Origin of the sequence: Sphingomonas insulae, assembly GCF_010450875.1 — a bacterium.
Taxonomy (GTDB): domain Bacteria; phylum Pseudomonadota; class Alphaproteobacteria; order Sphingomonadales; family Sphingomonadaceae; genus Sphingomonas; species Sphingomonas insulae.
This window is the reverse complement of the sequence record NZ_CP048422.1, coordinates 645673-868261: the sequence shown is the minus strand read 5'-3', so window position 1 is coordinate 868261 and position 222589 is coordinate 645673. Positions and strand designations below refer to the sequence as shown.

Genomic DNA, 222589 nt, shown 5'->3' with positions numbered 1-222589 from the left:
TACGTCCAGCAGATGCTCGCCGCGCCGGAGGTCAATCACTATCACATGCCGGTGGCCGTCGTGGTGGCCGACACATTCGAACAGGCGCGCGCCGCCGCGGCGCTGATCCGCGTCGACTACACCCGCACCGATGGCCGTTACGACCTGGCTGCCCAGGCGGCGAGCGCGCCGGTGCCGCCCGACGGCGAATATGGCGGACCGAACGAGAAGCGGATCGGCGATTTCGCCAGCGCGTTCGCCGCCGCACCGGTCAAGGTCGACCAGACCTATGTCGTGCCCGATCAGGCGCATTGCATGATGGAGCCGCATGCCACCATCGCGCGGTGGGACGGCGACCGCGTGACCTGCTGGACGTCGATCCAGCAGATGAACTGGGGCACGCGCGATCTGGGCCTGATCCTGGGCATCCCCAGGGAAAACGTGCGGTTGCATTCGCCCTATATCGGCGGAGGTTTCGGCGGCAAGGGGACGGTGCAGGCCGACCTCGCGCTGGCCGCCATCGCTGCCCGCGTGGTGAAACGTCCGGTGAAGATCGCGCTCCAGCGCCCGTTGATGTTCAACGCGACGATCCACCGCCCGAAGACCATCCAGCATATCCAGCTGGGCGCGGGCCATGACGGGCGGATCACCGCGATCCTGCACGACAGCGTCAGCGGCAACCTGCCCGGCGGGCGGACCGAACCGTGCGTCACCCCGACGCGGGGCTGTATGCGGGCGCCAACCGCCTGACGCGAATGCGGCTGGCGACGCTGGACCTTGCCGAGGGCAATGCCATGCGCGCGCCGGGCGAGGCACCGGGGCTGATGGCGCTGGAGATCGCGATGGACGAACTCGCGGAAAAGCTGGGGATGGACCCGGTGGAGCTGCGCATCCGCAACGACACGCAGGTCGATCCGGAGGATCCGGCCAGGCCCTTTTCCACCCGGGCGTTCGTCGCATGCCTGCAAGAGGGGGCGTTGCGTTTCGGCTGGGACAGGCGCAACGCGCGGCCCGGTGCGACGCGAGAGGGCGAGTGGCTGATCGGCCATGGCGTGGCGGGCGCGATCCGCGGCGGCAAGATCGCCAAGGCCGGCGCCCGCGCACGGCTGGGCCGGGATGGCCGGATGACGATCGAAACCGACATGACCGACATCGGCACCGGCAGCTATACCGTGGTGCAGCAGACCGCGGCCGAGATGATGGGCGTGGAACCGGACCGGATCCTGGCGAAGCTGGGCGACAGCAGTTTCCCCGAAACCCCCGGATCGGGTGGCCAGCAAGGCGCGCCGTCGGTGTCGGCCGGCGTCTATGCCGCCTGCGTCGCGCTGCGCGAGGCGGTCGCCCAGCGGCTGGGGTTCAACACCGCCGAGGTCGATTTCGTCGATGGCCACGTGCGCAGCGGCAACCGGTCGGTGCCGATCGCGGATGCGGCGAAGGGCGGCGAGATCGTCGTGGAGGACACGATGACGTTCGATAAGCTGGCGGACCAGTTCAACCAGCAGACCTTCGCGGCGCATTTCGCGGAAGTGGCGGTGAACGCCTACACCGGCGAGACGCGGGTACGCCGCGTGGTATCGGTGTGCGCGGCGGGCCGTATCATCAATCCCAAGACCGCGCGCAGCCAGGTGATCGGCGGCGTCGTGATGGGCATCGGCGCCGCGCTGACCGAGGAGATGGCGCTCGACACGCGGTTCGGCTTCTTCGTGAACCACGACCTTGCCCAGTATGAGGTCCCGGTCCACCTCGACGTACCGCATCTCGAGGCGCATTTCATCGACGAGGTCGATCCGACCATCTCGCCGGTCAAGGCGAAGGGGGTCGGCGAACTGGGCCTGACCGGCGTGGCGCCGGCGATCGCCAACGCCGTCTACAATGCGACGGGCGTGCGGGTGCGGGACTATCCGTTGACGCTCGACAAGTATCTCGACCGGCTACCCGACATCGCCTGACCCGCGCGTATATGGCTGCTGATGCTCGCCGCGCCCGCGCCGACGGCGCAGAAGAGGTGATGCGGCGAACCACCCGCGGCGATGAGCATCGCAAGGTGCCATCCGCGGGCATGTCGCATATCGTGCGGGCGAACGATCGCTGCGAGGATGCCATGATCCGTATTGCACTGCCCGTATCGCTCGCCGGCGCCGGGTCCGCCGCCGGGGGCGAGGGATGCGAGGCGTGCCGGCCGGCCGTCACCCGGGCCGGCACATGCGCGGCACTATCCGGTCCGGCCGGGCATGTCATGCGCCGGGTATCGGTCGTACCGCCGGTGCGATCGGTTGCGCCGGGGAATGACGGCCGGATCGTCGTCGGGGGCATATCGGTGGACGACCCGGCCTGTCGCGCCGGCCGCGGCGCGCGCTGAGCGCATGCCGGTGCCTTCCAACCGATCCGACCTTGGCGACTTCGCCTGTTTCCTAGCGATCGCGCGCCATCTGAACTTCCGCCGCGCCGGGCTGGAGCTTGGCGTCACCACATCCGCGATCAGCCATGCGCTGAAGGGGCTGGAGGCGCGGCTGGGCGTGCGGCTGGTCAATCGCACCAACCGTTCGGTGACACTAAGCGCGGCGGGCGAACAATTGCGCGCGGCGATCGATGGCCCGTTCGCGGCGATCGGCCAGGCGGTGGACGACCTCAACCGCTTTCGCGAGCGGCCGGGCGGCCGCATCCGCCTCAACGTCGTCGCCGATGCGGCGGCGCTGTTGCTGGCGCCGGTGATGGGCGCGTTCGCGACGCGCTATCCGGAGATCGAGGTCGATATCGTCGCCAGCAACCGCATGGTCGACATCACCGGCGAGGGGTTCGATGCCGGTATCCGCCACGGCGGCACCGTGCCCGAGGATATGATCGCGCAACGCCTGTCGGCCGATCTGCGCTGGATCGTGGCGGGCGCCCCGCAGTATCTCGAACGGCACGGCACGCCGGAACACCCGGACGACCTGCGGCACCACCGCTGCCTGGGCGTGCGGCTGGGCGACGACAGCGTCTATCGCTGGGAATTCACGGGGCCGGACGGCGATCGCGATATCGCCGTGCCGGGCCACATCACCGCCGATGACAGCCGGACGATGATGGCGATGGCGATCGCGGGGGCCGGACTGACCTACGGCACGCAGGCCGCCATGGCGCGAGAGGTGGCTGCCGGCCTGTTGCGCCCGGTGCTGAGCGACTGGGCCGTCACCGGCCCCGGCTATCACATCTATTATTCGAGCCGGCGACAGGTGCCGACGGGGATCCGGCTGCTTGTCGATCTGATCCGCGAACTGCGGCCGATGGGGCTGTGAGCGGGTGACGATCGTCATGTCCTGCCCAAGGGGCGGGACCGGGCGGTCGCCCGTTACGGACCCGACGATCGTGCGCCCGCCGCTGCGATCGACCGGCGCAGGCGGCCTGCGAGATCGTCCAGCGTCACCGCGTCCAGACACGTTTCCACCGGTTCCGACGATCGCAGCACGTCTGCGATCGCCAGTTGCGTCTGGGTGATCCGATCGATGTCCTGCAGGCTCTGCATGTGACACCGCAGCGTGTCCGGGTTCCCGGCGAGATCGTAGGCGAGATCGGCGAGCAGCGAGGTGAGGCCGACCAGCTCCTCCGCCAGCGCATGCGCCAGCGCCGGTTGCACGCCGCCGTCCGCTGCCGTGGCGGCCACCATGGCGATCGGACGCTCGATCACTTGCTGCACAGCTTCAGGATGCTACGCGGCAGCTGGTCGGCAGGCACCAGCTGCGCCGCGATGCGCCGAGACAGGACGTAGCCGTCGACGCGCTTTTCGGCCGGGACGATGCAGTAACTGCCCCCCGCCTGCAACGCGCGGATACCGGCATCGCCATCCTCGCCGTCCGCACCCAGCAGCAGGCCGATCGCCTCCGCCCCCGCCGCCTTGGCCACCGAGGCGAACAGGATCGAGATCGACGGCCGCTCGCCCGCGACCGGATCGCGCGGCAGCATCCGCAACGTGCCGTTCGGCCATCCGTCGACCACGACATGATGGTCGCCGGGGGGCGCCAGATAGATCGTCCCCTGCTCCACCGCCATGCCGTCCTCGGCCAGGACGATGCGGGGCGCGATCGTCTCGGCGAGCTTGTCGATCATCGTTCCCGCCAGCCCTGCGCCCAGATGCTGGACGACGACCGTCGGCGGACAGTTCGCCGGAAGGCTGCCGAACAGGTCGAACAGCGCCTGCGTCGCCGCGGCCTCGCCGCCGATCGCCAGCACGCGTCCGTTCCAGTCCAGCGGCGGTGCCGGCACCACCTTCGTCGTCGCGGCGCCCTTCACCGCGGCACCTTTGGCGGCCTTGATTCGCTTGCCGAGCTTGGCGAGGATCTTGTCGAATTCGGCCGCCACCGCGACCTTGGGCTTGGGGAAGCAATCGATGGCGCCCAGCCGCAACGCCTCCACCGACGCCTCGGCGCCCGCTTCGGTGCGGGTCGAGAACATGATGACCGGCATCGGGCGTTTCTCCATGATCTCGGCGAGATATTCGATGCCGCTGATCCCCGGCATCTCGACGTCGAGCGTCATGACGTCGGGGGACAGCTGTTCGCACATCGTGCGCGCTTCGTCGGCGCCATCGGCGGACCCGACGACGGCAACGCCGGGAATACGTTCCAGCGCGCCGGACAGCAGCGCGCGCATGGTGAGGGAATCGTCGACGACGAGAACTTTGACGGGTGCGGCCATGGCCTATTGTCCTTGCAGGATACGTGGGGGGCTCAAGCGGCGTCGGCGAGCGGAAGGGCGGTATCCACGAGCCGGTCGAGCGCGAGCACCAGGATCAGCCGCTCGTCGATCGTCGCGAGTCCCTCCAGGAAATTCGCCGCCGGCGTCTCGCCGATATCGGGCAGCGCCTGCATGCCGTCCGCCGGGATGGTGACGATGTCGTTGACCGCATCGACGATCAGGCCCTGCAGTTGTTCGCCGATCCGCACGACGATGATGACGTGGCGCGACGAGGGGTCGGTCATGCCCCACCCCAGCCGATGGCTGAGGTCGAGCACCGGCAGCACGACGCCGCGCAGGTTGACGACGCCGCGCACGTGGGGCGGGACGTTGGGCAGCGGCGTCGCGGGCGACCAGGCGCGGATTTCGCGGATCGCCATGATGTCGACGCCGAGGACCTGTTCGCCGATCTGGAAGGTGATGAGCTGACGGGACATGGGCAATTCCTCAGTGCAGCACGCGACGGATCGCCGCGGCCAGCTTGTCGGGGTGGAAGGGCTTGACGATCCAGCCGGTCGCGCCGGCCGAGCGGGCGCGCTGCTTCTTCTCGTCGGAGCTTTCGGTGGTCAGCACCAGGATCGGCAGGTTGCGGTGCCGGTCCTGTTCGCGAAGCTTCTCGATCAGGCCGAACCCGTCGAGCCGCGGCATGTTGATGTCGGTGATCAGCAGGTCGGGTGCGAGGCCGCCGAGCCGGTCGAGCGCCTGGAGGCCGTCCTCGGCCTCCAGCACCTTGTAGCCAAGGTCGGTCAGCGCCGCCCTCAGCAGCATGCGCATGCTGGGCGAATCGTCCACGGTCATGATCGTGCCGGACACGGAATTTCCTTCGTTGGGGATGCGTTGGGCGGATTGGGTCATCAGAAGAACTCGACGTCGCCGATCGACGCGGCGGCGGCGGGTGGCGGTGCGACGATCCGGGGGCGTTCGGCGGGGCGGTCGGTGGCGATGCGGCACCGCGCCAGGCCCAGCGTCGGACGGAATTCCACCCGCCGGGCGCCATGGCCGCCGACATCCTCGCCGACCAGCGCGATGCGCTCGTCCCGCAGGAAGCGACGCGCGAACAGGGCATTGGTCGCGCCGATGTCGCGAAAGCCGTCGCGCAGGCTCGCGCCGCCATAGATCCGGGCCTTCAGGTTGGTGCGCGTCGCACCCATCGCCATCATCGCGTTGATCAGCACCTCCATCGCATACACGCCGTAGCGCTGGAGCGAGCGGACGTCGGTGTCACCGCTGCCGGGCTCGGCCAGCAGGAAGTGGTTGAGGCCGCCGACCCGGGTCACCGGATCGAACAGGCAGGCGGAGATGCAGCTGCCGAGCACGGTCGTCATGACGACGCCGGGATTGTCCGACACCTTGGTCTCGCCCTGCATGATGGTGATGCGCTTCAGCCCGTCGACCGGCGCCGGCAGCGCGCTCACGCCCGGCACCCGGCGAGCAGGCGCGCGGCGATCCGCGACAAGGGCAGTTGCACCGTCACCGCGCCGATCTGCCGTGCGGCGGCCGGCATGCCGTAGACGACGCAGCTGTCCTCGTCCTGACCGATGGTCATCGCTCCATTGTCCTTCATGCTCTTCAGTCCTTCGGCGCCATCCGCGCCCATGCCGGTGAGGATCGCGCCGACCGCCGATGCGCCGGCCCAGCGGGCGACCGACAGGAACAGCCGGTCGACCGAGGGTCGATGGCCGCTCATCTTGTCGTCCGCGACCAGCCGGCAGCGCCGCAGCGCGTTGCCGGTGATTTCGGTGTGATGCGATCCGCCCGGCGCGACATAGACGTGGCCGGCCTGTAGCGGTGCACCCGTTCGCGCGACGCTGACCTGCGGCGCGGACAGGCGATCCAGCCGGGCGGCAAAGGTCGGCACATAGCTTTCGGGCATATGCTGGACGATCACCGTCGGCGGGCAATTGGCCGGAAAGCCGGACAGCAGTTCGATCAGCGCCTCGACCCCGCCGGTCGACGATCCGATCGCGATCATCGCATCCGCGCGCGGGACGAAGTCGCCGGTGGCGGGCTTGGGCGCGATGGCGCGCGGCCGCACACGGCTTCTGGCGGCGGCCTTCACCAGCCGTGCGAGGCCCTCGCCGAACGCGCCGTCATGCAGCTGTCGCGGCTTTTCGTAGCAATCGAACGCACCGAGTTCGAGCGCCCTGATCGAGGCATCCGCGCCGCGGCCGGTCAGCGTCGACAGCATCACCACCGGCATCGGCCGCAGGCGCATGATCTTGTCGAGGAAGTCGAGCCCGTTGCGGTCCGGCATCTCGATATCGAGCGTCAGCACGTCGGGGTCGAGCGCCTTGATCATCTCGCGCGCGGCGTTCGGGCCATCCGCGGTGCCGACGATCGCGATATCGGGGTCGCGCGACAAGGCATGCGACACCATCGCGCGCATCGTGGCGGAATCATCGACCACCAGCACGCGGACGGGGCTGCCCCCGGTCATGCCGCCACCTTCTGGAAGGTGGTGCGACCGACGCAGGTGAAGCCCGGCGCGACCGAGGCCGACAGCCGTTCGGAATGGCCGATGTACAGGAACCCACCGGGGGCGAGGCGTTCGGCAAGCCGGGTCTGCAACCGCTCCTTGGTCGGTTCGTCGAAGTAGATCATGACGTTGCGGCAGAAGATCGCGTCGAATCGACCGCGCATCGGCCAGTCTTCCAGCAGGTTGAGCTTGCGGAAGGCGACACGCTCGCGGACCAGCGGATGCACCTGTGCGGCATCGCCGTCGCGCGTCATCCAGGTTTCGCGCAGCGTGGTCGGCACGCCCGACGCGGTGTCGAGGGCGTAGCGACCGGCCTTTGCGGCCGTCAGGATCTCGGTCGACAGGTCGGTGGCGAGGATGCGCAGGTCGGTGCGCGACAGGCGCTGGCCGTTGCCCCGCTCCTTGCCGAACATCGCCATCAGCAGCGAATAGGGTTCCTCGCCGCTCGAACAGGCCGCCGACCAGATCCGCACCTTGCCGCGAGTGCCGAGCCGTTGGTCGAGCGCCGGCCAGGCATGCTCCAGGAAATGGTCGAAATGATGCGATTCGCGAAAGAAGCTGGTGTGGTTGGTGGTCAGCGCATCGATCGCGCGCGTCCGTTCGACCGGGTCGCGGTCGATGAGCGCGATATAGTCGGCGAAGCGGGTGAGGCCGCTCGCCCGCACGCGGGGGGCGAGCCGGCCATAGACCAGCTGCATCTTGCCCGGCGGCATCAGGATGCCCGCCGTTTCGTAGACGAAGGCGGCGATCGCGGCGTGATCGGCGGGATCGAAGCGGAATTCGGTGGCGCGCGGCGCGACGGCGGCGGTCATGCCGCCATCCCCAGCGGCGCCGTACCGAGCCGCGGGTCGCGCCGCCAGCGCGAGATCAGCGCATCGACGTCGAGGATCAGCGCGACACGGCCATCGCCGAGGATGGTGGCGCCGGCAAGGCCGGGAATGGCCGCGTAATTCGCCTCAAGGCTCTTCACCACGACCTGGCGCTGGTCCTGGATCGAATCGACCATCAGCACGGCCTGGCCGGTGTCGGATTCGACCACGATCAGCACCGCGCGGGACGGATCGGTCTGCGCGCCCTCGATGCCGAGCTGTTCGGCGACGCGGTGCACCGGCACGTACGAACCCCGCACGTCGAGCAGCGATGCACTGGGACCCAGCACCTTCACGCCGTCGTCGGACGGGCGCAGGCTTTCGACGATATGGCCGAGCGGAATGACGAAGGTCTGGTCGCCGACGGTGACGATCATGCCGTCGAGCACCGCCAGCGTCAGCGGCAGCGACAGCGCGAAGCTGGAGCCTGAGCCGAAATTGGAACTGATGCCGATCCGGCCGCCCAGCGCCTGTACGTTCTTGCGCACGACGTCCATGCCGACGCCCCGTCCCGAGATGCTGGAGACGGTCGCCGCGGTCGAGAATCCCGGTGCAAAGATGAGGTTGTCGACCTCCTCGTCGCTCAGGATCGCATCGGCGGCGACGATGCCCCGCTCGATCGCCTTGGCGCGGACGCGCTTGCGATCGATGCCGCGGCCGTCGTCGGCGACGGTGATGACGATACGGCCGGAATGGTGCACCGCCGACAGCGTGACGACCCCCTCTTCGGGCTTGCCCGCGGCCAGTCGGTCGGCCGGCGTTTCCAGCCCGTGGTCGACGGCGTTGCGGATCAGGTGGGTCAGCGGTTCGCCGATCCGCTCGACGACGGTCTTGTCGACCTCCGTCATCTCGCCGACGATATCCAGCCGGACGCGCTTGCCGGTTTCCAGCTCCAGTTCGCGGATGATGCGCGGCACGCGGCTGAACACCGTCTTCATCGGCTGCGCACGGATCGCCATCGTCGATTCCTGCAATTCGCGCGTCAGATGGTCGAGGTCGGTCAGTTCGCTGATGCCGGCCATGCCGTGTTCGGACAGGCGCTGCGCCAGCATCGCCTGGGTGATGACCAGTTCGCCGACCAGGTTGACCAGCCGGTCGAGCTTGTCGAGGTCGACGCGGATCGTCTGCGCCGGCGCCGACACCGCGGCGCGCGGCGCGGCGATGTCGACCGGCTGGCCCGTGGCCATGGGCGCGGCGGGACGGTCGTCCTCGACCGGCGGATCGATCGGATCGGCGGCGGCGGGCAGCGCGGGCTCGTCGAGCAGGTCGATCGCTGCGACGCCCGCGTCGATCGGCGGGGTTGCGGCTGACGGGATCCGCTCCACGACCAGTTCGCAGGCGCCGACGAATTCGAAGATCGAGCGGATGTCGTCATCCGATGCCGCCGCCGGCACGATCGCCGTCCAGCCGAGATAGGCGCGTTCCGGGTCGAGGGCGTCGAGCAGCGGCAGGCGCGACACGTCCGCAGCGAGCACGTCGCCATCGAGCATGCCGAGTTCGCGCAGCAGCAGCAGCGGGTCGCCGCCATTGTCCAGCGCGTCGGTGCCCGGCACGAAGGTGACCTGCCAGTCGCCCTCCGCCGACGGCCTCGCCGGCGCGGGCGCGTCGCACAGCGCGAACAGGTCGTCGAAGCCATCGGCGCTCGCGGCCGGGCCTGTCGCCGGGAGCGAGGCCGTGGCCGTGGCCGTGGAGGCAACCGGCAGCGGAGCCGGCACCACCGACGCCGCGACCAGGCGCGCCAGCATCGCACCGTCCGCCGGGGGATCACCCTGGTCGCGGGCGGCCGCGACATGGTCGGCGAGCATGTCGAACGCACCGACGATGGTGCCGAGCAGGTCGGACGACAACGTCAGCGTGTTGTTGCGGACGAGGTCGAGCAGCGTTTCATATTCGTGCGTGAATGCCTGCAACCGTTCGTGCCCGAACGCCCCCGCGCCGCCCTTGATCGAATGGACCGCACGAAAGATCGTGTTGATCGTCTCGGGGTCGTCGTCGCCCTGGCGGACGGTGGCGAAGCTCGCCTCCATCATGGCGAGGCCTTCTTCGCATTCCTGAAAGAAGATCTGCTGGATCTCGTCGAGGTTCATCGTCAGGCCTTTGCGGCAGCGGTTGCGGCGACGGGGGACAGTGCGTCGGCCAGCCCGGCGAGGTTCATCATGCGGACCATCGCCTCGCTGGGATTGATGATTCCGAACCCCAGGCCGTGGGCGATCGCGCTCAGCCGTGCGGACGCCAGGACCTGCAGACAGGCCAGCCCGATCCGCGATACCTCGACGCCGTCGCACTGAAGGTCTTCGCGCCGCTCGATGCGGCCGAGCAACGTGTCGCGCAGGGAACCGGCAGCCCCGGTATCGAGGGCATTGGGCAGCGGATGGGCTGGCATGCGTGTCTTCCTTCGATCAGCGGCTGGATCAGAATTCCGACCAGTCGTCCGTGTCGACCGCGACCGCCGCCGATCCGCTGCGGCGCAGCTGAGTGGCGATGTGCCGGCCGGCATCGGCCGCACGCTGTTGCAGCTGGTGCACCACGGGCCGGGCGGCCGGTGCGGCGGCGGCATGACCTTCGCCCGCATCGATCCGGAACCGCGCGATCTGGCGGGCCAGTTCGTCGGCCTCGGTCGCCAGGCTGCGCGCGGCGGCGGTCGATTCCTCGACCATCGCGGCATTCTGCTGGGTGACGCCGTCCATCTCGCTGACCGCCGTGTTGACCTGTTGCAGGCCGGTCGCCTGCTGTTCGGCCGCGACCGCGATCTGGCCGACGAGCGTGTTGATCTCCGCGATGCGGACGATGATGCGGTCCAGCGCCTTGCCGGTTTCGCTCACCAGTTCCACGCCGTTGTCGACCTGCTGGGTCGATGCGGTGATGCGGGTCTTGACGTCCTTGGCGGCGTCGGCGGACCGCTGCGCCAGGGCGCGGACCTCGGATGCGACGACGGCAAAGCCGCGGCCCGCTTCGCCGGCACGTGCCGCCTCGACACCGGCGTTGAGCGCCAGCAGGTTGGTCTGGAACGCGATGCCGTCGATGACCGAGATGATCTCGGAAATCTCGTTCGAAGCGCGCTCGATGTCGGCCATCGCCTGCACGGCGCGGCGAACGACGTCGCCGGACCGCTCGGCTTCCACCCGCGCTTCCTCGACCACGCCGTTGGCGCGGACGGCGCCAGCCGCCGTCTGGCGTACGGTCGAGGTGATCTCGTCCATCGCCGCCGCGGTCTCCTCCAGGCTCGCGGCCTGCTGTTCCGTGCGCTGCGACAGGTCGTCGGACGCCTGGCGGATGTCGGTCGCGCCGCTGTTGATGCCGTTGGTCGCGTCCGTCACCGCGGTCATCGTCGATGCGACGGCGTCCAGCGCGCGATTATAGTCGATGCGCAGTCGCTCGTAATCGGCGGGAAACGCCTGTTCGATGCGATAGCTGAGGTCGCGCGCCGCGAGCCGGGTAAGCCCTTCGCCCAGCGCCCCGACGACCAATCGTTGCGCCTCCGCCGCGGCCTGGACCTGATCGGCGTTCTGCTTGAACACCTCCATCGCCCGCGCCATCCGGCCGACGCAATCGCGATATTCGGTAAAGGCGATGGCGCTCGTCAGGTCTCCTGCCGCCAGTCCTTCCATCCGAACCACGGTGGCGACGTACGGATTGCTGATCATCCTCCCGCTCAACAACACCATCGCGATGGTGCATGCGAACAGCGCGATGGCAGATGCGATGTAGATGTCGGCCGTGGCCGGCGTGGCCTTCGCGGCCAGATAGGTGGTGACGATACCTGCGGCAGCCACCGTGCCGTGGGCGGCCAGGAGCACCTTGAACTTCGTGCGTATTGGCGCCTTCTTCTCAAACCACGAGAACATCCGCTGATCCTTCGCTGCCATGGCGGACCATCCCGACCATGGCTGAGGACCGCGCGGCGATCCCCCTGACGACCCGAGTAAGACCAAAACGGACAATTTTTAGTTAATCATGTCCACAATGAGCATAAGCTTTCGAATGTTGCGGATGCCCCCGCCCGCTGCCATCGCAACGGTCGGCGATGGCAATCGTCCGTGATCGGATTACATCGTCGCGCATGGCCACAGAGACGATCGTTCAGCACCGCCCACGCTGCAGCTGGGCGCAGGGCAATCCTTTGCTGGCGGCCTATCACGATGCGGAATGGGGCGTCGCCGAGCATGACGCCCGTGCTTTGTGGGAAAAGCTGATGCTCGACGGGTTCCAGGCGGGGCTGGCCTGGATCACCATCCTGCGCAAGCGCGACGCGTTCCGCGCCGCCTTCGCCGGGTTCGATCCGGCCCGCGTCGCCCGGTTCGGACCCGGCGACGTCGACCGGCTGATGGCCGACGCCGGCATCGTGCGGTCGCGCGCCAAGATCGAGGCGACGATCGGCAACGCCCGCGCTTTCCTGGCGATGCGCGCGGCGGGCGAGGATTTCGCCGCCTTCTGCTGGAGCTTCGTCGACGGTCGCCCGATCGTGAATGGGGACGACGCGCCGCGCACTCGTTCCCCCGCATCGGAGGCGCTGTCGGCCGCGTTGAAAGCGCGCGGCTTCACATTCGTCGGGCCAGTCATCGTCTATGCCTGGATGCAGGCGTGCGGGCTGGTCGACGATCATGAACCGCAATGCTTCGCTCATCGCAGCGCCGGCACGCACCGTGCATCACCGGATCGTGCGGCGTGATTCGGTCATCCCGCCACGACCGATCCGCATCAGGTCGGATCGACATTCAACAGCGCGACGGCATTTGGACCAGCTTGCTTTCCGGCGGAGGCCGGGGAGGTCAAAGGCTGAACGTCGATACACCCTAGCGCCTCCGCGCCCTCACGCGGTCACGCCCTGCTCCACCATGCCGCGCCGCCGCGCCCAACCGTGGACGGCGCGTGCCGCACGATCGTCGACTGCCGCCCAGCGGCAGTTGCTCGCGCAGAACGGCGCATCCGCATCGCGACGGACCAGCTTGGTGCCGGCGGGCCGTTCGCCCATGTCCGCCAGGAAATCGGCGAAATCGTCGCGCCAGCGGGGGCAGATGGCGGTCGCCGCGGCCGGACGCATCGCCTGCCACGCCCGGTAGGTGGGCTCGTGCCGCCTGTCGGCGCGGTGGCCGTGCCGGGTCAAACGCGCCGCGCAGACCTCGCGATGCAGGCATCCGCAGCTCGCGGTGCCACCGGACCGCACGTTGCCGCCCTTCGCCACGACCTCGCGCCCGCAATCGCAGCGGAACAGCCAATGGGCGTGGCCGCTGGCGCTGCGGTGATCGAACGCCACGCCGACCAGTCGCCCGAACCGCAGGCCGGTCATGTCCACCCTGACCTTCTTCGTCATCCGCAAGCCCACCCATGTCTATATCTCGTCGGATATAATCATCGGCACAGGGATAAGGTTCAAGCCCGATGCGTTGAGCCGCCTGAACCACCGGTTTGGAGTATCCGTCGGTATGATCGAGGCGCTGGGCGACGCCGTCGGACCGTCCCACGTGTGGCCGCCGCCGCAGGTCGATCGCGACGATACCGCCGGCCAACGAGGCCCGCACCGACGCCCCTCGACTGGCATACGGCCGGACGGACGCGCGACGAACCGCAACTGCCCGTCCACCGGCCGCGCCCACGCGCGCCGCCGACCACCGCAACCCGCATCCTCACCATATCGTTCGGAGCCATCCTCATGAAGACCAAGGGCAATACCATCCTGATGACCGGCGGCGGCAGCGGCATCGGCGAAGCGCTCGCACACCGCTTTCACGATCGCGGCGATACCGTCATCATCGTCGGCCGCCGCCAGGACGCGCTCGACCGCGCCGCCGCCGGCCGGGCGAATATCCACACCGCGACGCTCGACGTCGAGGATGCCGCGGCGGTCGCGGCCTTCGCCGGGCGGATCGTCGCCGACTTCCCGGCCCTCAACGTCCTGTTCAACAACGCCGGTATCATGACGTTCGAGGATTTGACCGGCCACCGCGACCTCGCCGATGCCGAAACGACGGTGGCGATCAACATCCTGGGGCCCATCCGGCTGACGAACGCGCTGATCGACCATCTGGTGCGGCAACCCGATGCCGCGATCGTCACCGTCACCTCGGGCCTCGCGCATGTGCCGATGATCGCGGCGCCGACCTATTCGGCCAGCAAGGCGGCGATCCATTCCTATACCGTGTCGCTGCGCACGCAGCTGGCCGACAAGGTGGAGGTGATCGAGCTGGTGCCGCCGGGCGTGCAGACCGACCTGACGCCGGGCCAGGCGGACCGGCCGGGCTATATGCCGCTGGAGGCGTTCGCCGACGCCGTCGCCGCCCAATTCGCGCAGACGCCCACCCCGTCCGAAATCTTGGTCGACGAGGTGCAGTTCCTTCGCCAGGCGGAACGCGAGGGCCGTTTCGATGCGACGCTGAAGACACTGACCGAACGCGCCGCCCGACAGCGCGCCGGCGACGCCGCGTGACGCCGGGCGGTCCGGACGCGCACGAGGCGTCCGGACCGCCCTTCATCGGCTACATCCCCGCCGCGGTCGGACGCACGATCACCTCGTTGATGTCGACGCCCTCGGGCTGCTCCAGTGCATAGCGGATCGCCCGTGCGATCGCATCGGGCGTCAACGACTTCTCCCGCCAGCCGGTCAGGGCGGTGGCGATACCGGGATCGGTGATGTCGTTGCCCAGTTCGGTCGCCACCACGCCCGGCGAGATGATGGTCGTGCGGATGTCGTCATGCTCCTGCCGCAGACCTTCGGTGATCGCCCAGACCGCATATTTGGTCGCGCAATAGACCGCAGCGCTCGGCATGACGAAGTGCGCCGCGATCGATGCGACGTTGACGACATGGCCGCCGCCCTGCCCGACGAAGCGGGGCAGCACCGCGGCGATGCCGTTCAGCACACCATGGATGTTGACGTCGATCATCCGCGTCCATTCGTCCTGCTTCAGCGCGGCGAGCAACGACAGCGGCATCACGCCGGCGTTGTTGACGAGGACGTCGATCCGCCCGAACCGCGCCTCGGCCGCATCGGCGAAGGCGGCGAAGTTCGCCGCGTCGGTGACGTCCAGCGCCTGCCACGCGACTTGCTCGCCGTATTCCGCGGCCAGCGCCTCCAGCCGGTCGGTGCGGCGCGCACCGATGAACAGCCGCGCGCCCGCGGCGGCAAGTTCGCGCACCGTCGCCTCGCCGATGCCGCTGGAGGCGCCGGTGATGAGCACGGTCTTGTCGATTGCGTCGGTCATGATGTGTCCTTTCCTGTCGCCGTTCGTGGCCGAACCCAAATGGCGCCGGATCGTCGCGCAGCGTGAGAACGATCCACCGAACCTGTTGCCCGATCCTCCGAACGATCGCTCGATGCGCTTGCACGACGGCCCCGCGCCGGGGCAATGGGAATGCCATGGACCGGATCGACGATCTCGCGGCGCTGATCGCGCGACACATCCCGCACACGGGCATGACCGGCACGGCGCTGGCCCGCGTGTCGCTGTTCCGCGCCGACGAACCGACGACGCCACTACCCGCCGTCTATGATGCGTCGCTTTGCCTGATCGCCCAGGGTGCCAAGCGGGTGTCGCTCGGCGATCGCAGCCTGGTCTACGATGCGGCGCATTACCTGCTCGTGTCAGTCGACCTGCCGCTGGTCGGCCATGTCATCCAGGCGGACCCCGACGCGCCCTACCTCTGCTGCAAGATCGACATCGATCAGGCCGCGCTGGCCGACCTCATCCTGTCCGGCGCCGCCGCAGGGCCGCGTGCCGACCTGCCGGCGCTCGCCGTGTATCACAGCGATGCCGACCTGATCGACGCCGCGATCCGGCTGATCCGCCTGCTCGACCGGCCCGCCGACATGGCGGTGCTGGCGCCGTTGATCGAACGGGAAATCCTGTATCGCCTGTTGCGCGGGCCGCACGGCGCCGCGCTGCGCGCGATGGCGGTCGCCGACAGCCACCTCAACCAGGTCGGCCGCGCCATCGCGACGATCCGCACCGGCTTCGATCGCCCGCTGCGGATCGATGCCATCGCCGCCGCCGCCGGCATGAGCCCGTCCTCGCTGCACCAGCATTTCAAGGCGGTGACGCGAATGACGCCGCTCGCCTACCAGAAGCAGCTGCGCCTGCAGGAAGCGCGGCGGCTGATGCTGTCCGGCAACACCAGTGCCGGCAGCGCCGGCTTCGCGGTCGGCTATGAAAGCGCCACGCAATTCAACCGCGAATATGCCCGCCTGTTCGGCGCGCCGCCACGCCGCGACATCGAACGGCTGCAGGCCAGCGGCGATCTGCTCACCCCGGTGTGACGGGCGCGCCGCCGGCGGCCACACCGACGCCACGCTTGCTAATTGGAGCCCGAACGCCCATCTGTGGTGTTCGCACAGTCGCACATCGACGGTCCACCGCGCGTTTCCTGGCGTCGACCGTCCTTCCCTGCCGTTCCATTCCGCTGACGAGGTCCCCGATGTCCAGCGACGCCACATTCTTCCGCAAGCAGGCCGATCAGGAGCGCAGCAACGCGTCCGAAGCGAGCCTCGACAATGTCCGCGACCGTTGCGAACGCGCCGCGCGTTCGTGGGAAGCGATGGCCGCGCGCGCCGAACGGACGGAGGCGATGCGCGACCAGCGCGCCGCCGCGACCCGAGCCGCCAGCACATTGGCGACGGCCACCGACGGGGCGTGATCCACACCCGCGTCACGCCGCTGCGGGGGCAGCGGCGGCGCATGAGACATTGACCCGCGGCGCGACCTTCCTCGCCGCGCTCGCCGAACGTCCGGTGATCACCGATGGCTGGCCCGAAGGACGCCAGGCGCGTGTCCGCGCGCGCTTCCTTGCCAATTGCCTGCGCGAACTGGATCGATTCCTGCACGGCCTGCTCGACGAACTGGGCGCCTCGGCGGGCCATGTCGTGCGCGAGGACCAGCGCAACACCGCCAACAAGCTACGCGCTTATGGTGTGCCCGCCGCGGGCGTATTCGCGACCGGCGGCGCGCTGGTGTCGGCGGACGAGGCCCGGCTGCGCGCGCTCGGCCGGTCGAGCGCCTGTCTGATCCACTGCAACGGCTGGGTCCGCCGCCCCGACGTCGCCGGCGGCGACACGATGACGGTAGGCTGGCGCGAGACGTCCGGCCCCGCCCTTGCCCGCTATGCGCTCGGCACGCGGCTGGCACCGGGCGCGGCGGAGATCATCGATGTCTGCGGCTTCTACGACCGGCTCGGCGATCGGCTGTTGCTCACCTCGCCGCTGGCGGCCTGACGGCGGCCGCCCGCCGCAGCGCGATCAGCCCCGCGATCCCAGCAGCGCGGTCATCGCCGTCGCCGCCGCCTGCCACGCGACATCATGGTCGCGGCACCAGGCGTCGTCATAATAGGTGCACGCATAGCGGTCGCCGCCGTCGCACAGCAGCGTGACGATGCTGCCGGTCTCGCCCGCCGCAGCCATGTCCACGACGATCCGCGCACAGGCGTGGAGGTTGGTTCCGGTCGATCCGCCGACGTGCCTGCCCAGCACCGCCGACAGGGCGCGCATCGCGCCCAGGCTGTCGGCATCCTCCACCGCGATCATCCGGTCGATGACCGAGGGGACGAAGCTCGGCTCGACGCGTGGCCGCCCGATCCCCTCGACCCGGCTCGCGCAGCCATCGGGCAGGGCGGTGACGCTGCGGTCGGCAAAATGGCGGTGGAACACCGAATGCACCGGATCGGCGACGCACAGCCGCGTCGCATGCCGCTGATAGCGGATGAAGCGCCCGATCGTCGCCGACGTGCCGCCGGTACCCGCCCCGCACACGATCCACCGCGGGATCGGATGCTCCTCATGCGCCATCTGCGCGAAGATGCTCTCGGCGATGTTGTTGTTGCCGCGCCAGTCCGTCGCCCGCTCGGCATAGGTGAACTGGTCCATGTAATGCCCGCCCGTCTCGGTGGCGAGGCGGTGCGCCGCCGCATGGACGGCGCGCGGATCGTCGACCGCGTGGATCTCGCCGCCATAGAACCGGATCGCATCCAGCTTGGGCGCCGCGGTGCGTGCCGGCACCACCGCGATGAAGCGCAGCCCCAGCATGCGTGAGAAATAGGCCTCGCTGACCGCGGTCGATCCCGACGATGCCTCGATCACCACCGTGTCCGGCCCGATCCACGCATTACACAGCGCGTACAGGAACAAGGATCGCGCCAGCCGATGCTTCAGGCTGCCGGTCGGGTGCGAACTCTCGTCCTTCAGGTACAGCGTGATGCCCGGAAAGCGCGGCAGTTCCAGCCGGATCAGATGCGTGTCCGCCGACCGGTTGTAATCCGCCTCGATCCGCCGCACCGCCTCGGCATGCCACTGGCGATCGGTGCTAGCGGCGGCACGGTCGCGAACGATCATCTGGTCCATGCCGGCCCTATACACCGGCGCCCGGCCGACGCCACACGTCGGGCGCGGTCCCGCCGGCCCGCCACCACTTTACCGGCGCCCACCATTTCTGTGTCGCACCGCGCGCGCCACACCCTACATTCCCGTCCATGACAGGGATTTTCCGCAACATGACTCGCCCGTCCTTCGGCGTGCAGGTGTTCGTCGGCATGGCGATCGGCCTCGCGCTCGGCTTCGTCGCGCGCACCTATGGCGTCACCGGCCTCGCCGACGGATTGAAGATCGTCGGCGACATGTTCGTCCAGCTGCTGAAGGCGCTCGTCGTCCCGCTGGTCTTCACTGCCATCGTCGCCTCGATCGCCGCGCTGCGCGATCTCAACAACGCCGCGCGGCTGGTCGCCGGCACCTTCGTGTGGTTCGGCATCAGCGCGCTCGTCGCGGTGTCGATCGGGCTGGCGCTCGGCACGATCCTGCAACCCGGTGCACATGCCGGGGTCAGCGCCGCCGCGGCGATACGCCCCGACACGGCGGGATCGTGGCTCGACTTCCTGCGCGGGCTGGTGCCGGTCAACATCCTCGGGCTCGAAGCGTCGACCAGCCTCGCCGATGGCGCGGCGAAGACCAGCCTGTCGTTCAACGTGCTCCAGCTCATCGTCGCCGCGGTCGCGATCGGCGTCGCCGCGGTGCGCACCGGCGATGCCGGCGCACCCTTCCTCGCCTTCAACGCCTCAGCGCTCGCGATCTTCCGCCGCATCCTGCGCTGGGTCGTGCGGCTGACCCCGATCGGCACCGGCGCCCTGCTCGGCAGCGCGATCGTCCGCTACGGCTGGCAATCGCTGTCGGCACTCGGCACCTTCGCCATCGCCGTCTATATCGGCCTCGGTCTCGTCCTGTTCGTCGTCTATCCGCTGCTGTTGCTCGCCAACGGCATGAGCCCGCGGCGCTTCTTCGCCGCAGCATGGCCGGCGATCCAGCTCGGCTTCGTCTCGCGCTCGTCGATCGCGACGCTGCCGGTCACCGAACAGGTCGTCGAACAGGGGCTGGGCGTGCCGCGCAGCTACGCCGCCTTCGCCGTGCCGTTCGCGGCGACGACCAAGATGGACGGCTGCGCCGCCATCTATCCCGCGGTCGCCGCACTGTTCGTCGCGCAATATTACAATATCCCGCTGCACGGCACCGACTATCTGCTGATCGTGCTCGTATCGGTGCTGGGTTCGGCGGCGACCGCCGGCCTGACCGGCGCACTGGTGATGCTGACGCTCACCCTGTCCACCCTCGGTCTGCCGCTGGAGGGTGCGGGGCTGCTGCTGGCGATCGACCCGATCCTCGACATGGGGCGCACCGCGGTCAACGTCGCCGGACAGGCGCTGATTCCCACGATCGTCGCCAAGCGGCAGGGGCTGCTGTCCGCGACGACCAATTCCAACACCGGGGCCGCGCTCGCCTGAACGCGCCGTTGGCCGCAGTGACGGTCAAGCTATTGAGAACGCATAGAAATCCGGCGGCGCTGTCCTACAGCCCGCCGGCCATGCTAGCGCGGATCGACATTCAGCCTTCTACCTCCCGGCGGAGGCCGGGAAGCAAGCTGGTCCAAATGCCGCTTCGCTGTTGAATGTCGATCCGACCTAGCGCTGCCCCCTTGTCGGACCCGCTCTTTCTCTTCCCCGCGTGGCGGGGGCCTGCCCCCCTCCACGAGTGCGACTTTCGTAACTTTCAGCCCGCGGCGAGCGGTGCGAAGCGGCAGACCTGGCGGCCGATCAGGCGCAGCTGATCCACCACCGCCGGGTCGCTCGCCCCGCCCTCGTCGTCGAACTTGGTGATCTGCGTATTGATCGCGGCGGCGAACGGCGTCGGCCAGCCGCGCAGCGCGTGGACGATCGATCGCAGCGCCGCGATCGTCGATCCCGTTGCCTGCCAGCCATAGGCGGTGGCGATCAGCCCGACCGGCAGGTCGGCCAGGTACGGCCGCTCGTCCCTCGCCGTCTCTTCCAGCAGGTCGAGCGCATTCTTCACCACGCCCGATATACTGCCGTGATAGCCGGGACTGGCGATGATGACCGCCGATGCCGCGCGCACCGCCGCGACGAAGGCCTGCTCGTCCGGCGTCCGGGTCGTCGCCTTGGGATCGTACAGCGGCAGCCGCGCCATGTCGGCGCCGCCGAACATGCGCGTGCGGAACCCCTCGCGCTCCGCTGCGTCCAGCGCGATCCGCAGTGCGCGTTCGGTCGACGACACCCCGCCGATCGTGCCGCCGATACCCACGACGAGAGGAGCGGCGACGGGGGGAGCGGCGGGCGGGGCGGGGTTCGGTTCAGCGGCCATACACCGGCGATAGCGTCAGGACGGCCGCTGGGCCAGCGGCTTGGGCCATGCGCTGGCGTTCCGCCGTCGGCCACTGTAAACCGGCGGCATTATCGCCACGCTCTTGCGCCAGCTGTTCTAGGATTGTAACACACCCCATGGCTGACCGCTGGGACGAGCCGATGCGTCACGAACCCGTCGATACCACACGCCGCACGCCGATCGGCCAGCGCTATGCGCTGGACGACGAACCGGTCGCGCGCGCCCACCGGGACCGCGGGATCGACCGCGACGACCGGTACGCCGGTCGCTTCGACGCCTTCCTCGGTGACGACGATGCCGACGCGACGACCGGCGGCGAACCGCCCCGCCGCCGCCGCAACATCGGCCGCTGGGTCCTGCGCGGCATCGGCGCCGGCATCGTGCTGCTGGTGATCGCGATCGGCTGGCTGGCGGTCACCGCGCCGCTCAGCAAATCGCTGCAGCCGCCCACCCCGCCCTCGATCACGCTGACCGCGGACGACGGCACCCCCGTCGCCCGCCGCGGCGCGATCATCGGTGCCCCCGTCGACGCGGCAAAGCTGCCCCCGCATGTGACGGAGGCGTTCATGGCGATCGAGGATCGCCGCTTCCGCTCGCACTGGGGCATCGACCCGCGCGGCATCCTGCGCGCCTTCGTCCACAACGTCGGTTCGGGCGGCGTGCGCGAGGGCGGCAGCACGATCACGCAACAGCTCGCCAAAAACGCCTTCCTCGATTCCGACCGTACCGCCGCCCGCAAGATCCGCGAGGTCATGATCGCCTTCTGGCTCGAGGCTTGGCTGTCGAAGGACGAAATTCTGTCGCGCTACCTGTCGAACGTCTATTTCGGCGACAACGTCTATGGCCTGCGCGCCGCCTCGAAACACTATTTCGGCCGTGAGCCCGAAAAGATGAACGTCGGCCAGGCGGCGATGCTGGCGGGCCTCGTCAAGGCGCCCTCGCGCCTCGCGCCGACCAGCAACCTCGACGGTGCGCGCAAGCGCGAGATGCTGGTGGTCGCCGCGATGGTCGACGCCGGCTTCCTCACCAGGGCGGAAGGGGCCGCGGTCCAGCCGCAACGCGTGCTGGCGAACCGGCCGACCGCATTGCCCAGCGGTACCTATTTCGCCGACTGGGTCCTCCCCTCCGCCCGCGACCAGGCCGGCGAGGTGAAGACCGAGGCGACCGTCCGCACCACGCTCGACCGCCGCCTGCAACGCACCGCCGAACGCGTCATCCGCCAGGCCGGCCTGCGCCAGGCGCAGGCGGCGATCGTCGCGATGCGCCGCGACGGCCGCGTCGTCGCGATGGTCGGCGGCAAGGATTACGGCAAGAGCCCGTTCAACCGCGCCACCCAGGCCCGCCGCCAGCCGGGCTCGACCTTCAAGCTGTTCGTCTACCTCGCCGCGATGCGCGCCGGCATGACCCCCGACACGATGGCCGACGACAGCCCGGTCGAGATCGCCGGGTGGAAGCCCAAAAACGACGACGGCCGCTATCTGGGCCAGATCCCGCTGCGCCGCGCCTTCGCCCGTTCGTCCAACGTCGTCGCCGCACGACTGACGCAGGAGGTCGGCGTGCGCAACGTCATCAAGGCGGCGCGCGATCTCGGCATCTCCACGCCGATCCCGAACGAAGCGACGATCGGCCTCGGCACCGCAGAGGTCTCGCTGCTCGAACTGACCGCCGCTTATGCCGGCGTCGCCAACGGCACCTATCCGGTCCAGCCGCGGGGGCTGGAAGAGACGCAGGGCAACAAGAGCTGGTACGAATCGCTGACCGGCGGCAGCCGCAAGATGCCGGACGACATCCGTGACAAGATGCTCGACCTGCTGTCCTCGTCGCTGCGCGGCACCGGGCGCGAGGCGGTGCTAACCACCGACGCTTATGGCAAGACCGGCACGTCGCAAGCGAACCGCGACGCCTGGTTCATCGGTTTCGCCGGCGATCTGGTCGTCGGCGTATGGGTCGGCAACGACGACAGCTCGCCCAACCCGGGGCTGCACGGCGGCGGCATCCCCGCACAGATCTGGCGCAACTTCATGGTCTCCGCGCTCAACATCGCCCCCGTCGCCGCACCGGTGGTGGTCGAGGAGAATGCCATGGATCCCGAGGCGTTCGACAATGGCGATGCGAGCGAAGACCCGGTCGGCGACGCGATCCCGCAGGTCGAGGGAGCGCTCGACGGCTTCGGTCTCCAGATGAAGATGGGCCGCGACGGCAGCATCAGCATCACCCCCGGCGGGCGCGACCGGCCGCCACCCCCGCCGGAACCCGCCCCCCGCGACCGACGCGGTGGCGACGAAGACGGGGGCGAGTTCTAGCGCAGATCGACATTCGGCCTTCTACGTCCCCGGCGGGCCGGGGAAGCAAGCTGCTCCAAATGCCATCTCGCTGTGAATGTCGATCCGACCTGGCGCGGGTCGATCCCGATCGACACGCTGGCCGTGCTGCCGCATCGCGCTACACTAATCCGCACGACACGATCGCCAAGGAGAGGCGGCTGATGCGGTTCGATGCGACGCGGGCTCTGGTGGTCTATGCGGGCGTGCTCACGCTGGCGGTGGGCTGGGCATTGGTGACCGGTGCGGCGGTACCGGCGGCCCTCGACACGCTCGATGTTCGCCGGATCAACGTGCGGGAGGCGGACGGCACCATCCGCATGGTCATCGCCGCCCGCGACCGCTTCCCCGGCCTCATCGTCCGCCGGCGCGAACACCCGCATCCGGGCCGGACGGATGCCGCCGGCATGCTGTTCTACAACGACGAGGGGACCGAGAATGGCGGCCTGATCTTCGGAGGGCGGACGGTGGCCGGCAAGCCCGCCGCCTTCGGTCATCTCAGCTTCGACCAATATGAGCAGGATCAGGTCGTCGCGCTCGCCCAGAACGAGGGCGGCGGCGATCGCGATGCCGGGCTGCGCATCGCCGACCGTCCCGACGCCGCGCTGGACATCGCGGCGATCCGGCGGCTCGATGGCCTGCCGCCCGCCGGGCGCGATGCCGCGATCCAGCGCATGAAGGACAGCGGCGCATTCGGCCACGAACGCGCCTTCCTCGGCAAGGATCGCAGCGGCGATGCCCTGCTCGACCTGCACGATGGCGCGGGCCGCACCCGCCTGCGCCTGCGCGTCGCCAGGGCGGGCGCCGCACGGATCGAATTCCTCGACGCCGCCGGCCGGGTCACGCGGACCCTCGCCGACTGACCGCGCCTATTGTGCCATCCAACCCTTCAGCTTCGCTTCCAGCACCGGCATCGGCAGCGCGCCGCTGTCGAGTACGGCGGCGTGGAACGCGCGCGGGTCGAATGCCGCACTCTGCTTCGCCTGCGCCTCCGCCTTCAGGCGCAGGATCGTCAGCTGCCCGATCTTGTAGGCGAGCGCCTGTCCCGGAATCGCGATATACCGCTCCACCTCGGCGGTGGCATCGGTCTTGGGCATCGCCGAGTTGGCGAGCATGTACGCGATCGCCCGGTCGCGGCTCCAGCCCTTGGCGTGGATGCCGGTGTCGACCACCAGCCGCATCGCCCGCAGCATCTCGTCGTTCAGGCCACCCATGCGCTGGTACGGATCGGTCTCCATCCCCAGCGACTTCCACAGCGTCTCCGCGTACAGCGCCCATCCCTCGACGTAAGCGGTGTTGCCGCCGAACCGCATGAACGCCGGCAATGCGGTATTCTCCTGCGCCAGCGCGATCTGGAAATGGTGTCCCGGCACCGCCTCGTGCAGGTACAGCGTCTCCATGCCCCAGGTGTAGCGGCTCGGCAGGTCGTAGGTGTTGTAGTAGAAGATGCCCGGCCGCTTGCCGTCGGGCGTACCGTCCTGATAGCTGCCGGCCGCATCGCTCTTGGCGCGATAGTCGGGCACCGGCCGGATTTCGAGCGGAGTCTTGGGGATCAGCGCGAATTGCTCGCGGACGCGGGCATCGATCCGCTTGCCGATCGCCTCGTAATCGCTGCGCACCTCCGCGGCGGAGTTCGGCTGGAAACGCTTTTCGGTGCGCAGATAGTCGAAGAACTGCGCCAGCGTCCCCTTGAAGCCCGCGGCGGTCTTCTGCGTCTCCATGGCTGCGGTGATCCGCGCCACCTCGGACAGGCCGAGCTGGTGGACCCACTCCGCCTGCAACGGCAGCGTCGTGCTCTGCTCGATGCGATAGGCATACAGCGCCGCACCACCTGGCATAGCCGACAGACCGACCGTCTCGCGCGCCTTGGGCAGATAGTCGGCCTTCAGGAAATCACGCATCTTGCGATGCGCCGGCGTGATGACGTCGCGGACCTGTGCGGCATAGGCGGCGGTCAGGCGCCGGCGATCGGCAGCGGGGATGTCCGCCGGGAACATCGTGACCGGTGCATAGAACACCGATCCCTCGACACCCTGCGCGATCAGGTTGTCGAACTGCGCGATCATGTTCTCGACCACCAGCCGGGGGTGGACGATGCCCTTCGCCATGCCCTCGCGGAAACGGGCGATGGCGCGATCGTACAGCGCGGCATAGCCGGCGTTGCGCTTCAGGTTGTTGTCATAGTCGGCGACCGTCTTGAACGGCGCGCCGCCCTTGCCGCTCGCGAAGTCGGGATAGAAGGTCTGGAAGCCGCCGAAGTGGTTGATCGGCAACAGCCGCGTGACCGACTGGATCGCCGGGGCATAGCCGCGCAGGTTGACCTCCGCGGTGTTGCGGAACACGTCATAGGCGATCTGGTCGACCTTGGTCAGCTTCGCACGGTCGATCGCCTTCAGCGCCGCAAGGTCGGCCTGCAGATTGCGCTGTTCGCGCGCCGTCGCCGCATCGGTCAGATAGTCGCCGAAGCGGTCGGCGTAGCGCATGTCGCCGCGCATGATCGCACTGATCGGGTCGAGCGCCAGGTCCCGTTCGTCGCTGTCGTAGAACAGCCGTTTCAGCCGCGCATCCTCCGCCCCGTCGCCGGGCAGCGGTACCGGCGGCGGCAGCGCCTGGCCGAGCGCGGGTGTCGAAACGGCGGCGAGCAGCAGGCTCGCGATCAGATGGCGCATGGACAATTCCCCTTTGCCGGCAAGCTTAGCAAGACGCGGCGCAAAGGCGATAGGCTGGTTGACGCTGCCGACATCGGACAGCAGAGCGGACCCATGCGTTTCTTTTCCGACAATGCCGCGCCGGTCCACCCCAGGGTCATGGCCGCGCTGGCCGAGGCCAACAGGCTCGACACCGCCTATGACGGCGATGCCCGGTCCAGGGCGCTCGATGGGCGCCTGTCCGACCTGTTCGGGACGGATGTCATGGCGATCTGGGTACCGACCGGTACGGCCGCCAATTGCCTGGCGCTCGCCGCGCTCTGCCCCCCGCATGGCGGCGTCGTCTGTCATCGCGACGCGCACATCCAGAACGACGAGGGCGGTGCACCCGAATTCTATACCCACGGCGCCAAGCTGTTCCTCGCCGACGGCGAGGGTGCGAAGCTGACGCCGGATACGATCCGCGCGGTCGTCGACGCCATCGCCGACGACGTGCACCGGGTGCAGCCCCATGCGATCTCGATCACCAACGCCACCGAATACGGCCGGGTCTACACGCCGGACGAGGTCGCAGCGATCGGCGCGCTGGCGCAGGAGCGCGCGCTCGGCCTGCATATGGACGGCGCGCGCTTCGCCAATGCGATGGCGACGCTCGGCTGCACCCCGGCGGAGGTGACGTGGCAGGCCGGCGTCGACGCGCTGAGCTTCGGCTTCGTCAAGAACGGCGCGATGAGTGCCGAGGCGCTGGTGTTCTTCAAGCCCGAGCTTGCCGGCGCGACCCTGTACCGGCGCAAGCGGGCGGGCCTGCTGTTCTCCAAGGGCCGCTATCTCGCGGCGCAGGTGCTGGCGATGCTCGACGACGATCTGTGGCTTGCCAACGCCCGTGCAGCCAATGCGCGCGCTACGGCGCTGGCGGCAGCGGCGGGCGCACGGCTGGTCCACCCGGTGGAGGCGAACGAGGTGTTCCTGCGCGCCACGCCCGACGAAGCCGCGGCGCTGCGGGCGAAGGGCTTCGACTTCTACGATTGGGCGGCGGGCGAAATCCGGCTGGTGACGGCCTGGGACAGTCCGGCAGAGCATGTCGCACTGCTGGCGCAGGCGATCGGGCAATTGTGACCGGCGCGCCGCCGCCACAGTCGACGCGGGCGGCGATCCTTGTCCCCTTCGCGCTCGTCACGCTGATCTGGGGGTCGACGTGGCTGGTGATCCGCGACCAGCTGGGCATCGTGCCGCCGAGCTGGTCGGTGACCTATCGCTTCATCGTCGCCGGCCTCGCTATGGTCGTGGTGGCGAAGGTGAAGGGCGAACGGTTCGCGCTGGACACGCGCGGCTGGGCATTCGCGGCCGCGATCGGCCTGCTGCAATTCTGCCTGAACTTCAATTTCGTCTACCGCGCCGAACATCACATCACATCGGGCCTCGTCGCGGTGGTGTTCGCGATCCTGCTGGTGCCGAACGCGCTGTTCGCGCGGGTGTTGCTGGGGCAGCGGATGGGCGGACAGCTGATCGTCGGATCGGCAGTGGCGATGGCGGGTATCGCGCTGCTGTTCCTGCATGAAGCGCGGACCGGTCCGGCCGGCACCGCCGCGACGATCGCCGGCATCGGCTTCACCGGCATGGCGATCCTCGCTGCATCGTTGGCCAACGTGTTCCAGGCGACGCCCACGGCGCGGCGCTATCCCATGATGGCGACACTGGCGATCGCGATGCTGCTGGGCGCGGGCATGGACGGTGCGATCGCCTGGTGGCTGACCGGACCGCCGGTGATCGAGATGCGACCCTCGTATTGGGCCGGCATCCTGTATCTCGGGCTGGCGGGATCGGCGGTGGCCTTCCCGCTCTATTACCGGGTGCTGCGGGTGATCGGCCCGGCCAAGGCCGCCTATTCCAGCGTGATCGTGCCGGTGATCGCAATGCTGCTGTCGACTTTGTTCGAGGGCTATCGCTGGTCGCCACTCGCAGCGGCGGGCGCGGCGCTGGCGGGGGTCGGGCTGGTCATCGCGTTGAGGGCGCGCAGGCCCAATCGATAGGTCGGATAGGCGGGACGCCAGCCGAGCACCCGCTTCGCCTTGCCGTTCGCGACGCGCCGGTTCTCCGCATAGAAACCCCGCGCCATCGGCGACAGCGTCTCGATCCCGACCAGCGGCGGCGGCGGCAACCCGAGCAACCGTGCGGCGAAGGTGACGACGTCGTCCTGCGAACAGGGCAGGTCGTCCGCCAGATTATACGCTCCCGCAGGCGCGACAACCGAGGCGAGCACGCCTGCGACGATGTCGTCGACGTGCACGCGGCTGAACACCTGGTCGGGCAGGCCGACCCGGTGCGCCCTGCCCTGCCGCACCCGGTCGAGCGGCGATCGGCCGGGGCCGTAGATCCCGGGCAGTCGGAACACATGCGCGGCCCGATCGAGCCATGCCGCATCGGCGGCGGCGCGGGCCGAACGGCGGCCCGTTCCGGTGGGTGCCCGTTCATCGACCCAGGCGCCGCCGGCATCGCCATAGACGCCGGTCGACGACAGATAGCCGAGCCATCGCCCGGACAGTGCATCGCCATAGCAGCAGAGCACGGGATCGGCATCGCCGTCCGGCGGCACCGACGACAGGATATGCGTGGCGGCGGCGATCGCGGGACGGACCGCGCCCTCATCGTCGAAGCGCAACGTACCGTCCCGCCCGTCGCGGGTCGTACCCATCGTCGCTCCCGGCCATGCCGCGGCGATGCGGCCGGCGGTATAGCCGAGCCCGAAGATCAGCAGCATGCCGCCCTCCGCTTTTGCAGCTGACACATGGCTCGCACCCCGTTCGTCATTCCGGTACCCGCGCCCTATTGCGCCATCGGGCCGTGGTACGTCGTCCCGAAATAATCGCCCTTGTTCCACACCGGGCGCGCCGCCCCGTCCGCAATCTCTCGCGCGATCGCGTAATTGGTCGCGACGAACCGCACGCCCTGATCCCACAGGATCGGCTGGGTCAGATCGTCACCGGGCCGATGGTAGCGATTGGCGAGGAAATCCTCGAACGGCGCGCGGCCGGCACCCTTGATGCCCGGCCACAGGAACACCGCGGGGATGCCCTTGCGGACGAAGTTGAAATGGTCCGATCGGGTGAAGAACCCCTGTTCCGGCATCGGATCGGGCGACAGGCCGACGCCGACCGCGTTGACCGCCTTGGTGACGATCGGTCCCAGCGTCGATCGTTGCGCACCAAAGGCGATCATGTCCTCGAACCGGTACAGCAGCACCGGCATGTCGAGATTGACGTCGGCGACGATGGTGTCGATCGGCACGGTCGGATGATCAACGAACCAGCTCGATCCAACCAGCCCCTTTTCCTCGCCCGTCACCGCCAGGAACATGACGGTCCGCTTCGGCGGCCTGCCGCTGGCGGTGAAGCGCTTCGCTTCCTCGATCAGGCTGGCGATGCCGATCGCATTGTCGAGCGCACCGTTGTTGATCCGGTCGCGATCCGGCGCATCGCCGGGCCGCTCCGGCGACACGCCGATATGGTCGAGGTGCGCGGACAGGATGACGACTTGCTTGCCGACCACCGGGTCGCTGCCCGGCACGATCCCGACGACGTTGCTGCTCAGCGCGGGCGCAAAGCTGGTCCGCGTCGTCGCGGTCAGCGTGCCGGCCAGCGGCATCGCGGTATATCGCGCATTGTCCGCCTTGGATTGCGCGACGATCCTCGCCCACGGCGTCGCACTGCCGGCGAACAGCTTGGCAGCGCCCGCCTGGCTGATCGTGGCGAGGACCGGCGTGGTCGCGGCAGGGCTGGTACCGACACCGTCGGGCGTCGCCCATGTCGTGCGGGGGTTGGCATAGCCGGCGGCCAGCGCAGAGAATGGGCGGTCGCGCGGACCGGCCCGCGGCGCCTCGAGCACCACGATGCCGACCGCGCCGCGCGCCGCCGCGAGTTGCGCCTTGGTCGCGAGCGATCCGAAATAGGATCGCTCTTCGCCGGGAAAGCTCGTCGGCGAGCCGCCGAGGATCGCGACGATCTTGCCGCGGACATCGACGCCGGCATAATCGTCGACGCCGAACTGGGGTGCGACGATGCCGCGGCCGGCGAACACCACCGGTGCGGATACGGTCGTTTCGGCGCGTGCCGGGTTGGCGGTCGGGCTGTAATCCTCTCCGAAGACGAGCGGCGTGATCGCGCCCTTGCCGGCGGACCAGGTCAGCGCGCCCTTGTCCGCCGCCTTGTAGACGACCAGCGGTACGCGCTGCAGATAACCGCCGTCGTCGCCGGCGGGGCGCAGGCCGGCGGCATAGAATTGCGCCGCGACATATTGCGCGGCGATGTCGAATTCCGGGCTGCCCGCCTCGCGTCCCTTCATCGCGTCGGAGGCGAGGAACATGACGTGCGCCTTCATCGCCGCCTGGTCGGCGGGCAGGGCCCTCGTCAGCAGGGCGTTGGCCGCCACCGCATTCCGCGAAGGTGCTGCCGGCGGCGGCGGGGTCTGCGCGCATACGGGCGTGGCAAGCGCCAGCGCGACAAGCGCGCTCGGGAAACGGATCATGCGATGGAAGCTCTCACTCTGGATGGCGCCAGCGTAACAGGGGCACCGGGCGGCGCCAAGCCGGCGACGTCCTCCTGGTGACCGTTCGCGGGGAACGACCGATCAAGAGGAATGACTGGCGGCATGGCCGCGTGCTCCTATAAAGGTACCATGCTCGACGTCTCGCAAGCCATAGCCGCTCCCGCCCATGACACCGTGGGTCCGATCAGCCGCCACGATTACCGCCCGCCGGCATGGCTCGTGCCGGACACGCGGCTGGTCTTCGCGCTCGACGCGGCGGCGACCCGCGTCACCGCGACGCTGTCGGTTACGCGCAACGGCGAGCATGGCGAACCGTTGCGGCTGCACGGCGCCGGGCAGGAACCGCTGGCGGTGCGTGTCGATGGCGTGGCGGTGAACGACTGGCGGATCGAGGGCGAACAGCTCGTCGTTCCGCTGACCGGCGCCACGCACAGCGTCGAGACCGAGGTCGTGATCGCGCCCGAACGCAACACGCAGCTCATGGGCCTGTACGCCAGCGGCGGGAACCTGTGCACGCAATGCGAGGCCGAGGGGTTTCGGCGAATCACCTATTTCCCCGATCGGCCCGACGTGCTGAGCCGCTATCGCGTGCGGCTGGAGGCGGACAAGGTCCGCTATCCGGTGCTGCTCGCCAATGGCGACCCGGTCGACGCCGGTGACATGCCCGGCGAGTCCGGCGGGCGTCACTGGGCCGAATGGGACGACCCCTTTCCCAAGCCATCCTATCTGTTCGCGCTGGTCGCTGGCGACCTGGCGGTGAACCGCGGCACCTTCACCACCGCATCGGGGCGGACGGTCGCGCTCGGCATCTGGGTGCGCGCCACCGATATCGAGAAGACCCACCACGCGCTGCATGCCCTGAAGCTGTCGATGGCGTGGGACGAGCGCGTCTATGGCCGCGAATACGACCTCGACGTGTTCAACGTCGTCGCGGTCGACGATTTCAACTTCGGCGCGATGGAGAACAAGGGGCTGAACATCTTCAACAGCCGCTACATCCTCGCCGACCCCGATACCGCCACCGACTATGATTATGACGGGATCGCCGCCGTGGTCGCGCACGAATATTTCCACAATTGGTCGGGCAACCGCATCACCTGCCGCGACTGGTTCCAGCTCAGTCTCAAGGAAGGTTTCACCGTCTATCGCGACCAGGGCTTTTCGGCGGATCAGGGATCGGCGGCGGTCAAGCGGATCGAGGACGTCCGCGGCCTGCGCGCGGCGCAGTTCCCCGAGGATGCCGGCCCGCTCGCCCACCCCGTGCGCCCGGAAAGCTATCTGGAGATCAGCAACTTCTACACCGCGACCATCTACAATAAGGGCGCCGAGCTGATCCGGATGATCGCGACGATCCTGGGGCCGCAGGGTTTCCGCGCGGGCACCGACCTGTATTTCGACCGCTTCGACGGCACCGCGGCGACGTGCGAGGATTTCGTTGCCTGCATGGAGGATGCGAGCGGCCGGGACCTGGCCCAATTCCGGCTGTGGTACAGCCAGGCCGGCACGCCGCGCGTTGCCGCCAGCCTGGCGCACGAGGCAGGCGAGGGGCGCGCGACGCTGCGACTGGCGCAGCATGTGCCGGGCACGCCGGGACAACCCGACAAGCAGCCGATGGTGCTGCCGCTCAAGATCAAGCTGTTCGGCGGCGAAACCGGGCGCGCGCTGGGCGAGGAACAGCTGGTCCTGCTCGATCAGGCGGCCAGCACGATCGTGTTCGACGGCATTACCGAGCGCCCGGTGCTGTCGATCAATCGCGGCTTCTCGGCGCCCGTGATCATCGAAAGCGATCGCAGCGCCGCCGAACTGGGCTTCCTTAGCGCGCACGACGACGATCCCTTCGCGCGCTACGAAGCGATGCAGCAGCTGATGCTGGATACGCTGGTCGCAGCGGTGATCGAGGGCGACGGCGATCACGCGGCGGTCGTCACCGCGGTGGCGAACACGCTCGCCGATCGCGCGCTCGACCCGGCCTTCGTCGCAGAGGCGGTGCTGCTGCCGTCGGAAAGCTTCGTCGGCGACCAACTGGCGCTGGTCGACCCCGATGCCATCCACCGCGCCCGCGAAGCGTTGCGCCGCGACCTGGGCATGCGACTGGCCGACCAGTGGCGCGACGCCTATGAGCAGGCGCCGACCGGCCCCTATGTCTACAGCCCCGCCGCCAAGGGGCATCGCCGCCTGCGCAGCGTCGCGCTCAGCTACATCGCGGCGAGCGGCGCGGCCGATGCGGCGACGATCGCCTTCCGCCAGTTCGAGGCGGCGGACAACATGACGGATCGCCAGGGGGCGCTCAACACCCTCGCCAACGGCTATGCCGACGAACGCGAGGCGGCGCTCGACATCTTCTACAATCGCTATGCCGGCAACGGCCTGGTCATCGACAAATGGTTCCAGACGCAGGCGCTGTCGTCCCGCGACGATACCGGACGGCTGGTCGCGGAACTCGCCCGCCATCCCGATTTCACGCTCGCCAATCCCAACCGGGCGCGATCGCTGATCGGGGCCTATGGCGCCAATCAGCGCGCCTTCAACGCGGCCGACGGCTCCGGCTACCGCTTCCTCGCCGACCAGCTGATCGCACTCGACAAGCTCAATCCGCAGACCGCCGCAAAGCTGTTGCCGCCGCTCGGACGCTGGCGGCGCTTCGATGAGAAACGATCCGCCCTGATGCGCGCCGAATTGCAGCGGATCGTCGCGACGCCGGGCCTGTCGCGCGACCTCTTCGAACAGGCCTCGAAAAGCCTGGCGTGAGGCTGACGGAGCCGGCCTTTACCCGGTCACCTCCTTGAACAGCTGGCGGGCGGTGTCCGCCAGCACACGGCCGGCGCCGCGGTCGCCCTTCGCCATCGACGTCATGAACGCCTTGGCCTCCGTCAGCGTCAGGTGCGGCGGCAGCGGTGCGACGCCGGGGTCGGTCTTTACCTCCAGGATCACGGGTCGGTCGGCCGCCAGGGCCGCGTCCCACGCCGCCCCCAGATCCTGCGGCCGGTCGACGAATATCCCCTTCAGCCCGATCATCTCGGCAAACCGGGCATAGGGTACGTCGGGCAGGTCCTGCGTCGTCGGAAACCGCGGATTGCCCTCCATCACCCGCTGTTCCCACGTCACCTCGTTCAGGTCCTCGTTGTTGAACACGCAGACGACGAAGCGCGGGTCGGCCCAGCGCTGCCAGTATTTCTGCACCGTGATCATCTCGGCAAGGTTGTTCATCTGCATCGCCCCGTCGCCGACCAGGGCCACGACGGGGCGGTCCGGATAGGCGAACTTGGCGGCAATGGCATAGGGTACCGCCGCGCCCATCGACGCAAGGCCGCCCGACAGCGACGATCGTTGCCCCTTCTTCACCCTGAAATCGCGCGCATACCAGTTGCAGCACGATCCGCTGTCCGACGTGACGATCGCGTCCGCCGGCAGCCGCGGCGACATTTCCCACACCACCCGCTGCGGATTGACGGGTTTCGCCTCCGCCATCGCACGCGCCTCCAGCGTCTGCCACCAATCCGCGACGCCCGCTTCGATCTCGTCCCGCCAGCTACGGTCGGCCTTGGGCTGGATCAGCGGAATCAGCGCCTCCAGCGTCTCCTTCGCGCCGCCGTGCAAATTGACCTCGGTCGGATAGCGCAGGCCGAGCATGCCGGCATCGACGTCAATCTGCACCGCGCGGACCTTGCCGTCCGCGGGCAGGAATTCCGCCCAGGGAAAGCCGGTGCCGATCATCAGCAGCGTGTCGGCGCCCTGCATCAGGTCCCACGACGGCTTGGTACCCAGCAGCCCGATGGCGCCGGTGACGAAGGGCAGGTCGTCGGGCAGCACGTCCTTGCCGAGCAGCGCCTTGGCGATGCCCGCGCCGAGCAGGTCGGCGATCCGCACCACCTCGTCCGCGCCGTCCCGCGCGCCGGCACCGATCAGGATCGCGACCTTGCTGCCCGCGTTCAGCACCTCGGCGGCGCGGGCGAGCTCGCGCGGCTGCGGCACGACGCGCGGGCGGCTGTAACCGACACCCGAGCGCGTGAAGCCGTGCTGGACCTTGGGGTCCTCATAGGGCTGGTCCTGCACGTCCTTGGGCAGCACGATCATGCCGACGCCGTTGCCGGCGACCGCGATGCGGATCGACCGGTCGGTGACGTGGCGGACCTGCGCGGGTGCGGTCGCTTCCTGCACGTAGTCGGCGACATCGGCGAAGATCCGGTCGAGGTTCAGTTCCTGCTGGTAGCTGCCGCCCCGCACCGTCGTTTCCGCCTGGCCGGCAATGGCGAGGACGGGCACGTGATCCAGCTTGGCATCGTACAGCCCGGTCAGCAGGTGGGTGGCGCCGGGGCCACCCGTCGCCAGGCAGACGCCGATCTCGCCGGTGAACTTGGCGTGCGCGGTCGCCATGAACGCGGCCATCTCTTCATGGCGGACCTGGATGAATTCGATCCCGTCCCCGGCCTTTTCGGCCCGTTGCAGCGCACCGAGCACGCCATTGATGCCATCGCCGGAATAGCCGTAGATCCGGGTCACGCCCCATGCCTTCAGCCGCTCCACGAAGAAGTCGCTGGTCATCGCCGCCATGTCGTTTCGTCCTGTTGCCGTGCAGGCGGCGTCAACGGGTGCGGCGCGGCAATGTTGCGTCGCGCAACTCGGCTTGCCGATGCTACGGTTCATCGCAGCGTGCCGACGTGTCGGTTCCCGCGCGCCGTTCCGTGGATAAGGATCGGCGCGTTGCGTAGCGGGACCTCAACCACAGTATGACAGCGTTCGGCCGTTCGGCCCGATTGATCCTGATTGTCGGCACCTCTGCGACGCTGTTCGGCTGCGGATCGACATCGCGTCCCAATGCGGGCGGACAGGCGCCGGCGGTGGCCGCCCCGGTCGAGGTCTCGATCCCCGTGCCGGCCGCGGCACCGCCCGCGCATCGCGTCGCTCCCGCTCAGCTGACGACGGCGATCGACACGCTGGCCCGCACGTTCGACGGCAAGTTCGGCATCGCGATCCGCGCGGTGGACGAGGGATGGACGATCGCGTCGCCCGGCGCACGCACGCGCATGCCGCAGCAGTCGGTCAGCAAATTGTGGGTCGCGATGACGCTGATGGACCTGCGCGACCAGGGCAAGGCCAGGCTGGACGATCCGGTACTGGTGCGGCCCGAGGACCTGACGCTGTTCCACCAGCCGATCGCGATGCTGGTGAAGGGCGCGGGCTATCAGACGACGGTGGGCGAATTGCTCACCCGCGCGCTGACCCATAGCGACAACACCGCCAACGACCGGCTGCTGACCTATGTCGGCGGACCGATGGCGGTGCGCGCGATGATCGAGCGCAAGCAGCTGGGCGACATCCGCTTCGGCCCGGGCGAACGCCTGCTCCAGTCGAAGACCGCCGGGCTGACGTGGAACCAGTCGCTCAGCGCCGGCAACGGCTTCGAACTCGCCCGGTCGCGCCTGTCACCGGAGGTGCGCGCCGCCGCGCTCGACGCCTATGTCAACGATCCGCCCGATGGCGCGGCCCCGCTTGCCATCGCCGATGCCATCGCCCGGCTGGCGCGCGGCGAGCTGTTCACCGAAACCTCGACCCGCATCCTGCTCGATACGATGGGCGCATCGGTCACCGGCCGCGCCCGCCTGCGCGCCGCGCTGCCCGCCGGGTGGAAGATCGCGCACAAGACGGGGACCGGCCAGGATCTCGGCACGCGCAACGCCGGGTTCAACGACGTCGGCCTGCTGACCGCGCCGGACGGTCGCCGCTATGCGATCGCGGTGATGATCGGCGACAGCCGCCGCCCGATCCGCGAACGCCAGCAGCTGATCCAGTCGGTCGCCGCCGCGGTGGCGGATTATGCGGGGACCAGCCGCTAGGCGCCGCCGTCGTCCGGCCGGCACACAGCGGCCCGATCGGCATCCCCGGCCAACAGCCATTGTGACCGCAAAACCACACCCGGACGCACCGCGGTTCCGCACCGAAGGATTGGTTGGTCCAGCCCGGCCAATCCGCTAAACGCATCGGCGATGCCCCATCTCTATCTCGTCGACGGCTCGGGCTATATCTTCCGCGCCTATCACCGACTGCCGCCGCTCACCAACAAGCATGGCGAGCCGGTAGGCGCCGTCTATGGCTATACGGCGATGCTGTGGAAGCTGGCGGACGAGGTGCACAAGGCGGAGGGGCCCACCCACATGGCGGTGATCCTCGACAAATCGTCGACCACCTTCCGCAACGAGATGTACGCCGAATACAAGGCGCACCGGCCGCCGCCGCCCGAGGATCTCGTCCCGCAATTCCCGATGATCCGCGATGCGACGCGCGCCTTCTCGCTGCCCTGCATCGAGGAACAGGGCTGGGAAGCGGACGACCTGATCGCGAGCTATGCCAAGGCGGCGCTGGCGCAGGGGTGGCAGGTGACGATCGTCAGTTCCGACAAGGACCTGATGCAGCTGATCGAACCGGGCCTCGACATGTACGACACGATGAACAACCGCCGGCTGGGCGCCGAGGCGGTGGTCGAGAAGTTCGGTGTCGGGCCGGACCAGCTGGGCGACGTGCTGGCGCTGATGGGCGATGCGGTCGACAACGTGCCGGGCGTGCCGGGCGTAGGCCCGAAGACCGCCGCCAAGCTGATCCTCGAGCATGGCAGCGTCGAAGGCGTGCTCGCCGCGGCGCCCGACATGAAGAAGGGCAAGCTGCGCGACAATCTGATCGAGCATGCCGATGCGGCGCGGATGAGCCGCAAGCTGGTCGAGCTCGCCTGCGACGTGCCGCTGGAGCATCCGCTGGAAGAGCTGGCGTTGCAGGGCATCCCCGATGCGCCGCTGCGCGCGTTCCTGGAGCATCACGGTTTCAAGACGCTGCTCGGGCGGCTCGGGCAGGTGGCGGATGCGCCGGTCGAGGATGCCGCGGCGGAGGTACCGTTCGAGGCCGATCCGCCCTGCGAACACGATGCCTATGAAACGGTCGTCGACGTGGCGGCGCTGGACCGCTGGGTGGCCGGTGCACAGGCGCAGGGCTGGATCGCGATCGATACCGAGACGACGGGCACCGATGCGACGCGCTGCGACCTGGTCGGCGTCAGCCTGGCACTCGGCGCCAACAAGGCGTGCTACATCCCGCTGGGACATGGCGGTACCGACCTGCTCGCGGAAAATCCGGTGCAGATCGAGCGCGCTGCGGCGCTCGCCCGGCTGAAGGCGCTGTGCGAGGACCCGGCGGTGCTCAAGATAGGGCACAATCTGAAGTTCGACATGATCGTGCTCGGCCTGCATGGCATCACGATCGCGCCGCACGACGACACGATCGTCATGAGCTTCGACCTGGACGCCGGGCTGCACGGCCATGGCATGGACGAGCTGGCCGCGACGCACCTGTCGCACAGCTGCATCGCGTTCAAGGACGTCGTCGGCACCGGCAAGTCGCAGCGCGGCTTCCATGAAATCGACCTGAAGGCGGCGACCCGCTATGCCGCCGAGGATGCCGACGTCACCTATCGCCTGTGGAAGCGTTTCAAGGCGCGGCTGCCCGCCGAAGGCTCGACCCGGGTGTACGAGATGGTCGACCGGCCGCTGGTGCCGGTGATCGCGCGGATGGAGATGCGCGGGATCAAGGTCGATCGCGAACGCCTGTCGAGCCTGTCCGCCGGGTTCAGCGAGCAGATCGCGGGGCTGGAGACGGTGATCCACGGTCTTGCCGGTGCACCCTTCACGATCGGCAGCCCCAAGCAGCTGGGCGACGTGTTGTTCGAGAAGATGGGCATCAAGGGCGGTCGCAAGGGCAAGTCCGGCGTCTATTCGACGGACGTCAACGAACTGGAGCGGATCGCCGCCGACAGGGATTCGCCCGGTGCCGAGATCGCGGCGCGGGTGCTCGACTGGCGTCAGCTGACCAAGCTCAAGAACACCTACACCGACGCCCTGCAGCAGGAGATCAACCCGCGCACCGGGCGCGTCCACACCAGCTATTCGCTGACCGGCGCGCAGACTGGGCGGCTGTCGTCGACCGAGCCCAATCTGCAGAACATCCCGATCCGCACAGAGGTGGGACGGCAGATCCGCGACGCCTTCGTCGCGGAGCCGGGCAACGTCATCCTCGCCGCCGACTATTCGCAGATCGAGCTACGGCTGGCGGCGCACATGGCCGATGTGCCGGCATTGCGCGAGGCCTTCGCCAATGGCGACGACATCCACAGCCTGACCGCGATGGAGCTGTTCGGCGAGGTCAACCGCGACACCCGCGGGCGGGCGAAGACGATCAACTTCGCGATCCTCTACGGCATCAGCCGCTGGGGCCTCGCCGGCCGGCTGGACGTGACGGCCGACGAGGCGCAGGCGATGATCGATCGCTATTTCGAACGCTTCCCGGGCATCAACACCTATATCGCCGAAACCACCGAGAGCGTCCGCACCCGCGGCTTCACCACCACCCTGTTCGGTCGCAAGACGCATTTCCCGCGGATCCGGTCGAAGGTGCAGCATGAACGCCAGGGCGCCGAGCGCGCGGCGATCAACGCGCCGATCCAGGGGACGTGCGCCGACATCATCAAGCGCGCGATGGTGCGGATGGAGCCGGCGCTGCTCGCCGCGGGGCTGCCCAACGTGCAGATGCTGTTGCAGGTGCACGACGAACTGGTGTTCGAGCTGCCCGAGGGCGACGTCGACGCGGCAAGGCCGGTAATCGAGCGGGTGATGGCAGAGGCCGCTGCGCCGGCGGTGACGCTGTCGGTGCCGCTGGGGATCGAGATCGGGACGGGCGCGAGCTGGGGAGCGGCGCATTGATCGTCGGCGTTTCGCCCCTGCCCTCACCCTGTGCCGCCTTCGGCGTCTTCTCTCTCTCCCAATGGGAGAGGGAGGGAGCGGCGCAGCCGCGGAAGGGTGAGGGCAGCGTGCCCATCCGCCCGTGACCGAGACCAGGGACATCGACGCGCTCGCCAAGGGCGGGCGGACCAATATCGCCGGCTTCGTGCTGCGCCTCGCCGCGCGCATCCCGTTCCTGTTCATCGCCGGGCGGCTCTACGGCCCGGACCTCGTCGGGCGGTTCGCGCTGGCGGTGGTGGTGGTCGAACTCGCCGCGCTGGTCGCGACGCTGGGGCTGAAGCGCGGGCTTGCGCAGGCGCTGTCATCCTCGGATCAGCCGCATGCGAGCGTCGTCTGGGACGCGCTCGCCCTCGCCTTCATCCTGTCGATCGCGGCGAGCGGAGTGCTGATCGCCTTTCCCGAGGTCATGTACGCCAATACGCAGGTGACCGGGCTCGACCGGTTCCTGCCCTGCATCATCGTCGCGGTGGCGTGGTCGGACGTCAGCCTTGCCGCGCTCGCCTATCGCCACGACGTGAAGGCGGCGGTGACGGCGCGGGCGGTGGTGGAGCCGTGGACGATCTCGATCGCCGCATGGATCTTCTCGTTCGTCACGATCAAGGACGGCTTGGTGCTGTCCTACGTCGCATCGATGATCGCGGCGCTGATCGCCAGCATGGTGCCGTTCCTGCGCAGCTATGGCGTGCCACACGGCTGGTCACCGCGGATCGGGCCGTTGTTCGCACTGGCGCGGGCCAACGCGCCGCTTGCCGGAGCCGACGCGCTGGAATGGGGCAGCCGCAATGTCGACCGTTTTATCCTCGGCGTAATGTTCGAGCCCAAGGTCGTCGGGATCTACTACATGGCGCAACAAGTCGCCAGCCTCCCGCAGAAGCTGAAGACCAGTTTCGACCCGATCCTGGGACCGGTCATCACCAAGAGCCTGGCGGTCAACGACCGCGCCGCGATCGCCAACCAAGTGCGCCAGGTCGCATTCTGGATCATGGCGGCGCAGGCTGGGCTGGCGCTGATGGGGTCGATTCCGGCAGAAGCGGTGATGGGCGTCGTCGGGCCGCAATTCGTGGCGGGCAGCGCCGCGCTGGGGTTCCTGCTGACGGCCGAGGTACTCGCGTCCACCGGCGCGGTATGCGAATCGGCGCTGGTCTATACCGCGCGCCATCGCAACCTGATGATCTCCATCGTCATGCTGGCGGTGCAGATCGCGCTGAGCTTCGCCCTGATCGGTGCGATGCGCGCGGCGGGCTGGCCGACGACGTGGCAGGCGGCGGGCCCCGCGGTGGCGCTGATGGCGAGCGTGGGGCTGACGTCGGTCATCAAGGCGATGCTGCTCGGCCGGATCCTAGCCGCGCCGGTGTCGCCGTGGCGATGGCCGCTGCTGTGGGCGGTCAGCGCCGCGATTATGGTGGGCGGCCTGTTCACCGCGCTGCCGCACCGGCTGGAATGGATCGAGCTGCTGGTCGGCGAGCCGGCGATCGCCGCGACCTATCTGTTCGTGCTGTGGAAATGGGCGTTCGGCCCGGCCGACCGCGCGCTGTTCGGCAAGATGCCGAATGCCGAGGAAGCGACGTTGCCCAACGTCGGGTCGCCGGTCCGCTGATCGTCCGGCCGCGCGGTGCCGAAAGTCACGAAAGTCTCACTTGTGCGACCCCGCGCCATCAGGTGATCGGGATGAGAAAGAGCGCAACCGAATCGGCCGTGCCCGGGGTCTTTCACGGACGATCCAAATAGGACAGCGGAAAGATCCGGCGTGCCGCGATCTGCGCATCCCGGCAGGGGCACATCGCCCGCCCCGTCAGGCGCTGGCGATGAACCGGATGTGCCCGCCAAAGCGCGCGGCGATTAGTGGCGGAAGTGGCGCATGCCGGTGAAGACCATCGCCAGACCGGCCGCGTCGGCGGCGGCGATCACCTCTTCGTCGCGGATCGAGCCGCCCGGCTGAATGACCGCGGTCGCGCCCGCCTCGACCGCCGCCAGCAGACCGTCAGCGAAGGGAAAGAAGGCATCCGACGCGACCGCCGAACCGATCGTGCGCGGCGCCGTCCAGCCCGCCTTGTCGGCGGCGTCCCTCGCCTTCCATGCGGCGATGCGCGCGGATTCGAGGCGGTTCATCTGGCCGGCGCCGACGCCGGCGGTTGCACCGTCCTTCGCATAGACGATGGCGTTCGACTTGACGTGCTTGGCGATCGTCCAGGCGAAACGGCAGTCGGCGAGCTCCTGCGGCGTCGGCTGGCGCCTGGTGACGACTTTCAGCATGTCATCGGTCAGCCGGCCGTTATCGCGCGACTGCACGAGCGTGCCGCCGACGATCTGTTTCGTGATGGTGCCTTTGCGTTGCGGATCGGGCAGCGTGCCGGTCAACAGCAGGCGCAGGTTCTTCTTCGTGGCGAACAGCGCGAGCGCTTCCTCGTCGGCGTCGGGCGCGACGACCACCTCGGTAAAGATACCGGTGATCGCCTTTGCCGTCGCCGCGTCGAGGGGGCGGTTGACCGCGATGATGCCGCCGAACGCCGACACGGTATCGCAGGCGAACGCGGCCTCATAGGCCGCGGCCAGCGTGGCGGCGGTCGCGACGCCGCACGGGTTCGCGTGCTTGACGATCACGACGGTCGGATCGGCATCGCGGAATTCCGCGACCAGTTCCAGTGCCGCATCGGCATCGTTGTAGTTGTTGTAGGACAGTGCCTTGCCCTGCACCTGCCGGGCCTGCGGCAGGCCGGCGGCAGGGTCGCCCGCATGATGCCGGACCTGGGCGGTCTGGTGCGGATTTTCGCCGTAGCGCAGATCGAGCGCGCGCACGTCGTCGACGGTCGGCGTTCCGATATCGGTCGCAAACCAGTCGGCGATCAGCGAATCGTAACGGCCGGTGAGGCGATAGGCCTTCGCCGCCAGTCGCCGCCGATCCGCGAACGTCGTCGTGCCGCCCGCCACCGTCGCATAATCCGCCGGATCGGTGACGATCGCGACATAGGCGTGGTTCTTCGCCGCCGAACGCACCATGCTGGGGCCACCGATATCGATATTCTCGACCACCTCGTCGCGCCCCGCACCCCTGGCGACGGTGGCTTCGAAAGGATAGAGGTTCACGACCACCAGATCGATCGCGCCGATGGCATGGTCCGCCATTGCGGCGGCGTGCGCGGGATCGTCGCGCACCGCGAGCAGGCCGCCGTGGACCATCGGGTGCAGCGTCTTGACCCGGCCGTCCATCATCTCGGGAAAGCCGGTGAGATCGGACACGTCGCGCACGTCGAGACCGGCGTCGCGCAGCGCCCTGGCGGTGCCGCCGGTCGACACGAGTTCGACGCCCTTGGCGGCGAGCGCGCGGGCGAGGTCGACCACGCCGGTCTTGTCGGACACGGACAGCAGGGCGCGGCGGATGGTGATCGTCGACATGGGGATTCCTTACGGCTTTCGCGCGCGTCCCCTAGCCGGGGATGGCGTGGGCGAACAGGTCTTGCGCGCGCCCTGCCCCACTTCCGTCGTCATTCCGCGCCCGTCGCCGGTCCCGCGCCGATCGGGGCGAGGGACCGGCGACGGATCAGATCGCCCGCTTCAACGCCCAGCTGACGTTGGCGCCGCCCGCCGGGGCTTCACCGCCGACGACGAGTTGCTGCGTCGCGACCGGTCGCCCCTCGCCGTCGATCCATAGCGAATCCTCGATCGTCAGTGCGCCGCCGCGGCAGCGGAACTGCCAGAGCGCGCCGCCGGGCAGGCGGAGCAGGGCCGCCAGCCCGTCCGCGGTCGGCGATGCCTGCACGCCCTCGCCCAGGTGGAAGCGCACCGCGAACGGCACGACGCCCGCCTTGCGACGGCGGCCCTGGGGCAGCAGCGCATCCTCGCCGCGCAATTCCTTGCCGTCGCCGGTCAACATCAGCTGGCGGCGATGGACGAAACCCCAACGGCGGACATAGCCGTCGTGGCTTGCCTCGATCCGGCTGGCGACATCCGATTCCTGTCGCGACAGCTCGACCTCGGCAACGCCGCGGCCCAGCGTGCCGTCGGCATGGATCGCGGTGCTGTTCGAATCGCCGACGGTCAGCGTCGAATGCGCCGCGGTGGTACGCAGCCCTTCGGCGAAGGCGGCGGGCAGCTGTGCGACGGCGGCGCGCGCACCACCGCAGTTGACGATCAGCCGCGCTTCCCCGTCCGAGAATTCGAACGCGAGCGTCGAGGCGCATCCACCCTCGACCAGCTTGGCGATCGGCGGCGGCGCGGCATCGACGATCAGCACCGCGGCGCCGGCGGCGAGCCGCTGGTAGCCCCAGTCGCGCGCCTGGCGGAGCGGGCGGGTGCGGATGCCGCTCGCCTCGATCACCGCGGCGATGGCATCGGCCGTGGTGGGACCGCCGCCCTGCCAGCTCGACAGCATGCGATCGCCATGCATCGTGCCGAGCAGCGCCGGCACGGCGCGGGCAAGCGCATTCTGCGCCGGCGCGGGCAGTTCCTCGCGACGCGCGGCATAGGTTTCGCGCAGCATCGCCAGCAGCATGATCGTGTCGAGCAGCATCGCCGGGCTGCGCGACACCGATCCGCCGTCCTCGCTGAGCCCGGACGCGAGGGCGCGGGCGAGGCCCGCCTCGCCGAAGCTCTTGCGCGGGTCGCCGCCCGGGATCAGCAGGCCGGCGGCGACGACGCCGCACCAGGCGGCGATCCGCTGCGCCCCTGGTGCCGCCTTGTCGGCACCGCGGTCGAGGTGGCGGGCGCCGCGGGCCAGCGTGTTGAGCACGCTGGAGCGATAGACGAGGTCGGTCGACGACAGGATCAGCGGCGCATGCGCGGTCCAGTAGAGCAACCGCCGCCCCACAGATCGGGCCGCCACGCGAAGGGATCGACCCGTTCGGCATAATCGTCGAGCCAGCGCGCCATCAGCTGTTCGGCGATCGGCGCGCCCTGCACGCGGGTCGCCACGGTCGACAGGTCGCGCAGCCATGCGAAGCTGTGCACGTAAGCGGCGAACGGCCGCCCCCATTCGCCGCGCTTGAACGCCAGCGTGTCGACCGGGTGGGTTTCGCCCTGAAAGGCCAGCTCGCCCTTCAACAGCGCCCGGCCACGCGCGACGTCGCCGATGACGGGATCGTCGGGTACCGCGATCAGCTTGAGCGGATAGCGGCCCTTGAGGCGCATGGTATGGATCGGGGTGCGCCACGTCAGCTTATGAAAGCTCTCGGACAGGCGTTCGGCGAGGCTGAGCCCCTTGTCGCCCCCGACCCGCATCAGGCGCTTGCCCTCCTCGATGCCGTCGTGCTGCGTATCGGGCGACATGTCGTTCATTCGGCCGGCCGCGTTCCGCGCAGCGCGGCGATGTTGGCGGCATAGGCGTCCGGACCGCCCCTGAACGCAGCGGTGCCGGCGACGAGCGCGTCGGCGCCGGCAGCGATGCAGCGCGCGGCGTGTTCGGCATCGACGCCGCCGTCGACCTCCAGATCGATGCTGCGGCCCGATGCATCGATCATCTTGCGGATCGCGGCGATCTTCTTGAGCTGGCTGTCGATGAACCTCTGGCCGCCGAAGCCGGGATTGACGCTCATCACCAGCACCAGGTCGACCATGTCGATGAGATAGTCGAGCATCTTGGCCGGGGTGCCGGGATTGAGCACGACCCCTGCCCGCTTGCCCAGCCCCTTGATGTGCTGGACGGTACGATGGATGTGCGGTCCCGCCTCCGGATGCACCGTGATGCAGTCCGCCCCCGCCTCCGCAAAGGCATCCAGGTAGACGTCGACGGGCGAGATCATCAGATGGACGTCGAACGGCTTGGCCGTGTGCGGGCGCAGCGCCTTCACCACCGCCGGGCCGATCGTGATGTTGGGCACGAAATGGCCGTCCATCACGTCGATGTGGATCCAGTCCGCCCCCGCGGCGTCGATGGCGCGCACTTCCTCGCCCAATCTGGCGAAATCGGCGGACAGGATGGACGGGGCGATACGGACCGGCTGCATGACCGGTCTCTGTAACCGCCTATGTCCCTATTACAATGCGCTTGACGTCAGCCGTCGCGGCGCAACCGGACGATGAAGAAGCCGTCGCAGCCGCCCCGGTCGACGAGCATTCCCGGCAGGGTGCGGACATAGCCGTCGGCGTGGACCGGCACGCCGGGCGGCAGCAGCGCCGCATCGGGGGCGTCGATCGCATAATCCGGCCGATCGCGCAGGAAGCGGGCGAGTTGCACCTCGCCCTCCTGCGTCTCGAGGCTGCAGGTCGCAAAGACGAGCGTGCCGCCCGGTTTCACCCAGTCGGCGGCGCGGGCGAACAGGCGCGCCTGCAACAGAGCCATTTCTTCGATTATCGGCGGATGGACGCGGTGCAGCACGTCGGGATGACGGCGGAAGATGCCGGTGGCGCTGCACGGCGCATCGATCAGCAGCGCATCGGCGGGTTGGTCGGGCGCCCATGTCAGCACGTCGGCGGCGATCACCTCTGCCTTCAGCCGGGTGCGGAACAGATTCTCGCGCAGCCGCTTGATGCGGGCGTTGGAGACGTCGACGGCGGCGACGTGGAAGCCAGCGGCGGCGAGTTGCAGCGTCTTGCCGCCGGGCGCGGCGCACAGGTCGATCGCCGCGCCGCCGCCAGCCGGCGCCCGGTCGGCGAGCAGCCGGGCGGGAATCGACGCGGCGATATCCTGCACCCACCAGCGCCCCTCGGCGAAGCCGGGCAGGTCGGTGACCGACCCGGCATCGGCGACGCGGACGTGGCCGGGCATCAGGCTGATGCCACCCAGTTCGGCGGCCCAGTGATCGGTCTCGGCCGGATCCGCCAGCGTCAGGTCGAGCGGCGGCGGCGCGGCGATCGCCGCCTGCGCGCCCTCCGCCATCTCGGCGCCCCACGCCGCGTCCCACCGCGCCTCGACCAGCGGCGGCAGCGCCGGGATTTCGGGCAACAGCACGCCCGATCGGGTGATCGCGCCGAACACGCCATGGACCAGCTTGCGCGGGCCGCCGTCGACCAGCGGCAGCACGGTGGCGATGGCGGCATGGTGCGGCGTGCCGAGCACCAGCGCCTGCACCAGCGCGATGCGCAGCGCCATCCGCGCCTTGGCATCGTCGGGCAGCGGACGTTCGGTGACCGAATCGATCAGCGCGTCGAGATCGGGCAGGCGGCGCAGCACCTCGGCCGCGATGGCATGGGCAAGGCCGCGATCGGGCCCGTAGACGTGGCGGGTGGCGGCGACGAGCGCCTGTTCCAGTGGCTCGCCGCGGCGCAGGACGGCATCGAGCAGGCGCAGCGCGGCGCGGCGCGAGGGGGTGCCGAGGGCGTCGGCGGAATCGGCGGGGGCGTCGCGATTGAATCGGGGCAAACTTGTCTAACCTGCTGCGGAGATCGATATGAAATCCTTCCTTAGACCGGAGAACCGCGATGGGCCAACGTCCCGCACATGTGAAGCCGCCCGCCTATCTGTCGCAGAACCCGCCGGTGCCGGCGCCCGATGAGAAGACGACCACGCAGGACGATCCACTGGGCCTCGATCCGACGCGCTATGGCGATTGGGAATTGAAGGGCATTGCGGTCGACTTCTGACCTCGCTGCAACCGCGCGTCCGTGCGGTTGCGGACCGGCTGCGACCGTTCCGGAACCAAAATGACCGGATGCGCGTCGAGCGGGGCATGACATCCCGGCCTCGCGTCAGCAGGCGCATCCTCCTGCTGTCCCTCGTGGTGGTCGTGCCGTTGCTGCTGCTGGCCGGGCTGGCGGCCTTTCCGTTCGGACTGCTGAAGGGGATCGTCGCCGATCGTCTGAGCAAGCGCTTCGGCCGCCCGGTGGCGATCACCAGCATGGCGCGGGTGGACGGGTTCGGCTTTACCCCGACCATCGCCGTCAGGGGCGTGACGATCCCGCAGGCGCGATGGGCGGGCAGCGGCGATTTCCTACGGTTGCGCGAGGCGCAGGTCAGCTTTCCGGTCTGGCCGCTGCTGACCGGCACGTTCAAGCCGCGCGACATACGGCTGGACGGTCTGCAACTGGCACTGGTGCGCGATGCCGACGGGCGGACCAACTGGTCGCGCCCGGGCGAGCCCGAGAGTGGAGGGTCGTCCAACGACCTCAAAGGACTGAGCGTCCGTGACAGCATGATCCGGTATCGCGATGCCAAGCGGCGGCGAGAGGCGACCATAGCCTTTGCATCGGACGCGAAGGGGCTGCGGGCGAGCGGCACGGGTGTCGTGCGCGGCACGCCGGTGCGGATCGCGCTGACCGGTGCATCGGTGGCGCAGCCGACGCCCGGACCATGGCCGTTCACCGCGGCGATCGACGGCACGGCATTGCACATGCGCGCGCGCGGCACGATGGACAGGCCGCTCGATACCGACGCGATGGAACTGAAGGTCGTGGCGCGCGCCGCCGACCTGCGCCTGATCGACGCGGTGATCGAGGCGGGGCTGTTCGGCACCCAGACGGTCGCGATCGTCGCCAACGTGCGCCATGCAGCGCCGCGATGGATCGTCACCGGGTTGAAAGGAACGATCGGTCGATCGGATATTGCCGGCCACGTGACCGTGGACAAGCGCGACGGTCGGACGCAACTGGACGGAGCCGTCGCGTCCGACCGGTTCGACTTCGACGATCTGTCGTCCGACGAGGGGCTGGCGAAGGGCGCCGCGCTGGAACGGGCGATCGGGCCGCGGGTGGTACCCAACACGCGGATCGACCTGTCGAACATCGACACGACCGACGGGCGGATCGCGGTACGCGTCGCACGCGTATTCAGCCGAGGCGGGGGTACGTCGGTGACCGGGGTACAGGGCGTGCTCGTCCTCGATCACCAGCGACTGCGGGTCGAACCGCTCACCATCCGGCTGGCAGGCGGCACGGCGCGCGGTGCGGTGACGGTGGACCAGCGCGGTGGCGCCGCGCAGCCGACGCTGACGCTCGACCTGCACCTGACGGGAACGCGGGTCGACGCGCTGGCGGGAACGGGCGGTGCCTTTACCGGGCGCATCGCCGCCCGGGCGCGGCTGACCGGTCGCGGCGAGACGATCCGCGCGGCGGTCAGCCGGTCGACGGGGCGGATCGGATTCGTCGTGCGCGACGGCGCATTGCCGGCGCGCTATGCCGCGGCGCTGGGTTTCGATGCGGGCCGGGCGCTGCTGGCCGACAGTCACGACACGGCGGGATTGCGCTGCGTCATTCTGGCGCTGGCAGTCAGAAACGGACGCGGCAGCGCATCGCCGCTGGTCGTCGACACCAGCGCCAGCCAGTTGCACGGAACCGGCACGGTGAGCTTTCCGGCAGAACGCATCGATTTCCGCCTGACCGGCGCGCCCAAGGGCAAGAGCCTGCTGCGCTTGCCCGGATCGGCGTATATGACCGGCACGCTGAGCGACCCGGTGCTGACCGTGCCGCCGGAGGTGAAGTCCGCGGGCAACATCTTCAAGGCGATCGGCCGGGCGATCACCGGGCGGCAGGGGCCGACGGCCAGCGATGCCGATTGTGGCGGACTGGCGGCGCGGGCATTGCGCTGACGCCATGCGGCAACGCACCCATGTTTCCGCTCGCCGCGCCCGGGTGTCGTCGCTAGGATCGCGTTCATGAACGATACCGCGACTGCCGGTGGCGCCACCGGTGCCAGCCTGATCCCGAGCACCACCGACGCCTTTACGATCGCGCATCTGGTGGTCGTCGCCATATTTGCAGTCGCGGTGATCGCCGCCATCATCTGGGGCGCGCGACTGAAGCGCCGCCGCAAGACGGCCGAGCGCGACATCGCCGATCACAACAGCATCGTCGAACAGGCATCGCCATCGGCACCCGACGACGAGGTTGTCACTGCGCCGGTCGCGGCAGCGCCTGAGCCGACGCCGACGCCAACTCCGGTACCAACGCCAGCGATCACCCCGACGCCAATCGCCGCGGCATCGCATGCACCGTCAGGAAGCGACGACGCGGCGCAGGCCGGGCCGGGCCGCGACGGCTGGGCCAACGAACCGATCGCCGCTTCGGCACCGCTGGAGGCAGCGCCGGCGGTGGAAGCGGCACCGCAGCCGACGCGCGCAACGGGTGGCTTGCCCGCCGACGCATCGGTCTCCACGCTGAAGGGGCTTGGGCCCAAGCTGGCGACCCGACTCGGCGAGCTTGGCATCACCACCGTCGGACAGGTTGCGGCGCTGAGCGACGAGGAGGCGGCGCGGCTGGATGCGCAATTGGGGCCGTTCTCAGGCCGGATGATGCGCGATCGCTGGATCGAGCAGGCGCGCTTTCTGGCCGCCGGCGATACCGCCGGTTTCGAAGCGGTGTTCGGTCGGCTTTAGAACGGCGTCGGGGTCATCGCCCCGCCAGGGCTGCGCTGCCCGCGACAAGCCCGTCGGCGAAACCCCTGCGTCCGCCCGTGTTGCCTTGCGGTTCGAAGCCGATGCCGTCGAAACAGATGATCAACGCCGACATCACCTAGCCGGCGGCTCGCATTTCTGCGGCCGCGCGTACCTGAAACGCGATGATCGCATGATCGTCACCGACATGATCTGCCGCGCCAGCAGCGCCCGGGCGATGGTTCATCGCCGTGACGACGTCGGGCAGGCGCGACGCCGGACTGACCTGGCTTTCAAGATAAGCATCGGTGCCGCCAATCGAGGCGAGCACGCCATCGGTGACGACGCGCGCCGGGTCCAGCGCCGGGAAACGTCTCAGCTGCACGGGATAGGCCCGTTCGACCATGCATCGCTGGAGGGCGGCGGCATCCGGCCATCGATTTGCGGGGACGGCGACATAGAAATCCACGCTCATGCCCTGCCCCCCGTCATTCGCGGCGCACGCGCCGTCACACCTCGCTGACGAGCAGCTTGTCGATGCGGCGTCCGTCGAGGTCGACGACCTCGAACCGCCAGCCCTGTTCCTCGAAGCTTTCGCCCTCGCCCGGCAAATGTCGGAACGCGGCCAGTGCCAGACCGGCGACGGTGGCATAATCACGATCCTCGGGCAGGTCGATGCCGAGCCGTTCGGCCAGGGCATCGGCCGCCATCGTGCCCGCGACCAGCAACGACCCATCGTCCCGCACCACGACGGAAGGCGCGTCGTCAGGATCGGTATCGCTGGCAAATTCGCCGGCGATCGCCGCCAACAGGTCGGCAGGCGTCACGATCCCTTCGAAATGACCATATTCGTCGTGGATCAGCGCCATCGGCACCTCGGCCTGGCGCAACGCGATCAAGGCGTCCATCGCATCTATCCGGTCGATCACCACCGGCGCCTTGCGCATCAGCGTCTTGAGATCCAGCGCCTGGCCGCGGAACAGCGCCGCCGCGATGTCGCGCGCCTGGACCACGCCGATGACCGCGTCGATCGACCCCTCCGCGACCGGCAAGCGCGTGTGCGGCGTGGCGAGCAGCGTATCGCGAATACCCTCCGGCCCCAGATTGCAGTCGAGCCAGTCGACCTCGGTCCGCGGCGTCATCACCTCGCGCACCGGCCGGTCGGCGAGGCGGACGACGCCGGAGATGATCGTGCGCTCATGCTCCTCGATCACACCCGACTTGCTCGCTTCTGCGACGATCAGGTGCAGCTCCTCCGCGGTGACCTGGTCCTCCGATTCGCGGTTGAGGCCGAGGATGCGGAACACGAGCGCGCTGGACGAATCGAGCACCCACACCAGCGGTGCGCAGATCACCGCGATGTAGCGCATCGGCAGCGCGACCAGCGATGCCACCGTCTCTGGCTTGCGCAACGCAAATTGCTTCGGGACGAGTTCGCCGATGATGAGCGATGCATAGGTGGTCAGGCCGATGACCAGTGCGAAGCCCGCCGTCTCCGCGGTCTGTGCGGTCAGGCCGAGCAGTTGCAGGCGGGCGGCGGTCGGGCTGCCCAGGCTGGAGCCGGAATAGGCACCCGCGAGGATACCGATCAGCGTGATGCCGATCTGGACCGAGGACAGGAACTTGCCGGGATCGGCCGCCAGCTTCAGCGCCGCCGCCGGTCCCTTGCGGCCGGATCGCGCCATTGCCTCCAGCCGCGCCTTGCGCGACGAGACGATGGCCAGCTCGCTCATCGCGAACACGCCGTTCAACGCGACAAGCGCGAGGATGATGAGGACGTCGATCCAGGGAAAGGGCGGAAGCGGTGCCATCGGCGAGCACGTCTTTGCCGCACAAGTGACGCGACGACAACTGCCTGTATTGAGCCGGAGCGCGATCGCGGGTCACGATCGGTTCAGATCGCAGGCGGAACAAGCCGCTTTGGACCTGAGTTAACCCACGACGACGATTATGAAAGGGATGTCATGAAATCCAGATTCCTCGCCGCCGCCCTCGCGGCACTGGTCACCACCAGCGCCTGCACGACGGATCCCGAGACGGGCGAACGCCGCATTTCGAAGACCGCGATCGGCGGCATCGGCGGGGCGCTCGGCGGCTATCTGCTCGGCGATCTGGTCGGCGGGCGGCGCGACCGTACCGAGAAGATCCTGGGCGCCGGCATCGGCGGCCTCGCCGGTGCGGGGATCGGCGCGTACATGGACAAGCAGGAGCGCGACCTGCGTGCCCGTACCGCCGGTACCGACGTGCAGGTGACGCGCGAGGGCGACAATCTGGTGCTCAACATCCCGTCGGGAATCACCTTCGCCTACGACAGCGCCGACGTGCAACCGCAGTTCAAGCGGACGCTGGATCAGGTCGCGGATACGCTGGCGCAATATAACCAGACCTATATCGACGTGTACGGCCATACCGATTCGACCGGGTCGGATGCGTACAACCAGACGCTGTCCGAACGTCGGGCGACGTCCGTCGCGGACTATCTCGCCAGCCGCGGCGTGCAGCCGGCGCGCATCGGCACGCGCGGCTTCGGCGAATCGCAGCCGATCGCCTCGAACGACACCGACGCGGGTCGTGCAGCGAATCGCCGCGTCGAGGTGAAGATCGTCCCGATCTCGCAGAACGACCTGCGTTGAACCTTCGAACCCTCCCGCGCCCAAGACATCGTGGTTCGCGCGGGAGGGTTCAGGCCCTGCGTTCGCGGAAGAAATCGCGGAGCAGCGCAGCGGCCTCCGCCTCGCCGATGCCGCCATAGACCTCGGGTCGATGATGTATCGTGGGATGCCCGAACAGCCGGGGGCCGTGATCGACCGCCCCCCCCTTGGGATCGCTCGCGCCGAAATACAGCCTAGGGATGCGGGCATGAGCGATGGCGCCCGCGCACATCGCGCATGGCTCCAGCGTCACCCACAAGGAACAATCGTCCAGCCGGTCGCGGCCAAGCGCAGCTGCCGCCTCGCGAATCACGCACATCTCGGCATGCGCGGTCGGATCGCAGAGCGCGCGGGGCGCGTTCGCCGCCGCCGCGACGATCGTTCCGGCATGCACGATGACGGCGCCGACCGGCACTTCGCCGCTTCGCGCCGCCGCTGCCGCGATATCGAGCGCGCGGCGCATCGGGATGGGCAGGGGAAACATCGCGCCCGCTCCTGCCCATCGCGTGAGAGCGGGTAAAGCCTATTGCGCGTTGCCGGGCTTTTCGACGTTCACGGTAGGGACGGACACCGTCTTCTGCTCGGTGCCGACGCTCACCCGCGCGACGTCGGCCTTGAACTGTGGCGCCTGCACCACCGCGGAACGGGTCTGATCGACATTGATGAGGCCGAAGTACATTAGCGCGACCACGACGAGCGCGATGACCCCGATAAGTGCGAGCAACGTGCGCATCCCAACATCCCCTTGTCTGTAACCTTTACGATGGCGTAACAACGCCGCGGCCCCGAGTCCGTTGCATGGCGCCGCGGCGGCCTTCCATGCGCGGTACGGTTGACGCAACGACGCGGAGCCGCTAGTGGCGCCGACTTTCCGGGCAACCGAATTCAGGATCAAAAACCATGTCGCGCATCTGCGAGCTGACCGGCAAGGGCCGGCAGGTTGGAAACAACGTTTCCCACGCCAACAACAAGACCAAGCGTACGTTCCTGCCGAACCTGCAGAACGTCACGTTGATGTCCGAATCGCTCGAGAAGAGCGTCCGCCTGCGCGTGTCGACGCACGGCCTGCGTTCGGTCGAGCATAACGGCGGACTCGACAACTGGCTGGTGAAGACGAGCGAAGACAAGCTGTCGCTGCGTTGCCGCCGTCTGAAGCGCGAGATCGCCAAGAAGCTGTCGACGACCGCCGAAGCCGCCTGATCCGTCCGACGCGGTCGCCATCGGCGCCGCGTTCGACTGGCACGATGGTTCAAAAGCCCGCCGCTCTCGCAAGCGGCGGGCTTTTGGTGTGTCGGCTATCGATCGAGGCAGAATTTCAGCAATAGGGTGCGTTGCAGCACCGACTGGTTGTCATCCGACACCATCCATATGATCGTCGCCCCGCCTTCCTGCGTGGTCGCCAGCCCTTCGAAATTGTCGTGGATGAGCGGGGCATCGAGTGTCGCCAGCAGCGAACCGCGCGCGGCATGTCCGGATTGGATCGCCGCGGCCGGCACCAGCGACAGCCGGTTGCTGAACCGATAGGGTAGTCGGAAGGCGCGATCGAGCACCAGCAGATCGCCGTTGGGCAGCGCCGCAGCATCGGCAGGATCGTAGCGCCCCGCCGGCAGATAGGCGAAACGGGCCGGTGCGGTGTCGATCGGGTCGCCTGGAAAGATCAGCGCATCGCGGCTTTGCAAGCGATCCGATTCCAATCCGCGCCAGCGTTGCCGTGGGACGTGCCGTTCCTCCCCGATCACCACGAAGCGGCCATCGGGGAGCACGGCCATCGATTCGGGGCCGCCGTTGACGGGCCAGGACGCCATCGCTGCCGGCACCCGCTGCGCCTCCGCCCTGGCAAAGCCGGGGGCGTAGCGCCAGACCGCATTATAGCGTTCGAAGCCCACCCAGATTCGCCCGGTCGCCGCATCAACGACCATCGATTCGGTATCGCGATCACGCTTTTCCCAACCGATGCCGGGCCCGGCGGGCAGGTTGAGAAAGCGGAGACGGCGCGGTCTCCAGTCGTCGCCCATCGTGAAGGCGACGACGTTGCCGCCATCGCTCAGCATTGTGAAACGATTGCCGTCGGCCTGCTTGACGACGCCCAAGGCGGAATAGCCGCCGAACGCCGGATCGATACTGCGCAACTGCACGCCGCCGAGATAGGTCAGCGCACCCAGTCGGACGCGGCGCGAATCGGCGGGGTCAAGGGCGACGCGGGTCGCAATCAGCTGCGGTTTGTCGCCGAGCAGGGCCAGGCGCTGTTCGCCGGTCCAGCCGGGGACGATCAGCAGCACCGCCAGGATCACGAACAGGATACGCATCCCGCCCCCATAAGGAGCCGGTCGGACAGCGATAGCCTGAACAATGGATAACGACGGCATTCAGGCTCGGCTCAATGCGAATCGGGCAAATGATGTGCATCGACGACGGGAAGGTCCTCCACCGGGCCGCCGCCGAGTGGACAGATTTTACGGGAGAAGACCCATGCTGAAGACCCTGAGCCTTGCCGGTGCAGCCCTTGCGATGACCGCCACCGCGCTGGTCCCCGTCACCCCTGCCGTTGCGCAGCGCGGTTACTACGGCGACCGCGGGTATGACCGCGGCTATCGCGACGATCGCGGTTACCGCGGCGAGCGCATCTATCGTGGCGATCGCGGCTATTACCGGGACCGTGGCGGCCGTCGCTGCAACAACGGCAGCACCGGCACGATCGTCGGCGCGATCGCCGGTGGTCTGCTCGGCCGGACGATCGATACCCGCGGCGACCGTTCGCTCGGCACGCTGGGCGGCGCCGTCGCCGGTGGCCTGGCCGGTCGCGCGCTCGAACGGTCGGACCGTCCCGGATACTGCCGCTAAGCGGCAGTGCGTGTCCCTCGTGTAGCGTTTGAGGGCGGAGGGGGCCGGCTCGAAAGGGTCGGCCCCCTTTTGTCATAAGATCAATAACTTGTAAGAGCGCCGCGCCGGTTCTGGCGCGAGGCGCCGGTCAGTACATATGCTGCCCGCCGTTGATGCTGAGCGTCGAGCCGGTGACGAAGCCGCCCTCTTCCGAACACAGGAAGGCGACGCCGCGGGCGATCTCGCTGGCCTGGCCGAGGCGGCCGACCGGGATTTTGGCGACGATCTTTTCGAGCACGTCGGCGGGGACCGCGGCGACCATGTCCGTGTCGATATAGCCCGGCGCGATCGCGTTGACGGTGACGCCGGCCCGCGCGCCTTCCTGCGCCAGAGCTTTGGTGAAGCCGTGGATACCCGATTTCGCCGCGGCATAATTCACCTGGCCATATTGCCCGGCCTGCCCGTTGATCGAGCCGATGTTGACGATGCGTCCCCATTTGCGGGTCCGCATGCCGGGGAACACCGCCTTGGCCATGTTGAAGCAACCGCCAAGGTTGGTGTCGATCACTTCCTTCCACTGCTGGTGGGTCAGCTTGAGGATGGTGCCGTCGCGGGTGATGCCGGCATTGTTGACGACGATGTCCACCTCGCCGAGGTCGGCGGCGACCTTCGCACAGCCGTCCTGGCAGGCGTCGAAATCGGACACGTCCCATTTGTAGGCGGCGATGCCGGTGCGGTCGGTGAATTCGCGGGCCCGTTCGTCGTTGCCGGCATAATTGGCGGCCACGGTGATGCCGGCATCCTTGAGGGCAAGACTGATCGCCTCGCCGATCCCGCGCGTGCCGCCCGTGACGATCGCAACTCTGGCCATCAATTCTCTCCCGTTCTGATTGCAGCGAAGCTAGGGCAGGCGCCCCGGAACTGGCAATGGCCGTAGCGTAATTTTACATGTCCTGATCGATCCAGCCGAGCAGTTCGCGCCGGATCAGCGTCCGCAGCATCGCCATGCCGGGTGCGCCATCGTTGAGGCAGGGCAGATAGGCGAAATCGGTCCCGCCCGCCGCGACGAAGCTCTCGCGCCCACGGATCGCCAGTTCCTCCAGCGTTTCCAGGCAGTCGGCGGAAAAGCCGGGGGCGATCACCGCGACCTTGCGCACGCCCCGGCCCGGCAATGCCGCCAGCGTTTCGTCGGTAGCGGGCCCGAGCCATTTGGCCGGGCCGAAGCGCGACTGGAATGCGATCGTCACCTCGCGCCCGCCAAGGACCGGCGCCAGGGCCTCGCCGAGCAGGCGCGCGGTCTTCTGGCAATGGCAATGATAGGGATCGCCCAGCTCCAACGTCCGCTTCGGCATGCCGTGAAAGCTTGCGACGATCGCGTCGGGGGTGAAATCCAGCGCCGCCAGCTGCGATTCGACCTGATCCTTCAGCGCGCCGATATAGGCAGGATCGTCGTGATAGGGCGGCAGGGTCCGGATCGCGGGTTGCCAGCGCAGGCCGGCGAGCGCCGCGAACGCCCTGTCGTTGGCGGTCGCGGTCGTCGCCGCGCAATATTGCGGATAGAGCGGGGCGATCAGGATGCGTTCGCAGCCGGCATCCTTCATCGCGATCAGGCGATCGGCGATCGGCGGGTTGCCGTAGCGCATGGCGTAATCGACCAGCACGTGCTGCCCGAACGCCCCCTGCAACGCCTGCGACTGGCGGCGGGTGATCGCGGCGAGCGGCGATCCGTCCTCGCCCCACACCAGGCCATAGGCATGCGCCGACTTTTTCGGGCGGGTGTTGAGGATGATGCCGCGCAGGATCGGCTGCCACGCGATGGCGGGGATTTCCACCACGCGCCGGTCGGAGAGGAATTCGCCGAGGTAGCGCTTCACCGATTTCGCATCGGGCGCGTCGGGGGTGCCGAGGTTGGTCAGCAGCACGCCGATCTTGCGCGGTGGAATCGGCGGGTGGCCGGCGGGCGGGTGTGGCGACGTCATGCTCCGGCTCCTAGCGGCAGGTGGCGCAGGCGCATACCGGTTGCGGAATGCAGCGCGTTGGCGATGGCGGGCGCGACCGCGGGGACACCGAGTTCGCCGACGCCGCCCGGCGCTTCGTCCGAGGCGACGAATTCGACGATCAGATCGGGCGTGTCCGCAAGGCGCGGCAGGTTCAGCCCGGCAAACCCGCGTACGTCGGTGCGGCCGGCGGTGAGGCCGGTCGACGCGCCCAGCGCCTGGGCGAGGCCGAAGAGCAGCCCGCCCTCGATCTGTTGCAGGGCGAGGCCGGGGTTGATCGTGCGGCCGCAATCGACCGCGGCGACCAGCCGTTCGACGCGCGGGCGGCCCCCTCCCTCATCGCCGCCTCTGCCAGCACCGCGATGTGGCTGCCGCGAAAGCTGTGGCAGGCGATGCCCTGCCCCGCACCCGGCGCGCCGCCGCCCCAGCCGCCGAGCGCGGCGACGGTGGTCAGGCAGCGGGCCAGCCGCGCGTCGCCGCCGAGCATGCCGATGCGATAGGACAAGGGCTCGGTACCCGCGACGCGGGCGAGTTCGTCGAGGAAACATTCGGTGAAGAAGGCGGTGTAGCCGTGCGCGCCGCCGCGCAGGTGCCCGGTCGGCACGCCGATGTCCGCGGCGTGATGGTGGATGGCGAGCGCCGGGATGCGATACGGCGGCAACGCACCCGCGACCGGATAGGGATCGGCATCGCCCAGAGCAAGCGTGGCGGCGCCGGGGAACAGGCGGCGCGCCAGTTCATGCCCGGTCGCGGGCGCGGCGATGCGCGCGTCCCAGGCGGCGATGGCGCCGTTGGCGGACAGGCGCGCGCGCATCCGCGCCCTGGCGGGCGGACGGAAGCGATCGTGCGCGACATCCTCGCCCCGCGACCAGACGAGGTTGACCGGGCGTTTGAGCTGCATCGCCAGCACCGCCGCCTGTTCCGCGACCAGCGGATCGAGGGTCGCGCCGAAGCCGCCGCCGCCCAGCGTCGGGTGGACGATCACCGCCCCCTCCGCGAGATCGACCGCGCGGGCGGCGGCGGCGCGCGCGGCGGCGGGAGCGGCGGTCGGCAGCCACAGTTCGAGCCGGCCGTCGCGCCAGGCGGCGGCCGCGCCGGTGGTTTCGAGCGACGCATGCACGCCGAGGCCGACGCCGTAATCGGCGGTGACGACGCCGCCGCCGTCAAGCAGCGTGCCGATATCGCCGATCGCGACGACCCGTTCGCCGGTGCCGGCGAGGGCGTCGTCGAGGCTGCGGGCGATGGCGGCACCGTCGACCAGCGGCCCCGGCGTGGCGAAGCGCGGCGCCAGCGCATCGAGCGCGCGGTTCGCCGCCCACCAGGTGGTCGCGACCGCCGCGACCCAGCGCGGGTTCTCGACCACCGCCAGCACGCCGCGGATACGGTCGGCGGCGGCGCGATCGACATGGACCAGCCGGCTGTCGCCGATCGGCCCCTGGCGAATCGCGGCGTGGACCATGTCGGGCAGGCGGATGTCGCCCGCGAAGCTCGCCGAGCCATCGACCTTGGCCGGCGTGTCGATGCGCGGCAGCGACCGGCCGGTGAGCTTGCCGGCGCCCTGCACGCCGATCGGCAGCGGATCGGGGACCGATTCACCGGCGGCTTCGGCGGCGAGTTCGGCAAAGCGCAGGCGCTGGCCGGCATGGACGACGAAGCCGGCGTCGACCGCGCAATCGGTCCAGGCGACGCCCCATCGCCGCGCCGCCCCCTTGCACAGCAGCGCGCGGGCGGCGGCGCCGGCGGTACGGCACCCTTCCTCGAACATCCGCACCGACGTGGAGCCGCCGGTGACCGTCACGCCGGCGCGCTCGGCGAAGCTCTGGCGCAGGCTGTCGGGCAGGCGGGTGAAGGTGCCCGCGAACAGATCGTCGAGCGCGAGCGGGTTGGCGTAGAGCGGGTTGAGCGGCGCCGCCTCTACCCCGACGGTGCGCCAGTCCGCGCCGAGTTCGTCCGCGACGATCTGCGCCAGCGCGGTGTACACGCCCTGCCCGTGTTCGAGTTGCGGCACCGCGACGGTGACATGGCCGTCGCTGCCGATCTTCAGCCATGCGCCAAAGGCGGTTTCGCCGGGCGCGGCAGTGAGATTGGGCTGGTAGCGGCGCGGCCACACCGCCCAGGCGACGATCAGGCCGACCCCGGCGCCGCCGCCGATCAGCACGTTCCTGCGGGTGGGGCGATCCATCACGGCCGGCTGTATCGGCTAGCGCTGCGGGTGGGAAGACGGCGCGAGTCGCGGGGGGTGGAGCGCCGCGGAAGTTGCCGAAGTTGCCACTACGTCGCGGTCGGAAGCGGGGGGTGCGGGGGCGTTTGCGGGGCGGTTCGATGCTGGCTGGGCGACGCGATTGGCCATGGTGCCCGGGAGCGTGTCAGGCTGGCGGCGTGTAGGACAGCGGAGTTTTTTTTACGGGGTGTGGAGGGTGTGGAGGAGCGACCGCTCCTCCCCTGTCATGAGGTCGGGACCATGCGTGCACCGGTGGCGACGGTGATCCCCGCCGTTCGACCGTGCCGAGGCCATGGGTCCCGGCGTTCGCCGGGATGACGAATCAAAGGGGTGACGGATGCGAGGGGATGGGGATGCGAGGGGATGGGGATGCGAGGGCATGGCGCCGCGTTCGCCGCCATCCTCTTGCATCCTGCCTACCCGTGCGTGGCAGAAACCGTATTCTCCGCGCCTCCGCGCCTCCGCGTGACACCATTTTCTCTTTTCGGTGTCGCGTCTTGGCGTGGATCACCGTCCTCATGCTGCTGTCCGAACATCAGGCCTGCGCGCGGTACGTCTTTCGCAGCGTGACTTTGTCGATCTTTTCCGTGCCGAGGCGCGGCAGGGCGACGGCGGATACCCAGATTTGGGTCGGCACCTTGAACGCGGCGATGTGGTCGGCGAGGAACGCCTGCAACGCCGCCTCGTCCAGCGTTTCGCCGTCGCGGGCATGGACGACGGCGCCCGGCACCTCGCCGAAGCGTTCGTCGGCGAGGCCGAACACCGCCGCCTCCGCCACCGCGGGATGGGAGTAGAGTGCCGCCTCGACCTCCTGGCACGAGATGTTCTCGCCGCCGCGGATGATGATGTCCTTCTTGCGATCGACGATGAACAGATAGCCGTCCGCATCGAGGTAACCGATGTCGCCGGTGCGGAAATAGCCGTCCGCGGTCATGCAGGCGGCGGTATCCTCCGGCCGGTTCCAGTAGCGCAGGAAATTGCAGATCGAGCGGATGCATACCTCGCCGCGGACACCCTGTGCGACGGGCGCGCCGGCATCGTCGAGGATCGCAAGGTCGACCAGCGGGGCGGACGGGCGCCCGGCGCTGTTGGGCTTGGCGAGATAGTTGGTGCGCCAGTTGCCGGTGCCGACCGCATTGGTTTCGGTGAGGCCATAGCCGATGAGGGGTGCGGCGCCGCCCATTTCCGCATCGATCCGCCGCACGTGCTCGACCGGGCGCGGCGCGCCGCCGGCGGCGAAGTCGGTGACAGTCGACAGGTCGTAGTCGCCGCGGTCGGGATGGGTCAGGATCTCGAAGCTCATCAGCGGCACGCCGACGAAATAGCTGACCCGTTCCGCCGCGATCAGGCGCATCGCCTCGCGCGCGTCCCATTTCGGCATCAGCACCAGCTTGCGCCCCATCGCGAAGCTTTGCAGCATCACCGGGATTTCGGCGGTGACGTGGAACAGCGGCAGCGTCAGCAGGGTCGAGGGCTGTTCGGTCGGCGGGTTGCCGTCCTGGCTGGCGATGCCGAGCATCATCAGCGCCTGCGCCAGATAGTTGAAGATGCCCTGGACCACGCCGCGATGATCGGCGAGCGCGCCCTTCGACCGGCCGGTCGAGCCGGAGGTGAACAGGATCGTCGCATGGTCGGCGGCGCCGACCGACGGCAGGGCGACGGCGGGGTCGGCCGCCGCCAGCAGCGCCGCGAGCGCGGTGTCGAGCGGCTGCGCATCGTCGATCGCAACGACGGTCGCCGCGGTACCGGCAAGGCGCTTCGCACGCGGCGGATCGGCGAGCACCAGCGTGCAATCGACCTCGCGAATCGCCGCGTCCAGTTCCTCTGCCTGCCACCAGCCGTTGAGCAGGGTGGCGACGCCGCCCGCCATGACGATCCCCATGTAGAGGACGATCCACGACGGCGAATTGCGCATCGCGATGCCGACGCGCTCGCCCCGGCCCAGGCCATGCGTGGCGACCAGCGCCTGCGCAACGCGGGTCGCGGCGGCGTAGGTCTGGGCGAAGGTGAGCCGCTCGTCGCCGGACACGAGGAACGTCTTGTCCGCATGCTCCTGACAATAATGGGCAAAATAATAGGGTAGCGACGGCGGTGCGGCGGCGATGATCGGATAGCTGTGCCCGTCCCGGTCCGCCGACCCCAATGCCAGCATGCCGCCGGCACCGGTCAGCGCGGCCATGGTCGCGTCCATGCGCTCGTCGAGGGGCGTCCGCATATCTCTCTCCAACAGGGTCCCCAAGGTGTTCGGCCTGGGGCTTGGTCTTGTGCCTTTGCGCCACTATGCAGACGGGAAACCCCGGGGGAAAGCCTTGATCCTGTCCTTGCTCGCCGCTGCTGCCCCCCCTGCCGTATCGGCGGGCGGCGGCCATATCCGTTTCGCCGACCTCGGGCTGCATCCCGACATCTTCTCGATCGGCTTCTTCACGCTGCGCTGGTACAGCCTGGCCTATATCGCCGGCATCCTGGTCGGCTGGTGGTATCTGCTGAAGCTGCTCGCGCAGCCGGGGGCGCCGATGGCGCGGCGGCATGCCGACGACCTGGTATTCTATGCGACGCTGGGCATCATCCTGGGCGGGCGGATCGGCTACGTGCTGTTCTACGCGCCCGACATGTTCCTGCATCCGCTGCGCATCTTCCGCCTGTGGGACGGGGGATGAGCTTTCACGGCGGGGTGATCGGCACCTCGATCGGGCTGATCCTGTTCGCGCGAAAGCACAAGCTCGACTGGCTGCGGGTGCACGACTACATCGCCTGCGTGGTGCCGTTCGGGCTGTTCTTCGGCCGGCTCGCCAATTTCGTGAACGGCGAATTGTGGGGCAAGCCCGCCGACGTGCCCTGGGCGATCGTGTTCGAGCGGACCGTGCCGTTCGACGTGCCAGAGCCGGCGCGCCACCCCAGCCAGCTGTACGAGGCGGGGCTGGAGGGCGTGGCGCTGTTCGCGCTGCTGTGGTTCGCGTTCTGGCGGACCAAGGCGCGCTACCAGCCGGGCAGGCTCGTCGGGCTGTTCGTGCTGGGATATGGCGTCGCGCGGTTCATCGTCGAATTCTTCCGCGAGCCCGATGCGCAGTTCCGCGGCACGTTCATCGAGGCGACGCACATCCACATGGGCCAGTGGCTGTGCCTGCCGATGATCGCGGGCGGCCTGTACCTGGTGCTGACCGCGCCGGGGCGGCGGACGCGGGTGGAGCCGATCGCGGGCGGGGCGAGCGTCGCCTGACGGTTGCCGGACACGCGCCTGCCTTATCCGGTCGGTCCCGCAGCGGCGCGGATGACGCACGGGGGCGGGCCGGGACGGGCGCGGCTCGTTACCCCTTGCGCCGTCCCCGCGCGGGCGGCATTTCGACGCGGTGACCGACGAAGCTCCCCTTGCCGACCGCCTGGCGCGTGCGATCACGCTCGCCGGGCCGATGCCGGTGTCGCAGTTCATGGCGGCGGCCAATGCACATTATTATGCGACGCGCGACCCGCTGGGTGCGGGCGGCGACTTCACCACCGCGCCGGAAATCAGCCAGATGTTCGGCGAGCTCATCGGCCTGTGGTGCGCCGACCTGTGGGACCGGGCCGGCTGGCCGGACGTCGCCTGGGTGGAGCTGGGGCCGGGCCGGGGCACGCTGGCGCAGGATGCGTTGCGCGCGATGGCGCGGGCGGGGATGACCCCGCCGGTGCATTTCGTCGAGACGAGCCCGCTGCTCCGCGCCGCGCAGGCCGGGCGGGTGCCGGGGGCGACGTGGCACGATACGGTCGAGACGCTGCCCGACGGCGTCGCAACGATCGTCGTCGCCAACGAATTCTTCGACGCGCTGCCGATCCGCCAGCTGATCCGCCGCGGCACCGGCGAGAGCGGCGGCTGGCACGAGCGGCTGATCGCGTGCCAGGACACGCTGTTCCTGCCGATCGCGGGCAAGCCGGTGCCGGCCGACGTCCTGCCCGAACCGTTGCGCGATGCCCCCGCCGGATCGGTGCTGGAGATTTCGCCCGCCGGCGTCGCCGCGATGGCATCGCTCGCGCGCCGGATCGCGGCGCAGGGCGGCGCGATGCTGGTGGTCGATTACGGCCATGAAGGGCCGGCGCTCGGCGACACGCTGCAGGCGGTGCGCGGCCATGCTTTCGCCAATCCGTTCGAGGCGCCGGGCGACACCGACCTGTCCGCGCATGTCGATTTCACCACGCTCGCCGCCGCCGCGCAGGGTGCAGGCACGGTCGCCTGGGGCCCGGTGACGCAGCGCGACCTGCTGGGGCAGCTGGGCATCGACGGGCGAGCAAGCGCGCTGGCCCGCCATGCACCGGATCGGGCCGAATCGATCCTGGCCGACCGGGCGCGGCTGATGGACGGCATGGGGACGCTGTTCAAGGCGCTGGCGGTGACGCATCGCGACTGGCCCGTGCCGGCGGCGTTCGGCGCATGAGCGCAGAACTGCGCACGCCCACGGTGGCCGATGCGGAGGCGATCGCCGCGCTGATGGCGGCATGCTTCACCGCGACGTTCGGGCACCTCTACGATCCGGCCGATCTTGCCAGCTTCCTCGACGGGCTGACGCTGGAGCGGTGGCGGACGGAACTCGCCGACCCCGCCTTCGCGTTCCTGCTGGCCGAGGTGGATGGCGTGGGCGTAGGCTTCGCCAAGATGGGGCCGCATTCGCTGCCCGTCGAACCCGCCGGCCCGATGATCGAGCTGCGGCAATTGTATCTGCTCGGCAGCCAGCAGGGCAGCGGCCTTGCCGCGCGGATGATGGACCGGGTGATCGCCACCGCGCGCGACCGGGGCGCGGGCGAGCTGTTCCTGTCCGTCTATGTCGACAACGTCCGCGCACGCCGCTTCTACGAACGCTACGGGTTCGAGGAGATCGGCATCTACACCTTCATGGTCGGCAACCATGCCGACGAGGATCACCTGATGCGGCTGGCGCTGTGACGGTCCCGGCCGGCGTGGAGCCGATCCGGGCGCGCAGCATGGCGGGCGTGGCGCACGGTTTCCTGGGCCGGCGCGGCGGCGTGTCCGAAGGGTTGTTCGCCAGCCTGGACCTCGGCCGCAGATCGCAGGAAGTCGATGCCTGGATCGGCGAGAACCGCCGACGCGCCATCGCCGCGGTATCGCCCGGCGCGGCGCTCTGCACCCTCTACCAGATCCATTCCGCGGATGTGGTCCACGTCGAGCGGCCGTATTCGCACGACGAGCGGCCGCGGGCCGATGCGATGGTGACCGACCGGCCGGGCGTGCTGCTCGGCATCCTGACCGCCGATTGCGCGCCGGTGCTGTTCGCCGACGTGGCCGCCGGCGTCGTCGGCGCCGCGCACGCTGGCTGGAAGGGGGCGATCGGCGGCGTCACCGATGCGACGGTGGCGGCGATGGAGCGGATCGGCGCACGGCGCGACCGCATCGTCGCCGCGATCGGGCCGTGCATCGCGCGGGCCTCGTACGAGGTCGACGACGGGTTCCTGCGGACCTTTGCCGGGGCCGATCCGGCGAACGAGCGGTTCTTTGCGGCGGGGCGCGACGGGCATCACCAATTCGATCTGGAAGCCTATGTCGCGTACCGGCTGGCCACGGCGGGGCTGGCACGGATCGAGGCGCTGGGGCTGGACACCTATGCCGACGAGGACCGGTTCTTCAGCTATCGCCGGGCGACGCATCGCGGCGAGGCGGATTACGGGCGGCAGATCAGCCTGATCGGGGTGGAGTAGGCGTTCGTCGGGGTGCGGCGGATGGATCCCGCGCGACGGCTTGGAGAGGGGGTTCACGCGGAGGCGCGGAGGCGGCTCGTTTGGGCGAGGCCTGTGTTCACTCGCACCCAGCGTCGTCATCCCGGCCTATGTCGAGATGTGGGTGTGACAGGCCGGATGTCCGGCGCCGCCGCCACCGTAGCGCGTCCGTGGGTCCCGACGTTCGTCGGGATGACGTGAGAAGGAAGGGCTGATCTCTCTGCCCTCGGCGTACCGACATTCAGCCTTCTACCTCCCCGGCGGATGCCGGGGCCCAGTTGGGGCAGGCTGGTGATGAAGCGCATTCCGGCGTTACAGCGGCCTTCCCAACTGGGCCCCGGCCTCCGCCGGGGAAGCAAGCTGGTCCAAATGCCGCCTTCGCTGTTGAATGTCGATCCGACCGAGTTCCCTCCCTCTCCCTTTGCGTCCTCCGCGCCTTTGCACGCGCCCTTTCTTCGCGGTGTTGCGGCTTCGTATGAACGCCGGGCTAATCTCGACCACCAAGATGGTTTCATCGGTTACGATCAACGTCTATGACACTGTCCCAAGGAGAGTTGCATGCCAGACGAAGCAGAGATGACCGGTGTCGAGGGTAGCCCGCCGGCGAAGACGGTCGAGCGGATCGGCGATCGCAAGCTGAAGCCATCGACGATGATGATGGGCCACGGGTTCGACCCGGCGCTGTCCGAGGGCGCGCTGAAGCCGCCGATCTTCCTCACCTCCACCTTCGTCTTCCCCAACGCCGCCGCCGGCAAGCGCCATTTCGAGGGGGTCACGGGCAAGCGGCCGGGTGGTGCCGACGGTCTGGTCTATTCGCGCTTCAACGGCCCGAACCAGGAAATCCTCGAGGACCGGCTGGCGATCTGGGAAGAGGCGGAGGACGCGCTCGCATTCTCGTCGGGCATGTCGGCGATCGCGACTTTGTTCCTGGCGATGACCAAGCCGGGCGACACCATCGTCCATTCGGGGCCGCTGTATGCCGCGACCGAGACGCTGATCGGCCGCATCCTCGGCAAGTTCGGGGTGAAGTGGCTGGACTTCCCCGCCGGCGCCACGCGTGAGGAGATCGACGCCGTCCTGACCGAGGCGAAGACCGGCAACGTCGCGCTGATCTATCTGGAAAGCCCCGCCAATCCGACCAACGCGCTGGTCGATATCCAGGCCGTCGCCGCCAGCCGCGACGCGATCTTCGCCGACGTCGACGAAAAGCCGCCGATCGCGATCGACAACACGTTCCTTGGGCCGCTGTGGCAGCAGCCGCTGCGCCACGGTGCCGACATCGTCGTCTATTCTCTGACCAAATATGCCGGCGGGCACAGCGACCTGGTCGCGGGCGGCGTGCTGGGGACGAAGGCGCACATCAACACGATCCGTTCGATGCGCAACACGATCGGCACGATCTGCGATCCCAACACCGCATGGATGCTGCTGCGGTCGCTGGAGACGCTGGAACTGCGGATGAGCCGCGCGGGCGAGAATGCGGTGAAGGTCTGCGCCTTCCTGCGCGATCACCCCAAGGTGGAGCGCGTCGGTTATCTCGGCTTCCTGCCCGATACGCCGGGGATGGAACGGCAGGCGGACATCTATGCGCGCCATTGCACCGGCGCCGGATCGACGTTCTCGCTGATCGTGAAGGGCGGCGAGGCGGAAGCGTTCCGCTTCCTCGACGCGCTGCACATCGCCAAGCTGGCGGTGTCGCTGGGCGGGACCGAGACGCTCGCCAGCCACCCGGCGGCGATGACGCACCTGTCGGTGCCCGAGGAGCGCAAGGCGGCGCTGGGGATCACCGACAACCTGGTGCGCATCTCGATCGGCGTCGAGGATGCCGACGACCTGATCGCGGATTTCGACCAGGCGCTGAACGCGATCTGACCGGGGCGGTGCTTGCGGCGGACACCGGGGGCGTTCCCGGGGCGGAGGGTCGCAACAAGCGCAGTGGCACGGGCGGATCGGTGTTCCCCGGCGGAGGCCGGGGCCCAGTCGGGCGAGGTCGGTGAGCAAGCGTGACGCTCCGTTACGCCGACCTTTCCAACTGGGCCCCGGCCTTCGCCGGGGAGGCGGTAGGGTTTCACTCTTCGTGTTCAGGATGCCCCCTTCGCAAGGGAGCGGATGGGTTTTGATGTGCCGTCGCCGTCCGCATGGGGTGTTCCGGCGGACACCGGAACAAGCGCAGAGGCGCGGGCGATCGGTGTTCCCCGGCGGAGGCCGGGGCCCAGTTGGGCAAGGTCGGTGAGCGAGCGTGTCCCTCCGTTACGCCGACCTTTCCAACTGGGCCCCGGCCTTCGCCGGGGAGGCGACAGATCGCACTCTTCGCATGCAGGACGGGTCCGTGGGGACACTGGTGGGTTTCGTCTCGTCGTCGCTGCGCACTTTCGCATGCAGGATGCGGTCTGCGGGGACACTGGTGGGTTTCTTCGGGTCGGGTGATGCGTGTATCGGATGGCGATGCCTGTTTTCACCACCATCCCGCATAAGGCGTTCGTGGCTGCGGTCCGGACATTGGCCGGGGACCTTTCCGCCGGCGACTGGACGCCCGATTTCATCATCGGCATCGGCCGCGGCGGGTTGGCGCCCGCGGTCTATCTGAGCCATGCGACCGGCCTGCCGATGCTGTCGGTCGACTATTCCAGCCAGGTCGAGGATTTCGCCGACGCCCCGTTGCTGCGACTGGCGGAGCGGACGCGCCGGGGCGAGCGATTGCTGTTCGTCGACGATATCAACGATTCGGGCCGGACGATCGCGCATATCCGCAAGCCGTTCGTCGCGGCGGGCGCGACCGCGGCGGTGCTGCGCTTCGCGACGCTGATCGACAATGTGCGGTCGACCGAGCGGGTCGATTATCGTGCACGGACGATCGACCGGCTCGAGACGAAGGACTGGTTCGTGTTCCCGTGGGAAGCGGTCGCGCCGGCTGCGGCGATCGCGGAGGATGCGGCCGAGGTGCCGGACCGGATCGCCTGATCGGGGCGTCGGCGTGCGATCAAGCGTGATTGTGCGTGCGTGAGCGGGGACGCGCTTGCGCCGGCGTTGCCGTGTGCACCGCGAGGTTGGCGGCTCTGGGTCCCCGCCTGCGCGGGGATGACGGCGTGGGGGGCGAGGCGCGGTTTGTCGTAGGCCGGCTCGTCACCACCCGCGCGGCGGCACCATCCCAGTACCGAGCAGGCCCCGGGGATCAGCCGTCGCTGGCGCGTTCGATGTCGGCGCCGACGGCGGACAGCTTTTCCTCCAGCCGCTCGTACCCGCGATCGAGGTGATAGACGCGGGCAACGGCGGTTTCGCCCTCTGCCGCCAACCCGGCGAGGATCAGGCTCATCGAGGCGCGCAGGTCGGTCGCCATCACCGGCGCACCGGCCAGGCGGTCGACGCCCTTCACCAGCGCGGTGCGGCCATGGACCTGGATGTCGGCACCCATCCGCGCCAGTTCCGGCACGTGCATGTAGCGGTTTTCGAAGATCGTCTCGGTCAGCACGCTGGTGCCGCCCGCCTTGCACAGCATCGCCATGAACTGCGCCTGCATGTCGGTGGCGAAGCCGGGATAGGGCGAGGTGGAGATATCGACCGGACCGAGCGGCCCGGTCGCCTCGACCTTCACGCCGTCCTTCGTCGTGTCGACGGTGACGCCCGCCGAGCGCAGCGCGTCGATCGTCGCCTGCATGTCGGCGGCGTTGGCGCCGACCAGCTCCAGCGACCCCCCGGTGATCGCCGCGGCGCAGGCGTAGCTGCCCGCCTCGATCCGGTCGGGCATCACCGCATAGGTCGCGCCGTGCAGGCGATCGACGCCCTCGATCTCCAGCGTGTCGGTGCCGATGCCCTGGATGCGCGCGCCCATCGCGACCAGGCAATTGCACAGGTCGACGATCTCCGGCTCGCGCGCGGCATTCTCGATCACGCTGCTGCCCCTGGCCAGCACCGCCGCCATCACGACATTCTCGGTCGCACCGACCGACACCACCGGAAAGCGGTAGCGCCCCCCGGACAGGCGGCCGCCGGGCGCGGTCGCCTTGACATAGCCTGCCGCCATTTCCAGTTCCGCGCCGATCGCCTCGAGCGCCTTCAGGTGGAGGTCGATCGGGCGATTGCCGATCGCGCAGCCACCGGGCAGCGACACCGTCGCCTCGCCGGCGCGGGCCAGCACCGGGCCGAGCACCAGGATCGACGCGCGCATCTTGCGGACGATGTCGTACGGCGCCTCGGTCGAGGTCAGCTTGCCGGCGCGGATCGTCATGACCCGGCCGAAGTCCTCCGGCCGCGTCCCCTCGATCGCGGTCGACGCGCCCAGCTGGTTGAGCAGGTGGCCGAAGCCGTCGACATCGGCCAGCCGCGGCAGGTTGCGCAGCGTCAGCGGTTCGTCGGTCAGCAGGGCGCAGGGCATCAGCGTCAGCGCGGCATTCTTCGCGCCGGAGATCGGCAGGCGGCCGGACAGGCGATTGCCGCCGCGGATGAGGATACGGTCCATGCACCAGCGTCTAACGCCCTGCGGCGGCGGTGCAAGGTGACAATCGATGCGCCCCCCTTGATCGATTTTAATGCAGTGGTTTGCGTGGTTTGGTTACGCGTGGCTGGCAAGTTTCGGGGGGATGCGACCGCGTGGCCACTTATCTCGCCGAACGTCTCGGCGAACTGATCGACCTGTCCGTCAACGAGCGGGTAGCCCTGGAGCGGCTGGAACAGCGCGAGCGGACGCTGCGCCGCGGTGGCGTGCTGGTGCGCGAACACGATCGCCTGACCGAATTGTACGTGCTGAAACGCGGCACGATGATGAGCTACGTCATCCTGCCCGACGGCAGTCGGCAAATCCTGCGGTTCCTGTTCCGCGGCGACCTGATCGCGATGGCCGGGCTGGTGTATCGCAGCTCGCCCGAGACGGTCATCGCGCTGACCGCCTGCGCGGTGGCTCCGCTCGACCGGTCGGCGGTGGCCGATCTGGCCGTCGCGCACCCGCGCCTGTCCGCGCTGCTGGTCGCGGTGGGGCAGATCGAACGGGTGGCGCTGACCGATCGGCTCGCCGGACTGGGCCGGACCTCCGCCAAGTCGCGCGTCGCGGCGCTGCTGATCGAGATCCGCGACCGGCTGCGCACGCTCGATCCGACGATCGATGGCGCATTCACGCTGGGGCTAACGCAGGAACAGATCGGCGATGCCACCGGGCTGACCGCGGTGCACGTCAACCGCATGCTGCGCAAATTGGAGGAAGACGGCCTGATCGCGCGCGATGGCGGGCAGTTCACGATGATCGACGAGCCGGGGCTGGCGCGGACCGCGCACCATAACGAGCGCCGGTCGGGACTGGACCTCGGCTGGCTACCGGACGCGCGCTAGGGCGTTATCCCGCTACGCCTTTTCCAGCGTGCATTGCAGCGGGTGCTGGTTCTGCCGGGCGAAATCCATGACCTGCCCCACCTTCGTCTCGGCGACCTCGTACGAAAAGACGCCGCATACGCCGACGCCCTTCTGATGGACGTGCAGCATCACCCGCGTCGCCTCTTCCATGTTCATGCGGAAGAAGCGTTGCAGGCACAGGACCACGAATTCCATCGGCGTGTAATCGTCGTTGAGCATCAGCACCCGATACGGCGTCGGCTGCTTGGTGCGCGTACGCGTCTTGGTGGCGAGACCGGTGCCGGCACCGTCGTCGGTCCCGTCGTCGCGGCGTTCGGCCATGGTGATCGGTTCAGCTGTCATGTGGATTGCCGAAATATGGCATCGACGGCGGTCGGGGCAAGGGCCTGCGTCGCGCAAAAATGCCGGATACGAAAAGGGCGACCGCATCGCTGCGGCCGCCCCTTCCCGCGATCGAGGCGTCGGGTTACGCGACGACCTTCATCTTTTCGGCGGCGAGCGCGGCGCGGTTCGACAGCGGCTGCACCACTTCGCCGGCGAGCTTCAGCATCGCTTCGGTGTTGCGCGAGGTCTGCTGCACCATCGCATCGAACGCCGCACGGGCATAGTCCGACTGCAGCTTCATGAACTCGGTCGGCGACTTCACCGACGACAGCGTCTTGGCGGCGGCGGTCGCCTCCTCGAACGTCTTCTTGGCGTAGGTGGCGGCTTCCTGGCTCATCGCCTCGAAACCGCGCGCGGCGATCTTCGACGATTCGACCAGCGCCTCGATGTTGCCCTTGCCGAATTCGTTGGCCTCTTCGAACATCTTCTGGCCCTTTTCGACCGCACCCTTGGCCTGGCTCGTCGCGTCATTGAACGCGGTCTGGGTCTGGGCGGTGACGTTTTCGATCGTTTCCATGATGACTTCCTTCACTGCGGGTGGGGCGATCGGTGCGGGGGCCGCGATCGGCGCCGCCTCGACCGGTTCGGGGACGGATTGACGCGGGGTCGCGGCCAGGGCGGCCGGGATCGCCGGTACGTCCGGTTCGGCGAGCACGGGTACGGCCGCAGGCGCGGGGACGGGAGCCGGGGCTGCTGCCACCGCCACCGGTTCCATCGCCTTCGCCGCAGGCACGGGCTTCGCCACGGGTGCCGGCTGTTTGCCGGTCGGCTTGATCCTGGGGCCGGAGACGGGAGTCGCAGCGGCGCCGGCGGGACGGCCGGGGCGCGACTTGCCGGATTTTACCGGCGGCTTGGGGACGGTACCGTCCATGATCCTACTCCAGCTATTATGCTGCGATGCACAATAGTGGAGTATCGGTAACCGTTCAAGTGGTTTTTGTGCAGTGCAGCAATTTTGCCGTCACTTCGCCCGCACATAGTCTCCCGGCGCGTCGCCCAGCGACGGCAGGCGCCCCTCACCCGGCAGCCGCGCGCCCTGTGCCGCGACCTCGTTCGATCCGCGTCCGTGCAGCCAGGCGATCCAGTCGGGCCACCAGCTGCCCTTGGTCTCGGTGGCGCCCGCGATGAAATCCTCGAGCGATCGCGCGCCCGCTTCGTTGGTCCAATATTGGTACTTGCCCGCCGCCGGCGGGTTGACGACGCCGGCGATATGGCCCGAGCCCGCGAGCACGAAGCGCAAGGGGCCCTGGAACAGATGCGTGATCTTCCACACGCTGTCCGCCGGGGCGATGTGATCCTCGCGCCCCGCCTGCACATAGGCCGGGGTATGGACGCGGGTGAGGTCGAGCGCCTCGCCCGCCACCGACATCGCGCCCGGCTGAACCAGCAGATTGTCGCGGTACAGGTCGGTCAGGTACGACAGATGCCATTTCGATGGCAGGTTGGTGGTATCGCCGTTCCAGTGCAGCAGATCGAACGGCGTATAATCGGCGCCGAGGAGATAGTTGTTGGTGACGTAGTTCCAGATCAGGTCGCGCCCGCGCAGCAGATTGAAGGTCGCGGCCATATAACGGCCGTCGAGGAACCCCTGCGGCGACAGCGCCCCGATCAGCGCCAGCTGTTCGTCGGTGACGAAATTCCGCAATTCGCCGGCCTCGGCGAAATCGACCTGCGCGGTGAAGAAGGTGGCGCTGGCGACCTTCGCCGCCTCGTCCCGCGCGGCGAGCAGCGCCAGCGTCGCGGCCAGCGTCGTGCCGGCGACGCAATAGCCGATGGTGTGGACCGACGGCACGTCGAGCAGGTCGCGGATCGTGTCGATCGCATCGACCTGCGCCGCGACGTAATCGTCCCAGACCACGTCCTTCATCGACGCGTCCGCCGACTTCCACGACACCATGAACACGGTGATGCCCTGTTCCACCGCCCAGCGGATGAAGCTCTTTTCCGGGGTCAGGTCGAGGATGTAGAAGCGGTTGATCCACGGCGGAAAGATCACCAGCGGCGTCGCCAGCACCCGTTCGGTGGTGGGCGTATATTGGATCAGTTCGTACAGCGGCGTGCGCTTCACGACCTTGCCCGGCGTCATGGCGAGGTTGCGCCCGACCTCGAACGCGCCCTCTGCCGTGTGAGTCAGCTGGCCCTTGCCGATGTCGGCAAGCATGTTCCTGAGGCCGTCGAGCAGGTTCTGGCCCCTGGTCTCGATCGTCTTCTCGACCACGTCGGGGTTGGTCATCGGGAAGTTCGACGGGCTCATCGCATCGACCAGCCCCCGGGCGGCGAAGCGCAACTGGTCCTTCTGCTGTTCGGGCACGCCCTCCAGCGCATCGACGCCGCGCAGCATATGGTCGGCGATCAGATTGTAGCTGCGGCGAATCCAGTCGAACCACGGATCGTCACGCCACGCCGCCGCCTTGAACCGCTTGTCACGGGCGTCGCCCTCCGATTCGGGGGGCGCCGGCGCGGCGGCGGCCGGATCGACGAAGCGCTGCCAGAGGGCTAGATTGTCCTTCCAGAAATCCTGCGTCTGCCGGAGCAGCGCGGACCCGGCGAAGGGGTTCGAGCCGGCCGCATCCGCTGCCGGGCCGGCCTGCATCAGGCCGATGCCCTGTTCCATCATCATCTGCTGCGCCCGGCCCATCACCCAGGTCCAGTGCTGCAGTTCGGCGAGGTCGGGCGCGCCGGTGGTGTCGCGGGCGGTCTGGTCGTCGTTCGGATCGGCCATGGCATCCTCTTCCTGCCGGCATCGTAGCGAGCGCCGCCGCGCAAGGGAACCCGGATACCCGCCACCGCCGATCCGCGACGGATCGGCGCAGGTCAGCAATCATAGGTAGCGGGGTCAGCGGTTATGGTAACGGAGCTTGCGCCATTCCCGCTCGATGAACCGGCGATCGTCGGGGCTCAACCTGCCGTCGTTCGCTTGCAGACGGTCGGCGACCTTCGCCTGGAAAGCGACGACCCGCTTCTGGCGTTGCTGCCACATCGTCGGGGTATCGCCGGCATGCCATCCATCGAACGGCACCCGAAGGTTCGGCACGGGGGGTCCCGAATGATCGAAGACACCGGGATCGGCAGGAGGCTGATAGGCCTGCGCGCCGACGGACGTGGAAAAAGCCGACAGCATCAGTGCAAGGATCATCTTCATCGATCGCCCTTTCGACGGTCATCGATACCGCATCAGTATCAGAATGCCGTGTGGCACGGTAGGATCCGTATCGCGGGTCGACACGTGGTGCGGCGTCGATCCGTGCGCCGCGCCGTGTCCGTCGATCGCCGGAACGGCCCTTTCCGCCGGGCGGCCAAGGAACGATCGGCATCACCCTGCGCTTCCGTTCCGACTTCGGGAGAATGACGATGGAAGACAATCGCATCTGGGCGTTCGAGGAAAGCCTGTGGACCGGCAATGCCGACCATTACCGCGAGCTGATTGACGATGCATGCGTCATGGTGCTGCCCGAGGAACCGTTCGTGCTGTCGAGCACGCAGGCGATCGAGGCGGTGGCGGACACGCCGCGCTGGTCGACGGTGACGTTCAGCGAACAGCAGGTGATGCGGCCGCAGGAAGGGCTCATCACGATCGCCTACAGGGCCGAAGCGGAGCGGGAGGGCCGCAGCGGTTATGTCGCCTATTGCACCACGACGATGCGCCGGCTGGAGCATGACGTGTGGCGCGTGGTGCAGCATCAACAGACGCCGCCGCTGGCGATCGGCACGTCGTGATCGTGCGCCGCCGCCGGCCGCAGGCGGATTGAAGTGGTGAAAGAGCCGCGGCGGGCGTAGGGTGACCGGGTCAACTACAAGGTGACCCATGTCCGACGATTTCTACCGCATCAAGCGCCTGCCGCCCTATGTCATCGCCGAGGTCAACGGCATGCGGGCAGCGGCGCGCGCGGCGGGCGAGGACATCATCGACCTGGGGATGGGCAACCCCGACCTGCCGCCGCCCGACCACGTGCTCGAAAAGCTGATCGAGGTGACGCGCAAGCCGGATGCCCACGGCTATTCGCAGTCCAAGGGGATTCCCGGGCTGCGGCGGGCGCAGGCCAATTACTATGGCCGCCGCTTCGGCGTCGACCTCGATCCCGAGACCGAGGTGGTGGTGACGATGGGATCGAAGGAGGGGCTCGCCAGCCTGGCCACCGCGATCACCGCACCGGGCGACGTCGTGCTCGCGCCCAACCCCAGCTATCCCATCCATACCTTCGGCTTCATCATCGCCGGCGCGACGATCCGCGCGGTGCCGACGACCCCGGACGAGGCCTATTTCGAGAGCCTGGAGCGGGCGATGGCGTTCACCGTGCCGCGGCCGTCGGTGCTGGTGGTGAACTATCCGTCCAACCCGACGGCGGAGGCGGTCGACCTCGCCTTCTACGAGCGGCTGGTCGCCTGGGCGCGCGAGAACAAGGTCTGGATCATTTCCGACCTCGCCTATTCGGAACTGTATTACGACGGCAATCCGACGCCATCGATCCTGCAGGTGAAGGGCGCCAAGGACGTCGCGGTCGAATTCACCTCGCTCAGCAAGACGTACAGCATGGCCGGCTGGCGGATCGGCTTCGCGGTCGGCAACAAGCAGCTGATCGCGGCGATGACGCGGGTGAAATCCTACCTCGATTACGGCGCGTTCACGCCGATCCAGGCGGCGGCGTGCGCGGCGCTGAACGGTCCGCAGGATATCGTCGAACGCAACCGCCAGCTGTATCACAAGCGCCGCGACGTGCTGGTCGAAAGCTTCGCGCGCGCCGGCTGGGACATCCCTTCGCCCCGCGCCTCGATGTTCGCCTGGGCGCCGCTGCCCCCGGCGGTGGCGCACCTAGGCAGCCTTGAGTTCAGCAAACAAATGCTGACTCACGCGCACGTCGCGGTCGCCCCAGGGGTGGGTTACGGCGAGAATGGAGAAGGCTTCGTGCGCATCGCATTGGTCGAGAACGAGCAGAGGTTGCGCCAGGCGGCGCGCAACGTGAAGCGCTACCTCCAGTCGATGGGCGTCAACACGCCCGGGCAATCGATCGACAAGAAGGCGGGCTGATGTTCGTCTTCCGCGGGCTGGAAAGCCATCCGCGGTCGTTCGTGAAGGCGGTGTCGTGGCGCACCGTGGGATCGATCGATACGTTCGTCCTCGGCATGCTGTTCACCAGCGGCAATGCGAAGATCGCCGGATCGATCGCCGGGACCGAGGTCGTCACCAAGATCCTGCTGTTCTATTTCCACGAACGCGCATGGTCGCTGGTCCGCTGGGGGCATCGCCCGGATCAGGGGCCGCCCGACCAGTCCGGCGAGGGCGTGGCGGCGGCATGAGCGAGGGCTATGCATTCTCGACCCGGTTCCGCGTGCGCTATGCCGAGATCGACGGGCAGAAGGTCGTCTTCAATTCGCGCTACCTGGAATATGCCGATGTCGCGGCGACCGAATTCTGGGACTGGACGGGCATCGCCGATGCGCTGGGCGACGTGTGGCGGCATACCGAATTCCACGTCCGCAAGGCGGAGGTCGACTATCTGCGCCCGTTCGTTTGGGGCGATACGGTCGAGGCGCGGGTGCGGATCGCGCGGATCGGGGGATCGAGCCTGACGATGGCGATGGAGCTGGCGCATGGCGGCACCGGCGCGGTGCATGCGACGATCATGATGGTGTCGGTCAACGTCCACCTGCCGACCGGGCGGCCGGTGCCGATCCCGGATGCGATCCGGGGATTCCTGGAGCGCCTGTAGGTCGGGGCGGGTCCGCGGTTGCGGCATTGCCTGGGCGCGGAGTTATAGTTCGAGCCGGGTCCGGTAGAAGGAAGGGTTCACGCGGAGGCGCGGAGGCGCGGAGGGGTTGCGCCGGGGTTGGCGGATCGCTTGATCGTCGCTGGTCGAATTAATGGGGGGCCTTCGGCCGGAAGCTTGACGTGGGCGGTGCAAGCCTGTTGTCGAAGCGCTTATTCTGCCGCCTGGTCGATGTCCTCGGGCAGCGCCCAGATCAGGTCGCCCTTGCCGAGTACCCGGCCGTCGTGCGCCTGTACCGCGACCGCGGCGATCGGGCGCCGGTCCCGCGTATCGACCAGGATCGGGAAGGCCGGGGCGCACAATTCCCATCGTTCGCCCCATTGGCGCAGCGCGATCATCGTCGGCAGCAGCGCATGGCCCTTTTCGGTCAGCGTGTAGCGGATCTTGCGGCGATCGTCGGGCATCGGCACGCGTTGCAGGATGCCGTGATCGACCAGACGCGCCAGGCGATTGGCCAGAATGTTGCGGGCAATGCCCAGTTCGGCCTGGAATTCCTCGAAATGGTGCAGGCCGTTGAAGGCCGCGCGCAGGATCAGGAACGCCCAGCGTTCGCCCATCGCCTCCAGCGCGGCGGGCAGGCTGCATTCGCGTAGCGTTTCCCGCAATGTGGGCGCGTCGGCCGGTTTCGCCATCGTCTTCCTCGTCGATCATCCGGCATACCGCAATTTCGCGGGAGCCGGGAATGGTTTATCCGTTTCCAGTTGCAACCTGCAACTTACCACTATAGGCGGCGTCGCAATCAGCATTCGAATCAGCAAAGGTCTGGGAGGACCGGTCATGAAGCTTTTCGTCACGCTCGCCTTCGCCGCCGCCACGCTGTCCGGCACCGCCGCGTCCGCCGCCGCCGGCGATGTCTATGTCGCCGTGCCGGCCGCACCGACGACCAAGACGGGTTTCATCACCCGCTCGACCGCCTGGCGCCTGCAGAACGACGCCTTCGTCGCGGGCCAGGCACCCGAGCGCCCCGCCGTCCTGTGCGAACTCGTCGTCCGCCAGATCGGCAGCCTGTCGAGCTTCTCGGTCGGCGGCAAGGCCTATGACGCCGAGCAGCTCGCCAAGTGCAATGCCAAGGCGAAGAAGGCTTAAAGCCAGGGGTTCGACGGCGGCGGACACGCCGATTACGGGGCGGTGCCGGCCCGCCGCCCCACGGAATCCCCGGATGGGGCGGGCCGGCAGGGACGCAGCCCGGCCCCGTAAAATACCGCCGGATGCAACAATATGTTGCAAAGCAGCGCCGCCCTACCCCATGTGCATGTCGTGCTACGGCAATATGAACTGGTCGACCGCGTGCTCGACTACGACCCGGACGCCGACGAGGCGCTGCTCAACCGCGCCTATGTCTTTTCGATGCAAGCGCATGGCAGCCAGAAGCGGGCGAGCGGCGATCCCTATTTCAGCCACCCGATCGAGGTGGCGGGCATCCTCACCGACCTGAGGCTGGACGACGAGACGATCGCGACCGCGATCCTGCACGACACCGTCGAGGATACCGTCGCGACATCGGAAGAGATCGAGCGCGTGTTCGGCGGCAACGTCGCGCGGCTGGTCGATGGCGTCACCAAGCTCAGCAAGATCGAGGCGCAGAGCGAGAACGAGCGCGCCGCGGAAAACCTGCGCAAGTTCCTGCTGGCGATGTCCGACGACATCCGCGTGCTGCTGGTGAAGCTCGCCGACCGGCTGCACAACATGCGCACGCTCTATCACATCCCCAAGCCCGAGAAGCGGCGGCGGATCGCGAAGGAGACGATGGACATCTACGCCCCGCTCGCCGAGCGGATCGGCATGTACGAGTTCATGAAGGAGATGCAGACGCTCGCCTTCGAACAGCTCGAACCCGAGGCGTATGAATCGATCAGCAAGCGGCTGGAACTGCTGAAGACCGGCGGCGGCGACCGGATCGCCAAGATCGCGTCCGGCCTGAAGCTGCTGCTCGGGCGCGCCGGCGTCGATGCCGAGGTCAGCGGCCGCGAAAAGCACCCCTATTCGATCTGGCGCAAGATGAGCGAGCGCCACATCAGCTTCGAACAGCTGTCGGACATCATGGCGTTCCGCGCGATCGTGCCGACGGTCGAGGATTGCTATGCGACGCTCGGCATCATCCACCGCCGCTGGCCGATGGTGCCGGGGCGGTTTAAGGATTACATCTCGACCCCCAAGCGCAACGGCTATCGATCGCTGCACACATCGGTGATCCATGCCGACAATGCGCGCATCGAAATCCAGATCCGCACGCCCGACATGCATGCCGAGGCCGAATTCGGGCTGGCGGCGCATTGGGCGTACAAGGAAAAGAAGGTTCGCGCCGACAGCCAGCACAGCTGGATCGCCGACCTGGTCGAGATCCTCGACACCGCCGGCAGCCCCGAGGAGTTGCTGGAACACACGCGCATGGCGATGTACCAGGATCGCATCTTCGCCTTCACGCCGAAGGGCGAGCTGATCCAGCTGCCCAAGGGCGCGACGCCGATCGATTTCGCCTATGCCGTGCACACCGACCTGGGCGACCAGGCGGTGGGCGCCAAGATCAACGGCCGCGTCGTGCCGCTGTCGACGGTGATCGACAATGGCGACCAGGTGCAGGTGCTGCGATCGAAGGGGCAGGTGCCGCAGCCCGGCTGGCTGAACTTCGCGATCACGGGCAAGGCGCTGGCCGGCATCCGCCGCCACCTGCGCCACAAGGAGCGCGACGAGCTGATCGCGCTGGGCCGCAAGCTGTACGACGATATCGTCCAGCGTTTGCCCGCGACGATCGCCGGCGACGCGATGGATCATGCGCTGCAACGGCTGAAGCTGGCCGACGAGGCGGCGCTGATGGCCTCGATCGCGCGGCGCGGCATTTCGGATGCGGCGGTGATGGAGGCGCTGATGCCGGGATCGGCGGGAGCGGACGTCGGCCTGCTGGCGCCGCAATCGCGCGCGATCTCGATCAAGGGGCTGACCGCGGGCGTGGCGTTCGACCTTGCCGAATGCTGTCACCCGGTGCCGGGCGACCGCATCGTCGGCCTGCGCCGGCCGGATGCGGGGATCGAGGTGCATGCGATCGATTGCCCGGTGCTTGCCGAACTGGCCGAACGCGGCGCCAACGAAACCGACTGGGTCGATGTCGACTGGGGCGACAAGAGCGACGGCGCGGTGGCGCGGATCGCGGTGCAGGTGAAAAACGAACCGGGGGCGCTCGGCATCGTGTCGACGATCATCGGCGCCCACCGCGCCAACATCATCGCGCTGCGGCTGGATACGCGCGATTCGATGTTCCACACCAACGTCATCGACGTCGAGGTGCACGACATCCACCAGCTGATGCGCCTGATCGCCGCCCTGCGCGCCGCGGATGCGGTGAATGCGGTGGACCGGGTCTAGCCGTCGGGTTTGCCCGTCCCTCCATCCGCCGTCGTTCCCGGCCCACTCGCGCCGTTCCCGGCCTATCCTTCCATTTCCGCGAAGGCGGGAATCCATCATCACGCCGGTTGGGGCAGGCAGCGCTGACGTTAGCCAGTATGGATCCCCGCCTTCGCGGGGATGACGAAAGGTTGGTTCACGCGAAGGCGCGAAGCCGCGAAGAAGGAAGACTATGTTCGCGCGGAGGCGCGGAGGACGCGGAGGAGTTGAGCTTGCGATGCGTGTCGTACGCTTCCCCTACCGTCATCCCGGCGAACGCCGGGACCCGTGCATGTGGGGCGAGCGTGAGGACGCGGATCGGCAGCGACTGGGGTCCATGGGTCCCGGCGTTCGCCGGGATGACGGATGGCCGTGGGGTGGCGTCGCGTTCCCCCACATACGCTCTGGGTTCTCCGCGCTTCCGCGCGAACGAAAAGCTAAGTCAGCAGCCCCAGCGCCTGCAGATCGCCGCGCAATGTCGGTTCGTCGACGAAGTGGAGCGCGATCAGCCCCACGCTGCGCGCACCCGCGACGTTGGCCGCATTGTCGTCGATGAAGACGGTGCGCCCCGCCTCAAGCCCGAAGCGGTCGAGGGCGAGGCGGTAGATGGCGGGATCGGGCTTCACCAGCTTTTCGGCACCCGAGACGACGATATCGCGGAAGCGATCGAACATCGCGGCTTCGCGGGCGCGGAAGGGCGGCCAGAATTCGTGGCTGAAGTTGGTGATCGCGTAGAGCGGCATGGCCGCCGCCTCCAGCTCGTCGACCAGCGCGGCCATGCCGGCGATCGGCGCACCGATGCTGTCCAGGAACCGTGGTCCCCAGGCGGCGATCAGCCCGGCATGCTGCGGGTAGACGGCGGCAAGCTCCGCCGAGGTGTCGGCGAAGTCGCGTCCGGCGTCGTGCTGGAAATGCCATTCGTGCGTGACGACGTCGCGCAGGAACGCATCGAGCGCCCGATCGTCATCGATCAGGCGCCGGTAGAGGATCCGGGGATCCCAGTCGTACAAGACCCGGCCGACGTCGAAGATCACGGCCGTCGGAACGGCCGGCGACGATGCGACGGCGGCGGATGTCGCCAAGTGGCTTAGCCCTGGCGCGCCTTGAACCGGCGGTTGGTCTTGTTGATGACATAGGTACGGCCGCGGCGACGGATCACGCGGTTGTCGCGATGACGGTCCTTGAGCGACTTCAGGCTATTGCGGATCTTCATGATCGATTCGCTTCTTTTTAGAAATTGACGGTGTCGGTGAAAGCGCGAGCGCCTAAGACCCGAGGTCGCAATAGTCAAGCAACACAGGGCGCGTTAGAGCGTTTCAGCAGCGCAACGTATCGCAAAGGTAGTCCCCCACATGACCATCCGTCCCCTTCTGGCCATCGGCATCGGTGCCGCAGCGCTTGCCGGTTGCGCGACCACCGCGCCGCTGCCGCCGACGGAGGTCATCCGCTATCACCTGGGCGAGCCGATCGCCCGCGGTACGGTGTCGGTCGAGCCGCTGTCGGGCGGTGCGCCGGCCAGCCTGGAGTTCAAGACCTATGCCGCCGCCGTGCAGGGCGAGTTGCTGAAGGTCGGCTATAGCGTTCCGGCGCAGGGCGGGACGCCCGACTATGTCGCGACGGTCGGCTTCACCCGGACCAGCCAGGAAGGGCCGCCGCGCCAGTCGCCGATCAGCATAGGCATCGGTGGCGGCGGCTTCAGCGGCGGGCGCCGCGGCGGCGGCGTGGGCCTTGGCGGCGGCGTCGGCTTTCCGATCGGCGGCGGACGGCCCACGCAGCTGCTGGTCGCGGAACTGTCGGTGACGATCAAGCGGCGGAGCGACCAGTCGCCGGTCTGGGAGGGCCGCGCGCAGGGCGTCAGCGACATCAAGGGTGCCGACCAGCAGGCGGGCAAGCTTGCCCATGCGCTGTTCACCGGCTTTCCCGGTCAGTCCGGCCGCACCATCACGGTCAAGTAACCCGGCACGGTCAAGTAACCCGGCACCGTCACGTCATCCGGCCGATCATCCGGCAAGCAATCAGGCATAGTCATGACCATCAGCATCAACGCCGCCTTCGACGGCGGCAACATTCGCGTCGTCGGGATCGAGGGCGACCGGGTCGACCTGGAGATCGTCGCCGATCGCCAGTCCGATTTCTTCCAATGGTTCTATTTCCGGGTGGCGGGCGCGCATGGCCGGCGGCTGACCTTCCGCATCCTCAATGCGGGCCAGTCCGCCTATCCGTTCGGCTGGCCGGACTATAAGACGCGCGCCAGCAGCGATCGGCAGGCGTGGCGGATGATCGACACCCGATACGCCGATGGCATCCTGTCGTTCGACCATATAGTCGAGGGCGAGCTGGCTTGGTTCGCCTATTTCGCGCCGTATACGATGGAGATGCACGACGATCTGGTCGCGCGCATCGCCGCCAGGCCGGGCGTGACCCATCGCGAGCTCGGCGTATCGCTGGACGGGCAGGCGATCGATTACCTCCGCATCGGCACGGGCGAGAAGCCGGTGTGGCTGTACGCCCGCCAGCACCCCGGCGAATCGATGGCGGAATGGTGGATGGAAGGTGCGCTGGAATGGCTGACCAGCGATGCCGCCGCACCGTTGCTGGCCAAGGCCACCGTTCACGTGGTGCCGAACATGAACCCGGACGGCACGCGGCGCGGCCATCTGCGAACCAATGCGGCGGGGGTGAATCTGAACCGCGAATGGCACGCACCCTCTGCCGAGCGCAGCCCGGAAGTGCTGTGCGTGCGCGATGCGATGGACGAAACCGGCGTGGCGTTCGCGATCGACGTGCATGGCGACGAGGCGATCCCGGCCAATTTCATCGCGGGATATGAGGGGATCCCCAACTGGACCGACGATCACGGCGCGAAATTCTATGCGTTCGGCGATCGGCTGGCGGCGCACACGCCCGATTTCCAGGTCGGCAAGGGTTATGAGAAGTCGAGCGCCGGCAACGCCAATCTGTCGATGTCGACCAACCAGCTGGCACAGCGGTTCGGCGCCGTATCAGTGACGCTGGAGATGCCGTTCAAGGACCACGACCCGAATCCGGATGCGGAATTCGGCTGGTCGGGCGAGCGCAGCAAGCGTCTGGGCGTGTCGTGTCTGGAAGTGCTGACCGGGATGATCGACGAGATCTGATGCAGATCCGTCGCGACGATCCGGCCGCTCCCCATGTTGCGGATCTGCTCGCGCATCACCTGGGCGAACTGCGCGGCCATATGGCAGAGTTCGCCTTCGCGCTGGATGCGACCGGGTTGTCGGCGGCGGACGTCACGTTCTGGACCGCGTGGCGCGACGAGGCGCTGGTCGGCTTCGTCGCGTTGAAGCGACTCGATACGGGCCATGGCGAGCTGAAGTCGATGCGCGCCGCGCCGGCCGCGCGCGGTACCGGCGTCGGGCGCGCGCTGCTCCACCACGTCATCGCCGAAGCACGGCGCCGCGGATACGACCGGTTGAGCTTGGAAACCGGAACCGCCGATCTGCACGCGCCCGCCGTCGCGCTGTATCGCAGCGCCGGCTTCATCGACACGGGACCGTTCGCGGACTATCGACCCAGTCCGCACAACCAGTTCCTCACCCTGCCTTTCCGGGAGCCCCGATGCCTCGTCTCGTCCTGATCCGCCACGGCCAGTCCAGCTGGAACCTCGAGAACCGCTTCACCGGCTGGTGGGATGTCGACGTCACCGAGAAGGGCGCCGCCGAGGCGCGCGCCGCCGGCGAACTGATGGCCGCCAAGGGCCTGGATTTCGACATGACGTTCACGTCGTTGCAGACCCGCGCGATCAAGACGCTGAACCTGGCGCTGGAGGCGATGGGCCGGTTGTGGCTGCCGACCGAGAAAGACTGGCGGCTGAACGAGCGGCATTATGGTGGCCTCACCGGCCTCGACAAGGCGGAGACGGCGGCGAAGCACGGCGACGAACAGGTGCATATCTGGCGCCGCAGCTTCGACATTCCGCCGCCCGTGCTGGAAGCGGGCAGCGCCTATGACCTGTCGCAGGACCGCCGTTATGCCGGCATCGCGATTCCGCAGACCGAAAGCCTGAAGGACACGATCGATCGCGTCCTGCCCTATTACGAGGAACGGATCGCGCCGATGCTGCGCGACGGCCAGCGCGTGCTGATCTCCGCGCACGGCAATTCGCTACGCGCGCTGGTGAAGCATCTGTCGAACATTCCCGACGACGCCATCACCGGGCTGGAGATTCCGACCGGTCAGCCGATCGTCTACGAATTGGACGATTCGCTGGCCGCGACGGACCGCTATTATCTGAGCGAGCGATAAGCTTCGTAGTGCTGCGTCCGGGGGCATGAATATTGCCCTCGATCCCCTCCCCCGCTAGGTGCGCGCGATGGAACATCCGCTGGTCGGCATCATCATGGGCTCGACGTCCGACTGGGACACGATGCAGGGCGCGGCGGACGTGCTCGCCGAACTCGGCGTGGCGCATGAAACCCGGGTCGTCTCGGCGCACCGCACCCCCGACCGGTTGTACGATTATGCGAAGAATGCGGCCGGGCGCGGGCTGAAGGTGGTCATCGCCGGCGCGGGCGGCGCGGCGCACCTGCCCGGCATGGCGGCGGCGATGACGCACCTGCCGGTGCTGGGCGTGCCGGTGCAGAGCAAGGCGTTGAAGGGGCAGGATTCGCTGCTGTCGATCGTGCAGATGCCGGCAGGCATCCCGGTGGGGACGCTGGCGATCGGCAAGGCCGGGGCGATCAACGCAGGGCTGCTCGCGGCGGCGATCCTGGCGACGGCGGACGAGGCGCTGTCGCAGCGGCTGCAGGCGTGGCGGCAGCGCCAGACCGACGCGGTCGCCACCGAACCCGCCTGATGCTGGCGCCGGGCAGCACGATCGGCATCCTGGGCGGCGGGCAGCTGGGCCGCATGCTCGGCGTGGCGGCGGCGCAGCTAGGGTATCGCACGCATGTCCTCGCGCCCGATCGCGAAAGCGTCGCGGCGCAGACCGCGTCGAGCCTGACGCGGGCGGATTACCACAATCGCATCGTCCTCGCCGATTTTGCCGCATCGTGCGACGTCGTGACTTACGAATTTGAGAATATCGCGCTGGCGCCGGTCGAATGGCTGGCCGAGCGGGTGCCGGTCCACCCGCATCCGCGCGCCCTGGCGGCGGCGCAGGAGCGGATCGCGGAAAAGCGCTTCGTCGAGCGGGTCGGTGGACGACCGGCCCGATGGGCGGCGGTGGACAGCCGCGAATCGCTGGCGGCGGCGCTGGTCCATGTCGGCACGCCGGCGGTGCTGAAGACCGCGCGCTTCGGCTACGACGGCAAGGGGCAGGTGCGGCTGCACACGCCCGCCGATGCGGATGCGGCGTGGGAGGCGATCGGCGGCCCCGCCGTGCTGGAGGCGTTCGTCACCTTCGACTATGAATTCTCAATCCTGATCGCGCGCGGCCAGGACGGCGCGACGGTGCGCTACGATCCGCCGCACAATGTCCATGTCGATGCGATCCTGCGCACATCCAGCGTGCCCGCCCCGGCCGACATCCTGGACCAGGCGGAAGAGGCGACGGCGCTCGCCTGCCGGATCGCCGCCGAGCTGGACTATGTCGGTGTGCTGGCCTGCGAGTTCTTCGCCACCGCCGATGGCCCGGTGTTCAACGAAATGGCGCCGCGCGTCCACAATTCGGGGCATTGGACGATCGAAGGCGCGGACACGTCGCAGTTCGAAAACCACATCCGCGCGATCTGCGGCCTGCCGCTGGGCAGTACCGCGCTGACCGGACGATCGGTGACGCTGGAGAACCTGATCGGTGCGGACGACTGGATGCCGGTGCTGGGCGAGCCCGGCGCGCACCTGCACCTGTACGGCAAGGGGACCGCACGGCCGGGGCGCAAGATGGGGCATGTCACGCGTATCGTCCGGTGACGGCGCGCGCCGGTGCGGGCGTCGATGCGTGAGCGCGAAGTTGGACGACAGTTCTAACGGAACCTCATCGCGCTGACGGCGGACCGGCAACCGGATCACGCCATGCCTGTCGATCGTCGCCAAGACCGCCGTCCCGCATACCGCACGGCATATCATACGAAACGGCCCGCCCCCTGATCGGGAGCGGGCCGTCGTCGTGACAGTTCCGGATACGGGGAATTCGGGTCCCCGCGATACGGACGATCAGCCGGTGCGCTTGCCCGAGAGCGGGAAGCTGCCGAACGCGCCCGCACCGACCGTGCCGGTCAGCGTGTCGCCCTCTGCCGTGGCCTCGCAATCGAGCGTCATCGGCATCGGCACGGTCATCTGCTGCTTCCAGGTGATCGTGTTGCCCGACACTTCGCCGGTCACGTCGCTGGACCCCATCGCGCCCGATGCGGTGCCGGTGAAGGCCGACCCGTCGCTGTTCACGGTCAGCGTCAGATTCTGATCGCCGAGCGGCGATTTCACGGTGCAATCCCAGCTGCCATCCACGTCGGCCATCGATACTCTCCTTATTTCGCTGCGGTTGCGGCGCCACCGGCGACCGCGCTTGCCGGCACGACCTCGACCGGCAGGCCGAGCGTGTCAAGCTGCGGCTTCACCTTGGCCGCGTCGCCGACCACGACCCAGGTCATCCTGGCAGGATCGATCGTCCGCGCCACGGCGGTTCGCAGCTCCGGCAACGTCATCGCGCGGTACCGCGTCGTGATCGTCGCATAATAATCGTCGGGTCGCTTGAACAGGTCGTTGGCCTGCATCGCGCCGAGCACCGCCTGCGAGGTTTCGAACTGGCCGGGCAGCTGGAGCATCGCACCGTTGATCGCCAGGCCGAATTCGGTCTCGGTCATCGGCCTGGTGGTGACGAACTGGGCGATATCGTCCCGCGCCGATGCGAGCGATGGCCCGGTCTTGTCGGCCTGCACACCCGCCGACATCAGATAGGGCGCCGCGAATTCGGATGCCTGGAACCGGCCGCCGGCGCCATAGGACCAGTGCTTTTCTTCGCGCAGGTCCATGTTGATGCGGCTGAGGAAGCTGCCGCCCAGCGCGTCGTTCACGGTGTTGAGCACCAGCAGGTCGTCGGTGCCCTTCAGCCCGGTGCGCTGCCCGCCGATGACGATCGACTGCGGGCTGTCGGGACGATCGACCAGCACGATCGCCGGCTTGAGCGCCGCGGGTGCGCCGCCGAACGTCTTGGTGCCGGCCGCGCCCATCCCCTTCCAGTCGCCGAACCGCGCATCGAGCGCCGCCTTCACCTCGGCAAGCGGGCGATCGGAGACGACGAAGATCTTGGCCTTTTCGGGGCGGAACCACGCCTGCTGAAATGCGCGCAGGTCGGCCGGGGTCAGGCCGGCGACCGCCACCGGATCGCCGCTGCCCTGCGCCTTTTCATAAGGCGAGCCCGCGGCAAGGATGCGCGTCGCCATCCGCTGCGCCAGCGCGTTGGGGTTGGTCAGCTCCTGCTGGATCTGCGCGACCTGCTGCGCCTTGAAGCGGGCGACCTCGGCATCGGCATAGGCCGGGCGACGCGCGACCTCGGCGAACAGATCGAGCGCCCCGCCCAGATTGGCGGAGGGGACGCCCATCGACAGCGTGCTGCGGTCGTTGCTGTTGTTGGCACTGAGCTGCATGCCGAGCCGTTCGCGCGCCTCGGCCAGCGCGTTGACGTCGTAATGCTCGGTGCCTTCGTCGAGCATCATCAGCGCCGTCTGCTGCGTACCGAGCCTGCCCGCGACATCGGCGGCATAGCCGGCATCGAAGCTGAGCACCGCCTGCGTCACCGGTACCGCGCTGCGCCGCGCATAGACCAGCTCGATACCGTTCGCGAGGCGGCTGCGTTCGACCTTGGGGAAAGTGAGCGCGGTGACCGGGCCGACCGCCGGGATCGCGCCGCGCGTTCCCTTCACCGCCTGTTCCGGAGCGGCGGTGACATCCTTCTTGGGTGGGACCTGCGCTTCCTGATAACCCTCGCGCGCGCCGGCGACGACGTTCACCGCGAGGACCGGGCGGGCCAGCCACGTGTCCGCCGCGGCCTTGACACTGGCCGGCGTCTGTGCGGCAAGGTCGGCGAGCTGTTTCTTGTAGAAGCCGGGATCGTTCGAATAGAGCGCCCCTTCCGCCAGGGCGACCGCCTTGCCGCCGAAGCCGCCGACCGCTTCCAGACCGCGCACGCGGCCGGCGACGCGGGTAGTCACGAAGCGCGACACCTCGTCCGCGGTCGGGCCGGTGCGAAGGAATTCCGCGGTCACCTCATCCAGCCGCTTCGCCGCCAGCGCGGCATCGACGCCCGGACGCACCAGCCCGGTAATGCTGAACGTACCGACCTGCGCAAACGCGCTGTTGTCGGCGGAAACCTGCGTGAACAGCTTTTCCTTGCGCACCAGTTCGTTGGTGAAGCGCGACGAGGCCATGCCGCCAAGGACGCCGGCGGCGACCTCCAGCGGGGCGGCATCCTTGTCGTTCAGGCCGGGGACCGCCCAATTGCGGCTGACCATGGTCGCGGCGACGCGATCCTTCAGCGTTACCGTCTGCGCGGCGGGCAGCGTCACCACCGGCGCGGCCGGCAATTCGCTCTTCGGCCCGGCCTTGATCGGGCCGAAATACTTCTCGACCAGCGGGCGCGCGGAGGCGACGTCGACGTCGCCGGCAAGGACCAGCACGGCGTTGTTGGGGCCGTAATGGCTGCGGAACCAGGTCTTGACCGTGTCGAGGCTGGCGGCGTCCAGATCGGCCATCGATCCGATCGTGTCATGGCCATAGGGGTGGGTGGCGGGGAACAGCCCTTCGGTCACCGCATAGCCGACGAGGCCGTAGGGCTGGTTGTCGCCCTGCCGCTTCTCGTTCTGGACGACGCCGCGCTGTTCGTCGAGCACGCCCTGCGTGATCGCACCGAGCAGATAGCCCATGCGGTCCGATTCGAGGAACAGGGCGCGGCTCAGCGCGGCGGTCGGCACCGTCTCGAAATAATTGGTACGGTCGAAATAGGTGGTGCCGTTGAAATCGGTCGCGCCGACCTGCTTCAGCGGCGCGAAAAAGTCGCCGGGCGCGTTTTCCGACCCGTTGAACATCAGATGTTCGAACAGGTGCGCAAAGCCGGTCGAGCCCTTGGGTTCGTGCTTCGACCCGACGTCGTACCAGACGCTGACCGCGACGACCGGCGCCTTGCGATCGGTGTGGACGACGACGCGCAGGCCGTTGGCGAGGGTGAATTGCTGATAGGGAATGTCCACCGCCTTGACGAGGGCCGCGACCGGCGCCGCCTTGACCGGAACCGGCCGGGTGGTCTGGGCGTGGAGAGGCGCGACGAGCGCGATCGATGCGACGCCGGCGAGCGCGAGAAGCTTCGTCATGACTGTGGATATTCCCCGGTAGACTTGAACGACTGTACTGCCTGACCATAACAGTGGAGATACCGGAGGCAAGCGACCGGGATGAATTTACCGTCGCGCAGCGGCGATGCGCGACCGATGCCTGCACGACACTTGTGTTGCACAATAGCAACACTACATTCCGGCAAGACAGATTAGGGGCGACTATGAACCTCGATAAATTCACCGACCGCGCCAAGGGCTTCCTGCAATCGGCGCAGACCGTGGCGATCCGCATGAACCACCAGCGGATCGCGCCGGAGCATATCCTGAAGGCCTTGCTGGAAGACGAGCAGGGCATGGCGGCGGGCCTGATCCAGGCCGCGGGCGGCGATGCCAGGCGCGCCGTCGCCGACACCGACGCGGCGCTCGCCCGCATTCCGGCGGTGTCGGGATCGGGTGCGCAGGCGACGCCGGGCCTCGACAACGACACCGTGCGCGTGCTCGACCAGGCGGAACAGGTCGCGGCGAAGGCGGGCGACAGCTTCGTCACCGTCGAACGGCTGCTGCTGGCGCTCGCGCTGTCGCCGACCACGGCGGCGGGCAAGGCGCTGAAGGCGGCGAACGTCACGGCCGACGGACTCAATACGGCGATCAACGACTTGCGCGGCGGACGCACTGCCGACACCGCCAGTGCCGAGGACCGCTACGACGCGCTGAAGAAGTTCGCGCGCGACCTGACGCAGGCGGCGCGCGACGGCAAGCTGGACCCGGTAATCGGCCGCGACGAGGAGATCCGCCGGACGATCCAGATTCTCGCGCGACGCACCAAGAACAACCCGGCGCTGATCGGCGAACCCGGCGTCGGCAAGACCGCGATCGCCGAGGGGCTGGCGCTGCGCATCGCGAACGGCGACGTGCCCGATACGTTGAAAGGACGCACGCTGATGTCGCTCGACATGGGCGCGCTGATCGCGGGGGCGAAGTATCGCGGCGAATTCGAGGAGCGGCTGAAGGGCGTGCTCGACGAGGTGAAGGCCGCGGAGGGCGACATCGTCCTGTTCATCGACGAGATGCACCAGCTGATCGGGGCAGGGAAATCCGAGGGCGCGATGGATGCCGGCAACCTGCTGAAACCGGCGCTGGCGCGCGGCGAGCTGCATTGCGTCGGCGCGACGACGCTCGATGAATATCGCAAATATGTCGAGAAGGACCCGGCGTTGCAGCGGCGCTTCCAGCCGGTGTTCGTCGGCGAGCCGACGGTCGAGGACACGATCAGCATCCTGCGCGGGCTGAAGGAGAAATACGAACTGCACCACGGCGTGCGGATCACCGACGGAGCATTGGTGTCGGCGGCGACGCTGTCGAACCGCTACATCACCGACCGGTTCCTGCCCGACAAGGCGATCGACCTGATGGACGAGGCCGCCAGCCGCATCCGCATGGAGGTCGAGAGCAAGCCCGAGGAGATCGAGACGCTCGACCGGCGCATCCTGCGCCTCAAGATCGAGCGCGAGGGCCTGCGCCGCGAAACCGACGAGGCATCGCGCGACCGGTTCGAGACGCTGGAGGAGGAACTCGCCAACCTCGAACAGCAATCCGCCGAACTGACGCAGCGCTGGCAGGCGGAGAAGGACAAGATCGCCGGCGAGGCGAAGTTGAAGGAACAGCTGGACGGCGCCCGGCTGGAACTGGAGCAGGCACAGCGTGCCGGCGACCTCGCCAAGGCAGGCGAATTGTCCTACGGCCGCATTCCCGCGCTGGAGAAGCAGCTCGCCGAGGCGCAGAGCGTCACCAAGGGCGCGATGCTGCGCGAGGAGGTCACCGCCGACGATATCGCCGGCGTCGTCAGCCGCTGGACCGGCATTCCGGTCGAACGGATGCTGGCGGGCGAACGCGACAAGCTACTGCGCATGGAAGAGGTGATCGGCAAGCGCGTCATCGGCCAGTCCGATGCGGTCCGCGCCGTGTCCACCGCGGTCCGTCGGGCACGCGCGGGGTTGCAGGACCCGAACCGGCCGCTGGGATCGTTCCTGTTCCTGGGGCCGACCGGCGTCGGCAAGACCGAATTGACCAAGGCGCTGGCCGAGTTCCTGTTCGACGATCCCAATGCGATGGTGCGCATCGACATGAGCGAGTTCATGGAGAAGCATGCGGTCGCGCGGCTGATCGGCGCCCCTCCGGGCTATGTCGGCTATGAGGAAGGCGGCGTGTTGACCGAGGCGGTTCGGCGCCGGCCCTATCAGGTCGTGCTGTTCGACGAGGTCGAAAAGGCGCACAGCGATGTGTTCAACGTCCTGCTGCAGGTGCTCGACGACGGCCGCCTGACCGATGGACAGGGCCGGACGGTGGATTTCAGCAACACGCTGATCATCCTGACCTCGAACCTCGGTTCGCAATATCTCGCGAACCTGGAGGACGGGCAGAGCGTCGAGGCGGTCGAGCCGCAGGTGATGGAAATCGTGCGCGGGCATTTCCGCCCCGAATTCCTCAACCGGCTGGACGAGGTGATCCTGTTCCACCGGCTCGGCCAGGCGCACATGGCGCCGATCGTCGACATCCAGGTGGCGCGCGTCGGCAGGCTGCTCGCCGACCGCAAGGTGACGCTGGAGCTGACCGATGCGGCGCGGGCGTGGCTGGGACGGGTCGGCTACGACCCGGTGTATGGCGCGCGGCCGTTGAAGCGCGCGGTGCAGCGGTACCTGCAGGACCCGCTGGCGGACCTGATCCTGCGCGGCGAGGTGAAGGACGGCGCGACGGTGCAGGTCGACGAGGGCGACGGGAAGCTGGCGCTGGCCGTCGCTTGATGGCCCGCCTTTAGGCGACACACGAAAGGGGCGGCTCCTCGCGGAGCCGCCCCTCTTGCTTGAACCGGCGAACAGGTCAGAAGCTGAAGCTGGCGCCCGCGCGGAAGGTACGACCGACCACACCGGCATAATGCCAGCTCGGCAGATAGTTGACGCCCGAGTAGGACGACTGGGCCAGCGGCGCCTTTTCGTTGGTGAAGTTGCCGACGTTGACGAAGAACGAGAAGTCGTCGTTCACCCGCACCGTCGCGTTCAGATCCGCATAGATGAAGCGGCGGACGTTACAGAACTTCTGCTGCGCATCGGCGTTCGGATAGGTGTACAGGCTGCCCGCCGCACCGGCGCACGACAGGTCGATGGCGCCGTTGACCGGCGATTCCTCGTCCGCCGCCACCTGCCGGATCTTCGACACATAGTATGCGGTCGCCGTCAACGAGAGCGGGCCGAGTTCCAGCGTATTCTGCCAGTTGCCGCGCCACTTGGGCGTGCCTGCACCCGACGACAGTTCGTACGGCCCGAGCGTACCGACATATTTGCGGACGACGCCGTCGCCGAAGTCGACGTTGAACTTGAGCACCTGCGTCACGTCCAGCCGGCTGGTGAACTTGATGCCGTCCTGGATCGGCAACGCGACGGTGGCCGAATAGTCGATACCCTGCGTCTTGAAATAGCCGGCGTTGACGTACGGGCCGTTGATGACGAGCACGCGGGGCAGTGCGTTCGGGAACAGCGGATCGATCGCGTCGACCGCACCGACCGAATAGCCCGGGATCGCCGCCACCGCCGCCGTCGCCGCGGCCAGGTTGGTCTGCGAATAATAGGCCGCGCGGGCATCGCCGGCATTCGGACCGGCGACGATCACGTCCGACTTCTTGACGTTGTAATAGTCGACGGTGAGGCTGAACACGCGCGAGGGTGCGAACACCAGGCCGCCGGTGAAGCTGCGCGACGTTTCCGGCTTCAGATCCGGGTTACCCGAGAAGCCGCCACCGACGCTGTACGGCAGGATGTACGGGTTGCCGCTGTTGGCGCCGCCATGCTGCGCGATGAACGATGCGGGCGGCGAATAGGTGACGAAGCCCGGATAGCTCGAGCGCGGGTTGCTTTCGGCGAAGGTCGGTGCGCGGAAGCCCTGCGAATAGGTTCCACGGACCGACAGTTCGCGGATCGGCGTGAACTTCGCACCGATCTTTGGCGAGAAGTGGCTGAACCCTTCCGAATAGTGATCGTAGCGGCCCGAGGCATTGACCTCGAACTGCTCGACGATCGGCGCGCTCAACTCGAAATAGCCCGCCGACACCGTGTGCGCGCCAAAGGCGGCCGCGGTGTTGCTGTAGTTGAGCAACTGCGGGTTGGTACCCGGGTTGTTCAGCGTCTCACGACGCACCTGGCCGCCGACCGCCAGCTGCAACGGGCCGCCGGGCAGCTGGACCAGCGCCTTGCTGATCGAGGCGTCAAGCGATGCCAGCGAGGTCGACGACCGCGCCTCGATATCCGGCGCGACGAGCTGGCGGGCCGCTTCGGTGTTCAGCGACGGATTGACGAAGTTATAGGCGCCGGTGTTCACCGCCTGGCGCAGGCCGGCGATGCTGGGCGTGCCGAACTGCACGATCTTCAGGTTGTCGCGGGCGCCCACGGCCTCGACGCGCCAGTCCCAATCGTCGCCGAAGTGACCGTTGAAGCCGATCGCGCCGCGGATCAGCTCGTTACCGCGGTTCGACCCCGACAGGATGTCACCGAACAGGTAGTAGATGCGGGCCGAATTGCCTTCCGCCGCGAACGGATTGTTCGGGTTGAGCGTGCGGTCGGCAGCGGTGGCGCAGTTCGTGCCCGCGCCGCAAATGTAGACCGGCAGGACGATGCCGGGGTTGTTCGACGCGGTGAGCGGCGATGCACCGTACGGCTGGCGCTGGCGGATCGCCGATGGCGAGCTGGTCGGGTAGATGATGTTGACCTGGCTGTGCGAATAGCTGCCGAGGACATAGGCATCGATATCGTCGTTGATCTTGATGCTGAGCCGGCTGGTAAAGGAGAACTTCTCCTGCAGCGGCTGAACCTGACTGTAATCGCTCGTCAAATTACGCGCGCAGCCGGTGCCGCGGTTGGCGCCGGTGGTCGAGGTGAAGGTGCCGCCCGGGCAGTTCGCGTTGAGCAGCTGGAAATTGTAGAACGGCGACTGGGTACCCTGCGCGTTGGTGTACGTGCCGCTCGGGATATTGGTGACCGACCCGGTGAACGGATCATTGGGGTTGGTCTGGCCGGCGCGCACGACGATCGCGTTGGTCGTCGCCGTCGTCAGCGAGCTGTCGGCGGCATTGTTGTCCGACAGGCCGATCGACGACAGATCGGTGGTGTTGAAGGGGAAGCCGACGTCCCGGCCCGAGATGCGGCCGTCGCGCTGGTATTCGCCGTTGACGTAGAAGTTGAAGCCCTGGCGCTCGTAATCGCCGATGCCGGCGGTCATGTTGGCACGATAGCGCGAGCCATAGCCCTTTTCGCTGATCCCGCCCTCGGCGGTGCCGGTCACGCCGGTGAAGTGCTTCTTGAGAATGACGTTGACCACGCCGCCGATCGCGTCCGCGCCATAGGTCGACGAGGCGCCGTCCTTGAGCACCTCGACGCGCTCCACCGCGCTGAACGGGATCGAGTTGAGGTCGGTGTAGGCGTTGTGGCCGTCGTCGTTGATCGGGAAGGCGGCCGAGCGCAGGCCGTCGATCAGGATCAGGGTCGACGACACACCGAGGCCGCGCAGCGACACGGCGGAGCCGCCGGCGGAGAAGCCGCCCTGGAAACCGGTCGGGATCGAACCGGCGCTGTCGGCAGACACGGACCGCAACGCATCGGAAATGGTGGTGACGCCCGCCTTGGCAAGCGTGTCGCTGGTGAGGACGGTGACCGGCGACGGCGTTTCCGTGTCGGTACGACGGAACAGCGATCCGGTGACGACGATATCGCCGCCCTGATCCGCCGGAGCCGCCGGCGTCGCCTGCGCGTCGGGGGTCGTCGCATCGGTGGCCTGCTGCTGGATTTCGACGTCGCCCGGCGTCGGCGTATTCGTCGCGGCCGTGCCGGCGGGCGCCGTCGGGGTGGTCTGCGCCGCAGCGTGGCCCGAGGCCAGCGCGACGGCGAACGGCGTGACGGCGGCGAGCAGAACTGCCTTGCGCTTCATGGAGGTGATCGTCGTCATGTGCTTCCCTCACTGGCATTGAACGTCCCGATCCGCGTCTTGCGGTGCGGGGGCTCAAGCATCCCTTTCCCCGTCGGCCATCAGCCATCTGGAGACATGGTGCAGCAATGAAGCTGACATTTTCGGGTGTAAAGCGACGTTATAATTGGACAGTCAGTTTGACGCACACTGTCGCAGAAAAGACACAGATATTGTCCAAACCCGGTCATAGGGAGCGCATGATTGCTGCGACGCACCATCTCGCGATCGAACCCATGCGTTCAGCAAGGTCAGGGTTATTGCGCCGGCATCGCCCCTGCCAGCAGCATCGGATCGAGCCGCGCGTCGCGCCAGCGCAGGCTCCAGTGCAGGTGCGGACCGGTCGCGCGGCCGGTCGCGCCGACGGCGCCGACGGTTTGCCCCTGACGCACGTGGTCGCCGACCTTCACGTCGATCCGCGACAGGTGGAGGAAGGCGCTGTTCAATCCATCGCCGTGGTCGATCATCAGCAGATTGCCCTCCAGCGTGAAGGGATGGTCGGCGGCGAGGATGACGACCCCGTCGGCAGGCGCGACGACCGGGCTGCCCGTCGGCCGGGCGATGTCCGTCCCCGAATGATAGGCGCCGGGTTCGCCGCGATAGATGCGTTGCGCACCGAACAGGCCGGAAATGCGCCCGGTTGCGGGCCAGACGAATGGCTGGCGCCAGCCCTGCGCGTCGGTGGATAGCGCGCGCGCCGCAACGATCCGGGCGAGTTCGGCGGGCCGCAACTGCGCCATCACCGGATCGGGCGCGGGAAAGCGGGGCAGCGTGTCGAGCCGCTCGATCCGCCAGGCGCGCGGGGCGACGGCGAGCGCCCGGGTGACCTGACGCCCATCGGCCAAGACGGCCGCCAGCATCGCCTGTGGGCCGGCGTCGCGATCGAAGCCGACGACGAACAGGCCGTCGGGCGCAAGGGGCAGCGCCTTGCCGTCGAGCGTCACTGAGACGGCATCGCGCGGTGCGTGCACGACGATCAGGCCGCCCTGCATGACCGGGCCGGTCATGCGAAAGGTCGCCGCGGCAGGATCGACCTGTGCCGTCGGAGCCGCCACCGCGGGGGCCAGCTGCGCGGTGGCAGGCGCCGCTACGGTGGCGAGGAGCGCGAGCGCCGCGGCCGGCGTCATCGCGGTGCGAGCGCCTCGCTGGCCAGCTGGGCGGTGGCGAAGGCCTGTTGGCGGGCGACGCTCCAATAGCGCAGCATGTCGATCGGGATGCGCGCGCCGCTCGCGCCGCAGACGACATGGTCGCCCGGCGTCAGCACGCGAAAGCCGTTGGCCATGTAATGAAGCCGGGCGGCGCGGTCGGAATTGGAAACGAGCATGAGAGAGGGGTCCGTATCAGAGCAGGGTCGGCTGGTCGGGCTTGGCCGCGATATGGGTTCGTGCCGGCTTGCGCTCAACCTTCGCCGCCGGCGTACGCGTCGCCATGGCAGCGCCATCGTCGACGATCGCATCGACGCTGCCGTCGCGGAAGCGCAGCGTCACCGCGCCGGCCGCGCGCACGGTGGCGGCCGACGCCAGCGTCTCGCCGCCACGGGCCGTGACGCGGGCATAGCCGCGGTCGAGCACCGCATCGGGGTTGAGCGACTGGACCAGTCGCCACGTCGCCGCGAGCCGGTCGCGATTGCGGTCGACCTGGTTCTGCAGCACCGCCGGGCGCAACGCCCCGCTGGACCGGTCGAGCTGGCCGCGTGCCAGCGTGACGCGCCGTTCGAGCCCGCGATCGAGCCGCTGGCCCGCATCGTCGGCGCGCTGGCGCTGCGGGCCGAGCAGCGCGTCGCGCTTCGGCAGCAGCCTGGCCAATCCGGCAAGCCGTTCGCGGCCACGCTCCAGATAGCGGTTTGCACAGCGCTGCGTGCGTAAACCGTGGCTCTGGATCGTCAGCCGCAGGTCGGCGAGCACCGGCACCGCCAGCTCGGCCGCCGCGGTGGGGGTCGGCGCGCGCAGGTCGGCGGCGAAGTCGCACAGGGTCGTATCGGTTTCGTGGCCGACGGCGGAGATGATCGGGATCGAGCAGCCAGCGACGGCGCGGACCACCGGTTCTTCGTTGAACGCCCACAGATCCTCGATCGAACCGCCGCCGCGCGCGACGATGACGAGATCGGGCCGCGGCACCGGCCCGTCCGCGGGCATCGCATCGAAGCCGCGCACCGCGGCGGCGACCTCTTCGGCCGCGCCCTGCCCCTGCACCTTGACCGGCCAGACGATGACGTGGGTCGGGCAGCGATCCTCCAGCCGATGGAGGATATCGCGGATCACCGCACCGGTGGGCGAGGTGACGACGCCGATCGTCCGCGGCAGATACGGCAGGCGCCGTTTGCGCGATCCATCGAACAGCCCCTCGCCCGCCAGCTTCGCCTTCAGCTTTTCGAACAGCGCCATCAGCGCGCCGGCGCCCGCCAGCTCCATCCGTTCGATGACGATCTGGTATTTCGAGCGGCCGGGATAGGTCGTGAGCTTGCCGGTCGCGATCACCTCGATCCCGTCCTGGGGGGCGAAGGCGAGCGCGTTCGCCTGCCCCTTCCACATCACGCCGTCGATCACCGCGGCATCGTCCTTCAGCGCGAGATAGACATGACCAGAGGTCGCGCGCTTGTAGCCCGAGATTTCGCCACGGATGCGGACATGACCGAATTCGCCCTCGACCATCCGTTTGAGCTTGAAGCTGAGCTCGCCGACCGACAGCGCGAATGCGTTGTCGCCGGGGCGCTCCTCGGCTAGCAGCCTCGCATCGGTATCGGATAGGGAATCTGGCATGAACGTCCTGCTGCTGGGCTCAGGCGGCCGCGAGCACGCACTCGCGTGGAAACTGGCACAATCGGCCCTCCTCGATACGCTCTACGCCGCGCCTGGCAACCCCGGCATCGCCGCACATGCGACCTGCGTCGCGCTGGATGCGACGGATCATGCCGCGGTCGTGGATTTCGTGCGCGATCATGACGTTGGGCTCGTCGTGATCGGACCGGAAGCGCCGCTGGTGGATGGCCTCGGCGATACCCTGCGCGCCGGCGGCGTGCCGGTGTTCGGGCCGGACCGGGCGGCCGCGCAGCTGGAAGGATCGAAGGGGTTCACCAAGGACCTGTGCCGCCGCGCCGAGATTCCGACCGCCGGCTACGTCCGCGTCAACAACCGAACCGAGGCGGAGGCGGCGCTGGCCGGCACCTTCTCCTATCCCGTCGTCATCAAGGCCGATGGCCTGGCCGCGGGCAAGGGTGTGGTGATCGCGACCAGCGAGGCCGAGGCGGCCGCGGCGTTCGACACGATGTTCGGCGGCGGCGATGCGCCGGTGGTGCTGGAGGAATTCCTCGACGGTGAGGAGGCGAGCCTGTTCGTGCTGACCGACGGCGTTTCGCTGATGCCGTTCGGCAGCGCGCAGGACCACAAGCGCGTCGGCGAGGGCGATACCGGCCCGAACACCGGCGGCATGGGCGCCTATAGCCCCGCACCGGTGCTGACCCCGGCGTTGGAGCGGCAGGCGATCGAGCGGATCGTCGCACCGACGGTGAAGGCAATGGCGGACGAGGGCATGCCGTTCAGCGGCGTGCTGTACGCCGGACTGATGCTGACGGCCGCGGGGCCGAAGCTGATCGAATATAACGCGCGGTTCGGCGATCCCGAATGCCAGGTGCTGATGCTGCGCTACCAGGGCGATCTGGTCGAGATGCTGCTGGCGGTGGCGCAAGGGCGGCTGGCCGCGCTGCCGGCGGCGCAATTCTCCGACGATGTCGCGATGACGGTGGTGCTGGCGGCGGCGGGCTATCCCGGCACGCCCGCAGCGGGCGGCACGATCCGCGGCATCGATGCCGCGGAGGCCGGCGGCGCGGTGGTATTCCAGGCGGGGACACGGCGGGATGGAGAAACGCTGGTGGCGAGCGGCGGACGGGTGCTGGCAGTCACCGCGACCGGTGCCGACATCGCGGTGGCACGGGACGCCGCCTATCGCGGGATCGACGCAGTCGACTTTCCCGACGGGTTCTGCCGCCGCGACATCGGCTGGCGCGAACTGGCGCGCTGAGACACGCACCCACGCGAAGGCGCGGGGAGGACCGTCGGTCGGGCACCGGCTCGACCGACCGTTAGCACGGGCGCCGGCAGATCAGCCTTCGTTGCGCAGCGGGCGGGCGAGCAGCGCGCCGATCACCTCGGCGACCGGCGCGCCCTCCAGCAGGCGGCAGACGGCGGCGGTGACCGGCATGTCGACGCCGGCCTCCGCGGCGGCTTCCGCCAGCACCGGCGCGGTGAACGCCCCTTCCGCCACGGTACGACGATCGGCGAGCAGGGTCGCTGCCGCCTGCCCCTGGCCCAGCCCGACGCCCAGCGAAAAGTTGCGACTGCTGGTCGAACTGCACGTCAACACGAGATCGCCGAGCCCCGAAAGGCCCGAGAGGGTTTCGGCACGCGCACCCCGCGCCAGCCCGAAACGCGTCATCTCGGCAAAGCCGCGTGCGATCAGCGCGGCGCGGGCGTTCTGGCCAAGGCCGGCGCCATCCACCACGCCGCAGGCGATCGCGAGCACGTTCTTCACCGCGCCGCCGATCTCCGCACCGACGACGTCGCTGCTCGCATAGGGGCGGAAATGCGGGGCGGCGAGCCGTTCGGACAGCGCCCGGCCGAGCGCCTGGTCCGCAACCGCCAGCGTCACCGCGGTCGGCAGGCCGGCGGCGACTTCATGCGCGAAGGTCGGCCCGGACAGGACCGCGACGGGAGCTTGCGGATGCACCGCGCGCGCGACCTCGCCGACCAACCGGCGCGTGCCGGCCTCGATTCCCTTGGCGCAGAGCACCAGCGGGCGCGTGCCGACGTCGACCTGCGACAGGACCGCGCCGACGTGCTGCGCCGGGGCGACGACCAGCAGCGCATCGCTGTCGGCCAGATCGGCATGGTCGCCGGTGGCGCGGATCGAGCGCGACAGCGGCACGCCGGCGAGGAACAAATGGTTTTCGTGCGCGGCGTTGATGCCCGCGACCACCTCCGGCTCGCGCGCCCACAACGTGACGGGTTCGCCGCGATGCGCCGCGACCTGGGCGAGGGCCGTGCCCCAGGCACCGCCGCCGATGACGCCGATCTTCATGCTTTTACTCCGGCGCCGCGGACGGCTTGCGCATCGGGATCGAGCGGCCAGCGGGCGCGTGCCGGCGTGTCGAGCGGATCGGTGAGCCCGGCGGCGAAGCGCTCGGCGCCGGCCCAGGCGATCATCGCCGCATTGTCGGTGCACAGCCATAACGGCGGGGCCACGAAGCGCAGGCCGTTGTCGGTGGCGAGGCGCTGGAGCGCGGTACGGACCGCGGTATTGGCGGCGACGCCGCCGGCGACGACCAGCGCGCTCGCCGCGATTCCCGCGATGCCGCGCTGCGTCCGGTCGATCAGGCAATCGACGACCGCGGCCTGGAACGAGGCGGCGATATCCTCGGGCGCATGGTGCCCGACAGCGCGCGCGACCGCGCTCTTGAGGCCGGCGAACGAGAAATGCGGCTCTGCCGATCCCTTCAGCGGTCGCGGCAGCGGCACGATCGCGCGGCCGAGCGCCGCGGCGCGTTCGACGTTGGGGCCGCCGGGGAAGCCCAGGCCGAGCAGCTTGGCGGTCTTGTCGAACGCCTCGCCCGCGGCATCGTCGATCGTCGTCGCGATGCGGCGATAGCGGGCGACCCCCTCGACCAGCAGCAGCTGGCAATGGCCGCCGGAGACGAGCAGCAGCAGATAGGGGAATTGCAGGTCTGGGTCCGACAGCCGCGGGCTGAGCGCGTGCCCCTCCAGATGGTTGACCGCGATCAGCGGCTTGCCCGCAGCATGTGCCAGCGCCTTGCCCGTGACGAGGCCGACCATGACCCCGCCGATCAGGCCCGGGCCGGCCGTGGCGGCGACCGCATCGACCTGGTCGAGGCGCAATCCGGCATCCGCAAGCGCGGCCTGGATCAACGGCTCCAGCGCCTCGACATGCGCGCGCGCGGCGATTTCGGGTACGACGCCGCCGAAGGGGGCGTGCGCCGCCTCCTGCCCGGCGAGGCGGTGGCTCAGCACCTGCCGATCGCTGGTGACGAGCGCGGCGGCGGTCTCGTCGCAGGAGGATTCGAGGCCGAGGATGATCCGGGGAGCCATGCGCCCTTCCCTAACGCGACGCGCAGAACTTGTCGAAGGGTGGTGGTTTCGGCATGGCGGCACCGTTGAAGGAGGCACGGTTTGGCGATCAGGTTCAGGCTCGGCACGCGGGGATCGCCGCTTGCGCTGACGCAGGCGGGGATGGTGCGCGATGCGCTGTGCGCCGCGCACGGCTGGCGCGAGGACGAGGTGACGCTGGTCGTGATCCGCACCACCGGCGACCGGGTGCAGGATCGCGCGCTGGCCGAGATCGGCGGCAAGGCGCTGTGGACCAAGGAGCTGGACCGCGCGCTGCTCGACCGCGAGATCGACGCGGCGGTGCATTCGATGAAGGACGTCGAGACGATCCGGCCGCCGGCGATCCGCATCGCCGCGATGCTGCCGCGGGCCGACGTGCGCGACCGGCTGATCGGCGCGGAGACGATCGCGGCGATCGTCGCGGGCGGCACCGTCGGCACCAGTTCGCCGCGGCGGCGCGCGCAGGTGCTGCGGTTGCGGCCCGACCTCAACGTCGTGCTGTTCCGCGGCAATGTCGACACGCGGCTGGCGAAGCTGGCGGCGGGCGAGGCGGATGCGACCCTGCTGGCGGCGGCGGGGCTCGACCGGCTGGGCCGCGAGGGCATCGGCCGGGCGATCCCGACCGACGTGATGCTGCCCGCGCCGGCGCAGGGTGCGGTCGGGATCGAGGTCCGCAGCGACGACGAGGGTGCGGCGATGGTCGTCGCCGCGATCGACGATCCCGCGACCAGCGCCTGTGTGCTGGCCGAGCGCGCGTTCCTGGCCGCACTGGGCGCCGACTGCCATTCGCCGGTCGCGGCGCTCGCCGGCCTGTCGGGCGAGATGCTCAGCCTGCGCGCCGAACTGATCGCGGAGGACGGCAGCGCCGGCGTCGAGGGTGCCGGCGAAGGCACCGATGGCAGCGTGGTCGCGGCCGAGCTGGCCGCGGACCTGCTGGCCCGCGCGCCCGACGTGGTGCGACGCCTGTTCCAGCCGTGAGCGGCGGCCTGCTCGTCGTCCGCCCCGAACCCGGCAATGCGCGCACCGTGGTGCGCCTGCGGGCGGGCGGGGGCCGCGACGTGATCGCCTGGCCCTTGTTCGCGCCCGCGCCGGTGCCGTGGGAGGCGCCCGATCCCGCCCGCCACGATGCGCTGCTGGTGACGAGCGCCAACGCCATGCGGCTGGGCGGCGCGGGACTTGCGCGACTGACGGGCTTGCCGGTGATCGCGGTGGGCGCCGAAACGGCGGCGGCGGCCACGGCGGCGGGGTTCCGGGTCGCGACGATCGGCGACGGCGGCGTCGATGCGGCGCTGGCCGCAGGGCGCGCGACCGGGCTGGAGCGGCCGTTGCACCTGGCCGGCCGCGAGCATGTCGACAGCGGCCATCCGACGGTCATCGTCTATGCCAGCGCCGATGTCTCGACCGACGCGGCGGCGTTCGCCGCTGCGGCCGGCGGGCGCATCGTGCTGCTGCATTCGGAGCGGGCGGCCATGCGCGTCGCGACACTGCTCCCGGGCCGGCGCGAAGCCATCGGGATCGCAGCGTTGAGCGCGAAGGTGCGAACGGCGGCCGGCGATGGCTGGGGCATCGCGCTGACGGCGGACGTGCCGCGCGATGCGGCACTGTGTTCGCTGGTGCTCCAACGGGCGATTGACCGGGCCGCGGACGCCGGGGATAAGAGGCCATGACCGACTATGTGCCGATCGACCATGGGCGCGGGACGACGCGCGCGCGCGGGCTGCGGACCCGCGTGTTCCTGGCGATCATCGCGCTGGCGTTCGTCGCCGGGGCGGTGCTGACCGGCTATCTGATGAAGCGCGTGACCTGGCTCGGCGGCACGTCCGCCGCGCAGGGGGCGGTCGCGGCCAAAAAGGCGCATCCCGAACCGACCAACTTCAATCCCGCACAACCGCTCAACGCCAATGGCGAAGCGGTGAATGCCGCGCTCGACCCGGCGGCGCTCGCGTCCCGAGAGGCGACGCTGGCGGGTCAATTGACGGCGCTGGAGGCGCGTACCGCCGCGGTGACCAGCGATGCCGCCGCTGCCGCCACGCAGGCCGGCCGGGCCGAAGGCATGCTGATCGCCTTTGCGGCACGGCGGGCGCTCGATCGCGGCGTCGGGCTCGGCTATCTCGAGGAACAGTTGCGCGGCCGCTTCGGCCGGGTGCAGCCGCGCGCCGTCAGCTATGTGATCGAGGCGGCGCGGCAGCCGGTGACGCTGGAGGACCTGCGCCAGGGTCTGGACGCGATCGGGCCAGGCCTCTCCACCGCAAGCGGCGAGGGCTGGCTGACCAGCCTGCGCCGTGAACTCGGTGGGCTGGTCGTGCTGCGACAGGCCGGCACGCCCTCGCCCCGCCCGGCCGATCGGCTGGCCCGCGCCCGGCGGCTGCTCGACAGCGGCCAGGTCGAAGCCGCCCACGCCGAGGTCGCACGCCTGCCCGGCGCCGGCGATGCGGGCAACTGGATGCAGGCCGCCGAACGCTACGTGCTGTCGCGCCGCGCGCTCGACGTTATCGAGAATGCGGCGATCCTGGGTCAGGCGAACAAGCCGATGGTCACCGCCAACGCGCCCGCTCCCGCGGCGGAACTGCCCGCGATGCCCGACGCCGTGTCGAACGAGGAAGAGACCACCTCCGTCGGCATGTAGCCCCGGTCAGGTCGGGTCAGGTCAGGTCAGCGCAGGCTGACCTGCAGGCCATCCATCACGAACTGCACCGCCAGCGCCGCCAGCAACACGCCGAGCAGGCGGGTGATGACCGCCTCGATCCGGGTGCCGAGCAGGCGCATCAGCGGCCCGGCGGCGAGCAGCGCGGCAAGGGTCAGCAACAGGATCGTCGCCATGGCGCCCAGCACCACCAGCGTCGCCTCCACCCCGGTCGTGCGCGCCATCAGCAGCATGACCGTCGCGATCGATCCCGGACCGGCGATCATCGGCATCGCCATCGGAAAGATCGAGACGTCCTCGACCTCCGGATCCGCGGCGACCTCGGCGGCACGATCCTCGCGGCGCTGGGTGCGCTTTTCGAACACCATCTCCAGCGCGATGAGGAACAGCATGATGCCGCCGGCGATGCGGAAGCTCGCCAGGCTGATGCCGAGGCCGCGCAACAGGTCTTCGCCGACCAGCGCGAAGACCAGCAGGATCGCGGTGGCGACGCCGACCGCGCGGATCGCCATCGCCCGCCGCTGCGCCGCCGACGCCCCCGCGGACAGGCCGGCATAGATCGGTGCGCAGCCGGGCGGATCGATCACCACGAAGAACGTGATGAGCGACGAGACGAACAGCTCGATCACAGCCCTGCCTCGACGGCGTCGCGGCGGCACGCGGACACGTAGGTGTTGCGGATCAGGCAGGCGATCGTCATCGGCCCGACCCCGCCCGGCACCGGCGTGATCGCCCCTGCGACCCCGCACGCGGAGGCGAAGTCGACGTCGCCGACCAGCCCGGCATCGGTGCGGTTGATGCCGACGTCGATGACGGTCGCACCGGGCTTGATCCAGTCGCCCTTGACGAAGTGCGGGATGCCGACCGCGGCGACGACGATATCCGCCCGGCGGGTATGCGCGGCGACGTCGCGGGTGCGGCTGTGCACGATGGTGACGGTGCAGCTCTGCTGGAGCAGCAGCTGCGCCATCGGCTTGCCGACGATGTTGGAACGACCGACGACCACCGCCTCCAGCCCGGACAGCTGCGGATGCACGTCCTGCAACAGCATCAGGCAGCCGAGCGGCGTGCACGGCACGAAGCCCTCGGCGCCGATCGCCAGCCGGCCGGCATTGACCGGGTGGAAGCCGTCGACATCCTTGTCGGGATCGATCGCGAGCAGCACGGCCTGCGCATCGATATGCGCCGGCAGCGGCAGCTGGACGAGGATGCCGTCGACCGCGGGATCGGCGTTCAGGCTGGCCACCAGCGCCAGCAGCGTGGCCGAATCGGTGTCGGCGGGCAGCCGATGCTCGAAGCTCTCCATGCCGGCATCGCGCGTCGCCTTGCCCTTGTTGCGGACATAGACGGCGGACGCGGGGTCTTCGCCGACCAGCACCACCGCCAGCCCCGGCGCGCGGCCGGTGGACTGGCGAAACGTCGCGACATGGGCGGCGATACGGGTGCGGAGCGCAAGGGCATGCGCCTTGCCGTCGATGATCGTGGCGGTCATGCCGCGACCTCATAGAGACTGGCGGCGATCTTCGCCAGCGCGTGCGGGTCGCCGGCGATATGCAGCCGCTTCAGCCGCGCGGTGTCGCCGGCGATCAGTCGCACCGCGCGCCGCGGTACGCCGAAGGTGGCGGCGACGAGCGCCAGCAGGGCCGCATTCGCCTTGCCGTCGACCGGCGGTGCGGCAAGGCGGGCGACGACATGCGCATCGCCGCCCGCCGCCAATGCGTCGCGTCCGCCGCGCGGCGTGACGCGGACGGCAAGGACGATGCCGTCGTCCCGCTCCGCCCACGCCGCCATGCGATCACATCGCGCCGTTCGCCATCAGGCTGACCGCGAGGTTGGGCAAGATGACGCTGTCGAGGATGCGGATGACGATCAGCACGACCAGCGGCGCAAGGTCGATGCCGCTGATGTTCGGCAGGATGCGGCGGAGCGGCCGGTAGAGCGGCTCGGTCAGCCGGTCGAGGCCATAGTGCAGCGAGCTGACGAAGTTGTTCGACGTGTTGATGACGTTGAACACGATCAGCAACGACAGCACGAACTGGATCATGATGATCCACCACAGGACGTTCAGCAGCACCTGGATGATCTGGATGAGGGTAAGCGCGATCACGCGTGGCTCCGAAGTTGGGGTGTACGCCGGACCTAGCGGGTTCGGGCGTCGGCGAACAGGGGCGTCGGCGAACCGGGGCGCCGGGAACGGACGTGTCGGCCCCTGCCCCATCGGCCCTTGCCCGATCGACGCCCCGCTGCGCCGGCGGCGTCAGGCGTCAGGCGTCAGGCGTCGGGCGTCGGGCGTCGGGCGTCAGGCGTGGACCAGCGTCCCCGCACCGGCCGAGGTGAAGATCTCCAGCAGCATCGCATGGGGTACCCGGCCATCGAGGATCACCGCGGCGTCCACTCCCGATTCGACCGCGGCGACGCAGGTATCGACCTTGGGGATCATGCCGCCGCTGATCGTCCCGTCCGCCTTCAGCGCCGCGATCCGCTCGGGGTCGAGATCGGTCAGCAGCCGCTTGTCCTTGTCGAGCACGCCGGCGACGTCGGTCAGCAGGAAGAAGCGCGACGCGCCGAGCGCGCCGGCGATCGCACCGGCCATCGTATCAGCATTGATGTTATAGGTGTGGCCGTCGGCACCCAGCGCGATCGGCGCGACAACGGGGATGATGCCGCTGCCCGACAGCGTGTCGAGGATCGTGCGATCGACCGCCACCGGCTCGCCGACGAAGCCCAGGTCGACGTGCCGCTCGATCCCCTGCAACGTATCGGGCGTGTCGCGCCCGACCTTCACCGCGGTGACCAGATTGGCGTCCTTGCCCGAAATGCCGACGGCGCGGCCGCCCGCCTGCCCGATCCAGGCGACGATTTCCTTGTTGATCGACCCCGCCAGCACCATTTCCGCGATCCGCGCCGTTTCGGCATCGGTGACGCGCAGCCCGTCGACGAAGCGCGATTCGACGCCCAGCCGCTTCAGCATCGCGCCGATCTGCGGCCCGCCGCCATGGACGACGACCGGGTTGATGCCCACCGCCTTCAGCAGCACCACGTCCTCCGCGAAGTCGCGGGCGAGCTCGGGGTCGCCCATCGCATGCCCGCCGTATTTCACGACGAACGTCTGCCCCGCATAGCGCTGCAGATACGGCAGCGCCTCGGTCAGCGTTTCGGCCTTGGCGAGCAGCGCGGCGGTGGCGGGCGAGGCGGCGGGCGAGTCGGTCATGGACGCGCCCTTAGCGGCCTATCCCCCGGCTTCAAAGGGGCCGGCGATCCAGCCGGCGACCCAGGCCGACGAACACATAGATCAGCGGCGGCACCAGCAGCGCCGACAGCGTCACCTTGGCGATCATCTGGCCGATCAGCAGCTCGCCGATCGGAAAGACCCCGAAAAAGGCGATGGTCGCGAACAGGAAGGTATCGACGATCTGGCTCAGCATGCTGGCGATGCCCGCGCGCAGCCACAACAGGCTCGCGCCCTCGCGCCCCTTCAGCCAGGAAAAGATCGTGACGTTCAGCGTCTGCGAGATGCCATAGGCGACGATGCCGCCGAACCATATCCGCCAGGTCGCGCCCAGGATCAGCTGGATCGCATCGCGATTGGCGGGCTGCATATCGGGCGAGGCCGGCAGCAGGTGGACGATCCACGACAGGACGATCGATACGATCAGCGGCACGAACCCGAACAGCACCAGCTTGTTGGCGGTCGCCCCGCCGTGCAGTTCGGCGACCGCGCTCGACACGACGACAAGCAGCAGGAAGGCGAAGATGCCCGCCTCCACCGCCAGCGGCCCGACGCCGAACACCGGCCCCAGCGCCGAAAGCGGACCCAGCGCGACCTGCTTGTTGCCGAGCACGCCGGCGATGCAGACCATGCCGCCGTAGAAGATCGAATAGGCGAAGAGCGAGCGCGGAATGGCGCGGGCGGGGGTATCCATCGCCGCGACGCTAGCGGGTTTGGCGCCAAGATCAAACCGGTTGCCGCCGGCGGGCGCTGCCGATGCGCATGCTCCTCGCCCCCAATCCACCCCTCACCCCGGACGTGTTCCGGGGTCCACTCCGCAGCGAGGCGCACGGCTCAAGCCCCTTGCTCTACGCTCGCGCCCCGGTGGACCCCGGAACACGTCCGGGGTGAGGGAGGGAGCTTGGCGGAGCACAGCCCACCCCCATTCCCGCTGGCCTCACGAAAAACGCCGTGTATGCTGGCCTGTCGCTGCCGGGGGGCTGCGGCAATTCATTCCCGCAGGGCCATTCATGCATCGTATCCTGATCGGCATAGCCGGCATCCTCGTCATTCTGGGCATCGCTTTCGCCCTGTCCACCGATCGCCGGGCGATCCGGCTGCGCGTGGTCGGCGCCGCATTCGCGTTACAGGCGGTGATCGCGACGATCGTGCTGTACTGGGGGCCGGGGCGCGCCGCCCTTGCCGGGGCGTCCGCCGGGGTCTCGGCGCTGCTCGGCTATTCGCAAAAGGGTACCGAGTTCCTCTTCGGCAAGCTCGCCGCGCCCGAAATCGGCGGCCAGAGCTTCGCCATCGCGGCGCTGCCGGTCATCATCTTCTTCGCCAGCCTCGTCTCGATCCTCTATTATCTCGGCGTGATGCAGCTGGTGGTCCGCTGGGTCGGCGGCGCGATCGAAAAGGTCGTCGGGACCTCGAAGGTCGAATCGCTGTGTGCCGCCGCGAACATCTTCGTCGGCCAGTCGGAATCGCCACTGGTCATCCGCCCCTATCTCGCCGGCCTCACTCCGCCGCAGCTGTTCACGGTCATGACCAGCGGCATGGCGGGCGTCGCCGGTACGATCCTGGCGGCCTATGCCTCGATGGGCATCCGCATCGAATACCTCCTCGCCGCCAGCTTCATGGCGGCGCCCGGCGGCATCCTGATGGCTAAGATCATCATGCCCGACCGCAGCATGCCCCCGAAGGGGAACTGCCGCTCGGCGACGTTCCCGACGCCGACCGCCAGATCGCGCTTGCCGACCATCGCGTCAGCGGCGCCGGCCCCGCCGCGCTGCTGCCGGAAGGAACGCCGGGCGAGCCGCTGCCCGACGCCAGCCACGACGAGGAAAAGCCCGCCAACCTCATCATGGCCGCCGCCCAGGGGGCGCAGACCGGCGTGCGCCTCGCCGTCGCGGTCGGCGCGATGGTGCTGGCGTTCGTCGCGCTCGTCGCCCTCGCCAACGGGCTGCTCGGCGGGATCGGCAACATGGTCGGCCTGCCCGGCCTCAGCTTCCAGGCCCTGCTCGGCTATGTCTTCCAGCCGGTGATGTTCCTGCTCAACGTGCCGTGGAACGAAGCGGGGATCGCCGGCGGCCTGTTCGGCGAAAAGATCGTGCTGAACGAATTCGTCGCCTATATCGACCTGGGTCAGCAAAAGGGCCTGTCGCACCAGACCGTCGCCGTGGTCACCTTTGCGCTGTGCGGGTTCGCCAATTTCTCGTCGATCGCGATCCAGATGGCGGTCACCGGCAGCCTTGCCCCCAACCAGCGGCCGATGATCGCGAAGCTCGGGTTGCGCGCGCTGGCGGCGGGCAGCCTCGCCAACCTGATGTCGGCGGCGCTCGCCGGGCTGCTGATCGGCTGATCGCCCCGGCATGACCGGCCTCAGGCGCTCCCTCGGGTCGGGCCAGCTTGCGATGATCGCGATCGGCGGCGCGGTCGGCACCGGGCTGTTCCTCGGCAGTGGCTTTGCGATCGGGCTCGCCGGCCCCGCCGTCCTGGTCAGCTATGCGATCGGCGGGCTCGTCACGCTGGCATTGATGGGGTGCCTGGCCGAAATGACGGTGGCGGACCCGGCGACCGGATCGTTCGGCCTGTTCGCGGAACGCTATCTCGGCCGGTTCGCCGGCTTTCTCGTCCGCTACGCCTATGTCACCTGCATCATCCTGGCGATCGGGACCGAGGTGACGGCGGTCGCCATCTATATGCGATACTGGGCACCGGACGTACCGGGGCTGTGGTGGATCGCCGGCTTCGCGCTCGCGCTGCTGGCGGTGAACCTCGCCAGCGTGCGCCTGTTCGGCGCGGTCGAATACGTCTTTTCCGCGATCAAGATCGCCGCGATCATGGGGTTCGTCGCGGTCGGACTGTGGGTGATCGTGCGCAGCGGGATCGGCCTGACGCACTATACCGCGCATGGCGGCTTCGCACCCAATGGCATTCGCGGCATCTGGACCGCGGTGATCGTGTCGATCTTCAGCTACCTGAGTATCGAGATGATCGCCGTCGCCGCCGGCGAGGCGCATGACCCCGAACGTGCGATCGTTCGCGCGTTTCGCTCGACGATGGTGCGGCTGGCGCTCTTCTATCTCGGCAGCCTCGCGGTGATGCTGGCGATCGTCCCGTGGACGCAGGCCGGCACCGCGACGAGCCCGTTCGTGACGGTGATGCAGGCGACCGGCGTGCCCTATGCCGCGGGCGTCATCAACGCGGTGGTGCTGATCGCCGCATTGTCGGCGATGAACAGCCAGCTCTACACCGCGTCGCGCATGCTGTTCAGCCTGGCGGAAAGCGGCCTGGCCCCCCGCCGGCTGGCGCGGGTGGGCACGCGGGGCGTGCCGGTGCAGGCGTTGCTGGTATCGGCGGCGGGGATCGGTGTGGCCGGCGGCGTCTATGCCTGGCGGCCGGACGCGGCGTTCGGGGTGATGATCGCGGTGTCGATCTTCGGCGCGCTGTTCACCTGGGGGATGATCTTCGTCACCCATCTGGCATTCCGGCGTCGTCACGGCGCGCCGGCGGCGTTCCGGATGTGGGGCTATCCGGGGACGAGCATCGTCGGTGCGGGCGCGATTCTTGCGATCCTGCTGACGACCCCGTTCACCGCGCCATTCGCGCTGACCCTGGTGTACGGCGTGCCGTTTTTGGCGGTGCTGGCGCTGGTCTATCTCGTCCGGTTCAGTGCCCTTTCGTCATCCCGACGAAAGTCGGGACCCATGGATGCAGGCGGGTGATGGGAAGGCGACCCGACCCAACGCATTGAAAGCATGGATCCCGGCGTTCGCCGGGATGACGAATGGAGGCGACCGGCGTCCTTATTCGTCCGTCCGCATCTTCACCTTGTTGGGCAGGTCCTTGCCCTTGGTGCGACGCGAGGGCAGCTGCACCGGGTTCTTCTTCTTCCACTCCTTGTACGTCATCGGCCCGTCGGGCGTCTCGACGATCGTATCGTCCAGGCTCATCGCATCATCCTCAGCGTGTCGGCTCCGGCGTCGGGCCGCTGTAATCGTAGAAGCCGCGACCGGTTTTGCGGCCATACCATCCCGCCTCGACATATTTCACCAGCAGCGGTGCCGGGCGGAACTTGGGATCGCCCGTCCCCTCGAACAACACGCGCGTGATCTCCAGGCAGGTGTCGAGGCCGATGAAGTCGGCCAGCGTCAGCGGCCCCATCGGATGGTTGAGGCCCAGTTGGCAGGCAAGATCGATGTCGCGGATGGTCGCGACGCCCTCACCCAGCGCGAACACCGCCTCGTTGATCATCGGCATCAGCACGCGGTTGACGATGAATCCCGGCGCGTCGTTGGCGCGCACCACCGCCTTGCCGAGCCGATCGGCATAGTCCTCGATCGTCGCGACCGTGGCGTCCGAGGTGGCAAGGCCGCGGATCACCTCGATCAGGCCCATCACCGGCACCGGGTTGAAGAAGTGCACGCCGATGAAGCGCGCCGGATCGGGCGTCGCCTGCGCCAGCCGCGTGATCGGGATCGACGAGGTGTTGGAGGCAAGGACGGCATCCGCCGCCAGCACCGCGCCGACATCCTTGAAGATCGCGCGCTTGATCTCCTCACGCTCCGTCGCCGCCTCGATCACCAGCCCGCATTCGCCCATCGTCGCGACGCCGGCGACCGGTTCGATCCGGGCGAGCGTCGCATCGCGGGTCGCCGCGTCGATCTTTTCCTTCTCGACCGCCCGCGCCAGCTGCCTGGCGATCCCCGCCTTGCCCGCCTCGGCACGTTCGGCCGACACGTCGGTCAGGATGACGCGATAACCCGCCGTGGCCGAAACCTGCGCGATGCCCGCGCCCATCTGGCCCGCACCGATGACACCGACTGCCCGCATTTCCGACTCTCCATCTCGTTTGCCCGACGCCATAGCGGCTTTCGCCGCCGCTGCCAGCCGGATAGGCTCATCGCCACAGGGGACGTGCGGATATGATCGACATGGGCGATGCGGGCGTATTAGCACCAGGCCGGTTTCGGGCGGTGCGGGCGATCGTGTGGATGGTGCTGCTGTTCGGCGTCGCCTCGTTCCTGCTGTTTCCCGGGTGGCTGCGCGTGCCAGCGCTGTATCGCGACATGGCGCGGGTGGTGACGACGATCCTCGCTTATGCCGCCTATGCCGTCGCGGTCCACCGGGGCGAGCGGCGCGGACCGGTCGAGATCGCCCCGCGCCCGCTGTTGCCCGAGTTGGCGGCCGGCCTCGCGATCGGGGCGGGCATGTTCGCGCTCGTCTTCGCCATCCTGCGGTTTGCGGGGGCCTATACGATTGCGGCGGGAGTCTGGAACGACTGGCCGAGCGACCTGCTCGATGCGCTGCGCACCGGTTTCGCCGAAGAGCTGCTGTTGCGCCTGATCGTGTTCCGCCTGCTGATGCGCGCGGTGGGGATGTGGCCGGCGCTGACGCTATCGGCGCTGCTCTTCGGGGCGCTGCACCTCGCCAATCCCCATGCGAGCTATGTCGCCGCGGTCGCGATCGTGGTCGAGGCGGGGCTGATGCTCGCCGCCTTCTACCTGCTCAACGGTCGCATCTGGATGGCGGTCGGCGTCCACGCGGCGTGGAATTTCGTGCAGGGGCCGGTCTTCGGCGCGCGCGTTTCGGGCGGTACCGACGCGGGCAGCGCGTTCGTCAGCGCTCCGGTCGCCGGTACGCCCGACTGGCTAAGCGGTGGAGCGTTCGGACCCGAGGCCTCGTTACCCGCGGTCATCGTCGGCTTTGCGGTGTTCGTCGTGGTGCTGCGTGCGGCCCTGTCGCGCCGGCCGAGGGATCAGGGCGCGGGACGTTCCGCCTGAGCCTCGGCAAGGTAGAGGGCGAACAGGCCGTCGGGGTCGGTCCATTCGTGGATCGGCGTCCATCCGCCCGAACGCAGCAGGATACGGGCATCGCGAGAGCCGTATTTGTGGCTGTTCTCGGTATGGATGCTCTCTCCCGCGGCAAGGTCGAACGGGCGAGCGTCGACGACGAAATCGACCGCGCGGATCGCGACCAGATGCATCTCGATCCGCGCGCGATCGTCGTTCCAGCGCGCCTCGTGCCGAAAGGCGTCGACGGGGATGGTGCCGCCCAGTTCGCGGTTGATCCGTTCCAGCAGGTTGAGGTTGAACGCCGCGGTGACGCCATCCTCGTCGTCATAGGCGGCGACCAGCGTCGCCTCGTCCTTGATCCGGTCCATGCCGACCAGCAGCATCGCGCCCTCGCCCAGCGACGCGCGCATCGTGCGCAGCAGGTCGACCGCCATCAGCGGGATCATGTTGCCGATCGTCGATCCGGGAAAGAACCCGAGCTTCGGCACGTCGGCGACGGTGTGCGGCAGGGCGAGCGGACGCATGAAGTCCGCCTCGAACGGCAACACCAGCAGGTCCGGGAACGCCTGCGACAGGACGCGCGAGGATTCGCGCAGAAAATCGCCCGAGATGTCGATCGGCACATAGGCCGACGGTGCCGTGCAGCGCAGCAGCAGCGGCGTCTTGGTCGACGATCCCGAACCGAATTCGACCACCGCACGGCCGCGGCCGGCGATCTCGGCGACCTCCGGACATATCCGCTCCAGGATCGCGGTTTCGGTGCGCGTCGGATAATATTCGCGCAGGTTCGTGATATCCTCGAACAGCTCCGACCCGCGCCGGTCGTAGAACCAGCGCGCCGGGATCGCGCGGGGACGGCGTTCCAGGCCGGCGAGCACGTCGGCGCGGAACTGCGGATCGGCCAGCGTCTGCTCGCCGTCCTCGATTTCGGGCTTCAACATCAGATGTCCTTGGCGAGGCGGACGCCGGTGAACTGCCAGCGTTGGTGAGGATAGAAGAAATTGCGATAGCTGGCGCGGGCATGGCCGCGCGGCGTGGCGCAGCTGCCGCCGCGCAACACGAACTGGCCGCTCATGAACTTGCCGTTATATTCGCCCACCGCGCCTTCGACCGCGCGAAAGCCGGGATAGGGGCGATAGGCGCTGCCGGTCCATTCCCACACATCGCCGAAAAAGGCGGGGCCGTCGGCGGCCGGTCGCGGCTCCACCGCGCCGGCGGCGTCCATCTGGTTGCCGCCGTTCGCGTCATGGGCCTGCGCCGCCGCCTCCCATTCGAATTCGGTCGGCAGGCGCATACCGGCCCAGCTGGCATAGGCGTCCGCCTCGAAGAAGCTGACGTGCGTCACCGGTGCCGCCGGGTCGATCGGGCGGCGACCGTCCAGCCCCATCCGCGTCCAGCCGCCATTGCGCTCTTCCCAATACATCGGCGCGACGATGCCCTCCGCCCGCACCCACGCCCAGCCGTCGGCAAGCCAGTGCGCCGGATCGCGATAGCCGCCATCGGCGATGAACGCCGCCCATTCGCCGTTGGTGACGGTGCGATCGGCGATCGCATGGTCGACCAGCAACGCATCGTGGCGCGGCCCTTCGCAATCGAAGGCGAACCCGTCGCCGTCATGCCCGACGCGGACGATCCCGGCGGCGCGTTCGATCCAGCCGATCGGGCCGGGCATCCCCACCGGCACCTTGGGCGCGGGCGACCAGATCGCCGGCTCCAGCGGATTCTCGCCGAACAGGTGGAGGATGTCGGTGACCAGCAGCTCCTGGTGCTGCTCCTCGTGGTGGCACCCCAGCGCCACCAGCTCCAGCGCCGCTTCGGGCAATGCGGTCAGATGCGCCATCACCGCCGCATCGACATGCGCGCGATAGGCACGCACCTCGTCCAGCGTCGGCCGCGTGATCATGCCGCGGCGATCGCGGGCATGGCGCCGCCCCTCCGCCTCGTAATAGCTGTTGAACAGGAAGGGGAAGCGCGCGTCGTGCAGCCGATATCCCGGAACGTGATCGCGCAGTACGAACGTTTCGAAGAACCAGCTGGTATGCGCCAGGTGCCATTTCGCCGGGGACGCATCGGGCATCGATTGCACCGTCGCGTCGGCATCCGACAATGGCGCCGTCAGCGCCAGGCTGAGCGCGCGGACCGAGGCATAGCGCCGCGCGAGCGGGCTTTGCGAGCTGGGGGCGACCTTCAACATGACGAACTCTCCCCCGCGCGGCTTAGCGCAAGCCAGCAAAGCGCACGAGAACGCAAAGGGTTGCACCGAAGACCGGACGCCCGACAGGCAATGCTGGCGGCGGATCGGCGCGGGAACTCCCGCCCCCCGCGATCCGTTCCGCATGTTGCACCGCAGCAAAAGCTGGATACAGCCGATCCCATGACGTTACGACAGACCGCCGCGGCCCATCCCGGCCTCGTCCACCTCGCGCTCGCCGTTGGCGGGTTTGCGATCGGTACGACCGAATTCGCCGCGATGAGCCTCGAACCCGATCTTGCCCGCGGCCTCAGCGTCGACGCGCCGACGGTGGGCCACATCATCAGCGCCTATGCGCTGGGCGTCGTCGTCGGGGCGCCGACGATCGCGGTCCTGTCGGCGCGGCTGTCGCGGCGCATCCTGCTGATCGGGCTGATGGCGCTGTTCGCGATCGGCAACACCCTGTCCGCGCTGGCGCCGACCTATGGCTGGATGCTGGCGTTCCGCTTCCTCGCCGGGCTGCCGCACGGCGCCTATTTCGGCATCGCATCGCTGGTCGCGGCATCTTTGGTCCCTGCCGACCGACGGACGCAGGCGGTCGGACGCGTCATGCTGGGCCTGACCGTGGCGACGATCGTCGGCGTACCCTTCGCGACGCTGCTGGGACAGGTCGCCAGCTGGCGCTGGGTCTTCGCGCTGGTCGGCGTCCTCGCGCTTGCCACGGCGACGCTGGTGGCCCTGCTCGCGCCCATCGACACGCCCGACCGCGACGCCAGCCCGCTGCGCGAACTGGGCGCGTTGCAGCGCTCGCAGGTGTGGCTGACGCTCGGCACGGGCGCGATCGGCTTCGGCGGAATGTTCGCCGTCTATACCTATCTGGCATCGACGCTGATGGACGTCACCGGCGTATCGGCACGGATGGTGCCGGTCGTCCTCGCGGTGTTCGGCGCCGGCATGACGATCGGCAATCTGGTGGTCCCGCGCTTCGCCGACCGGGCGCTGATGCCGACCGCCGGCGCACTGCTCCTGTGGTCGGCAGCCGCCCTCGCGCTGTATCCGCTCGCCGCGGGCGGCATGGCGACGATGATGCTCGACGTGTTCGCCATCGGCCTGGGCGGGGCGCTCGGCACCGTGCTGCAGACGCGGCTGATGGATGTCGCGGGCGATGCGCAGGCCCTGGCGGCCGCGCTCAACCATTCGGCGTTCAACACCGCCAATGCGATCGGCCCCTGGCTCGGCGGCCTCGCCATCGCCGGCGGCTTCGGCTGGACCTCGACCGGCATCGTCGGTTGCGGGCTGGCGCTCGGTGGCCTCGCGATCTGGGCGGTGTCCTATGCGGTCCAGCGCGGCGGCATCGGCTTGCCACGGGCGGCCGAACCGTTACCCGACAACGGATGACCATCCGCCTGCCCCGCCGCGGCGTGCACAGCGCCTTGCGTGATTTCCTGCACAGCGAGGCGGCGGGCGGTATCGTGCTGATCGCCGCCGCGGTCTGCGCGATGATCGTCGCCAACCTGCCGGCCACCGCACACGCTTACGAAGCGTTCCTGCATCACCGCACGGGGCCGGTGCTCGCCGGTGCGCTTGGCCCGATGACGGTGCATTTGTGGATCAACGACGGGTTGATGGCGCTGTTCTTCCTGCTCGTCGGGCTGGAGATCAAGCGCGAGTTCGTCGATGGCCGCCTTGCCAGTGCCGATCGCCGCCGGTTGCCCTTCATCGCCGCGGCCGCGGGCATGGCCGTACCGGCGCTGGTGTTCCTGGTCGTCGCCGGTGCGGAGCCGGGGCTGCAACCCGGCTGGGCGATTCCCGCCGCGACCGACATCGCCTTTGCGATCGGCGTGCTGGCGTTGCTCGGCAGCCGCATTCCCTCGGCATTGAAACTGCTGCTGACGACGGTGGCGATCGTCGACGACATGGGCGCGGTCGCGATCATCGCCGTCGCCTATACCGATTCGATCCAGGTGTTCAGCCTGGCCGGTGCGGCGCTCGCGCTGATCGTGCTCTACGTCCTCAACCGCCGCAAGGTGATGGCGCTGTGGCCGTATCTGCTGGTCGGCGCGGCGCTGTGGCTGTTCGTCCTGCAATCGGGCATCCACGCGACGATCGCCGGCGTCCTGACCGCGATGCTCATCCCCATCCGCCCGTCTCCGGGCGCGCCGGACGATGCGACCTCGCCGCTGCATCGCTTGGAACATCGCCTGCACCCATGGGTCGCCTTTGCGATCGTGCCGCTGTTCGGTTTCGCCAATGCCGGCGTGTCGCTGGCGGGGGCGACCATCGCCACGCTCGCCGAACCGCTGGTGCTGGGCATCGCGCTCGGCCTGTTCCTGGGCAAGCAGCTCGGCATCTTCGCCGCGATCTGGGGTGCGGACCGGCTGGGAATCGCCCGGCGGCCCAATGGCGTCAGCTGGGCCCAGATCTACGGAATGACCCTGGTCGCCGGCATCGGCTTTACCATGAGCCTGTTCATCGGCGGCCTCGCCTTTGCCGACGCTGCGCTGATCGAACGGGTCAAGATCGGCGTCCTCGCCGGCTCGATCGCTTCGGCCCTCGCCGGCATCGTGGTGCTCGTCGCCTGCGGCAGACCGCATGCCGCCCGCTGAAGTGCCGCTGCGCCAAGGGACGCCCGCCTATCGCCGGCTGACGCTGGCGATGCTGTTCGCCGGCTTCTCGACCTTTTCCCTGCTCTATTCGGTACAGCCGCTGCTGCCACTGTTCGCGACCGATTACGGGCTCAGCGCCGAAGGAGCGTCGCTGGCGGTGTCGCTGGCCACCGGTCCGCTGGCGATCGGCATCCTGTTCGCCGGCATCCTGTCCGACCGGCTCGGCCGCCGCCCGTTGATGGTGTGGGCGATGTTCGTGGCCGGCGCATTGACGCTTGCCGCCGCGCTGGTGCCGGGCTGGACCGCGTTGCTGGCGCTGCGCCTGCTCACCGGCATCGCGCTGGCGGGCGTGCCGGCGGTCGCGATGGCCTATGTCGCCGAAGAGGTCGATGCCGCCTCGGTCGGTGCGGCGATGGGACTCTACATCGCCGGCAGCGCGATCGGCGGCATGGGCGGGCGACTGGTCGCCAGCCTGGTCGCCGACGTCGCCGGCTGGCGCTGGGCATTGGGCAGCGTCGGCCTCGCCGGCGTGGCGATGGCGGAGGGGTTTCGCCGCCTCGCGCCGCCATCGCGCGGCTTCGTCGCCGGTGCCGGCGCCGGCCCGCTCGCCGGAATCGCCGCACTGGTCCGCGACCGGGCCCTGCCGCTTCTGTATGCGGAGGCGTTCCTGCTGATGGGCGTCTTCGTCACCATCTACAATTACGCCGGTTTCCGGCTGCTCGCGCCGCCCTATAGTCTCAGCCAGGCTGCGGTGGGCCTCGTCTTCCTGCTCTACATCCTCGGTTCGGCGAGTTCGGCGGCGTTCGGCTCCTTTGCCGGCCGGGTCGGGCGACGGCGCGTGTTCTGGCTGCCGGTCGTGCTGCTGATCGGCGGCGTCGCCGCGACCGCGGCGCGCCCGCTGGCGCTGGTGATCGCGGGCATCGCGCTGGTGACGATCGGCTTCTTCGGCGCCCACTCGATCGCCAGCGCCTGGGTGGGGCGGCGCGCGCAGGGCAATCGCGGACAGGCGGCGGCGTTCTACCTGTTCTTCTATTATCTGGGGTCGAGCGTCCTCGGCTCGGCCGGCGGCGTCGCCTGGAGCCATGGCGGATGGCGGGGCGTCGCGCTGTTCTGCCTCGCGCTCGGCGCCCTCGCTTTGGCGCTGGGCGCGCTCCTTGCCAGGATACCCCCGCTCCCCGACCCGGAAAAGCCCGCGACCGCCCCCGTCGAGCCCTGAACGGCTCGTCCCGGCTTCGCATCGGGATAGCTTTTCTTTCTATTCCTATCATCGGAGTAGGATATCGTCGCGGGCGGAGGTAGTCGCATGACCACGCAACGACGATCGGCGGAAACGCCGCGCCCCGGCGCAACGTTGGGCGAGGCCGTCACTGCGCTTGGCAGCGCCCGCGCGGCGTGGCGCGATCGCCAGCCGCGGGGACGGGCCGCCGCCATGTTCCCCTCGCGCGGCGCGGTGGAGCGGATCGTCGAACTGCTTGCCGAGGCGCTGTATCCACGCCGGCTGGGCCTGCAGCGCATCGCCCCCGCCGACGAGGACCGCTTCGTCGCCGCCAAGCTCGCCGCCGCCTTCACCGAGCTGGAGCGCGAGGTCGACCGCGAGCTCGGCTATTGGCAGGCGGAGGCGAGCGCCGCGTTCGACTCCGATCAGGCCGCCACCATCGTCCGCCTGTTCGCCGGCACGCTGGGCGACATCCGCCGGCTGGTCGACAGCGATGTCGAGGCCGCGTTCCTGGGCGATCCCGCCGCCGGCAGCACCGATGAGATCCTCGTCTGCTATCCCGGCGCGATCGCCAGCCTGCACCACCGCATCGCGCACCAGTTGCACGGCCTTGGCGCGCCGATCGTCGCACGGATGATCTCCGAACTCGCCAACGAACGCACCGGCATCGACATTCACCCCGGCGCGACCATCGGCGAACGGTTCTTCATCGATCACGGCACCGGCGTCGTCATCGGTGAAACCGCCATCGTCGGCCATGGCGTGCGCCTGTACCAGCACGTCACCCTCGGCGCGCGCAGCCCGCTCGGTGCGGCACGGCGAAACCCGCGCGAACGCTACGCACGCCATCCGATCGTCGGTGACGACGTCGTGATCTATGCCGGCGCGACGATCCTCGGCCGAGTCACCATCGGTGCGGGCGCGACGATCGGCGGCAACGTCTGGCTGCTGGCCGACGTGCCGCCGGGCGGCGTCGTGGTCCAGCCGGAGGCGGACCTGCTCGCCCCCTCCGCCGGGCACGCCCTGCGCGATACGCTGGTGCAGGCGGTGGTGTGATGGGGCAGACCGTGGATCCGGCCCGGCGCCCGGTCATCGGCGTCCTGTGCTGCAACGAAGTCGCAGGTCGACCGGTGCAGGTGGTCGCCAGCCGCTTCGTCGCGCCGCTGACCCGGCTGGCGGATGCGACCGTGCTGCTGGTGCCGGCCATGCCCGACACGGCGGATGTCGGAACGCTCGCCGCGATCCTCGACGGGCTGCTGCTTACCGGATCGCGCAGTCACGTCGCGCCCCGGCGCTATGGCGGCAGCGCGCTGCCTGCGGGCCAGACGCTCGACGAAGACCGCGACGAAGTGGCGCTGGCACTCGCCGGCCGCCTGATCGAGGCGGGCAAGCCGGTGTTCGGCATCTGCCGGGGATTGCAGGAACTCAACGTCCTGTTCGGGGGCTCGCTCTGCGCCGCCGCCGACGCCGGCCGCCATCATCGCGGTGCCTGGGACGACGATTACGAATCGCTTTTCCACCACGGCCACGACGTCGAACTCAGCGCCCGCGGGCGCCTCGCCGATGCGACCGGCGCGCGGCGGGTGCGGGTCAATTCGGTGCATCAGCAGGGCATCGACCGGCTCGGCGGCGGCCTGTCGATCGAAGCCATCGATCCCGACGACGGACTGGTCGAGGCGGTGTCGGCCCACCCCTGCGGCGCGGATGTGCTCGCCGTCCAATGGCATCCCGAATGGGACGCCGACACCTCGTCCGCCAGTCGCGCCTTTTTCTCGCTGATCGGCGCCGGCCTGCGCCGCGGCACCCCACGAATGTCAACACGGAGGACGGAATGAAAACTATCACTCTCGCACCGGCGCTCGCGCTCGCCACCCTAGGCCTTGCCGCCTGCGGCCCGAAGACCGACGCCGGCAACAACACCGTCGCCACCGACACGCTGACCCTCAATGAAGAGGGCGACGCGGGCCTCGGCAACAGCGATGCCCTCGACGTGAACCGCACCGACACCGCACCGGGCAACGACGCCGCAGCGGCCGGTGAACCGGCGTCAGCCCCTGCAGAAGGCAACACCCGCTAACGCATCCCCCGGACACGCCAGGAAAGCTCCCCAGGCGTAGACTGACGGCCCGATCATGCTGGGATCGGGCCGTTTTTTTGGGCGCGGCGTCAGGCCGTCGGCCGTCTCGTGAAGCCCTCCAGCCGTTCGCCCGACCCGTCTTCGCCGACCATCACATCGACCACGCGCGACGCCGACGATCCCCGCCGCGCCAGTTCGACGATCATCGCCACCCTCTCGTCCGGTCCCTGCACCACCGCCTCGACGCTGGCATCGGCGCGGTTGGCTATCGAACCGGGGCAGCACGATCCCGGCTGGTGGGTGCTGATCGCGCTGCGGCGGGTCGGGTTGGTATGGGGCCTGCGGGAGCCGGAGATGCTGGCACCGCGGCAGGGGTTGCGGCGGGTGCCCCGGGCCGATCGATCGACGCTGTCCGCGGCGCGGGGATGACGCCCGCATCGGTCGTCGCTGCGGTAACGGCGGGCAGTATGCTGCCCGCCGTTCGCCGTCAGAGCTTCTCGGTCAGTTCCGGCACGACCTTGAACAGGTCGCCGACCAGGCCGATGTCCGCGACCTGGAAGATCGGCGCATCCTCGTCCTTGTTGATCGCAACGATGACCTTGCTGTCCTTCATGCCGGCGAGATGCTGGATCGCGCCCGAGATGCCGACCGCCACATAGACTTCCGGCGCGACGATCTTGCCGGTCTGGCCGACCTGATAGTCGTTCGGCGCATAGCCGGCATCGACCGCGGCGCGGCTGGCGCCGACGCCGGCACCGAGCTTGTCGGCCAGCGGGTCGATCAGCGCGTGGAACTGCTCGCCCGATCCGAGCGCGCGGCCACCCGACACGATGATCTTCGCGCTGGTCAGTTCGGGACGGGCATTCTCGGCGATCTCCGCACTGACGAAGGTCGAGATGCCGGTATCGCCCTTCGACGCGACCGCCTCGATCTCCGCCGAACCGCCGTCGGTCGCCGCCTTCTCGAACGCGGTGCCGCGAACGGTGATGACCTTCTTGGCGTCCGAGGTCTGCACCGTCGCGATGGCATTGCCGGCGTAGATCGGGCGCGTGAACGTGTCCTCGCTCTCCACCGACAGGATATCGCTGATCTGCATCACGTCCAGCAGGGCGGCGACACGGGGGGCGACGTTCTTGCCGGTCGTGGTCGACGGCGCGACGAAGGCATCGTGATGCCCCATCAGTTCGACCACCAGCGGCGCGACGTTTTCGGCCAGCGCATGCGCATAGGCGGCATCGTCGGCGACATGGACCTTGCCGACGCCGGCGATCTTCGCCGCCGCCTGCGCGACCGCATCGACGCCCTGGCCCGCAACCAGCAGGTGGACTTCGCCCAGCTTCGATGCAGCGGTGACCGCGGCGAGCGTGGCATCCTTGACGGCGCTGCCGTCATGTTCGACCCAGACGAGCGTCTTCACTTGGCAATCCCCATCGCATGCAGCTTGGTGACGAGTTCGTCGACATCGGCGACCTTGACGCCCGCCTGCCGCTTGCCCGGCTCGACGACCTTCAGCGTGGTATGGCGCGGGGTGACGTCGACGCCGTAATCGGCGGCGGTCTTCTGCGCCATCGGCTTCGACTTGGCCTTCATGATGTTGGGCAGCGAGGCATAGCGCGGCTCGTTGAGGCGCAGGTCCGTCGTGACGATCGCGGGCAGCGGGAACGTGTCGGTTTCCAGGCCACCATCGACTTCGCGCGTCACCGTGACGTCGCTCGCCGTCAGCTCGACCTTGGATGCGAACGTACCCTGACCCCGGTTCAGCAGTCCCGCCAGCATCTGGCCGGTCTGGTTATTGTCGTCGTCGATCGCCTGCTTGCCCAGGATGACAAGGCTCGGCTGCTCTTCCTCGACGATCTTGGCGAGGATCTTGGCGACGCCCAGCGGCTCGACCTTGGTCTGCGACGTGACGAGGATCGCGCGATCGGCGCCCATCGCCAGCGCGGTACGCAGCGTCTCCTGCGCCTTCTGCTCACCGATCGATACCACGACGATTTCGGTGACGCCCTTGTCTTTGAGGCGAATCGCCTCCTCGACCGCGATCTCGTCGAACGGGTTCATGCTCATCTTGACGTTGGCCAGGTCGACGCCCGAACCATCCGCCTTCACGCGGGGCTTCACGTTATAGTCAAGCACCCGCTTGACCGGCACCAGCACCTTCATCAGCTTCCTTCCGATTGCGCCTCCGATGCCGTTTTATGGCATCGTATCGGCGGGTCACATGGCTATTTTCCGCGGTTTTCGCAAGTCGGGTACGGAAAGTGCCCTTTGCCGTAACGGCATCCATCCTGTGCCAAACGAATCGGGCTCGGACATGATGCCCGAGCCCGAGAATTTTTTCTGTCCTTACGTCACCCCGGACTGGTTCCGGGGGCCACCATGCGGCTTGGTGAGCCGCCAGCGACTCTGGCCGATACGCTTGTGGACGAGTGAACCCCGGAACCAGCTCGGGATGACGGAGCATGTATGGAACCGCCCCGTCCCTCACCAATGGTTACGCCGCCTTCTGCACCTCGGCGACGATCTTCTTCGCCGCATCGCCCAGGTCGTTCGCCGGCACGATCGCGAGGCCGCTGTTGGCCAGGATGTCCTTGCCGGCCTGCACGTTGGTGCCTTCCAGACGGACGACGAGAGGCACCGACAGATTCACTTCCTTCGCCGCGGCGACGATGCCCTCGGCAATGATGTCGCACTTCATGATGCCGCCGAAGATATTGACCAGGATGCCCTTCACCGCGGGATCGGCGAGGATGATCTTGAACGCCGCGGTCACCTTCTCCTTGTTGGCGCCGCCGCCGACGTCGAGGAAGTTGGCCGGGAACATGCCGTTGAGCTTGATGATGTCCATCGTCGCCATGGCGAGGCCGGCGCCGTTGACCATGCAGCCAATGTCGCCGTCGAGCTTGATGTAGGCGAGGTCGTACTTCGACGCCTCCAGCTCCATCGCGTCCTCTTCGGTGGTGTCGCGCAACTCCATCAGGTCCTTGTGACGGAACATCGCGTTGCCATCGAAGCCGACCTTGGCGTCGAGCACCATCAGCTTGCCGTCGTCGGTGACGGCGAGCGGGTTGATCTCGATCTGCTCGGCATCGGTGCCGAGGAACGCATCGTACAGCTTCGCCGCGACGTTCGCCGCCTGCTTGGCGAGATCGCCCGACAATTCGAGCGCCGCCGCGACCGCACGGCCGTGATGCGGCATGAAGCCGGTCGCGGTGTCGATGTCGATCGAGTGGATCTTCTCGGGCGTGTCGTGCGCCACGGTCTCGATGTCCATGCCGCCTTCGGTGCTGGCGACCATCGACACGCGGCCGGTCGCGCGGTTGACGAGCAGCGCGAGGTAAAATTCCTTGGCGATGTCGACGCCATCGGTCACGTACAGGCGATTGACCTGCTTGCCCGCATCACCCGTCTGGATGGTGACGAGCGTGTTGCCGAGCATGTCGGTCGCCGCCGCGCGAACCTCGTCGGCGGTCTTGGCGAGGCGGACGCCGCCCTTGGCGTCAGGGCCCAGTTCCTTGAACTTGCCCTTGCCGCGGCCGCCGGCGTGGATCTGCGCCTTGACGACATAGAGCGGTCCGGGAAGCTTTTCGGTGGCGGCGACGGCTTCCTCGACGCTCATCGCGGCGAAGCCGGCGGGAACGGGCACGCCGAACTTGGCGAGGAGTTCCTTGGCTTGATATTCGTGGATGTTCATGGCCTGCCTCGCGTTATGCTATAAAGAGGAGATTGAGGGGCCTTTTGCACAGGAGGCCCGGCGAATCCACCCCGGATCGACAGCGGGGCCCATTCGTTATCGCAAACGCTTCGCATTAGACGGAACCCGCATGACCTGGCTGCACGGCATCCTCCTCTTCCTCGCGACGGTGATCGGCATGGAAGGCTTCGCCTATGCCGCCCACCGGTGGGTCATGCATGGCTGGGGCTGGTTCCTGCACGCCAGCCACCACACCCGGCGCGAGGGGAATTGGGAACTCAACGATCTGTATGCGGCGATCTTCGCCGTCCCCTCGTTCCTGCTGATCTTCGGCGGGCTGCAACTGGGCTGGTGGCCCGGCTTCACCTGGATCGGCGCCGGCGTCGCGGCCTATGGCGCGATCTATTTCGGCTTCCACGACATCATCGTGCACCAGCGTATTCCGACACGCTATCTGCCCAAGTCGCCGTACATGAAGCGGATCGTGCAGGCGCACCGGCTGCACCACGTCGTCGAGACGCGCGAAGGCAACGTCAGCTTCGGTTTCCTCGTCGCGCCGAAGCCGGAACGGCTGAAGGCCGAACTGAAGCGGCGCGGGCGCCAGGGCGTGCGCGCGCCGGATCGCGACAGGACATTGGCAGAAAAGTAACCATTGGCGTGGCATCCGTCGCGTTATGGAACAGCCGATCTTCACCCCGCCGTACGAGCCGGCCGCCCTCGACGACGGTGACGGCAGCGACGAGTCGCGCCGGGCGCTGCGCAAGGCGGTCAAGATGCGCGCGCATCTGCGCGATCGCGGGCAGACGCGGTTCGAGATCGAGGTGACCGACCTGTCGCTCTCCGGCTTCCGCGCCGAGACGAGCTTCACCCTGTGGCCGGGTACGGTCGTCTGGCTGACGCTGCCGGGCCTCGCAGGACTGGAAGCGGTGGTCGCGTGGCGCGACAAGTTCAAATACGGCTGCGCCTTCGCCAAGCCGCTCCACCCGGCGGTCTTCGATCATATCATCGCATTGTCGCAGCGGTAGGTCCGGCCACACCCTGACCGGAACGCGCAGCGCAACCGCAAGGCCGGTCGGCCCCATCCGATGGTGGCTATGCCGTCGTCGCTGACCGTCCCGCCCTGACAGGGTCGCGCATCATGCCCGACATGGCCGACGGACGAAACAGACCGCCGGCCGCTCCCGCGATCAGTCGAACAGGCTCGACACGCTCGTCTCGTCCGCGATCCGCTTGATCGCCTCGCCCAGCAATGGCGCGATCGGCAGGTGCCGGATGCGCCCCGCCTGACCGTCCTTGGGCCGGATCGAGTCGTGGTTGCCGATCGAATCGGTGATGACCAGTTCGCGCAGCGCCGATCCCTCGACCCGCGCCACCGCACCGCCCGACAGCACGCCATGCGTCACATAGGCGACGACGTCCTCCGCCCCCGCCTCGCGCAAGGCCGCCGCCGCGTTGCACAGCGTGCCCGCCGAATCGACGATATCGTCGATCAGGATGCAGAAGCGGCCCTCGACGTCGCCGATGATGTTCATCACCTCCGATTCGCCGGCGCGCTCGCGGCGCTTGTCGACGATCGCCAGCGGCGCGTTGTCGAGCCGCTTGGCGAGCTGGCGCGCACGCACCACGCCGCCGACGTCGGGCGACACCACCATCATGTTGCGGCCCTTGAATCGGGCGTTGATGTCCGCGGACATCACCGGCGCGGCATACAGGTTGTCGGTCGGGATATCGAAGAAGCCCTGGATCTGCCCGGCGTGCAGGTCGACCGACAGCACGCGATCGGCGCCCGCGACGGTGATGAGGTTGGCGACCAGCTTGGCCGAGATCGGCGTGCGCGGCCCCGGCTTCCGGTCCTGCCGCGCATAGCCCATGTACGGGATCACGGCGGTGATGCGCCGCGCCGACGACCGCTTCAGCGCATCGATGATGATGAGCATTTCCATCAAATTGTCGTTCGCCGGAAAGCCGGTCGACTGGAGCACGAACACGTCTTCGCCGCGCACGTTCTCCTGGATCTCGACGAAGATCTCCTCGTCGGCGAAGCGGCGGACCAGCGCATCGGTCAGCGGGATTTCGAGATAGGCTGCAATCTCCCGCGCCAGCGGAAGGTTCGAATTGCCGGTTATCAGTTTCATCGCGCTTGGCTCCGCCCCATCGATGCTGCGCGCCTTAGAGCCACCGTCACGAAACCGAAAGCATCATCGGACGCCCGCAGTCCCCATCCGGTCCACCTTGTCCATCCGCGGTCCACTGACTAGGCCCGCGATCATGACCGTCACCACCCGTTTCGCCCCTTCCCCCACCGGCCAGCTGCATGTCGGCAACATCCGGGCGGCACTGCACAATTGGATGTTCGCGCGGGGCCGGGGCGGTCGCTTCGTGCTGCGCATCGACGATACCGATGCCGAACGGTCGGAGGAACGGTTCGTCGACGGCATCCTCGCCGATCTCGCCTGGCTGGGGCTCACCCACGATGCGATGGTCCGCCAGTCCGAACGCTTCGCGCTCTATCAGGCGCGATTCGATGCCCTGGTCGCCGCCGGTCGCATCTATCCGGCCTATGAAAGCGCGCAGGAGCTCGACCTCAAGCGCAAGATCCTGCTCGGGCGCGGCCTGCCCCCGGTCTATGACCGCGGTGCGCTGGCACTCACCGATGCCGACAAGGCGCGGCTGGAGGCCGACGGCGTCCGCCCGCACTGGCGCTTCCGGCTGGATCACGACGCGCCGATCGCCTGGGACGACCTGATCCGCGGACCGCAGGCGTTCGACGCGCGCACGATGAGCGACCCGGTCGTCCGCCGTGCCGACGGATCGTGGCTCTATATGCTGCCCTCGGCGATCGACGATGCCGATCTGGGTATCACCCATGTCGTCCGGGGCGAGGATCACGTCTCCAACACCGCGCTGCAATTGCAGATGTTCGATGCGATGCAGGTCGCGCCGCCGTGCTTCGCGCACGAGGCGCTGCTGACCGGGGCGGAGGGCAAATTGTCGAAGCGGCTCGGCTCGCTCGGCGTCGAGCATTTCCGCGAATCCGGGATCGAGCCGCAGGCGGTGATCGCCCTGCTCGCGCGCATCGGCACCAGCGACCCGGTCGAGCCGATCGCCGATCCCGCGCCGCTGATCGCCGCGTTCGATTTCGCCCGCTTCGGGCGCGCGCCGGCCCGCTTCGACGAGGCGGAACTGGCGCAGGTCAATGCCCGCATCGTCCACCAACTGCCCCACGACGCGGTCGCCGATCGCCTGCCCGCCGGCATGGGCGCGGCGGAATGGGATGCGGTCCGCCCCAATCTGTCGAGCGTCGCCGAGGCGGCGGACTGGTGGCGGGTGATCGAGGGGCCGGTCGACGCCCCCGCCCCCGACGATGAGACTCGCGCCTATCTGGCGCAGGCGGCGACGCTCGCCGCCTCGATCGATTGGGCGGGCGATCCCTGGCACGCCCTCACCGCCGCGCTGAAGGACGTGACCGGCCGCAAGGGCAAGGCGCTGTTCCTGCCGCTGCGCCAGGCCCTCACCGGGCTCGACCACGGCCCCGACATGGCGGCGCTGCTGCCGCTGATCGGCCGCGAACGCACGATGGCAAGGCTGTCGGGCTGATCCGGCGCTGCGGACATAGCGACCCCAACGGGATGGTCGCTGCCCCATTCCCGTCATGCCGGACCGGTTCCGGCATCCACTGCGCCGCGAACGCGAAAGCCGTGATGGCACGGAACGGTGAACCCGCGACCCGTCGGGGACTATCGGCAGGAACGGTATAGCCACCGAACCCGTCCGGGGTGGCGGGACGATGTACCCGCCCAGTCGCCCGCCAAACGCTATGGGGGCAGGACATAGAGACGTAAGTGTCCACGCGAAGGCGCGGAGAACGCAGAGCTGTATGGCCCCGGGCAAAGCGCCCCTGTCGTTTCCGCTGATCGGATAGGAAGAACGGGCGATACGATCAACGCATCACCTCCGCGCCTCCGCGTGAACCATTGCGCCCGGCATCGATCGCCCGAAGACGTACCACCGCTCCACGCCCGCAACGATACAACATCACTGCTTGACGTCGTAACGATACAACGTACCATCGCATTCCCAAGGAGACGCAATCGAGTCGATACGCAACGAAGGAGACGGATCATGTACGCAGACCGCTACGCCAAGCCGACCCGTTTCAACCCCGGTGGCCTCACCGCCGCCGTCGCGATCAATGCGGGGCTGATCGCCGCGCTGATGTTCGCGGGGCCGACGATCCTGCCGACCGACCCGATCCGCACCCTGATCACCACCAACATCCCGATCGACCAGCCGCCGCCCGATCCGCCGAAACCGCAGCCCAAGACGGTGGACGTCGTCGCGACCCGACCAACCGAGACGGTTGTCGCCCCCGACCCGGTCGTCCCGACGCCGGCGAACAGCGACCTCGTCACCACCACGACGATCGCGCCCACGCCGCCGACCCCGATCGTCGGCGTCGATCCCGGCCCCGTCGTGATCGCCACGCCTGCCCCCCTGCCGCCGCTGATCGGTCCGCAGGTCGATCCGCGCTACGCCAGCGCGTTTCAGCCGACCTATCCGCCCGCCGAGCGCCGTGCGAACCGGGACGGCAAGGTCACCGTCCGGGTGCTGGTCGGCATCGACGGCCGGGTGAAGCAGATCGAGCGGATCAGCGCGACCAGCGACGCCTTCTGGCAGGTGACGCAGGACCGCGCGCTGCGGTCCTGGCGCTTCCGGCCCGCCACCCGCGGCGACGTGCCGGTGGAGGCGTGGCGCACGATGGCGCTCACCTTCCGCATGGAGGATACCGAATAGGGCGCATGCCGGGGGACTGGCCTAGCCGCCCCGGTTCCCTATCTTCGCGGGCATGCAGTTCTTCAGCCGCTTCTCGCCGATCCGCGCCTACAAGGACCTGCGTCTGTTCCTCGCCGGGCGTCAGCCGTACGAACTGGGCTTCCTGGCGCTGGCGATGGGGGTCACGGGCTTCTTCGTCTATGCCTTCATGCGCAACGACATCCCGCCCGAACCCTATTCGCCCAACATCATCTACTTCAACAACTACCGGGCCGACCGCACCGATGCGCAGATCAAGGCGCAGCAGGCTATCGACAAGGTCGAACAGGACAAGCGCATCGCCGCGCAAAAGGCGCGCGAGGACAAATTGCGCAGCCAGTTCAAGCAGGTCGACGACGCGATGAGCAAGTGGGGGCTCTGACCGCCGATCATCGCTGGATGGGCGCGGCACTGGCGCTCGGCGAACGATCGCGGGGCCGGACGACCCCCAATCCCAACGTCGGCTGCGTGATCGTTCACGATGGCCGCGTCGTCGGGCGCGGATGGACGCAGCCGGGTGGCCGCCCGCATGCCGAGGCGATGGCGCTGGCGGCGGCCGGCGGCGCGGCGCGCGGCGCGACCGCCTACACCACGCTCGAACCCTGTGCGCATGTCTCGGCCCGCGGCCCGGCCTGTTCGGACCTGCTGATCGCCGCTGGCGTCGCGCGCGTCGTGGTGGCGCTGGGCGACCCCGACCCGCGGACCGATCGCTTCGGGCTGGCACGGCTGCGCGACGCCGGCATCGCGGTGAGCCACGGCGTGCGGGCGGACGATGCGGCGCGCGGCATGGCGGGATTCCTCACCCGCCAGCGGCTGGCACGACCAGCGGTGACGCTGAAGCTCGCCACGTCGCTCGACGGCTGCATCGCGCTGGCGGACGGCACCAGCCGATGGATCACCGGTGCGCAGGCGCGCGCGCACGCGCATCTGGAACGCAGCCGGCATGACGCGATCCTGGTCGGTCGCGCGACCTGGGACGTGGACGCGCCGACGCTCGACGTCCGCCTGCCGGGACTGGAGGACAGGGCGCCGATGCGGGTCATCCTGTCCGCGCGCCCGTCCGCAGCTGCGCCGCCGGACGAGGAGGCACGCCCGCCCATCCGGATCACCGGTCCCGAACAGATCGCCGCCCTTCCCGCCGACCATGTCCTGATCGAGGGCGGCGCCGCCGCCGCCGCGTTCCTGCGCGCCGATCTGGTCGACCGGCTGCTGCTCTACCGTGCCCCGATCCTGATCGGCGGCGGCAATCCGGCGATCCGCGACATCGGCCTCGACGATCTCGGAACGGCACATGGCCGCTGGCGATTGCACGATGCGCGGCAGCTTGGCACCGATCGAGTCGAGGTATACGAGCGCAGCCCATGTTCACCGGCATAGTCAGCGATATCGGCACCATCGAATCGGTCGAGAGCCGCGGCGATACCCGTCTGCGCATCGCCACCGCCTATGATACCGACACGATCGACCTGGGCGCGTCGATCGCCTGTTCGGGCGTCTGCCTGACGGTCGTCGACAAGGGGCCGGGATGGTTCGACATGCAGGTGTCGGCCGAAACGATCCGCCGCACCGCGCGCGATCAGTGGACGGCGGGCCGCCGGCTTAACCTCGAACGCGCGATGAAGCTGGGCGACGAGCTGGGCGGGCATATCGTCACCGGCCACGTCGATGGCATCGCCGAGGTGCTCGACGTCGCGCCCGAGGGCGAATCGCATCGGATCGTGCTTGCGGTGCCGAAGGACCTCGCCCCGTTCATCGCGCCAAAGGGGTCGATCACCATCGACGGCGTGTCGCTGACCGTCAACACGGTCGAGGATCATGCCGACGCGACGCATTTTTCGGTCAACCTCATCCCCCACACCCAGGCGGTCACCACGCTCGGCACCCTCGCCCGGGGCCGGATGGTGAATATCGAGATCGATGTGCTCGCCCGCTACCTGCAACGTATGGAGCATTACCGTGGCCGCTAAGCCTGACCTGTCGCGCCTGCGCCACGCCTTCCTGTCGAGCCCCGAAGAGATCATCGACGAGGCGCGCAACGGCCGCATGTTCATCCTGGTCGACGACGAGGATCGCGAGAACGAGGGCGACCTGGTCATCCCGGCGCAGATGGCGACGCCGGAAAAGATCAACTTCATGGCCAAGCACGGCCGTGGCCTCATCTGCCTCGCGCTGACCCGGAAGCGCGTCGACGAACTCGGCCTGTCGTTGATGAGCCGCAACAACGGCACGCGGTACGAAACCGCCTTCACCACCTCGATCGAGGCGCGCGACGGCGTCACCACCGGCATCTCCGCCGCCGATCGCGCGCGGACCGTCGCGGTGGCGATCGATTCGTCCAAGTCGCGCGACGAGATCGTGACGCCGGGCCACGTCTTTCCGCTGGTCGCGCGCGACGGCGGCGTGCTGGTGCGCACCGGCCATACCGAGGCGGCGGTCGACGTTTCGCGCCTCGCTGGCCTCAACCCCTCGGGCGTGATCTGCGAGATCATGAACGAGGACGGGACGATGGCGCGCCTCGACGATCTCGTGACGTTCGCGCAGTTCCACAACCTCAAGATCGGTACGATCCGCGACCTGATCGCCTATCGCCGCCGCTACGACCATCTCGTCGAAAAGCGCGCCGAGGCGAAGTTCACCAGCCGCTGGGGCGGCGAGTGGACCGCGATGACCTATTGGAACAAGGCGACGGGCAGCGAACAGATCGCGCTGGTCAAGGGCAAGGTCGATCCGACCAGGCCGACGCTGGTGCGGATGCACGCGCTCTCGACCTTCGCCGACATCTTCGGCGAGGACGGCGATCGCGGCACCCTGCTGCAACGCTCAATGGAGATCATCGCGGCCGACGGCGCCGGCGTGATCGTCGTCATCAACCGGCCGCGGACCGACCAGTTCACGATCGCGCTCCAGGCACAGGCCGGCACCCTGCCCAAGGAGGATATGGAGGAATTGCGCGACTATGGCGTCGGCGCGATGATCCTCACCGAACTGGGCGTCGAAGAGATGGTGCTGCTCACCAACACCCATCACACCCTGGTCGGCCTCGATGGCTATGGCCTGTCGATCGTCGGCGAACGCGCCATCGATACGCCCCCCGAAACATCACTGACGACGGAGGCCTGACATGGCCCATGTGCTCATCGTGGAAGCGCGCTTCTACGACCATCTCAACGACATGCTCGTCGCCGGCGCCCGCGCCGCGATCGAGGCGGCGGGCCACACCCACGATACGGTGACCGTGCCGGGCGCGCTGGAAGTCCCCGGCGCGATCGCGCTGGCATCGGACGGCGATAGCTACGACGCCTTCGTCGCGCTGGGCGTGGTGATCCGCGGCGAAACCTATCATTTCGAAATCGTCGCGAACGAAAGCGCCCGCGGCATCATGGCGCTGACGCTGGACGGCCTCGCGATCGGCAACGGCATCCTCACCACCGAGAACGAAGCGCAGGCGATCGTCCGCGCCGACCCGGCACAACTCGACAAGGGTGGCGGCGCGGCGCAGGCAGCACTCGCCATGCTGGCATTGCGCGACCGGCTCGCCTGACCCGCCGTCACCTGGCCCCGTTCCTGGGGCCACCCTTCGGCGAGACGCGTCGAGCGTAACATCTCAAGCGAAGCCGCGAAGAGCAAGAACGAAGGGCTTCACGCGGAGGCGCAGAGACAGTGTGGGCGGCGCAGCCGCCTATTCTCATCGCGAATAGACCTGTTGGCCAGCGCTACGTACGCCTGAAACGCGACACCTCCGCGCCTCCGCGCCTCCGCGCCTCCGCGTGAAAATACCTTCTCCTCCCCCCTTCGCGTCTTCGCGTCTTCGCGTGAAACACGTTCTCCTCTTCTAGGCACGTCGCTACGCTGCGCCGTCGCGTGACACACCATCGCTCCGCCCCCCGCGCGCATCCGACGAAAAAAGACCCGGTACGTCGCCGTACCGGGCCAGGGTCGTCCGCAGGAGGAACCTCGTTGGGGCGCGGGGGTCTCATGCCCCCGCGCCCGATCGGTGGATCAGTTGTAGGCGCGCTCGCCGTGTTCGCCGAGGTCGAGGCCTTCCTGCTCGACTTCGGGAGCGACACGCAGGCCGGTGAGCGCCTTGGCGATCAGGATCGCGATCACGGTGCCGATCGTCGCCCAGATGGTGGTGACGACCACCGCCTCGACCTGGACCAGCAGCTTGGCGCCCATCGCATAATCGGCAGCGCCGGGGCCGCCCAGCGAGGGGGCGTAGACGATGCCGGTGCCGATCGCGCCGACCATGCCGCCGATGCCGTGCACGCCGAACGCGTCGAGCGCGTCGTCATAGCCCAGCTTCGGCTTCAGCACCGATACCGCGAAGAAGCACACCAGCGAAGCGACGGCACCCAGCACGATCGCGCCGAATGGCCCGGAATTGCCGGCGGCCGGCGTCACCGCGACCAGTCCGGCGACGATGCCCGAGCAGAAGCCCAGCGCCGAACCCTTGTGGCCGCGCAGGCGCTCGGCCAGCATCCAGAACAGCGCGCCCGATGCGGTGGCGACGAAGGTGTTGATCATCGCCAGCCCTGCCGAACCGTTGGCCTCGAGCGCCGACCCGGCGTTGAAGCCGAACCAGCCCACCCACAGCAGGCCGGTGCCGACCGCGGTCAGCGTCAGCGAGTGCGGCGGCATCGGCGTCGTCGGATAGCCCATGCGCTTGCCCAGCATGATGCTGGCGACCAGCGCCGAGACGCCGGCATTGATGTGCACCACGGTGCCGCCGGCGAAATCGAGCGCGCCCGCCTTGAAGAAGAAGCCGGACGAGGCCCAGACCATGTGCGCGATCGGGAAATAGACGATCGTCAGCCACACCGCGGCAAAGGCCATGACGGCGGAGAACTTCATCCGCTCCACCACCGAACCCAGCACCAGCGCGACGGTGATCGCCGCGAAGGTCATCTGGAAACAGATGAAGACATATTCGGGAATCTCGACCCCGGCGGTGAAGGTCGCCGCCTGCGACGCCGGCGTCACACCCTTCAGGAACGCCTTGTCCAGGCTGCCGATCACGTTCGACAGGCCGCTGGTGAGGTCCGGCCCGAACGCGAGGCTGTAGCCGTACATCACCCACAACAGCATCGCCAGGCTGGCGACCGCGCCGATCTGCGTCATCACCGACAGCATGTTCTTGGCCCGGGTGAGACCGCCGTAGAACAGCGCGAGGCCCGGCAGGATCATCATCATGACGAGGACGGTCGATGTCATCATCCAGGCGGTGTCGCCCTTGTTGACGGTCGCGACGACCGGCGCGGCGGCAGCCGGCGGCGCCTGCAACGCGGCATCCTGCGCCCAGGCGGGCATGGCGGCGAACGCCAGGGCGGTCAGCCCCGCTGCACCCGCGACTTTGAAAGCATGCTTCATCCTATACCCCCTCAGAGCGCTGAATCGTCGGTTTCACCGGTGCGGATGCGCACCGCCTGACCGACGTCGAGCACGAAGATCTTGCCGTCGCCGATCGCGCCGGTGTTCGCCGATGCCTGGATCGCCTCGACCACGCGGGGCGCGAGATCGGCGGCGCAGACCACCTCGATCTTGATCTTGGGCACCATGTTGGTGCTGTATTCGGCGCCGCGATAGATTTCGGTCTGGCCCTTCTGGCGGCCGAACCCCTTGACCTCGGTAACCGTCATCCCCGCCACGCCCAACGTGGTGAGCGCTTCCCTCACCTCGTCCAGTTTGAACGGCTTGATGATCGCAATGACCAGCTTCATCCCTGCCCCCTCGATTGTCCGGAGGGCAGCATCGCAATCATCGTGCCAGCCGCGAAACGACGGTGTCAGGCGGGCAGGATGGCCCGGGGATCACCCCCAAACGATAGAATAATAAGCAGCCCGGCGGCGCTGCCTCAAATTTGGGCAGCGGCGACGATGGCCTGAGCGGCGTCCAGATCGTCCTCGTCCACCATCACCCGCACCGGGATCAGCAGATAGCTGCCATCGGCGATGCTCGCCCCGCCGTCGAAGGCGATCGCGTCGATCCCTTCGGCATCCAGCCGCCCGACGATGATGTTGGCGAGGTTGCGGTCGTAGCGACCAAGTTCGACGATGCTCATGGGGAATGCCTTCATTGACGCACACGGATCATGCGCATAATTTCAACGGATGAGACACGATCCGATCTCGCCGAACAAGCGCAAGTCCGTCAATCTGTCGATCGACACCGGCATCGTCGCCGCGGCGCGGGAGGCGGGCGTCAATCTTTCCCGGGTTACCGAGGCCGCACTGCGCGTCGCTGTCAAAGACGCCCGCGAACAACGCTGGCGCGAGGAGAATCGGGAAGCGATCGAACGTTTCACCAACTGGTACGAAGACCAAGGTGATCCGCTGGCCCATCTTGCGTCGCTCTGATGGCGCAATTCGACGCGCTTCGGGTGACCGGCAACGTGATCGTGCTGGACTGCCAATCCAATTTCCTCGCCGACCTGCCGACCCGCTTCGTCGTACCGCTGCGCAAGCTCGACCACATCGACCTCGCGCGCCTGACCCCGACCTTCATCGTTGGCGGTGAGCCACTCACGATGATAACGCCGCTGGCGCGCAGCATCGCCAAACGCGACATTCTGGGAACAGTCCAGAGCCTGGCCGAGCACGAATATGAGATCAAGGCCGCGATCGACCTGCTCGTGACGGGCTTTTAACCCGTCGCCGTCCCGCCGACCGTCAGTCCATCGACCAGCAACGTCGGCTGGCCCACGCCCGCCGGTACGCTTTGCCCGCCCTTGCCGCACACGCCGATGCCCTCGTCCAGTGCGAAATCGTTGCCGATCCCCGTCACCTTGGTCAGCACAGTGGGGCCATCGCCGATCAGCGTCGCGCCCTTGATCGGGGCGCCGATCCGGCCGTCCTCGATCATATACGCCTCGGTGCAGCTGAAGACGAACTTGCCCGAGACGATATCGACCTGCCCGCCGCCGAAGCTCTTGGCGAAAATGCCGCGCTTGACGCGGGCGAGCAGCTCGGCGGGATCGTCCTTGCCGCCCTTCATGAACGTGTTGGTCATGCGCGGCATCGGCGCATGCGCGAAGCTTTCGCGGCGGCCGTTCCCGGTCGGCGCGACTCCCATCAGCCGCGCGTTGAGCCGGTCCTGCATATAGCCCTTGAGGATGCCGTCCTCGATCAGCACCGTCTCGCCGGTCGGCGTGCCCTCGTCGTCGATCGACAGCGAACCGCGGCGATCCTGGATCGATCCGTCATCCACCACCGTCACGCCCGGCGCGGCGACGCGTTCGCCGACCCGGCCGGAGAAGGCGGACGTGCCCTTGCGGTTGAAGTCGCCCTCCAGCCCATGGCCGATCGCCTCGTGCAGCACGATGCCCGGCCAGCCGGGTCCGAGCAGCACGGTCATCTCGCCCGCCGGCGCCGCGACCGAATCGAGGTTGACGAGGGCATGCGCCAACGCCTCGTCGATGCCGCGATTCCATACGCTCGCATCGAACAATCGGTCGTACAGGTAGCGACCGCCGATCCCGAACGTCCCCGTCTCGCGGCGGCCGTTCTGCTCGACGACGATCTGGATGTTCAATCGCACCAGCGGCCGCACGTCGGTGGCGACGAAGCCGTCCGGCCGGACGATCTCGACGACGCTCCACGTTCCCGACAGCCCGACCGACACCTGCGCGACGCGCGGGTCGCGCGCGCGCGCCGCGGCGTCGATCGTCTGGCACAAATTCACCTTGTCGGCGAACGGCACCAGGTCGAGCGGATCGGCAGCGGTATAGAGGTGGCGGTTATTGCCCTGCGGCGGCGGTGCCTTGGCACTCGTCGTCGGATCGATCAGCGCCATCGTCTCGCCCGCGCGCTTGATCGCCGCCTCGGACAGTTCGTTGGCATGGGCAAAGGCGGTCATCTCGCCCGATACCGCGCGCAGGCCGAACCCCGCATTGGTGTCGTAGCTTGCCGTCTTCAGCCGCCCGTCGTCGAAGCCGAACGCCTCTGCCCGGCGATATTGCAGGTACAATTCGCCGTCGTCGGCCCTGCCCAGCGCCTCGGCGGTCAGGCGAAGCGCGGCATCCGGCGACAGGGCATCGCGATACAGGAACGAGCGGGGATCGGCAGCAAGTGTCATGCCCGCAATATAGGGGCGTTAAACGCTCGCGCCATCCGGATGATCGGGCAGTTTCGATTGGTCGGCGTGATCCGCCGGTCCGCCGATCAGCACGAAGCGCCGATCGCAATAGCCGCAGTCGACATAGCCGTCCTCGTCGATCTGGAGGAACACCCGCGGATGGCCGAGTGCGGCGCCGCCGGGAATGTCGGTGGCGCCATCGCAGGCGACACGGCGCTGGGAGACGCGGACGGTTTCGGGCGGCGGGATCATGGCGCAGCGGATAGCAAGGGAGGCGCGTGCCTTCAATCCTTCCCGCTCATCCCTCCTCCGTCATGCCCGCGCCGCCGGGCATGACGATCGCGATTGATGGCGCCGCCACTTGCGCCGCATCGCGATCGGCGTATTCCGCGCTCATGACCGAGGCCGCGATCCGCATCCAGAACCTCTGCAAGACCTATCAGGGCGGCAAGCGCGCCCTCGACGGGGTCACGTTCGACGTGCCTCGCGGCCAGATCTTCGGGCTGCTCGGCCCCAATGGCGCGGGCAAGTCGACGCTCATCAATATCCTGGCGGGGCTGGTCAACAAGACCGCCGGCAGTGCCGAAATCTGGGGGTTCGACATCGATGCCCATCCCCGCAATGCCAAGGCGTCGATCGGCATCGTCAACCAGGAAATCCTGTTCGATCCGTTCTTCACGCCGATCGAGACGCTGGAGATCCAGGCCGGCCTGTACGGCGTCCCCAAGGCGCAGCGCCGGTCGATGGAGCTGCTGCGCGCGGTCCATCTGGAGGACAAGGCCAGGGCATACGCCCGCACCCTGTCGGGCGGCATGAAGCGGCGGCTGATGGTGGCGAAGGCGATGGTCCATTCGCCGCCCGTATTGGTGCTCGACGAACCGACCGCGGGTGTCGACATCGAATTGCGCCAGCAGCTGTGGGCCTATGTGCGCCAGTTGAACGATGCCGGCGTCACCGTGGTCCTCACCACCCATTATCTGGAAGAGGCGGAGGAACTCTGCGACCGGATCGCGATCATCAACCACGGCACGCTGATCGCCAACGAACCGACCCGCGAACTGGTCGGCAAGGCGCAGGAAAAGGTCGTCTCGGTGACCGTCGACCGCGATGTCGCGACGCTCCCCGCCAATGCCTGCTTCGGCAAGATCGTCCTGCGCGGCACGCGAACGCTGGAAATTACCTACGCCAAGGATCGCGTCAACGCCGGCGAAGTGCTGGCCGCGGTGCAGCACGACGGCTTCGGCATCGTCGACGTGACGACCAAGGAACCCGATCTGGAAGACGTCTTCCTCAGCCTGACGCGCGCCGCCAACGTCTAGCCTTGCCATCAGGCAACAGGCTTTCGAAACGCCGCGAATATCCGCCTGTCCTACACCCGACCATCTGTGCCACAGGGCGATGATGCACCGGCTCCCGATCCTCGCCACCCGTTTCCGCGCCGGCGGCTGCGGCGCGCGTTTCCAACCGCGACGTAGTGTCAACTTCGACAACTTCCGCGACCTGACCCGATGAGCGACTCGGCGCGCACCAGCGACGTTCTCATCGTCGGCTCCGGCGCGGCGGGGCTCACCGCCGCGCTCAATCTCGCCGATCGCTTCACGGTGACCGTGCTCGCCAAGGGCGCGCTCAACGAAGGGTCGACCGCCTGGGCGCAGGGCGGGATCGCCGCGGTGCTGGAGCCGGGCGACACGTTCGAACACCATGTCGAGGACACGATGGTCGCCGGCGCCGGTCTCAACGACCGCGACGTGGTCGAATTCGTGGTCGAGGGCGCGCCCGCCGCGATCCAGCGGCTTGCCCAACTGGGCGTTCCCTTCGCCACCGATGGCAATGCGCTCCACCTCACCCGTGAAGGGGGTCATTCGCACCGCCGCATCGTGCACGTCGCCGACGCCACCGGCTGGGCGGTGCAGGAAGCGCTGCAACGCGCCGCAGAGGCGCACCCCAACATCACGCTGGTCCCCGATCAGGTCGCGATCGACCTTGCCACCAGTCGCCACGAACAACGCTATTCGGGCGCGGGCAACGTCTGGGGCGTCTATGCGGTCGATCGGGGGACGGGACGCGTCAACCTCTACACCGCTAGGGCGACGGTGCTCGCCACCGGCGGCGCGGGGCGGACCTACCTGTTCTCCACCGCCCCGCGCGGCGCAACCGGGGACGGCATCGCGATGGCATGGCGGGCCGGTGCGCGCGTCTCCAACATGGAGATGATGCAGTTCCACCCGACCTGCCTCTACCATCTCGAGGTCAAGAACTTCCTGATCACCGAGGCGGTGCGCGGCGAGGGCGGACGGCTCATCAATCCGACCACCGGCAAGCGCTTCATGTCCTATTACGATGCCGAACGGATGGAGCTGGCCCCGCGCGACGTCGTGGCGCGCGCGATCGATGCCGAGATCAAGCGCTATGGCCTCGACTATGTCCATCTCGACATCAGCCACATGCCGGCGGACTTCATCCGCAGCCATTTCCCCAACATCCACGAAAAATTGCTGGGCCTGGGGCTTGATATGACGACGCAGCCGATCCCGGTCGTGCCGGCGCAGCATTATACCTGCGGCGGAATCGTCATCGACCGCGACGGACGCACCGACCTGCCCGGGCTCTATGCGGCGGGCGAATGTACCGAGAGCGGCCTGCACGGCGCCAACCGCCTCGCCTCCAATTCCCTGCTCGAATGCTTCGTCTTCGGCGAGGCGTGCGCCGACCATATCGCCGCGCACTGGGACGCGCTGCCACCGGTGCCGGTGATCCGGCCGTGGGACGAGAGCCGCGTCGCGGATTCGGACGAGGAAGTGGTCATCAAGCAGAACTGGACGGAAATCCGCCGCTTCATGTGGAATTACGTCGGCATCGTCCGCACCACCAAACGGCTGGAGCGCGCCCAGCATCGCATCCAGATGCTGACCGGCGAAGTTGCTGATTATTACGGACATTTCCGCGTCACGCCCGACCTGATCGAACTGCGGAACCTGTTGCAGACCGCCGAACTGATCGTGCGCTCGGCGCTGCACCGGCACGAGAGCCGCGGGCTGCACTATACGCTGGACTATCCCGGAACGCTGCCCGACGCGGTGGATACGGTGCTCGTACCATGACGTACGACGCCCGGCGACGACATGCCGCCGGGCGTCCGGGCGATCACGCAGACGCGCGCTCCGCCTGCGCGTTGATCGTGCCGGTGGCGAGCTGGGTCAGCTTGTCGTTGGTCGCCTTTTCCTCATCCAGCGTCTCCTGCAGGATCGCGGCGACGTCGGATTTGCCGAGCTGCCGCGCCCAGGTGATGAGCGTGCCGTATCGGGCGATCTCGTAATGCTCGACCGCCTGCGCCGCCGCGGTCAACGCCGCGTCCAGCACCGCCTTGTCGCTGACCTCGCCGGCGACTTCGTTGGCTTCCTTGATGATACCGTCGATCGCGGGGCAGGTGACGCCCTTGGGCTGCATGCCTTCGATGTCGAACACGCGGCGCAGGCGCTCGATCTGCCCTTCCGTTTCGCGCAGATGCTGCTCGAAACCCTGGCGCAGCGTCACATCGGTCGCCTTGTCGATCATCTTGGGCAGCGCCTTGGTGATCTGCTGTTCGGCGTAATACAGGTCTTCGAGCTGGTGGACGTACAGATCGTGGAAAGTCGAGATATCCTTGCTGAACAAGCCCATGGTCCGTCTCCGTTTTGTTTTGAAGGTGCGGAGGCGCAACGAGCGGCGGATCGCGCCGGTTGCGGTGAAAGCGGCTGATCGAGGTTAGCAAGGAGGCCGGTCCTTGCCATTGCCAACCTCGATCGGCGGGGCATAGGGTCGGTGACCCGGATGGGAGAGAATCGGTGGCGGTACGGCGTTCGGTGACGTTCCTGGCAGCGGCCGCGATGTTGGCGGGGTGCGGCGGTGGCGATGGCGGATCGTCGGGCTCCAATGCGAGCGGCGGATCGACGACCGCCGGCACGCCGACGCCCACGGCCGCCGCGGGGTGCACGCTGCGCGAGCGCCAGGATTGGGTCGCCGCGCAATTGCGCGAATGGTATCTGTTCCCAGACACGCTGCCGGCCAGCCTGGACCCGACGCCGTACGCCAGCGTCGATACCTATCTGAATGCGCTGACCGCGACGGCGCGGGCGCAGCGCAAGGATCGGTATTTCACCTATCTGACCTCGATCAAGGAAGAGAACGCCTATTACACGTCCGGCTCCAGCGCCGGTTTCGGCTGGCGGCTGGGGCTCGACAGCAACGCGCGGCTGTTCGTCACCGAGGCGTTCGAGGGTGCGTCGGCGTTGGCGGCGGGCATCGATCGCGGTGCGGAGATCCTGGCGATCGGCACCTCGACCAGCGACCTCAAGACGGTGAGCAGCCTGTACGCGGCGGGCGGCAGCGTGCTCAGCGATGCGCTGGGTCCCGACACGGCCGGCACGACGCGATATTTCCAGATCCGCGATGCAGCGGGCACGCGGACCGTGTCGGTCAGCAAATCCGATTTTACGCTGATGCCGGTATCCAGCCGCTACGGCAGCCAGATCATCACCGACGGTGGCCAGCGCTACGGCTATGTCAACCTGCGCACGTTCATCGACACCGCCGACCCCGCGTTGCGGACCGCGTTCGCGCAATTCCGGGCCGCGGGGATCACCAATATCATCGTCGACCTGCGCTACAACGGCGGCGGCCTTGTCAGGATCGCGGAACTGATGAGCAACCTGCTGGGTGCCAATCGCGCGACGTCCGAAGTCATCAGCTACACCACGTTCCGCAGCGAGAAGGCGTCGAACAACGAAACGACGTTCTTCGCGCCCCAGCCGCAATCGGTCGCCCCGACCAGGGTCGCCTTCATCGGTACCGGCGGCACCGCATCGGCGAGTGAATTCGTCATCAACGCCTTCATCCCCTACCTCCACGCCAACGCCGCACTGATCGGCACCAACACCTATGGCAAGCCGGTCGGGCAGATCGCGCTCGACAAGGCGGCATGCGACGACCGGCTGCGCGTGATCGCCTTCGCATTGCAGAATTCGGCGCGTCAGGGCGCCTATTACGACGGCCTTGCCAATACCGTGGAGGCGAGCTGTCGGGCGGCGGACGACCTTAGCTATCCGATGGGCGATCCGCGCGAGGCATCGACGCGATCGGCGCTCGATTTCCTGCAGGGCAAGAGCTGTACGCGGATCGGCGCATCCGCCAGTGCGGACGTGCGCGCGACGTCGACGGCGGCGGTGAGCCGTGTCGCGCTGGCGCCCAATGGCGAGATGTCGACCGCGCAGCGCGAGGTGCCGGGGCTGTTCTGATCGTAGGGCACCACGCACGGGGACGGAGCCGGCGTGCTGCATGATCCGTTTTTCCTGATCGTCGCCGCCACCGCGGTGATCCTGGTGGGGCTGGCCAAGGGCGGCCTGTCCGGGCTGGGCGCGCTCGGCACGCCGCTGCTCGCGCTGGCGGTCGCGCCGGTGCAGGCGGCGGCGATCCTGCTGCCGATCCTGATCGTGCAGGATGCGGTGAGCGTCTGGGCGTTCCGGCGCAGCTGGGACGGCTGGATCATCGGCTGGATGCTGCCCGGCGCGCTGGCCGGCATCCTGTGCGGCTGGGCGTTCGCCGAACTGCTGCCGACCAACGCGGTCATGGCGATGCTGGGCGCGATCACCGCCGGGTTCGGCCTGTGGCGGCTGTGGATCGAGCGCGGCGGCAGGATCGTCGCCGCATCGCGATCGCCCGGCTGGGTCGGCAGCCTGTTCGGCGTCGGCATGGGGTTTGCCAGCCAGATCGCGCATGCCGGCGGCCCGCCGTTCCAGATGTGGGTGGCGCCGCGCAAGCTGCCGCACGAACGCTTCGTCGGCACCGGCGCGATCCTGTTCGCCATCGTCAACTGGGCCAAGGTGCCGGCCTATCTGGCGCTCGGCGCGTTCGACGGCGCGACGCTGCGCACATCGGCGGCGCTGCTGCCGCTGGCGATCGCGTCGACCCTGGCCGGCGTGTGGGTGATCCGCCGGATGAGCCCGCAGCGCTTCTACATCGTGGTCTATCTGCTGATGGTGCTGCTGGGCGGGAAGCTGGTGTGGGAGGGGATCGGGTGACGCGGGCGTGCGTTGCTGCCCGATAACGATGAGGAGCGGATGCCCGTGACCAAGACCCTGGCCGATCTGTCGAAGGCGATGCGCGACATCGATTTCGCGATGCTGTCGACCCATACCGATGGCGGCGCGATCGGCGCGCGCCCGATGAGCAACAACCGCCAGGTCGATTACGATGGCGACAGCTATTATTTCACCACCGACGACACGCGGATGGTGGCGGACATCGGGCGCGACCCGCAGGTCGGGCTGAGCTTCCTCGGCAAGAGCGGCATGCTGGGGATGCGGCCGTTCTTCGTCGCGATCGAGGGGCGCGCGGACCTGGTCCGCGACAAGACGGCCTTTGCCGAACATTGGACCAGCGACCTCGACCGCTGGTTCGAACAGGGCATCGACACCCCCGGTCTGGTCCTGATCCACGTCCGGGCGATGCGCGCCCATTATTGGGACGGGGAGGACGAGGGCGAGATTTCGCTGTAGGGTGATCCCCGATGGGGGAATTGCACGATGCAGGATGATGACAGCTTCGTCTATGACGAGGCGAGCGGCGAGTGGATCAGCGCGGCGGATGCGGCCGCCGCGGCCGGTGACAATGGTGGTGGCGATACGGCGGTCGAGGTGCGCGATGCGGTCGGCAACGTGCTGGCCGATGGCGATCAGGTGACGCTGATCAAGGACCTGACCGTCAAGGGCGCCGGACAGACGCTGAAGCGCGGCACGCTCATCAAGAGCATCCGGCTGACCGGCGATGCGCAGGAGATCGACTGCAAGTTCGACGGGATCAAGGGGCTGGTGCTGCGCGCCGAATTCGTGCGGAAGCGCTGAATGCCGCCACGCATCGACCCCATCTGGACCGCGCCGCTGGCCGATGCGCTGGCGGACCTGCCGGCGCTCGATGCGTTTCTGGAGGCCGAGGCGGCGGCGGGCAAGGCGGTGTATCCGCCGGTGGAGGACCGGTTCCGGGCGCTCGCGCTGACCCCCCTGCCCGACGTGCGGGTCGTGATCCTTGGGCAGGACCCCTATCACGGGCCGGGACAGGCGCACGGCCTGAGCTTTTCGGTGCGGCCGGGGGTGAAGGTGCCGCCGAGCCTCGCCAACATCTACAAGGAATTGCACGCCGACCTCGGCATCGCGCCCGCCCGCCATGGCTTTCTGGAGCATTGGGCGAGGCAGGGCGTGCTGCTGCTCAACACGGTGATGACCGTCGAGGGAGGTCGGGCGGCGTCGCATCGCGGTCGCGGGTGGGAGGCATTGACCGATGCGGTGATCCGCGCGGTCGCCGCCAAGCCCGGCCCGGTCGTGTTCCTGCTGTGGGGCACGCATGCCCAGGCCAAGGCGGGCTTCGTCCGCACGATCGCGCAAGGCGGCGAGCATCTGGTGCTGAGCGCGCCGCACCCCTCGCCCCTGTCGGCGTACAAGGGCTGGTTCGGCAGCCGCCCATTCAGCCAGGCCAACGCCTTTCTGGAACGTCATGGCGCGGCGCCGATCGACTGGGCGCTGCCCGACGCGGCGTAACCGCATCCTTTGGCCACCGCGACGGTTGAGGGGGCCAGAGGAGACACGGACATGGCCGAAGCGTGGTGGAACGGGACGCGGATCGCGGCGAGCGACGACATCGTGACGGTGGAGCGCAATGCCTATTTCCCGATCGACGCGGTCGATGCCGCGGTGTTGAAGGACAGCGCGACGACCAGCGTGTGCCCGTGGAAGGGCACGGCACATTATTACACGTTGGTGGTCGACGGCGCGGAGAACGCCGACGCCGCCTGGTATTACCCCGAGCCCAAGGATGCGGCGAAGGAGATCAAGGACCGCGTCGCCTTCTGGAAGGGCGTCGAGATCCGCTGACGCCGACCGCTGACGCCGGCATCCACGCCGGCGACGGTGGTGCCGTCATGGCCGGCCGGGCGCGGAAGTTGGCGAAGTTGCCACTACGTCCGCACCGGAAAGCGTTCGCAGGTGTGCGGCGAACGTCAAATCGCGTTCCGCCTGTACGGCATCCTCCTGCGCCCGTTCGCGGCGCGCGGCGGCTTCATCCGCCATCCGTTCCTGTTCGTCGGCGCTGACGAAGCGCGTCGCGACGTGGCGGTAGAAGGGCGGCGGCAGCGGAGCGCCATCATCGCGGGCATAGGCGTCCGCCTCGACCTGCATCATCGCCTTCGACAGCTGGATCGCCGCGGCGTCGGGCGCCCGTTCGGCGCGGCAGGTGTCGAGCCATGCGCCGTAGCGCTGCGGATCGCGGTAGCGGAGCAGGAACTGGGTCAGCCGCTCGTCATACTTGCGCCGCTCGCCGATCTGTTCGCCCTTGTAGAAGACCGGCTGGGCGACGCCGTGGATCGCGCGCGAATAGGCGGCATCGGACAGGCGCTGGATGGCATGGTCGAGCGCCAGGTCCCAGGCGATGCGATAGCTCTGCGCCTCGACCCGCCCGCGCAGGGCATAAGCGGCGGTGGTGCTGATGCCGACGCGCCGGCACGCGGCATCGACGCAGCCGCATTCCGACAGCGCGGCGATGAAGTCGACCTGTCGCTGCGGCGTCCAGCCGTCGTGGCGATGGCGGAGCGATGCGGCCTGGAAATCGGTCGGATCGAAGGGCCGGGCGGCAGGCTTGCGGGCCGAGGCGCGGCGGGCGGAGCGGGTGGGTGCATGCTTCATGCCTGCCTATTGGGCACGATGCATCCAACATTGGGAGGGGGCAATCGGCCGGTCCGGCGGATTGCCGCGCGGGTGTGGCGCGCGGGCATCCATCAGCGTTACGCTGGTCAGGCGGCCGATGGCTCCAACGGATAGCGCATCGCGACGTCGCAGCGGGCATAGGCATGGCCGAAGCGCGCCATGATGTCGGCATCGTGGACGAAACCGGCGCGTTCGTAGAGGTGGATCGCGGCGGCGCATTTGCGGTTGGTGAGCAGATAGAGCGTGTCGATCCCCGGCAGGGCACGCGCCCGATCGATCAGCGCGGCGAGCAGGGCCGCACCGGCGCCGGTCCCGCGCGCGTCGGCAAGGACGCCCATCTTGGTGAGTTCGTACGCGCCGGGTTCGCCCGGCATCAGTGCGCCGGTGCCGACGATGGCGCCGTCGTCGGTGGCGGCGAAGAGGATGACGCCGCCCCGGTCGACGATCGCCTCACGCGGGTGGGCGAGGACGTGGCGATCGTGATCCTCGAGCACGAACATATCCTCGATCCACGCGGTGTTGATGCTCGCGAAGTACGGGGCGAGGGCGTCGGTGTAGGGGAGGGTGCGCATGGGGTGAGAGTAGCGGTGTGGTGACATCGGGCAAGGTTATGGTCCATGTCCTGCACGTGCATGCAGTCCGCTATTCCCGAGTGCCTGAAAACCGGGAGGCGATGATCGACGAGGTTGACGCCGACCCCAGGCCGCCCACCACCTGTCGGGCTGGTTATCACGACGAATCACGCGTGGGCATCGATTGATGTATCGCCTTGCGCCGCATGCGTGATGCGCGAGTGCTGGACGTGCCTATTGACGGGTGTCGGGCCTGAGGGACACGCCGTAGAGGTACAGCAGCCTGCCGTTTCTCATGAAGCGTTGGTACCACCGACGGGCCATATTGTAGCTATCGTCAAGCTTCGGGTGGCAACGGTCCATCGGAATCGTCCCGCTCGTGCCTTTTGTCACGGCGAGCATCCCAGACCTTCTCCTGTTGCTGCGTCAGCGTCACAGGGTCAGATGTGCTGCCGCGCAGGTCGATCAGCTGAAGGTGAACGAGACGAGTTTTCAGAGAAATCGTATTGGGCCGATCAAAAAGATTTTTTACGCCGAAGCGCAACGCCTCCCCCCGGGTGCCGTATTTGCTATCGATTTGCCCTGCGACGACCAGCAACCCCTCTTCGACGTTCGTAGACGTCTGGATGAAGGCACCGATAATACCTTCGACGCCGATGATCACGCTCTGGGATGGTTCAACGATGACGTATTCATGTGCGGCAAGTCGGAACATCGGCCCGTCTTCGAGCAAGGAATGCACGACGCTCCAGCGGCCACCTGCATTCATGCGCAATATTCGACCGGGATTGAGCGTATAGGCCGCCTCTTTCAGCGCGTCCGACGAGAATGGCCTGATCTGCAACAGCCGATCGGCTTGCAGTCGACTGATCTGGCGATTGGTGAGGACGTTACCGTACATGCTGGTCTCCCAAGCCTGAAACTACTGTTTCGTGCAGGCCGGCGACGATGCGTTCGAGTTGCAAACGCTGCGCGGAGAGCGCGTCACGCTCCCTGAGCACGTCCGCGGCGGCAGGGCCACTCGACCTGTCGCTTGTCAGCCTCGCGAGCCGATCGTCGTAATGACGCATCAGGAACGTGAGTGCGTTGAGGTGATTGGACCGCTGCTGGATCATCAGCGCAGATGCGGCCTCAACCCGAATACGTTCCGAATCGATGCCCTGTACCTTCATCTGTCTCTGCTGAAGGATGAGCGTGCAGATCAAGCCCGCCAAAGCCAGGCCCGAGAACAGTGAATTAGTCGCCCCGAACGTATCCCCGAACTGGCCCTGCGCTGCAGCATCGGGAATGAACCACTTCACCCCGGCGACGATACCAACCTGCACGGCCACGACGACGCCAACCAACGTTGCGACGTGTTTCCAGCCAAACCTGCCAACCGCCATCGTCGCTCCGCCAGACTGCGCGATCGGTTCAATGACCAATCGCGCGCCTAGCGACTAGCTGAGACCGCACCGAAACGGTGCCATCTCGGCTGGGATGGCGGACATTCACTCCGCCGCCGGCAGGTAAACCTCGCTTCCCTTTGCCTTGAAGCGCTCGCTCATCTCCGCCATGCCGGCCTCCGCATCCGCTACCGAACCCTTGCCGCTGGCGAACAGCGCGCGTTCCGCATCGCCTGCGTCGGCGGCGATGAAGGTGTCCGCCGACTGGTTCTGCTTCGCCGCGAACTCTCGCACTTCGGCGGTGATCTTCATCGAGCAGAATTTGGGGCCGCACATCGAGCAGAAGTGGGCGGTCTTGGCGCCTTCTGCCGGCAACGTCTGGTCGTGATAGTCCTCGGCCGTCTCGGGATCGAGCGACAGGTTGAACTGGTCGCGCCAGCGGAAGTCGAAGCGGGCGCGGCTGAGCGCGTCGTCGCGCATCTGCGCGGCGGGGTGGCCCTTGGCGAGATCGGCGGCGTGGGCGGCGAGCTTGTAGGTGACGACGCCGACCTTGACGTCGTCGCGGTCGGGGAGGCCGAGATGCTCCTTGGGGGTGACGTAGCAGAGCATCGCGGTGCCGTACCAGCCGATCATCGCGGCGCCGATGCCGCTGGTGATGTGGTCGTAGCCGGGCGCGATGTCGGTAGTGAGCGGCCCGAGCGTGTAGAAGGGCGCCTCGCCGCAGACCTCGAGCTGCTTTTCCATGTTCTGCTTGATCTTGTGCATCGGCACGTGGCCGGGGCCCTCGATCATCACCTGCACGTCCTGTGCCCAGGCGCGGTGGGTGAGTTCGCCGAGCGTGTAGAGTTCGCTGAACTGCGCCTCGTCATTGGCGTCGGCGATGCTGCCGGGGCGCAGGCCGTCGCCGAGGCTGTAGGCGATGTCGTACGCCTTCATGATCTCGGTGATCTCGTCGAAGCGTTCGTAGAGGAACGATTCCTTGTGATGCGCGAGGCACCATTTCGCCATGATGCTGCCGCCGCGCGACACGATGCCGGTGACGCGCTTCGCCGTCATCGGGATGTAGGGCAGGCGGACGCCGGCGTGGATGGTGAAATAGTCGACGCCCTGTTCGGCCTGTTCGATCAGCGTGTCGCGGAACACCTCCCACGTCAGGTCCTCGGCGATGCCGCCGACCTTTTCGAGCGCCTGGTAGATGGGGACGGTGCCGATCGGGACGGGCGAATTGCGGATGATCCATTCGCGGGTGTCGTGGATGTTGCGGCCGGTCGACAGGTCCATGACCGTGTCGGCGCCCCAGCGGATCGACCAGACGAGCTTGTCGACCTCTGCCGCGACGTTGCTGGCGACGGCGCTGTTGCCGATGTTGGCGTTGATCTTGACCAGGAAGTTGCGGCCGATCGCCATCGGTTCGGATTCGGGGTGGTTGACGTTGTTGGGAATGATCGCGCGGCCGCGGGCGACCTCGTCGCGGACGAATTCGGGGGTGACGTAGTCGGGGATGCTCGCGCCGAAGCTTTCGCCGTCGCGCTTGTAGTCGCGCAGCATCTCGCGGCCGAGGTTTTCGCGGGTCGCGACATATTCCATCTCGGGCGTGATGATGCCGCGGCGGGCATAATGCATCTGGCTGAGGTTCATGCCGGCCTTGGCGCGCAAGGGGCGGCGGACCGGGTTGGGGAATTGCGGCACCCCGCCGGAGCGGTCGGGGCCAAGCTGGCCATTGTCCTCGGGCCGGAGTTCGCGGCCGTCATAGGCCTCGACGTCGCCGCGCGCGTCGATCCACGGGCGGCGCAGCTGCGGCAGGCCGGCCATGATGTCGATGCGGGCATTGGCATCGGTATAGGGACCGGAGGGGTCGTAGACGCGCAGCGGCGGTTCGCCCGACGACGGATCGAGGTGGATTTCGCGCATTGCGACGCCGAGCGGGCCGACATGGACCTTCTTTGAGCCCCGGATCGGTCCGGTGGTGACGCCAATCTCTGTGCGGGCGGGTACGTCGGCCATGGTCATGCTCTCCAAGATACGGAGAGCGGGCGGTTCTCGGGTGGAAAGCCGCTCCCTCCCTCCGCCGGTGTCAACCGGATCAGGTTCAGCGGGTCGAGGGCTCCTGCGGGTGCCATGAAAGTCATGCTTCCATGGGCGCCCTGCCCTCCTCTCAAGCGCGGTAACGGCGCTCCCCCGGGGATGCACGGCGTTGTACGCGCTTGGCCGGCCTGCGCCAACGAAAAAGGGCCGCCCCCGTGCGGAGCGGCCCTTGCGTAGATAGGTCCCGGCGGAGCGGCCCTGTGCGGATCAACCGCTGGCGGCGGACGTCCGGATGTTGCCGTTGATGCCCGACGGGAAGAACCCGCCCGATGCGACCGCGGCCTTGTTGAGGTAGACGATGTTGAGCACCTGTCCGGACGACCGGCTGTAGGCGAGGCCGTTGGTGTCGGTCGGCACGATGTTGGCGGTGGTCGCATCACCGATGCCCTGGTCGATGTCGCTGGTGCCATCGAGGCTGTCGCGCGCATCGGAGATCAGGCGGGCATTGGTGAAGATCGACGCGGCGTCGATGCCCTTGCGGTACAGCACCGAGCGGATGAGGCCGGCGTGATAGCTTTCGGTGGCGAGGATGCCGGCCGCCGCCTCGATAAAGGTCTTGTTGCCGATCAGCGGCGAGGCGCCCTTGTAGGCGGAGACGCCGACATCCTCGAACAGATAGGCGCCGAGCAGGAAGCTGACGTCGTCGGCATAGGGATTGAACACGCCGCTGGCGCCGACGACGCCGGCGGCACGCGCGGCGGCGGTGAAGGCACCGGTGGCATCGCCGGCGATATTGATCGCGGGCATGGCGACCGCCGAGCCGCCAAGCGTCGCCTTGAGGAAGGTGACGTGCTGCACCTCGTCGAGCGCGATTTCGCGCGCGTATTGCGCGACGATCGGATCGGCGAACGGCACCGCCGCGCCGCCCGTCACCGTGCCGACGGTGCCGACGCCGGTCGTCAGGCCGGCCGGCAACGCCGTGCCGAACGCCGCCCAGCAATAGAATTGCGCTTCGAGATATTCGAGGTTGAGCGCGAAATTGAGGATGTCGGCATCGGCGGCGATCGGGGTCGCCGACGCGGTGGGCGACGGCGTCGGCGTCGGGTTGTCGCCGTCGTTGCCGCAGGCGGCGAGCAGCGCCAAGCCGCCGGCCGAGGCGGCGGCACCGCCGGCATAGCGCAGGAAGTTGCGGCGTTCGGCACGGCGGGCGGCGATGGCGTCGAGCACGGTGTCGGTCTGGCCGGAATTGGTCGGAAGTTCGGTCATCGGGATCAATCCCCTGGATGCTTTGAAGGTCGCGGGCGGATCAGGAACGGATCAGGAGACGGTGGCCGCCTTGATCGTGCCGTTGAGGCCGGACGGGAAGAACCCGCCCGCGCTGGTCGCCGCGGCGTTCAGGTAGACGATGTTGAGCACCTGGTTGGGGCTGCGGCTGTAGGCGATGCCGAACGCGTCGGTCGGCATGATGTTCGACACCGGGAACGTCGGTGCCGGCGTCGGCGTCGCGGTGGGCGTCGCGGTCGGGGTGGGGGTGGGCGTCGGCGTGGGCGTCGCGGTCGCCGTCGCGGTGGGCGTCGGGGTCGGCGACACCTGGCCCGGCGCGACGCTGGTGCCCGGCGTGATGCCCTGGTCGATCTCGGTACCGCCGTCCAGGCTGTCGCGGGCATCGGAAATGCCCTGGACCTGCGCGATCAGCGACGATCCGGTGACGATGCCCTTGCGGTACAATTCGGTGCGGATCGTCGCGGCGTGATACGCCTCGACCGCCAGGATGCCGGCCGCCGCCTCGAGATAGGTCTTGGTGAGCAACGGTGCCGCGCCCTTGTAGGCGGTGACCCCGACATCCTCGAAGATGAACGCGCCGAGCAGGAACGTTTCGTCGTTGAGATAGGGATTGAAGGTCTGGCCGGCGCTGATGAGCTTGGCGGCGACCGCGGCGGCGGAAAACGCACTGTTCGGGCCGACCGAGATATCGATGACCGGCTGCGCCACCGCGACGGTGCTGCCGAGCGCGTTGCGCAGATAGGCGACGTGGGCGAGTTCGTCGGCGGCGATTTCGCGGGCGTAGCGCGCGATCACCGGGTCGCTGAACGGCACCTGCTGACCGCCGCGCACCGCGCCCGGCGTGCCGGTGCCGGTCAGCAGATTGGCGGGCAACCCGGCGCCGGTGGTGGCGTAGGCGTAATATTGCGCCTCGAGATATTCGAGGTTGAGCGCGAAGTTGAGGATGTCTGGATCGGTATAGGTGGGGGTGGGCGTCGCGGTGGGGGTGGGCGTCGCCGTCTGCGCCCCTGCCCGGTCGGCCAGCGTCAGCGTCGAGGCGCCGGCGGCGGTGACCGCCATCGCGCCGATCGCGGTCTTGAAGAATTCGCGGCGGTGTTCGCGGCGCGCGACGCGCGCGTCGAGCGCTGCGGTCAGGGTGGCGCTGTCGATATCGGTACGGGCGGTCATTACTCGGGTTCTCCCCATCGCGCGGGCGGCTGGCGGGCCGCCCAGGATGGCCCTGCCGTTCCGCATCCGGCCGCATGCGTCAACCCCGGCTGTACCGGAAATCCGCCGACCGGACGATGCAAGCGGGGGAACCGCCAACGAAAAATCCTCCCCCGGCGCCGGTGAGGGCATCGAGGGAGGATCGATCGTCGGCGCGCCAGGAGGGTGACGCGCCGAAGGGCGGGAAGGATCAGCCGAGACCGACGGTGAAGGCCGGGTTCGGGTTGTTGGTGCCGGCGGGGAAGAAGCCGCCGCTGGTCCGGTTGGCACCCGTCGCGTTGAGATACACGATGTTGTGCACCTGTTGCGTCGACCGGCTGTAGGCCAGGCCGTTGACGTCGGTGGGCACGATATTCGACACGCCGGTGGTCAGCACGCCGATGTTGGTGCCGCCGATGCCCTGATCGTCGTCGCCCGTGCTGGCGGTGCTGCCGTCCGGCGAGGCGCTGCCCGCAGTCGGCGTGGTGCCGCCCGCCAGCGTACCCGTCGCGGTGCCATCGGCGGCATCGCGCAGGTTCGAGATCTGCTGCGCCTGGGTGATGAGATCGCGATTGGTGATGCCGCGCGAGTAGAGGATCGTGCGGACCAGACCCGCATGATAGGCCTCTGCCGCCAGGATGCCCGCCGCCGCTTCCAGATACATCGACGAGATGACCGGCGATGCACCCTTGTAGGCGGTGACGCCGACGTCTTCGAAGATATAGGCGCCGAGCAGGAAGTTGGTCGGGTTGAGATACGGATCGAACGTCGCCGACGCGCCGGAGATCACGCCCGCCGCCCGTGCCGCCGCCGAGAAGGCGCCGTCCGCGGTGCCGGAGATGTTGATCGCCGGCTGCGCCACCGCCGCCGAGCCGAGCGCGGAGCGGAGGAAGTTGACGTGGGCGATTTCGTCATAGGCGATTTCGCGCGCATATTGCCCGATCAGCGGATCGCCGCTGAAATCGACCGCGCGCGGGAAGCCCGCACCCGATCCGGTCACCACCGCGCCCTGCGTCCCGGTGCCGGTCAGCGATGCGGCCGGCAGGCCGGTGCCGAACGCGGCATAGCTGTAGAATTGCGCCTCGAGATATTCGAGGTTGAGCGCGAAGTTGAGCACCGCGACGTCGGTGCTGACCGCCGGCGTAGGCGTCGGCGTCGGGAACGGCACCGACATCGCATTGTCGTCACCGCAGGCGGCGAGCAGCGACAGACCGCCGACGGCGGCGACACCGCCGACCGCAGTCTTCATGAAGGCGCGACGCGCATGGCGACGGGCCGTCGTCTTTTCGATGATCTCAAGGATCGATGTTTCGTGAGTCATGGTGATCGCTCCCCTCAGTTCGCGCCGCTGGAGCGGATCGCGGTGTTGCCGTTGTTGATGCCGTTGGGGAAGAACCCGCCCGCGGTCACCGACCGGGGATTGAGGTAGACGATGTTCAGCACCTGGGCCGGCGTGCGGCTGAAGGCGAGGCCGTTGCTGTCGAGCGGCACGATGTTCGAAACCGTCTGGCCGGACACCGTCAGCGGCGCGACGCCCTGATCGAGATCGGTGCTGCCATCGACCGAGTCGCGCAGGTTCGAGATGGTTTCGGTATTGGTGCGCAGCGCCGGCACGGTCAGGCCGCGGGCATAGAGCGCGGTGCGGACGATCGCGGCGTGATAGGCCTCGACCGCCAGGATGCCGGCCGCCGCCTCGAGATAGGTCTTGTTGTTGATGAGCGCGCCCGCTGCACCCTTATAGGCCGTGACGCCGACATCCTCGAAGATGAAGGCCGCCTGCAGGAAGCTGTTGTCGTCGGCATAGGGATCGAAGCCGGCCAGTGACGGCGTCGTGCTGGCGGCGGCGGCGGCGAAGGCGCCACCGGCGGCGCCCGAGATGTTGATCGCGGGCTGGGCGGCGATCAGCGCGTCGCTGGTCCCGGTGCCGCGGATCGCGGCGCGCAGGAAGGTGACGTGGGCGATCTCGTCCTGCGTGATCTCCCGCGCGTAGGCGGCAATCGCGGGATCGGTGAAGTTGACCTGACGCGCCGAACCGGCACCCGTGCCGGTCTGGACGGCGCCCTGCGTGCCGACGCCGCCGGTGAGCAGGTTGTTGGGCAGGCCCTGGCCGGTCGAGGCATAGCTGTAGAATTGCGCTTCGAGATATTCGAGGTTGAGCGCAAAGTTGAGGACGTCGACCTCCGACGGGCCGGTCGTCTGCGCTTCCGCCTCGCTCGCCAGCGACATCGCCGCGGCACCGGCGGTGGCGACCGCCGCCATGCCCATCACGTTCGTGAAGAATCCGCGACGTTCTTCACGCCGCCTCGCGCGGGCGTCGAACGCCTCGATAATCTGATCCGTCTGGGTCATGGTCAGCAACCTCCCTTACCTTGGTTCGACCGTCGCGCTCACGCCACCCTGACGCGACCGATCCACGGTCGACCTCCCGCTAGCTACGATCCGGAAAAGGAAAGGATGCCGGAAACGAAAAGAAAAATGCCGTGCGAGATTTTGGGGGCGTTGAACTGCACCCAGGTAAATAATCTGGATTATCGCGGCGGCGTATTGCCGGGCCGGTAAACTGCGATTAGCCTTTCGATCGTGCCGCAAACCGATGAATCCAGCCTCAATTCTGCCCGGGCGGCATTGGTCGAGGCGTTGATTCGCACCGGTCAGGACGACCGCGACGCCTTTCGCACCGTCTATACGATGACATCGGCGAAGCTTTTCGGGATATGCCTGCGTATCTGCGTCGACAGACAAGGCGCCGAGGACGTGCTGCACGACGTATATATCACGATCTGGAACCGGGCGGGCGCGTATCAGCCGGGACGCGCGAGCCCGATTTCGTGGCTGGCGACGATCGCCCGCAACCGCGCGATCGACTGGCGGCGACGCCAGGGGCGCAACCGGGCGGCACCGGTCGACGAGGCGGATTCGGTGCCGGACGGCACGCTGCGGCAGGACGATGCGCTGCTCGCCGCGGAAGCCAGCGCGCGGTTACACCAGTGCCTGGAGGCGATCGAGCAGCGCCAGCGCGGGGCGATCCGCAGCGCGTTTTTCGGCGGGCTGACCTATGCCGAATTGGCGGAGCGACAGGCGGTGCCGCTGGGCACGATGAAATCCTGGGTGCGCCGCGGGTTGCTCGCGTTGCGGGGGTGCCTCGATGCCGGCACCTGACGATATCGACATGGAGGGCGCCGACATGGGCGGCCCCGACATGACGGCGGCCGAGCTGGCGCTGGGCCTGCTGGAGGGCGACGCGCGCGACGCGGCGTTGCGCCGGCTGGTGCGCGATCCGGCGTTCGCGGCGGACGTGGAGCAATGGCGCGACTGGCTGGCGGCGCTGTTCGCGGACTGGCCGGCGGTGGCACCACCCGCCGCGGTGGCGACGCGGATCGAGGCGTCGCTGAACCGGATGCACGGCGGCGTGGCGGCGAACGACAATGGGTCGCGCTGGCGGATGCTGGCGGTCGCGACGAGCATCGCGGCATGCCTGTTGCTGGTGGTGACCGCGATGCTGGCGATGCGGCCCGCACCGGTGCCGGTGCGCGTGCCGGTCGCGGTGGCGGGCCCGGCCCCGCTGATCGCGGCGATGGCGCCGACCGGCAAGGGAACGCCGGTCGCCGCCGCCTATGACGCGACGAGCGGGACGGTGCGGATCGCGGGCGCGGTGGACGTGCCGGCGGGACGATCGGCGGAATTGTGGGCGATCCATGGTACGAACGCGCCGCGATCGCTGGGCGTAGTGGCCGATGCAACCAGCGCGGTGCTGAACGTGCCGGCGTCGCTGCGCGGTGCGATGGCGGCGGACACGGTGCTGGCGATCTCGATCGAGCCGGCGGGCGGGTCGCCGACGGGCGCGCCGACCGGGCCGGTGGTGGCGGCGGGCAAGCTGCTCGGCTGAACGCTTTGCCGTCGGATCGCGCCGTGGCGGTGATCCGGTGCGGGCCGGGGACACCGACCCGGGCGACGATCGAGCCGCTGGCTCACCTTGGGTTCCGTGGCCTTTGAATTGCAGGAACGGCACGACTCCAAGCGAGGCAGGGATGACGGATTTGCGGGCGAGCGCGTGCTGACGGGCGGCGCGGTTTGCGGTGGCGTTCGGGTGGACCGTGCCCCCTCGGGTCCTCGTCCGCTATGCCGCTCGATCGTACCCCGGCCGGTTGCCGGGGAACGATCGGGGACGGATCAGAAGGTGTAGGCGAGCCCGACGGCGCCGAGCCACTGGTTCTTCGAACCCGCGATGCTGACCAGCGGGCTGTCGGCGAAATCGTTGAGCATGCGGCGATAGGTGCCGCCGGCGACGATCTTGAACCCCTTCAGCAGGTTGCCGGTGATCGAATAGGTGGCAAGGCCGCCGAGCGTGTAGTTCTTCCACCCGCCGCGGGCATTGTAGGTCGGCAGGCCGCTGGCGACCGTCTGCGTCGGCGAAACCGAGAAATAGGTCGTGGCATAGCCGCGGCCCGCCCGTTCGGCCGAACCGAACAGCGCGACCGCCGCCTTGGGGCTGAGCGGCGTGATGTAGTTCACGCTCGGCTGCCAGATACCGCTGTCGTGCGCGTTGGCGACGTCGTGACGATAGCTGACGGTCACCGACAGTTTGTCATAGGGGCTGGTGATGACGCCGGTCTTGCCGATGCCGACATAGCCGCCCAGCTCGATCGCGGTATCGACCTTGCCGAGGGCGCGGACGCGGGGATCGTCGATGTTCTTCAGGCTGTTGCGGTTGAAATTGACGACGCCGATCGGCCCTGCCTGCAGGTCCCACGTCGGGCCGGGCTGATTGGGGATCAGGTCGACGCTGAGGCGGTTGCCGGCGAGGGTGAAGCTGAAGCCCTTGATCGATCCGATCGCGGCCGGTGCCGGCGTCCAGCGATAGTCGTTCGACCCTTCGTAATCGGTCAGATAGACGCCGGCGGCACCGATGGTGACCGAGTCGCGATCGAGGTCGAATTCCGCCGCCGTGCTCGCCACCGAACCGGTGCTGGGCGGCAGGCCCTGCACGTCCTGCGCGAGCGCCGGTGCGGCGAAGGTTGCGGCGGCCGCGAGCGCGAGCGGCATGAGGATCTTGGCGGACAAAGGGAAGGCTCCAAACCTGTTACGAAGCCGTAACGCGGATGGGTTCGATATTATCCGGGCCGGCGGATCAGAAGATGTAACGCATCGTGATCTGTTGCTGATTTGCATCACTCGTCACCGTGAAGCGGGCGGCGGCGAAGCGCGGCGGCCCGAAACGGATCACCGGATTGCGCGAAAAGCCGAACCCTTCGCGCGGAACGCCGGCGAACGTGTCGAGCTTGGCATTGCTGTTTTCGTCGTGGATCACCGCCACGGCATAATTGCCGAGCGGCAGCCCCTCGAACCGCATCGCGTGCGCGCTGGCCGGCACGTTGCGGGTGATCGCATCGGCATCGTCGACGCAGGCGGGGAAATTGTCCGGATCGGCGGTCAGGCAGACGCGCAGCAGCCCCTTGGCCGAGCGCATGTGATCGACGCCGACGTCAAGCCGGGCGATCGGCGCCGCGCCCAGGACCAGCGCCGCCGCGGGCAGCAGGGCGGCCATCCGCCACGCCATGGCGCGCCGCCGCCCGGGAATGCGACCGCGCGAAGTCACCGATGCCGCGATCGGTGCCGCACAGACGATCCCAGAACCGGAAGTAGAGCCCATAATTGCATCCATATTGTTCATGATGGCGTTGATGGTGGCTGGCGGTGATCAGCCATCCCCCCAATGCCCCCCGCCACATGAACCGCGGGAAAACTTCCCAACCCATGTGATTGGTGACGCCCATAACCGTCATGACTGCCAGCACGAAGCCCAGAGCGCCGACGTGGATCGGAATTGCCAGCACCAGTAGCGGAATTGCCACAGCACCGGTCACCGCCTCGATCGGGTGGAACGCCATCGCCGCCCAGGCGGTCGGCGGGCGGCTGGCATGGTGGACCGCATGCGCCGCCTTGAACACCGCGGGCCGGTGCATCCAGCGATGCGTCCAGTAGAACCACGTATCGTGGAGGACGAGGTAGAGCGCGACGGACACCGGCAGGTACCAGAGCGGATAGGCATGGACGTCGGCGTACACCCGCGTCCAGCCATGCGCCTTCCACCCCCAGGCGAGGACGCCGGCCGGGATGCCGTAGATCGCGGCGGAGGCGAGGCTCCAGGTGACCTCGCGCCGCATCTGCGCATCGAGCCCGCGATACAGGCCGGGGTGCCGCAGCCGCGTCGCCGCCGCGAACGCGCCCGAGACGATCAGGTAACGCACGCCGACGATCAGCGTCATCGCCAGGGCGGACAGGGTGACGGCGAGCAGCATCACGCCGGTCTAGCGGATTGTGGCGCGCGATGGCAGGGACTTAATTGCCGGCGCCCGCCCGCTCGCCCGCCCGCAGCGCCGGCCCGGGCCGCGCGGGCACCCCCGTGCCAGGGCGGCGGATCGACATTCAGCCTTCTGCCTCCCCGGCCTCCGCCGGGGAGGCAAGCTGGTCCAAATGCCGTCTCGCTGTTGAATTTCGATCCGACCCGAAGGCCCGCGCTCACGGCCTGCGTTCTAGGACGTGGATCGGGTGGTCCTTGTACGTCGCGTCGCGCACCGGCACATAGCCCACCTTCGCCGCCAGCTTCAGCGAGGGCGTGTTGCCCGGATCGATGATGCAGGTGGTGTGGACGATCCCCTGCCCGTCCGCCCAGGCGAGCGCCGCGCAAAGCGCCTCATGCGCATAGCCGCGGCCGTGCGCGGCGGGGGCGAGGGTCCAGCCGACCTCCGGCACCGCCAGCGGCGGATCGATCGCGCGGCGCGCCTCGATCAGGCCGATCTCTCCCACCACGCCCGTGTCATCGGCCACCACCCAACTGCCATAGCCGAACGCCTGCCACTGGCCGATCGAGCGGAGCAGGCGGATCCACACCTCCTCGTCCGGGCGCGGTGCGCCGCCGATCATCTGATAGACCGCGGGCGCCTGCCACATCGCGGCAAGGACGGCGAGATCGTCCGGCGCGTGGCCGCGCAGGACCAGGCGTTCGGTGCGAAGGGCGGGTGCGATCATAAGGCCAGCTTATGGCGTCGGGACGCGCGAAGAAATCCCGGTTCTTTCCAACGCCGCTTTCGGCTAGGCGCGGGGCGATGGGTATGACGATCCCTTGCGACGTGGCCATCGTCGGCGGCGGGCTGGCGGGCAGCCTGATCGCGCTGGCGCTGCGCGACAGGCGGCCGGACGTCGACGTGCGCATCATCGATGCCGCCCCGGCGATCGGCGGCGACCATGTCTGGTCGTTCTTCGGCAGCGACGTCGGCGATGCCGATCGCTGGCTGGTGGCGCCGCTGGTGGTGCATGCGTGGCGCGAATACGACGTCGCCTTTCCCCACCTCACCCGGCAGATCGATGCGACCTATTATTCGCTGACCAGCGAGCGGCTGGACCGGATCGTCCGCGCCCGGTTGCCGGAACCCGCGCTGATGCTCGGCCGCAAGGTACTGGCGGCGTCGGCGAGCGCGGTGGTGCTGGCCGATGGCGACCGGATCGAGGCGAAGGGCGTGATCGACTGCCGCGGACCGGGCGACCTGTCGGTGCTGGAACTGGGGTGGCAGAAGTTCGTCGGCCAGGAACTGGCGCTGGCGCAGCCGCACGGCGCGAGCGGGCCGAGGGTCATGGATGCGACGGTCGCGCAGATCGACGGCTATCGCTTCGTCTATTGCCTGCCGTTCGCGGCGGACCGGATGTTCGTCGAGGACACCTATTACAGCGACACCCCCGATCTGGACGGCACCGCGATCGGCACGCGGATCGCGGATTATGCCAGGACGAGGGGGTGGGAGGTCGCCGAGGTGGTGCGCGGCGAGGCCGGCGTGCTGCCGATCACGCTGGGTGGCGATTTCGAGGCCTATTGGCGGTCGAGCGGCGCCAACGTCGCCAAAGCGGGCATGCGCGCCGGGCTGTTCCAGCCGGCGACCGGCTATTCCCTGCCCGACGCGGTACGGCTGGCGGTGCGGATCGCGGCGCACGGCGACCTGTCGGGTGCGGCGCTGGCCCGGTTTACGCACGATTACGCACGCACGGCGTGGAAACGCGGGGCATTCTATCGCATGCTCAACGCGATGATGTTCCGCGCCGGCGATCCGGCGGAACGATGGCGCATCATCGAGCGCTTCTACCGCCTGGACCCGATGCTCATCACCCGCTTCTATGCCGGGCGATCGAGCCTCAAGGACAAGGCGCGCATTCTGACGGGCAAGCCACCGGTGCCGGTGGGGCGCGCGATCAACGTGTTGCGGACGACGGCGTGGCGTTAGGTATGTTGACGGGCGCGGAAGAGCGCCTGTCGATGCGGTGCCTGCGGCAATCAATGGGTGGAAACGGATATGAAGTCGGCAATCGTCATCGGTGCGGGATTCGGTGGACTGGCGCTCGCGATCCGGCTGCAATCGGCAGGCGTGGCGACGACGATCGTCGAATCGCGCGACAAGCCGGGTGGCCGCGCCTATTATTGGGAGCGCGACGGCTTCACCTTCGATGCCGGACCGACCGTCATCACCGATCCCGCCTGTTTGCAGGAACTGTGGGAACTGACCGGGCGCGACATGGCCGAGGACGTGACACTGGAACCGGTGACGCCCTTCTACCGGCTCAACTGGCCCGACGGGACCAATTTCGACTACACCAACGATGAAGCGCTGTTGCAGCGCGAGATCGGCAAGCTGAACCCGGCCGACATCGCCGGTTATCACAAGTTCCTGGAATATGCCGAGGGCGTGTATCGCGAAGGCTATGAGAAGCTGGGGCATGTCGCGTTCCTCGACTTCGCATCGATGATCAAGGCGGCACCGGCGCTGGCGAAATACCAGGCGTGGCGATCGGTCTATTCGATCGTGTCGAAATACGTGCAGAACGAGAAGCTGCGCGAGGCGCTGAGCTTCCACACCTTGCTGGTCGGCGGCAACCCGATGACGACCAGCGCGATCTATGCGCTGATCCACAAGCTGGAGCGCGACGGCGGCGTGTGGTTCGCCAAGGGCGGCACCAACCGGCTGGTCGCAGGCATGGTCGCGCAGTTCCAGCGCATCGGCGGCACGGTGCGACTGGGCGATCCGGTGACCGCGATCGAGACGCTGGGCGACCGCGTCACCGGCATCCGCTGCGCCAGCGGCTGGTCGGGCGAGGCGGATGCGGTCGCGGCGAACAGCGACATCATGCACACCTATCGCGACCTGCTGTCGACGTCGCGCAGTGCGCAGCGGACCCGGGCGCGGCTGGAGCGCAAAAGCTATTCGCCATCGCTGTTCGTCGTGCATTTCGGCATCAAGGGCGCGTGGCCGGGTATCCCGCACCACATGATCCTGTTCGGCCCGCGCTATAAGGGGCTGCTGGAGGACATCTACGACCACGGCGTGCTGAGCGAGGATTTCTCGCTGTACCTGCACCATCCGACCGTCACCGACCCGTCGATGGCGCCGGAGGGTCATTCGACCTTCTACGCGCTCGCACCCGTGCCGCACATGGGCAAGTTCCCGGTGGATTGGGACGAGGTGGGGCCGATCCTGGAAAAGCGCATCCTCGACGAGGTCGGGCGGCGGCTGATCCCCGACATCCACGAGCGGATCGTGACGAAGTTCAGCTACGCGCCGAACGACTTCGCGACCGACCTGAAGGCGCATCTGGGCAGTGCGTTCAGCCTGGAGCCGGTGCTGACGCAGAGCGCCTATTTCCGCGTCCACAACCGCGACGATGCGATCCCCAACCTGTATTTCGTCGGCGCGGGCACGCATCCGGGCGCGGGGATTCCGGGCGTGGTGGGAAGTGCTAAAGCAACGGCGGCGCTGATGCTAGAAGCGCGCTGAAACCGGGGGAACAGCGGATGCGTAGAACTGGAATGATGAGTGCTGGAATAGCCACGATTGCTGTAACGGCATCCGTACAGGCCACCAACTGGATGCCCAGCGCAACTTCAAGCACTGGCGCGATATGGTACGTCGATCTCGACAGCGTAAAGGGGGTCGACGACATATTAAACCGCAAAGCCATCAAGGCCTGGGTGAAGATCGATTATCGCAAGGTCGCTGCCGAAAAGGCGCGCGAGGCGCGGATCCTCTATTATTTCAAATGCGACGAGGAACAGGCGAAAAGCATGTCCCGGGTCAGCTATCGTGCCGATGGTACTGTCATTGACAGCTACGCGCCATCATACGCGAGTTACGAACCAGTCGTGCCGGATACGGTGCTGAGCGGTGCTATGCAAATTGCGTGCACAGCTCACCAGTTGAACAGGGCCGAGCCGCAGTCGTAACGTCTTTCCCCAAAATGTGCAGTGGTGAGGCGGCGCTGATGCTGGGCGGGCGGTGATCCTGCCCCCCTCCCTGCCAAGGGAAGGGCCGGGGGTGGGTTGCTCTCCGCATCGCGATCGGCCAGCCTTTAGCGATGTCGCGCATCGCACCTTACATGACCGTCAATGCGCGAGCGCTGCGGACCGGTGCGACCGAGGCGGAACGGTTGATCTGGCTGCGTGTACGAAGCTATCGCCCGAGGTTCACGCGGCAGCTGCCCGTCGGGCGCTACATCATCGATCTAGCGTGCCGTGGCGTGAGGCTGGCGATCGAATTCGACGGAAGTCAGCATGCGGATAATCCGGACGACCTGACACGGACCCGATTCCTGGAAAGCCTCGGCTGGCGGGTCATCCGTTTTTGGAATTTCGACGTGGTGGACAATCCCGACGGCGTCGCGACGGCCATCCTGGCTGCCGTCGCGCAGCGCGGCGGGCCGACCCACCCCCGGCCCCTCCCTTCCAGGGAGGGGAGAATGAAGGATGCATGAACGCTAGATATGCCGCCATCCTCGCCGCGCTTGCGCTGTCCGCCTGCGGCGGTCGCTATCGGCCGGTCAGCGATTTTCCCGTCAAGATCGGCCGGCCCTATACGGTCCGCGGCGTCACCTACACGCCCGCCGCCGCGCCTTTGTACGACGAGGTCGGGTTGGCCGGTTGGTACGGCACCGAATCCGGCCATCGCACCGCCCTTGGCGAGAGGTTCCGGGTGAAGGCGATCGCGGGCGCGCATACCACCCTGCCCCTGCCGAGCTATGTCGAGGTGACGTCGCTGGAGACCGGGCGGACGATCCTGGTGCGGATCAACGATCGCGGGCCGTTCGCGCGAGGCCGCATCGTCGATCTGTCGCGCGGGGCGGCCGACCTGCTGGGCATTCGGGCCGCCGGGACGGCGGCGGTGCGGGTGCGGCGCGTCGACCCGCCGGAGCGCGACCGGGCCCGGCTGCGCCAGGGCAAGGCGGCGGTGCGGCCCGATGCGTCGGCGGCGGACCTTGCCATGTGGCGCGATCGCTGGCGGATGCGGGGGCGATGACGGCCCGCCGATCTTGCCCGCATCGCCGCATCGGCGTAGCGGCTGCGCCATGAAACGCCTCGCCATCTATTGCGGCTCCGCCACGCCCGCCGACCCCGTCTATATCGAATCCGCCCGCGCGATCGGGCGGACATTGGCCGAACGCGGCATCGGCGTCGTCTATGGCGGCGGGCGCCTGGGGCTGATGGGTGCGATCGCGGACAGCGCGCTGGCCGCGGGCGGCGAGGTCATCGGCGTGATCCCGCAGGCGCTGGTCGATGCCGAGGTCGCGCACCGCGGCCTGAGCGAATTGCACGTCGTCGAGGGCATGCATGCGCGCAAGGCGGCCTTCACCGATCTTGCCGACGGGTTCATCACCATCCCCGGCGGCACCGGCACGATGGACGAGCTGTGGGAGGCGCTGAGCTGGGCGCAGCTGGGCTATCACGCCGATCCGGTCGGGCTGCTCAACGTCGCGGGCTATTACGATCACCTGATCGCCTTTTGGGAAAAGTCGGCGGAGGTCGGGTTCCTGCGGCCGCAGCATCGCGACCTGCTGATCGTCGACGACACGCTCGATGGCCTGCTGGACAAGATGGCGCGCCACGTGCCGACGCAGCCGATCGTCCGGATGAAGACGTCTGACCTCTAGCGCGCTGCCCAGCCGCGACGCGATCGTCGCGACCGCGCACGAATCGATCGCGCGCGGATCGAAGAGCTTTGCCGCGGCGAGCCTGTTGTTCGATGCACGGACGCGCGAGCGCGCGTGGCTGCTCTATGCCTGGTGCCGCGCGTGCGACGATATCGCGGACGGACAGGACCATGGCCATACCATGTCGGTGGTCGAGGATGCGCCCGCCCGGATCGCGGCGATGGCGACGCTGACCGATGCCGCCCTGGCGGGCGCGGTGATCGGCATCCCCGCCTTCGACGCGCTGCGGATCGTCGCTGCCGAGACGCGGTTGCCGGCACGCTATGCCCACGATCTGATCCAGGGGTTCCGGCTGGACGCGCAAGGCTGGCGGCCGCGGACCGAGGACGACCTGCTCACCTATTGCTATCATGTCGCCGGCGTCGTCGGCTGCATGATGGCGGTGATCATGGGTGTGTCGCCCGACGACGATGCGGTGCTGACGCGGGCGTGCGACCTGGGGCTGGCATTCCAGCTGGCGAACATCGCACGCGACCTGGAGGAGGATGCCGCGGCGGGGCGCTGCTACCTGCCGACCGCGTGGCTCGCGGAACTGGGGATCGCGCCCGATGCGGTGATGGCGGATCGGGCGAAGCTGGCGGTCCTGTCGCGCCGGCTGACCGACCGCGCCGCGCAGTTCGAGGCCAGCGCGCGGATCGGCACGCGGGCCTTGCCGTTCCGATCCGCCTGGGCGGTGCTGGCCGCGGCGGAGATCTATGGGGCGATCGGGCGGACGGTCGCCGGTCGCGGCGAACGGGCGTGGGACGCGCGGGTCACGACGTCGAAGGCGGACAAGTTGCGCTTCATCGCCAAGGCGTGGGTCGATGCGCGAGGCCGGTCCGCGTTGCCGGACGTGCCGCGCGATCGAGGGTTATGGCATCGCCCCTGACCCCCGGTGCGGGCGTCAGAGGGTGCGGAGCTTCGAGTCCGTCTTTGCGATCTGGGCGCCGGCCGTGCGGCAGGCCGCACCGATCATCGGATAGGGTACGTCGGTGTTGCGCGCGAGCTGGTCTGGCAGAGCGGCGCGGCATTGTGCCATCGACTGGTAGCGGGTCGGGACGATCCGAGCCTCGGTGCACTGGACGTTGCCATCCGCGCAGCCCATGATCGCCATGACGTAGAACAGGGGTTCCATATTCGCCTCACTCTCACCCGGTAAAATCCGTGGAGGTGGCATTATGTTCCGTCCGCTCGCTTTCGCGCCGGTGCGGCCGTGCCTACATACGGCGGCAATGCCTCCGATCGATCCGACCAATCACACCCGCGCCGACCAGCCGCTGCTGCCGACGCTTCGCCGCTTCCTGCCCTATCTGTGGCCCGCGGGTCAGGCCGGGCTGAAGGCGCGGATCGTCGGGGCGATGACGCTGGTCGTGATGAGCAAGCTCGTCCAGGTGTTCGGCGCGTCTTATACGCTGAAATATGCCGTCGATCGCATGGCGGTGGGGGATCGCGGGCTGGCGACGGTCGTGATCCTGCTGGTCGTCGGCTATGCGGCGTCGCGATTCTCGACGACGCTGTTCGACAATGCGCGCAACGCGGTGTTCGAACGGGTCGGGCAGGATGCGACGCGGCGGCTGGCGGCCAACGTCTTTCGCCATTTGCACGGGCTGTCGCTGCGCTTCCATCTGGAGCGGCGCACTGGCGCGGTGACCAAGGTGGTCGAGCGCGGCACCAAGAGCATCGATACGATGCTGTATTTCCTGCTGTTCAACATCGCGCCGACGGTGCTGGAACTGACGCTGGTGCTGGGCATCTTCTGGCACAGCTTCGGCTGGCCGCTGGTCGCCGCGACAGTGGCGATGGTCGCGGTGTATATCCTGTTCACGCAGAAGGTGACCGACTGGCGCAATGCGCTGCGCGCGCGGATGAACGACCTCGACACCGGCGCGGTCGCGCACGCGGTGGATTCGCTGCTGAATTTCGAGACGGTAAAATATTTCGGCGCCGAAGAGCGCGAGGCGAAGCGCTACGACGCCGCCATATCCGCCTATGCCGCCGCGGCGACCAAGTCGGAGAACAGCCTGGCGTGGCTCAACGTCGGGCAGGCGCTGATCACCAACCTGATGCTGGGCGGCGGCATGGCCTATGTCGCGTGGGGATGGAGCCAGGGGCGGTTTTCGGCGGGCGACGTCGTGTTCGTCTCGACGTTGCTGTCGCAGCTGTTCCGGCCGCTCGACCTGCTCGGCATGGTCTATCGCACCATCCGCCAGGGGGTGATCGACATGGCGAGCATGTTCGCGCTGATCGACACGCCGGCGGAGGTGACCGACATGCCCGGCGCCGCGCCGCTGGCGATCGCGCGGGGGCATGTGCGGTTCGAGGGCGTGCGCTTCGGCTACGATCCCGAGCGCGAGATCCTGCACGGGCTCGACCTCGATATCCCGGCGGGCAGCACCGTGGCGGTGGTCGGCCCTTCTGGCGCGGGCAAGTCGACACTCGCGCGGCTGATGTACCGCTTCTACGACGTCGACCAGGGGCGCATCACGATCGACGGGCAGGACATCCGCGACGTGCAGCAGGGGTCGCTGCGCGCAGCGATCGGCATCGTGCCGCAGGATACCGTGCTGTTCAACGACACGATCGGCTACAACATCGGTTACGGGCGCGAGGGCGCATCGCAGGCGGAGATCGAGGGTGCGGCGGCGGGCGCCGCGATCGCCGGCTTCATCGAACGCCAGCCCGACGGTTACGCGGCGCGCGTTGGCGAGCGCGGCCTGAAACTGTCGGGCGGCGAAAAGCAGCGCGTCGCGATCGCGCGGACGCTGCTCAAGAACCCGCCGATCCTGATCCTCGACGAGGCGACGAGCGCGCTCGACAGCCGGACCGAGGCGGACATCCTGGCGACGCTGCAGGCGATCGAGCGGGGTCGCACCACGATCGTCATCGCGCACCGCCTGTCGACGGTGGTCCATGCCGACCAGATCGTCGTGCTCGACGGCGGCGTGGTGGCGGAACGCGGCACGCATGGCGAGTTGCTGCGGCTGGGCGGCCTGTACGCCGAGATGTGGGCGCGCCAGGCACAGGAGCGCGACGAGGACGACGTGGCGGGCGCCAGCGAGGGTGCGCTGGCGGCGGAGTAGATGTCCGAATCAGCCGGCGCAGGTGAGGTGGACGAGGCCGGCGTTCCGGTCGAACACGATCGACGAGCAGTGCCGTAGCTGGTCCGCGCCAAGCGAGATAGTGTCGCGGCGCATATCCCGCTTCTTGCCCTTCGCGGTGACGACGATCTCGTCCGGGTCGGTAGCGGGTGCGGCAACGTCGCCGTCGCGGATCACGGCGGTGCTGCCGAAATCGCCGGTGCGTGCGCCGAGGCGGTCGATCGCCAGTGCACCGAGACGAAACGGCCGTCTGAGCGCAAGGTCGCGTACCGGCCGTTCCACGCCGAAGAAGATCTCGGTCGCCCGCCCTTCCCCCGACAGCATGCCGTCATACGCCTGCGCGAGGCGCACCGCCGCACCCGCGGTCGCCAGCGTCCGTGCGTGATGCGGGTCGAAGCGCACCCGCATCGGCGCGCCGCCGACATCGACGATGCCGATTGCCGCCACCCAGCCTGCGCCAAACAAGGTCATCGGAAAGCCGAGCTTTTCGAGCCGCATCGTGACGGTACTTTCCCCCGCTTGCGCCGGGCGCAGGGCAAAGCGCACGACCGGCTCGGGCAGACTGCCCGGGCCGATCGAGCCGTCGGCGACCGCCGCGAACGGACGTTGGGTCCAGCCGATCCGCTGCTTTTCCGGCTTGCCGCCGCCGTAAGCGATCCGCACGACCTGCGTCTGCGACATCACCAGGGTCGGCCCGACGTTGAAGCCGAAGCCGATTCCCAGCTTCCTTCCCATCCGGAAACCGCGCTGCGTGGCGATCGCGTCGGATACCAGGGGCATGCCGGGTGCCGCGGGATCGATCCTCAGGCGGATCGGTTCGCCGTTCAATCGCACCTCGATGATCCCGTCGCCGGTGACGACGCGTTCCTGCGGTGCTGGCGCGGCCCCGACAAGCAGAAGGGCCGCGGTCGCCGTCATCGTCATCGTCATCGTCCGTCGTATCACGGCCATCCCCCTGCTTCGAAACCGGGAGAAGAGCGGAGCGATCGTGTCGTTTCGGTGGCGCAATCGTGAATCATGGCCGATACGGTCGAGAAATCCTGCGCCTCGACGCTGGCCCGCCGTCCCCCTACATGGCGCGGTGATGATCCCCGATCCCCTGCCCACATTGTCGCGCGTCTTTGGTTTCCCGGGTTTTCGGGGCGTGCAGGAGGACGTGGTCAGCCGCGTACTGGCGGGGGAGCGGACGCTGGGGGTGATGCCGACCGGGGCGGGCAAGTCGCTGTGCTATCAGCTGCCCTCGGTCATGCTGGAGGGAACCTGCGTCGTCGTCAGCCCGCTGATCGCGCTGATGCACGACCAGCTGCGCGCCGCCGAGGCGGTGGGTATCCGCGCGGCGACGCTGACGAGCGCCGACCAGAACCGGGCGGAATCGATCGCGCGGTTCAGGGCCGGCGAACTCGACCTGCTCTATATCGCGCCCGAACGCGCCTCTACCGGGCATTTCCGCGAGCTGCTGGGATCGGCGAGGCTCAGCCTGTTCGCGATCGACGAGGCGCATTGCGTCAGCGAATGGGGGCATGACTTCCGCCCCGACTACCGGTTGCTGGCACCGTTGATGGATGCGTTTCCCGACGTGCCGCGGCTGGCGCTGACCGCCACCGCCGATGCGCATACCCGCAGCGACATCCTGCAACAGCTGGGCATCCCGCAGGACGGGCTGATCGTGTCCGGGTTCGACCGGCCCAACATCCGCTATGCGATCAGCCCCAAGGCGAACACGACGAAGCAGATCGCCGACGTCATCGCCGCGACGCCCGGCCCCGGCATCGTCTATGCGCAGACCCGCGCCGCGACCGAGAAGCTGGCCGAGGCGCTCGGCCGCACCGGGCGGCCGACGCGCGCCTATCACGCCGGGCTCGACGCGCACATCCGCCAGAAGAACCAGGCCGATTTCGTCGCGTCGGAGGACATGGTGATCTGCGCCACGGTCGCGTTCGGGATGGGGATCGACAAGCCCGACGTGCGCTTCGTCGCGCATGCCGGCCTGCCCAAGTCGATCGAGGCCTATTACCAGGAAACGGGCCGCGCCGGGCGCGACGGCGATCCGGCGGTGGCGCACCTGTTCTGGGGCGCGGAGGATTTCGCCCGCGCCCGCCAGCGGATCGGCGAGGTCGAGCCGGAGCGGCAGCAGGGCGAGCGCACGCGGCTGGCGGCGCTGGGTGCGCTGGTCGAGACGGCGGGATGCCGGCGGCGCATCCTGCTGAAGCATTTCGGCGAGGACCGGCTGGAGGATTGCGGCAATTGCGACAATTGCCTGGGGTCGCCCGATGCGATCGACGCGACGCAGACCGCGTGCAAGTTCCTGTCGGCGGTCTTTCGCACCGGGCAGCTGTTCGGCGCCGGCTATGTCGAGCAGGTCCTGCTGGGCCAATCGACCGACCGCAGCGTCGATCGCGGGCATGAGGCGCTGTCGGTCTGGGGCATCGTCGAGGGTGAGGAGGCGGCGTTGATCAAGCCGGTCGCACGCGCGCTGCTGCTGCGCGACGCGTTGCGCACCAACGCGCATGGCGGGCTGGAATTCGGGCCGGGCGCGCGGCCGATCCTGAAGGAGGGCGCGCGGGTGACGCTGGTCGTCCCGCCCAAGCGCACGCGCAGCCGCAAGCGCGATGCCGGCGTCGCCGCCAACCCGGCGGACCATTCGCTGTTCGAGGCGCTGCGCACCTGCCGCCGCGATCTGGCGAAGGAGGCGGGGGTGCCGCCCTATGTCATCTTCCACGATTCGGTGCTGCGCGAGATGGCGGCGCAACGGCCGGGCAGCCGCGCGGAGCTGATGCACCTGTCGGGGATCGGCGCGCGCAAGCTGGATGCCTATGGCGATGCGTTCCTGGCGGTGATCCGTTCCGCGGCGTGATCGGGTTCACGTGAAGACATGAAGCCGCGAAGAGGCAGAAGGGGATTCACGCGGAGGCGCGGAGACGCGGAGGTGTTCCGCTCATGGCCGCGGCGGCCTTTCATCATCAGCGGCTCGTAATGAGAACGGTGCTGCCGCGCACGAAACACCTCCGCGCCTCCGCTTCTAGGCGCGAATCATTCTTCTTTCTGCTTCCGTCTGAAAATCGCCGGAAAAAAGATCGACGAAACGATCCGAAGCCGACCAAAGCAGCTGACGCGGCACGGCTGATCGCGTATCGGCACCGGATGGCCGACATCCGCACCATCAACGAATCCGTCAGCGTCGCACCGCAGATCACGGTCGACGACATCGCCGCGATCAAGGCGGCGGGGTTCGTCGCGATCGTCAACAACCGCCCCGACGAGGAAGAGGCGGGCCAGCCGGCCGGCGAAACGATCCGCGCCGCGGCCGCCGCCGCCGGCCTTGCCTATACCGCGATCCCGATCACCCACGCCGGCTTTTCGCACCCGCAGATCGATGCGATGACGCAGGCGCTGGTCGAGGCCGACGGCCCGGTGCTCGCCTATTGCCGGTCCGGCACGCGCAGCTGCAACCTGTGGGCGCTCGCCGCAGCCAAGGCGGGGCGCAACCCCGAATTGCTGGTCGGACAGGCCGGCGCCGCCGGCTACGACCTGTCGGGCATGCGGCCGACGCTGGACGCGCTCGCCGGCGGCCGGTGAGCCGCACGTGACCGATCGGGGGATCATCATCGGGATCGTCGCGGCGATCGCAACGGCGCTGGCGCTGGCGATCGTCGCCTGGCTGCTGCTGCGTCGACGGACGGCGCGCATCGCCAGTCCCGAGGAGGCGGCCGAGGCGGCCGAACAGGCGCTGGCGGGTTTCGATACGCAGGGCGCCGTCGTCGGTGCCGATGGCGGCGGCGCGCTGGCGGTGGACCGGGCCGGCCGCGTCGCGGTGATGAAGCGCGACGGCAAGCAGATCGCGGTGCGCGAGGTCGCGTGGGTGGCGCTGCGCTCGACGGCGGAGGGTATCCTGATCGATACCGGCGAGCGCCGGCTGGGCGAGGTGCTGGTCGCCGGCGTCGATGCGCTGGACGTCCGCCGGCTGGCGCCCGCCGACCTCAGGCGACTGGTGCCCGAACTGCGTCGCGCCTGAACCGGTCGGTCGATCGGGAATTGTGCGCGCTCCCCCGCTGACGGGGGGAGCGCGCAGCGATCAGGCGGCCTGCGTCTCCAGCGCCGGATAGTCGGTGTAGCCCTCGGGCCCTGCGGTGTACCAGGTCTTCATGTCGTCCGCGTTGAGCGGCGCGCCGGTGCGCAGGCGTTCGACGAGGTCGGGATTGGCGATGAACCTGCGGCCAAAGGCGATGCCGTCCGCCACGCCGGAATCGAGATCGGCCTGCGCACCCTCGAGGCTGTAGTCCTGATTGAGGATCAGAGGCCCCTTGAACACCTTGCGGATCGCGGGCGACAGCTTGGGCACGTCGGTCTTGCCGAAGGTGCCGTCCGGCGCCTGTTCGCGCAGTTCGAGGAAAGCGATGCCGAGCGCGTCGAGCGCGGCGGCGGCGGGGACGAAGACGCTGGCGGGATCGCTGTCGTCGGCGCCCTGCGTCTCGCCATTGGGCGACAGGCGGATGCCGGTGCGGCCCGCGCCGATCGCATCGATCACCCGCGCCACCGATTCCTGCATGAAGCGGATGCGGTTTTCAGGGCTGCCGCCATAGGCGTCGTCGCGCAGGTTGGTGCCGTCGCGCAGGAACTGGTCGATCAGATAGCCATTGGCGCCGTGCAGCTGCACGCCGTCGAAACCGGCCCGGATCGCGTTGGTCGCGGCCGACGCATAATCGTCCTGCGCGCGCTTGATGTCGTCCAGCGTCGCCGCCTGCGCCTCGCCATACGGATTTTCGGGTTTGTGATAGGGCGCGCGGGTCGCCGAGGACGACAGCGGCGTCATGCCGATCACGTCGGGACGGGCAAGCCGGCCCATATGCCAGATCTGCGCGACGATCCGGCCGCCGGCCGCGTGCACCGCGTCGGTCACCGGCTTCCACGCCTCGACCTGCGCGTCGGTCCACAGGCCGGGCGCGTTGGGCCAGCCGAGACCCTGGCGGCTGATGCCGGTGCCTTCGGTGATGATCAGGCCGGCACCGGCGCGCTGGCGGTAATAGTCGACCATGATGTCGGTCGGCACATGGTCGTCGGTCGCGCGACCACGGGTCAGCGGGGCCATGAGGATGCGGTTGGCGGCGGGAATGTCGCCCAGCTGGATGGGATCGAAAAGGCTCGGCATGGTTGCTCCGTAAGTGGCCTGACGAGCGGGAAATAGGCGGCTACAGGGCGGCATGCATCAGGCGAGGCCTCAAAGAAATTCTGTCCCGGCGGCAACGCAGACGGTTGACGCTACGGCATCCAGAGGTCTGGCGTTCGCGGCGCTGATCGTCGCCAATGTCGCGCTGGCGTTCGGGCCGTGGTTCGTCCGCCTCGCCGACGTCGGACCGGTCGCGGCGGGGTTCTGGCGGATCACGCTCGCCATCCCGTTCCTTGCCGCGTTCGCACTCGCCGGCGGCGCGCGGCCGGTGCGCATGCCGGTGGCGCTTTGGCTGATGCTGGCGGCGGGCGGCATCGCCTTTGCTGCGGACCTCGGCAGCTGGCACCTCGGTATCGTCCGCACGACGATGACCAACGCCACGCTGTTCGGCAACGCCGCCATCCTGATCTATCCGATCTACGGCTTCCTCGCCGCGCGCGCATGGCCGACGCGCACGCAGGGGCTGGCGCTGGCCCTCGCCGCGGTCGGCGCGGCGCTGCTGATGGGTCGATCCTATCAGGTCGATCCGCGCAACCTGGCGGGCGACCTGCTCTGCATCGTCGCGGGCATCCTCTATACCGTCTATTTTATCGTCATGGCGCGGGTGCGCGCGACGATGCGGCCGCTGCCGGCACTGACGCTGTCGAGCGCCGCCACCGCGCTGCCGCTGCTGGTGTTCGCCGTGCTGCTGCACGAACAGGTGGTGCCGCAGCAATGGACGCCGCTGCTCGGGCTGGCGCTGGTCAGCCAGGTGCTGGGCCAGGGCTGCATGATCTTCGCGCTCGGCCAATTGTCGCCGCTGGTGGTCGGCATCGCGCTGCTGATCCAGCCGATCGTCGCCGGCGCGGTCGGCTGGATCGAATATGGCGAGCGGTTGCAGGGACCGGATTGGGTCGGCGTCGCGTTGGTCGCTGTGGCACTGGTGCTGGTGCGCCGCGCCGAGGTTGCGCCGGCGAGGCCGGTGGCGCAGGAGGTGGCAGCATGACGCAGGACCTGACACTCGACGAGATCCGCGACGCGCTCGCGCGCGGCATCGCGGACAATGCGGCGTTCGACGGCTGGGGTGATGCCGCGCGCGACATGGCGGCCGAGGCGGCCGGCATCGATACCGACGTGGCGCGACTCGCCTTTCCCGGCGGCGCGGTCGACATGATCGATGCCTGGTTCGCCGCGATCGACCGGCAGATGGCGGACGCGCTGCCACCGCCCATGCTAGCCGGGATGAAAGTTCGCGCGCGGATCACGGCGCTGGTCGAGGCGCGGCTGGATGCGGTGGCAATCAACCGCGAATCGCTGCGCCGCGCGCTGGCGATCCTGGCGCTGCCGCAGAACGTCGGCCGAGCCGCGCGGCTGGGCTGGCGCAGCGTCGACCTGATGTGGCGGATGGCCGGCGACACCGCGACCGACTACAATCATTACACCAAGCGTACGATCCTGCTTGGCGTGTACGGCGCGACGGTGACGGTGTTCCTGGACGACGACACCGAGGGCCATGCCGACACGCGCGCATTCCTGGCGCGGCGTATCGATGGCATCATGCGGTTCGAGAAGAGCAAGGCGGCGTTCGTGAAACGCTACGAACATCGGCCCAGCCTGTCGCGCTTCGTCGGGCGGCTGCGCTACCCGGTGGTATAGGCCCGGTGGTATAGGCGGCACCGTCGCTCCGACGGTCGCCGCAGCGACCGCGATGAAACGTTGCCGATCCTGACATTTCCGCGATGAAGCGCATGCGCGCCGCTTTACTCCCCCCGGCGTAAATGATAATCACTCGCATCATGGATATGTCGCGTAGCATCGTTCCTGCCCTCGACTCCGGCTTCGACCTCACTTCGCTGCCCCGCCGCCAGCCTGCCACCGTGGCGGCGATCGACTGGACCCGGCTGGCGCAGCCCGAAGCGCGCCGCCTGCGCGAACTCGGTTTCGACGAGGGCGTACCGGTCGAGGTGCTGCATCGTGCCTCGCTCGGCAGCGGCCCGATCGCCTGCCGGATCGGCCGGATGACCGTCGCGTTGCGCCGCGCGGTCGCGGGTGCGATCCACGTCGCGCCGGCGCTGCCCGCCGAATAACCCGCCCGACATCGTGCACGCATCCCCGCTGGTCGCGCTCGTCGGCAATCCCAATGCCGGCAAGAGCGCGCTGTTCAACGCACTGACCGGTGCGCGGCAAAAGGTCGGCAATTATCCCGGCGTCACCGTCGAACGCCATTCGGGCCGGCTGGTGATGGACGATGGCCGCCCGGTCGAACTGATCGACCTGCCCGGCGCCTATAGCCTCGAACCATCCAGCCCCGACGAGCGGGTCACCCGCGACGTCGTCACCGGCGCGAGCAGCCTGGAACGGCTGCCCGACGCGCTGGTCGTCGTGGTGGATGCCGCCAACCTCGACAATCACCTGCGCTTCACGTTGCAGCTGATCGCGCTCGGCCTGCCGGTGGTGGTGGCGCTCAACATGGTCGACCTGGCGGAACGCGACGGCTTGACGCTCGATGCCGACGTGCTGGCGCGCGAACTGGGCGTTCCGGTCATCGCGACGGTCGCGGTCCGCAAGCGCGGCTTGGACACGTTGCGCGCCGCGCTCGACAGCGCACTGGCGGTGGGCGGCAAGCGGACGCCCGACGTGGGCGCCGGCACGCAGGACGACATCGTCCATCTGCAACGCCGCGCACGCCAGATCGCGACCGCGGCGACCGTGTCGGAGACAGCGGGGCGGCGCTGGGCGCACATGCTCGATTCGGTCGCGCTGCATCCCGTCGCGGGGCCGGTACTGCTGGTGACGATCCTGTTCGTGATGTTCCAGGCGGTGTTCACCTGGGCCACCGTGCCGGCGGACGCCATCGATGCGGGCTTCGGGTGGTTGCAGGATGCGATCAAGGGCGTGATGCCCGACGGGTTCGCGCGATCGCTGCTGACCGACGGGCTGATCGCCGGCGTCGGTGCGGTCATCGTGTTCCTGCCGCAGATCCTGATCCTGTTCCTGTTCATCCTGGTGCTCGAATCGTCGGGCTACATGGTCCGGGCGGCATTCCTGATGGACCGGCTGATGGCGACCGTCGGACTGTCGGGCCGGGCCTTCATCCCGCTGCTGTCCAGCTTCGCCTGCGCGGTGCCCGGCATCATGGCGACGCGGGTGATCGAGGACGAGAAGGACCGGCTGACGACCATCCTGATCGCGCCGCTGATGACGTGCAGCGCGCGCTGGCCGGTCTACACGCTCATCATCGGCGCGATGATCCCCAACATGCCGCTGGCGCCGTTCGTGCGGTTGCAGGGCGTGGTGATGTTCGGGCTGCTGGTGATCGGCATCGCCGGTGCGTATGTCGCGGCGCTGGTGCTGCGGCGGACGGTGACCAAGGGCGCCTCGTCCGGGTTCATGATGGAGATGCCGAAATACCAGGTGCCGCGCATCGGCGACGTGCTGATCGGCCTGTGGCAGCGCGCGATCATCTTCCTGAAACGCGCCGGCACCATCATCGCCGCGACCACCGTCGTGCTGTGGCTGCTGCTGAGCTTTCCCAAGCCGCCGGAGGGCAGCGGCATCAGCCCGGTCGATTATTCGATCGGCGGGCGCATCGGCCACGGCATCGAATATGTCGTCAAGCCGATCGGCTTCAACCGCGACATCGCGCTGGCGCTGCTGCCGGCGATGGCGGCGCGCGAGGTCGCGGTGTCGGCGATCGGCACCGTCTATGCGATCGACGACAAGGACGGCAGCGGTACCGACCGGATCACCGACCAGATCCGCGGCCGCTGGACGCTGCCGACCGCGCTGGCGTTCCTGATGTGGTTCGTCTTCGCACCGCAGTGCATATCGACGATCGCGGTCACCCGTCGCGAGACGAACGGGTGGAAGTGGCCGTTGTTCATGGTTGGCTATTTGTTCGCCGCCGCCTACATCATGGCCGGACTCACCTATTGGCTGGCGGTGTTCGCCGGCCTGTAGGTTCAAATTTTTTCGGGGCATTTCATGGCGGGCAGCGTCAACAAGGTCATTCTCGTCGGCAACCTGGGGCGCGACCCCGAATCGCGATCGTTCCAGAACGGCGGCAAGGTCGTCAATTTGCGCATCGCCACGTCCGAATCGTGGAAGGACAAGATGTCCGGCGAGCGCAAGGAAAAGACCGAATGGCATTCGGTCGCGATCTTCAACGAAGGCTTGGCGAACGTCGCCGAACGGTTCCTGCGCAAGGGATCGAAGGTGTATATCGAGGGCGCGCTGCAGACCCGCAAATGGCAGGACCAGCAGGGCAACGACAAATATTCGACCGAGATCGTGCTGCAGGGCTTCAACAGCGTCCTGACGATGCTGGATGGTCCGCAGGGCGGTGGTGGTGGCGCTGGCGGCCGTAGCGGCGGCGGCGGTGACGACTGGGCCGGCGGCGACGATTTCGGTGGCGGATCGTCGTCGGGCGGCGGCGGCTATGGCGGCGGCAATCGTGGCGGCGCGCCGTCGGGCGGCGGCAATCGCGGTGGCGGCGGCGGCGGCGGCTTTGGCCAGGGTGGAGGCTTCGCCGACGATCTCGACGACGACGTGCCGTTCTGAACACGCCGCCGGCCCCGTCACTCGACCCGGCCCTCGTTTGCGAGAGCGCTGCACCCGCGGCTGCGGCCGCGCCGATCGCGCGCGGGTGGCAGGTGGACGAGGCCATCCGCGCGGCGGCGATGGATGCCTATGACCTCGAATCGCTGCGCAACAGCGCCGCGCTGAACCGGATCACCGACTTCGCCGCGGCACTGTGCGAGGCGCCCGTGGCGTTGGTCAGCCTGGTTGAGGAAACCCGCCAGACCTTCATCTCGCGCAGCGGGCTCGACATCACCGAGACGTCGCGGGAGACGTCGTTCTGCGCGCACGCGATGCTGGGCGACCACATCATGGTCGTACCGGACGCGACGCGCGATCCGCGCTTCGTCGACAATGCGCTGGTGACCGGCGACCTCCACATCCGCTTCTACGCCGGGGCGCCGCTGATCTCGGACGACGGCATCCCGCTGGGATCGCTGTGCGTGATCGACACCAAACCGCGCGAAGGGCTGACCCCGCTGCAGATGCAGGGATTGTCGACGCTGGCGGACAATGTGATGGCTCGGCTGCGCGACAGCCGCGACGCCGCGGCATGGCGCGCCACGGAGCGGGACACCCGCCGCCGATTGATCGACAGCGAGGACCGTTTCCGCACGCTGGCGGATACGATGCCGCAGATGGTGTGGTCGACGCTGCCCGACGGCTATCACGATTATTACAACGCGCGCTGGTACGAATTCACCGGCACGCCGCAGGGATCGACCGATGGCGAGGGATGGAACGACGTGTTCCATCCGGACGACCAGGAGCGCGCCTGGGCCGTGTGGCGCGATTCGCTGACGACCGGCAACCCGTACCAGATCGAATATCGGCTGCGCCATTTTGACGGCACCTATCGCTGGGTGCTGGGGCGCGCGCTGCCGATCCGCGACGATACCGGGCGCATCACGCGGTGGTTCGGCACCTGTACCGATATCCACGAACAGAAGCTGGCGCTGCACGAGCGCGAGGTCATCAGCCAGGAGCTGTCGCACCGGATCAAGAACATCTTTGCGGTGATTTCCGGCCTGATTTCGTTCGCGGCGCGCAGCCGGCCCGATTTCGCGCCGATCGCCGCCGACCTGCGTCAGCGCATCACCGCATTGGGCCGCGCGCACGATTTCGTCCGCCCGCACAGTCCGGCATCGCGGCCATCGGCGCAGCAGGACAGTCTGCACGGCCTGCTCGGCGAATTGTTCGAACCCTATCGCCGCGACGATCGCCTGCCGATCACGATCACCGGCGACGAGATCGCGATCGACGACCGGTCGGCGACTCCGCTGGCGCTGCTGTTCCACGAACTGGCGACCAACGCGACGAAATATGGTGCGCTGTCGACGCACGACGGAGCGGTGGACATCGCCATCGCGCGCGATGGCCCCCTGGTGACGATGCGCTGGAGCGAACGCGGCGGTCCGGTGGTGGTCGAACCGGTGGGTGTACAGGGGTTCGGCAGTCAGCTGATCGAACTATCGGCCGTCCGCCAGTTGGGCGGTACGGTCACGCGCGAATGGCGGGCGGCGGGCCTGGTGATGACGGTGTCCGTCCCGCTGACGGCGTTCAGCCGGACCTAGATTCAAGCGACATACACGGCGATATCCTGCTCCACGGTTTGGCGTGGGTACCGGCAGCATGTTGCGTCGATCTTGCCGGTGTATGCCTGTGTCGCGAAGGCCTGGCGGCGGGACGCCGGCCGCCAATCATCGATGTCGGTGGGTCTCAGGATGGTCAGCCGGCCGCCGGCCTGAGCATCACGACGTCGTCGTTGGCAGGCGCCACGTCATGGTCGTCGCTGGCCATCGCTGCTGCCGCCAGGATCGCCGCCTCGCTGAACGGCTTGCGAATGTAACCGATGGCGCAGTCGCCCTCGCAATCGATCTGCGACGGGTTGGCGGTGACGAACACGACCTTCATCCCGTAATCGCGGGCCATGCGCTCGGCGATGCCCGGTCCGGTCGGACCATCGCGGAGGTTGACGTCGACGAAGGCGAAGCCACACCCCGGCGCAGCTTCGATCGCGCTGGCACTATCGGCAGCGATCCCGGCGACATGATAACCCGCGTCGACGAGGATACGCTCCAGGTCGAGGGCTACGAAGATCTCGTCCTCGACGATCAAAGCGGTCTTGGTCATGGTGATCCTAGGCTTGGCTTAGCCAAACAGAGGTTAAGCCTATTGGTTCCGCCATCAATCCAATAAATGTTCGATTCCGACATTTTATCCGGTCAGCGCCGCAGCAGGAATACGGCATGCTGGGCCAGCAGGTTGGCCGCCGCGGAGCTGCGCTGGCGATCGCCGGAGAGGAACCACGCGTCCTCGACCACGACGCGACGCGCATGCAGGAACGCGCGGAAATCGTCGATGGTCACGTGGTGGATGTTCGGCGTGTCATACCATTGTTCGGGCAGCTGCCGCGTCACCGGCATGCGGCCACCCCACAGCAGCGACAGGCGGATGCGCCATTGGGCGAAGTTGGGGAAGCTGACGAAGGCGCGGGCGCCGATGCGCAGCAGGTGGTCGAGCACGACATCGGGCGCGCGCGCGGTCTGCAACGTCTGGCTGAGGATCGCATAGTCGAAGCTGCGATCGGGATAGCCGGCGAGATCGACGTCCGCGTCGCCCTGGATCACCGACAGGCCGCGCCCGACCGCGGCGGCGACGTTGCCGGCATCGATTTCCAGCCCACGTGCATCGCAGCCGCGACGGTCGCGCAGCGCCGCCATCAGCGCGCCGTCGCCACAGCCGACGTCGAGCACCCGCGCGCCCGGCGCGACATGGTCGGCGATCACCGCCAGATCGGGACGCAGGCTCATGGTGCCATCCGCAGCATCGCCGCCGCATCCGCCGACAGACGCTCCATGTAGCGATCGGGACGAAGCGGCGGATGAAATCCAAGCGCCGCATAGACCCCGTGCGCATCGGCGGTGACCAGCGCGATACGGCGGATACCGGCGAACCGGGGGTGATCGACGAACCAGCCGACCATCCGCCGCCCCAGCCCCTGGCCGCGGGCAGGGACGTCGATCCAGACGTCGGCGATCCAGGCAAAGGTCGCGTGATCGGTGATCGCGCGCGCATAGCCGACCTGTTCGCCGTCGCGATAGGCGCCCAGGCAATGCGAGCCGGCGATGGCACGCTCGACCAGCGCGCGGTCGATACCCGGCGACCAGTAGCTCGATGCGAGCCAGCCATGCACCCGCGCGACGTCGAGCCGCGCGCGGTCGTCGTCCAGTTCGATCATCGTCCCCCCTTCAGGAACCCGTCGACGACGCGGTTCATCTCCGGCGCATCGAGCAGGAAAGCGTCATGGCCATAGGGGCTGGACAGTTCGACGAAGCTGACCGGCGCTCCGGCGGCGTTGAGCGCCTGAACGATGCTGCGCGATTCGATCGTCGGGTACAGCCAGTCGGTATCGAAGCTGACGAGGCAGAAGCGCGCGCGGGTGGCGCGAAAGGCATTGGCGAGCAGCCCGCCATGTTCCTCGGCAAGGTCGAAATAGTCCATCGCGCGGGTGATGTAGAGATAGCTGTTGGCATCGAACCGGTCGACGAAGCTCAACCCCTGGTGGCGCAGATAGCTTTCGACCTGAAAATCGGCGTCGAAGCCGAAGCTCTTCGCCTCGCGCGCCTGCAGGCGCCGGCCGAACTTCTCGGTCAGGCCGGCTTCCGACAGATAGGTGATGTGGGCGGCCATGCGCGCGACGGCGAGGCCCGCCGCCGGCGGTTCGCCGCCATAATAATCGCCGCCGGCCCAGGTCGGATCGGCCATGATCGCCTGTCGCCCGACCTCGTGGAAGGCGATGTTCTGCGCGGTGTGGCGGGCGGTGGAGGCGATTACCACGACGGCGCCGACGCGGTCCGGGAAGGTCGCGGGCCAACTGAGCGCCTGCATCCCGCCCATCGAACCGCCCACCACCGCCTTCAGCCGGTCCACGCCGAGGTGGTCGAGCAGCATCGCCTGCGCCCGCACCATGTCGCGGATGGTGATGACCGGAAAGGCCATGCCCCACGGCCGTCCGGTCGCCGGGTTGATGCTGGCCGGGCCCGACGATCCCATGCAGCTGCCCAGCACGTTGCTGCAGACGATAAAGTCGCGCGCAGGGTCGATCGGCTTGCCCGGGCCGATCATCCGCGTCCACCAGCCGGGTTTGCCGGTCCGCGGATGGTCCGATGCGACATGCTGGTCGCCGGTCAACGCATGGCAGATCAGGATCGCATTGCCGCCATCGGGCGCCAGCGTGCCATAGGTTTCGTAGGCGATGTCGACCGGCGACAGCAGCACGCCGCCATCGAGGCGCAGCGGCCCCGGCAACGTCGCCTGGCGGGACAGCCCGAAGCGCATATCGTCCGACATGGACGGTTCGCTAGGGCGCTCCGCTTGTCAACGCAAGCCGCCGCCCGCTAAGGCCACATCCATGACCGCACCTGCCCCCAAGCCGTGGATCCTCGGCATCGCGCCCTATATTCCCGGCCGTGCCACCAGCGAGGACGGCCGCAAGGTCGCCAAGCTGTCGTCGAACGAAAACCCGTTCGGCACGCCGGAGGCCGCCCGCGCCGCCTATCGCGACGCGGCGACGCAGCTGGAACGCTACCCGGATGCCGCCGCGGTCGACCTGCGTGCCGCGCTGGCGGCACATTACGGGGTCGAGGCGGACCGGCTGATCTACGGCACCGGATCGGACGAGGTGCTGCACCTCGCCGCCGGGACCTTCGCGGGGCCGGGCGACGAGATCATCCACGTTCGCTACGGCTTTGCCGTGTACGAGATCGCGACCCGCCGCGTCGGCGCGACGCCGGTCGTGGTCGCCGACCGCGACTATGCGACCGATGTCGATGCGATCCTGGCGGCAGTGACAGAGCGGACCAAGGTCGTGTTCGTCGCCAATCCCAACAATCCGACCGGCACCTATTCGGCCCGCGACGATATCGCGCGGCTGCATGCCGGCCTGCCGCGATCGGTGCTGCTGGTCCTCGACCAGGCCTATACCGAATATCTTGAGCCGGAGGACGACGACGGCGGGCTGGAACTCGCCCGCACCCAACCCAACGTGCTGGTGACGCGCACCTTTTCCAAGATCTTCGGCCTGGCGTCGGAGCGGGTCGGCTGGGGCTATGCGAGTGCGGAGATCATCAATGCGATGCACCGCATCCGTGCCCCGTTCGCGTTCAGCGTCGGCGCGCAGGCGGCCGCGATCGCGGCGCTGGGCGATGCGGACTTCGTCGCGCACAGCCGCAGCCACAATCGCATGTGGCGCGGATGGTTCGCCGAACAGGTCGATGCCCTGCCCGGCCTGCGCGCGGTGCCGAGCAAGGCCAATTTCGTGCTGGTGCTGTTCGAGGGCGCGGTGACCGCCGAGGTCGCGTACAAGGCGCTGATGGCGGCAGGCTATGCGACCCGCTGGCTGCCCGGCCAGGGATTGCCGCACGGATTGCGCATCACGATCGGCACCGAAGCGGAGATGCGCGACGTGGTCGCCGTGCTGCGGACCGAGGTGGAACGCGCCGCCTGATGCTGCCGTTCGCGCGCGTCACCATCATCGGCCTGGGGCTGATCGGATCGTCGGTCGCGCGCGGCGTGCGGGCGGCGATGCCGACGGTGCGCATCACGGGCTATGATGCCGACCCGGAGGTGCGCGGGATCGCCGACCGCATCGCACTGGCCGACGATATCGCCGACAGCGCAGGCGCCGCGGTGATCGATGCGGATCTGGTGATGCTGTGCGTCCCCGTCGGCGCGATGGGCGCGGTGGCCGCCGAATTCGTCGACGATCTGCCGCCCGATGCGATCGTCAGCGACGTCGGCGGTTCGAAGGAAAGCGTGCTCGCCGCGTTGCGCGCCGTGTTGCCGGACGCGACGATCGTCCCGGGCCATCCCGTGGCGGGTACCGAACATAGCGGTCCCGAGGCCGGCTTCGCGACGCTGTTCCGGGGCCGCTGGTGCATCCTGACGCCGGAAGACGGCACGCCCGACGCCCCCGTCGTGCGCCTGCGCACCTTTTGGGAAACGCTCGGCGCGCAGGTCGAGATCATGACCCCGAAGCACCACGACCTGGTGCTGGCGGTGACCAGCCACGTGCCGCACCTCATCGCCTATTCCATCGTGGGCACCGCCAGCGACCTGGAAGAAGTGACGCAGTCCGAGGTCATCAAATTTTCTGCGGGCGGCTTTCGGGATTTCACGCGGATCGCCGCATCCGACCCGGTGATGTGGCGCGATGTCTTCCTCAACAATCGCGAGGCGGTGCTGGAGATCCTCCAGCGGCTGACCGAGGATGTGACGATGCTGCAGCGCGCGATCCGCTGGGGCGACGGCGACCAGTTGTTCGATCTGTTCACCCGCACCCGCGCCATCCGTCGTTCGATCATCGAACAGGGGCAGGACGATGCCAAGGCCGACTTCGGGCGGAGCCACTAGGGTTCACGTCGACGCGCTGGCACCCTGTCTCGCGCACCAGCCCTCACGGCCCGACGAGGCGGATGAGGGCGACGCGCGTGGCGGCGCGAGGCCTTCCCCTCCGCCCCGGCCCTCGTGCGAGGCCCCCTGTTACGAGCGTGTTGGCGCGAGCGATCCCGCTAGCGATCCAGCACGTTGATCGCGGCATGCACGCGCTCTTCGATCTCGGCGCGCGGCAGGCCCGCCGGGATCACCTCGCCCAGGCGGATCGTCACCACGCCGGGGCGCTTGGCGCCCCGCTTGGGCCACACCATTCCGGTATCCAGCGCGATCGGCACCACCGGCAGCCCGAGCGCGCGATACAGGCCGGCGAAACCCGATTGCAGCGGCGGCCGCTCACCCGGCGACACCCGGGTGCCTTCGGGATAGATCAGGATAGAGCGCCCTTCCGCTTTCAGCGCCTTGGCGTCGCGCATCATCGATCGCAGCGCGCCGGCCGATGCCTCGCGATCGGCGACGATGCCGCCATATCGCATCGCCGCCCAGCCCCAGAACGGGAGCTTGCTGAGTTCGCGCTTGATGACCATCGCCGGTCCACCGAGCACCAGTTGCAGTTCCAGCGTTTCGAACATCGCCTGATGCTTGGCGGCGAAGAACAATGCGCCGGCCGGCACCTGCCCCTCCACCACCACGCGGATGCCCATGACGGTGCGGTACAGCAGCCGGTGCATCAGCGCCCAGACATGCGCGTGGCGGATGACCGCGGCGCGCCCGAACAATGCGGAGATCGGCACGGACAGCACGATCGGCACCGACAGGCCATAGAACAGAATGGAGAACAGGAGGGTCCGCAACCGGTTCAAGCGCCTACTCCCAGCCACAGCGCCGCGCGCCGCAGGATCAGTTTGTTATATTCGTTGACGAGGGTGCCGAGCCGCGGCTGGCTCGGGACGCCATCGCCCAGCACGCGCACGCCCGGCCCCATCGCAGCGCTCAATTCCATACGCGCGCGCGGCACGTGCCAGTCGGACGTCACGAGCCGCACCGTCCGGTAGCCATGGGTCTTCACCCAGGCGGCGGTCTCCTCTCCGTTCGAACGCGTGTCCACCGCATCCGCGCCAAGATCGATGCAGCAGGCGAACAGCGCCGGAGGCGTGCGATATTCGCGCGCCAGATCGATCGGCCGTACCCCGGGGGCAACCCCGGTGACGAGCATCCGCCGCGCCTGCCGCGCTTGCAACAACGCGATGCCGCGATCGATGCGCCCCGCCCCGCCGGTCGGCACGACGATCGCATCGGTGGTGTTCCCCTCCAGCGGCTTGGGCAACAGCAGCATGAACACCGCGAAGCCGAGGCTCCAGGCGAGCGCGACGAGACCCATCAGCCGGACGATCACAGCGACTGCCTCAGCGCGCCGACGATGGTCATCCGTGCCGCCGCCATCGCCAGGACGACGAAGGCGACCGGCAACAGCACCAGCACCGCCCAGTCGCCCGCGCCGAGCGTGATGCCGCCGAGCAATTCCGATCCCAGCGCCGCCAGCCGCGTCCCCAGGAACACCAGCATCGCCAATGCCGCGGCGCTGCCGGCCGCGCCGCCGATCGCCGCATCCAGCGCGATCCGCCGCTGGAACAGCCGGGCGACCTGTACGTCGGTCGACCCGAGCATATGCATCACCTCGATCGTCGCCCGATGCGTTTCCAGCCCGGCGCGCGCGGCGAGCACCACGACCGCGGCGGTGGCGGTGAGCATCAGCACGACGAGGCCGAGGGCCAGCCAGGTCAGCGTGTCCAGAAAGCCGCTGACCGGGGACATCCAGCGCTGGTGGCGATCGACCCGGCTGGCCGGGCCGATCCGCCTTACCGCGGCGACGATGCGGTCGGGATCGGCACCGCTGGCGAGGTCGACGTCGATCATGGCCGGCACCGGCAGGTCGGTGTCGGCGCCGGCGCTGCCCAGCCAGGGTTCGAGCAGGCGGGCCAGTTCGGCGCGATCGACGGCGGTCGCACGCCGGACGTCCGGCAGCGCGCGCAGGACCGCCAGAGTCCGCGCCGCCAGGGCATCGCGCACGACCGGGCTGCCCTCCACGACCTGCACGGTCAGGCGGCCGGCGAGTTGCCGTTCCAGCGCCCGGGCGGACTGGCGCGTGCCAAGGCCGAGCGCGGCGGCGAGGATGGTCAGGAACAGCATGATCGCCATGACCCAGGTCATCGCGCGCAGCCCGCCCGCTTCGTCGAGGACGCGCCGGTCCGCCCCGCTCACGCTGCCACCGTGCCGGTCGAGCCCACCGTCATGCCTGCCGTCATGCCTGCCCCGGGGCGGTGGCGGATAGCGCAGCGATCCGGTCGGGTCGTGCAGCCGCCCCTTGTCCAGACGCATCATCTGCGCGCCCTGCACCCGGCTGAGCAGTTGCAGGTCGTGCGTCGCGACGACGACGGTCGTGCCGAGCTTGTTCAGCGATTCGAACAAATGGATCAGGCGATCGGCCATGTCCGGGTCGACGTTGCCGGTCGGTTCGTCCGCGACCAGCACTTCCGGCCGGCCGATCACCGCACGCGCGATGGCGACACGCTGCTGCTCTCCGCCCGACAGCGTCGCCGGACGCGCGGCGGCGCGCTCCCCCAGACCGACCCAGGCGAGCATCTCGCGCACCGGCTGCTCGATATCCTCTTCCGGCATGCCGGCGACGCGCAGCGGCAGCGCGATATTGTCCCAGGCGGACAGATGCGGCACCAGCCGGAAGTCTTGGAAGACCACGCCGATACGGCGGCGAAAACCGGGTAGCCGGCTGCGCGGCATCGTCACCGCATCCTCGCCGAACAGCCGGATGATGCCGCGGCTGGGCCGCTGCGCGAGGTACAGCAGCTTCAGCAGCGAGGTCTTGCCCGCGCCGCTCGCACCGGTGAGGAAATAAAAGGCGCCGCTGCCCAGCGTGAAGCTGATGTCCGACAGGGTTTCCTGGCCGGTGCCGTATCGCAGCCCAACATTTTCGAACTGCACGATATTTGCCATGTGCCTGGCCGCGACCGCTCCATCAGGAAGCCTGGGGCCGGCCCCAAGCCTTCGCGACAGCCTTCGCATGGGCGGGGCGCGGCTTCAAGCTTGCCAGCATGGCGGCTCACGTGCTTAGAATCGCCCGTGTTGCGGTCATCGTTCCGTGACCCGTCCGTGAAGCGTTGCGCATGATCCTCGAATGCCCCGAATGCAGCACCCGCTACCTGGTGCCCGATAGCGCGATCGGGGCCGAAGGACGCACCGTCCGTTGCGCCAATTGCCGGCATAGCTGGTTTCAGGAGCCGCCGGTTCCCGAACCGGAACCGCCGCTGCCGCTGCAACCGGCGCAGGCGATCGACGATGCGGGCGACGACGAGGGCGAGGATGGCGGCGTGCCGCCGTTCCTAGAACCCGCCGCGATTCCCGCCGCCCGCACGATGCCCCTGCCCGAACCGGTGATCGTACCGCCTGCGGCCGGGTTCGACGCCTTCGCCCACCGCCCGCCATTCCGCACGCGGCGCAATACGTCGCGGCGCTGGACGGTGATCGCGATCGTCGCCGGACTGCTGATGATCGCGGGCGTCGGTGCGATCCTGTTCCTCGGCGCGCCCGGCCTGCTCGCCCAGATCGGCCTGCCGGTGGGCGCGGAGGAATCGCCGCTGCGGCTGAAGGACAATCCGATCGAGCGGCGCGAGCTGGAGAACGGGTCCGAACTGTTCGCGGTGAGCGGCCGCGTCACCAATCCGTCGGGCGAGCGCCAGCGCGTGCCGGATATCCGCGCCGAGCTGCGCGATGCGCAGGGGCGCATCGTCTACAGCTGGACGATCACGCCGCAGCAGCGCACGCTGAACCCCGGCGGATCGATCGACTTCAATTCGGCGAAGCTCGACGTGCCGTCGAATTCGAAGCGGCTGGAGCTCAGCTTCGCCGGAGAAGACGCGAACTGATCTGCGCGAATCGCGCGCCATGCAGGATCGCGGCGGCGAGCATGCCGGCGCCGGATGCCCAGACGAGCGCGGTCGGGCCGATGCCGGCGTGGACCAGCCACCAGCCGATGCCACCGGTGACGACGAAATAGGCGAGGATGCTGTTGACGCCCGCCACCACCTGGTCGCCCAGGCTGCGTAAAGCATAGACCAGCACGACCTGGATTCCGTCGAACACGACGAACGGCGCCCAGCGCGGCAGCATCGACGCGGCGATCCGGTGCACTTCCGCCGTCGCCGGGAAGAGCGCGACGATATCGGCCGCCCCCAGCGCGAGCAGCCCGGCACCGATGCCGAGCGCCGCCGTCGACAGCCCCACGGCGATCAGCGTGCGCCGCACCGCCGCCGCCGGCTGTCCCTCGCCCACCGCATTGCCGGCCCGCACGCCCGCCGCCGATCCCAGCCCGAGCGCCACCCCAAAGGTGACGTTGTGCGCGGAAAAGACGATCTGGAATCCATGCGCCGCCGCATCGCCGAGCTGCGTCGACAAAGCGATCAGTGCCGAAAAGCCCGCGAGTTCTAGGCCCGATGCCACCGCCGGCACCATGCCGAACACCGCAAGGGTCCAGGCACCGCGCGGCACCGCGAGCCAGGCGGCGCGATCGCGGCGAAGGATGCCGCGTTCGCGCGCTTGCGGCAGCGTGACGACGCTCAACACCATGCCCAGCGCGCCGATCAGAGAGGCGATGCTGGTCGCCAGCGCCGCCCCCACCGCGCCCAGGGCCGGCAAGCCGAAATGCCCGGCCGACAGCGCCCAGGCGAGCAATGCGTTGATCGGCAGCACCGCCAGATTGACCACCGTCACCCGGCCCGGCCGGCTGACCCCTTCCAGGAAAAAGGCAGCCGCGACGTTCACCAGCTGGAACGGATAGGCGATGGCAAAGGCGCGCACGACGCGTGCGCTTTCGTCCACGCGGTCGGCGGCGACGCCGAGCGATGCGAGCAACGGTTCGGCGAAGGCCAGGAATATGCCGCCGATCGCCAGCCCCAGGATCAGCCCCAGCAGCAATCCCTCGCGCAGGACGCCGCCGGTGCGCGGCAGGTCGCCCGCCCCGTCGGCCCGTGCCGCCATGACCAGCACGCCCGACAGCCACGCAAGGCCGGTGACGATGCCGACGAAGCCCAGCGCCCGGCTGGCAGCCAGCGCCGCCACCTCTTCGGTGGATACCAGGCCGACGACCATGACGTCGGTGACCTGCAGCAGCGTCCAGTTGAGGCTGGTCAGCATCACCGGCCAAGCGAGCGCGAGCAGCCGCAGCGTTTCGGCGCGCGTCGTCAGAGGAGGATGCGCGCTGGCCATGACGGGCGCGCTACCGGTTTGGCGTGGCGACGAAAAGCGCGATCGTTGCGAAAACGGACGTTGCGGAGCGGGAAACGCTTTGCTAGGGGCCTGCGCCTGCCAGATGCCGGCTCAGCCCGGCGTTCTCACACGTGCGGCCGTGGCGGAATTGGTAGACGCGCAACGTTGAGGTCGTTGTGGGCGAAAGCCCGTGGAAGTTCGAGTCTTCTCGGCCGCACCACCTTTCATGCAGAACCGGCGATGGCACCCTCATGGTTTTGGGTGCGTCCCCTCATCCGCAACCGAGGACGCGCGACAGGCTGGCGAGCGGCAGCGGCGTGCAGAAGCGGAAACCGAAGCGATCGTCGCGGGTCCAGCATACCGATCCGAATGCGGCGACGTTTATCTCCGGTAACAGCACGCTGCCCGCCTGGCCGACCGGCACCAGCGCATCGCTGCGTAATTTCACGCCACCGGGCGAAATGTCGAGGATATCGACCGCCAGGCGCAGGTCGCCGATCCGCAGGCTCGCGCTCGCCTGCATCGCGAAACGCGGGGTACGCGCGACATGGCCGCGATCGTCGCGCAGGCAGAACACGCCGCCGACGTCCTGCGCCACCTCGAATTCCACGCCACCGCGAAAGCCGTTGACCCAACGGACCGTCGCCGCGACCTCCGGCAGGCCGCGTACCGCGATCAGCATCCGGTCGCCGACCATCGGCATCGCGGTAAAGCGCGCCATCAGCCCGTGGCTGGATATGTCGTGCACCAGGCACGCGCTTTCGCCGCCGGCGTACCGCACCCGGCCGATCAACAGAACGCTGGTATGGCGCCGTGTCCCCCGCCGCTGGTCGACATGCGTCGGCACCGGATCGTGGGTCGGCTTGATCGGACCGTGGAACATCGCCCTATGCCTTCGACGGGCTGGGATGCTGCGCGGTCACGGTGCGGATCATGCGGGATCGGAACTTGATCCGCTGCCAGAACGTCGCATCGGATATCCGCCATTCGCGGATGGCGTTCGCCACCTGGATGTCGATGGCGGCCTCCGCATCGTCCTGCGTCATCGCGGCGAAGCGCCGGGCGAGCGGCTCCAGGTTCGGCAACGCTGCGGTCGGATGCGCGGGAGAAGAGGGCATAATCATCGTCCGAACAAGGCACGGGTCGCGCCGCCGAGGGAAAGCTGGTCGAATTTCAGGCGCATCGTCACATACGGTCCCTGGCGGGTGTAGCGATCCGCCTCGAAATCCCGATCGCGATAGCCGGCGATGTTGTAGCCGGCGCTGATCCACAGATTGGGGGCGGGCGACACGCCGGCCGACGGCCCGCCGCTCCACGACCACACGCCGCGGTCCCAGGCGTGCTGCACCGATCCGGCGACGCCGATGTCGAAGCGGGTGCCGAGGTCCTGGCGCAGGTCGAACCCGACGACGTCGATGAACCCGTCGTAGACGTCATCGGCATAGCGACCGGCAACGTACTTGGCGCCGTAATAGAGCGTGGCTTCGAAACCGTGGCCGAGCCCTTCGGGACCACTGCGATAGTTGATCGCCAGATTGTTGACGACGCGCGAGGTCACCTGATCGCCCCCGCCATAGGCCGGCACGCCGAGCACGTTGCCGTCATCGAAGCTGCCATCGGCGCTGTCGTGGCGGAATTCGAGCCGTTCGAGCAGTGACCAGCGGCTGTCGAGCGGCCGCCATGCGAGCGCGAGGTCGGCGCTCGCCTGCGTCGCCACCGCACCGGACGCGTTGCGGACGCGGAAGGCGCGCAGGTTGGATGCGATCGTCCGGCCCTCGCCCAGCGTGCGCAACAGGCTGGTGACGATACCGAAGCGATCCTCGTTCTCGCCGTCGCGATATTCGAGGCGACCGGTCCACGACCAACGCTGTGCGCGATAGGTCGCCCCCAGCGTCGCGGCGGTGAAGTCGCGGTCGCCGACGCCGCCGTTGCCATCGATCACCCCGCCGGAGGCGACCGGCTGAAAGGCGTTGATGACCGCGCCGGCAGGCACGCGCCCGCGTACCGTGCTGGTCGCGTCCAGCGTCGCATCGACCGACCAGCGCTTGCCGAGCGGCAACGACTGGCTGAGGCCATATTGCGCGTAGGTGCGGCCACCGTTCTCGCCGATCGCCTGCTGGTTGAGCGTGCTCATCAGCTTGGCACCGGTCCAGGGCGCGACGTCGAAGCCGACCTGTGCGGTGTGCGCGGTATAATCCTTGCCGTTCGCAATCTCGTAGCCGGTGAGCAGGCGCAGGCCCGGCTTGATCCGCCATGCCGCGGTCAGCTGGTGCCGGGCCGGGAAATCGACCGACGCCTTGTCCCCGCCGGGTGCGAACTGCGTCTGCGCGGCGAGCGTCAGCTTGCCCGCGAACAGCGACTGCGTGCCGCCAAGGGTCAACAGCCGCGAATCACGGGCGCCCCCGTCCAGCCCGCGGTCGCTGGCGAACTGGCCGCCGACGAAGACCGTGCCGGCCGCACGGCGGTATTCCAGCCGCGCCTCGCCCGCCGTGCGCGTCGCCGGGCTGGCGAGCATATCCTGATGCCAGACGGTGCTGGTGACGCTCAGCCGGTCGGTCAGCGCGACGCGGCCGTCGATGCCGATCTTGCGCGTCGCCGCCTCGACCAGATTCTGCTGCCCGACGCCGAATCCACCGTCCTGCTGACGGACGTAGCCGAGCAGGTCGAGGCCGCCGCCATGATGCTCCGCTTCGGCCAGGAAGGCGATGTCGCGACCCAGGCCACGCTTGCCACCGGTGGCGAATTCGCCGCGGACCTCGGTCGCGGTGCCGAAGCGCGCCTTGACGTCGGCGCCCGCCACCGTCGCATTGCCTGCGGTTTCGTCGCGGATGACGCTGGCGCCGACGGTCACCCGGCCGAGCTTGGCGGCGACGCGCGCGGCGGCGGCGAGCTGTTCGGTCTTGCCGCCCTCCACCTCGTAGTCGGCGACGATGAAGATGGGATTGAGGCTGGCGTCGCGGCTCAGCACCGGGTTGCGGAAGCGTACCGTGCCGAGGCCGATGTCGATGTCGTAATCGATGTGGCGGGTCAGCTGCGTCGTCGACACGATCACTTCGGACCGGAAGCGGTCGCGCACCTCGATCCGCAGCTTGTCGCTGTTCGGTACGATGCCGCGCGCGCGCAACCGATAGGGTCCGGACAGGCCGTTGCCCTGGATCTCGTCGCGCGAATACAGCGTGTCGGTCTTCGCGGCGAAGCCCTGTACCGACAGCCTGCGCCCTTCATAGGCGGCCTTCACGCCGTTGAGGGTCCGGCTGTAGCGGGTCAGCTGGGTGTCGGTGAAGCCGGTCTCGAAGTCGCCGAACAGGGCGTAGAATTCGCGGCGCTCCAGCCGCAGGTACAGCTTGCGACGGGTCGCGGCGTCATACCCCTGCATGCTGCCATCGCCATACACCGTGTAATAGCGATCGGGATCGATCGTGCCGAGCAGGCCGCGGGTCGGATCGTACGCGCGATCGCTGTCATAGGCGATCGTCATCAACCACGATCCCTTGATGCGCCCCTTGGCATAGAAAGCGAGCTGACCGTCGGTGACGACCGCATTGCGCTCTGCCCTGGGCAACGAACGGCCATGCTTGCTGAGCATGTCGTAGCCGATGCTGCCCGCACCGAAGCCGACGACCATCCAGTCCTGCTGTGCGGCGTCCAGCCAGGCGCGGATCTCGCTGGTCCGGACCTGCTTGTCGTCGGTCAGGCTGACGACGGCATGGACGGCGCCCGCCTGCGTCGTCGGTTGCAGCGCGATGAAGGCATAACCGTCGTCGCCGACGACACGTGCGGTGGTGGCGGCGCGCTCGCGTCCGGCGAGCTGGCGACCCTGTTGCAGATCGGCTTCGATCGCCGCCTGATAGGGCTGGTCGATGCGGAACGGCACCAGCGTGCCGGCACGGACCGGACGACCGTCCTTGTCGGTGACGCGCACCGCGATCAGCGGCCGGTTGAGGCCGTCCGCCTTGAGGCGGCTCTTGCCTGGATCGACGATCGCCCTGACGCCGACGCCGCTATAGTGGACGACACGCTCCAGCGTCTGGACGACGTGGCCGTCGCCGGCGAGGATGCGCGCGACCAGACGGTTGTCGCCCGGCTGTAGCGGCAGGCCGTTCCACTTCGACACCGCGACCGCGCCGGCGGTGTCCGCGCCGTCGAAGGCGAGCGGATCGGTGCCGCGACCGTTGACGGTCAAGGCGACACGCTGATCGGGCGCATGTTTGATCGCGACGCGCAGCACCGGCGCGCGGGGATTGTGATCGACCTGCGGGAACAGCCAGTCGATGCCGGCCGCCTGTCCGCCCAGCCATTCGCGGTTGCCAGCGGCCGCGGCATCGTCGGCGACCGCGATCGGCAGCGCGTCGATGGCGGCGGCAGCCTTGCCGGTCGGCCGCAGCTGGAAGTCGACCCGCTTCATCACGCCGCCCTCCGCTTCCACGAAGCGCGATATCGCACTTTTCGCCTGGCGGGTGTCGACGTCGCAGGCGACCGGTGCGTAGCTGGCGGGGATGCTGGCGGTGTCCAGCTGGACGACGTGGCGGCCGGCGCGCACCCCTTCGAAATGATACAGGCCATCGCGGTCGGTGACGACGAAGGTGCCATCCTCCAGCAGCAGGCGGATACCCGCGATGCCCTTGCGCCGGTCGACCGGGTCGCCGCAATTCCCCTCCGTCACCCGCCCGATGACGGTCATGGCGTCGGTAAACAACAACGGGCGCAGGCGGACGGATGCCGCCGCCTGGTTGCTGGTCACGCGCCCGTCGCCGACGATCTGCGCGCGGTTCAGCGCCTCGCCGCTCGGCGCACCCGGTGCCACCGTCACGACGTAGCGAATATCGGCCGAACCGCTGGGGGCGATGGCGGGAATTGCGAAGGTCAGGTTGCGACCGTCAGGCGACACGGTCGGCTCGGCGCCGCCGCGGGTCGATCCGCGTTCGTAGCGGAGCCCCTGCGGCAGATAATCGGACAGGACCAGCCCGCTTGCCGGCACCGCATCGCGGTTCTGCACCTGCAGCCGGTACTGGATGAAATCGCCCGGCGAGGCATCGCGCACCGATGCGGTCTTGGTCAGCAGCAGCGTACCGTTACCGGGGCGGTCGAGCGGCACATCGACATAGACCGGGTCCTGGTTGGCCAGCGTCAGGAAGCCGCCATAGCTAGCATCGGCGATGATGAACCGGTCGCCGAGCGGGTCCTTCAAGGCCAGGAGCGTAGCGCGGTCGACCACCGACGGCGCGATGTATTCGCCGGGCGGCGTGATCTTGAGCGAATAGCGCCCAGGGCGCGCGAACGGGAAGCGGAAGCGCCCGGCCAGCGGGGCGTAGCGGCGACCGGAGGCATCGGTGACGGCGGCGCCGCTGACGACGGTCGCGGGATAGCGACTGATGCCGTCGTCGCCGAACACCGTCGCGGGCTGTCCGGCCTCGTCGAGCAACGTCACCTCGGCGCCGTCGATCACCGCACCGGTGCGCGAATCGAAGACATAGCCGGCCGGATCGATGAGCAGGTCGATCGACGAGCCGTAGCTGTACTGGTCCTCGGTGAAGCTCAGGCGCAGGTGATCGCCGCGCTTCAGGTTGAGCATGCAGGCGGATAGTTTCGGATCGCTGTTGTCGTTCGCCGCAGGCACGGCGCCGGCAAAGACGCCGGTGTTGGCGCCGGTTTCAAGCAACGGCAGCTTGCCGGCGATCTTGCCGGTGTCGAAATCGATCGTCACCGTCTCGCGGACCTGGGAATCGCGATTGGCGCCCTCCGCCTCGATGACCATGATGAGCGGCGAGGTGATATCGACCGCGGCGAGCGGCGGCGACACCGCCAGCGTCGCCGCATCGATCGGCGCCGGCGTGAATCGCGGCGGCGTGCCTTCGCAGGTCGCGCCGGTCGGCACATAGCCGTTGGGCAACAGGCGGAAGGTGAAGCTGGTCGGTCGCTTCGTCCGGGTGACATCCAGACCGACCGCGTTTGAACGCACGACCCGTTCGCCATCGCCGGCCCGGTAGGTCAGCGTGGCGATGTTCTCGACATGCGTCTGCGCGGCGGCCGGCAGCGTGCTACCAAGGCCTGCGACAAGCGCGAGCATGCGGAGGAAAGGCCGGAACATAGGCATAAGGGGGCCGTGTCCCGGCGCGGGGGTAACGCGCGCCGGGATCGGACAACTCCTTCCTGATCGAGGGGTTTAGTTGATCTTGACGCGGAAACTCGCCGCGACCGACGCGCCGCCGATCAGCGTCGGAATGGTCGCGGTCACCGTCTTCGTCGTGGCGTTGAACGACCCGCGGTACGGCCCGAGCGCCGGCGGCGTGCCGTCGTCGTTCTGCGTGAAGCCGTTGGTCAGGCAGACCCCTCCGGTGCCCAGGCCGCCGACGCTGATCGATCCCGGGACGTAGGTGGTATTGGCGGGGATGACGTCGGTCAGGTTGATGCCCGTCGCCGGGGTGAGCAGCGTGGAATTGGTGACGGTAAGGCAATATTGCACGATCGCACCCGGCAGCGCCTTGGGATTGAGCGCGCTGACGCCGTCGGACAGCACCGTCGCCGACTTCACCACCGACAGGTTCACCGCGGTGACGCCGATGTCGTACGCGCCATAGGCCCAGCCGGCGCCGTTGTTCGCCGTGTCGTAGCCGATCAGGCCGTCGTTATCGTCGTCGGCGAAGACGATATCGATCTCGTTGTCCTGATTGAGCGTGTTGAGCGGCGTCGGCACCAGCACGGGACCCAGCGTGCCCGTCGTGCCACCGGCGGCGACCGTCGCCTTCAGCCCGACCTGCGCCATCTTGCCGACCACGGTCGATGGAATGTCGCCGACCACGAACACCGTCGCATTGCCGTCGGGCGCGAGTTCGTCGATGAAGGTCTTGGTATCGACACCGGGGTCGTAGACGCCGTTGTTGTTGGAATCGACGAAGATCTTCAGGTTGTTCAGATCGAACGTGTCGGTTCCCGTCAGGATACCGGTCAGCACCGCCTGGTTCGCCGACAGCGCGAAATCCTGGATGCCGTTGGTGTTGTTGGTCACCTGGAACGTCGTATACGCATCGACCTGGTCCAGATTGACTTGCTTGGGCGTATTCGGCGTGGCGATGACCGTCAGGTTGACCTTGCGGTCGACCACGAAGGTCGCGGTGTTCGACGTCGCCGTGCCGGCGGTGCCGTTGACCGTATAGCTCGCCGTGGCGGTGTTGGTGATCGTCGTGCCGGCGACGGTGCCGGTGGTCGTAGACTGCGCGTGTGCAGTCCCGATCGACGCTATCGTGGCCGTACCGGCCAACAATAGGCGCCGCGCCCCTAGTGCGGACATGCGTGTTGCTCCCTGTTGAGATGGATTGCGTGGGTTGGTCATTTGAGGACGGCCTGGAACGCGAGTTCGCCCCCCTGCCCGGCCGCTACGGGGCTGGAGAGGCGCCACCGGACGTGGGTGACATCGTTGGCCGTCGCCGGCCGCGTCGCGCCATCGGGCGTCGTCACGCGAAGCCCGTCAAGGCTGCCATAGGTCTTGCCGTCCACCGACACCTCGGGCGCGGCGGATCCGGCGGCGGCGCCGCGGAACGCGACGTTGCGCGGTACTGGGTTGGCGAGGACGAGGTTGCCGATCGGCGCCGTCCCGCCGTTGCGATAGGCGAGGACGACGGTGATACGGTCGCCCGGCACCGCGCGGGTCGCCGGGATCATCGTCGTGGCGGTCGATCCGTCACGCGCCGCAACGCGTTTCTCGACCATCATCCGGGTCGTCATCGTCAGCGGGCCGGCGGCCGCCAGCGGTGCCGCCAGCACGAGGGCCGGTATGGCCGCCGCAAGGATACGAAGCGTCATCGTGAAGATCCTCATTGGATGGTGACTTGGAATTGAACGGTGCGCGTCGTCGCCGCGGCGATGTCGCCCAATGCGACGGCGACGGTGGCATCGTCCGCCTGGCCGGAATCGGCGTCGGCGGCGTCGCTGAGCGGTGCGCTGTCGAGTGTCAGGCTGCCCGGGACATAACGTGTGCCCTGCGGAACCGGATCGTCGATGCGCGCTGCCGCGGCGGGGCCGGTAAAGCGTGCCTCCAGCCGATAGGTGACGACGGCACCGGTCATCGGAACGGACGACCCGTCGGGTGCGCGGACGCTCTGCGACTTGAACAGGACGGGTGCCGCGTCCGTCGCCGCGCCGATCGGGACGGCCACCTCCGCCCGCGCCTGTGTCGCGCCGGTGACCGCATCGGATCCGGCATCCCCGCGCGCGGCGAACATCGTGCCTTCAGGGCCGCTGCCGGTCGCTGCCCGGGCAATGGCGGTGAGCGCCGTAGCGGTCACCGTCGCCGCCGCGGGATCGACCACCACCAGCAGGCGCAGCACCGCGCTGGGTTCCAGTTCTGCGGTGCGTCCACCCGCCAGCACCTGATCGATCGCAGCGTCGAAACGCCCGTCGCCGTCGCGATCGATGGCGATCAGGCGGACGCGGGCGGACGCATCGGACGGCAGCGCGAATAGGTCGAACGCCTCGTTCCCGTTGCCGCTGTTGGTCAGCAGCAGCGGCACGGCGGTACCGCCGGGCGTTACGTCGATGCGGTTTTCATCGGTGCGCGCGAGTTCGACGTCGAGCCGCTCGGCGACGGTCAGCGTTGCCGGATTGGAGCGGACGCTTCCGGCCGGATCGTCGCTGGTCGCCGTGGCGACGTTGGTGATCGCGACGCCAGCCCGCGTCTCTGCCATGGCGGGGTCGGCAAGCACGCTTAGCAACCCAAGGACGCAGGCGATCGCACGGATCACGGCGACACGCCACGATCCGCCGTCGACGATTCCCCCCCTGATCCCTGCCGAAGCCAATGCCCACCCCTGCTTTTTGCTCGGGGTGAGGATCGTCTGCTCTACTTAAGCAAAAACTACGGAACCAATTCGAGTGTCGATTGTTCGGGCGCACCCATTTTGGGTAATTTCATCGCGATGGGGGAACTTGCCTTCCACGAGACGAGTAGTCCTCGATCGTGCGGCGAAGCAACAGCTCCTGCCATCAATGCTGTAGTGCTGACCTATTTGATGTTCGGGTCGGTTTGGCGCATTCTAGCCGAATATCGGGTTATTTCAGGCGGCACCGAGGCGCCGAAGATACGCCGTTATGGCCGTATAGCCCGAATCACTCAGCGAGATTTCCATTCGGCGGCGGTCGACAGGATCGATCACGCGATCGATCAGCTTCAGCTTGTGCAAATGGTCGATCCAGCGCTGCGACGTCGTCACCGGCGCCTGCGCGCTGGCTACCAGGGTCTTGACGTTCATCGTCCGCCGCTCCTCGTGGGCGACGAACAGGGCAAGCAACATGTCCCACGCGGGCTCATGAAACAGTTCGGCAGGAAAGTGATCGAAGCGCGCCATGCGTTGCGCGAGCAGTTGCTTGGCGAGTTCGCGGGGGTCGAGCGCCGCCGCCCCCATGGGAACCCCGCTATCGGATTCATGCGCCAGCCGATCCGCTCGCGTGCCGAATTCCACAGCGATCGCAGACAGTTGTGAGGTCAGGTCCTTGACCAGACCGGCTATGGACTCGTTCGGCACGTCGCACTCCCCATAGCGTCGTTTGCTCGGGTCAACCTATCATTCGGATCGAAAAAAAGACAAGTATAACGGCTATATACCGCTCCTTATCGGAGCGGATTCGGACCTTTCGCCGGCGTCCGGCGCCGGCTGCATCCTTGTCGATGGACCAGACGTTGTTACTCCTCCCGCCCTACCCCGCGGATCGAAGGACAAGGGTGACCACCGATTTTGCCTATCTTAACGCCATCGGCACCGCCGTTCCGCCGCATGACGTCCATGACGCGTTCATCACATGGGCGAACCGCCGGGTAGAGGAACGCGCCCGTCCGCTGTTCGCACGGATGGCCGCCCGTGCCGGCATCGCGCACCGCTGGTCCGTCCTGCCGGGCGTCGATGGCGCCAGCGCGGTCGATCCCGGCGGCTTCTATGCCGCAGCGATGCCGGGTACGGCGGCGCGCATGGCGGTTTATGCGCGGGAAGCGCCGGAACTGGCGCTCGCCGCCGTGGCCGCCTTGCAGGAACGCGTCGGGCTGGACGGCATCACCCATCTGGTGGTGGCGAGTTGCACCGGTTTCGTCGCGCCCGGCATCGATCAGATCGTCGCTGCACGACTGGGCCTGCCCGCCGATGTCGAACGCCTGCTGGTCGGTTTCATGGGCTGTTACGCGGCGATCGTCGCCTTGCGCAGTGCCCGGCATATCGTCCGCTCCGATCCCGCCGCGCGGGTGCTGGTGGTGACGGTCGAGTTGTCGTCGCTGCATTTGCAGGACGACACGGCGGTCGAGCCGCTGCTCGCGATGCTGCAATTCGGCGACGGTGCCGCCGCCGCGCTGGTGACCGCGGATGCGCGCGGCATGGCGCTCGGCCAACCGTTCGCCGCCAATCTGCCCGATAGCGCCGATCTGATCCGCTGGGCGATCACCGATACGGGATTTGCCATGCATCTGGACGGGGCGGTGCCGGGCCGCATCGGCACCGCACTGGGCGAACCGGCCTTCGTCGCCACCATCACCGGCGGCACCACGCCCGCCGACCTGTTCTGGGCGGTGCATGCCGGTGGGCGGTCGATCCTGGACGCCGTGCAATCCGCCCTGTCGCTGCCGGCGGATGCACTGGCGGCGTCGCGGGCGGTGCTCGCCGACAACGGCAACATGTCGTCGGCGACGTTGATGTTCGTGCTCGCCCGGTTGCTCGCCGATCCACCGCAAGCGCGCGCGGGGGTTGCGCTCGCGTTCGGTCCGGGACTGGCTGCCGAGGGGCTGGCGTTGCGGTTCGCGACATGACGCTGGCCTTGCGCGCCCAGGCGGACGAATTGATGGATGCGGACGACCTGTCCGCTGCCACCTATGCGGCGGTCGTCGCCGATCTGGCGCGGGTGAACGTCGTCACCCTGGCGGCGCGGCCGACGCTTGGGTTCCTGGACCGGGTCACCCGCGGGCGAACGTCGCTGCGTCTGCTCGACGTGGGCTATGGCGATGGCGACATGCTGCGTCGGATCGCGCGCTGGTCGGCGCGCCGGGGTATCGCTGCCGAGCTGGTCGGCATCGACCTCAATCCCCGCAGCGAGGCGGCGGCGCGCCTGCACACGCCGCCCGTCCTGCCGGCCGGTACGTCGATCACATGGCGTACCGGCGATTACGCCGAACTGGCCGGCGGGGGTGGGATGCGATCGTGTCCAGCCTCGTCGCGCATCACATGACACGGCCGCAGCTGATCGCGTTCCTGCGGTTCATGGAGGCGGAGGCGCGGCACGGCTGGCTGGTCAACGACCTGCACCGTCATCGCGTCGCTTATGCGGGCTTTCCCGTGCTCGCGACGTTTGCCCGCTGGCATCCGATTGTCCGCCATGACGGCACCTTGTCGATCGCGCGGTCCTATCGCCCCGCCGAATGGCCGCCGTTGCTGGCCGAGGCAGGCATCGGCGATGCCCGGGTGTTCCGCGCCTTTCCGTTCCGGCTATGCGTCGAACGGCTGCGCTGATCGTCGGCGGCGGCCCGGCCGGATCCGCGGCTGCCATCCGCCTGGCGGCGGCGGGCGCGCAGCCCGTGATGGTCGAGCGCCATCCCGACGGCGATGCCCTTTGCGGCGGTTTCGTGAGCTGGCGGACGCTCGACAGGATCGCCCAGCTGGGCGTCGATGCCGACGCGCTCAACCGCGATCGACTGACCCGTGTGACGATTTTCGCCGGTGGCCGCGTACGTGAGGCGATGCTGCCCCGACCGGCGATCGGCGTCTCGCGACGGCGGCTGGACATACTGCTGCGACACGCGGCCATGCGAAGCGGGGTGGCGATCGAGACCGGCGCCACTGTTCGTCACGTCGACGGACTCACCGCGCATCTGGCCGACGGCGCGATGATCGCCGCCGACGCCCTGTTCCTGGCGACCGGCAAGCACGACCTGCGCGGACTGGCGCGGCCGGCATCGGCACGGGGCAGCGACCCCACGCTGGGCATCCGCGTCCGCCTGTCACCCGCACCGGCGCTGCGTCGCCTGCTGGACGGGCAGATCGAACTCCACCTGTTCGATCGCGGCTACGCGGGGATCGCCCTGCAGGAAGACGGCAGCGCCAACCTGTGCATGGCGGTGCATCGTTCGCGATTGCAGGACGCGGGCAGCCCCGCCGACCTGATCGCCAGCCTGGGCCGCGAACTGCCGCGACTGGGCGAACGGATCGCGCATCTCGCGCCACATGCGACCGTCGATGCGATCGCCAACGTACCCTATGGATGGCGTCAGCGGACCGGCACCCCCGGCCTGTTCCGGCTCGGCGATCAGGCGGGCGTGATCCCCAGCCTGGCCGGCGAAGGCATGGGCATCGCCCTTGCAAGCGGCATCGACGCCGCCGAGGCTTGGCGGATCGGCGGTCCCGCCGCGGCGACGGCGTGGCAGGAACGGTTCGCGCGCCGCCTCGCCCGGCCGATGGCGGTGGCCGGCGGCGTGCGTCGCATTGCGGAAAGCCGCTGGTCGGCGCCGGTCGTGGCGATGATGCCGGCCGCACTGATCCAGGTCATGGCTCATGCGACCAGAATGACCCCATAGCGGTTGACGCCGCCCCCTTCTCTCACAAGATTGGCTTTATGGATCAGCTCAACCTTTCGGAAGCCGAGTGGCGCAAGCGGCTCACGCCGGCGCAATATCACGTCCTGCGCGAAGCAGGCACCGAACGCGCCTTTGCCGGCGCACTCACCGACAACAAGGCAGATGGCACCTATTGCTGCGCCGCCTGCCATCTCGACCTGTTCGACAGCGCGGACAAATACGACAGCGGATCGGGCTGGCCGAGCTTCAGCCAGCCGATATCGCCCGATCGCGTGTCGGATCACACCGACACCAGCCACGGCATGACCCGGACGGAAACGCGTTGCGCGCGCTGCGACAGCCACATGGGCCACGTCTTTCCCGACGGCCCGCCGCCGACCGGCCTGCGCTATTGCATGAACTCGATCGCGCTGGAGTTTCGCGCGCGCAAGTAACGGCGGCTTGTAGGGGGGTGCGTTAACCGGTAATCGCAGCGGTCTTCATGGCCCGTGCGCGTACCCCCCGCTCCGCTCCCGTCCGCCGCTCGCCTTGGCGTCGACGGATCGTCGTCACCCTCCAGATCCTGATCGCGCTGGCGATCCTGGCGGTGGGTGCGCTGGCGATCGCCGTCTATGTCGCCCGCTCGCAGCTGCCGAGCTTCGACGAACTCAAATCCTCGCCCAACGGCCAGATGATCCGCGTCCACGCCGCCGACGGCAGCGTGATCGTGTCGATGGGGCCAAGCTATGGCGAATGGCTACCCTATGGCAGTATCCCGCAGGTGATGCGCGATGCGACCGTGGCGGTCGAGGATCGGCGTTTCTACAGCCATCCCGGCGTCGACCCGCTCGGCATCGCGCGATCGGTGATGGTCCGTTACGAACGCGGGCGCTGGATCCAGGGCGGATCGACCATCACCCAGCAGCTGGCGCGCAACGTCTTCCTCAACAACCAGAAGAAGTTCGGCCGCAAATTCCGCGAATGGATCCTGGCGCTCGCGCTGGAACGCAAGTTCAGCAAGGAACAGGTGCTCGAGCTGTACCTGAACAAGGTCTATTACGGCGGCGGCGCCTATGGCATCGATGCGGCGTCGCGCAAGTTCTTCGGTCACGGTGCCGAACGCCTCAGCCTGGCCGAGGCGGCGGTGATCGCCGGACTGGTGAAGGCACCTTCCAACTATTCGCCCACCGCCGACGCGCAGGCCGCCGTCGGCCGTGCCGGCGTCGTCCTGGATTCGATGGTGCGCTACGGCGCGATCACGCAATCGCAGGCGGACGATGCCAACCCCCGGTCGCTGGCGCTGGCGCCAGAGCCGCGCCAGAACAGCGCGCGCTACTTCACCGACTGGGCGCTGCCGCAGCTCGACACGCTGATCGACGAGACGGAGGCGCCGCTCGACGTGTGGACGACGCTCGATCTCGGCATGCAGCGCGACGCCGACGCGGCGGTGCGGGCCAATGCCCCCGCCGGTGCGCAGGGTGCGCTGGTCAGCCTGGACCGCGACGGCGCGGTCAAGGCGATGGTCGGCGGCAAGGACTATGTCGCCTCGATCTACAATCGCGCGACGCAGGCGCAGCGTCAGCCGGGTTCCGCCTTCAAGCTGTTCGTCTATCTCGCCGCGCTGGAGGCGGGGCATAAGCCCGAGGATACGATCGTCGACGAACCGGTGACGATCGACGGCTGGAGCCCGCGCAACGATTCGCGGCGCAATTCCGGGCAGGTGACGCTGCGCACCGCCTTCGCCTATTCGCTCAACACCGTGGCGGCCAAGCTGGGGCAGGAGGTGGGCTTCACCACCGTCGCCGACATGGCGCGGCGGTTCGGCATCACCACGCCGGTCAACACCCACCCCTCGATGGTGCTCGGCACGTCCGACGTCCGCCTCATCGACATGACCCGCGCCTTTGCAAGCGTCGCCAACAAGGGCGTCGCGATCACCCCCTATGGCATCACCAAGGTGACGGCGAACGGCCAGACGATCTACACGCACGAGGTCGACCGCAGCCACGTCCTCGTCGCGCCCTATGTCGCGGCACAGATGACCGACCTGTTGCAGACGGCGGTGAATACCGGCACCGGCCGCGCCGCCCAGATCGGCCGCCCGGTCGCGGGCAAGACCGGCACGACCAGCTCGTCCAAGGACGGCTGGTTCCTCGGCTTTTCCAGTGGGCTGACGACGGGGGTGTGGATGGGGCGCGACGATGCCCGTCCGATCAGCGGCCTGCACGGCGGCACCGCTCCCGCCCGCGCCTTCGCCGCATTCATGAAGCCGGCGACCGCCAGTCGTCCGATCGAACAGTTCGAAACGCAGGTGACCCTGCCCGAATGGCAGCTGGAGCCTGACGAGGAGACCTATTTCGGTCAGCCCGACAACGGCGGGATGATGGTGGACGAGGACGGCAATCCGATCCCTCAGCAGTCGCGCGACGAAGAGCAGCAGCAACAGGACGACGGCACCGTGCAGCCCGCAATCCCAACCCAGCCGCAGCAGCAGCTCGACGATCTGATCGATCGCGTGACCGGACACGACCAGCCCGGTGCCGATCGCCGCGAGGAGCGCCGCGACGATCGTCGCGATCCGGCGCTGCCGGGCCGCCAGCCGTCAGCGCGTGACGACCGCCGCGACTTTGCGCCGGCGACGCGACAGCCGCTGCAACGCCCGCTTCAGGACGATCGCCCGATCCAGTGAAGCCCCGCCCCATGTTCGCGCAACCACGCGCGTGCCGGGGTCGGATCGCCGCCGTACAGCTGCTCGACCAGGGCGTGAAAGGCGGGCGCATGGTTCATGTGCACGCGATGCGCGACCTCGTGTGCCACCGTCGCGCGCCGCACCCATCCCGGCGCCAGGATCAATCGCCAGCTGTACCGGATGACGCCGTCGTGCGCGCAGCTGCCCCACCGCCCGCGCGCATCGCCGATCGCGACCTTGCTGACGGTAACGCCGGCGCTGGCCGCATAATCGGCGGTGTCGGCGGCCAGCCGGTCGAGCGCCTGCCGCTTCAGCCACGCCTCGACCCGGCGTGGCAGGGTATCCAGCGGGCCGGACAGTGACAGCGTATCGCCGACCACCTCGATCCGTCGCCGGCTGCCGGCTTCCCAGACGATCGTCAGCGCCATGTCGGCGACGGTCAGCACCATGCCGGGCACGTAGGGTCGCGGCTGCGGCAGGCGGGCACGCTGTTCGGCGATCCAGCCGACCTTGCCCTGCGCCCAGGCGAGCGCCGGCTTCAGCGCGGCGCGTTTCGGCACCACCAGTCGCGCGACCCCGCTCGCCGGATCGATCGACAGCCTGATCCGCCGCGCCGTCGCATGGCGCACGACTTCGAACGGCGCGCTCACAGCTCCCGATCGACGATGTGGTTCTCCAGATCCCCGACGTCGTCCTCGCTCACCGTCCATCCGCGTACCGAAATGCCGGCGGTGTGCACGCTCTCCCGGTCGCCGCTGATCAGGTAATGCCAGTCGCGCAGCGGCTCGCCCGCGGCACGCAGCCGGTAGGCGCAGGTCGATGGCAGCCAGTCGATGCCGCGGACGTTGCCCGCGGTCAGGCGGACGCATTCCGGCACATAGGCGCGGCGATGCTTGTAGTCCGAACAGAAACCACTGCGCCGGTCGAGCAGGCGGCAGGCGACGTTGGTCGCCACGATCTCGCCCGTCTCGTCGTCTTCCAGCTTGTGGATGCAGCATTTGCCGCAGCCGTCGCACAGCGCTTCCCATTGTCCGCGATCGAGCTGCTCGATCGGCAACTCCCAGAACTTAACCATGGTATGTCGTCATGTTGCCCAGCGCTTGATCTCGTCCGCCACCGCCTGCGGCCCCTTGTCGGACGGCAGCAATGCGAGCGGCCTGCCGTCCGGATCCATCAGATAGGTGGTGCGGCTGTGGTTCACCAGATAGCCGCCGCCGGGCTGCGCATCGCCCTTGCCCGCGAACACGCCATAGGCCTTCGACACCGCCGCGATCTGTGCGGGCGTCCCGGTCAGTCCGACCATGCGCGGATGAAACGCCGCGACGAAGCCCTTGAGCACCGCCGGCGTGTCGCGTTCCGGATCGACGCTGACGAACACGGGGACGATCCGACCCGCCAGCGCCGGATCGCTCTTGTCGAGCATCGCCAGCCCCTTGCCGATCGCCGCGGCGTCGGTCGGGCAGACATCGGGGCAGAAGGTGTAGCCGAAATACATGATCCGGTATTTGCCGGCGAACGTGCGGTCGGTGACGGGGCGGCCGTCCTGATTCACCAGCGTGAACGGTCCGCCGATCCTGGCACCGGCGAGTGGCGGCGCTTCATGCGCGGTGCCGCCCGGCTGACAGGCGACGAGCGCGAATGCGGCGAAGGGGGCGAGACGCAAAATGTTCATGACCACGCCAGCTGTGATCTGTTACCGGCGAGCTAGCAAGCTTTCGTCTTTGAGGGACAATCCATGATCCGCCCGCACCTTTTCCTCGCGCTCGCCCTCACCACCGCCCTTGCCACCGTGGCGGTGCCGGCGACGGCGCAGCAGCAGTCGGAAAGCTATAAATTCCTGTCGGCGATCGAAAAGGAGGACGGCAAGGCCGTCACCACGATGATCGAGACGCCGGGCAGCACGATCATCAACACCAAGGCGGTGACGACCGGCAAGGGGGCGCTGCACATCCTGGTCGGTCATTCCGGCAGCATGTACGTGCAATATCTGCTGCAGCACAAAGCCGATCCGAATATCCGCGATGCCAAGGGCAACACGCCGCTGATGCTGGCGGCGCTGGCAGGGCGCGAGGACCTCGTCGATCTGTTGCTGACCTACAAGGCCAATCCGAACCTTGCCAACACGTCCGGTCAGACGGCGCTGATCCTGGCGGTCAACGCCCGCAACGAGGCGATCGCCCGCACGCTGATCGCCAAGGGCGCCGATCCCGACCAGACCGACAACATGGCCGGGCTGTCGGCGCGCGACTATGCGCTGCGCGATTCGCGCAACCCGGCGATGGTCGCGCTGTTCAAGGATGCGCCCAAGAAGGTCCGCGCGCAGGTGGCAGGCCCGAAGTTCTGACGCGTCGACGCGCCGTACGGGCGGTCACGCCCCGATGAGGCGCGCCACCGTCGCGAAATCCGCGGCGACCGCATCCACTCCGATGTCCAGCAACCGCGCATCGTGGCCCGCTGCGCAATGCGTGCCTGCGCACAAGCCGATGACGTAGCCGCCCGACGCGACCGCGCCGGTAGCGCCGACCGGCGAATCCTCGATGATCGCGCAATCCGCGATGTCCACGCCGATCGCCTTGGCCCCATGCCAATACAGGTCGGGCGCGGGCTTGCCGTTCGCGACATGCTCGCGGCCGCTGTAGATGTGGTCGCCGAACGCATCGGACATGCCGATGTGCTCCAGATGCCGCCTGATCCACCGCGTCGGGCTGGACGAGACGACGGCGCGCGGCAGGTCGGCGGGCAGCGCGCGAACGAACTCGACCGCGCCCAGCACCGCATCGATCCCCGCCGCCATCGCACGGGCATCCTCCGCCTCGCGCGCCGCTGCGAAGCTCGCCGGCAGCGGCCCGCCGATCCAGCGTTCGACGGCCATGCGGAAGTCGGCACCGGCAAGCCCCATGAAATTCGCCATCGAATCCTCGGGCGTGGTCGGATGCCCCGCCGCGGTCAGCCATTCGGCGATCTGGCGGTTACCGGCATATTCGCTTTCGATCAGCACTCCGTCGAAGTCGAACAGCAGCCCCTTGAACCTCATGCCGCCACTCCTCCGCGCGCACCGAACAGGGCGCTGCCGACGCGGACATGCGTCGCGCCCAGCGTCACCGCGGTCTCGTAATCCGACGACATGCCCATGCTGAGCCCCGTCAGGCCGGCATCGCGCGCCAGCTTTGCGAGCAACGCGAAATAAGGGGCCGGTTCGATGTCGGCGGGTGGAATGCACATCAGCCCGGCCACGGGCAGGCCGGCGCCTCGCGCCCGATCGAGCAGGGCGGCCAGATCGGCGATCGCACAGCCGCCCTTCTGCTCCTCCGCGCCGATATTCACCTGCAGGAAACAGTCCGGATGGCGCCCGACCTTGGCCATCGCCTTGCCCAGCGCATCCACCAGCGACGGCCGGTCGACCGCGTGGATCGCATCGAACATCGCGACCGCGTCCTCGGCCTTGTTCGACTGCAGCTGTCCGATCAGATGCAGCGAGACGTCCGGATAGGCCTCGCGCAACGACGGCCATTTGGCGGCGGCCTCCTGCACGCGGTTCTCACCGAACGCACGCTGTCCCGCCGTTAGCAGCGGGACGATCGCCTCGGGCGGATGCGTTTTCGACACGGCGATCAGCGTCACGTCAGCCGGCTCGCGGCCGGCGATACGCGCGGACTGTGCGATGCCGGACAGGACGGCATCGAGCGGATGCGGGGGAGTGGCAGCGGTCATGCGCGCCGCTATAGCGGGCTGGTGGCCAATCTGAACCGCAATTGCGATCCGCGCCGCCATGCCTGGCTGATGACCGACGAGCGGATCGGCGATGCGCTCATCCCGGTGATCCTCGGCTTGCCGCCGGGCGCGGGCGTGGTGTTCCGCCATTATGGACTGTCGCGGCGGGACCGTCACCGACTGTTCCTGCGCGTCCGCCGATTGGCGCAGGCGCGCGGCCTGCGGATCAGTGCGGTGGGCGGATTGCCCGGCGTGGCGACCCATAACGGACATCGCGCGCTGACCTATGCGGTGCACGACCGGCGCGAGGCGATTGCTGCCATGCGCGCAGGCGCGTCATGGCTGTTCGTATCGCCGCTCTTCGCCACCCGGTCGCACGCCGGTGCACGGCCGCTGGGTATGCGCAAGGCGACAGCGATCACGTCACGGTTGAACGTCGGACGCGTCGCCCTGGGCGGAATGACCGCACGGCGCTGGCTGCGGTTGCGACGTTACGGGTTCACCGGTTGGGCGGCCATCGACGGGTTGGTCCCCCCGCGCTGACCGCTTCATCCGGTCTTGCCGACCTTAGAAGCGGAAGGCGGTGCCCACGTATACCGACTGGCTGTCGCGCCGCGTGTCGTCGAGGCGGGCCAGCCGCTCACGATCGGAACGATAGCGCATGCCCGCCGTCACATCCAGATTGCGGGTGAGCGAATAGGAGCTGCTGACATCGACCGAATAGCTGGGCAGTTCCTGCGTCAGCTTCGGGGTGTTCTCCAGCGGACGGTCCGCCACCGCTACGATACGGCTGCTGGCGCGGCCCGTGCGATAGCTGAGCGCGACATCCGTCGATTCGCGGCTGCCCGGGATCGGCCCCAGATCGATGCGATTGACCGCACCCGATACCGCGAACCGTTTCCAGCCCACCGAGACGCCCAGATTGTAAGCGATCGGCTGGATACCGACGGTCGGTGTCGCCACCGCACCGCTGCGGCTGGTGTCGGCAAGCGCTGTGCGATTCGACCGGGCTCGGACTGCAACGGTCACCGCGCGCTTGTCCTGACGCGCCTCTGCCGGCGTGAACCGGAAATCCGCTCCGTCGAGGCCACCCCGCGCGATCGCCGCGGCCAGCCGCGGATCGGCCGCTGCCGGCGTGAACGATCCCGTGAAGCGCGGCATGATCGTGCGCTTGGCAGGCTGCACCCGTTCGCTCGCACCGAAAGCGGGCGCGACGATGACACCGGTAGCGACCAGCGCTCCCGCCATCATTACAGTCACTGCACGCCCTACGGCACGCTTCGCAAACACTAGCAGTCCCCTCGACTCCCGCTGCAACGCGCCTAACACGATTCCGGCTCGTGCCAATATGGAAGCTTTGCTGCCGGATGCATCATTTTGTCCGACTGTTGCAATAGGCACACAGATTCTGGAATGCGGCGCCCGTTTCCGGGGCGCCAAGCGTCGCTTGCGGGTGCACCGCCCTATCTATAGAGCGAAAGCGCCCTTTTTATCGCAGGACAGTTTCGCCCATGATCCGCTCGTTGCGCACCGCCCTCATGGTCGCCGCCATCGCCCTGCCGCTCGCCGCCTGCGGCGGCCGCGGCGGCAATGCTGTCGCCAAGACCGACCTCGCCGCTTCCAAGGTCACGACGATCGGCGTCAACGCCTATCTGTGGCGCGCCAGCCTCGACACGCTGTCCTTCATGCCGCTGGTGCAGACGGATTCGAACGGCGGCGTCATCGTCACCGACTGGTACGTCAATCCGCAGGTCCCGACCGAGCGGATGAAGGTCACCGTGTCGATCCTCGACCAGGACCTGCGTGCCGATGCGGTGCGCGTCGCGGCGCTGCGCGAGGTCAACCGTGGCGGCCAGTGGGTGTCCGCCCCGGTCGCCGCCGCCACCACGCAGAAGCTGGAGGACGTCATCCTCACCCGCGCCCGCGACCTGCGCCGCGCCTCTATTGCGGGTTGACGCCCGCATGCGGTGCCGGGCGCCCTTCGATGGTGAAGCCGGCCGGCATCGCGCTTTGAACGGAATACAGGAATGGTAACGCGTTTCAACGCGCTCACGGCGGATGCGTCCTGGCAAAAGGTCTGGGACGATCGCCAGACCTTCGCCGCCAGGGACAATAGCGGCAAACCGCAAAGTTACGTGCTGGAGATGTTTCCCTACCCATCGGGACGCATTCACATGGGGCACGTCCGAAACTACACCATGGGCGACGTCCTCGCCCGCTTCCGCCGGATGCGTGGCTATGAAGTTCTCCATCCTATGGGGTGGGATGCGTTCGGCATGCCGGCCGAGAATGCTGCGATGGAAAAGGGCGTGCACCCCGGCACGTGGACGCTTGCCAATATAGAAACGATGAAGGCGCAGCTGAAACGCCTCGGCTTCGCACTCGACTGGAGCCGCGAACTGGCGACCTGCAAGCCCGACTATTACGGCCACGAACAGGCATTGTTCCTCGACATGTTCGCCGCGGGCCTCGTCTATCGCAAGGAATCGGCGGTCAATTGGGACCCGGTCGACATGACCGTGCTCGCCAACGAACAGGTCATTGATGGTCGCGGCTGGCGCTCGGGCGCGCTGGTCGAGAAGCGCAAGCTCAGCCAGTGGTTCCTCAAGATCACCGACTTCGCCGATGAACTGATCGAGGGGCTCGGCGCGCTCGAGCATTGGCCGGACAAGGTCAAGCTGATGCAGGAAAACTGGATCGGCAAAAGCCAGGGCCTGACCTTCGGGTTCGATGTGTCGAACGGCGGCAAGGTCGAGGTGTTCTCGACCCGCCCCGACACGATCTTCGGCGCCAGCTTCGTCGCGGTCGCAGCGGATCACCCGATCGCGCAGAATATCGCCGACCGGCCGGAGGTCGCCGCGTTCATCGCGCTCTGCAAGCAGGGCGGCACGACGGCGGCCGAGCTGGATACGCAGGAAAAGCTGGGCTTCGATACCGGATTGACCGCGACGCATCCGTTCGATGCGACCCGCAGGCTCCCGATCTATATCGCCAACTTCGTCCTCATGGATTACGGTACCGGTGCCGTGATGGGGGTGCCCGCCCACGACCAGCGCGATCTCGACTTCGCGCGCAAATATGGCCTCGACGTCCAGCGCGTCGTGTCCGATGGCGACCGGACCGACGCGGTGTTCGAGGGCGATGAGGCGTATACCGGTCCCGGAGCATTGGTGAATTCGCACTTCCTCGACGGGATGGACGTCGAGGACGCCAAGCGAGAGGTCGTCCGCCGCGCGCAGGACGGCGGCTGGGGCAAGGGATCGACCGTGTTCCGCCTTCGCGACTGGGGCGTCAGCCGCCAGCGCTATTGGGGGACGCCGATCCCGATCGTCCATTGCGGCGATTGCGGTGCGGTCGCGGTACCCAAGGATCAGCTGCCCGTCGTCCTGCCCGACGACGTATCGTTCGCCGTCCCCGGCAATCCGCTCGATCGCCACCCGACGTGGAAGCATGTCGATTGCCCTTCGTGTGGCAAGCCCGCGGTTCGCGAGACCGACACGCTTGACACGTTCGCCGATTCATCCTGGTATTTCATACGCTTCGCCAGCCAGCCCAAGGATAGGCCGTTCGATCGCGCCGTCGCCGAAAGCTGGCTGCCGGTCGGTCAGTATATCGGCGGTGTGGAGCATGCGATCCTTCACCTGCTCTACGCCCGCTTCTGGACGCGTGCGCTGAGGCACATGGGACAGCTCGACATCGCCGAACCGTTCACCGGCCTGTTCACACAGGGCATGGTGACGCACGAGACCTACAAATCGTCCGACGGGCGGTGGCTGTCGCCCGATGATGTCCGCGACGGCATCGAGATTGCGACCGGCAAGCCGGTCACGATCGGTCGGGTCGAAAAGATGTCGAAGTCGAAAAAGAACACCGTCGATCCCGAACCGATCGTCGATCAATATGGTGCCGACGCGACCCGCTGGTTCATGCTGTCCGATTCACCGCCCGAGCGCGACCTGCCATGGAGCGAATCGGGCATCGAAGGGGCATGGCGCTTCGTCCAACGCCTCTGGCGCCTGTTCGACGGCGATGCGGCGGAACCGGGAGAAGGCGGCGATCCGTCGCTCGATCGCAAGCTGCACCAGACCATTCTCGGTATCGAACAGGATATCGAGGCGCTCGCCTTCAACAAGGCGGTCGCGAAGATCTACGAATTGTGCACCGCCATCGAACGCGCCGCGCCATCGGCATCGCGCAGCAACGCGGTCCATACGCTGATGCTGCTGGTAGCGCCGATGGTGCCACACGTCGCCGAGGAAGCCTGGGCGGCCAAGGGCTTCGACGGATTGATCGCCGATGCTGCCTGGCCCGAGGTTGATTCGACGTTGCTCGTCGAGGATGAAGTGACGGTCGCCGTGCAGGTCAACGGCAAGCTTCGCGACACGCTGACGGTCGCCAAGGCCACGGTCAGCGACGATCTCGAAGCGCTGGCACTCGCATCCGACAAGGTCGTCCGCATTCTGGACGGCAAGGCTCCCAGGAAGGTGATCGTCGTGCCCGGACGTCTGGTGAACATCGTCGCATGAGGCGGCTCGTCCTCCTCGCTCCGCTGGCGCTGACGCTTGCCGGCTGCGGCCTCAAGCCCCTGTACGGCGGTGGTGCCGGCGGCGCCGTGGCGACAACCCTGTCCAACGTCGAAGTCGCACCGATCGACGGCAAGTCCGGTTGGTTGATGAGCAATGCCCTGCGCGATCGGCTGGCAGCGAACGGCACGCCGCAATACCGGCTGGACGTGCGACTGGATGACAAGATCGCGGGCTTCGGCGTGCGGCGCGACGACAGCGTCACGCGCGAACGCCGGACCCTGCGCGCGCGCTATCAATTGGTGAACCTGGCCGATGGCAGCGTCCTGATCGATGCGACCGCGGGATCCGATGCCGGCATCGACGTCGTCCAGTCGGAATATGCGACGATCGCCGCGGAGAATACGGCGTTGGAGCGGCTTGCAGGCATCGTCGCGGACCAGATCGTCGGCCGGTTGGCGTTGTACGCGCAGCGTCGCAAGGCACCATGATGGTCCGCGGTGAAGGCTAACGCACGCGATATCCGGCTGGCGCTGGAACGCCCATCGCCCGATATCCGCCTGTACCTGTTGCACGGTCCCGATGGCTCCGCGACCGCGGAACTGGCCGGTGTACTGGCCAAGGCCATGGGGACGGATTCGGAACGTGTCGACATCGACGGGGCAAGCCTGCGATCCGATCCGGCGCGCCTGTCCGATGAAGCGGCATCCATGTCGCTGTTCGGCAGCGCCCGTCATATCCGCGTCTCACCCGCTGGCGAGGAATGCCTGGAGGCGTTCACCACTCTGCTGAATGCGGATCACGCCGGCAATCCGGTCGTAGCCCTCGCCCCCTCCGTGAAATCGACGGCGAAGATCGTCAAGCTGGCGATCGAATCCCGACAGGCGATGGCGTTCGCGGCCTATGAACCCAGTGCAGCGGATCTGGAGCGACTGGCCACAGCCATGGCGCGCGACCATGGCTTACGGCCGAACGGCGGCACTGCGGCCCGCCTCGCCACGTCCTGCGGCGGCGATCGGGCGGTGTTGGCCCGCGAGATCGAGAAGCTCGCGCTGTTCCTCGATGCGGCACCCGATCGTCCCCACGACCTGGACGATGCCGCGCTCGACGCGATCGGTGCGGATCTGGGCGAGGCGGAGATGACGCAGGTGGTCGATGCCGTGATCACCGGCCACACCGCCATACTTGGTGCCGAATTGTCGCGGCTGAACGACGCCGGGACGTCACCGATCCCATGGCTGCGTCTGTTGGCGCGAAAGCTGATGACGCTCGCTGACATGAAGGCTGATATCGAAGCCGGAGCCAGTCAGGACAGCGTGTTCAAACGCCACCGCATCTTCTTTCGCGAAGAGGCCGCCACGGCACAGGCACTACGCCGCTGGAACCCGCTTATGCTGTCGGCGGCGCTCAGCCGGGTGCGGCATGCCGAACGTGCGGTGATGTCCAGCAGCAATGCCGGCAGCGTATTGGCGGAGCATGCGCTCATGGAACTGACACGCGGCGTCCAAAAACGCGGTTGAGCCTCAGCGCCGGGCGAGCATCCGCCCGAATAGCGACAACGCCCAGCCGGTCGCTGCCACGAACAGCGCGGGATCGTAGCGCGGTCCTTCATCCCGCAGGAAGGCATGCTGTGCATTGACCTCATGCCATTCGTATCTGGCACCAACGGCTTCCAGCCGCGCCCGGATCGCCTCGCGTCCGTCGAACGGGACGTGAGGGTCTTGCCGACCGAATACGAACAACGTCTCCGCCTTCAGATCGGCCATCCGCGCCAGGCTGTCGTCTGACCGCCCGTGGCCCAGCGTGCCGGAATGAATGTCGGTGGGATAAAACAACGCTGCAGCCGATACGCGCACATCGAACGCGGCGCGAAGAGCCAGGTGGCCGCCGAGGCATACGCCGACCGTACCCAGACGACCGTTGCATGACGGATGCGTCGCCAACGCATCGAGCACCCGGGTCGCATCCGCGTCGAACGCCGCCACCGCTTTGGCCACTTTCAGCGCATTGCCGCGATCGGTCCCTGCCGGATCATAGGCAAGCACGGTGCCCGGCACTTCATATTCGTGATACACTTCCGGGACTGCGACGACATACCCCTGCCCGGCAAAGTACGCCGCGAGGCGACGGATCGGCGCCGTCACCTGGTAGATCTCCGAATAGAGGACCAGCCCGGGGTAGCGGCCCTCACCCGCCGGTCGAAACCAGTGCACCCGCATCACACCACCGTCGGCCGGCAGATCGTCGATCTCATCCGAACGCAGGATCATCAGATCGTATCGCCGGTCAGCCGCTGACAGACCATGTCCAGCTGGTCCAGCGTCGTATAGGTCAGCGTCAACGTACCGCCCTTCTCGCTGTGCGCGATCCGCACATGCAAGCCGAGCAGATCGGACAATTGCCGTTCGAGAGCCGCAAGGTCGGCATCGGGAGCGGCGGCCGGCGCGCGATCGCGATGGCTCCCCCCTGCCCGCTCCGGCTTTGCGCCCTTGGCCAGTTTTTCGGTTTCCCGTACCGACAGGCCCCGTGCCGCGACCTGTTCGGCCAGAGCCTCCACATCCCGTGCGCCCAGCAAGGCGCGGGCATGACCCATCGACAGCGAACCGTCGGTGACCCGGTTCTGAACGGCCGCAGGAAGTTCCAGCAATCGCAACAGGTTGGCCACATGGCTGCGTGATTTGTGGACGATCTTGGCCAAGGCTTCCTGCGTATGACCATATTCGCCGGCCAGCCGTTGATAGGCCTGCGCCTCTTCGATCGCGTTGAGGTCCTGTCGCTGGATGTTCTCGATCAGCGCGATCTCGAGCGTCTGCGCATCGTCGAAGTCGCGAACGACGACCGGCACCTCATGCAGTCGCGCGCGCTGCGCCGCACGCCAGCGCCGTTCACCCGCGACGATCTGATAATCGTGGCCATGCGGCCGCACCACGATCGGTTGGATCAACCCCCGTGACGCGATCGATGCCGCCAGCTCATCCAGCAATGCCTCGTCGAAATGGCGCCGTGGCTGATCCGGGTGTGGAGATAGGGCGCTGACCGGCAACATCCTGACACCCGATGGCACATTCCCTTTCGCGCCCGGCGTCACCGGCGCTTCGCTCGCCATCTCGCCAAGCAGCGCGCTGAGACCGCGACCCAGTCCGGCTGGCCGGTTCCGCTTTGCCGCATCGCTCATGCGGCGACTGCCGTCGTATCGGGCAGCCGTGCGATCAACTCGCGCGCCAGGTCGATATAGGCCTGCGATCCGGAACATCGGTGATCGTAGATGAGCGCCGGCAAGCCATGGCTCGGCGCCTCCGACAGTCGGACGTTCCGGGGAATCACCGTTTCGAACACGACCCGACCGAGCACCGCGCGCACGTCGGCCGCCACCTGATCGGTCAGGCGATTGCGGCGATCGTACATGGTGAGGGCCACACCCAGGATCGCCAGTCCGGGGTTGAAGCGTTCGCGAATCCGTTCGACCGTGGTCAGCAATTGCGACAGCCCTTCCAGCGCGAAAAATTCGCATTGCAACGGCACGAGCAGTTTGTCGGCAGCGACCATGGCGTTGATCGTCAGCAGCCCCAGCGATGGCGGACAATCGATCAGGATGATGTCCCACCGCCCCTGAGCCTGTGCTAGCGCGCGGTCGAGCCGGTGGGTTCGATGATCGAATTCGACCAGTTCGATTTCCGCCCCGGAGAGATCCTGCGTTGCGGGAACGAGGTCCAGCCGGGGAACGCGCGTCTTGATGACCGCCTCCGCGATATCCGCTTCACCGATCAATACATGGTAGCTGGAACGTCCCCGTTGGGCGTGACCCACCCCAAGACCCGTCGACGCGTTGCCTTGGGGATCGAGATCGATGAGCAATACGCTTTTACCGGTAGCCGACAGCGCGGTCGCGAGATTGATTGCGCTCGTCGTCTTGCCGACGCCACCTTTTTGATTGGCCACCGCAATCGTCGTCATCGCGCTGTTCCCTTATTGGGTTCGACGATCAGGATGGATGATTCCGGATCCGTCGTAGAATGTTTCACGTGGAACAATCGACTCTCGTCTCGTCGCAGTGACACCAATTGCTCGGCCTCTAGCCGCCCGCGTGGGAGCACCCACCGGGTTTCCGGTGTGGCGCATCGACCGGCGGCTTGCAAAAGCTTTTCCACGGATGCGACGGCACGCGCCGAAATGATATCGAAGGTGTCGCTTACCGCCTCGACTTTCGTGGCCAAAACCACGGCCTGTTCGATCCCCAGCTGATCCACGGATCGTTGCAGGAATTCGGCACGCCGGCGTCGAGGTTCGACCATGGTGGTGGCGCCATCGAGCAGGATGGCGACGATGATTCCGGGAAAGCCTCCCCCGGTACCGATGTCCAGCCATGACTTACCGAAGTGTTCCACGTGAAACATCAGCTGGGCCGAATCGAGTACGTGCCGGGTCCAGATCGTCTCGATCGTTGACGGCGCGATCAAATTCTGCGCGCTATTTTCTTCTCTCACCAGATCGACGAAGTTGTCGATTTGGCGAGCCTTGGCTTCGCCGAACCTTGCGACGATGATGTCGCGTGCTTCTGCCTCGGTCATGCGGCACGCCGCTGAGCGTACAGATAGATTGCCGACAAAGCCGCGGGTGTGACCCCCCTTATACGCGATGCCGCGCCTAGGGACGTCGGCTGTGCGGCGCATAGTCGATCGATCATCTCGTTGGACAATCCCGGAACTGCGCGGAAATCGAGGGCATCCGGCAACGCGACAGCCTCCTCATCGCGCATCCGCGCCACCTCCTCCGCCTGCCGCTCCAGATAGGGCGCATAGCGGGCATCCTCGACGATCTCATCCAAGACAGCCTTGTCCGCTTGCTTGTCGACCTCTGACAGCACCGCACTCAACGCCACCGTCGGGATTCGTAGCCACTCATGGAGCGTACGACGACTACCGTCCTGCGCGACCTGAATGTCAATCCTCGCCAGGTCCGACGCGGTTCGTTGCTCCGACAGCAAATCTTGCACCTGCTTCCGCTGCTCTCCACGTCTCTGCTGATGCTCGACGCGATCGGCCCCGATGCAATCCAACGTCTTCGCGATGGATCCCAATCGTGTTTCCGCATTGTCCGCGCGCAGCGACAATCGAAACTCTGCGCGGGCGGTGAGCATGCGATACGGCTCGGTCACACCTTGCAGCACAAGGTCGTCGATCATGACGCCCGTGTAGCTCGACGCCCGGTCGAGAATACACGGCTGCAGATCGCGCGCTTCCGCGGCAGCATTGAGACCGGCGATGAGGCCCTGGCCCGCCGCCTCTTCATAACCGGTCGTCCCGTTCAACTGTCCTGCACAATAGACCCCGGGGATCGCTTGCAATGCGAGACGTGCATCGAGGGCGCGGGGGTCGAGGAAGTCATATTCAACCGCATAGCCTGGCATCATGATCCGGGCATGTTCCAAACCGTCGATACTGCGGATGAGCGCTGCCTGCACATCGCTTGGTAACGAGGTCGACAATCCGTTGGGATAGACGGTGGCATCGTCGAGACCCTCGGGTTCGAGGAAGACCTGATGCCCATCCCTGTCACCGAACCGATGCACCTTGTCCTCGATCGATGGACAATAGCGCGGCCCCTGCCCGCCAATGGCACCGCCGAACAGAGGCGATCGATCGAGGCCTCCACGGATGATGTCATGCGTCGCGGCGTTAGTTCTGGAGATGGCACAAGCGACCTGAGGCAGAAGGCGCCGCTCGGTCATCGGCGACATCGTCCAACCATCAAGGTCGGACTGCTGCTCTTCCAGCCGTGCCCAGTCTATCGTTCGGCCATCAATGCGCGGTGGCGTGCCCGTCTTCAGTCGTTCGAGCGGTAGCGCCAGCGCGCGCAATTGCTCCGCCAGCTTGCGAGCCGGCCTTTCACCGATACGGCCGCCCTCGTGCCGCTCATCGCCGCGAAACAGACGACCGCCAAGGAAGGTGCCGGTGGCCAATACGACCGTCCGCCCCTCGATCGTTACGTCGTTGGCCAACACGACTCCCACGGCGCTCTGCCCACGGAACGCCAGCGACTCGACGTCACCTTCAATGATCGTCAACGATGGCTGCCGTGTCAGCATCGTCTGAATTGCTGCGGCGTATAGCCGGCGGTCAGCCTGTACTCGGGGACCCTGTACTGCGGCCCCCTTGCTACGATTGAGCATCCGATAATGAATTGCGGCTGCGTCCGCCGCGCGCCCGATCAAGCCGTCGAACGCGTCGACCTCACGCACGATATGGCCCTTGCCCAGGCCACCGATGGCGGGATTGCAGGACATGGCGCCAATCTGCCGTCGATCGTGGCTGATCAACAGGGTATTGGCTCCACGCCTTGCGGATGCGGCTGCGGCTTCGGTGCCGGCATGGCCACCACCAACGACGATCACGTCATACATGGCACGCGCCTAAGCGAGCCCTACGATCAGGTCAAAACTGTTCCACGTGGAACATCACTTCCCGATACAGAACCGACCGAACAAAGTGGAAAACATTGCCTCCGTCGCATCAATGCCGAGAATGACCCCCAAGGCGCGTGTCGCCAGCCGTAGCTGCTCGGCAAGGATAAGCGGATCCGCCTCGTCTTCGGCAAGAACCGCTATGGCCCGACGACACGCTTCCCTCTCGCCCTCTCGAAAAGCGAGAGCGTCGCCCTGAGGCATCAGTCGTTCGGCGCGATCGGCAATCATGCGCCACAGCTGCTCGACCGTCGATGGTGCATCCTGCGCGACATTCACGTGGGCATCTGGAAGAGCGATGCGACCGGGTTCGTCTGCCCTCGCCCGCACCCAGATGCTGTCGCTCCGCGTCGGCCGATCATCGCCCAGCCATAGCAACACGTCCGCGCGAGCGATGGACGCTTCGGCGCGGCTCACCCCAATACGCTCGATGGGATCATCGCTTTCGGTCAAGCCGGCCGTGTCGGTTAAAACGTAGACCAGGCCGTCCCGCGTCACCGTGGCCTCGATCCGATCACGCGTCGTGCCCGCGATCGGCGATACGATGGCCAGTTCCCGCTGGCTCAGGAGGTTGATCAGCGTCGACTTGCCGCTGTTCGGTGGCCCGGCAAGAACGACATGCACCCCATCGCGCAGCCGTTCGACCGGTGGATTATCCAGCACCTCGGCCACATCACGGACCAATGCCGATTTGCCCGCTCGCACGACCGCCAGCGCAGCATCGTCGGCAGTGACATCATCCTCGTCCGAAAAATCGAGTTGCGCCTCGACCAGGGCGGACAACATCGCCAGCCGGTCGAGCCAGCCCCGCACCCGCTGGCTGACGATCCCCTCTGCTGCTGCAAGTGCCGCAACCCGCTGCCGTTCGGTATCAGCGGACAGCAAATCGGCGAGGCCACCCGCCTCGGCCAGGTCGATGCGTCCGTTCGTCAATGCCCGCCGGGTGAATTCGCCGGCGACTGCCGGTCGTACATGCGCCTGTCTGCCTAAAGCTGCCAATACCGCTGCGATCACGGCCCGACCGCCATGGCAATGCAGTTCGGCAATATCTTCGCCCGTCGCCGTCGCTGGGCCGGGAAACGTCAACACCAACGCCCGATCGAGCAAGGCGCCCTGCTCATCCCTCAGGGGTCGTATCCGCGCCATCCGGGGCGGCGGCAGCGTTCCCGCCATTCGCGTCACCGCGTCGAAGGCATGCGGTCCGCTGACCCGGATCACGCCGATGCCCGCCGGCGCCGCCCCGCTGGACAGCGCGAAGATCGTATCCATCAACCGCCCGTTTTCGTTGCCTGTTCGAACATCTGGCGCCACATCGTAAAGCCGGCCTCGTTCATCGGCGCCCAGCTTTTCATCATATTTTCCAACAGTTCCGGGCGGACCTGGCCACTCATCGTTTCCAGCAGGGATGCGATATAGCGGTCGTGCAGGGGCGTGAGGTCCGGCAGACCCATCGCGCGACGGGCCTCTTCCGGGGTCAGATCGATATCCACCGTCACCTTCATCGCGTATCGCCCCTTGAGCAGCCCTGTGGCGCACTGCATAGCCCAGCACGACCCGACGCGCGAGAGGACCCCCATGACCAAGACCATCCAGATCGAGACACTCGACGGTAATGCCACGTTCGATGCGTACGTCGCAGAACCCGTGGCGCGGCCGAAAGCGGCCATCGTCGTCATCCAGGAAATCTTCGGCGTGAATGCCGGCATCAGCAGCAAATGCGACCGTCTGGCCGCCGACGGTTATCTGGCACTCGCCCCCGACCTGTTCTGGCCGATTGCGCCCGGCATCCAGCTCGATCCCGACGTTCCCGACCAGATGCAGCAGGCGCTGGGCCTGATGGGCAAGTTCAATCAGGATGCCGGCATCCGCGATATCGAAGCGACTATCCGTGCCGCACGCCGTCTGTTGGACGACGATGGCACCGGCAAGGTCGGCGTCGTCGGCTACTGCCTTGGCGGTCGGCTCGCCTTCATGACCGCAGCGCGCACCGACGTCGACGCGTCGGTCGGCTATTACGGCGTCGGCATCGATGGTTTGCTGCGAGAAGCTCATGCGATCGCCAATCCGGTGCTGCTCCACATCCCGGAGGAGGATCATTTTGTCGACAAGGCGGCACAGGCGGCAATGCATGCCGGTCTGGACGATCATCCCAAGGTGACGCTCTACGACTATGCCGGCGAGGATCACGGATTTGCGACCGAGTTCGGCGCACGTCGATCCGACGCGGCGGCGGAACAGGCGGATGCACGCACCGCGGCGTTCTTCGCCGACCATCTCGGCTGAGGCTCGCACCGAAAGGGATCAAGACGCCGCCATGCCGGATGCGACGGGCCACCATCCGGCAGCGGCGGCTGTTACCCTCGACACAGCAGGATCAACCTGCGCGGAGAGGATCATGTATTACGAGATGTATCAGCAGGCGGGTCAATGGCGGTGGCGGCTGAAAGCGGCCAACCATGAAATCCTGGCCTCCGGCGAATCCTACACGACCAAGGCGAATTGCGAGAAGGTCATCAAGCTTCTCAAGGACACCACATCGACGACCCCGGTCAGGGAAGCCTGACCGGAACGAAAAAGGGGGGCTCGACGGCCCCCCTTCCCTCATTGCACGATGCCGTCAGAACAGCGTCAGTACCCCGACGTTGGGATCGACGACGCCTTCGTAGATCATCTTGCCGGCGACGTAGAGGATCACCAGCAGGCCGATGTAGGCGATCCAGCGATACCGCTCTATGTACTTGGCGATCAGATTCGCCGCGATTCCCATCAGGGCGACCGACAGCAGCAATCCGATGATCAGGATGCCGGGATGGTCGCGTGCGGCACCGGCAACGGCCAGCACGTTGTCGAGGCTCATCGACACGTCAGCCACCGCGACGGCCCATGCCGCCGCCGCGAAGCTCTTCGCCGGGCGCAGACCGGCGGTTTCGTCGCCGTCCACCTCCGGTGATCCGGCATTGTGGTTCTCGCGCAATTCGCGCCACATCTTCCACGCGACCCACAGCAGCAGGATGCCGCCGGCGAAGATCAGGCCGATGACGCCCAGCAGCCAGCTGACCGCGAGCGCGAAGATGATCCGCAAGACCAATGCGGCCATGATGCCGATCAGGATGACCTTCTTGCGCTGGTCGATCGGCAGGCCTGCGGCGAGCGCCCCGACGACAATCGCATTGTCGCCGGCAAGCACGACGTCGATCATCAGCACCTGAAAGAATGCCGCGAGGGCGGCGGGCGATCCGATGTTGGAAAAATCGTTGACGATATGCTGCCAGATCTCGGCCGGAGACCCCGGCCCGCTGGCGGCGGCCGCGCTCAGCATGGCGATGATGGACACGTTTCAAACTCCCGGTTGACCGTTAGGTCCATAACGCAGCAACGCGCGAAAGCCATGGGCTCCCGCGCGTTGCATGTGTGGCTGGTTGGGGACGCGGGCAGATTCAGCCCTGGCCGGTCGGCGCCTGGGGCGCCCGCGCGCCGCGTCCGGCTATTGATTCATGCTGTCGAAGAAATCCTCGTTGGTCTTCGAATTCTTCATCTTGTCGAGCAGGAATTCCATCGCGTCGATCGTCCCCATCTGCATCAGGATGCGGCGCAGGACCCACTGCTTGGAAAGCTTGTCCTTGTCGACCAGCAGTTCTTCCTTGCGGGTGCCCGACTTGCCGACATCCAGCGCCGGGAAGACGCGCTTGTCGGCGACCTTGCGGTCGAGGACGATTTCGGAATTGCCGGTGCCCTTGAACTCTTCAAAGATCACCTCGTCCATGCGACTGCCGGTATCGATCAGCGCGGTGGCGATGATCGAAAGCGAGCCGCCCTCCTCGATGTTACGTGCCGCACCGAAGAAGCGCTTGGGGCGCTGCAAC

General features: G+C 68.1%; 219 protein-coding genes, 1 tRNA gene and 7 pseudogenes (2 of these 227 running past the window's edge). 112 read left to right on the top strand and 115 right to left on the bottom strand.

From position 1 onward, the window contains the following. The 3 genes and pseudogenes from paoC to GTH33_RS05745 all read left to right on the top strand — a co-directional run. Positions 1–1928: pseudogene (gene paoC, locus GTH33_RS05755) on the top strand (aldehyde oxidoreductase molybdenum-binding subunit PaoC) (it extends 282 nt beyond the left edge of the window). Between the two features lie 11 nt (positions 1929–1939). After that, positions 1940–2338: a hypothetical protein gene (locus GTH33_RS05750; RefSeq protein ID WP_163957553.1), complete on the top strand. Its 399-nt coding sequence runs from the start codon at positions 1940–1942 to the stop codon at positions 2336–2338. Between the two features lie 4 nt (positions 2339–2342). Further along, on the top strand, positions 2343–3257 hold the full coding sequence (locus tag GTH33_RS05745; protein ID WP_208404118.1) for a LysR family transcriptional regulator: 915 nt from the start codon (positions 2343–2345) through the stop codon (positions 3255–3257). A 53-nt stretch (positions 3258–3310) separates the two neighbouring features. Here the strand turns inward: GTH33_RS05745 and GTH33_RS05740 are convergent, their stop codons facing one another. The 10 genes from GTH33_RS05740 to GTH33_RS05695 are packed head-to-tail and all read right to left on the bottom strand — an operon-like array spanning position 3311 to position 11903. After that, complete coding sequence (locus GTH33_RS05740) at positions 3311–3655, bottom strand: hypothetical protein (protein WP_249055005.1); 345 nt, start codon at positions 3653–3655, stop codon at positions 3311–3313. Next, positions 3643–4653, bottom strand: a complete 1011-nt coding sequence (locus tag GTH33_RS05735; RefSeq protein ID WP_163957551.1) for a chemotaxis protein CheB — start codon at positions 4651–4653, stop codon at positions 3643–3645. Before GTH33_RS05735 ends, GTH33_RS05740 begins: the two co-directional genes overlap by 13 nt. 32 nt (positions 4654–4685) lie before the next feature. Further along, positions 4686–5129, bottom strand: a complete 444-nt coding sequence (locus GTH33_RS05730; protein WP_163957549.1) for a chemotaxis protein CheW — start codon at positions 5127–5129, stop codon at positions 4686–4688. Between the two features lie 10 nt (positions 5130–5139). Beyond that, positions 5140–5505, bottom strand: a complete 366-nt coding sequence (locus tag GTH33_RS05725) for a response regulator (RefSeq protein WP_163957547.1) — start codon at positions 5503–5505, stop codon at positions 5140–5142. A 41-nt stretch (positions 5506–5546) separates the two neighbouring features. Continuing rightward, complete coding sequence (locus GTH33_RS05720; protein ID WP_163959630.1) at positions 5547–6059, bottom strand: chemotaxis protein CheD; 513 nt, start codon at positions 6057–6059, stop codon at positions 5547–5549. 44 nt (positions 6060–6103) lie between these two features. After that, the gene (locus tag GTH33_RS05715; RefSeq protein WP_208404116.1) at positions 6104–7129 is read right to left on the bottom strand and encodes a protein-glutamate methylesterase/protein-glutamine glutaminase; all 1026 of its coding nucleotides are present in this window, start codon (positions 7127–7129) and stop codon (positions 6104–6106) included. After that, on the bottom strand, positions 7126–7980 hold the full coding sequence (locus GTH33_RS05710; protein ID WP_163957545.1) for a CheR family methyltransferase: 855 nt from the start codon (positions 7978–7980) through the stop codon (positions 7126–7128). Before GTH33_RS05710 ends, GTH33_RS05715 begins: the two co-directional genes overlap by 4 nt. Next, on the bottom strand, positions 7977–10124 hold the full coding sequence (locus tag GTH33_RS05705; RefSeq protein WP_163957543.1) for a chemotaxis protein CheA: 2148 nt from the start codon (positions 10122–10124) through the stop codon (positions 7977–7979). The genes GTH33_RS05710 and GTH33_RS05705 overlap by 4 nt, the downstream gene beginning before the upstream one ends. A 2-nt stretch (positions 10125–10126) precedes the next feature. Beyond that, entirely contained in the window at positions 10127–10420 is a 294-nt protein-coding gene (locus tag GTH33_RS05700) for an STAS domain-containing protein (protein ID WP_163957541.1), read from the bottom strand. Between the two features lie 28 nt (positions 10421–10448). Beyond that, entirely contained in the window at positions 10449–11903 is a 1455-nt protein-coding gene (locus tag GTH33_RS05695; protein WP_243848357.1) for a methyl-accepting chemotaxis protein, read from the bottom strand. A 194-nt stretch (positions 11904–12097) separates the two neighbouring features. On the opposite strand from GTH33_RS05695, the gene GTH33_RS05690 reads away from it, so the two are divergent. Then, positions 12098–12706 carry a DNA-3-methyladenine glycosylase I gene (locus GTH33_RS05690; RefSeq protein WP_163957539.1) on the top strand — a complete coding sequence of 203 codons (609 nt, stop codon included), beginning with the start codon at positions 12098–12100 and terminating at the stop codon, positions 12704–12706. Between the two features lie 141 nt (positions 12707–12847). On the opposite strand, the gene GTH33_RS05685 is transcribed toward GTH33_RS05690, so the two are convergent. Then, positions 12848–13348, bottom strand: a complete 501-nt coding sequence (locus GTH33_RS05685) for a hypothetical protein (protein WP_166753176.1) — start codon at positions 13346–13348, stop codon at positions 12848–12850. A gap of 339 nt (positions 13349–13687) precedes the next feature. Here GTH33_RS05685 and GTH33_RS05675 point away from each other — a divergent pair, with 339 nt between their 5' ends. Further along, positions 13688–14461, top strand: a complete 774-nt coding sequence (locus tag GTH33_RS05675; protein ID WP_163957534.1) for an SDR family oxidoreductase — start codon at positions 13688–13690, stop codon at positions 14459–14461. 49 nt (positions 14462–14510) lie between these two features. Here GTH33_RS05675 and GTH33_RS05670 read toward each other — a convergent pair whose 3' ends face one another. After that, positions 14511–15236 (bottom strand): SDR family oxidoreductase, encoded by a 726-nt coding sequence (locus tag GTH33_RS05670; protein ID WP_163957532.1) that lies wholly within the window; start codon positions 15234–15236, stop codon positions 14511–14513. A gap of 155 nt (positions 15237–15391) precedes the next feature. Here GTH33_RS05670 and GTH33_RS05665 point away from each other — a divergent pair, with 155 nt between their 5' ends. From GTH33_RS05665 to GTH33_RS05655, 3 genes are all read left to right on the top strand, one after another. After that, entirely contained in the window at positions 15392–16288 is an 897-nt protein-coding gene (locus tag GTH33_RS05665; RefSeq protein WP_163957530.1) for an AraC family transcriptional regulator, read from the top strand. A gap of 158 nt (positions 16289–16446) precedes the next feature. Next, the gene (locus tag GTH33_RS05660; protein WP_163957528.1) at positions 16447–16665 is read left to right on the top strand and encodes a hypothetical protein; all 219 of its coding nucleotides are present in this window, start codon (positions 16447–16449) and stop codon (positions 16663–16665) included. Positions 16666–16714: 49 nt separating this feature from the next. Beyond that, a complete protein-coding gene (locus tag GTH33_RS05655; RefSeq protein WP_163957526.1) occupies positions 16715–17239 on the top strand; it encodes a hypothetical protein in 525 nt (174 codons plus the stop codon). Positions 17240–17263: 24 nt separating this feature from the next. On the opposite strand, the gene GTH33_RS05650 is transcribed toward GTH33_RS05655, so the two are convergent. After that, positions 17264–18361 (bottom strand): PLP-dependent cysteine synthase family protein, encoded by a 1098-nt coding sequence (locus GTH33_RS05650; protein ID WP_420853549.1) that lies wholly within the window; start codon positions 18359–18361, stop codon positions 17264–17266. A gap of 128 nt (positions 18362–18489) precedes the next feature. Here GTH33_RS05650 and GTH33_RS05645 point away from each other — a divergent pair, with 128 nt between their 5' ends. Then, the gene (locus tag GTH33_RS05645; RefSeq protein WP_420877068.1) at positions 18490–19788 is read left to right on the top strand and encodes a dicarboxylate/amino acid:cation symporter; all 1299 of its coding nucleotides are present in this window, start codon (positions 18490–18492) and stop codon (positions 19786–19788) included. A gap of 265 nt (positions 19789–20053) precedes the next feature. Here GTH33_RS05645 and GTH33_RS05640 read toward each other — a convergent pair whose 3' ends face one another. Then, positions 20054–20662, bottom strand: a complete 609-nt coding sequence (locus tag GTH33_RS05640; protein WP_163957525.1) for an NADPH-dependent FMN reductase — start codon at positions 20660–20662, stop codon at positions 20054–20056. Positions 20663–20799: 137 nt separating this feature from the next. On the opposite strand from GTH33_RS05640, the gene GTH33_RS05635 reads away from it, so the two are divergent. Together GTH33_RS05635 and GTH33_RS05630 are read left to right on the top strand one after the other, a co-directional pair. Then, positions 20800–22986: a transglycosylase domain-containing protein gene (locus GTH33_RS05635; RefSeq protein WP_163957523.1), complete on the top strand. Its 2187-nt coding sequence runs from the start codon at positions 20800–20802 to the stop codon at positions 22984–22986. A gap of 59 nt (positions 22987–23045) precedes the next feature. Further along, positions 23046–23867, top strand: a complete 822-nt coding sequence (locus tag GTH33_RS05630) for a hypothetical protein (protein ID WP_163957521.1) — start codon at positions 23046–23048, stop codon at positions 23865–23867. A 6-nt stretch (positions 23868–23873) separates the two neighbouring features. Here the strand turns inward: GTH33_RS05630 and GTH33_RS05625 are convergent, their stop codons facing one another. Further along, positions 23874–25673, bottom strand: a complete 1800-nt coding sequence (locus GTH33_RS05625) for a DUF885 domain-containing protein (RefSeq protein WP_163957518.1) — start codon at positions 25671–25673, stop codon at positions 23874–23876. A gap of 93 nt (positions 25674–25766) precedes the next feature. On the opposite strand from GTH33_RS05625, the gene GTH33_RS05620 reads away from it, so the two are divergent. Continuing rightward, the gene (locus tag GTH33_RS05620; protein ID WP_163957517.1) at positions 25767–26768 is read left to right on the top strand and encodes a threonine aldolase family protein; all 1002 of its coding nucleotides are present in this window, start codon (positions 25767–25769) and stop codon (positions 26766–26768) included. Then, positions 26765–27682, top strand: coding sequence for a DMT family transporter (locus GTH33_RS05615; protein ID WP_163957515.1), 918 nt, complete (start codon positions 26765–26767; stop codon positions 27680–27682). The genes GTH33_RS05620 and GTH33_RS05615 overlap by 4 nt, the downstream gene beginning before the upstream one ends. Here the strand turns inward: GTH33_RS05615 and GTH33_RS05610 are convergent. Together GTH33_RS05610 and GTH33_RS05605 are read right to left on the bottom strand one after the other, a co-directional pair. Then, positions 27592–28410 carry a Rossmann-fold NAD(P)-binding domain-containing protein gene (locus GTH33_RS05610; RefSeq protein WP_163957513.1) on the bottom strand — a complete coding sequence of 273 codons (819 nt, stop codon included), beginning with the start codon at positions 28408–28410 and terminating at the stop codon, positions 27592–27594. The genes GTH33_RS05615 and GTH33_RS05610 overlap by 91 nt on opposite strands. Before the next feature lie 65 nt (positions 28411–28475). After that, positions 28476–30173, bottom strand: a complete 1698-nt coding sequence (locus tag GTH33_RS05605) for a M28 family metallopeptidase (RefSeq protein ID WP_163957506.1) — start codon at positions 30171–30173, stop codon at positions 28476–28478. Positions 30174–30323: 150 nt separating this feature from the next. Between GTH33_RS05605 and pepN the strand changes: the two genes are divergently transcribed. Next, on the top strand, positions 30324–32942 hold the full coding sequence (gene pepN, locus GTH33_RS05600; RefSeq protein ID WP_163957504.1) for an aminopeptidase N: 2619 nt from the start codon (positions 30324–30326) through the stop codon (positions 32940–32942). A gap of 18 nt (positions 32943–32960) precedes the next feature. Here pepN and GTH33_RS05595 read toward each other — a convergent pair whose 3' ends face one another. Beyond that, complete coding sequence (locus tag GTH33_RS05595; RefSeq protein ID WP_163957502.1) at positions 32961–34745, bottom strand: thiamine pyrophosphate-requiring protein; 1785 nt, start codon at positions 34743–34745, stop codon at positions 32961–32963. Between the two features lie 176 nt (positions 34746–34921). On the opposite strand from GTH33_RS05595, the gene GTH33_RS05590 reads away from it, so the two are divergent. The 3 genes from GTH33_RS05590 to GTH33_RS05580 all read left to right on the top strand — a co-directional run bounded on the left by GTH33_RS05590 (position 34922) and on the right by GTH33_RS05580 (position 40571). After that, positions 34922–36028: a serine hydrolase gene (locus GTH33_RS05590; RefSeq protein ID WP_163957499.1), complete on the top strand. Its 1107-nt coding sequence runs from the start codon at positions 34922–34924 to the stop codon at positions 36026–36028. Positions 36029–36178: 150 nt separating this feature from the next. Next, positions 36179–38935 carry a DNA polymerase I gene (polA, locus tag GTH33_RS05585; RefSeq protein WP_163957497.1) on the top strand — a complete coding sequence of 919 codons (2757 nt, stop codon included), beginning with the start codon at positions 36179–36181 and terminating at the stop codon, positions 38933–38935. 121 nt (positions 38936–39056) lie between these two features. Continuing rightward, a complete protein-coding gene (locus tag GTH33_RS05580; protein WP_163957494.1) occupies positions 39057–40571 on the top strand; it encodes a lipopolysaccharide biosynthesis protein in 1515 nt (504 codons plus the stop codon). A 242-nt stretch (positions 40572–40813) separates the two neighbouring features. Here the strand turns inward: GTH33_RS05580 and purH are convergent, their stop codons facing one another. The 4 genes and pseudogenes from purH to GTH33_RS05560 form a co-directional block, all read right to left on the bottom strand. After that, positions 40814–42367 (bottom strand): bifunctional phosphoribosylaminoimidazolecarboxamide formyltransferase/IMP cyclohydrolase, encoded by a 1554-nt coding sequence (gene purH, locus GTH33_RS05575; RefSeq protein ID WP_163957493.1) that lies wholly within the window; start codon positions 42365–42367, stop codon positions 40814–40816. Positions 42368–42512: 145 nt separating this feature from the next. Continuing rightward, positions 42513–44245 (bottom strand): annotated as a pseudogene (locus tag GTH33_RS05570) (heparinase II/III family protein). Then, positions 44242–44913, bottom strand: coding sequence for a ribulose-phosphate 3-epimerase (gene rpe, locus GTH33_RS05565; protein ID WP_163957491.1), 672 nt, complete (start codon positions 44911–44913; stop codon positions 44242–44244). The pseudogene GTH33_RS05570 and the gene rpe overlap by 4 nt, the downstream one beginning before the upstream one ends. A 47-nt stretch (positions 44914–44960) precedes the next feature. Then, positions 44961–46268 carry an RsmB/NOP family class I SAM-dependent RNA methyltransferase gene (locus GTH33_RS05560; protein ID WP_163957489.1) on the bottom strand — a complete coding sequence of 436 codons (1308 nt, stop codon included), beginning with the start codon at positions 46266–46268 and terminating at the stop codon, positions 44961–44963. Positions 46269–46327: 59 nt separating this feature from the next. On the opposite strand from GTH33_RS05560, the gene GTH33_RS05555 reads away from it, so the two are divergent. The 3 genes from GTH33_RS05555 (at position 46328) to GTH33_RS18280 (ending at position 49215) form a co-directional block, all read left to right on the top strand. After that, a complete protein-coding gene (locus tag GTH33_RS05555) occupies positions 46328–46489 on the top strand; it encodes a DUF1674 domain-containing protein (RefSeq protein ID WP_163957487.1) in 162 nt (53 codons plus the stop codon). Between the two features lie 86 nt (positions 46490–46575). Further along, positions 46576–48429, top strand: coding sequence for an AsmA family protein (locus GTH33_RS05550; protein ID WP_243848356.1), 1854 nt, complete (start codon positions 46576–46578; stop codon positions 48427–48429). A 66-nt stretch (positions 48430–48495) separates the two neighbouring features. Beyond that, complete coding sequence (locus tag GTH33_RS18280) at positions 48496–49215, top strand: hypothetical protein (RefSeq protein WP_163957485.1); 720 nt, start codon at positions 48496–48498, stop codon at positions 49213–49215. 136 nt (positions 49216–49351) lie between these two features. On the opposite strand, the gene GTH33_RS05540 is transcribed toward GTH33_RS18280, so the two are convergent. Together GTH33_RS05540 and GTH33_RS05535 are read right to left on the bottom strand one after the other, a co-directional pair. After that, on the bottom strand, positions 49352–49618 hold the full coding sequence (locus GTH33_RS05540) for a hypothetical protein (RefSeq protein ID WP_163957483.1): 267 nt from the start codon (positions 49616–49618) through the stop codon (positions 49352–49354). 103 nt (positions 49619–49721) lie between these two features. After that, positions 49722–51023, bottom strand: coding sequence for a hemolysin family protein (locus tag GTH33_RS05535; RefSeq protein WP_163957481.1), 1302 nt, complete (start codon positions 51021–51023; stop codon positions 49722–49724). A 153-nt stretch (positions 51024–51176) separates the two neighbouring features. Between GTH33_RS05535 and GTH33_RS05530 the strand changes: the two genes are divergently transcribed. Continuing rightward, positions 51177–51845: a YiaD family glycine zipper/OmpA-like lipoprotein gene (locus GTH33_RS05530; RefSeq protein WP_163957479.1), complete on the top strand. Its 669-nt coding sequence runs from the start codon at positions 51177–51179 to the stop codon at positions 51843–51845. A 49-nt stretch (positions 51846–51894) separates the two neighbouring features. Here the strand turns inward: GTH33_RS05530 and GTH33_RS05525 are convergent, their stop codons facing one another. After that, positions 51895–52326 (bottom strand): nucleoside deaminase, encoded by a 432-nt coding sequence (locus GTH33_RS05525; RefSeq protein WP_163959617.1) that lies wholly within the window; start codon positions 52324–52326, stop codon positions 51895–51897. Between the two features lie 60 nt (positions 52327–52386). Beyond that, positions 52387–52596: a hypothetical protein gene (locus GTH33_RS05520; protein WP_163957477.1), complete on the bottom strand. Its 210-nt coding sequence runs from the start codon at positions 52594–52596 to the stop codon at positions 52387–52389. Positions 52597–52763: 167 nt separating this feature from the next. Between GTH33_RS05520 and rpmB the strand changes: the two genes are divergently transcribed. After that, complete coding sequence (rpmB, locus tag GTH33_RS05515) at positions 52764–53063, top strand: 50S ribosomal protein L28 (RefSeq protein ID WP_163957475.1); 300 nt, start codon at positions 52764–52766, stop codon at positions 53061–53063. A 95-nt stretch (positions 53064–53158) separates the two neighbouring features. Here rpmB and GTH33_RS05510 read toward each other — a convergent pair whose 3' ends face one another. Further along, positions 53159–54169: an esterase-like activity of phytase family protein gene (locus GTH33_RS05510; protein WP_163957473.1), complete on the bottom strand. Its 1011-nt coding sequence runs from the start codon at positions 54167–54169 to the stop codon at positions 53159–53161. Positions 54170–54332: 163 nt separating this feature from the next. Between GTH33_RS05510 and GTH33_RS05505 the strand changes: the two genes are divergently transcribed. Then, on the top strand, positions 54333–54704 hold the full coding sequence (locus GTH33_RS05505) for a glycine zipper 2TM domain-containing protein (protein WP_163957471.1): 372 nt from the start codon (positions 54333–54335) through the stop codon (positions 54702–54704). A gap of 127 nt (positions 54705–54831) precedes the next feature. Here the strand turns inward: GTH33_RS05505 and phbB are convergent, their stop codons facing one another. The 4 genes and pseudogenes from phbB to GTH33_RS05485 all read right to left on the bottom strand — a co-directional run bounded on the left by phbB (position 54832) and on the right by GTH33_RS05485 (position 61116). After that, entirely contained in the window at positions 54832–55554 is a 723-nt protein-coding gene (gene phbB / locus GTH33_RS05500) for an acetoacetyl-CoA reductase (protein ID WP_163957469.1), read from the bottom strand. Between the two features lie 73 nt (positions 55555–55627). Continuing rightward, positions 55628–56662, bottom strand: a complete 1035-nt coding sequence (hemH, locus tag GTH33_RS05495) for a ferrochelatase (RefSeq protein ID WP_163957468.1) — start codon at positions 56660–56662, stop codon at positions 55628–55630. Further along, a pseudogene (locus GTH33_RS05490) lies at positions 56659–58862 on the bottom strand (xanthine dehydrogenase family protein molybdopterin-binding subunit). Before GTH33_RS05490 ends, hemH begins: the two are co-directional and overlap by 4 nt. 574 nt (positions 58863–59436) lie before the next feature. Continuing rightward, positions 59437–61116, bottom strand: coding sequence for a class I adenylate-forming enzyme family protein (locus GTH33_RS05485; protein ID WP_163957467.1), 1680 nt, complete (start codon positions 61114–61116; stop codon positions 59437–59439). A gap of 94 nt (positions 61117–61210) precedes the next feature. On the opposite strand from GTH33_RS05485, the pseudogene lgt reads away from it, so the two are divergent. From lgt to GTH33_RS05455, 6 genes and pseudogenes are all read left to right on the top strand, one after another. After that, positions 61211–62118: pseudogene (lgt, locus tag GTH33_RS05480) on the top strand (prolipoprotein diacylglyceryl transferase). A gap of 190 nt (positions 62119–62308) precedes the next feature. Then, the gene (locus tag GTH33_RS05475) at positions 62309–63307 is read left to right on the top strand and encodes a class I SAM-dependent methyltransferase (protein ID WP_163959615.1); all 999 of its coding nucleotides are present in this window, start codon (positions 62309–62311) and stop codon (positions 63305–63307) included. Further along, positions 63304–63813, top strand: a complete 510-nt coding sequence (locus GTH33_RS05470; protein WP_163957466.1) for a GNAT family N-acetyltransferase — start codon at positions 63304–63306, stop codon at positions 63811–63813. Before GTH33_RS05475 ends, GTH33_RS05470 begins: the two co-directional genes overlap by 4 nt. 38 nt (positions 63814–63851) lie before the next feature. After that, positions 63852–64583, top strand: coding sequence for a peptidoglycan editing factor PgeF (gene pgeF / locus GTH33_RS05465; protein WP_163959613.1), 732 nt, complete (start codon positions 63852–63854; stop codon positions 64581–64583). Between the two features lie 576 nt (positions 64584–65159). Next, the gene (locus GTH33_RS05460) at positions 65160–66473 is read left to right on the top strand and encodes a cystathionine gamma-synthase family protein (RefSeq protein WP_163957465.1); all 1314 of its coding nucleotides are present in this window, start codon (positions 65160–65162) and stop codon (positions 66471–66473) included. Positions 66474–67046: 573 nt separating this feature from the next. Continuing rightward, positions 67047–67562, top strand: a complete 516-nt coding sequence (locus GTH33_RS05455; RefSeq protein ID WP_163957464.1) for a phosphoribosyltransferase — start codon at positions 67047–67049, stop codon at positions 67560–67562. 211 nt (positions 67563–67773) lie between these two features. Here GTH33_RS05455 and murA read toward each other — a convergent pair whose 3' ends face one another. Next, positions 67774–69057: a UDP-N-acetylglucosamine 1-carboxyvinyltransferase gene (gene murA / locus GTH33_RS05450; protein WP_163957463.1), complete on the bottom strand. Its 1284-nt coding sequence runs from the start codon at positions 69055–69057 to the stop codon at positions 67774–67776. A gap of 131 nt (positions 69058–69188) precedes the next feature. On the opposite strand from murA, the gene GTH33_RS05445 reads away from it, so the two are divergent. Then, the gene (locus GTH33_RS05445) at positions 69189–69920 is read left to right on the top strand and encodes a Crp/Fnr family transcriptional regulator (RefSeq protein ID WP_163957462.1); all 732 of its coding nucleotides are present in this window, start codon (positions 69189–69191) and stop codon (positions 69918–69920) included. Positions 69921–69932: 12 nt separating this feature from the next. Here GTH33_RS05445 and clpS read toward each other — a convergent pair whose 3' ends face one another. The 4 genes from clpS to GTH33_RS05425 form a co-directional block, all read right to left on the bottom strand. After that, entirely contained in the window at positions 69933–70262 is a 330-nt protein-coding gene (clpS, locus tag GTH33_RS05440; RefSeq protein WP_163959611.1) for an ATP-dependent Clp protease adapter ClpS, read from the bottom strand. Between the two features lie 145 nt (positions 70263–70407). Then, a complete protein-coding gene (locus tag GTH33_RS05435; protein WP_163957460.1) occupies positions 70408–71196 on the bottom strand; it encodes a phasin family protein in 789 nt (262 codons plus the stop codon). Positions 71197–71286: 90 nt separating this feature from the next. Continuing rightward, complete coding sequence (locus GTH33_RS05430; protein ID WP_163957458.1) at positions 71287–73047, bottom strand: PHA/PHB synthase family protein; 1761 nt, start codon at positions 73045–73047, stop codon at positions 71287–71289. A gap of 114 nt (positions 73048–73161) precedes the next feature. Beyond that, positions 73162–73467: a hypothetical protein gene (locus GTH33_RS05425; RefSeq protein ID WP_163957455.1), complete on the bottom strand. Its 306-nt coding sequence runs from the start codon at positions 73465–73467 to the stop codon at positions 73162–73164. A 209-nt stretch (positions 73468–73676) separates the two neighbouring features. Between GTH33_RS05425 and GTH33_RS05420 the strand changes: the two genes are divergently transcribed. The 4 genes from GTH33_RS05420 to GTH33_RS05405 all read left to right on the top strand — a co-directional run bounded on the left by GTH33_RS05420 (position 73677) and on the right by GTH33_RS05405 (position 76033). After that, positions 73677–74042: a DUF4440 domain-containing protein gene (locus tag GTH33_RS05420; protein ID WP_163957453.1), complete on the top strand. Its 366-nt coding sequence runs from the start codon at positions 73677–73679 to the stop codon at positions 74040–74042. A gap of 88 nt (positions 74043–74130) precedes the next feature. Next, positions 74131–75351, top strand: coding sequence for an LL-diaminopimelate aminotransferase (locus GTH33_RS05415; RefSeq protein ID WP_163957451.1), 1221 nt, complete (start codon positions 74131–74133; stop codon positions 75349–75351). Next, positions 75351–75620: a DUF2061 domain-containing protein gene (locus tag GTH33_RS05410; RefSeq protein WP_163957449.1), complete on the top strand. Its 270-nt coding sequence runs from the start codon at positions 75351–75353 to the stop codon at positions 75618–75620. The genes GTH33_RS05415 and GTH33_RS05410 overlap by 1 nt, the downstream gene beginning before the upstream one ends. Next, positions 75617–76033 (top strand): acyl-CoA thioesterase, encoded by a 417-nt coding sequence (locus GTH33_RS05405; protein WP_163957447.1) that lies wholly within the window; start codon positions 75617–75619, stop codon positions 76031–76033. The genes GTH33_RS05410 and GTH33_RS05405 overlap by 4 nt, the downstream gene beginning before the upstream one ends. Before the next feature lie 209 nt (positions 76034–76242). Here GTH33_RS05405 and GTH33_RS05400 read toward each other — a convergent pair whose 3' ends face one another. Then, on the bottom strand, positions 76243–76722 hold the full coding sequence (locus GTH33_RS05400) for a winged helix-turn-helix transcriptional regulator (RefSeq protein ID WP_163957445.1): 480 nt from the start codon (positions 76720–76722) through the stop codon (positions 76243–76245). A 145-nt stretch (positions 76723–76867) separates the two neighbouring features. Here GTH33_RS05400 and GTH33_RS05395 point away from each other — a divergent pair, with 145 nt between their 5' ends. Beyond that, a complete protein-coding gene (locus GTH33_RS05395; protein ID WP_163957443.1) occupies positions 76868–77176 on the top strand; it encodes a CC_3452 family protein in 309 nt (102 codons plus the stop codon). A gap of 171 nt (positions 77177–77347) precedes the next feature. Then, positions 77348–79450, top strand: a complete 2103-nt coding sequence (locus GTH33_RS05390) for a RelA/SpoT family protein (RefSeq protein ID WP_163959610.1) — start codon at positions 77348–77350, stop codon at positions 79448–79450. Positions 79451–79905: 455 nt separating this feature from the next. Here the strand turns inward: GTH33_RS05390 and GTH33_RS05385 are convergent, their stop codons facing one another. Together GTH33_RS05385 and ykgO are read right to left on the bottom strand one after the other, a co-directional pair. Beyond that, entirely contained in the window at positions 79906–80502 is a 597-nt protein-coding gene (locus tag GTH33_RS05385; RefSeq protein ID WP_249055003.1) for an HAD family hydrolase, read from the bottom strand. A gap of 53 nt (positions 80503–80555) precedes the next feature. Continuing rightward, on the bottom strand, positions 80556–80681 hold the full coding sequence (gene ykgO / locus GTH33_RS05380) for a type B 50S ribosomal protein L36 (protein WP_003046794.1): 126 nt from the start codon (positions 80679–80681) through the stop codon (positions 80556–80558). A gap of 139 nt (positions 80682–80820) precedes the next feature. Here ykgO and GTH33_RS05375 point away from each other — a divergent pair, with 139 nt between their 5' ends. From GTH33_RS05375 to GTH33_RS05350, 6 genes are all read left to right on the top strand, one after another. Beyond that, the gene (locus GTH33_RS05375) at positions 80821–81423 is read left to right on the top strand and encodes a DUF4136 domain-containing protein (protein WP_163957439.1); all 603 of its coding nucleotides are present in this window, start codon (positions 80821–80823) and stop codon (positions 81421–81423) included. A gap of 72 nt (positions 81424–81495) precedes the next feature. After that, a complete protein-coding gene (locus GTH33_RS05370; protein WP_163957437.1) occupies positions 81496–82605 on the top strand; it encodes a M14 family metallopeptidase in 1110 nt (369 codons plus the stop codon). Next, positions 82605–83084, top strand: a complete 480-nt coding sequence (locus tag GTH33_RS05365; RefSeq protein ID WP_163957435.1) for a GNAT family N-acetyltransferase — start codon at positions 82605–82607, stop codon at positions 83082–83084. Before GTH33_RS05370 ends, GTH33_RS05365 begins: the two co-directional genes overlap by 1 nt. Further along, on the top strand, positions 83066–83752 hold the full coding sequence (gene gpmA, locus GTH33_RS05360) for a 2,3-diphosphoglycerate-dependent phosphoglycerate mutase (RefSeq protein ID WP_163957433.1): 687 nt from the start codon (positions 83066–83068) through the stop codon (positions 83750–83752). Before GTH33_RS05365 ends, gpmA begins: the two co-directional genes overlap by 19 nt. Positions 83753–83819: 67 nt before the next feature. Further along, a complete protein-coding gene (purE, locus tag GTH33_RS05355) occupies positions 83820–84302 on the top strand; it encodes a 5-(carboxyamino)imidazole ribonucleotide mutase (protein WP_163957432.1) in 483 nt (160 codons plus the stop codon). Then, a complete protein-coding gene (locus GTH33_RS05350) occupies positions 84302–85357 on the top strand; it encodes a 5-(carboxyamino)imidazole ribonucleotide synthase (RefSeq protein WP_163957430.1) in 1056 nt (351 codons plus the stop codon). The genes purE and GTH33_RS05350 overlap by 1 nt, the downstream gene beginning before the upstream one ends. A gap of 243 nt (positions 85358–85600) precedes the next feature. On the opposite strand, the gene GTH33_RS05345 is transcribed toward GTH33_RS05350, so the two are convergent. Further along, positions 85601–85900 carry a DUF3833 domain-containing protein gene (locus tag GTH33_RS05345; protein ID WP_163957428.1) on the bottom strand — a complete coding sequence of 100 codons (300 nt, stop codon included), beginning with the start codon at positions 85898–85900 and terminating at the stop codon, positions 85601–85603. 11 nt (positions 85901–85911) lie between these two features. Continuing rightward, complete coding sequence (locus GTH33_RS05340; RefSeq protein ID WP_163957426.1) at positions 85912–88749, bottom strand: M16 family metallopeptidase; 2838 nt, start codon at positions 88747–88749, stop codon at positions 85912–85914. 185 nt (positions 88750–88934) lie between these two features. On the opposite strand from GTH33_RS05340, the gene clpB reads away from it, so the two are divergent. Continuing rightward, positions 88935–91514 (top strand): ATP-dependent chaperone ClpB, encoded by a 2580-nt coding sequence (clpB, locus tag GTH33_RS05335; RefSeq protein ID WP_163957424.1) that lies wholly within the window; start codon positions 88935–88937, stop codon positions 91512–91514. Between the two features lie 76 nt (positions 91515–91590). Here the strand turns inward: clpB and GTH33_RS05330 are convergent, their stop codons facing one another. The 4 genes from GTH33_RS05330 to xseA form a co-directional block, all read right to left on the bottom strand. Next, positions 91591–94701, bottom strand: a complete 3111-nt coding sequence (locus GTH33_RS05330; protein WP_163957422.1) for a TonB-dependent receptor domain-containing protein — start codon at positions 94699–94701, stop codon at positions 91591–91593. Positions 94702–94976: 275 nt separating this feature from the next. Continuing rightward, entirely contained in the window at positions 94977–95846 is an 870-nt protein-coding gene (locus tag GTH33_RS05325) for a M23 family metallopeptidase (protein ID WP_163957420.1), read from the bottom strand. Beyond that, complete coding sequence (locus GTH33_RS05320) at positions 95843–96043, bottom strand: DUF2093 domain-containing protein (protein ID WP_163957412.1); 201 nt, start codon at positions 96041–96043, stop codon at positions 95843–95845. The genes GTH33_RS05325 and GTH33_RS05320 overlap by 4 nt, the downstream gene beginning before the upstream one ends. Before the next feature lie 16 nt (positions 96044–96059). Then, on the bottom strand, positions 96060–97478 hold the full coding sequence (gene xseA, locus GTH33_RS05315; protein WP_163957411.1) for an exodeoxyribonuclease VII large subunit: 1419 nt from the start codon (positions 97476–97478) through the stop codon (positions 96060–96062). On the opposite strand from xseA, the gene purD reads away from it, so the two are divergent. Beyond that, the gene (gene purD / locus GTH33_RS05310) at positions 97477–98736 is read left to right on the top strand and encodes a phosphoribosylamine--glycine ligase (RefSeq protein ID WP_163957410.1); all 1260 of its coding nucleotides are present in this window, start codon (positions 97477–97479) and stop codon (positions 98734–98736) included. The genes xseA and purD overlap by 2 nt on opposite strands. 81 nt (positions 98737–98817) lie before the next feature. Here the strand turns inward: purD and GTH33_RS05305 are convergent, their stop codons facing one another. Next, entirely contained in the window at positions 98818–99792 is a 975-nt protein-coding gene (locus GTH33_RS05305) for an NAD(P)H-dependent glycerol-3-phosphate dehydrogenase (RefSeq protein ID WP_163957409.1), read from the bottom strand. Next, positions 99789–100817 (bottom strand): tRNA (adenosine(37)-N6)-threonylcarbamoyltransferase complex transferase subunit TsaD, encoded by a 1029-nt coding sequence (gene tsaD, locus GTH33_RS05300; RefSeq protein ID WP_163957408.1) that lies wholly within the window; start codon positions 100815–100817, stop codon positions 99789–99791. The genes GTH33_RS05305 and tsaD overlap by 4 nt, the downstream gene beginning before the upstream one ends. A gap of 141 nt (positions 100818–100958) precedes the next feature. Between tsaD and hemC the strand changes: the two genes are divergently transcribed. From hemC to GTH33_RS05285, 3 genes are read left to right on the top strand one after another with little or no spacing between them, the layout of a single operon-like run. After that, positions 100959–101813 (top strand): hydroxymethylbilane synthase, encoded by an 855-nt coding sequence (gene hemC / locus GTH33_RS05295; RefSeq protein ID WP_243848381.1) that lies wholly within the window; start codon positions 100959–100961, stop codon positions 101811–101813. After that, positions 101810–102502, top strand: a complete 693-nt coding sequence (locus tag GTH33_RS05290; RefSeq protein WP_208404114.1) for a uroporphyrinogen-III synthase — start codon at positions 101810–101812, stop codon at positions 102500–102502. Before hemC ends, GTH33_RS05290 begins: the two co-directional genes overlap by 4 nt. Beyond that, positions 102499–103461, top strand: coding sequence for a hypothetical protein (locus tag GTH33_RS05285; protein ID WP_243848355.1), 963 nt, complete (start codon positions 102499–102501; stop codon positions 103459–103461). Before GTH33_RS05290 ends, GTH33_RS05285 begins: the two co-directional genes overlap by 4 nt. Before the next feature lie 26 nt (positions 103462–103487). On the opposite strand, the gene GTH33_RS05280 is transcribed toward GTH33_RS05285, so the two are convergent. From GTH33_RS05280 to GTH33_RS05255, 6 genes are all read right to left on the bottom strand, one after another. Further along, on the bottom strand, positions 103488–104108 hold the full coding sequence (locus GTH33_RS05280; protein WP_163957406.1) for a MarC family protein: 621 nt from the start codon (positions 104106–104108) through the stop codon (positions 103488–103490). Beyond that, a complete protein-coding gene (folD, locus tag GTH33_RS05275) occupies positions 104105–104971 on the bottom strand; it encodes a bifunctional methylenetetrahydrofolate dehydrogenase/methenyltetrahydrofolate cyclohydrolase FolD (protein WP_163957405.1) in 867 nt (288 codons plus the stop codon). Before folD ends, GTH33_RS05280 begins: the two co-directional genes overlap by 4 nt. After that, positions 104968–105270 (bottom strand): DUF167 family protein, encoded by a 303-nt coding sequence (locus GTH33_RS05270; protein WP_163957404.1) that lies wholly within the window; start codon positions 105268–105270, stop codon positions 104968–104970. The genes folD and GTH33_RS05270 overlap by 4 nt, the downstream gene beginning before the upstream one ends. A 4-nt stretch (positions 105271–105274) precedes the next feature. Next, positions 105275–105586: a YggT family protein gene (locus GTH33_RS05265; protein ID WP_163957403.1), complete on the bottom strand. Its 312-nt coding sequence runs from the start codon at positions 105584–105586 to the stop codon at positions 105275–105277. Between the two features lie 192 nt (positions 105587–105778). Further along, positions 105779–106690: an acetylglutamate kinase gene (gene argB / locus GTH33_RS05260; RefSeq protein WP_163957402.1), complete on the bottom strand. Its 912-nt coding sequence runs from the start codon at positions 106688–106690 to the stop codon at positions 105779–105781. Between the two features lie 31 nt (positions 106691–106721). Beyond that, complete coding sequence (locus GTH33_RS05255; RefSeq protein WP_163957401.1) at positions 106722–107402, bottom strand: queuosine precursor transporter; 681 nt, start codon at positions 107400–107402, stop codon at positions 106722–106724. A 316-nt stretch (positions 107403–107718) separates the two neighbouring features. On the opposite strand from GTH33_RS05255, the pseudogene GTH33_RS05250 reads away from it, so the two are divergent. Beyond that, positions 107719–109049 (top strand): annotated as a pseudogene (locus GTH33_RS05250) (NupC/NupG family nucleoside CNT transporter). Between the two features lie 10 nt (positions 109050–109059). Then, positions 109060–110415, top strand: a complete 1356-nt coding sequence (locus GTH33_RS05245; RefSeq protein WP_208404112.1) for an amino acid permease — start codon at positions 109060–109062, stop codon at positions 110413–110415. Between the two features lie 81 nt (positions 110416–110496). On the opposite strand, the gene GTH33_RS17850 is transcribed toward GTH33_RS05245, so the two are convergent. Beyond that, positions 110497–110643, bottom strand: a complete 147-nt coding sequence (locus tag GTH33_RS17850; protein WP_166753169.1) for a hypothetical protein — start codon at positions 110641–110643, stop codon at positions 110497–110499. Between the two features lie 10 nt (positions 110644–110653). Then, positions 110654–111523: a 3-hydroxybutyryl-CoA dehydrogenase gene (locus tag GTH33_RS05240; protein WP_163957400.1), complete on the bottom strand. Its 870-nt coding sequence runs from the start codon at positions 111521–111523 to the stop codon at positions 110654–110656. A 92-nt stretch (positions 111524–111615) separates the two neighbouring features. On the opposite strand from GTH33_RS05240, the gene GTH33_RS05235 reads away from it, so the two are divergent. After that, positions 111616–112473 (top strand): CPBP family intramembrane glutamic endopeptidase, encoded by an 858-nt coding sequence (locus GTH33_RS05235; RefSeq protein WP_163957399.1) that lies wholly within the window; start codon positions 111616–111618, stop codon positions 112471–112473. On the opposite strand, the gene egtD is transcribed toward GTH33_RS05235, so the two are convergent. Continuing rightward, positions 112449–113426: an L-histidine N(alpha)-methyltransferase gene (gene egtD, locus GTH33_RS05230; protein ID WP_163957398.1), complete on the bottom strand. Its 978-nt coding sequence runs from the start codon at positions 113424–113426 to the stop codon at positions 112449–112451. The two genes, GTH33_RS05235 and egtD, sit on opposite strands and share 25 nt — an antisense overlap. Continuing rightward, a complete protein-coding gene (gene egtB, locus GTH33_RS05225) occupies positions 113426–114679 on the bottom strand; it encodes an ergothioneine biosynthesis protein EgtB (RefSeq protein ID WP_163957397.1) in 1254 nt (417 codons plus the stop codon). The genes egtD and egtB overlap by 1 nt, the downstream gene beginning before the upstream one ends. A gap of 180 nt (positions 114680–114859) precedes the next feature. Here egtB and GTH33_RS05220 point away from each other — a divergent pair, with 180 nt between their 5' ends. The 6 genes from GTH33_RS05220 to GTH33_RS05195 all read left to right on the top strand — a co-directional run bounded on the left by GTH33_RS05220 (position 114860) and on the right by GTH33_RS05195 (position 120575). After that, entirely contained in the window at positions 114860–116074 is a 1215-nt protein-coding gene (locus tag GTH33_RS05220) for an MFS transporter (RefSeq protein WP_163957396.1), read from the top strand. After that, complete coding sequence (gene nhaA / locus GTH33_RS05215) at positions 116071–117282, top strand: Na+/H+ antiporter NhaA (RefSeq protein WP_163957395.1); 1212 nt, start codon at positions 116071–116073, stop codon at positions 117280–117282. Before GTH33_RS05220 ends, nhaA begins: the two co-directional genes overlap by 4 nt. Next, positions 117269–118498, top strand: a complete 1230-nt coding sequence (locus GTH33_RS05210) for an MFS transporter (protein ID WP_163957394.1) — start codon at positions 117269–117271, stop codon at positions 118496–118498. Before nhaA ends, GTH33_RS05210 begins: the two co-directional genes overlap by 14 nt. Before the next feature lie 87 nt (positions 118499–118585). After that, the gene (epsC, locus tag GTH33_RS05205; RefSeq protein WP_163957393.1) at positions 118586–119554 is read left to right on the top strand and encodes a serine O-acetyltransferase EpsC; all 969 of its coding nucleotides are present in this window, start codon (positions 118586–118588) and stop codon (positions 119552–119554) included. Continuing rightward, a complete protein-coding gene (locus tag GTH33_RS05200; protein WP_163957392.1) occupies positions 119554–120333 on the top strand; it encodes a gamma-glutamyl-gamma-aminobutyrate hydrolase family protein in 780 nt (259 codons plus the stop codon). Before epsC ends, GTH33_RS05200 begins: the two co-directional genes overlap by 1 nt. Next, positions 120330–120575, top strand: a complete 246-nt coding sequence (locus GTH33_RS05195) for a hypothetical protein (protein WP_163957391.1) — start codon at positions 120330–120332, stop codon at positions 120573–120575. Before GTH33_RS05200 ends, GTH33_RS05195 begins: the two co-directional genes overlap by 4 nt. A gap of 89 nt (positions 120576–120664) precedes the next feature. Here GTH33_RS05195 and GTH33_RS18410 read toward each other — a convergent pair whose 3' ends face one another. Continuing rightward, positions 120665–120808 carry an acylphosphatase gene (locus GTH33_RS18410; protein WP_420853548.1) on the bottom strand — a complete coding sequence of 48 codons (144 nt, stop codon included), beginning with the start codon at positions 120806–120808 and terminating at the stop codon, positions 120665–120667. Between the two features lie 28 nt (positions 120809–120836). On the opposite strand from GTH33_RS18410, the gene GTH33_RS18405 reads away from it, so the two are divergent. Further along, positions 120837–121004, top strand: coding sequence for a hypothetical protein (locus tag GTH33_RS18405; protein WP_163957389.1), 168 nt, complete (start codon positions 120837–120839; stop codon positions 121002–121004). A gap of 58 nt (positions 121005–121062) precedes the next feature. Here GTH33_RS18405 and GTH33_RS05180 read toward each other — a convergent pair whose 3' ends face one another. The 3 genes from GTH33_RS05180 to sucC form a co-directional block, all read right to left on the bottom strand. Next, entirely contained in the window at positions 121063–121992 is a 930-nt protein-coding gene (locus tag GTH33_RS05180) for an electron transfer flavoprotein subunit alpha/FixB family protein (protein ID WP_163957388.1), read from the bottom strand. Further along, a complete protein-coding gene (locus GTH33_RS05175) occupies positions 121989–122735 on the bottom strand; it encodes an electron transfer flavoprotein subunit beta/FixA family protein (protein ID WP_163957387.1) in 747 nt (248 codons plus the stop codon). The genes GTH33_RS05180 and GTH33_RS05175 overlap by 4 nt, the downstream gene beginning before the upstream one ends. A gap of 331 nt (positions 122736–123066) precedes the next feature. Continuing rightward, the gene (gene sucC, locus GTH33_RS05170; protein ID WP_163957386.1) at positions 123067–124266 is read right to left on the bottom strand and encodes an ADP-forming succinate--CoA ligase subunit beta; all 1200 of its coding nucleotides are present in this window, start codon (positions 124264–124266) and stop codon (positions 123067–123069) included. Positions 124267–124396: 130 nt separating this feature from the next. Between sucC and GTH33_RS05165 the strand changes: the two genes are divergently transcribed. Both GTH33_RS05165 and GTH33_RS05160 read left to right on the top strand, forming a co-directional pair. Further along, positions 124397–124915, top strand: coding sequence for a sterol desaturase family protein (locus tag GTH33_RS05165; protein ID WP_163957385.1), 519 nt, complete (start codon positions 124397–124399; stop codon positions 124913–124915). A 25-nt stretch (positions 124916–124940) separates the two neighbouring features. Then, a complete protein-coding gene (locus GTH33_RS05160) occupies positions 124941–125291 on the top strand; it encodes a PilZ domain-containing protein (protein WP_163957384.1) in 351 nt (116 codons plus the stop codon). A 162-nt stretch (positions 125292–125453) separates the two neighbouring features. Here GTH33_RS05160 and GTH33_RS05155 read toward each other — a convergent pair whose 3' ends face one another. Next, positions 125454–126401, bottom strand: coding sequence for a ribose-phosphate pyrophosphokinase (locus GTH33_RS05155; RefSeq protein ID WP_163957383.1), 948 nt, complete (start codon positions 126399–126401; stop codon positions 125454–125456). A gap of 133 nt (positions 126402–126534) precedes the next feature. On the opposite strand from GTH33_RS05155, the gene gltX reads away from it, so the two are divergent. The 7 genes from gltX to ribH all read left to right on the top strand — a co-directional run bounded on the left by gltX (position 126535) and on the right by ribH (position 132619). Next, positions 126535–127863, top strand: a complete 1329-nt coding sequence (gene gltX, locus GTH33_RS05150) for a glutamate--tRNA ligase (protein ID WP_163957382.1) — start codon at positions 126535–126537, stop codon at positions 127861–127863. 525 nt (positions 127864–128388) lie between these two features. After that, the gene (locus GTH33_RS05145; protein WP_163957381.1) at positions 128389–129060 is read left to right on the top strand and encodes an energy transducer TonB; all 672 of its coding nucleotides are present in this window, start codon (positions 128389–128391) and stop codon (positions 129058–129060) included. A 52-nt stretch (positions 129061–129112) separates the two neighbouring features. After that, entirely contained in the window at positions 129113–129460 is a 348-nt protein-coding gene (locus GTH33_RS05140) for a hypothetical protein (RefSeq protein WP_163957380.1), read from the top strand. Positions 129461–129477: 17 nt separating this feature from the next. Then, positions 129478–130455 (top strand): bifunctional diaminohydroxyphosphoribosylaminopyrimidine deaminase/5-amino-6-(5-phosphoribosylamino)uracil reductase RibD, encoded by a 978-nt coding sequence (gene ribD / locus GTH33_RS05135; RefSeq protein ID WP_163959608.1) that lies wholly within the window; start codon positions 129478–129480, stop codon positions 130453–130455. Next, positions 130440–131045, top strand: coding sequence for a riboflavin synthase (locus GTH33_RS05130; RefSeq protein WP_163957379.1), 606 nt, complete (start codon positions 130440–130442; stop codon positions 131043–131045). Before ribD ends, GTH33_RS05130 begins: the two co-directional genes overlap by 16 nt. Beyond that, positions 131035–132198 carry a 3,4-dihydroxy-2-butanone-4-phosphate synthase gene (gene ribB / locus GTH33_RS05125; RefSeq protein ID WP_163957378.1) on the top strand — a complete coding sequence of 388 codons (1164 nt, stop codon included), beginning with the start codon at positions 131035–131037 and terminating at the stop codon, positions 132196–132198. Before GTH33_RS05130 ends, ribB begins: the two co-directional genes overlap by 11 nt. Before the next feature lies 1 nt (position 132199). Continuing rightward, positions 132200–132619 carry a 6,7-dimethyl-8-ribityllumazine synthase gene (gene ribH, locus GTH33_RS05120; protein WP_163957377.1) on the top strand — a complete coding sequence of 140 codons (420 nt, stop codon included), beginning with the start codon at positions 132200–132202 and terminating at the stop codon, positions 132617–132619. A gap of 458 nt (positions 132620–133077) precedes the next feature. Here the strand turns inward: ribH and GTH33_RS05115 are convergent, their stop codons facing one another. The 3 genes from GTH33_RS05115 to GTH33_RS05105 all read right to left on the bottom strand — a co-directional run bounded on the left by GTH33_RS05115 (position 133078) and on the right by GTH33_RS05105 (position 135136). Next, a complete protein-coding gene (locus GTH33_RS05115) occupies positions 133078–134445 on the bottom strand; it encodes an ammonium transporter (protein WP_163957376.1) in 1368 nt (455 codons plus the stop codon). Between the two features lie 11 nt (positions 134446–134456). Next, entirely contained in the window at positions 134457–134795 is a 339-nt protein-coding gene (locus tag GTH33_RS05110; RefSeq protein WP_163957375.1) for a P-II family nitrogen regulator, read from the bottom strand. Positions 134796–134929: 134 nt separating this feature from the next. Next, positions 134930–135136, bottom strand: coding sequence for a putative signal transducing protein (locus GTH33_RS05105; RefSeq protein ID WP_163957374.1), 207 nt, complete (start codon positions 135134–135136; stop codon positions 134930–134932). A gap of 49 nt (positions 135137–135185) precedes the next feature. Here GTH33_RS05105 and GTH33_RS05100 point away from each other — a divergent pair, with 49 nt between their 5' ends. Further along, positions 135186–135431: a type II toxin-antitoxin system CcdA family antitoxin gene (locus tag GTH33_RS05100; RefSeq protein ID WP_163957373.1), complete on the top strand. Its 246-nt coding sequence runs from the start codon at positions 135186–135188 to the stop codon at positions 135429–135431. Further along, complete coding sequence (locus GTH33_RS05095; protein ID WP_163957372.1) at positions 135431–135721, top strand: CcdB family protein; 291 nt, start codon at positions 135431–135433, stop codon at positions 135719–135721. The genes GTH33_RS05100 and GTH33_RS05095 overlap by 1 nt, the downstream gene beginning before the upstream one ends. Here the strand turns inward: GTH33_RS05095 and tldD are convergent. Beyond that, positions 135718–137148, bottom strand: coding sequence for a metalloprotease TldD (gene tldD, locus GTH33_RS05090; RefSeq protein ID WP_163957371.1), 1431 nt, complete (start codon positions 137146–137148; stop codon positions 135718–135720). The two genes, GTH33_RS05095 and tldD, sit on opposite strands and share 4 nt — an antisense overlap. A gap of 18 nt (positions 137149–137166) precedes the next feature. Then, positions 137167–137400, bottom strand: coding sequence for a zinc-finger domain-containing protein (locus tag GTH33_RS05085; protein WP_163957370.1), 234 nt, complete (start codon positions 137398–137400; stop codon positions 137167–137169). 143 nt (positions 137401–137543) lie between these two features. Here GTH33_RS05085 and GTH33_RS05080 point away from each other — a divergent pair, with 143 nt between their 5' ends. Together GTH33_RS05080 and nadB are read left to right on the top strand one after the other, a co-directional pair. Beyond that, on the top strand, positions 137544–138467 hold the full coding sequence (locus GTH33_RS05080; RefSeq protein WP_163957369.1) for an ABC transporter ATP-binding protein: 924 nt from the start codon (positions 137544–137546) through the stop codon (positions 138465–138467). Between the two features lie 189 nt (positions 138468–138656). Then, positions 138657–140249, top strand: a complete 1593-nt coding sequence (gene nadB / locus GTH33_RS05075) for an L-aspartate oxidase (protein ID WP_163957368.1) — start codon at positions 138657–138659, stop codon at positions 140247–140249. 43 nt (positions 140250–140292) lie between these two features. On the opposite strand, the gene GTH33_RS05070 is transcribed toward nadB, so the two are convergent. Then, positions 140293–140808 carry a YciE/YciF ferroxidase family protein gene (locus tag GTH33_RS05070; RefSeq protein ID WP_163957367.1) on the bottom strand — a complete coding sequence of 172 codons (516 nt, stop codon included), beginning with the start codon at positions 140806–140808 and terminating at the stop codon, positions 140293–140295. Between the two features lie 206 nt (positions 140809–141014). Here GTH33_RS05070 and GTH33_RS05065 point away from each other — a divergent pair, with 206 nt between their 5' ends. From GTH33_RS05065 to GTH33_RS05040, 6 genes are read left to right on the top strand one after another with little or no spacing between them, the layout of a single operon-like run. Beyond that, complete coding sequence (locus GTH33_RS05065; RefSeq protein WP_163959607.1) at positions 141015–142421, top strand: S41 family peptidase; 1407 nt, start codon at positions 141015–141017, stop codon at positions 142419–142421. A 33-nt stretch (positions 142422–142454) separates the two neighbouring features. Continuing rightward, positions 142455–143204: a sulfite exporter TauE/SafE family protein gene (locus GTH33_RS05060; protein ID WP_163957366.1), complete on the top strand. Its 750-nt coding sequence runs from the start codon at positions 142455–142457 to the stop codon at positions 143202–143204. Positions 143205–143243: 39 nt separating this feature from the next. Continuing rightward, the gene (locus tag GTH33_RS05055) at positions 143244–143681 is read left to right on the top strand and encodes a pyridoxamine 5'-phosphate oxidase family protein (RefSeq protein ID WP_163957365.1); all 438 of its coding nucleotides are present in this window, start codon (positions 143244–143246) and stop codon (positions 143679–143681) included. Between the two features lie 27 nt (positions 143682–143708). Further along, complete coding sequence (locus GTH33_RS05050) at positions 143709–144026, top strand: alkylphosphonate utilization protein (protein WP_163957364.1); 318 nt, start codon at positions 143709–143711, stop codon at positions 144024–144026. After that, positions 144027–144716: a uracil-DNA glycosylase gene (gene ung / locus GTH33_RS05045; RefSeq protein WP_163957363.1), complete on the top strand. Its 690-nt coding sequence runs from the start codon at positions 144027–144029 to the stop codon at positions 144714–144716. A 51-nt stretch (positions 144717–144767) separates the two neighbouring features. Next, positions 144768–145049, top strand: coding sequence for a DUF427 domain-containing protein (locus GTH33_RS05040; protein ID WP_163957362.1), 282 nt, complete (start codon positions 144768–144770; stop codon positions 145047–145049). Positions 145050–145094: 45 nt separating this feature from the next. On the opposite strand, the gene GTH33_RS05035 is transcribed toward GTH33_RS05040, so the two are convergent. The 9 genes from GTH33_RS05035 to GTH33_RS04990 form a co-directional block, all read right to left on the bottom strand. Then, on the bottom strand, positions 145095–145856 hold the full coding sequence (locus tag GTH33_RS05035) for a hypothetical protein (RefSeq protein ID WP_208404110.1): 762 nt from the start codon (positions 145854–145856) through the stop codon (positions 145095–145097). A gap of 107 nt (positions 145857–145963) precedes the next feature. Then, positions 145964–146449: a GNAT family N-acetyltransferase gene (locus GTH33_RS05030; protein ID WP_208404109.1), complete on the bottom strand. Its 486-nt coding sequence runs from the start codon at positions 146447–146449 to the stop codon at positions 145964–145966. 337 nt (positions 146450–146786) lie between these two features. Then, positions 146787–147350, bottom strand: coding sequence for a hypothetical protein (locus GTH33_RS05020; RefSeq protein WP_163957360.1), 564 nt, complete (start codon positions 147348–147350; stop codon positions 146787–146789). After that, positions 147340–147873 carry a hypothetical protein gene (locus tag GTH33_RS05015; protein WP_163957359.1) on the bottom strand — a complete coding sequence of 178 codons (534 nt, stop codon included), beginning with the start codon at positions 147871–147873 and terminating at the stop codon, positions 147340–147342. The genes GTH33_RS05020 and GTH33_RS05015 overlap by 11 nt, the downstream gene beginning before the upstream one ends. A 66-nt stretch (positions 147874–147939) precedes the next feature. Beyond that, positions 147940–149838: a phosphomethylpyrimidine synthase ThiC gene (thiC, locus tag GTH33_RS05010; protein WP_163959605.1), complete on the bottom strand. Its 1899-nt coding sequence runs from the start codon at positions 149836–149838 to the stop codon at positions 147940–147942. 288 nt (positions 149839–150126) lie between these two features. Then, positions 150127–151125 carry a ferritin-like domain-containing protein gene (locus GTH33_RS05005; protein WP_163957358.1) on the bottom strand — a complete coding sequence of 333 codons (999 nt, stop codon included), beginning with the start codon at positions 151123–151125 and terminating at the stop codon, positions 150127–150129. Positions 151126–151176: 51 nt separating this feature from the next. Beyond that, on the bottom strand, positions 151177–152310 hold the full coding sequence (locus GTH33_RS05000) for a ferritin-like domain-containing protein (protein ID WP_163957357.1): 1134 nt from the start codon (positions 152308–152310) through the stop codon (positions 151177–151179). A 229-nt stretch (positions 152311–152539) separates the two neighbouring features. Further along, positions 152540–153649, bottom strand: coding sequence for a ferritin-like domain-containing protein (locus GTH33_RS04995; protein ID WP_163957356.1), 1110 nt, complete (start codon positions 153647–153649; stop codon positions 152540–152542). Positions 153650–153663: 14 nt separating this feature from the next. Further along, entirely contained in the window at positions 153664–154677 is a 1014-nt protein-coding gene (locus tag GTH33_RS04990) for a ferritin-like domain-containing protein (RefSeq protein WP_163957355.1), read from the bottom strand. Positions 154678–154908: 231 nt separating this feature from the next. Between GTH33_RS04990 and GTH33_RS04985 the strand changes: the two genes are divergently transcribed. Both GTH33_RS04985 and GTH33_RS04980 read left to right on the top strand, forming a co-directional pair. After that, positions 154909–155487, top strand: coding sequence for a sigma-70 family RNA polymerase sigma factor (locus tag GTH33_RS04985; RefSeq protein WP_249055002.1), 579 nt, complete (start codon positions 154909–154911; stop codon positions 155485–155487). Continuing rightward, the gene (locus GTH33_RS04980) at positions 155474–156214 is read left to right on the top strand and encodes an anti-sigma factor (protein WP_166753168.1); all 741 of its coding nucleotides are present in this window, start codon (positions 155474–155476) and stop codon (positions 156212–156214) included. The genes GTH33_RS04985 and GTH33_RS04980 overlap by 14 nt, the downstream gene beginning before the upstream one ends. Before the next feature lie 284 nt (positions 156215–156498). Here GTH33_RS04980 and GTH33_RS04975 read toward each other — a convergent pair whose 3' ends face one another. The 4 genes from GTH33_RS04975 to GTH33_RS04960 all read right to left on the bottom strand — a co-directional run bounded on the left by GTH33_RS04975 (position 156499) and on the right by GTH33_RS04960 (position 159357). Next, positions 156499–157371, bottom strand: a complete 873-nt coding sequence (locus GTH33_RS04975) for a MipA/OmpV family protein (RefSeq protein ID WP_163959602.1) — start codon at positions 157369–157371, stop codon at positions 156499–156501. A gap of 85 nt (positions 157372–157456) precedes the next feature. Continuing rightward, positions 157457–157873 (bottom strand): DUF2141 domain-containing protein, encoded by a 417-nt coding sequence (locus tag GTH33_RS04970; RefSeq protein ID WP_163957354.1) that lies wholly within the window; start codon positions 157871–157873, stop codon positions 157457–157459. Beyond that, entirely contained in the window at positions 157812–158627 is an 816-nt protein-coding gene (locus GTH33_RS04965; RefSeq protein ID WP_163957353.1) for a sterol desaturase family protein, read from the bottom strand. The genes GTH33_RS04970 and GTH33_RS04965 overlap by 62 nt, the downstream gene beginning before the upstream one ends. A 220-nt stretch (positions 158628–158847) precedes the next feature. After that, a complete protein-coding gene (locus GTH33_RS04960; RefSeq protein WP_163957352.1) occupies positions 158848–159357 on the bottom strand; it encodes a GNAT family N-acetyltransferase in 510 nt (169 codons plus the stop codon). A gap of 77 nt (positions 159358–159434) precedes the next feature. On the opposite strand from GTH33_RS04960, the gene crtY reads away from it, so the two are divergent. The 7 genes from crtY to GTH33_RS04925 all read left to right on the top strand — a co-directional run bounded on the left by crtY (position 159435) and on the right by GTH33_RS04925 (position 165220). Next, on the top strand, positions 159435–160601 hold the full coding sequence (gene crtY, locus GTH33_RS04955; protein WP_163957351.1) for a lycopene beta-cyclase CrtY: 1167 nt from the start codon (positions 159435–159437) through the stop codon (positions 160599–160601). A 69-nt stretch (positions 160602–160670) separates the two neighbouring features. Next, on the top strand, positions 160671–162146 hold the full coding sequence (locus GTH33_RS04950; protein WP_163957350.1) for a phytoene desaturase: 1476 nt from the start codon (positions 160671–160673) through the stop codon (positions 162144–162146). A 32-nt stretch (positions 162147–162178) separates the two neighbouring features. Then, a complete protein-coding gene (locus GTH33_RS04945; RefSeq protein WP_163957349.1) occupies positions 162179–162592 on the top strand; it encodes a surface-adhesin E family protein in 414 nt (137 codons plus the stop codon). Positions 162593–162723: 131 nt separating this feature from the next. Then, the gene (locus GTH33_RS04940; RefSeq protein ID WP_163957348.1) at positions 162724–163119 is read left to right on the top strand and encodes an endonuclease domain-containing protein; all 396 of its coding nucleotides are present in this window, start codon (positions 162724–162726) and stop codon (positions 163117–163119) included. Then, on the top strand, positions 163116–163661 hold the full coding sequence (locus tag GTH33_RS04935; protein WP_163957347.1) for a septal ring lytic transglycosylase RlpA family protein: 546 nt from the start codon (positions 163116–163118) through the stop codon (positions 163659–163661). Before GTH33_RS04940 ends, GTH33_RS04935 begins: the two co-directional genes overlap by 4 nt. A 49-nt stretch (positions 163662–163710) precedes the next feature. Further along, positions 163711–164292: an LOG family protein gene (locus GTH33_RS04930; RefSeq protein WP_163957346.1), complete on the top strand. Its 582-nt coding sequence runs from the start codon at positions 163711–163713 to the stop codon at positions 164290–164292. Further along, entirely contained in the window at positions 164282–165220 is a 939-nt protein-coding gene (locus GTH33_RS04925; RefSeq protein ID WP_163959601.1) for a phytoene/squalene synthase family protein, read from the top strand. Before GTH33_RS04930 ends, GTH33_RS04925 begins: the two co-directional genes overlap by 11 nt. Before the next feature lie 15 nt (positions 165221–165235). On the opposite strand, the gene GTH33_RS04920 is transcribed toward GTH33_RS04925, so the two are convergent. Further along, complete coding sequence (locus tag GTH33_RS04920; RefSeq protein ID WP_163957345.1) at positions 165236–165466, bottom strand: hypothetical protein; 231 nt, start codon at positions 165464–165466, stop codon at positions 165236–165238. Between the two features lie 97 nt (positions 165467–165563). Between GTH33_RS04920 and GTH33_RS04915 the strand changes: the two genes are divergently transcribed. Next, entirely contained in the window at positions 165564–167411 is a 1848-nt protein-coding gene (locus GTH33_RS04915) for an ABCB family ABC transporter ATP-binding protein/permease (RefSeq protein ID WP_163957344.1), read from the top strand. Between the two features lie 9 nt (positions 167412–167420). Here the strand turns inward: GTH33_RS04915 and GTH33_RS04910 are convergent, their stop codons facing one another. Then, entirely contained in the window at positions 167421–168536 is a 1116-nt protein-coding gene (locus tag GTH33_RS04910; protein WP_163957343.1) for a hypothetical protein, read from the bottom strand. Between GTH33_RS04910 and recQ the strand changes: the two genes are divergently transcribed. The 3 genes from recQ to GTH33_RS04895 all read left to right on the top strand — a co-directional run bounded on the left by recQ (position 168514) and on the right by GTH33_RS04895 (position 171441). Next, positions 168514–170283, top strand: a complete 1770-nt coding sequence (gene recQ, locus GTH33_RS04905; RefSeq protein ID WP_163957342.1) for a DNA helicase RecQ — start codon at positions 168514–168516, stop codon at positions 170281–170283. The genes GTH33_RS04910 and recQ overlap by 23 nt on opposite strands. 287 nt (positions 170284–170570) lie before the next feature. Then, positions 170571–171005 carry a TIGR01244 family sulfur transferase gene (locus GTH33_RS04900; RefSeq protein ID WP_163957341.1) on the top strand — a complete coding sequence of 145 codons (435 nt, stop codon included), beginning with the start codon at positions 170571–170573 and terminating at the stop codon, positions 171003–171005. 7 nt (positions 171006–171012) lie between these two features. Continuing rightward, positions 171013–171441, top strand: coding sequence for a hypothetical protein (locus GTH33_RS04895; RefSeq protein WP_249055001.1), 429 nt, complete (start codon positions 171013–171015; stop codon positions 171439–171441). Between the two features lie 60 nt (positions 171442–171501). Here the strand turns inward: GTH33_RS04895 and GTH33_RS04890 are convergent, their stop codons facing one another. Continuing rightward, on the bottom strand, positions 171502–172575 hold the full coding sequence (locus tag GTH33_RS04890; RefSeq protein ID WP_163957340.1) for an alkene reductase: 1074 nt from the start codon (positions 172573–172575) through the stop codon (positions 171502–171504). A 52-nt stretch (positions 172576–172627) separates the two neighbouring features. On the opposite strand from GTH33_RS04890, the gene GTH33_RS04885 reads away from it, so the two are divergent. From GTH33_RS04885 to GTH33_RS04860, 6 genes are all read left to right on the top strand, one after another. Next, positions 172628–173578 carry a DMT family transporter gene (locus tag GTH33_RS04885; RefSeq protein ID WP_163957339.1) on the top strand — a complete coding sequence of 317 codons (951 nt, stop codon included), beginning with the start codon at positions 172628–172630 and terminating at the stop codon, positions 173576–173578. After that, positions 173575–174228, top strand: a complete 654-nt coding sequence (locus GTH33_RS04880) for a COQ9 family protein (protein ID WP_163957338.1) — start codon at positions 173575–173577, stop codon at positions 174226–174228. The genes GTH33_RS04885 and GTH33_RS04880 overlap by 4 nt, the downstream gene beginning before the upstream one ends. Positions 174229–174368: 140 nt before the next feature. Further along, the gene (locus GTH33_RS04875; RefSeq protein ID WP_163957337.1) at positions 174369–174659 is read left to right on the top strand and encodes a FeoA family protein; all 291 of its coding nucleotides are present in this window, start codon (positions 174369–174371) and stop codon (positions 174657–174659) included. 13 nt (positions 174660–174672) lie between these two features. Further along, positions 174673–176532, top strand: a complete 1860-nt coding sequence (feoB, locus tag GTH33_RS04870) for a ferrous iron transporter B (protein ID WP_163957336.1) — start codon at positions 174673–174675, stop codon at positions 176530–176532. Between the two features lie 24 nt (positions 176533–176556). Beyond that, positions 176557–177132: a single-stranded DNA-binding protein gene (gene ssb, locus GTH33_RS04865; RefSeq protein ID WP_163957335.1), complete on the top strand. Its 576-nt coding sequence runs from the start codon at positions 176557–176559 to the stop codon at positions 177130–177132. Between the two features lie 119 nt (positions 177133–177251). Continuing rightward, positions 177252–178724 (top strand): sensor histidine kinase, encoded by a 1473-nt coding sequence (locus tag GTH33_RS04860; RefSeq protein WP_163959600.1) that lies wholly within the window; start codon positions 177252–177254, stop codon positions 178722–178724. Positions 178725–178878: 154 nt separating this feature from the next. On the opposite strand, the gene GTH33_RS04855 is transcribed toward GTH33_RS04860, so the two are convergent. The 4 genes from GTH33_RS04855 to metX all read right to left on the bottom strand — a co-directional run bounded on the left by GTH33_RS04855 (position 178879) and on the right by metX (position 181503). Continuing rightward, positions 178879–179283, bottom strand: coding sequence for a response regulator (locus tag GTH33_RS04855; protein ID WP_163957334.1), 405 nt, complete (start codon positions 179281–179283; stop codon positions 178879–178881). A 92-nt stretch (positions 179284–179375) separates the two neighbouring features. Then, on the bottom strand, positions 179376–179963 hold the full coding sequence (gene metW, locus GTH33_RS04850) for a methionine biosynthesis protein MetW (RefSeq protein ID WP_163957333.1): 588 nt from the start codon (positions 179961–179963) through the stop codon (positions 179376–179378). Further along, positions 179960–180391 carry a GNAT family N-acetyltransferase gene (locus tag GTH33_RS04845; RefSeq protein ID WP_163957332.1) on the bottom strand — a complete coding sequence of 144 codons (432 nt, stop codon included), beginning with the start codon at positions 180389–180391 and terminating at the stop codon, positions 179960–179962. The genes metW and GTH33_RS04845 overlap by 4 nt, the downstream gene beginning before the upstream one ends. Continuing rightward, positions 180388–181503, bottom strand: a complete 1116-nt coding sequence (metX, locus tag GTH33_RS04840; protein WP_163957331.1) for a homoserine O-acetyltransferase MetX — start codon at positions 181501–181503, stop codon at positions 180388–180390. The genes GTH33_RS04845 and metX overlap by 4 nt, the downstream gene beginning before the upstream one ends. 61 nt (positions 181504–181564) lie before the next feature. On the opposite strand from metX, the gene hisC reads away from it, so the two are divergent. Further along, positions 181565–182659 carry a histidinol-phosphate transaminase gene (hisC, locus tag GTH33_RS04835; protein ID WP_163957330.1) on the top strand — a complete coding sequence of 365 codons (1095 nt, stop codon included), beginning with the start codon at positions 181565–181567 and terminating at the stop codon, positions 182657–182659. Continuing rightward, positions 182659–183564 carry a prephenate/arogenate dehydrogenase family protein gene (locus GTH33_RS04830; RefSeq protein ID WP_163957329.1) on the top strand — a complete coding sequence of 302 codons (906 nt, stop codon included), beginning with the start codon at positions 182659–182661 and terminating at the stop codon, positions 183562–183564. The genes hisC and GTH33_RS04830 overlap by 1 nt, the downstream gene beginning before the upstream one ends. 158 nt (positions 183565–183722) lie before the next feature. Here the strand turns inward: GTH33_RS04830 and GTH33_RS04825 are convergent, their stop codons facing one another. From GTH33_RS04825 to ftsE, 4 genes and pseudogenes are all read right to left on the bottom strand, one after another. Next, positions 183723–184406, bottom strand: coding sequence for a lysophospholipid acyltransferase family protein (locus GTH33_RS04825; RefSeq protein WP_163957328.1), 684 nt, complete (start codon positions 184404–184406; stop codon positions 183723–183725). Continuing rightward, positions 184403–184939 (bottom strand): YdcF family protein, encoded by a 537-nt coding sequence (locus GTH33_RS04820; RefSeq protein ID WP_163957327.1) that lies wholly within the window; start codon positions 184937–184939, stop codon positions 184403–184405. The genes GTH33_RS04825 and GTH33_RS04820 overlap by 4 nt, the downstream gene beginning before the upstream one ends. Continuing rightward, positions 184936–185754 carry a cell division protein FtsX gene (locus GTH33_RS18400; protein WP_243848375.1) on the bottom strand — a complete coding sequence of 273 codons (819 nt, stop codon included), beginning with the start codon at positions 185752–185754 and terminating at the stop codon, positions 184936–184938. Before GTH33_RS18400 ends, GTH33_RS04820 begins: the two co-directional genes overlap by 4 nt. A 99-nt stretch (positions 185755–185853) precedes the next feature. Further along, a pseudogene (gene ftsE, locus GTH33_RS04810) lies at positions 185854–186555 on the bottom strand (cell division ATP-binding protein FtsE); the annotation flags it as partial. Between the two features lie 170 nt (positions 186556–186725). On the opposite strand from ftsE, the gene GTH33_RS04805 reads away from it, so the two are divergent. Further along, positions 186726–187484, top strand: a complete 759-nt coding sequence (locus GTH33_RS04805) for an MJ0042-type zinc finger domain-containing protein (protein WP_163957326.1) — start codon at positions 186726–186728, stop codon at positions 187482–187484. On the opposite strand, the gene GTH33_RS04800 is transcribed toward GTH33_RS04805, so the two are convergent. Next, the gene (locus tag GTH33_RS04800; protein ID WP_163957325.1) at positions 187456–188823 is read right to left on the bottom strand and encodes an MATE family efflux transporter; all 1368 of its coding nucleotides are present in this window, start codon (positions 188821–188823) and stop codon (positions 187456–187458) included. The genes GTH33_RS04805 and GTH33_RS04800 overlap by 29 nt on opposite strands. Before the next feature lie 133 nt (positions 188824–188956). On the opposite strand from GTH33_RS04800, the gene GTH33_RS04795 reads away from it, so the two are divergent. Next, positions 188957–189043 (top strand) — tRNA-Leu (locus GTH33_RS04795). A gap of 51 nt (positions 189044–189094) precedes the next feature. Here the strand turns inward: GTH33_RS04795 and GTH33_RS04790 are convergent. The 7 genes from GTH33_RS04790 to GTH33_RS04760 all read right to left on the bottom strand — a co-directional run bounded on the left by GTH33_RS04790 (position 189095) and on the right by GTH33_RS04760 (position 198341). Next, complete coding sequence (locus tag GTH33_RS04790) at positions 189095–189706, bottom strand: PilZ domain-containing protein (RefSeq protein ID WP_163957324.1); 612 nt, start codon at positions 189704–189706, stop codon at positions 189095–189097. Positions 189707–189710: 4 nt separating this feature from the next. Continuing rightward, entirely contained in the window at positions 189711–189941 is a 231-nt protein-coding gene (locus tag GTH33_RS04785; RefSeq protein WP_163957323.1) for a hypothetical protein, read from the bottom strand. A 2-nt stretch (positions 189942–189943) separates the two neighbouring features. After that, positions 189944–194890: a DUF11 domain-containing protein gene (locus GTH33_RS04780; protein ID WP_163957322.1), complete on the bottom strand. Its 4947-nt coding sequence runs from the start codon at positions 194888–194890 to the stop codon at positions 189944–189946. A 96-nt stretch (positions 194891–194986) separates the two neighbouring features. Further along, positions 194987–196111 (bottom strand): DUF11 domain-containing protein, encoded by a 1125-nt coding sequence (locus tag GTH33_RS04775; RefSeq protein WP_163957321.1) that lies wholly within the window; start codon positions 196109–196111, stop codon positions 194987–194989. Between the two features lie 38 nt (positions 196112–196149). Then, positions 196150–196623 (bottom strand): hypothetical protein, encoded by a 474-nt coding sequence (locus GTH33_RS04770; protein WP_208404108.1) that lies wholly within the window; start codon positions 196621–196623, stop codon positions 196150–196152. A gap of 11 nt (positions 196624–196634) precedes the next feature. Then, positions 196635–197561, bottom strand: a complete 927-nt coding sequence (locus GTH33_RS04765) for a hypothetical protein (RefSeq protein ID WP_163957320.1) — start codon at positions 197559–197561, stop codon at positions 196635–196637. 312 nt (positions 197562–197873) lie between these two features. After that, positions 197874–198341, bottom strand: a complete 468-nt coding sequence (locus GTH33_RS04760; RefSeq protein WP_163957319.1) for a helix-turn-helix domain-containing protein — start codon at positions 198339–198341, stop codon at positions 197874–197876. 197 nt (positions 198342–198538) lie between these two features. Here GTH33_RS04760 and GTH33_RS04755 point away from each other — a divergent pair, with 197 nt between their 5' ends. From GTH33_RS04755 to GTH33_RS04735, 5 genes and pseudogenes are all read left to right on the top strand, one after another. Further along, complete coding sequence (locus tag GTH33_RS04755; RefSeq protein WP_249054999.1) at positions 198539–199606, top strand: type III polyketide synthase; 1068 nt, start codon at positions 198539–198541, stop codon at positions 199604–199606. Next, positions 199603–200303, top strand: a pseudogene (locus tag GTH33_RS04750) (methyltransferase domain-containing protein). Before GTH33_RS04755 ends, GTH33_RS04750 begins: the two are co-directional and overlap by 4 nt. Beyond that, a complete protein-coding gene (locus GTH33_RS04745) occupies positions 200282–201364 on the top strand; it encodes an NAD(P)/FAD-dependent oxidoreductase (protein WP_163957317.1) in 1083 nt (360 codons plus the stop codon). Before GTH33_RS04750 ends, GTH33_RS04745 begins: the two are co-directional and overlap by 22 nt. 38 nt (positions 201365–201402) lie before the next feature. Beyond that, positions 201403–201798 carry a peptide-methionine (R)-S-oxide reductase MsrB gene (gene msrB, locus GTH33_RS04740; protein WP_163957316.1) on the top strand — a complete coding sequence of 132 codons (396 nt, stop codon included), beginning with the start codon at positions 201403–201405 and terminating at the stop codon, positions 201796–201798. A 47-nt stretch (positions 201799–201845) separates the two neighbouring features. After that, positions 201846–204032 (top strand): transglycosylase domain-containing protein, encoded by a 2187-nt coding sequence (locus GTH33_RS04735; RefSeq protein WP_163957315.1) that lies wholly within the window; start codon positions 201846–201848, stop codon positions 204030–204032. Here GTH33_RS04735 and GTH33_RS04730 read toward each other — a convergent pair. From GTH33_RS04730 to GTH33_RS04720, 3 genes are read right to left on the bottom strand one after another with little or no spacing between them, the layout of a single operon-like run. Further along, complete coding sequence (locus GTH33_RS04730) at positions 204008–204682, bottom strand: M48 family metallopeptidase (RefSeq protein WP_163957314.1); 675 nt, start codon at positions 204680–204682, stop codon at positions 204008–204010. The two genes, GTH33_RS04735 and GTH33_RS04730, sit on opposite strands and share 25 nt — an antisense overlap. Continuing rightward, on the bottom strand, positions 204679–205107 hold the full coding sequence (locus GTH33_RS04725) for a YcgN family cysteine cluster protein (protein WP_163957313.1): 429 nt from the start codon (positions 205105–205107) through the stop codon (positions 204679–204681). Before GTH33_RS04725 ends, GTH33_RS04730 begins: the two co-directional genes overlap by 4 nt. Before the next feature lie 9 nt (positions 205108–205116). Continuing rightward, positions 205117–205704 (bottom strand): SCO family protein, encoded by a 588-nt coding sequence (locus GTH33_RS04720; RefSeq protein ID WP_163957312.1) that lies wholly within the window; start codon positions 205702–205704, stop codon positions 205117–205119. Positions 205705–205767: 63 nt separating this feature from the next. On the opposite strand from GTH33_RS04720, the gene GTH33_RS04715 reads away from it, so the two are divergent. Beyond that, complete coding sequence (locus GTH33_RS04715) at positions 205768–206376, top strand: ankyrin repeat domain-containing protein (RefSeq protein ID WP_163957311.1); 609 nt, start codon at positions 205768–205770, stop codon at positions 206374–206376. Positions 206377–206400: 24 nt separating this feature from the next. Here the strand turns inward: GTH33_RS04715 and GTH33_RS04710 are convergent, their stop codons facing one another. After that, positions 206401–207066, bottom strand: a complete 666-nt coding sequence (locus tag GTH33_RS04710; protein WP_163957310.1) for an HAD family hydrolase — start codon at positions 207064–207066, stop codon at positions 206401–206403. Beyond that, entirely contained in the window at positions 207063–207743 is a 681-nt protein-coding gene (locus tag GTH33_RS04705) for a YggS family pyridoxal phosphate-dependent enzyme (RefSeq protein ID WP_163957309.1), read from the bottom strand. Before GTH33_RS04705 ends, GTH33_RS04710 begins: the two co-directional genes overlap by 4 nt. A gap of 21 nt (positions 207744–207764) precedes the next feature. Here GTH33_RS04705 and GTH33_RS04700 point away from each other — a divergent pair, with 21 nt between their 5' ends. Continuing rightward, positions 207765–208286, top strand: coding sequence for a thiamine phosphate synthase (locus tag GTH33_RS04700; RefSeq protein WP_249054998.1), 522 nt, complete (start codon positions 207765–207767; stop codon positions 208284–208286). A gap of 24 nt (positions 208287–208310) precedes the next feature. On the opposite strand, the gene GTH33_RS04695 is transcribed toward GTH33_RS04700, so the two are convergent. Then, positions 208311–208994, bottom strand: coding sequence for a hypothetical protein (locus GTH33_RS04695; RefSeq protein WP_425543025.1), 684 nt, complete (start codon positions 208992–208994; stop codon positions 208311–208313). Positions 208995–209254: 260 nt separating this feature from the next. Between GTH33_RS04695 and GTH33_RS04690 the strand changes: the two genes are divergently transcribed. The 4 genes from GTH33_RS04690 (at position 209255) to holA (ending at position 213786) form a co-directional block, all read left to right on the top strand. Further along, positions 209255–209698, top strand: a complete 444-nt coding sequence (locus GTH33_RS04690; protein WP_163957308.1) for a DUF3576 domain-containing protein — start codon at positions 209255–209257, stop codon at positions 209696–209698. Between the two features lie 72 nt (positions 209699–209770). Then, positions 209771–212269, top strand: coding sequence for a leucine--tRNA ligase (leuS, locus tag GTH33_RS04685; protein ID WP_163957307.1), 2499 nt, complete (start codon positions 209771–209773; stop codon positions 212267–212269). Next, complete coding sequence (gene lptE / locus GTH33_RS04680; RefSeq protein ID WP_163957306.1) at positions 212266–212757, top strand: LPS assembly lipoprotein LptE; 492 nt, start codon at positions 212266–212268, stop codon at positions 212755–212757. Before leuS ends, lptE begins: the two co-directional genes overlap by 4 nt. A gap of 9 nt (positions 212758–212766) precedes the next feature. Then, a complete protein-coding gene (gene holA / locus GTH33_RS04675) occupies positions 212767–213786 on the top strand; it encodes a DNA polymerase III subunit delta (RefSeq protein WP_163957305.1) in 1020 nt (339 codons plus the stop codon). A gap of 3 nt (positions 213787–213789) precedes the next feature. Here holA and GTH33_RS04670 read toward each other — a convergent pair whose 3' ends face one another. The 7 genes from GTH33_RS04670 to GTH33_RS04640 are packed head-to-tail and all read right to left on the bottom strand — an operon-like array spanning position 213790 to position 220228. Further along, the gene (locus tag GTH33_RS04670; RefSeq protein WP_163957304.1) at positions 213790–214536 is read right to left on the bottom strand and encodes a dienelactone hydrolase family protein; all 747 of its coding nucleotides are present in this window, start codon (positions 214534–214536) and stop codon (positions 213790–213792) included. Beyond that, the gene (locus tag GTH33_RS04665) at positions 214536–215441 is read right to left on the bottom strand and encodes a ParB/RepB/Spo0J family partition protein (protein WP_163957303.1); all 906 of its coding nucleotides are present in this window, start codon (positions 215439–215441) and stop codon (positions 214536–214538) included. Before GTH33_RS04665 ends, GTH33_RS04670 begins: the two co-directional genes overlap by 1 nt. After that, on the bottom strand, positions 215438–216220 hold the full coding sequence (locus GTH33_RS04660) for a ParA family protein (RefSeq protein ID WP_163957302.1): 783 nt from the start codon (positions 216218–216220) through the stop codon (positions 215438–215440). The genes GTH33_RS04665 and GTH33_RS04660 overlap by 4 nt, the downstream gene beginning before the upstream one ends. After that, entirely contained in the window at positions 216217–216834 is a 618-nt protein-coding gene (rsmG, locus tag GTH33_RS04655; RefSeq protein ID WP_163957301.1) for a 16S rRNA (guanine(527)-N(7))-methyltransferase RsmG, read from the bottom strand. The genes GTH33_RS04660 and rsmG overlap by 4 nt, the downstream gene beginning before the upstream one ends. Next, positions 216831–218666: a tRNA uridine-5-carboxymethylaminomethyl(34) synthesis enzyme MnmG gene (gene mnmG, locus GTH33_RS04650; protein WP_163957300.1), complete on the bottom strand. Its 1836-nt coding sequence runs from the start codon at positions 218664–218666 to the stop codon at positions 216831–216833. Before mnmG ends, rsmG begins: the two co-directional genes overlap by 4 nt. Positions 218667–218720: 54 nt before the next feature. Next, entirely contained in the window at positions 218721–219995 is a 1275-nt protein-coding gene (gene mnmE / locus GTH33_RS04645; protein ID WP_163957299.1) for a tRNA uridine-5-carboxymethylaminomethyl(34) synthesis GTPase MnmE, read from the bottom strand. Further along, the gene (locus GTH33_RS04640; RefSeq protein WP_163957298.1) at positions 219995–220228 is read right to left on the bottom strand and encodes a DUF6489 family protein; all 234 of its coding nucleotides are present in this window, start codon (positions 220226–220228) and stop codon (positions 219995–219997) included. Before GTH33_RS04640 ends, mnmE begins: the two co-directional genes overlap by 1 nt. A gap of 73 nt (positions 220229–220301) precedes the next feature. Here GTH33_RS04640 and GTH33_RS04635 point away from each other — a divergent pair, with 73 nt between their 5' ends. Together GTH33_RS04635 and GTH33_RS04630 are read left to right on the top strand one after the other, a co-directional pair. Beyond that, on the top strand, positions 220302–221009 hold the full coding sequence (locus GTH33_RS04635; RefSeq protein ID WP_163957297.1) for a dienelactone hydrolase family protein: 708 nt from the start codon (positions 220302–220304) through the stop codon (positions 221007–221009). Positions 221010–221040: 31 nt separating this feature from the next. Beyond that, complete coding sequence (locus GTH33_RS04630; RefSeq protein ID WP_243848353.1) at positions 221041–221289, top strand: YegP family protein; 249 nt, start codon at positions 221041–221043, stop codon at positions 221287–221289. A gap of 54 nt (positions 221290–221343) precedes the next feature. Here GTH33_RS04630 and GTH33_RS04625 read toward each other — a convergent pair whose 3' ends face one another. Both GTH33_RS04625 and rho read right to left on the bottom strand, forming a co-directional pair. Next, a complete protein-coding gene (locus tag GTH33_RS04625; protein WP_208404136.1) occupies positions 221344–222045 on the bottom strand; it encodes a TerC family protein in 702 nt (233 codons plus the stop codon). 165 nt (positions 222046–222210) lie between these two features. After that, a protein-coding gene (gene rho, locus GTH33_RS04620; RefSeq protein ID WP_163957295.1) for a transcription termination factor Rho crosses the window boundary here: on the bottom strand, positions 222211–222589 show its 3' end. 878 nt of this gene lie beyond the right edge of the window; only the last 379 of its 1257 coding nucleotides appear in the window; the start codon falls outside the window, past its right edge; its stop codon occupies positions 222211–222213.

What these genes read in the sequence shown, in the direction of transcription:
- GTH33_RS05750 (WP_163957553.1), top strand. Translation starts at nt 1,940, where the DNA reads ATGGCTGCTGATGCTCGCCGCGCCCGCGCCGACGGCGCAGAAGAGGTG.
- GTH33_RS05745 (WP_208404118.1), top strand. Translation starts at nt 2,343, where the DNA reads ATGCCGGTGCCTTCCAACCGATCCGACCTTGGCGACTTCGCCTGTTTC.
- GTH33_RS05735 (WP_163957551.1), bottom strand. Translation starts at nt 4,653, where the DNA reads ATGGCCGCACCCGTCAAAGTTCTCGTCGTCGACGATTCCCTCACCATG.
- GTH33_RS05730 (WP_163957549.1), bottom strand. Translation starts at nt 5,129, where the DNA reads ATGTCCCGTCAGCTCATCACCTTCCAGATCGGCGAACAGGTCCTCGGC.
- GTH33_RS05720 (WP_163959630.1), bottom strand. Translation starts at nt 6,059, where the DNA reads ATGCAGGGCGAGACCAAGGTGTCGGACAATCCCGGCGTCGTCATGACG.
- GTH33_RS05715 (WP_208404116.1), bottom strand. Translation starts at nt 7,129, where the DNA reads ATGACCGGGGGCAGCCCCGTCCGCGTGCTGGTGGTCGATGATTCCGCC.
- GTH33_RS05710 (WP_163957545.1), bottom strand. Translation starts at nt 7,980, where the DNA reads ATGACCGCCGCCGTCGCGCCGCGCGCCACCGAATTCCGCTTCGATCCC.
- GTH33_RS05705 (WP_163957543.1), bottom strand. Translation starts at nt 10,124, where the DNA reads ATGAACCTCGACGAGATCCAGCAGATCTTCTTTCAGGAATGCGAAGAA.
- GTH33_RS05700 (WP_163957541.1), bottom strand. Translation starts at nt 10,420, where the DNA reads ATGCCAGCCCATCCGCTGCCCAATGCCCTCGATACCGGGGCTGCCGGT.
- GTH33_RS05695 (WP_243848357.1), bottom strand. Translation starts at nt 11,903, where the DNA reads ATGGCAGCGAAGGATCAGCGGATGTTCTCGTGGTTTGAGAAGAAGGCG.
- GTH33_RS05690 (WP_163957539.1), top strand. Translation starts at nt 12,098, where the DNA reads ATGGCCACAGAGACGATCGTTCAGCACCGCCCACGCTGCAGCTGGGCG.
- GTH33_RS05685 (WP_166753176.1), bottom strand. Translation starts at nt 13,348, where the DNA reads ATGACGAAGAAGGTCAGGGTGGACATGACCGGCCTGCGGTTCGGGCGA.
- GTH33_RS05675 (WP_163957534.1), top strand. Translation starts at nt 13,688, where the DNA reads ATGAAGACCAAGGGCAATACCATCCTGATGACCGGCGGCGGCAGCGGC.
- GTH33_RS05670 (WP_163957532.1), bottom strand. Translation starts at nt 15,236, where the DNA reads ATGACCGACGCAATCGACAAGACCGTGCTCATCACCGGCGCCTCCAGC.
- GTH33_RS05665 (WP_163957530.1), top strand. Translation starts at nt 15,392, where the DNA reads ATGGACCGGATCGACGATCTCGCGGCGCTGATCGCGCGACACATCCCG.
- GTH33_RS05660 (WP_163957528.1), top strand. Translation starts at nt 16,447, where the DNA reads ATGTCCAGCGACGCCACATTCTTCCGCAAGCAGGCCGATCAGGAGCGC.
- GTH33_RS05650 (WP_420853549.1), bottom strand. Translation starts at nt 18,361, where the DNA reads ATGGACCAGATGATCGTTCGCGACCGTGCCGCCGCTAGCACCGATCGC.
- GTH33_RS05645 (WP_420877068.1), top strand. Translation starts at nt 18,490, where the DNA reads ATGACAGGGATTTTCCGCAACATGACTCGCCCGTCCTTCGGCGTGCAG.
- GTH33_RS05640 (WP_163957525.1), bottom strand. Translation starts at nt 20,662, where the DNA reads ATGGCCGCTGAACCGAACCCCGCCCCGCCCGCCGCTCCCCCCGTCGCC.
- GTH33_RS05635 (WP_163957523.1), top strand. Translation starts at nt 20,800, where the DNA reads ATGGCTGACCGCTGGGACGAGCCGATGCGTCACGAACCCGTCGATACC.
- GTH33_RS05630 (WP_163957521.1), top strand. Translation starts at nt 23,046, where the DNA reads ATGCCATCTCGCTGTGAATGTCGATCCGACCTGGCGCGGGTCGATCCC.
- GTH33_RS05625 (WP_163957518.1), bottom strand. Translation starts at nt 25,673, where the DNA reads ATGCGCCATCTGATCGCGAGCCTGCTGCTCGCCGCCGTTTCGACACCC.
- GTH33_RS05620 (WP_163957517.1), top strand. Translation starts at nt 25,767, where the DNA reads ATGCGTTTCTTTTCCGACAATGCCGCGCCGGTCCACCCCAGGGTCATG.
- GTH33_RS05610 (WP_163957513.1), bottom strand. Translation starts at nt 28,410, where the DNA reads ATGCTGCTGATCTTCGGGCTCGGCTATACCGCCGGCCGCATCGCCGCG.
- GTH33_RS05605 (WP_163957506.1), bottom strand. Translation starts at nt 30,173, where the DNA reads ATGATCCGTTTCCCGAGCGCGCTTGTCGCGCTGGCGCTTGCCACGCCC.
- pepN (WP_163957504.1), top strand. Translation starts at nt 30,324, where the DNA reads ATGCTCGACGTCTCGCAAGCCATAGCCGCTCCCGCCCATGACACCGTG.
- GTH33_RS05595 (WP_163957502.1), bottom strand. Translation starts at nt 34,745, where the DNA reads ATGGCGGCGATGACCAGCGACTTCTTCGTGGAGCGGCTGAAGGCATGG.
- GTH33_RS05590 (WP_163957499.1), top strand. Translation starts at nt 34,922, where the DNA reads ATGACAGCGTTCGGCCGTTCGGCCCGATTGATCCTGATTGTCGGCACC.
- polA (WP_163957497.1), top strand. Translation starts at nt 36,179, where the DNA reads ATGCCCCATCTCTATCTCGTCGACGGCTCGGGCTATATCTTCCGCGCC.
- purH (WP_163957493.1), bottom strand. Translation starts at nt 42,367, where the DNA reads ATGTCGACGATCACCATCCGCCGCGCCCTGCTGTCCGTGTCCGACAAG.
- rpe (WP_163957491.1), bottom strand. Translation starts at nt 44,913, where the DNA reads ATGCAGCCGGTCCGTATCGCCCCGTCCATCCTGTCCGCCGATTTCGCC.
- GTH33_RS05555 (WP_163957487.1), top strand. Translation starts at nt 46,328, where the DNA reads ATGGGCCAACGTCCCGCACATGTGAAGCCGCCCGCCTATCTGTCGCAG.
- GTH33_RS05550 (WP_243848356.1), top strand. Translation starts at nt 46,576, where the DNA reads ATGACATCCCGGCCTCGCGTCAGCAGGCGCATCCTCCTGCTGTCCCTC.
- GTH33_RS18280 (WP_163957485.1), top strand. Translation starts at nt 48,496, where the DNA reads ATGAACGATACCGCGACTGCCGGTGGCGCCACCGGTGCCAGCCTGATC.
- GTH33_RS05540 (WP_163957483.1), bottom strand. Translation starts at nt 49,618, where the DNA reads ATGGTCGAACGGGCCTATCCCGTGCAGCTGAGACGTTTCCCGGCGCTG.
- GTH33_RS05535 (WP_163957481.1), bottom strand. Translation starts at nt 51,023, where the DNA reads ATGGCACCGCTTCCGCCCTTTCCCTGGATCGACGTCCTCATCATCCTC.
- GTH33_RS05530 (WP_163957479.1), top strand. Translation starts at nt 51,177, where the DNA reads ATGAAATCCAGATTCCTCGCCGCCGCCCTCGCGGCACTGGTCACCACC.
- GTH33_RS05525 (WP_163959617.1), bottom strand. Translation starts at nt 52,326, where the DNA reads ATGCGCCGCGCGCTCGATATCGCGGCAGCGGCGGCGCGAAGCGGCGAA.
- GTH33_RS05520 (WP_163957477.1), bottom strand. Translation starts at nt 52,596, where the DNA reads ATGCGCACGTTGCTCGCACTTATCGGGGTCATCGCGCTCGTCGTGGTC.
- rpmB (WP_163957475.1), top strand. Translation starts at nt 52,764, where the DNA reads ATGTCGCGCATCTGCGAGCTGACCGGCAAGGGCCGGCAGGTTGGAAAC.
- GTH33_RS05510 (WP_163957473.1), bottom strand. Translation starts at nt 54,169, where the DNA reads ATGCGTATCCTGTTCGTGATCCTGGCGGTGCTGCTGATCGTCCCCGGC.
- GTH33_RS05505 (WP_163957471.1), top strand. Translation starts at nt 54,333, where the DNA reads ATGCTGAAGACCCTGAGCCTTGCCGGTGCAGCCCTTGCGATGACCGCC.
- phbB (WP_163957469.1), bottom strand. Translation starts at nt 55,554, where the DNA reads ATGGCCAGAGTTGCGATCGTCACGGGCGGCACGCGCGGGATCGGCGAG.
- hemH (WP_163957468.1), bottom strand. Translation starts at nt 56,662, where the DNA reads ATGACGTCGCCACACCCGCCCGCCGGCCACCCGCCGATTCCACCGCGC.
- GTH33_RS05485 (WP_163957467.1), bottom strand. Translation starts at nt 61,116, where the DNA reads ATGCGGACGCCCCTCGACGAGCGCATGGACGCGACCATGGCCGCGCTG.
- GTH33_RS05475 (WP_163959615.1), top strand. Translation starts at nt 62,309, where the DNA reads ATGCCGGTGTCGCAGTTCATGGCGGCGGCCAATGCACATTATTATGCG.
- GTH33_RS05470 (WP_163957466.1), top strand. Translation starts at nt 63,304, where the DNA reads ATGAGCGCAGAACTGCGCACGCCCACGGTGGCCGATGCGGAGGCGATC.
- pgeF (WP_163959613.1), top strand. Translation starts at nt 63,852, where the DNA reads ATGGCGGGCGTGGCGCACGGTTTCCTGGGCCGGCGCGGCGGCGTGTCC.
- GTH33_RS05460 (WP_163957465.1), top strand. Translation starts at nt 65,160, where the DNA reads ATGCCAGACGAAGCAGAGATGACCGGTGTCGAGGGTAGCCCGCCGGCG.
- GTH33_RS05455 (WP_163957464.1), top strand. Translation starts at nt 67,047, where the DNA reads ATGCCTGTTTTCACCACCATCCCGCATAAGGCGTTCGTGGCTGCGGTC.
- murA (WP_163957463.1), bottom strand. Translation starts at nt 69,057, where the DNA reads ATGGACCGTATCCTCATCCGCGGCGGCAATCGCCTGTCCGGCCGCCTG.
- clpS (WP_163959611.1), bottom strand. Translation starts at nt 70,262, where the DNA reads ATGGCCGAACGCCGCGACGACGGGACCGACGACGGTGCCGGCACCGGT.
- GTH33_RS05435 (WP_163957460.1), bottom strand. Translation starts at nt 71,196, where the DNA reads ATGGACGGTACCGTCCCCAAGCCGCCGGTAAAATCCGGCAAGTCGCGC.
- GTH33_RS05430 (WP_163957458.1), bottom strand. Translation starts at nt 73,047, where the DNA reads ATGGCCGATCCGAACGACGACCAGACCGCCCGCGACACCACCGGCGCG.
- GTH33_RS05425 (WP_163957455.1), bottom strand. Translation starts at nt 73,467, where the DNA reads ATGAAGATGATCCTTGCACTGATGCTGTCGGCTTTTTCCACGTCCGTC.
- GTH33_RS05420 (WP_163957453.1), top strand. Translation starts at nt 73,677, where the DNA reads ATGGAAGACAATCGCATCTGGGCGTTCGAGGAAAGCCTGTGGACCGGC.
- GTH33_RS05415 (WP_163957451.1), top strand. Translation starts at nt 74,131, where the DNA reads ATGTCCGACGATTTCTACCGCATCAAGCGCCTGCCGCCCTATGTCATC.
- GTH33_RS05410 (WP_163957449.1), top strand. Translation starts at nt 75,351, where the DNA reads ATGTTCGTCTTCCGCGGGCTGGAAAGCCATCCGCGGTCGTTCGTGAAG.
- GTH33_RS05405 (WP_163957447.1), top strand. Translation starts at nt 75,617, where the DNA reads ATGAGCGAGGGCTATGCATTCTCGACCCGGTTCCGCGTGCGCTATGCC.
- GTH33_RS05400 (WP_163957445.1), bottom strand. Translation starts at nt 76,722, where the DNA reads ATGGCGAAACCGGCCGACGCGCCCACATTGCGGGAAACGCTACGCGAA.
- GTH33_RS05395 (WP_163957443.1), top strand. Translation starts at nt 76,868, where the DNA reads ATGAAGCTTTTCGTCACGCTCGCCTTCGCCGCCGCCACGCTGTCCGGC.
- ykgO (WP_003046794.1), bottom strand. Translation starts at nt 80,681, where the DNA reads ATGAAGATCCGCAATAGCCTGAAGTCGCTCAAGGACCGTCATCGCGAC.
- GTH33_RS05375 (WP_163957439.1), top strand. Translation starts at nt 80,821, where the DNA reads ATGACCATCCGTCCCCTTCTGGCCATCGGCATCGGTGCCGCAGCGCTT.
- GTH33_RS05370 (WP_163957437.1), top strand. Translation starts at nt 81,496, where the DNA reads ATGACCATCAGCATCAACGCCGCCTTCGACGGCGGCAACATTCGCGTC.
- GTH33_RS05365 (WP_163957435.1), top strand. Translation starts at nt 82,605, where the DNA reads ATGCAGATCCGTCGCGACGATCCGGCCGCTCCCCATGTTGCGGATCTG.
- gpmA (WP_163957433.1), top strand. Translation starts at nt 83,066, where the DNA reads ATGCCTCGTCTCGTCCTGATCCGCCACGGCCAGTCCAGCTGGAACCTC.
- purE (WP_163957432.1), top strand. Translation starts at nt 83,820, where the DNA reads ATGGAACATCCGCTGGTCGGCATCATCATGGGCTCGACGTCCGACTGG.
- GTH33_RS05350 (WP_163957430.1), top strand. Translation starts at nt 84,302, where the DNA reads ATGCTGGCGCCGGGCAGCACGATCGGCATCCTGGGCGGCGGGCAGCTG.
- GTH33_RS05345 (WP_163957428.1), bottom strand. Translation starts at nt 85,900, where the DNA reads ATGGCCGACGTGGATGGCAGCTGGGATTGCACCGTGAAATCGCCGCTC.
- GTH33_RS05340 (WP_163957426.1), bottom strand. Translation starts at nt 88,749, where the DNA reads ATGACGAAGCTTCTCGCGCTCGCCGGCGTCGCATCGATCGCGCTCGTC.
- clpB (WP_163957424.1), top strand. Translation starts at nt 88,935, where the DNA reads ATGAACCTCGATAAATTCACCGACCGCGCCAAGGGCTTCCTGCAATCG.
- GTH33_RS05330 (WP_163957422.1), bottom strand. Translation starts at nt 94,701, where the DNA reads ATGACGACGATCACCTCCATGAAGCGCAAGGCAGTTCTGCTCGCCGCC.
- GTH33_RS05325 (WP_163957420.1), bottom strand. Translation starts at nt 95,846, where the DNA reads ATGACGCCGGCCGCGGCGCTCGCGCTCCTCGCCACCGTAGCGGCGCCT.
- GTH33_RS05320 (WP_163957412.1), bottom strand. Translation starts at nt 96,043, where the DNA reads ATGCTCGTTTCCAATTCCGACCGCGCCGCCCGGCTTCATTACATGGCC.
- purD (WP_163957410.1), top strand. Translation starts at nt 97,477, where the DNA reads ATGAACGTCCTGCTGCTGGGCTCAGGCGGCCGCGAGCACGCACTCGCG.
- xseA (WP_163957411.1), bottom strand. Translation starts at nt 97,478, where the DNA reads ATGCCAGATTCCCTATCCGATACCGATGCGAGGCTGCTAGCCGAGGAG.
- GTH33_RS05305 (WP_163957409.1), bottom strand. Translation starts at nt 99,792, where the DNA reads ATGAAGATCGGCGTCATCGGCGGCGGTGCCTGGGGCACGGCCCTCGCC.
- tsaD (WP_163957408.1), bottom strand. Translation starts at nt 100,817, where the DNA reads ATGGCTCCCCGGATCATCCTCGGCCTCGAATCCTCCTGCGACGAGACC.
- hemC (WP_243848381.1), top strand. Translation starts at nt 100,959, where the DNA reads ATGGTGCGCGATGCGCTGTGCGCCGCGCACGGCTGGCGCGAGGACGAG.
- GTH33_RS05285 (WP_243848355.1), top strand. Translation starts at nt 102,499, where the DNA reads ATGACCGACTATGTGCCGATCGACCATGGGCGCGGGACGACGCGCGCG.
- folD (WP_163957405.1), bottom strand. Translation starts at nt 104,971, where the DNA reads ATGACCGCCACGATCATCGACGGCAAGGCGCATGCCCTTGCGCTCCGC.
- GTH33_RS05270 (WP_163957404.1), bottom strand. Translation starts at nt 105,270, where the DNA reads ATGGCGGCGTGGGCGGAGCGGGACGACGGCATCGTCCTTGCCGTCCGC.
- argB (WP_163957402.1), bottom strand. Translation starts at nt 106,690, where the DNA reads ATGACCGACTCGCCCGCCGCCTCGCCCGCCACCGCCGCGCTGCTCGCC.
- GTH33_RS05255 (WP_163957401.1), bottom strand. Translation starts at nt 107,402, where the DNA reads ATGGATACCCCCGCCCGCGCCATTCCGCGCTCGCTCTTCGCCTATTCG.
- GTH33_RS05245 (WP_208404112.1), top strand. Translation starts at nt 109,060, where the DNA reads ATGACCGGCCTCAGGCGCTCCCTCGGGTCGGGCCAGCTTGCGATGATC.
- GTH33_RS17850 (WP_166753169.1), bottom strand. Translation starts at nt 110,643, where the DNA reads ATGAGCCTGGACGATACGATCGTCGAGACGCCCGACGGGCCGATGACG.
- GTH33_RS05240 (WP_163957400.1), bottom strand. Translation starts at nt 111,523, where the DNA reads ATGCGGGCAGTCGGTGTCATCGGTGCGGGCCAGATGGGCGCGGGCATC.
- GTH33_RS05235 (WP_163957399.1), top strand. Translation starts at nt 111,616, where the DNA reads ATGATCGACATGGGCGATGCGGGCGTATTAGCACCAGGCCGGTTTCGG.
- egtD (WP_163957398.1), bottom strand. Translation starts at nt 113,426, where the DNA reads ATGTTGAAGCCCGAAATCGAGGACGGCGAGCAGACGCTGGCCGATCCG.
- egtB (WP_163957397.1), bottom strand. Translation starts at nt 114,679, where the DNA reads ATGTTGAAGGTCGCCCCCAGCTCGCAAAGCCCGCTCGCGCGGCGCTAT.
- GTH33_RS05220 (WP_163957396.1), top strand. Translation starts at nt 114,860, where the DNA reads ATGACGTTACGACAGACCGCCGCGGCCCATCCCGGCCTCGTCCACCTC.
- nhaA (WP_163957395.1), top strand. Translation starts at nt 116,071, where the DNA reads ATGACCATCCGCCTGCCCCGCCGCGGCGTGCACAGCGCCTTGCGTGAT.
- GTH33_RS05210 (WP_163957394.1), top strand. Translation starts at nt 117,269, where the DNA reads ATGCCGCCCGCTGAAGTGCCGCTGCGCCAAGGGACGCCCGCCTATCGC.
- epsC (WP_163957393.1), top strand. Translation starts at nt 118,586, where the DNA reads ATGACCACGCAACGACGATCGGCGGAAACGCCGCGCCCCGGCGCAACG.
- GTH33_RS05200 (WP_163957392.1), top strand. Translation starts at nt 119,554, where the DNA reads ATGGGGCAGACCGTGGATCCGGCCCGGCGCCCGGTCATCGGCGTCCTG.
- GTH33_RS05195 (WP_163957391.1), top strand. Translation starts at nt 120,330, where the DNA reads ATGAAAACTATCACTCTCGCACCGGCGCTCGCGCTCGCCACCCTAGGC.
- GTH33_RS05175 (WP_163957387.1), bottom strand. Translation starts at nt 122,735, where the DNA reads ATGAAGGTGCTGGTGCCGGTCAAGCGGGTGCTTGACTATAACGTGAAG.
- sucC (WP_163957386.1), bottom strand. Translation starts at nt 124,266, where the DNA reads ATGAACATCCACGAATATCAAGCCAAGGAACTCCTCGCCAAGTTCGGC.
- GTH33_RS05165 (WP_163957385.1), top strand. Translation starts at nt 124,397, where the DNA reads ATGACCTGGCTGCACGGCATCCTCCTCTTCCTCGCGACGGTGATCGGC.
- GTH33_RS05160 (WP_163957384.1), top strand. Translation starts at nt 124,941, where the DNA reads ATGGAACAGCCGATCTTCACCCCGCCGTACGAGCCGGCCGCCCTCGAC.
- GTH33_RS05155 (WP_163957383.1), bottom strand. Translation starts at nt 126,401, where the DNA reads ATGAAACTGATAACCGGCAATTCGAACCTTCCGCTGGCGCGGGAGATT.
- gltX (WP_163957382.1), top strand. Translation starts at nt 126,535, where the DNA reads ATGACCGTCACCACCCGTTTCGCCCCTTCCCCCACCGGCCAGCTGCAT.
- GTH33_RS05145 (WP_163957381.1), top strand. Translation starts at nt 128,389, where the DNA reads ATGTACGCAGACCGCTACGCCAAGCCGACCCGTTTCAACCCCGGTGGC.
- GTH33_RS05140 (WP_163957380.1), top strand. Translation starts at nt 129,113, where the DNA reads ATGCAGTTCTTCAGCCGCTTCTCGCCGATCCGCGCCTACAAGGACCTG.
- ribD (WP_163959608.1), top strand. Translation starts at nt 129,478, where the DNA reads ATGGGCGCGGCACTGGCGCTCGGCGAACGATCGCGGGGCCGGACGACC.
- GTH33_RS05130 (WP_163957379.1), top strand. Translation starts at nt 130,440, where the DNA reads ATGTTCACCGGCATAGTCAGCGATATCGGCACCATCGAATCGGTCGAG.
- ribH (WP_163957377.1), top strand. Translation starts at nt 132,200, where the DNA reads ATGGCCCATGTGCTCATCGTGGAAGCGCGCTTCTACGACCATCTCAAC.
- GTH33_RS05115 (WP_163957376.1), bottom strand. Translation starts at nt 134,445, where the DNA reads ATGAAGCATGCTTTCAAAGTCGCGGGTGCAGCGGGGCTGACCGCCCTG.
- GTH33_RS05110 (WP_163957375.1), bottom strand. Translation starts at nt 134,795, where the DNA reads ATGAAGCTGGTCATTGCGATCATCAAGCCGTTCAAACTGGACGAGGTG.
- GTH33_RS05105 (WP_163957374.1), bottom strand. Translation starts at nt 135,136, where the DNA reads ATGAGCATCGTCGAACTTGGTCGCTACGACCGCAACCTCGCCAACATC.
- GTH33_RS05100 (WP_163957373.1), top strand. Translation starts at nt 135,186, where the DNA reads ATGAGACACGATCCGATCTCGCCGAACAAGCGCAAGTCCGTCAATCTG.
- GTH33_RS05095 (WP_163957372.1), top strand. Translation starts at nt 135,431, where the DNA reads ATGGCGCAATTCGACGCGCTTCGGGTGACCGGCAACGTGATCGTGCTG.
- tldD (WP_163957371.1), bottom strand. Translation starts at nt 137,148, where the DNA reads ATGACACTTGCTGCCGATCCCCGCTCGTTCCTGTATCGCGATGCCCTG.
- GTH33_RS05085 (WP_163957370.1), bottom strand. Translation starts at nt 137,400, where the DNA reads ATGATCCCGCCGCCCGAAACCGTCCGCGTCTCCCAGCGCCGTGTCGCC.
- GTH33_RS05080 (WP_163957369.1), top strand. Translation starts at nt 137,544, where the DNA reads ATGACCGAGGCCGCGATCCGCATCCAGAACCTCTGCAAGACCTATCAG.
- nadB (WP_163957368.1), top strand. Translation starts at nt 138,657, where the DNA reads ATGAGCGACTCGGCGCGCACCAGCGACGTTCTCATCGTCGGCTCCGGC.
- GTH33_RS05070 (WP_163957367.1), bottom strand. Translation starts at nt 140,808, where the DNA reads ATGGGCTTGTTCAGCAAGGATATCTCGACTTTCCACGATCTGTACGTC.
- GTH33_RS05065 (WP_163959607.1), top strand. Translation starts at nt 141,015, where the DNA reads ATGTTGGCGGGGTGCGGCGGTGGCGATGGCGGATCGTCGGGCTCCAAT.
- GTH33_RS05055 (WP_163957365.1), top strand. Translation starts at nt 143,244, where the DNA reads ATGCCCGTGACCAAGACCCTGGCCGATCTGTCGAAGGCGATGCGCGAC.
- GTH33_RS05050 (WP_163957364.1), top strand. Translation starts at nt 143,709, where the DNA reads ATGCAGGATGATGACAGCTTCGTCTATGACGAGGCGAGCGGCGAGTGG.
- ung (WP_163957363.1), top strand. Translation starts at nt 144,027, where the DNA reads ATGCCGCCACGCATCGACCCCATCTGGACCGCGCCGCTGGCCGATGCG.
- GTH33_RS05040 (WP_163957362.1), top strand. Translation starts at nt 144,768, where the DNA reads ATGGCCGAAGCGTGGTGGAACGGGACGCGGATCGCGGCGAGCGACGAC.
- GTH33_RS05035 (WP_208404110.1), bottom strand. Translation starts at nt 145,856, where the DNA reads ATGAAGCATGCACCCACCCGCTCCGCCCGCCGCGCCTCGGCCCGCAAG.
- GTH33_RS05030 (WP_208404109.1), bottom strand. Translation starts at nt 146,449, where the DNA reads ATGCGCACCCTCCCCTACACCGACGCCCTCGCCCCGTACTTCGCGAGC.
- GTH33_RS05020 (WP_163957360.1), bottom strand. Translation starts at nt 147,350, where the DNA reads ATGTACGGTAACGTCCTCACCAATCGCCAGATCAGTCGACTGCAAGCC.
- thiC (WP_163959605.1), bottom strand. Translation starts at nt 149,838, where the DNA reads ATGGCCGACGTACCCGCCCGCACAGAGATTGGCGTCACCACCGGACCG.
- GTH33_RS05005 (WP_163957358.1), bottom strand. Translation starts at nt 151,125, where the DNA reads ATGACCGAACTTCCGACCAATTCCGGCCAGACCGACACCGTGCTCGAC.
- GTH33_RS05000 (WP_163957357.1), bottom strand. Translation starts at nt 152,310, where the DNA reads ATGACCGCCCGTACCGATATCGACAGCGCCACCCTGACCGCAGCGCTC.
- GTH33_RS04995 (WP_163957356.1), bottom strand. Translation starts at nt 153,649, where the DNA reads ATGACTCACGAAACATCGATCCTTGAGATCATCGAAAAGACGACGGCC.
- GTH33_RS04990 (WP_163957355.1), bottom strand. Translation starts at nt 154,677, where the DNA reads ATGACCCAGACGGATCAGATTATCGAGGCGTTCGACGCCCGCGCGAGG.
- GTH33_RS04980 (WP_166753168.1), top strand. Translation starts at nt 155,474, where the DNA reads ATGCCGGCACCTGACGATATCGACATGGAGGGCGCCGACATGGGCGGC.
- GTH33_RS04975 (WP_163959602.1), bottom strand. Translation starts at nt 157,371, where the DNA reads ATGCCGCTCGCGCTCGCGGCCGCCGCAACCTTCGCCGCACCGGCGCTC.
- GTH33_RS04970 (WP_163957354.1), bottom strand. Translation starts at nt 157,873, where the DNA reads ATGGCCGCCCTGCTGCCCGCGGCGGCGCTGGTCCTGGGCGCGGCGCCG.
- GTH33_RS04965 (WP_163957353.1), bottom strand. Translation starts at nt 158,627, where the DNA reads ATGCTGCTCGCCGTCACCCTGTCCGCCCTGGCGATGACGCTGATCGTC.
- GTH33_RS04960 (WP_163957352.1), bottom strand. Translation starts at nt 159,357, where the DNA reads ATGATCGCACCCGCCCTTCGCACCGAACGCCTGGTCCTGCGCGGCCAC.
- crtY (WP_163957351.1), top strand. Translation starts at nt 159,435, where the DNA reads ATGGGTATGACGATCCCTTGCGACGTGGCCATCGTCGGCGGCGGGCTG.
- GTH33_RS04950 (WP_163957350.1), top strand. Translation starts at nt 160,671, where the DNA reads ATGAAGTCGGCAATCGTCATCGGTGCGGGATTCGGTGGACTGGCGCTC.
- GTH33_RS04945 (WP_163957349.1), top strand. Translation starts at nt 162,179, where the DNA reads ATGATGAGTGCTGGAATAGCCACGATTGCTGTAACGGCATCCGTACAG.
- GTH33_RS04940 (WP_163957348.1), top strand. Translation starts at nt 162,724, where the DNA reads ATGTCGCGCATCGCACCTTACATGACCGTCAATGCGCGAGCGCTGCGG.
- GTH33_RS04935 (WP_163957347.1), top strand. Translation starts at nt 163,116, where the DNA reads ATGAACGCTAGATATGCCGCCATCCTCGCCGCGCTTGCGCTGTCCGCC.
- GTH33_RS04930 (WP_163957346.1), top strand. Translation starts at nt 163,711, where the DNA reads ATGAAACGCCTCGCCATCTATTGCGGCTCCGCCACGCCCGCCGACCCC.
- GTH33_RS04920 (WP_163957345.1), bottom strand. Translation starts at nt 165,466, where the DNA reads ATGGAACCCCTGTTCTACGTCATGGCGATCATGGGCTGCGCGGATGGC.
- GTH33_RS04915 (WP_163957344.1), top strand. Translation starts at nt 165,564, where the DNA reads ATGCCTCCGATCGATCCGACCAATCACACCCGCGCCGACCAGCCGCTG.
- recQ (WP_163957342.1), top strand. Translation starts at nt 168,514, where the DNA reads ATGATCCCCGATCCCCTGCCCACATTGTCGCGCGTCTTTGGTTTCCCG.
- GTH33_RS04900 (WP_163957341.1), top strand. Translation starts at nt 170,571, where the DNA reads ATGGCCGACATCCGCACCATCAACGAATCCGTCAGCGTCGCACCGCAG.
- GTH33_RS04890 (WP_163957340.1), bottom strand. Translation starts at nt 172,575, where the DNA reads ATGCCGAGCCTTTTCGATCCCATCCAGCTGGGCGACATTCCCGCCGCC.
- GTH33_RS04885 (WP_163957339.1), top strand. Translation starts at nt 172,628, where the DNA reads ATGCATCAGGCGAGGCCTCAAAGAAATTCTGTCCCGGCGGCAACGCAG.
- GTH33_RS04880 (WP_163957338.1), top strand. Translation starts at nt 173,575, where the DNA reads ATGACGCAGGACCTGACACTCGACGAGATCCGCGACGCGCTCGCGCGC.
- GTH33_RS04875 (WP_163957337.1), top strand. Translation starts at nt 174,369, where the DNA reads ATGGATATGTCGCGTAGCATCGTTCCTGCCCTCGACTCCGGCTTCGAC.
- ssb (WP_163957335.1), top strand. Translation starts at nt 176,557, where the DNA reads ATGGCGGGCAGCGTCAACAAGGTCATTCTCGTCGGCAACCTGGGGCGC.
- GTH33_RS04860 (WP_163959600.1), top strand. Translation starts at nt 177,252, where the DNA reads ATGGATGCCTATGACCTCGAATCGCTGCGCAACAGCGCCGCGCTGAAC.
- GTH33_RS04855 (WP_163957334.1), bottom strand. Translation starts at nt 179,283, where the DNA reads ATGACCAAGACCGCTTTGATCGTCGAGGACGAGATCTTCGTAGCCCTC.
- metW (WP_163957333.1), bottom strand. Translation starts at nt 179,963, where the DNA reads ATGAGCCTGCGTCCCGATCTGGCGGTGATCGCCGACCATGTCGCGCCG.
- GTH33_RS04845 (WP_163957332.1), bottom strand. Translation starts at nt 180,391, where the DNA reads ATGATCGAACTGGACGACGACCGCGCGCGGCTCGACGTCGCGCGGGTG.
- metX (WP_163957331.1), bottom strand. Translation starts at nt 181,503, where the DNA reads ATGTCGGACGATATGCGCTTCGGGCTGTCCCGCCAGGCGACGTTGCCG.
- hisC (WP_163957330.1), top strand. Translation starts at nt 181,565, where the DNA reads ATGACCGCACCTGCCCCCAAGCCGTGGATCCTCGGCATCGCGCCCTAT.
- GTH33_RS04830 (WP_163957329.1), top strand. Translation starts at nt 182,659, where the DNA reads ATGCTGCCGTTCGCGCGCGTCACCATCATCGGCCTGGGGCTGATCGGA.
- GTH33_RS18400 (WP_243848375.1), bottom strand. Translation starts at nt 185,754, where the DNA reads ATGACCTGGGTCATGGCGATCATGCTGTTCCTGACCATCCTCGCCGCC.
- GTH33_RS04805 (WP_163957326.1), top strand. Translation starts at nt 186,726, where the DNA reads ATGATCCTCGAATGCCCCGAATGCAGCACCCGCTACCTGGTGCCCGAT.
- GTH33_RS04800 (WP_163957325.1), bottom strand. Translation starts at nt 188,823, where the DNA reads ATGGCCAGCGCGCATCCTCCTCTGACGACGCGCGCCGAAACGCTGCGG.
- GTH33_RS04790 (WP_163957324.1), bottom strand. Translation starts at nt 189,706, where the DNA reads ATGTTCCACGGTCCGATCAAGCCGACCCACGATCCGGTGCCGACGCAT.
- GTH33_RS04785 (WP_163957323.1), bottom strand. Translation starts at nt 189,941, where the DNA reads ATGCCCTCTTCTCCCGCGCATCCGACCGCAGCGTTGCCGAACCTGGAG.
- GTH33_RS04780 (WP_163957322.1), bottom strand. Translation starts at nt 194,890, where the DNA reads ATGCTCGCGCTTGTCGCAGGCCTTGGTAGCACGCTGCCGGCCGCCGCG.
- GTH33_RS04775 (WP_163957321.1), bottom strand. Translation starts at nt 196,111, where the DNA reads ATGTCCGCACTAGGGGCGCGGCGCCTATTGTTGGCCGGTACGGCCACG.
- GTH33_RS04770 (WP_208404108.1), bottom strand. Translation starts at nt 196,623, where the DNA reads ATGACGCTTCGTATCCTTGCGGCGGCCATACCGGCCCTCGTGCTGGCG.
- GTH33_RS04745 (WP_163957317.1), top strand. Translation starts at nt 200,282, where the DNA reads ATGCGTCGAACGGCTGCGCTGATCGTCGGCGGCGGCCCGGCCGGATCC.
- msrB (WP_163957316.1), top strand. Translation starts at nt 201,403, where the DNA reads ATGGATCAGCTCAACCTTTCGGAAGCCGAGTGGCGCAAGCGGCTCACG.
- GTH33_RS04735 (WP_163957315.1), top strand. Translation starts at nt 201,846, where the DNA reads ATGGCCCGTGCGCGTACCCCCCGCTCCGCTCCCGTCCGCCGCTCGCCT.
- GTH33_RS04725 (WP_163957313.1), bottom strand. Translation starts at nt 205,107, where the DNA reads ATGGTTAAGTTCTGGGAGTTGCCGATCGAGCAGCTCGATCGCGGACAA.
- GTH33_RS04720 (WP_163957312.1), bottom strand. Translation starts at nt 205,704, where the DNA reads ATGAACATTTTGCGTCTCGCCCCCTTCGCCGCATTCGCGCTCGTCGCC.
- GTH33_RS04715 (WP_163957311.1), top strand. Translation starts at nt 205,768, where the DNA reads ATGATCCGCCCGCACCTTTTCCTCGCGCTCGCCCTCACCACCGCCCTT.
- GTH33_RS04710 (WP_163957310.1), bottom strand. Translation starts at nt 207,066, where the DNA reads ATGAGGTTCAAGGGGCTGCTGTTCGACTTCGACGGAGTGCTGATCGAA.
- GTH33_RS04705 (WP_163957309.1), bottom strand. Translation starts at nt 207,743, where the DNA reads ATGACCGCTGCCACTCCCCCGCATCCGCTCGATGCCGTCCTGTCCGGC.
- GTH33_RS04695 (WP_425543025.1), bottom strand. Translation starts at nt 208,994, where the DNA reads ATGATGGCGGGAGCGCTGGTCGCTACCGGTGTCATCGTCGCGCCCGCT.
- GTH33_RS04690 (WP_163957308.1), top strand. Translation starts at nt 209,255, where the DNA reads ATGATCCGCTCGTTGCGCACCGCCCTCATGGTCGCCGCCATCGCCCTG.
- leuS (WP_163957307.1), top strand. Translation starts at nt 209,771, where the DNA reads ATGGTAACGCGTTTCAACGCGCTCACGGCGGATGCGTCCTGGCAAAAG.
- lptE (WP_163957306.1), top strand. Translation starts at nt 212,266, where the DNA reads ATGAGGCGGCTCGTCCTCCTCGCTCCGCTGGCGCTGACGCTTGCCGGC.
- GTH33_RS04670 (WP_163957304.1), bottom strand. Translation starts at nt 214,536, where the DNA reads ATGATCCTGCGTTCGGATGAGATCGACGATCTGCCGGCCGACGGTGGT.
- GTH33_RS04665 (WP_163957303.1), bottom strand. Translation starts at nt 215,441, where the DNA reads ATGAGCGATGCGGCAAAGCGGAACCGGCCAGCCGGACTGGGTCGCGGT.
- GTH33_RS04660 (WP_163957302.1), bottom strand. Translation starts at nt 216,220, where the DNA reads ATGACGACGATTGCGGTGGCCAATCAAAAAGGTGGCGTCGGCAAGACG.
- rsmG (WP_163957301.1), bottom strand. Translation starts at nt 216,834, where the DNA reads ATGACCGAGGCAGAAGCACGCGACATCATCGTCGCAAGGTTCGGCGAA.
- mnmG (WP_163957300.1), bottom strand. Translation starts at nt 218,666, where the DNA reads ATGTATGACGTGATCGTCGTTGGTGGTGGCCATGCCGGCACCGAAGCC.
- mnmE (WP_163957299.1), bottom strand. Translation starts at nt 219,995, where the DNA reads ATGGATACGATCTTCGCGCTGTCCAGCGGGGCGGCGCCGGCGGGCATC.
- GTH33_RS04640 (WP_163957298.1), bottom strand. Translation starts at nt 220,228, where the DNA reads ATGAAGGTGACGGTGGATATCGATCTGACCCCGGAAGAGGCCCGTCGC.
- GTH33_RS04635 (WP_163957297.1), top strand. Translation starts at nt 220,302, where the DNA reads ATGACCAAGACCATCCAGATCGAGACACTCGACGGTAATGCCACGTTC.
- GTH33_RS04630 (WP_243848353.1), top strand. Translation starts at nt 221,041, where the DNA reads ATGCCGGATGCGACGGGCCACCATCCGGCAGCGGCGGCTGTTACCCTC.
- GTH33_RS04625 (WP_208404136.1), bottom strand. Translation starts at nt 222,045, where the DNA reads ATGCTGAGCGCGGCCGCCGCCAGCGGGCCGGGGTCTCCGGCCGAGATC.